Annotated in this window: 215 protein-coding genes, 1 tRNA gene, 3 pseudogenes and 1 riboswitch; of the genes and pseudogenes, 138 read left to right on the forward strand and 81 right to left on the reverse strand. The window is 73.9% G+C overall.

Annotated features, from left to right (window positions below; all coding sequences use genetic code 11):
* Positions 1-684 (forward strand): HAD hydrolase-like protein (locus BJP25_RS06725; protein WP_075973871.1); only part of this gene is annotated, 684 nt, incomplete at its 5' end.
* Positions 685-704: 20 nt separating this feature from the next.
* Here BJP25_RS06725 and BJP25_RS06730 read toward each other — a convergent pair.
* Together BJP25_RS06730 and BJP25_RS06740 are read right to left on the reverse strand one after the other, a co-directional pair.
* The gene (locus BJP25_RS06730; RefSeq protein ID WP_075973872.1) at positions 705-983 is read right to left on the reverse strand and encodes a hypothetical protein; all 279 of its coding nucleotides are present in this window, start codon (positions 981-983) and stop codon (positions 705-707) included.
* Between the two features lie 342 nt (positions 984-1,325).
* Positions 1,326-1,399, reverse strand: a tRNA-Leu gene (locus tag BJP25_RS06740).
* Between the two features lie 150 nt (positions 1,400-1,549).
* On the opposite strand from BJP25_RS06740, the gene BJP25_RS06745 reads away from it, so the two are divergent.
* The 7 genes from BJP25_RS06745 (at position 1,550) to BJP25_RS06775 (ending at position 9,750) form a co-directional block, all read left to right on the forward strand.
* A complete protein-coding gene (locus BJP25_RS06745) occupies positions 1,550-2,152 on the forward strand; it encodes an ANTAR domain-containing response regulator (RefSeq protein WP_075973874.1) in 603 nt (200 codons plus the stop codon).
* A gap of 624 nt (positions 2,153-2,776) precedes the next feature.
* Complete coding sequence (locus BJP25_RS06750) at positions 2,777-3,004, forward strand: hypothetical protein (protein ID WP_075973875.1); 228 nt, start codon at positions 2,777-2,779, stop codon at positions 3,002-3,004.
* Positions 3,005-4,201: 1,197 nt separating this feature from the next.
* The gene (locus BJP25_RS06755) at positions 4,202-5,431 is read left to right on the forward strand and encodes a branched-chain amino acid ABC transporter substrate-binding protein (RefSeq protein WP_075973876.1); all 1,230 of its coding nucleotides are present in this window, start codon (positions 4,202-4,204) and stop codon (positions 5,429-5,431) included.
* An 86-nt stretch (positions 5,432-5,517) separates the two neighbouring features.
* Positions 5,518-6,435 (forward strand): branched-chain amino acid ABC transporter permease, encoded by a 918-nt coding sequence (locus BJP25_RS06760; protein WP_075973877.1) that lies wholly within the window; start codon positions 5,518-5,520, stop codon positions 6,433-6,435.
* On the forward strand, positions 6,432-8,183 hold the full coding sequence (locus tag BJP25_RS06765) for a branched-chain amino acid ABC transporter permease (protein WP_075973878.1): 1,752 nt from the start codon (positions 6,432-6,434) through the stop codon (positions 8,181-8,183). The genes BJP25_RS06760 and BJP25_RS06765 overlap by 4 nt, the downstream gene beginning before the upstream one ends.
* Positions 8,180-9,037, forward strand: coding sequence for an ABC transporter ATP-binding protein (locus tag BJP25_RS06770; protein WP_075973879.1), 858 nt, complete (start codon positions 8,180-8,182; stop codon positions 9,035-9,037). The genes BJP25_RS06765 and BJP25_RS06770 overlap by 4 nt, the downstream gene beginning before the upstream one ends.
* Complete coding sequence (locus BJP25_RS06775) at positions 9,034-9,750, forward strand: ABC transporter ATP-binding protein (RefSeq protein ID WP_075973880.1); 717 nt, start codon at positions 9,034-9,036, stop codon at positions 9,748-9,750. The genes BJP25_RS06770 and BJP25_RS06775 overlap by 4 nt, the downstream gene beginning before the upstream one ends.
* A gap of 56 nt (positions 9,751-9,806) precedes the next feature.
* On the opposite strand, the gene BJP25_RS06780 is transcribed toward BJP25_RS06775, so the two are convergent.
* Positions 9,807-10,241, reverse strand: a complete 435-nt coding sequence (locus BJP25_RS06780) for a hotdog fold thioesterase (protein WP_075973881.1) — start codon at positions 10,239-10,241, stop codon at positions 9,807-9,809.
* A gap of 72 nt (positions 10,242-10,313) precedes the next feature.
* Here BJP25_RS06780 and polA point away from each other — a divergent pair, with 72 nt between their 5' ends.
* The 3 genes from polA (at position 10,314) to BJP25_RS06795 (ending at position 14,590) form a co-directional block, all read left to right on the forward strand.
* Entirely contained in the window at positions 10,314-13,046 is a 2,733-nt protein-coding gene (gene polA, locus BJP25_RS06785) for a DNA polymerase I (protein WP_198943364.1), read from the forward strand.
* A 355-nt stretch (positions 13,047-13,401) separates the two neighbouring features.
* Positions 13,402-14,025 carry a 5,6-dimethylbenzimidazole synthase gene (gene bluB, locus BJP25_RS06790; protein ID WP_075973882.1) on the forward strand — a complete coding sequence of 208 codons (624 nt, stop codon included), beginning with the start codon at positions 13,402-13,404 and terminating at the stop codon, positions 14,023-14,025.
* A 55-nt stretch (positions 14,026-14,080) separates the two neighbouring features.
* Complete coding sequence (locus BJP25_RS06795) at positions 14,081-14,590, forward strand: Rossmann-fold NAD(P)-binding domain-containing protein (protein ID WP_075973883.1); 510 nt, start codon at positions 14,081-14,083, stop codon at positions 14,588-14,590.
* Positions 14,591-14,669: 79 nt separating this feature from the next.
* On the opposite strand, the gene BJP25_RS06800 is transcribed toward BJP25_RS06795, so the two are convergent.
* The 5 genes from BJP25_RS06800 to BJP25_RS06820 form a co-directional block, all read right to left on the reverse strand.
* The gene (locus BJP25_RS06800) at positions 14,670-15,284 is read right to left on the reverse strand and encodes a TetR/AcrR family transcriptional regulator (RefSeq protein WP_075973884.1); all 615 of its coding nucleotides are present in this window, start codon (positions 15,282-15,284) and stop codon (positions 14,670-14,672) included.
* Complete coding sequence (locus BJP25_RS06805) at positions 15,281-17,260, reverse strand: YhgE/Pip family protein (protein WP_075973885.1); 1,980 nt, start codon at positions 17,258-17,260, stop codon at positions 15,281-15,283. Before BJP25_RS06805 ends, BJP25_RS06800 begins: the two co-directional genes overlap by 4 nt.
* Positions 17,257-17,901 (reverse strand): P-loop NTPase family protein, encoded by a 645-nt coding sequence (locus BJP25_RS06810; protein WP_075973886.1) that lies wholly within the window; start codon positions 17,899-17,901, stop codon positions 17,257-17,259. Before BJP25_RS06810 ends, BJP25_RS06805 begins: the two co-directional genes overlap by 4 nt.
* Before the next feature lie 100 nt (positions 17,902-18,001).
* Positions 18,002-18,919, reverse strand: coding sequence for a GNAT family N-acetyltransferase (locus BJP25_RS06815; RefSeq protein ID WP_084793730.1), 918 nt, complete (start codon positions 18,917-18,919; stop codon positions 18,002-18,004).
* Positions 18,916-19,746: a class I SAM-dependent methyltransferase gene (locus tag BJP25_RS06820; RefSeq protein WP_075973887.1), complete on the reverse strand. Its 831-nt coding sequence runs from the start codon at positions 19,744-19,746 to the stop codon at positions 18,916-18,918. Before BJP25_RS06820 ends, BJP25_RS06815 begins: the two co-directional genes overlap by 4 nt.
* A gap of 295 nt (positions 19,747-20,041) precedes the next feature.
* On the opposite strand from BJP25_RS06820, the gene rpsA reads away from it, so the two are divergent.
* From rpsA to BJP25_RS06840, 4 genes are all read left to right on the forward strand, one after another.
* Positions 20,042-21,532: a 30S ribosomal protein S1 gene (rpsA, locus tag BJP25_RS06825; protein WP_075973888.1), complete on the forward strand. Its 1,491-nt coding sequence runs from the start codon at positions 20,042-20,044 to the stop codon at positions 21,530-21,532.
* A 90-nt stretch (positions 21,533-21,622) separates the two neighbouring features.
* On the forward strand, positions 21,623-22,204 hold the full coding sequence (locus BJP25_RS06830) for a hypothetical protein (protein ID WP_075973889.1): 582 nt from the start codon (positions 21,623-21,625) through the stop codon (positions 22,202-22,204).
* Between the two features lie 19 nt (positions 22,205-22,223).
* Positions 22,224-23,405 (forward strand): dephospho-CoA kinase, encoded by a 1,182-nt coding sequence (gene coaE / locus BJP25_RS06835; protein WP_075973890.1) that lies wholly within the window; start codon positions 22,224-22,226, stop codon positions 23,403-23,405.
* 25 nt (positions 23,406-23,430) lie between these two features.
* Positions 23,431-24,225 (forward strand): siderophore-interacting protein, encoded by a 795-nt coding sequence (locus tag BJP25_RS06840; protein ID WP_075973891.1) that lies wholly within the window; start codon positions 23,431-23,433, stop codon positions 24,223-24,225.
* Positions 24,226-24,244: 19 nt separating this feature from the next.
* On the opposite strand, the gene BJP25_RS06845 is transcribed toward BJP25_RS06840, so the two are convergent.
* Together BJP25_RS06845 and BJP25_RS06850 are read right to left on the reverse strand one after the other, a co-directional pair.
* Positions 24,245-24,757 (reverse strand): DUF402 domain-containing protein, encoded by a 513-nt coding sequence (locus BJP25_RS06845; RefSeq protein WP_233157934.1) that lies wholly within the window; start codon positions 24,755-24,757, stop codon positions 24,245-24,247.
* 156 nt (positions 24,758-24,913) lie between these two features.
* The gene (locus BJP25_RS06850) at positions 24,914-25,477 is read right to left on the reverse strand and encodes a DUF402 domain-containing protein (RefSeq protein WP_143218911.1); all 564 of its coding nucleotides are present in this window, start codon (positions 25,475-25,477) and stop codon (positions 24,914-24,916) included.
* 127 nt (positions 25,478-25,604) lie between these two features.
* Between BJP25_RS06850 and BJP25_RS06855 the strand changes: the two genes are divergently transcribed.
* Positions 25,605-26,798: a DUF5685 family protein gene (locus tag BJP25_RS06855; RefSeq protein WP_075973893.1), complete on the forward strand. Its 1,194-nt coding sequence runs from the start codon at positions 25,605-25,607 to the stop codon at positions 26,796-26,798.
* Between the two features lie 45 nt (positions 26,799-26,843).
* The gene (gene uvrB / locus BJP25_RS06860; RefSeq protein ID WP_075973894.1) at positions 26,844-29,009 is read left to right on the forward strand and encodes an excinuclease ABC subunit UvrB; all 2,166 of its coding nucleotides are present in this window, start codon (positions 26,844-26,846) and stop codon (positions 29,007-29,009) included.
* Here uvrB and BJP25_RS06865 read toward each other — a convergent pair.
* The 9 genes from BJP25_RS06865 to BJP25_RS06905 all read right to left on the reverse strand — a co-directional run bounded on the left by BJP25_RS06865 (position 29,002) and on the right by BJP25_RS06905 (position 38,454).
* The gene (locus BJP25_RS06865) at positions 29,002-29,727 is read right to left on the reverse strand and encodes an alpha/beta fold hydrolase (protein WP_143218912.1); all 726 of its coding nucleotides are present in this window, start codon (positions 29,725-29,727) and stop codon (positions 29,002-29,004) included. The two genes, uvrB and BJP25_RS06865, sit on opposite strands and share 8 nt — an antisense overlap.
* A gap of 67 nt (positions 29,728-29,794) precedes the next feature.
* Positions 29,795-31,159, reverse strand: coding sequence for an AMP-binding protein (locus BJP25_RS33125; protein WP_075973895.1), 1,365 nt, complete (start codon positions 31,157-31,159; stop codon positions 29,795-29,797).
* Positions 31,160-31,161: 2 nt separating this feature from the next.
* A complete protein-coding gene (locus tag BJP25_RS06875) occupies positions 31,162-31,701 on the reverse strand; it encodes a hypothetical protein (RefSeq protein WP_075973896.1) in 540 nt (179 codons plus the stop codon).
* Positions 31,698-33,410 (reverse strand): hypothetical protein, encoded by a 1,713-nt coding sequence (locus BJP25_RS06880; RefSeq protein WP_075973897.1) that lies wholly within the window; start codon positions 33,408-33,410, stop codon positions 31,698-31,700. Before BJP25_RS06880 ends, BJP25_RS06875 begins: the two co-directional genes overlap by 4 nt.
* Positions 33,407-34,387, reverse strand: a complete 981-nt coding sequence (locus tag BJP25_RS06885; RefSeq protein WP_143218913.1) for a hypothetical protein — start codon at positions 34,385-34,387, stop codon at positions 33,407-33,409. Before BJP25_RS06885 ends, BJP25_RS06880 begins: the two co-directional genes overlap by 4 nt.
* Positions 34,384-35,985 (reverse strand): AAA family ATPase, encoded by a 1,602-nt coding sequence (locus BJP25_RS06890; protein ID WP_075973899.1) that lies wholly within the window; start codon positions 35,983-35,985, stop codon positions 34,384-34,386. The genes BJP25_RS06885 and BJP25_RS06890 overlap by 4 nt, the downstream gene beginning before the upstream one ends.
* A 45-nt stretch (positions 35,986-36,030) precedes the next feature.
* Positions 36,031-37,248 carry an MFS transporter gene (locus BJP25_RS06895; protein WP_233157935.1) on the reverse strand — a complete coding sequence of 406 codons (1,218 nt, stop codon included), beginning with the start codon at positions 37,246-37,248 and terminating at the stop codon, positions 36,031-36,033.
* Between the two features lie 52 nt (positions 37,249-37,300).
* Positions 37,301-38,155 carry an alpha/beta fold hydrolase gene (locus BJP25_RS06900; protein WP_075973900.1) on the reverse strand — a complete coding sequence of 285 codons (855 nt, stop codon included), beginning with the start codon at positions 38,153-38,155 and terminating at the stop codon, positions 37,301-37,303.
* A 53-nt stretch (positions 38,156-38,208) separates the two neighbouring features.
* Positions 38,209-38,454, reverse strand: a complete 246-nt coding sequence (locus BJP25_RS06905; protein ID WP_075973901.1) for a hypothetical protein — start codon at positions 38,452-38,454, stop codon at positions 38,209-38,211.
* A gap of 130 nt (positions 38,455-38,584) precedes the next feature.
* On the opposite strand from BJP25_RS06905, the gene BJP25_RS06910 reads away from it, so the two are divergent.
* From BJP25_RS06910 to BJP25_RS06955, 10 genes are all read left to right on the forward strand, one after another.
* Positions 38,585-39,409, forward strand: coding sequence for a crotonase/enoyl-CoA hydratase family protein (locus BJP25_RS06910; protein ID WP_075973902.1), 825 nt, complete (start codon positions 38,585-38,587; stop codon positions 39,407-39,409).
* 77 nt (positions 39,410-39,486) lie between these two features.
* Positions 39,487-41,199 carry an AMP-binding protein gene (locus BJP25_RS06915; RefSeq protein ID WP_075973903.1) on the forward strand — a complete coding sequence of 571 codons (1,713 nt, stop codon included), beginning with the start codon at positions 39,487-39,489 and terminating at the stop codon, positions 41,197-41,199.
* A 65-nt stretch (positions 41,200-41,264) separates the two neighbouring features.
* Positions 41,265-41,831, forward strand: a complete 567-nt coding sequence (locus tag BJP25_RS06920; protein WP_075973904.1) for a type 1 glutamine amidotransferase domain-containing protein — start codon at positions 41,265-41,267, stop codon at positions 41,829-41,831.
* A gap of 128 nt (positions 41,832-41,959) precedes the next feature.
* Positions 41,960-42,169, forward strand: a complete 210-nt coding sequence (locus BJP25_RS06925) for a hypothetical protein (protein WP_075973905.1) — start codon at positions 41,960-41,962, stop codon at positions 42,167-42,169.
* Between the two features lie 143 nt (positions 42,170-42,312).
* The gene (locus BJP25_RS06930; protein ID WP_075973906.1) at positions 42,313-42,906 is read left to right on the forward strand and encodes a CDP-alcohol phosphatidyltransferase family protein; all 594 of its coding nucleotides are present in this window, start codon (positions 42,313-42,315) and stop codon (positions 42,904-42,906) included.
* Between the two features lie 49 nt (positions 42,907-42,955).
* Positions 42,956-43,336, forward strand: a complete 381-nt coding sequence (gcvH, locus tag BJP25_RS06935) for a glycine cleavage system protein GcvH (RefSeq protein ID WP_075973907.1) — start codon at positions 42,956-42,958, stop codon at positions 43,334-43,336.
* A gap of 233 nt (positions 43,337-43,569) precedes the next feature.
* Positions 43,570-44,025 (forward strand): glycogen accumulation regulator GarA, encoded by a 456-nt coding sequence (gene garA / locus BJP25_RS06940; protein ID WP_075973908.1) that lies wholly within the window; start codon positions 43,570-43,572, stop codon positions 44,023-44,025.
* Between the two features lie 6 nt (positions 44,026-44,031).
* Positions 44,032-44,700 (forward strand): transcriptional regulator FtsR, encoded by a 669-nt coding sequence (gene ftsR, locus BJP25_RS06945; protein WP_198943365.1) that lies wholly within the window; start codon positions 44,032-44,034, stop codon positions 44,698-44,700.
* Positions 44,701-44,855: 155 nt separating this feature from the next.
* On the forward strand, positions 44,856-45,329 hold the full coding sequence (locus BJP25_RS06950; RefSeq protein WP_075973909.1) for a bifunctional nuclease family protein: 474 nt from the start codon (positions 44,856-44,858) through the stop codon (positions 45,327-45,329).
* Between the two features lie 205 nt (positions 45,330-45,534).
* A complete protein-coding gene (locus BJP25_RS06955; RefSeq protein WP_075973910.1) occupies positions 45,535-46,089 on the forward strand; it encodes a MerR family transcriptional regulator in 555 nt (184 codons plus the stop codon).
* A 9-nt stretch (positions 46,090-46,098) separates the two neighbouring features.
* On the opposite strand, the gene BJP25_RS06960 is transcribed toward BJP25_RS06955, so the two are convergent.
* Positions 46,099-46,872, reverse strand: coding sequence for a hypothetical protein (locus BJP25_RS06960; protein ID WP_075973911.1), 774 nt, complete (start codon positions 46,870-46,872; stop codon positions 46,099-46,101).
* Between the two features lie 73 nt (positions 46,873-46,945).
* Positions 46,946-47,046, forward strand: a riboswitch (glycine riboswitch).
* Positions 47,047-47,219: 173 nt separating this feature from the next.
* Here BJP25_RS06960 and gcvP point away from each other — a divergent pair.
* Both gcvP and BJP25_RS06970 read left to right on the forward strand, forming a co-directional pair.
* On the forward strand, positions 47,220-50,096 hold the full coding sequence (gcvP, locus tag BJP25_RS06965) for an aminomethyl-transferring glycine dehydrogenase (RefSeq protein ID WP_075973912.1): 2,877 nt from the start codon (positions 47,220-47,222) through the stop codon (positions 50,094-50,096).
* A 737-nt stretch (positions 50,097-50,833) separates the two neighbouring features.
* Entirely contained in the window at positions 50,834-51,622 is a 789-nt protein-coding gene (locus BJP25_RS06970) for an SDR family oxidoreductase (RefSeq protein WP_233157936.1), read from the forward strand.
* Positions 51,623-52,022: 400 nt separating this feature from the next.
* Here BJP25_RS06970 and BJP25_RS06975 read toward each other — a convergent pair whose 3' ends face one another.
* Complete coding sequence (locus tag BJP25_RS06975) at positions 52,023-52,217, reverse strand: hypothetical protein (protein WP_075973913.1); 195 nt, start codon at positions 52,215-52,217, stop codon at positions 52,023-52,025.
* 240 nt (positions 52,218-52,457) lie between these two features.
* Here BJP25_RS06975 and BJP25_RS06980 point away from each other — a divergent pair, with 240 nt between their 5' ends.
* A complete protein-coding gene (locus BJP25_RS06980) occupies positions 52,458-53,285 on the forward strand; it encodes an aldo/keto reductase (RefSeq protein ID WP_075973914.1) in 828 nt (275 codons plus the stop codon).
* Positions 53,286-53,577: 292 nt separating this feature from the next.
* On the opposite strand, the pseudogene rnhA reads toward BJP25_RS06980, so the two are convergent.
* The 10 genes and pseudogenes from rnhA to BJP25_RS07030 all read right to left on the reverse strand — a co-directional run.
* Positions 53,578-54,033 (reverse strand): annotated as a pseudogene (rnhA, locus tag BJP25_RS06985) (ribonuclease HI); the annotation flags it as partial.
* Positions 54,034-54,089: 56 nt separating this feature from the next.
* On the reverse strand, positions 54,090-55,079 hold the full coding sequence (locus tag BJP25_RS06990) for an ABC transporter permease subunit (protein ID WP_075973915.1): 990 nt from the start codon (positions 55,077-55,079) through the stop codon (positions 54,090-54,092).
* A complete protein-coding gene (locus tag BJP25_RS06995; RefSeq protein WP_075973916.1) occupies positions 55,076-55,924 on the reverse strand; it encodes an ABC transporter ATP-binding protein in 849 nt (282 codons plus the stop codon). The genes BJP25_RS06990 and BJP25_RS06995 overlap by 4 nt, the downstream gene beginning before the upstream one ends.
* Complete coding sequence (locus tag BJP25_RS07000) at positions 55,921-56,316, reverse strand: GntR family transcriptional regulator (protein ID WP_075973917.1); 396 nt, start codon at positions 56,314-56,316, stop codon at positions 55,921-55,923. Before BJP25_RS07000 ends, BJP25_RS06995 begins: the two co-directional genes overlap by 4 nt.
* Positions 56,317-56,397: 81 nt before the next feature.
* The gene (locus BJP25_RS07005) at positions 56,398-57,264 is read right to left on the reverse strand and encodes a 3-methyladenine DNA glycosylase (protein WP_075973918.1); all 867 of its coding nucleotides are present in this window, start codon (positions 57,262-57,264) and stop codon (positions 56,398-56,400) included.
* Positions 57,257-58,306, reverse strand: coding sequence for a hemolysin family protein (locus BJP25_RS07010; protein WP_075973919.1), 1,050 nt, complete (start codon positions 58,304-58,306; stop codon positions 57,257-57,259). Before BJP25_RS07010 ends, BJP25_RS07005 begins: the two co-directional genes overlap by 8 nt.
* Positions 58,303-59,631, reverse strand: a complete 1,329-nt coding sequence (locus BJP25_RS07015) for a hemolysin family protein (protein WP_198943366.1) — start codon at positions 59,629-59,631, stop codon at positions 58,303-58,305. The genes BJP25_RS07010 and BJP25_RS07015 overlap by 4 nt, the downstream gene beginning before the upstream one ends.
* A 239-nt stretch (positions 59,632-59,870) precedes the next feature.
* Positions 59,871-60,428: a TIGR03086 family metal-binding protein gene (locus BJP25_RS07020; RefSeq protein ID WP_233157937.1), complete on the reverse strand. Its 558-nt coding sequence runs from the start codon at positions 60,426-60,428 to the stop codon at positions 59,871-59,873.
* 14 nt (positions 60,429-60,442) lie between these two features.
* Entirely contained in the window at positions 60,443-61,627 is a 1,185-nt protein-coding gene (locus BJP25_RS07025) for an MFS transporter (RefSeq protein WP_075973921.1), read from the reverse strand.
* A gap of 43 nt (positions 61,628-61,670) precedes the next feature.
* Positions 61,671-62,258 carry a TetR/AcrR family transcriptional regulator gene (locus BJP25_RS07030; RefSeq protein WP_075973922.1) on the reverse strand — a complete coding sequence of 196 codons (588 nt, stop codon included), beginning with the start codon at positions 62,256-62,258 and terminating at the stop codon, positions 61,671-61,673.
* A gap of 152 nt (positions 62,259-62,410) precedes the next feature.
* Between BJP25_RS07030 and BJP25_RS07035 the strand changes: the two genes are divergently transcribed.
* The 6 genes from BJP25_RS07035 to BJP25_RS07060 all read left to right on the forward strand — a co-directional run bounded on the left by BJP25_RS07035 (position 62,411) and on the right by BJP25_RS07060 (position 70,386).
* Entirely contained in the window at positions 62,411-63,646 is a 1,236-nt protein-coding gene (locus tag BJP25_RS07035) for a glutamate-cysteine ligase family protein (RefSeq protein WP_075973923.1), read from the forward strand.
* Positions 63,643-64,980, forward strand: coding sequence for an ergothioneine biosynthesis protein EgtB (egtB, locus tag BJP25_RS07040; RefSeq protein ID WP_075973924.1), 1,338 nt, complete (start codon positions 63,643-63,645; stop codon positions 64,978-64,980). Before BJP25_RS07035 ends, egtB begins: the two co-directional genes overlap by 4 nt.
* A gap of 3 nt (positions 64,981-64,983) precedes the next feature.
* The gene (egtC, locus tag BJP25_RS07045; RefSeq protein WP_075973925.1) at positions 64,984-65,739 is read left to right on the forward strand and encodes an ergothioneine biosynthesis protein EgtC; all 756 of its coding nucleotides are present in this window, start codon (positions 64,984-64,986) and stop codon (positions 65,737-65,739) included.
* Positions 65,740-65,748: 9 nt separating this feature from the next.
* Entirely contained in the window at positions 65,749-66,720 is a 972-nt protein-coding gene (egtD, locus tag BJP25_RS07050) for an L-histidine N(alpha)-methyltransferase (protein ID WP_075973926.1), read from the forward strand.
* A gap of 136 nt (positions 66,721-66,856) precedes the next feature.
* Positions 66,857-67,120: a hypothetical protein gene (locus BJP25_RS07055; RefSeq protein ID WP_075973927.1), complete on the forward strand. Its 264-nt coding sequence runs from the start codon at positions 66,857-66,859 to the stop codon at positions 67,118-67,120.
* Positions 67,121-67,203: 83 nt separating this feature from the next.
* Positions 67,204-70,386 carry an NACHT domain-containing protein gene (locus tag BJP25_RS07060; protein WP_075973928.1) on the forward strand — a complete coding sequence of 1,061 codons (3,183 nt, stop codon included), beginning with the start codon at positions 67,204-67,206 and terminating at the stop codon, positions 70,384-70,386.
* A gap of 6 nt (positions 70,387-70,392) precedes the next feature.
* Here BJP25_RS07060 and BJP25_RS07065 read toward each other — a convergent pair whose 3' ends face one another.
* Positions 70,393-71,748: a vWA domain-containing protein gene (locus BJP25_RS07065; protein WP_075973929.1), complete on the reverse strand. Its 1,356-nt coding sequence runs from the start codon at positions 71,746-71,748 to the stop codon at positions 70,393-70,395.
* The gene (locus BJP25_RS07070; RefSeq protein ID WP_075973930.1) at positions 71,745-72,635 is read right to left on the reverse strand and encodes an AAA family ATPase; all 891 of its coding nucleotides are present in this window, start codon (positions 72,633-72,635) and stop codon (positions 71,745-71,747) included. Before BJP25_RS07070 ends, BJP25_RS07065 begins: the two co-directional genes overlap by 4 nt.
* A gap of 68 nt (positions 72,636-72,703) precedes the next feature.
* Here BJP25_RS07070 and BJP25_RS07075 point away from each other — a divergent pair, with 68 nt between their 5' ends.
* Positions 72,704-73,870 carry a metallophosphoesterase gene (locus tag BJP25_RS07075; RefSeq protein WP_075973931.1) on the forward strand — a complete coding sequence of 389 codons (1,167 nt, stop codon included), beginning with the start codon at positions 72,704-72,706 and terminating at the stop codon, positions 73,868-73,870.
* Positions 73,871-73,886: 16 nt separating this feature from the next.
* On the opposite strand, the gene BJP25_RS07080 is transcribed toward BJP25_RS07075, so the two are convergent.
* Complete coding sequence (locus tag BJP25_RS07080) at positions 73,887-75,497, reverse strand: FAD-dependent monooxygenase family protein (RefSeq protein ID WP_075973932.1); 1,611 nt, start codon at positions 75,495-75,497, stop codon at positions 73,887-73,889.
* Positions 75,498-75,786: 289 nt separating this feature from the next.
* On the opposite strand from BJP25_RS07080, the gene BJP25_RS07085 reads away from it, so the two are divergent.
* Positions 75,787-76,545, forward strand: coding sequence for an NPP1 family protein (locus BJP25_RS07085; protein WP_075973933.1), 759 nt, complete (start codon positions 75,787-75,789; stop codon positions 76,543-76,545).
* Positions 76,546-76,575: 30 nt separating this feature from the next.
* Here the strand turns inward: BJP25_RS07085 and BJP25_RS07090 are convergent, their stop codons facing one another.
* The 4 genes from BJP25_RS07090 to BJP25_RS07105 all read right to left on the reverse strand — a co-directional run bounded on the left by BJP25_RS07090 (position 76,576) and on the right by BJP25_RS07105 (position 78,572).
* Entirely contained in the window at positions 76,576-77,283 is a 708-nt protein-coding gene (locus BJP25_RS07090) for a 3-keto-5-aminohexanoate cleavage protein (RefSeq protein ID WP_075974142.1), read from the reverse strand.
* Between the two features lie 68 nt (positions 77,284-77,351).
* Positions 77,352-77,507: a DUF397 domain-containing protein gene (locus BJP25_RS07095; protein WP_084793732.1), complete on the reverse strand. Its 156-nt coding sequence runs from the start codon at positions 77,505-77,507 to the stop codon at positions 77,352-77,354.
* A gap of 73 nt (positions 77,508-77,580) precedes the next feature.
* Complete coding sequence (locus BJP25_RS07100; protein WP_084793733.1) at positions 77,581-77,736, reverse strand: DUF397 domain-containing protein; 156 nt, start codon at positions 77,734-77,736, stop codon at positions 77,581-77,583.
* A gap of 2 nt (positions 77,737-77,738) precedes the next feature.
* Positions 77,739-78,572, reverse strand: a complete 834-nt coding sequence (locus BJP25_RS07105; RefSeq protein ID WP_075973934.1) for a helix-turn-helix domain-containing protein — start codon at positions 78,570-78,572, stop codon at positions 77,739-77,741.
* Positions 78,573-78,733: 161 nt separating this feature from the next.
* On the opposite strand from BJP25_RS07105, the gene BJP25_RS07110 reads away from it, so the two are divergent.
* Both BJP25_RS07110 and BJP25_RS07115 read left to right on the forward strand, forming a co-directional pair.
* The gene (locus BJP25_RS07110) at positions 78,734-78,973 is read left to right on the forward strand and encodes a hypothetical protein (RefSeq protein ID WP_075973935.1); all 240 of its coding nucleotides are present in this window, start codon (positions 78,734-78,736) and stop codon (positions 78,971-78,973) included.
* 3 nt (positions 78,974-78,976) lie between these two features.
* Positions 78,977-79,258 carry a hypothetical protein gene (locus tag BJP25_RS07115; protein ID WP_075973936.1) on the forward strand — a complete coding sequence of 94 codons (282 nt, stop codon included), beginning with the start codon at positions 78,977-78,979 and terminating at the stop codon, positions 79,256-79,258.
* Here BJP25_RS07115 and acnA read toward each other — a convergent pair whose 3' ends face one another.
* Positions 79,259-82,087 carry an aconitate hydratase AcnA gene (gene acnA / locus BJP25_RS07120; RefSeq protein WP_198943367.1) on the reverse strand — a complete coding sequence of 943 codons (2,829 nt, stop codon included), beginning with the start codon at positions 82,085-82,087 and terminating at the stop codon, positions 79,259-79,261. It lies immediately after the preceding gene.
* 240 nt (positions 82,088-82,327) lie between these two features.
* On the opposite strand from acnA, the gene BJP25_RS07125 reads away from it, so the two are divergent.
* Entirely contained in the window at positions 82,328-83,116 is a 789-nt protein-coding gene (locus BJP25_RS07125) for a DUF899 family protein (protein WP_075973938.1), read from the forward strand.
* Positions 83,117-83,176: 60 nt separating this feature from the next.
* On the opposite strand, the gene BJP25_RS07130 is transcribed toward BJP25_RS07125, so the two are convergent.
* Positions 83,177-84,640 (reverse strand): hypothetical protein, encoded by a 1,464-nt coding sequence (locus BJP25_RS07130; RefSeq protein WP_075973939.1) that lies wholly within the window; start codon positions 84,638-84,640, stop codon positions 83,177-83,179.
* Positions 84,637-85,089, reverse strand: coding sequence for a hypothetical protein (locus tag BJP25_RS07135; RefSeq protein ID WP_143218915.1), 453 nt, complete (start codon positions 85,087-85,089; stop codon positions 84,637-84,639). Before BJP25_RS07135 ends, BJP25_RS07130 begins: the two co-directional genes overlap by 4 nt.
* Before the next feature lie 273 nt (positions 85,090-85,362).
* Here BJP25_RS07135 and BJP25_RS07140 point away from each other — a divergent pair, with 273 nt between their 5' ends.
* The 3 genes from BJP25_RS07140 to trxA all read left to right on the forward strand — a co-directional run bounded on the left by BJP25_RS07140 (position 85,363) and on the right by trxA (position 87,511).
* Positions 85,363-86,646 carry an NlpC/P60 family protein gene (locus BJP25_RS07140; protein ID WP_075974143.1) on the forward strand — a complete coding sequence of 428 codons (1,284 nt, stop codon included), beginning with the start codon at positions 85,363-85,365 and terminating at the stop codon, positions 86,644-86,646.
* Positions 86,647-86,752: 106 nt separating this feature from the next.
* A complete protein-coding gene (locus tag BJP25_RS07145) occupies positions 86,753-87,169 on the forward strand; it encodes a MerR family DNA-binding transcriptional regulator (RefSeq protein ID WP_075973941.1) in 417 nt (138 codons plus the stop codon).
* 12 nt (positions 87,170-87,181) lie between these two features.
* Positions 87,182-87,511, forward strand: coding sequence for a thioredoxin (trxA, locus tag BJP25_RS07150; protein WP_075973942.1), 330 nt, complete (start codon positions 87,182-87,184; stop codon positions 87,509-87,511).
* Between the two features lie 159 nt (positions 87,512-87,670).
* Here the strand turns inward: trxA and BJP25_RS07155 are convergent, their stop codons facing one another.
* Positions 87,671-88,198, reverse strand: coding sequence for a P-loop NTPase family protein (locus BJP25_RS07155; protein WP_075973943.1), 528 nt, complete (start codon positions 88,196-88,198; stop codon positions 87,671-87,673).
* Positions 88,199-88,286: 88 nt separating this feature from the next.
* On the opposite strand from BJP25_RS07155, the gene BJP25_RS07160 reads away from it, so the two are divergent.
* The gene (locus BJP25_RS07160; protein ID WP_075973944.1) at positions 88,287-88,697 is read left to right on the forward strand and encodes a VOC family protein; all 411 of its coding nucleotides are present in this window, start codon (positions 88,287-88,289) and stop codon (positions 88,695-88,697) included.
* Between the two features lie 127 nt (positions 88,698-88,824).
* Here the strand turns inward: BJP25_RS07160 and BJP25_RS07165 are convergent, their stop codons facing one another.
* Positions 88,825-89,937 carry an FAD-dependent oxidoreductase gene (locus tag BJP25_RS07165; RefSeq protein WP_075973945.1) on the reverse strand — a complete coding sequence of 371 codons (1,113 nt, stop codon included), beginning with the start codon at positions 89,935-89,937 and terminating at the stop codon, positions 88,825-88,827.
* Between the two features lie 65 nt (positions 89,938-90,002).
* Between BJP25_RS07165 and BJP25_RS07170 the strand changes: the two genes are divergently transcribed.
* Positions 90,003-90,704: a TetR/AcrR family transcriptional regulator gene (locus BJP25_RS07170; protein WP_143218916.1), complete on the forward strand. Its 702-nt coding sequence runs from the start codon at positions 90,003-90,005 to the stop codon at positions 90,702-90,704.
* Here the strand turns inward: BJP25_RS07170 and BJP25_RS07175 are convergent.
* Positions 90,682-91,140, reverse strand: a complete 459-nt coding sequence (locus tag BJP25_RS07175; RefSeq protein ID WP_075973947.1) for a MarR family winged helix-turn-helix transcriptional regulator — start codon at positions 91,138-91,140, stop codon at positions 90,682-90,684. The two genes, BJP25_RS07170 and BJP25_RS07175, sit on opposite strands and share 23 nt — an antisense overlap.
* Before the next feature lie 156 nt (positions 91,141-91,296).
* On the opposite strand from BJP25_RS07175, the gene BJP25_RS07180 reads away from it, so the two are divergent.
* From BJP25_RS07180 to BJP25_RS07215, 8 genes are all read left to right on the forward strand, one after another.
* Positions 91,297-92,361 (forward strand): alkene reductase, encoded by a 1,065-nt coding sequence (locus BJP25_RS07180; RefSeq protein ID WP_075973948.1) that lies wholly within the window; start codon positions 91,297-91,299, stop codon positions 92,359-92,361.
* Between the two features lie 311 nt (positions 92,362-92,672).
* Entirely contained in the window at positions 92,673-93,212 is a 540-nt protein-coding gene (gene mobA / locus BJP25_RS07185; RefSeq protein WP_075973949.1) for a molybdenum cofactor guanylyltransferase, read from the forward strand.
* 70 nt (positions 93,213-93,282) lie between these two features.
* Complete coding sequence (locus BJP25_RS07190; RefSeq protein ID WP_075973950.1) at positions 93,283-94,332, forward strand: AAA family ATPase; 1,050 nt, start codon at positions 93,283-93,285, stop codon at positions 94,330-94,332.
* Positions 94,333-94,403: 71 nt separating this feature from the next.
* On the forward strand, positions 94,404-95,285 hold the full coding sequence (locus BJP25_RS07195; protein WP_084793775.1) for a DUF58 domain-containing protein: 882 nt from the start codon (positions 94,404-94,406) through the stop codon (positions 95,283-95,285).
* On the forward strand, positions 95,282-96,271 hold the full coding sequence (locus tag BJP25_RS07200) for a VWA domain-containing protein (protein ID WP_075973952.1): 990 nt from the start codon (positions 95,282-95,284) through the stop codon (positions 96,269-96,271). The genes BJP25_RS07195 and BJP25_RS07200 overlap by 4 nt, the downstream gene beginning before the upstream one ends.
* Before the next feature lie 132 nt (positions 96,272-96,403).
* Complete coding sequence (fabG, locus tag BJP25_RS07205) at positions 96,404-97,120, forward strand: beta-ketoacyl-ACP reductase (RefSeq protein WP_075973953.1); 717 nt, start codon at positions 96,404-96,406, stop codon at positions 97,118-97,120.
* A gap of 269 nt (positions 97,121-97,389) precedes the next feature.
* Positions 97,390-98,157 carry an enoyl-ACP reductase FabI gene (gene fabI, locus BJP25_RS07210; RefSeq protein ID WP_075973954.1) on the forward strand — a complete coding sequence of 256 codons (768 nt, stop codon included), beginning with the start codon at positions 97,390-97,392 and terminating at the stop codon, positions 98,155-98,157.
* 14 nt (positions 98,158-98,171) lie between these two features.
* Positions 98,172-99,209, forward strand: a complete 1,038-nt coding sequence (locus tag BJP25_RS07215) for a ferrochelatase (RefSeq protein ID WP_075973955.1) — start codon at positions 98,172-98,174, stop codon at positions 99,207-99,209.
* 552 nt (positions 99,210-99,761) lie between these two features.
* Here BJP25_RS07215 and BJP25_RS07220 read toward each other — a convergent pair.
* Together BJP25_RS07220 and BJP25_RS07225 are read right to left on the reverse strand one after the other, a co-directional pair.
* Positions 99,762-100,562, reverse strand: coding sequence for a hypothetical protein (locus BJP25_RS07220; protein WP_075973956.1), 801 nt, complete (start codon positions 100,560-100,562; stop codon positions 99,762-99,764).
* A gap of 46 nt (positions 100,563-100,608) precedes the next feature.
* The gene (locus tag BJP25_RS07225) at positions 100,609-101,076 is read right to left on the reverse strand and encodes a YcxB family protein (RefSeq protein ID WP_233157958.1); all 468 of its coding nucleotides are present in this window, start codon (positions 101,074-101,076) and stop codon (positions 100,609-100,611) included.
* Between the two features lie 92 nt (positions 101,077-101,168).
* Between BJP25_RS07225 and BJP25_RS07230 the strand changes: the two genes are divergently transcribed.
* From BJP25_RS07230 to BJP25_RS07240, 3 genes are all read left to right on the forward strand, one after another.
* On the forward strand, positions 101,169-102,419 hold the full coding sequence (locus BJP25_RS07230) for a low temperature requirement protein A (protein WP_084793735.1): 1,251 nt from the start codon (positions 101,169-101,171) through the stop codon (positions 102,417-102,419).
* Positions 102,420-102,533: 114 nt separating this feature from the next.
* Positions 102,534-103,937: a sigma 54-interacting transcriptional regulator gene (locus BJP25_RS07235; RefSeq protein ID WP_075973958.1), complete on the forward strand. Its 1,404-nt coding sequence runs from the start codon at positions 102,534-102,536 to the stop codon at positions 103,935-103,937.
* Positions 103,934-105,913, forward strand: a complete 1,980-nt coding sequence (locus tag BJP25_RS07240; protein ID WP_075973959.1) for a vWA domain-containing protein — start codon at positions 103,934-103,936, stop codon at positions 105,911-105,913. The genes BJP25_RS07235 and BJP25_RS07240 overlap by 4 nt, the downstream gene beginning before the upstream one ends.
* 8 nt (positions 105,914-105,921) lie before the next feature.
* Here BJP25_RS07240 and BJP25_RS33130 read toward each other — a convergent pair whose 3' ends face one another.
* A complete protein-coding gene (locus tag BJP25_RS33130) occupies positions 105,922-106,737 on the reverse strand; it encodes an Rv0361 family membrane protein (protein ID WP_143218917.1) in 816 nt (271 codons plus the stop codon).
* Between the two features lie 862 nt (positions 106,738-107,599).
* Between BJP25_RS33130 and BJP25_RS07250 the strand changes: the two genes are divergently transcribed.
* Together BJP25_RS07250 and BJP25_RS07255 are read left to right on the forward strand one after the other, a co-directional pair.
* On the forward strand, positions 107,600-107,815 hold the full coding sequence (locus tag BJP25_RS07250; protein WP_075973960.1) for a hypothetical protein: 216 nt from the start codon (positions 107,600-107,602) through the stop codon (positions 107,813-107,815).
* Entirely contained in the window at positions 107,812-108,600 is a 789-nt protein-coding gene (locus BJP25_RS07255; RefSeq protein ID WP_075973961.1) for a hypothetical protein, read from the forward strand. The genes BJP25_RS07250 and BJP25_RS07255 overlap by 4 nt, the downstream gene beginning before the upstream one ends.
* A 334-nt stretch (positions 108,601-108,934) precedes the next feature.
* On the opposite strand, the gene BJP25_RS07260 is transcribed toward BJP25_RS07255, so the two are convergent.
* From BJP25_RS07260 to BJP25_RS07270, 3 genes are all read right to left on the reverse strand, one after another.
* Entirely contained in the window at positions 108,935-110,032 is a 1,098-nt protein-coding gene (locus BJP25_RS07260; RefSeq protein WP_198943386.1) for a J domain-containing protein, read from the reverse strand.
* A gap of 132 nt (positions 110,033-110,164) precedes the next feature.
* Positions 110,165-111,055, reverse strand: a complete 891-nt coding sequence (locus BJP25_RS07265; protein WP_075974145.1) for an ABC transporter permease subunit — start codon at positions 111,053-111,055, stop codon at positions 110,165-110,167.
* 101 nt (positions 111,056-111,156) lie between these two features.
* Positions 111,157-114,057, reverse strand: a complete 2,901-nt coding sequence (locus BJP25_RS07270; protein ID WP_075973963.1) for an alpha/beta fold hydrolase — start codon at positions 114,055-114,057, stop codon at positions 111,157-111,159.
* 352 nt (positions 114,058-114,409) lie between these two features.
* On the opposite strand from BJP25_RS07270, the gene BJP25_RS07275 reads away from it, so the two are divergent.
* Positions 114,410-115,486: a TerC family protein gene (locus BJP25_RS07275; RefSeq protein ID WP_075973964.1), complete on the forward strand. Its 1,077-nt coding sequence runs from the start codon at positions 114,410-114,412 to the stop codon at positions 115,484-115,486.
* Between the two features lie 88 nt (positions 115,487-115,574).
* Complete coding sequence (locus BJP25_RS07280) at positions 115,575-117,491, forward strand: S9 family peptidase (protein WP_075974146.1); 1,917 nt, start codon at positions 115,575-115,577, stop codon at positions 117,489-117,491.
* A gap of 306 nt (positions 117,492-117,797) precedes the next feature.
* Here the strand turns inward: BJP25_RS07280 and BJP25_RS07285 are convergent, their stop codons facing one another.
* Complete coding sequence (locus tag BJP25_RS07285) at positions 117,798-118,184, reverse strand: SSI family serine proteinase inhibitor (RefSeq protein ID WP_075973965.1); 387 nt, start codon at positions 118,182-118,184, stop codon at positions 117,798-117,800.
* A gap of 251 nt (positions 118,185-118,435) precedes the next feature.
* On the opposite strand from BJP25_RS07285, the gene BJP25_RS07290 reads away from it, so the two are divergent.
* The 4 genes from BJP25_RS07290 to BJP25_RS07305 all read left to right on the forward strand — a co-directional run bounded on the left by BJP25_RS07290 (position 118,436) and on the right by BJP25_RS07305 (position 122,908).
* Entirely contained in the window at positions 118,436-119,506 is a 1,071-nt protein-coding gene (locus tag BJP25_RS07290; protein WP_075973966.1) for a transposase domain-containing protein, read from the forward strand.
* Between the two features lie 84 nt (positions 119,507-119,590).
* Positions 119,591-120,658, forward strand: coding sequence for a Gfo/Idh/MocA family oxidoreductase (locus tag BJP25_RS07295; protein ID WP_075973967.1), 1,068 nt, complete (start codon positions 119,591-119,593; stop codon positions 120,656-120,658).
* Positions 120,659-120,724: 66 nt separating this feature from the next.
* Positions 120,725-122,155, forward strand: a complete 1,431-nt coding sequence (locus BJP25_RS07300; RefSeq protein WP_075973968.1) for an MFS transporter — start codon at positions 120,725-120,727, stop codon at positions 122,153-122,155.
* Between the two features lie 210 nt (positions 122,156-122,365).
* A complete protein-coding gene (locus tag BJP25_RS07305; protein WP_075973969.1) occupies positions 122,366-122,908 on the forward strand; it encodes a hypothetical protein in 543 nt (180 codons plus the stop codon).
* 221 nt (positions 122,909-123,129) lie between these two features.
* Here the strand turns inward: BJP25_RS07305 and BJP25_RS07310 are convergent, their stop codons facing one another.
* Positions 123,130-123,933, reverse strand: coding sequence for an endonuclease I family protein (locus tag BJP25_RS07310; RefSeq protein ID WP_408607113.1), 804 nt, complete (start codon positions 123,931-123,933; stop codon positions 123,130-123,132).
* Positions 123,919-124,326: pseudogene (locus BJP25_RS36525) on the reverse strand (DUF6359 domain-containing protein); the annotation flags it as partial. The pseudogene BJP25_RS36525 and the gene BJP25_RS07310, both read right to left, overlap by 15 nt.
* A gap of 321 nt (positions 124,327-124,647) precedes the next feature.
* On the opposite strand from BJP25_RS36525, the gene BJP25_RS07315 reads away from it, so the two are divergent.
* Entirely contained in the window at positions 124,648-125,022 is a 375-nt protein-coding gene (locus BJP25_RS07315; RefSeq protein WP_075973971.1) for an FKBP-type peptidyl-prolyl cis-trans isomerase, read from the forward strand.
* On the opposite strand, the gene BJP25_RS07320 is transcribed toward BJP25_RS07315, so the two are convergent.
* Genes BJP25_RS07320 through BJP25_RS07330 form a run of 3 tightly spaced genes read right to left on the reverse strand, consistent with a single transcriptional unit; the run spans position 125,015 to position 126,970 of the window.
* On the reverse strand, positions 125,015-125,719 hold the full coding sequence (locus BJP25_RS07320) for an alpha/beta fold hydrolase (protein ID WP_075973972.1): 705 nt from the start codon (positions 125,717-125,719) through the stop codon (positions 125,015-125,017). The two genes, BJP25_RS07315 and BJP25_RS07320, sit on opposite strands and share 8 nt — an antisense overlap.
* 19 nt (positions 125,720-125,738) lie before the next feature.
* Entirely contained in the window at positions 125,739-126,485 is a 747-nt protein-coding gene (locus BJP25_RS07325) for a maleylpyruvate isomerase family mycothiol-dependent enzyme (protein WP_075973973.1), read from the reverse strand.
* Positions 126,486-126,535: 50 nt separating this feature from the next.
* Entirely contained in the window at positions 126,536-126,970 is a 435-nt protein-coding gene (locus BJP25_RS07330) for a YdeI/OmpD-associated family protein (protein ID WP_075973974.1), read from the reverse strand.
* 35 nt (positions 126,971-127,005) lie between these two features.
* Between BJP25_RS07330 and BJP25_RS07335 the strand changes: the two genes are divergently transcribed.
* Positions 127,006-127,830, forward strand: coding sequence for a TrmH family RNA methyltransferase (locus tag BJP25_RS07335; RefSeq protein WP_075973975.1), 825 nt, complete (start codon positions 127,006-127,008; stop codon positions 127,828-127,830).
* Between the two features lie 198 nt (positions 127,831-128,028).
* Positions 128,029-128,304 carry a type II toxin-antitoxin system Phd/YefM family antitoxin gene (locus tag BJP25_RS07340; RefSeq protein ID WP_075973976.1) on the forward strand — a complete coding sequence of 92 codons (276 nt, stop codon included), beginning with the start codon at positions 128,029-128,031 and terminating at the stop codon, positions 128,302-128,304.
* Between the two features lie 113 nt (positions 128,305-128,417).
* Here BJP25_RS07340 and BJP25_RS07345 read toward each other — a convergent pair whose 3' ends face one another.
* Positions 128,418-129,095, reverse strand: a complete 678-nt coding sequence (locus BJP25_RS07345; RefSeq protein ID WP_075973977.1) for an MBL fold metallo-hydrolase — start codon at positions 129,093-129,095, stop codon at positions 128,418-128,420.
* Between the two features lie 125 nt (positions 129,096-129,220).
* On the opposite strand from BJP25_RS07345, the gene BJP25_RS07350 reads away from it, so the two are divergent.
* On the forward strand, positions 129,221-130,489 hold the full coding sequence (locus BJP25_RS07350) for an acyltransferase family protein (protein WP_075973978.1): 1,269 nt from the start codon (positions 129,221-129,223) through the stop codon (positions 130,487-130,489).
* Here BJP25_RS07350 and BJP25_RS07355 read toward each other — a convergent pair.
* Positions 130,462-131,157 (reverse strand): annotated as a pseudogene (locus tag BJP25_RS07355) (maleylpyruvate isomerase N-terminal domain-containing protein); the annotation flags it as partial. The gene BJP25_RS07350 and the pseudogene BJP25_RS07355 sit on opposite strands and share 28 nt — an antisense overlap.
* A gap of 359 nt (positions 131,158-131,516) precedes the next feature.
* On the opposite strand from BJP25_RS07355, the gene uvrA reads away from it, so the two are divergent.
* The 3 genes from uvrA (at position 131,517) to BJP25_RS07370 (ending at position 137,308) form a co-directional block, all read left to right on the forward strand.
* The gene (gene uvrA / locus BJP25_RS07360) at positions 131,517-134,369 is read left to right on the forward strand and encodes an excinuclease ABC subunit UvrA (protein ID WP_075973980.1); all 2,853 of its coding nucleotides are present in this window, start codon (positions 131,517-131,519) and stop codon (positions 134,367-134,369) included.
* A 199-nt stretch (positions 134,370-134,568) separates the two neighbouring features.
* Positions 134,569-136,551 (forward strand): YcaO-like family protein, encoded by a 1,983-nt coding sequence (locus tag BJP25_RS07365; protein ID WP_075973981.1) that lies wholly within the window; start codon positions 134,569-134,571, stop codon positions 136,549-136,551.
* A 136-nt stretch (positions 136,552-136,687) separates the two neighbouring features.
* The gene (locus tag BJP25_RS07370) at positions 136,688-137,308 is read left to right on the forward strand and encodes an L-threonylcarbamoyladenylate synthase (protein ID WP_075973982.1); all 621 of its coding nucleotides are present in this window, start codon (positions 136,688-136,690) and stop codon (positions 137,306-137,308) included.
* 72 nt (positions 137,309-137,380) lie between these two features.
* Here BJP25_RS07370 and BJP25_RS07375 read toward each other — a convergent pair whose 3' ends face one another.
* The gene (locus tag BJP25_RS07375) at positions 137,381-138,769 is read right to left on the reverse strand and encodes a cation:dicarboxylate symporter family transporter (protein WP_075973983.1); all 1,389 of its coding nucleotides are present in this window, start codon (positions 138,767-138,769) and stop codon (positions 137,381-137,383) included.
* 169 nt (positions 138,770-138,938) lie between these two features.
* Between BJP25_RS07375 and BJP25_RS07380 the strand changes: the two genes are divergently transcribed.
* Positions 138,939-140,543 carry an ATP-binding protein gene (locus BJP25_RS07380; protein WP_075973984.1) on the forward strand — a complete coding sequence of 535 codons (1,605 nt, stop codon included), beginning with the start codon at positions 138,939-138,941 and terminating at the stop codon, positions 140,541-140,543.
* Positions 140,540-141,205, forward strand: coding sequence for a response regulator (locus BJP25_RS07385; RefSeq protein ID WP_075973985.1), 666 nt, complete (start codon positions 140,540-140,542; stop codon positions 141,203-141,205). Before BJP25_RS07380 ends, BJP25_RS07385 begins: the two co-directional genes overlap by 4 nt.
* Positions 141,206-141,551: 346 nt before the next feature.
* Here the strand turns inward: BJP25_RS07385 and BJP25_RS07390 are convergent, their stop codons facing one another.
* Complete coding sequence (locus BJP25_RS07390) at positions 141,552-141,911, reverse strand: DUF1844 domain-containing protein (RefSeq protein ID WP_075973986.1); 360 nt, start codon at positions 141,909-141,911, stop codon at positions 141,552-141,554.
* Positions 141,912-142,215: 304 nt separating this feature from the next.
* Between BJP25_RS07390 and infC the strand changes: the two genes are divergently transcribed.
* The 28 genes from infC (at position 142,216) to BJP25_RS07530 (ending at position 168,565) form a co-directional block, all read left to right on the forward strand.
* Positions 142,216-142,824: a translation initiation factor IF-3 gene (infC, locus tag BJP25_RS07395; protein ID WP_075973987.1), complete on the forward strand. Its 609-nt coding sequence runs from the start codon at positions 142,216-142,218 to the stop codon at positions 142,822-142,824.
* Positions 142,825-142,915: 91 nt separating this feature from the next.
* Positions 142,916-143,110, forward strand: coding sequence for a 50S ribosomal protein L35 (gene rpmI, locus BJP25_RS07400; RefSeq protein ID WP_075973988.1), 195 nt, complete (start codon positions 142,916-142,918; stop codon positions 143,108-143,110).
* 63 nt (positions 143,111-143,173) lie between these two features.
* On the forward strand, positions 143,174-143,551 hold the full coding sequence (gene rplT, locus BJP25_RS07405; RefSeq protein ID WP_075973989.1) for a 50S ribosomal protein L20: 378 nt from the start codon (positions 143,174-143,176) through the stop codon (positions 143,549-143,551).
* Positions 143,548-144,375 carry a TrmH family RNA methyltransferase gene (locus tag BJP25_RS07410; RefSeq protein ID WP_075974147.1) on the forward strand — a complete coding sequence of 276 codons (828 nt, stop codon included), beginning with the start codon at positions 143,548-143,550 and terminating at the stop codon, positions 144,373-144,375. Before rplT ends, BJP25_RS07410 begins: the two co-directional genes overlap by 4 nt.
* A 195-nt stretch (positions 144,376-144,570) precedes the next feature.
* Positions 144,571-145,788, forward strand: coding sequence for an ATP-grasp domain-containing protein (locus BJP25_RS07415; protein WP_198943369.1), 1,218 nt, complete (start codon positions 144,571-144,573; stop codon positions 145,786-145,788).
* A complete protein-coding gene (locus BJP25_RS07420) occupies positions 145,785-146,558 on the forward strand; it encodes a hypothetical protein (RefSeq protein WP_075973990.1) in 774 nt (257 codons plus the stop codon). The genes BJP25_RS07415 and BJP25_RS07420 overlap by 4 nt, the downstream gene beginning before the upstream one ends.
* Entirely contained in the window at positions 146,555-147,613 is a 1,059-nt protein-coding gene (locus tag BJP25_RS07425; RefSeq protein WP_075973991.1) for a PLP-dependent cysteine synthase family protein, read from the forward strand. Before BJP25_RS07420 ends, BJP25_RS07425 begins: the two co-directional genes overlap by 4 nt.
* Positions 147,610-148,617: an enolase C-terminal domain-like protein gene (locus tag BJP25_RS07430; protein ID WP_075974149.1), complete on the forward strand. Its 1,008-nt coding sequence runs from the start codon at positions 147,610-147,612 to the stop codon at positions 148,615-148,617. The genes BJP25_RS07425 and BJP25_RS07430 overlap by 4 nt, the downstream gene beginning before the upstream one ends.
* Positions 148,614-149,816, forward strand: a complete 1,203-nt coding sequence (locus BJP25_RS07435; RefSeq protein ID WP_075973992.1) for an MFS transporter — start codon at positions 148,614-148,616, stop codon at positions 149,814-149,816. Before BJP25_RS07430 ends, BJP25_RS07435 begins: the two co-directional genes overlap by 4 nt.
* Entirely contained in the window at positions 149,813-150,601 is a 789-nt protein-coding gene (locus BJP25_RS07440) for a class I SAM-dependent DNA methyltransferase (RefSeq protein ID WP_075973993.1), read from the forward strand. The genes BJP25_RS07435 and BJP25_RS07440 overlap by 4 nt, the downstream gene beginning before the upstream one ends.
* 9 nt (positions 150,602-150,610) lie before the next feature.
* On the forward strand, positions 150,611-152,158 hold the full coding sequence (locus BJP25_RS07445) for an ABC transporter substrate-binding protein (protein WP_075973994.1): 1,548 nt from the start codon (positions 150,611-150,613) through the stop codon (positions 152,156-152,158).
* A complete protein-coding gene (locus tag BJP25_RS07450) occupies positions 152,155-153,093 on the forward strand; it encodes an ABC transporter permease (protein WP_233157939.1) in 939 nt (312 codons plus the stop codon). Before BJP25_RS07445 ends, BJP25_RS07450 begins: the two co-directional genes overlap by 4 nt.
* The gene (locus BJP25_RS07455; protein ID WP_075973995.1) at positions 153,090-155,147 is read left to right on the forward strand and encodes an ABC transporter ATP-binding protein/permease; all 2,058 of its coding nucleotides are present in this window, start codon (positions 153,090-153,092) and stop codon (positions 155,145-155,147) included. Before BJP25_RS07450 ends, BJP25_RS07455 begins: the two co-directional genes overlap by 4 nt.
* The gene (locus BJP25_RS07460; RefSeq protein WP_075973996.1) at positions 155,137-155,697 is read left to right on the forward strand and encodes a GNAT family N-acetyltransferase; all 561 of its coding nucleotides are present in this window, start codon (positions 155,137-155,139) and stop codon (positions 155,695-155,697) included. Before BJP25_RS07455 ends, BJP25_RS07460 begins: the two co-directional genes overlap by 11 nt.
* 133 nt (positions 155,698-155,830) lie before the next feature.
* Positions 155,831-156,901, forward strand: a complete 1,071-nt coding sequence (pheS, locus tag BJP25_RS07465; RefSeq protein ID WP_075973997.1) for a phenylalanine--tRNA ligase subunit alpha — start codon at positions 155,831-155,833, stop codon at positions 156,899-156,901.
* A complete protein-coding gene (gene pheT / locus BJP25_RS07470) occupies positions 156,898-159,408 on the forward strand; it encodes a phenylalanine--tRNA ligase subunit beta (RefSeq protein WP_075973998.1) in 2,511 nt (836 codons plus the stop codon). The genes pheS and pheT overlap by 4 nt, the downstream gene beginning before the upstream one ends.
* Before the next feature lie 241 nt (positions 159,409-159,649).
* Positions 159,650-161,272 (forward strand): alpha/beta hydrolase, encoded by a 1,623-nt coding sequence (locus tag BJP25_RS07475; protein WP_075973999.1) that lies wholly within the window; start codon positions 159,650-159,652, stop codon positions 161,270-161,272.
* Between the two features lie 84 nt (positions 161,273-161,356).
* Positions 161,357-162,001 (forward strand): MOSC domain-containing protein, encoded by a 645-nt coding sequence (locus BJP25_RS07480; protein WP_075974000.1) that lies wholly within the window; start codon positions 161,357-161,359, stop codon positions 161,999-162,001.
* Positions 161,998-162,453: an NUDIX domain-containing protein gene (locus tag BJP25_RS07485; RefSeq protein WP_075974001.1), complete on the forward strand. Its 456-nt coding sequence runs from the start codon at positions 161,998-162,000 to the stop codon at positions 162,451-162,453. Before BJP25_RS07480 ends, BJP25_RS07485 begins: the two co-directional genes overlap by 4 nt.
* Positions 162,450-163,124 carry a DNA alkylation repair protein gene (locus BJP25_RS07490; RefSeq protein ID WP_075974002.1) on the forward strand — a complete coding sequence of 225 codons (675 nt, stop codon included), beginning with the start codon at positions 162,450-162,452 and terminating at the stop codon, positions 163,122-163,124. The genes BJP25_RS07485 and BJP25_RS07490 overlap by 4 nt, the downstream gene beginning before the upstream one ends.
* Before the next feature lie 93 nt (positions 163,125-163,217).
* Positions 163,218-163,880 carry a ribulose-phosphate 3-epimerase gene (gene rpe / locus BJP25_RS07495; RefSeq protein WP_075974003.1) on the forward strand — a complete coding sequence of 221 codons (663 nt, stop codon included), beginning with the start codon at positions 163,218-163,220 and terminating at the stop codon, positions 163,878-163,880.
* Positions 163,881-164,045: 165 nt separating this feature from the next.
* Entirely contained in the window at positions 164,046-165,041 is a 996-nt protein-coding gene (ribD, locus tag BJP25_RS07500; RefSeq protein ID WP_075974151.1) for a bifunctional diaminohydroxyphosphoribosylaminopyrimidine deaminase/5-amino-6-(5-phosphoribosylamino)uracil reductase RibD, read from the forward strand.
* A 13-nt stretch (positions 165,042-165,054) separates the two neighbouring features.
* The gene (locus BJP25_RS07505; protein WP_075974004.1) at positions 165,055-165,705 is read left to right on the forward strand and encodes a riboflavin synthase; all 651 of its coding nucleotides are present in this window, start codon (positions 165,055-165,057) and stop codon (positions 165,703-165,705) included.
* Entirely contained in the window at positions 165,698-166,966 is a 1,269-nt protein-coding gene (locus tag BJP25_RS07510) for a bifunctional 3,4-dihydroxy-2-butanone-4-phosphate synthase/GTP cyclohydrolase II (protein ID WP_198943370.1), read from the forward strand. The genes BJP25_RS07505 and BJP25_RS07510 overlap by 8 nt, the downstream gene beginning before the upstream one ends.
* Complete coding sequence (ribH, locus tag BJP25_RS07515) at positions 166,963-167,460, forward strand: 6,7-dimethyl-8-ribityllumazine synthase (protein ID WP_075974006.1); 498 nt, start codon at positions 166,963-166,965, stop codon at positions 167,458-167,460. Before BJP25_RS07510 ends, ribH begins: the two co-directional genes overlap by 4 nt.
* Positions 167,457-167,924: a PH domain-containing protein gene (locus BJP25_RS07520; RefSeq protein ID WP_075974007.1), complete on the forward strand. Its 468-nt coding sequence runs from the start codon at positions 167,457-167,459 to the stop codon at positions 167,922-167,924. Before ribH ends, BJP25_RS07520 begins: the two co-directional genes overlap by 4 nt.
* Before the next feature lie 67 nt (positions 167,925-167,991).
* The gene (locus BJP25_RS07525) at positions 167,992-168,231 is read left to right on the forward strand and encodes a ribbon-helix-helix domain-containing protein (RefSeq protein WP_075974008.1); all 240 of its coding nucleotides are present in this window, start codon (positions 167,992-167,994) and stop codon (positions 168,229-168,231) included.
* Positions 168,218-168,565, forward strand: a complete 348-nt coding sequence (locus BJP25_RS07530) for a type II toxin-antitoxin system PemK/MazF family toxin (RefSeq protein ID WP_075974009.1) — start codon at positions 168,218-168,220, stop codon at positions 168,563-168,565. Before BJP25_RS07525 ends, BJP25_RS07530 begins: the two co-directional genes overlap by 14 nt.
* Here BJP25_RS07530 and BJP25_RS07535 read toward each other — a convergent pair.
* Positions 168,542-168,787 (reverse strand): hypothetical protein, encoded by a 246-nt coding sequence (locus tag BJP25_RS07535; protein WP_075974010.1) that lies wholly within the window; start codon positions 168,785-168,787, stop codon positions 168,542-168,544. The two genes, BJP25_RS07530 and BJP25_RS07535, sit on opposite strands and share 24 nt — an antisense overlap.
* Positions 168,788-168,998: 211 nt before the next feature.
* Between BJP25_RS07535 and BJP25_RS07540 the strand changes: the two genes are divergently transcribed.
* The gene (locus BJP25_RS07540; RefSeq protein ID WP_233157940.1) at positions 168,999-169,505 is read left to right on the forward strand and encodes a Rieske (2Fe-2S) protein; all 507 of its coding nucleotides are present in this window, start codon (positions 168,999-169,001) and stop codon (positions 169,503-169,505) included.
* A 37-nt stretch (positions 169,506-169,542) separates the two neighbouring features.
* Here BJP25_RS07540 and BJP25_RS07545 read toward each other — a convergent pair whose 3' ends face one another.
* Complete coding sequence (locus BJP25_RS07545; RefSeq protein ID WP_075974153.1) at positions 169,543-169,968, reverse strand: MarR family winged helix-turn-helix transcriptional regulator; 426 nt, start codon at positions 169,966-169,968, stop codon at positions 169,543-169,545.
* A 215-nt stretch (positions 169,969-170,183) separates the two neighbouring features.
* Between BJP25_RS07545 and BJP25_RS07550 the strand changes: the two genes are divergently transcribed.
* The 8 genes from BJP25_RS07550 (at position 170,184) to tpiA (ending at position 179,853) form a co-directional block, all read left to right on the forward strand.
* Entirely contained in the window at positions 170,184-171,266 is a 1,083-nt protein-coding gene (locus tag BJP25_RS07550) for a GDSL-type esterase/lipase family protein (RefSeq protein WP_233157941.1), read from the forward strand.
* Between the two features lie 159 nt (positions 171,267-171,425).
* Positions 171,426-173,420 (forward strand): excinuclease ABC subunit UvrC, encoded by a 1,995-nt coding sequence (uvrC, locus tag BJP25_RS07555; protein WP_075974011.1) that lies wholly within the window; start codon positions 171,426-171,428, stop codon positions 173,418-173,420.
* Positions 173,417-174,310: an RNase adapter RapZ gene (rapZ, locus tag BJP25_RS07560; RefSeq protein WP_075974012.1), complete on the forward strand. Its 894-nt coding sequence runs from the start codon at positions 173,417-173,419 to the stop codon at positions 174,308-174,310. Before uvrC ends, rapZ begins: the two co-directional genes overlap by 4 nt.
* 20 nt (positions 174,311-174,330) lie before the next feature.
* On the forward strand, positions 174,331-175,281 hold the full coding sequence (locus tag BJP25_RS07565) for a gluconeogenesis factor YvcK family protein (RefSeq protein ID WP_075974155.1): 951 nt from the start codon (positions 174,331-174,333) through the stop codon (positions 175,279-175,281).
* Between the two features lie 91 nt (positions 175,282-175,372).
* Entirely contained in the window at positions 175,373-176,359 is a 987-nt protein-coding gene (gene whiA, locus BJP25_RS07570) for a DNA-binding protein WhiA (protein WP_075974013.1), read from the forward strand.
* Positions 176,360-176,867: 508 nt separating this feature from the next.
* Positions 176,868-177,872 (forward strand): type I glyceraldehyde-3-phosphate dehydrogenase, encoded by a 1,005-nt coding sequence (gene gap, locus BJP25_RS07575; RefSeq protein WP_075974014.1) that lies wholly within the window; start codon positions 176,868-176,870, stop codon positions 177,870-177,872.
* A gap of 8 nt (positions 177,873-177,880) precedes the next feature.
* Positions 177,881-179,068 carry a phosphoglycerate kinase gene (locus BJP25_RS07580; protein WP_075974015.1) on the forward strand — a complete coding sequence of 396 codons (1,188 nt, stop codon included), beginning with the start codon at positions 177,881-177,883 and terminating at the stop codon, positions 179,066-179,068.
* On the forward strand, positions 179,068-179,853 hold the full coding sequence (gene tpiA / locus BJP25_RS07585; protein WP_075974016.1) for a triose-phosphate isomerase: 786 nt from the start codon (positions 179,068-179,070) through the stop codon (positions 179,851-179,853). The genes BJP25_RS07580 and tpiA overlap by 1 nt, the downstream gene beginning before the upstream one ends.
* A 63-nt stretch (positions 179,854-179,916) precedes the next feature.
* On the opposite strand, the gene BJP25_RS07590 is transcribed toward tpiA, so the two are convergent.
* Positions 179,917-181,068 (reverse strand): beta-1,3-glucanase family protein, encoded by a 1,152-nt coding sequence (locus tag BJP25_RS07590; RefSeq protein WP_075974017.1) that lies wholly within the window; start codon positions 181,066-181,068, stop codon positions 179,917-179,919.
* A gap of 245 nt (positions 181,069-181,313) precedes the next feature.
* On the opposite strand from BJP25_RS07590, the gene secG reads away from it, so the two are divergent.
* On the forward strand, positions 181,314-181,550 hold the full coding sequence (secG, locus tag BJP25_RS07595; protein ID WP_075974018.1) for a preprotein translocase subunit SecG: 237 nt from the start codon (positions 181,314-181,316) through the stop codon (positions 181,548-181,550).
* A gap of 94 nt (positions 181,551-181,644) precedes the next feature.
* Entirely contained in the window at positions 181,645-181,986 is a 342-nt protein-coding gene (locus tag BJP25_RS07600; RefSeq protein WP_075974019.1) for an RNA polymerase-binding protein RbpA, read from the forward strand.
* A gap of 290 nt (positions 181,987-182,276) precedes the next feature.
* On the opposite strand, the gene BJP25_RS07605 is transcribed toward BJP25_RS07600, so the two are convergent.
* Positions 182,277-183,521 (reverse strand): sensor histidine kinase, encoded by a 1,245-nt coding sequence (locus tag BJP25_RS07605; protein ID WP_233157942.1) that lies wholly within the window; start codon positions 183,519-183,521, stop codon positions 182,277-182,279.
* A 270-nt stretch (positions 183,522-183,791) separates the two neighbouring features.
* On the opposite strand from BJP25_RS07605, the gene pabB reads away from it, so the two are divergent.
* A complete protein-coding gene (pabB, locus tag BJP25_RS07610) occupies positions 183,792-185,807 on the forward strand; it encodes an aminodeoxychorismate synthase component I (RefSeq protein ID WP_075974020.1) in 2,016 nt (671 codons plus the stop codon).
* Positions 185,804-188,509 (forward strand): helix-turn-helix transcriptional regulator, encoded by a 2,706-nt coding sequence (locus BJP25_RS07615; protein ID WP_075974021.1) that lies wholly within the window; start codon positions 185,804-185,806, stop codon positions 188,507-188,509. Before pabB ends, BJP25_RS07615 begins: the two co-directional genes overlap by 4 nt.
* A 37-nt stretch (positions 188,510-188,546) precedes the next feature.
* Here BJP25_RS07615 and BJP25_RS07620 read toward each other — a convergent pair whose 3' ends face one another.
* Positions 188,547-189,794 (reverse strand): type III PLP-dependent enzyme domain-containing protein, encoded by a 1,248-nt coding sequence (locus BJP25_RS07620; RefSeq protein ID WP_075974022.1) that lies wholly within the window; start codon positions 189,792-189,794, stop codon positions 188,547-188,549.
* 118 nt (positions 189,795-189,912) lie between these two features.
* Here BJP25_RS07620 and BJP25_RS07625 point away from each other — a divergent pair, with 118 nt between their 5' ends.
* Genes BJP25_RS07625 through BJP25_RS07640 form a run of 4 tightly spaced genes read left to right on the forward strand, consistent with a single transcriptional unit; the run spans position 189,913 to position 194,063 of the window.
* Complete coding sequence (locus BJP25_RS07625; protein ID WP_143218920.1) at positions 189,913-190,962, forward strand: radical SAM protein; 1,050 nt, start codon at positions 189,913-189,915, stop codon at positions 190,960-190,962.
* A gap of 8 nt (positions 190,963-190,970) precedes the next feature.
* On the forward strand, positions 190,971-191,396 hold the full coding sequence (gene glmS / locus BJP25_RS32060; protein ID WP_158075610.1) for a methylaspartate mutase subunit S: 426 nt from the start codon (positions 190,971-190,973) through the stop codon (positions 191,394-191,396).
* Positions 191,380-192,780, forward strand: coding sequence for a hypothetical protein (locus BJP25_RS07635; protein ID WP_075974024.1), 1,401 nt, complete (start codon positions 191,380-191,382; stop codon positions 192,778-192,780). The genes glmS and BJP25_RS07635 overlap by 17 nt, the downstream gene beginning before the upstream one ends.
* On the forward strand, positions 192,777-194,063 hold the full coding sequence (locus BJP25_RS07640) for a glutamate mutase L (RefSeq protein ID WP_075974025.1): 1,287 nt from the start codon (positions 192,777-192,779) through the stop codon (positions 194,061-194,063). The genes BJP25_RS07635 and BJP25_RS07640 overlap by 4 nt, the downstream gene beginning before the upstream one ends.
* Here the strand turns inward: BJP25_RS07640 and BJP25_RS07645 are convergent.
* Complete coding sequence (locus BJP25_RS07645) at positions 194,009-195,283, reverse strand: ATP-grasp domain-containing protein (RefSeq protein ID WP_075974026.1); 1,275 nt, start codon at positions 195,281-195,283, stop codon at positions 194,009-194,011. The genes BJP25_RS07640 and BJP25_RS07645 overlap by 55 nt on opposite strands.
* A 19-nt stretch (positions 195,284-195,302) precedes the next feature.
* Between BJP25_RS07645 and BJP25_RS07650 the strand changes: the two genes are divergently transcribed.
* From BJP25_RS07650 to BJP25_RS07665, 4 genes are read left to right on the forward strand one after another with little or no spacing between them, the layout of a single operon-like run.
* Positions 195,303-196,466 carry a GNAT family N-acetyltransferase gene (locus BJP25_RS07650; protein ID WP_158075611.1) on the forward strand — a complete coding sequence of 388 codons (1,164 nt, stop codon included), beginning with the start codon at positions 195,303-195,305 and terminating at the stop codon, positions 196,464-196,466.
* 22 nt (positions 196,467-196,488) lie between these two features.
* Positions 196,489-198,120: an AMP-binding protein gene (locus BJP25_RS07655; protein WP_075974027.1), complete on the forward strand. Its 1,632-nt coding sequence runs from the start codon at positions 196,489-196,491 to the stop codon at positions 198,118-198,120.
* Positions 198,121-198,172: 52 nt separating this feature from the next.
* Positions 198,173-199,549, forward strand: coding sequence for an MFS transporter (locus BJP25_RS07660; RefSeq protein ID WP_075974028.1), 1,377 nt, complete (start codon positions 198,173-198,175; stop codon positions 199,547-199,549).
* Positions 199,440-200,627, forward strand: a complete 1,188-nt coding sequence (locus BJP25_RS07665) for an ATP-grasp domain-containing protein (RefSeq protein ID WP_075974029.1) — start codon at positions 199,440-199,442, stop codon at positions 200,625-200,627. Before BJP25_RS07660 ends, BJP25_RS07665 begins: the two co-directional genes overlap by 110 nt.
* A 58-nt stretch (positions 200,628-200,685) precedes the next feature.
* Here BJP25_RS07665 and BJP25_RS07670 read toward each other — a convergent pair whose 3' ends face one another.
* Positions 200,686-201,639 carry an LLM class oxidoreductase gene (locus BJP25_RS07670; RefSeq protein ID WP_075974030.1) on the reverse strand — a complete coding sequence of 318 codons (954 nt, stop codon included), beginning with the start codon at positions 201,637-201,639 and terminating at the stop codon, positions 200,686-200,688.
* A 110-nt stretch (positions 201,640-201,749) separates the two neighbouring features.
* Here BJP25_RS07670 and BJP25_RS07675 point away from each other — a divergent pair, with 110 nt between their 5' ends.
* The 6 genes from BJP25_RS07675 (at position 201,750) to BJP25_RS07700 (ending at position 206,396) form a co-directional block, all read left to right on the forward strand.
* Positions 201,750-202,571 carry a formylglycine-generating enzyme family protein gene (locus BJP25_RS07675; RefSeq protein WP_158075612.1) on the forward strand — a complete coding sequence of 274 codons (822 nt, stop codon included), beginning with the start codon at positions 201,750-201,752 and terminating at the stop codon, positions 202,569-202,571.
* Positions 202,568-203,230 carry a formylglycine-generating enzyme family protein gene (locus tag BJP25_RS07680; RefSeq protein WP_075974032.1) on the forward strand — a complete coding sequence of 221 codons (663 nt, stop codon included), beginning with the start codon at positions 202,568-202,570 and terminating at the stop codon, positions 203,228-203,230. Before BJP25_RS07675 ends, BJP25_RS07680 begins: the two co-directional genes overlap by 4 nt.
* A 23-nt stretch (positions 203,231-203,253) precedes the next feature.
* Positions 203,254-203,583: a phosphopantetheine-binding protein gene (locus tag BJP25_RS07685; protein WP_084793745.1), complete on the forward strand. Its 330-nt coding sequence runs from the start codon at positions 203,254-203,256 to the stop codon at positions 203,581-203,583.
* Positions 203,580-203,816: a hypothetical protein gene (locus tag BJP25_RS07690; RefSeq protein ID WP_075974033.1), complete on the forward strand. Its 237-nt coding sequence runs from the start codon at positions 203,580-203,582 to the stop codon at positions 203,814-203,816. Before BJP25_RS07685 ends, BJP25_RS07690 begins: the two co-directional genes overlap by 4 nt.
* A gap of 76 nt (positions 203,817-203,892) precedes the next feature.
* Positions 203,893-205,005 (forward strand): serine hydrolase domain-containing protein, encoded by a 1,113-nt coding sequence (locus tag BJP25_RS07695; RefSeq protein ID WP_075974034.1) that lies wholly within the window; start codon positions 203,893-203,895, stop codon positions 205,003-205,005.
* 8 nt (positions 205,006-205,013) lie between these two features.
* Positions 205,014-206,396 (forward strand): cytochrome P450, encoded by a 1,383-nt coding sequence (locus BJP25_RS07700; RefSeq protein WP_158075613.1) that lies wholly within the window; start codon positions 205,014-205,016, stop codon positions 206,394-206,396.
* A gap of 75 nt (positions 206,397-206,471) precedes the next feature.
* On the opposite strand, the gene BJP25_RS07705 is transcribed toward BJP25_RS07700, so the two are convergent.
* Positions 206,472-207,479, reverse strand: a complete 1,008-nt coding sequence (locus BJP25_RS07705; RefSeq protein ID WP_075974035.1) for a sigma-70 family RNA polymerase sigma factor — start codon at positions 207,477-207,479, stop codon at positions 206,472-206,474.
* Positions 207,480-207,546: 67 nt separating this feature from the next.
* Here BJP25_RS07705 and BJP25_RS07710 point away from each other — a divergent pair, with 67 nt between their 5' ends.
* The gene (locus tag BJP25_RS07710; protein ID WP_075974036.1) at positions 207,547-208,380 is read left to right on the forward strand and encodes an alpha/beta fold hydrolase; all 834 of its coding nucleotides are present in this window, start codon (positions 207,547-207,549) and stop codon (positions 208,378-208,380) included.
* 36 nt (positions 208,381-208,416) lie between these two features.
* On the opposite strand, the gene wsfD is transcribed toward BJP25_RS07710, so the two are convergent.
* Positions 208,417-209,910 (reverse strand): glycan biosynthesis hexose transferase WsfD, encoded by a 1,494-nt coding sequence (gene wsfD / locus BJP25_RS34025; RefSeq protein WP_158075614.1) that lies wholly within the window; start codon positions 209,908-209,910, stop codon positions 208,417-208,419.
* 192 nt (positions 209,911-210,102) lie between these two features.
* Between wsfD and BJP25_RS07720 the strand changes: the two genes are divergently transcribed.
* From BJP25_RS07720 to BJP25_RS07730, 3 genes are read left to right on the forward strand one after another with little or no spacing between them, the layout of a single operon-like run.
* Complete coding sequence (locus BJP25_RS07720; RefSeq protein ID WP_075974038.1) at positions 210,103-210,342, forward strand: hypothetical protein; 240 nt, start codon at positions 210,103-210,105, stop codon at positions 210,340-210,342.
* Complete coding sequence (locus BJP25_RS07725) at positions 210,339-210,821, forward strand: hypothetical protein (protein ID WP_075974039.1); 483 nt, start codon at positions 210,339-210,341, stop codon at positions 210,819-210,821. Before BJP25_RS07720 ends, BJP25_RS07725 begins: the two co-directional genes overlap by 4 nt.
* A complete protein-coding gene (locus tag BJP25_RS07730; protein ID WP_075974040.1) occupies positions 210,818-211,408 on the forward strand; it encodes a hypothetical protein in 591 nt (196 codons plus the stop codon). Before BJP25_RS07725 ends, BJP25_RS07730 begins: the two co-directional genes overlap by 4 nt.
* Positions 211,409-211,517: 109 nt before the next feature.
* Here BJP25_RS07730 and pgl read toward each other — a convergent pair whose 3' ends face one another.
* The 6 genes from pgl to tkt all read right to left on the reverse strand — a co-directional run bounded on the left by pgl (position 211,518) and on the right by tkt (position 219,860).
* On the reverse strand, positions 211,518-212,240 hold the full coding sequence (gene pgl, locus BJP25_RS07735; protein ID WP_075974041.1) for a 6-phosphogluconolactonase: 723 nt from the start codon (positions 212,238-212,240) through the stop codon (positions 211,518-211,520).
* Positions 212,237-213,409 (reverse strand): glucose-6-phosphate dehydrogenase assembly protein OpcA, encoded by a 1,173-nt coding sequence (gene opcA, locus BJP25_RS07740; protein ID WP_075974161.1) that lies wholly within the window; start codon positions 213,407-213,409, stop codon positions 212,237-212,239. Before opcA ends, pgl begins: the two co-directional genes overlap by 4 nt.
* On the reverse strand, positions 213,406-214,938 hold the full coding sequence (gene zwf / locus BJP25_RS07745) for a glucose-6-phosphate dehydrogenase (protein WP_075974042.1): 1,533 nt from the start codon (positions 214,936-214,938) through the stop codon (positions 213,406-213,408). Before zwf ends, opcA begins: the two co-directional genes overlap by 4 nt.
* On the reverse strand, positions 214,935-216,563 hold the full coding sequence (locus BJP25_RS07750; protein WP_075974043.1) for a glucose-6-phosphate isomerase: 1,629 nt from the start codon (positions 216,561-216,563) through the stop codon (positions 214,935-214,937). The genes zwf and BJP25_RS07750 overlap by 4 nt, the downstream gene beginning before the upstream one ends.
* Positions 216,564-216,639: 76 nt before the next feature.
* A complete protein-coding gene (tal, locus tag BJP25_RS07755; protein ID WP_075974044.1) occupies positions 216,640-217,746 on the reverse strand; it encodes a transaldolase in 1,107 nt (368 codons plus the stop codon).
* Positions 217,746-219,860, reverse strand: coding sequence for a transketolase (gene tkt, locus BJP25_RS07760; RefSeq protein WP_233157943.1), 2,115 nt, complete (start codon positions 219,858-219,860; stop codon positions 217,746-217,748). The genes tal and tkt overlap by 1 nt, the downstream gene beginning before the upstream one ends.
* A gap of 319 nt (positions 219,861-220,179) precedes the next feature.
* Here tkt and BJP25_RS07765 point away from each other — a divergent pair, with 319 nt between their 5' ends.
* Positions 220,180-221,130, forward strand: coding sequence for a heme o synthase (locus tag BJP25_RS07765; protein WP_075974046.1), 951 nt, complete (start codon positions 220,180-220,182; stop codon positions 221,128-221,130).
* Positions 221,131-221,203: 73 nt separating this feature from the next.
* On the opposite strand, the gene BJP25_RS07770 is transcribed toward BJP25_RS07765, so the two are convergent.
* From BJP25_RS07770 to BJP25_RS07785, 4 genes are all read right to left on the reverse strand, one after another.
* Positions 221,204-221,914: an HNH endonuclease gene (locus BJP25_RS07770; protein WP_143218922.1), complete on the reverse strand. Its 711-nt coding sequence runs from the start codon at positions 221,912-221,914 to the stop codon at positions 221,204-221,206.
* A 72-nt stretch (positions 221,915-221,986) separates the two neighbouring features.
* A complete protein-coding gene (locus BJP25_RS07775; RefSeq protein WP_075974048.1) occupies positions 221,987-222,625 on the reverse strand; it encodes an HD domain-containing protein in 639 nt (212 codons plus the stop codon).
* A 51-nt stretch (positions 222,626-222,676) separates the two neighbouring features.
* Positions 222,677-223,321, reverse strand: coding sequence for a hypothetical protein (locus BJP25_RS07780; RefSeq protein WP_075974049.1), 645 nt, complete (start codon positions 223,319-223,321; stop codon positions 222,677-222,679).
* Position 223,322: 1 nt separating this feature from the next.
* Positions 223,323-224,336, reverse strand: coding sequence for a hypothetical protein (locus BJP25_RS07785; protein WP_075974050.1), 1,014 nt, complete (start codon positions 224,334-224,336; stop codon positions 223,323-223,325).
* A gap of 192 nt (positions 224,337-224,528) precedes the next feature.
* On the opposite strand from BJP25_RS07785, the gene BJP25_RS07790 reads away from it, so the two are divergent.
* Entirely contained in the window at positions 224,529-225,089 is a 561-nt protein-coding gene (locus tag BJP25_RS07790; protein WP_075974162.1) for an FKBP-type peptidyl-prolyl cis-trans isomerase, read from the forward strand.
* 91 nt (positions 225,090-225,180) lie between these two features.
* Here the strand turns inward: BJP25_RS07790 and BJP25_RS07795 are convergent, their stop codons facing one another.
* Positions 225,181-226,152: a quinone oxidoreductase family protein gene (locus tag BJP25_RS07795; RefSeq protein WP_075974051.1), complete on the reverse strand. Its 972-nt coding sequence runs from the start codon at positions 226,150-226,152 to the stop codon at positions 225,181-225,183.
* Between the two features lie 129 nt (positions 226,153-226,281).
* On the opposite strand from BJP25_RS07795, the gene BJP25_RS07800 reads away from it, so the two are divergent.
* The gene (locus BJP25_RS07800) at positions 226,282-226,590 is read left to right on the forward strand and encodes a hypothetical protein (RefSeq protein ID WP_075974052.1); all 309 of its coding nucleotides are present in this window, start codon (positions 226,282-226,284) and stop codon (positions 226,588-226,590) included.
* Positions 226,591-227,041: 451 nt separating this feature from the next.
* On the opposite strand, the gene BJP25_RS07805 is transcribed toward BJP25_RS07800, so the two are convergent.
* The gene (locus BJP25_RS07805; protein ID WP_084793750.1) at positions 227,042-228,013 is read right to left on the reverse strand and encodes a COX15/CtaA family protein; all 972 of its coding nucleotides are present in this window, start codon (positions 228,011-228,013) and stop codon (positions 227,042-227,044) included.
* A gap of 362 nt (positions 228,014-228,375) precedes the next feature.
* Between BJP25_RS07805 and BJP25_RS07810 the strand changes: the two genes are divergently transcribed.
* Together BJP25_RS07810 and BJP25_RS07815 are read left to right on the forward strand one after the other, a co-directional pair.
* Complete coding sequence (locus BJP25_RS07810; protein ID WP_075974053.1) at positions 228,376-228,804, forward strand: helix-turn-helix domain-containing protein; 429 nt, start codon at positions 228,376-228,378, stop codon at positions 228,802-228,804.
* The gene (locus BJP25_RS07815) at positions 228,801-229,322 is read left to right on the forward strand and encodes a hypothetical protein (protein WP_075974054.1); all 522 of its coding nucleotides are present in this window, start codon (positions 228,801-228,803) and stop codon (positions 229,320-229,322) included. Before BJP25_RS07810 ends, BJP25_RS07815 begins: the two co-directional genes overlap by 4 nt.
* Positions 229,323-229,361: the final 39 nt, after the last annotated feature.

Consider the following 229,361-nt stretch of genomic DNA (forward strand, 5'->3'; position numbering starts at 1 on the left):
CTGCTGGAGACTCGCGGTGTCGGCAGCAGGTTGTCCGCGCAAGCGTTCAGATCCGTGGCCGGTAAAGACCAGGCTCAGTTCGCGGTCATCAGTGGTCGGACTGAATTCCAAATCATGCGAGACAATCTCGCCTTGAACGACGTCGACTGCGGGGATCACAACGTTCGCGCTTACGCGGAAGCTTTGGTTGAGCAGTATGAAGGTCATCGGCACGACCTGGCGACAGTGGGGCGTGTCCTTCCCGGCGTGCAGGAGACCCTAGATGCCGTGTCGCGACTGCCCTGGGTGCTGCAATCTGTCCTGACAGGCAATCTGCGACGGGTGGCTGAGGTGAAGTTGGAGACTTTCGGTCTCGCCAGCACGTTCGACCTGCAACTCGGATCGTACGGAGATGACGCCGATGAGCGGGCCGACCTGGTTCAGATTGCTCGGCAGCGCGCGGAAGAGGCAACCGGTGCAAGATTCCCAGGTGCTCGGACGGTCCTGATCGGGGACACGGAGAACGATGTGCACGCTGCCCTGGCCGCCGGTGCGTCAGTGGTCGGCGTGGCGACTGGCTCAACGTCTCTGGAGCAGTTGACGAGTGCTGGTGCACACGCGGTGCTCGACGGCTTGACGCCGTCATCCGTTACGGGGGTACTGACGAGCATCGCCGGGCAAGCCGACGCGGTTGAGGGCGGGTGATCCAACGGAGTGACGCTAGCTCAAGAAGGTGTGGAGAGTTCGAGCCCCGCGGTCATGGTGAGGAAGGCGCCCAACAGGAGCGCTGGCTCGGCTGGTAGTTCGCGGGCGCGCCCGAGGTTGGTGGAGGCGGCGAGCACGGTCCAGCTGAGGAGTTGGCTGGCGAGCAGTGTGGGCCAGCTGAGGTAGGCGGTTGCGGTGGCGAGGACGGCGGCGAGCTTGATGTCGCCTGCTTCCAGGCCGGACTGGGTGACGAGGCTGAGGGTCAGGTAGGCGGCGGTGGTGCAGGTTGATCCGAGCACAGCTCTTCCGAGTGCCTCCTACGTTGAGGCTGTGACTGCCGTGGACGTGACGCATCCGAGGACGCCGACGTACCTGCTCGACACCCTGCCCCACCTGGCGGCCAACCTGCACCGCGCACCCGCCGCCCTGCTCGACAGGCTGTTCACCCTGACCCAGCTGACCGTGCACATCCACCACAGCACCCACCAGGCCACCATCAGCGCCGTCCTGCCCGCCGAGAACCACCCGATCGGGGACATCGGCCATCGCATCGCTCAACACACAGCCCCGGTCATAGGCGTCTGCGCGACCACGGCGAACACGGGGAATGCGCAGGTGACGGGCATTGTGCAAGCAGGGAGTGCCCCCGGTGCGATTCGAACGCACACTGGACGGATTTTGAGTCCGCTGCCTCTGCCGGTTGGGCTACGGGGGCGTGCGGGGGTGGACTCTACGCGATCGCCGGGGGGAGGGGCGGGAGCGGGTTGGGTGTCAGCGCGATCACGTCCTCGGGGCGGCGGTGGGGGGTTGGGCGGCGGTAAGCTGCAAGCTCGGTTTCGCTCGCACTAGTCATTGGAGGACCCCGGTGACCGACCTGGCTGCCGAGGCCCAGCAGGCCCCGACTCGGCGGGTGCTCGTTGCGGAGGATGAGGCGCTCATCCGGCTCGACCTCGTGGAGATGCTGCGCGAGGAGGGGTACGAGGTCGCGGGGGAGGCCGGGGACGGCGAGGAGGCCGTGCGGCTGGCGGGGGAGCTGCGGCCGGACCTGGTGATCATGGACGTGAAGATGCCGAGGATGGACGGCATCGACGCGGCGACCTCGATCGCGAAGGACCGGATCGCGCCGGTGGTGATGCTGACGGCGTTCTCGCAGCGGGACCTGGTGGAGCGGGCGCGGGACGCGGGGGCGATGGCGTACCTGGTCAAGCCGTTCGCCAAGCACGACCTGGTGCCCGCGATCGAGCTGGCGGTGAGCCGGTTCTCGGAGCTGAGCGCGCTGGAGCAGGAGGTCGCCGGGCTGACCGAGCGGCTGGAGACGCGCAAGGTCATCGAGCGGGCCAAGGGGCTGCTGATGACCAAGCAGGGGTTGTCCGAGCCGGAGGCGTTCCGGTGGATCCAGCGCACGGCGATGGACCGGCGGACGACGATGAAGGCCGTCGCCGAGGCCGTGGTGGAGAACATCACCTGATCACCCCAGGGTGAACTCGCGGTCGGCCCGGGTGGTCGTGCCGTCCACACCGGACACGCGCACGCGCAGGGTGTGCTTGCCCTGCGCGAAGCCGGTGAGCGCGAGCGGCACGGCGTAGGTGCCGCCCCCCCCGGGCCGCCCAGTGCGGTCGGGACGCCCAGGGCCTGCCTGCCGTCCACCTCCAGTTCCCAGCCGTCCACGCCCGCGCTCGACCCGGTGGCCCAGGACGCCGCCGCGCCGTCGACCCGGACGGTGACCAGCAGGCGGCCGGGGGCGACCTGCGGCACCGCGCCCGGTAGTTGCGCACCCGAGGCGTCACCCAGGGTGATCGTGGGCTGGGGGAGGGGGTCCACGCCGGGCCTGCGGTCGTTCGAGCGGGCCTGCGGCTGGGCTGCTTGTGGCGCCGCGTCCGCCTCCGCGTAGACCTCCTGCACGACGGTGCCGTCGCCGGGGGAGGCGGAGCGGATCACCAGTGGGGTCAGGGTTTGTGCGCCCAGTAGTGTCGAAGGAAGATCACCCGATGCGGTTAGGTAACCACTGGCTGTCGGCAAGGCTGGGGTGAGCGGCACCTGCACCTGCCCGATCTGGGCGACCAACGTGCCCGGGTCGAGCCCGGTTCCTGCCGTGAGCGTGACGACGAGGCGAGCCGAGCGCGAGCCGAGCAGGGGCGAGCGGGTGGGGAAGCCGCCTGCGGGCAGCGGGTCGGCGGTCGACAGCACGCGCCGGGTGGTGGGGTTGACCGGGACCTCGACGACCGCGGGCACGGCGACGACCGGGCCGGTGAAGCCCGCGGCGACGAGGTGGACGCGGCTGTGCTGGCCCTGGGGCCCGCGCATCGACACCACGGGGTAGGCCTGCGCCCAACCCGCGGGGGTCGATGAGGTGGCCACGGTGCGCCCGTCCTGCGACACCTCCACGCCCTGCGGGGTCAGCACCACCTCGAACCGGGTCGCCACGCCCGCGCCGCGCAGCGGTGCCTCCCGCACGGGGCCGTCGCCGATGCGGACGCCCTGGTCGTCGACCACCACGCGCAGGGCGCCGGGGGTGCCGGGGGCCACCCGGTCGACGCGGCCGGGCACCAGGTCGACCGTGAGCCTGCCGCCGGGGCCGGCGGCGTCGGTGAGCAGGGCGAACCTGGCGTTGCCGCCCTCGACCACCAGGGGGCGCGGGGCGCGCAGCACCGCTTCGTCGGCGCCGCAGCCCAGCACGACGGGCAGGCCCCGCTCGCCCTCGGCGGGCGCGCCGACGTCGACGCACCCGGGGTAGCCCAGCACGTGCCAGCCGGTGTTGCGACCGCCGGGGAACTCGTCGAGCAGCCCCGTCAGCCCGGCGCGCCACCCCGCCTGCTCCGCTCCCGCGGCGGCTCGCACCACGGCGGGGTCCGAGCGCCTGCCGAAAGCATCCACAGAGCGGACTTCCGCCGTGAAATTCACACCATCGGGTAATCCGGTGAACTCGGTCGAGGGTGCTGTGACCAACCGGGTGCGTTCACCGAGGCGCACCTCGTACCCCGCCGCACCCGGCGGCGCGGCGCCCCCGGGAACCGCCCCGGCCCAATCCAAGCGAATGCGACCGGGCCCGGGGAACGCCACCAGGCCGGTCGGCGGCCGCGGTTCGGCAACCGGTTCCGGCGATATCACGAAATCGGAGTGGTAGCGCTGGACGCGGTCGGGCGCTGTCCGTTCGACCGGTTCCCGCTGCCCGTTTTCCCCGTCGACGCGCAGCACCGCGACCGCGGCCGCGAGCAGCCCCGCGCCGATCACCACGGCCGCCGCCCGCCTGCTCTTCCGCACGTCGGCCACGGTAGGCGGCCCACCACTCCCGGTGCGGGACCCGTTCCCAGACAGCGCGGGAACACTCCGGGAATTCAGCGTTCCGTCCGGCGAGCGAACAAGTGGACACCCATTCGGTTGCAGTCTGATCACGAGGTCGCCCGGTGCGTGACTCCGCTGCCCGGGGTCATTAGCTTCACCCCAGCCCGCCAACAGGCCGGGCTGCGCCCGGAACGGCTCGCGCGAGCGGTCCGGGTGGATCGAGAAGGGACCTCACGTGCGTAACCTGACGGTGAAGGCCACGGCGTTGGTCGCGGGCGCGCTGCTGCTCGCTGCCTGTGGCACGAACAAGACCGAGTCCAACGGGTCCGCCGCCGGGGGCGCGGGCAGCTGCGACACCAGCAAGGGCACCCTGGTGCTCGGGCTCGTCTCGCCGCTGACCGGCGAGCTGTCGGCGCTGGGCAAGGGCATCCAGAACTCCGCCGACCTCGCGGTCAAGCAGGCCAACGAGAAGTGCGCCATCAAGGGCTACAAGATCGCCCTGCAGGCCGAGGACGACGAGAAGAACCCGCAGAAGGGCGCCCAGGCGGCCACCAAGCTGTCCCAGGACGCGAACCTCATCGGCGTCGTCGGCCCGCTGAACTCCTCGGTCGGCCAGTCCATCCAGCCCATCCTGGCGCAGAAGAGCATCGTCGAGGTCTCCCCGGCCAACACGAGCGACTCGCTGACCAAGGGCGACAACCCGGCCTCCCCGAAGCGGCCGTACCCGACCTACTTCCGCACCTGCACCGTCGACTCGCTGCAGGGCCCCTACGCGGCGGACTTCCTGGTCTCCAAGCAGGGCAAGAAGAAGATCGCCATCGTCACCGACGGCCTGACCTACGGCGAGGGCCTGGCCACCGCCTTCGCCGAGAAGGCCCAGTCGCTCGGCGCCACCGTCGTCACCCGCCAGAAGGTCGGCGAGAAGGACACCGACTTCTCCAGCGTGATCGACACCATCAAGCCGCAGGCCCCCGACGCGGTGTACTTCGGCGGCCAGTACCCGCAGGCCGGTCCGTTCTCCAAGCAGCTCAAGGACAAGGGCCTCAACATCCCGGTCATGGGCGGCGACGGCATCTTCGACCAGAAGTACATCGACCTGGGCGGCAAGGAGGGCGACTACGCCACCTCCGTCGGCGCGCCGACCGAGGAGCTCGACAGCGCCAAGGCGTTCGTCGACGCCTACACCGCCGCGGGCTACAAGGAGGCCTTCGCCGCCTACGGCGCGTTCTCCTACGACGCCGCCAACGCCATCATCGGCTCGGTGGCCACCGCCCTCAACGGCGGTGACTGGAGCGCCGACAAGCGCGCCGACGTGCTCTCCGCGATGGCCAAGTACAACGGCCAGGGCGCGACCGGCAGCATCTCCTTCGACGAGTTCGGCGACAGCACCAACAAGGTCCTGACCGTCTACAGCGTCTCCGGCGGCAAGTGGGTCTCGGCCCAGACCGGCACCTACAACGGCTGACCCGACGGCACAACCGGTCCACGAGACCAGGACACACACGGTGGGGGTGGGCGAACAGCCCACCCCCACCGCGTACGGAGGTAGATGTGACGACGCTGTTGCAGCAGATTGCCAACGGCATCGCCTTGGGAGCCACGATCGGGCTGATCGCCCTCGGCTACACGATGGTGTACGGCATCATCCAGCTCATCAACTTCGCCCACGGCGAGGTCTTCATGGTCGGCGCCTTCGGCGGCCTGGCCGTGTACCGGTGGCTCCTGCCCGCCTCGTGGCGGGACGACTGGTACGTCTCCCTGCCGCTGATGATCATCGGCGGCATGGTCGTGTCGGTGGTGGTCGCGCTGGTCATGGAGCGCTTCGCCTACCGGCCCCTGCGCGGCGGGTCCCGGCTCGCCCCGCTCATCACCGCGCTGGGCGTCTCGATCGTCCTGCAGGAGGCCATCCGGATCTTCTACCCGGACGCCGACGCCGCCCAGCCCTTCCCCAAGGCCTTCGTCAACGCCCAGATCGGCATCGGCGGGGTCAGCATCCGCGCCTCGCAGCTGCTGCTGATCGTGGTGTCGATCGTGCTGTCGCTGGTCCTGCAGACCTACATCAACCGCTCGAAGATGGGCCGGGCGATGCGGGCCACCGCGCAGGACCCGGACACCGCCCGGCTGATGGGCATCAACCCCAACCGGGTGATCGTGCTGACGTTCCTGCTCGGCGCGGCCCTCGCGGGCGTGGCGGGCGTGCTCTACGGCGTCGACATCACCAACGTCGACAACTCGATCGGCTTCCAGAACGGCATCTTCGCCTTCACCGCCGCCGTCCTCGGCGGCATCGGCAGCCTGCGCGGGGCGGTCGTCGGCGCGTTCATCATCGGCCTGATCAAGACACTCGGCGGGCAGTACATGCCCGGCGGGACCCAGTACGACTACGTCTGGATCTTCGTCGTGCTGATCCTGGTCCTGGTCTTCCGACCGCAGGGCCTGTTCGGCGAGGCCGAGAGGGTGCGCGCGTGACCAAGAACAGCAAGCTGACCCTGCCGAGCTCGCTCGGCACCCCGTTCACCGCCGCCGGTGGTGTGCTCGCGATCGTCGCGGCGCTGCTGCCCTGGGTGACCTTCCAGTTCAACGACGGGTTCTACCCGGCCCAGGCCACCCTGCAGTTCTTCGACGCGCCGTTCGCCCTGGAGGGCTACCGGCTGCACGTGCAGCTGCTCGGCCTGGCCGCGGTGGTGCTGACCTTCGTCACCCGCATCCCCGGCCGGGTGCGCGCGATCCGCGCGCTGGGCTGGGGCGTGCTGGCGATCTCGCTGATCAGCGCCATCTTCATGACCCGCGCGGGCGGTGGCCTCGGCGCCATCACCGCCGCGGACGGCGTCACCGCCTTCGGCTCCGTCGTCGGCGTGGTCGCCGGTGCCCTCATCGTGCTGGGCGCGCAGGCCACCGGTGTCTCCGAGGTGCCGCACTACACCACCGAGGTGCCCGTCTGGGTGGCCTACCTGTCGCTGCTCGTCGCGTTCGCGGGCGTGCTGTGGCTGGTGGCGAGCATGCTCACCGCGGGCGGCACCGGCGGCGCGGCCAACCCGTACGCCGGTCCGATCTTCCTGGCGTTCCTGGGCATGGCCGGCGGCCTGCTCGGCGCGCTGAGCGGGTTGGGCGCGGCGCGCTGGGTGTCGGCGCTGTCCGAGCGGCACCGGGCGTTCTCCATCGTCGTGCTGGTGCTCTGCGCGGTGGCGCTGCCGCTGACCGACGCGGGCACCGAGTACTGGATGACGGTGGCGACCACCATCGGCGTGTACGCGGCCACCGCCATCGGCCTCAACATCGTCGTCGGCCTCGCGGGCCTGCTCGACCTCGGGTACGTGGCGTTCATGGGCATCGGCGCGTTCGTCGCGGCGAACCTGTCCGGCGCGGTCTCGGCCGGGCTCGGCTGGTACGTGCCGTTCCCGGTGGCGGCGCTGATCGCGGCGGTCATCGCCGGTGTCATCGGCGCCATCGTCGGCTCCCCGACGCTGCGCGTGCGCGGTGACTACCTGGCGATCGTGACGCTGGCCTTCGGTGAGATCTTCACCCGGTCCGCGCAGAACGACATCGGCGGCCTGACCGGCGGCTCCAACGCCATCCCGGGCATCCCCGAGGTCTCCATCGGCAACACCGCGTTCAACCAGGCGATCACCGTCTTCGGCGTGGAGCTGCCCGGCGGCGTGCTGTACTACTTCCTCATCGTGCTGGTCGTCGGCCTCATCATGGCGGTGTTCGCCAACCTCAAGGCCAGCCGCATCGGCCGCGCGTGGATCGCCATCCGCGAGGACGAGGACGCCGCCAGGGCCATGGGCATCATGACCGGCAAGGCCAAGATCCTCGCCTTCCTCGCCGGGGCCACCCTGGCGGGCCTGGCGGGCGCGATCTTCGCCCACAAGCTCACCCTGGCCTCCTACGACAGCTTCAAGTTCCTGGAGTCGGTCACCCTGCTCGCCGCGGTCATCCTCGGCGGCATGGGCACCATCCCCGGCGCGGTGCTCGGCGCCTCGCTGCTGTTCGTGCTGCCGGAGAAGCTGCGCGAGTTCAACGACGCCCGGCTGCTGATCTTCGGCCTCGCGCTCATCCTGATCATGCGGTTCCGGCCGCAGGGCCTGGTGCCCGACCGGGTGCGGCGGGCGGAACTGGCGGGGGAGACCGCCGACGGCAAGTCGATCGAGGAAGAGGAGGAGCAGGTCGTGGCAGAGCACGAGCCGCTGGCCCCGCCGAAGGGGGGCACGGCGTGACCGCGTTCGCCCACGAGGCGGCCCCCCGGCCCGCCGTGCTGCAGGCCCAGGGCGTCACCATGGTCTTCGGTGGCCTCACCGCGCTCAACGACGTCTCGCTCACCCTGGAGGAGGGCCAGATCGTCGGCCTGATCGGGCCGAACGGCGCGGGCAAGACGACCTTCTTCAACTGCCTCACCGGCCTGTACACCCCGACCCGCGGCCGGGTGCTGCTGGACGGGTCGGTCATGCCGAACGACCCCGCGCACGTGACCATCGCCGGGGTGGCCAGGACCTTCCAGAACATCCGGCTGTTCCCGAACATGACGGTGCTGGAGAACGTCATGGTCGGGCGGCACAGCCGGATGAAGCAGGACCCGGTGTCGACGCTGCTGCGGCTGCCCGCGTTCAAGCGCGGGGAGGCCGCGGCCAGGGAGCGCTCGCGCGAGCTGCTGGAGTTCGTCGGGCTCACCCGCTCGGAGAACGAGGTCGCGCGCAACCTGCCCTACGGCGACCAGCGCAGGCTGGAGATCGCCCGCGCGCTGGCCACCGACCCGAAGGTGCTGCTGCTCGACGAGCCGACCGCGGGCATGAACCCGCAGGAGACCGAGGCCACCCGGCAGCTGATCTTCGCGATCCGCGAGTCCGGGGTGTCGGTCGTGGTCATCGAGCACGACATCAAGTTCATCTTCAGCCTGTGCGACCGGGTCTGCGTGCTGGTCCAGGGCGAGCTGCTGGTGGAGGGCTCGCCGGAGGTCGTCCGGGCCGACCCGCGGGTCATCGAGGCCTACCTGGGCAAACCGCCGGAGGAGGTCGAGGCCGAGGTGCGCGAGGCGGCCGCGGCGGTCGAGCACGACAAGGGGGAGCGGTCATGAGCCCGATGCTGGAGGTCTCCGGCCTCAGCGTCGCCTACGGCGCCATCGAGGCGGTGCGCGACGTGTCGTTCGTGGTCGAGGAGGGGCAGATCGTCAGCCTCATCGGCGCGAACGGCGCGGGCAAGACGACCACCCTGCGCACCGTGTCCGGCCTGCTCAAGCCCCGCGCGGGCACGGTGAAGCTGGAGGGCAGGGAGATCTCCGGCCTGCCCGCGCACACCGTGCTCAACCTGGGCATCGCGCACTGCCCGGAGGGCCGCCGCACCTTCGGGCGGATGACGGTCGAGGAGAACCTGCAGCTCGGCGCCTACACCCGCGACGACGACGCGGCCGTGCAGGCGGACATGAAGAACGTCTACGAGCTGTTCCCCGTCCTCGGCGAGCGCCGCCACCAGAAGGCGGGGCTGTTCTCCGGCGGCGAGCAGCAGATGCTCGCCATCGGCCGGGCGATGATGTCGCGACCGCGCCTGCTCATGCTCGACGAGCCCTCGATGGGCCTGTCCCCGATCATGACCCAGCGCATCTTCGACACCATCAAGGAGTTGCAGTCCCAGGGCACCACCATCCTGCTCGTCGAGCAGAACGCCCTGGCCGCGCTGGCCCTGTCCGACCGCGGGTACGTGATCGACCTCGGCGCCACGACCCTCGACGGGCCGGGCACCGAGCTCCTCGCCGACGAGCGCGTCCGCTCGGCGTACCTGGGCGAGGACTGACAGCACCACCGGTGCCGGGAGGCCCGCCACCCGCCAGGGGTGGCGGGCCTCCCGCGTCACCTGGCGCCCGGCGCCTTGTCCACCGCGACGCAGGTCAGCCGCGCCGTGCACGTCCGCTTGCCCGCGCCGTCGGTCACCACGATCTCGAACGTGGAGGTGCTGCGCCCGAGGTGCAGCGGCGTGCACACCGCCGTCACCACCCCGTCGCGCGCCGCGCGGTGGTGCGTGCAGGACAGCTCCAGGCCGACGACGACCTTGCCCTCCGGGGCGTTGAGCGCGGCCCCGATCGACCCCAGCGTCTCGGCCAGCACCGCGTTCGCCCCGCCGTGCAGCAGCCCGTACGGCTGGAGGTTGCCCGCGACCGGCATGGTCGCCACGAGCCTGTCCTTGGTCCAGTCGGTGACCTCGATGCCCAGCTTGTCCGCGAGGAGCTGGTCGGCGACCTCCGGGAGGACCCCGGGCAGCTTGGACGGGTCGGCGGTGCTGGTCATGGGCCCTCCTGACGGGTGACGCGGCCCCCGGCGCTCACGGGGCTGTCGGTGGCCCACCCTAGACTCGCCGACGTGCCCGCCAAGACGCAGACCCGCCCCACCCGCACGCAGACCGCCGCCCGCCGCCTCCTGCTCATCGATGGGCACTCGATGGCGTACCGGGCCTTCTTCGCCCTGCCCAAGGAGAACTTCCAGACCGGCACGGGCCAGCACACCAACGCCGTCTACGGCTTCACCTCGATGCTGATCAACCTGCTGCGCGACGAGGCGCCCACCCACCTGGCGGTGTGCTTCGACGTGTCCAGGCAGACCTTCCGCAGCGAGGCCTACGCCGAGTACAAGGCCAACCGGTCCTCCAGCCCGGACGAGTTCCGCGGCCAGGTCAGCCTGATCAAGGACGTGCTGGGGGCGCTGAACATCCCCACCCTGGAGAAGGACCAGTACGAGGCCGACGACCTCATCGCCACGCTGACCACCTCGGCCACCGCCGACGGCATGGACGTGTCCATCTGCACCGGCGACCGCGACGCCCTGCAGCTGGTCAACGACAAGGTCACCGTGCTCTACCCGGTCAAGGGCGTCTCCGAGCTGGCCAGGTTCACCCCGGACGCGGTGCAGGAGAAGTACGGGGTCAGCCCGACCCAGTACCCGGACTTCGCCGCGCTGCGCGGCGACCCCAGCGACAACCTGCCCAAGATCCCGGGCGTGGGCGAGAAGACGATCACCAAGTGGATGCAGCAGTTCGGCTCGCTCGGTGCGCTGATCGACCGGGTGGACGAGGTCAAGGGCAAGGTCGGCGACGCGCTGCGGGCGAACCTGGCCAACGTCCAGCTCAACCGCCAGCTCACCGAGCTGGTCCGGGACGTCCCGCTGGAGCTGGGCCCGGCCGACCTGGCGGTGCGCGACTGGGACCGGGACGCGGTGCACCGGCTGTTCGACGAGCTGGAGTTCCGGGTGCTGCGCGACCGGCTGTTCCAGACGCTGAGCACCGCCGAGCCGGAGGCCGAGGAGGGCTTCGAGGTCAGCGGCGGCGCGCTGGAGCCCGGTGAGCTGGGGGAGTGGCTGGCCCGGCACGCCCCGGCGGGCACCCGCATCGGCCTGGCGTTCCGCGAGGTCTCCACCGGGGTGTCCGGGCAGGCGGTGGAGCTGCGCTCGGTGGCGCTGGCGACCGCGGCGGGGATCGGCGCCTTCGTCGACGTCACCGCGATCACCGAGGAGGACGAGACCGCGTTCAGCGCGTGGCTGGCCGACCCGGAGATGGTCAAGCTCGGCCACGACGTGAAGCGGTCGCTGCACGCCGTGCGCCACCGCGGCTGGGAGCTGCACGGCCTGGCCACCGACACCGCGCTGGCGGCGTACCTGGTGCGCCCGGGGCAGCGCACGTTCACCCTCGACGACCTGGTGCTGCGCTACCTCAAGCGCGAGCTGCGGGTGGAGGAGGCCGACGGCCAGCAGCAGCTGTCGCTGCTGGACGAGGAGGGCGACGACGAGCGCAAGGTCGCCGCGGGGGAGATCCTGCGCGCCAGGGCGATCGCGGAGCTGGCCGACGCGCTGGACGCGGCGCTGCGCGACACCGGTCAGCTGGAGCTGCTGCACGAGATGGAGCTGCCGCTGCTGCGGGTGCTCGCGGAGCTGGAGACCGAGGGCATCGCGGTCGACGTCGACCGGCTCGAGGAGCTGGAGGCGGAGTTCGGCGCCCGGGTGCGCGCGGCCGAGCGGGCGGCCTTCGACGTGATCGGCAAGGAGATCAACCTCGGCTCGCCCAAGCAGCTGCAGGTGGTGCTGTTCGACGAGCTGCAGATGCCCAAGACCAAGCGCACCAAGACCGGCTACACCACCGACGCCGAGGCGCTGACCACCCTCTACGAGCAGACCGAGCACCCGTTCCTCAAGCACATGCTCGAGCACCGCGACGCCACCCGGCTGCGGGTGACGGTCGAGGGCCTGATCAAGTCGGTCTCCGACGACGGCCGCATCCACACCACGTTCAACCAGACGATCGCCGCCACCGGCAGGCTGTCGTCCACCGAGCCGAACCTGCAGAACATCCCGATCCGCACCGAGGCGGGCCGCACCATCCGCGACGCCTTCGTCGTCGGCCGGGGCCACGAGTCGCTGCTGACCGCCGACTACAGCCAGATCGAGATGCGGATCATGGCCCACCTGTCCGAGGACGCCGCGCTCATCGAGGCGTTCAACTCCGGCTTCGACTTCCACGCCGCCACCGCCGCCCGCGTGTTCGGCGTCGACCCCACCTCGGTCACCGGCGAGCAGCGCGCCAAGATCAAGGCGATGAACTACGGCCTGGCCTACGGCCTGTCCGCCTACGGCCTGTCCCAGCAGCTGCGCATCTCCACCGAGGAGGCGCGCGCCCTGATGGAGGACTACTTCCAGGGCTTCGGCGGCGTCCGCGACTACCTCCACCAGGTCGTCGAGCGCGCCCGCAAGGAGGGCTACACCGCCACCATCTTCGGCCGCAGGCGCTACCTGCCCGACCTCACCAGCGACAACCGCCAACGCCGCGAGATGGCCGAGCGCATGGCGCTCAACGCCCCCATCCAGGGCAGCGCCGCCGACATCATCAAGGTCGCCATGCTCAACGTCCAGCGCGAACTGAAGAAGCAGCGCCTCAACACCAAGGTCCTCCTCCAGGTCCACGACGAACTCGTCCTCGACGTCGCCCCCGGGGAGCGGGACCAGGCCGAGCACCTCGTCCGCGAGCAGATGGCGGGCGCCTTCAAGCTCCACGTCCCCCTGGACGTCTCCGTGGGCTTCGGCTCCACTTGGAACCAAGCCGCCCACTGACGGGGAACAGGCCCCACCCACCACACCGGACCCGCGCAGCAGGCGCAGCCCAGTCGGGCGTCCCGCTGCGAGGGAAAGGCGACCACCCCGCGAAGCTGGCCCGGACAGCGGGCTCTGCCCGGTTGGGTGGATTCGCTTGGTCGGGGTAGGCGATCATGTGCTACCCAACGGGACGGGCGGGCGTCTTTTCAGCCCGCCTTTTCCCGCCCGCAGCGCATGATCGCCGTAGGGGCCCCGACCAAGCGGATCCACTCAACCGGGCCACCCACGAAAGCCCCCGAACCCCCAGACGAAACCACGCCGCTCTCCAACCACCCAGCACCACGCCCGGAGAGCTGACCTACACTCACTTTCCGTGGACTTCTACGACGTCGTGCAGCGGCGCAGGGACGTGCGCGCCGAGTTCACCGGCGAGCCCGTCGACGACGCCGTGCTGCACCGGGTGCTCTCCGCCGCCCACCACGCGCCCAGCGTGGGGATGACCCAGCCGTGGGACTTCATCCTGGTGCGCGACGTGGGCACCCGGGCCGCCTTCCGGGAGCACGTGCTGGCCGAGCGGGCCGCGTTCGCCGCCACGCTGAGCGGGGAGCGGGCGCGGACGTTCGACCGGATCAAGGTCGAGGGCATCCTGGAGTCCACCCTGTCGGTCGTGGTCGGGTACGACCCGACGCGCGGGTCGCCCGCGGTGTTGGGGCGGCACGCCATCGCCGACGCCGGGCTGTACTCGTCGGTGCTGGCCATCCAGAACCTGTGGCTGGCGGCGACCGCCGAGGGCCTGGGCGTGGGCTGGGTCAGCTTCTACCGCGAGGAGCACCTGCGCGACCTGCTCGGCATGCCCGCGCACGTCCGCCCGGTGGCGTGGCTGTGCCTGGGCCCGGTGCGCCGGTTGCAGGAGGTCCCGGACCTGGAGCGGCACGGCTGGCGCGCGCGGGTCCCCCTGGCCGAGGTGCTGCACGAGGAGCGCTACACCGCCCGCTGAGGTGTGAACGGCGCCGATGCCGGGTATGCCCGTTCCGTCGAAGGGAGACGAGGGCATGCGCGCACTGGTGATCGGCGGCACCGGACTCCTCAGCGGCACGGCGGCGGCGCTGGCCGGGGACGGCTGGCAGGTGGTGCTGCCCAGCCGCCGCCCCGACCCGGCCACCACCGGCGACCTGGACGTCCGCTGGGTCCCGGCCAACTGGTCGGCCCCGGACCCCGACCTGCCCCGCCGCATCACCGCCGCCCTCGGCGGCCCCGCCGACCTGCTCGTGGTCTGGGCGCACGACGGCCTGCACGGCGCCATGGCAGAGACCGTGAGCCCCCTCCTGGCCGACGGCGCCCCCGTCGTGGAGGTGCACCGCGGCACGTCCCTGCACGTCGAGGACCTGCCCGGCCACCCCACCCACCAGGTGCTGCTCGGCGTCCTCGGGTACGCGGGCCGCACCCGCTGGCTCACCGACGCCGAGACCACCGAGGCCATCCTCGCCACCGTGGAGAGCGCCACCTCCGGCAGGCTCCCCGGCATCCACCAGATCGGCCTACCGCACCTCCTGGCGTCCTGACACGCACGGGCCGGCCCACTCACCCAGCGGGGTCGCGAACGAGCGCAGGTCGAGGGCGTCCAAGGCCCCCCGCACCCGGTCAGTGCGGGTCGTCGCCGGGGTGGACTTCGCCGCGCAGGCCGCGGACCAGCGTGAGGACCGAGTCGCGGACCTCCTCGCGGGTCTGGTCGGGGTCGAAGACCTGCCAGTCGAGGGCGACGACGAGCACGGTGCCGAACAGGGAGGCCGCGGCGGTCCGCACCCGCACGCCCGCAGGCAGCTCGCCCGCGTCGGACAGCCGCTGCAACTGGGTGCGGATGATGCTGGTGACCTGCTCGCGCAGCAGGGTCAGGGTCTGGTGCCACTGGCCCGGGGTGCGCCACAGCTCGCTCACCAGCAGCTGCGCGAACGTCGGGTACTCGGCGAAGAAGGCCAGCATCCCGTCGACGAGGTCGCTGACCGTGGCCCAGGGGCCCACGGCGTCCTCGGCGGTGGCCAGGCGGGCGGCGAGCAGGTCGACCCCGTAGCGCAGCAGGGCGTCGATGAGGCCGTCCTTGCTGCCGAAGTTGTAGTAGACGGTGCCCTTGGCCACGCCCGCCTCGGCGGCGATCTCGTCGACGGTGAGGCCGACCATGCCGCGGCTGCCCGCCAGCCGCAGCGTGGCGTCGAACAGCTTCTGCTTGGTGGCGCCGGTGCGCGTCGGTCTCGGGCTCACAGCACGAGTTCCGGGCGCAGGCGCGCGGCCGTCCAGACCCGCTGGCGGCGGGCGGCGATGGTCGAGACCACCAGTCCTCCGATCAGGTACAGCCCGAGGACGCCCACGTCGACGGCGACTCCGGACAGGGACCCACCGTAGAGCAGATGCCGCAGTCCGTCGATGACGTAACCCATGGGCAGCGCTTTGTGTAGCGGCAGCAACGAATCCGGCAGCGTCTGCCACGGAAATGTGCCCCCCGCGCTGATCAGCTGGAGGATGAGCAGGACGAGCGCGGCGAACTTGCCCACCGGGCCGAGGAACGCGTTGAGCGCGTGCACGACGGAGGTGAACGCCAGCGTGGTGACCACCAGGAAACCCAGTGCGCCCCACGGGTTCGCGGGGTGGATGCCGATGACCGTCGTGACCACCGCGTACATCACCACGACCTGCGCCACGCCCAGCAGCGCCGGGGCGAGCCAGCCCGCGAGCGCGGTGCGCACGGGGGAGTGCCCGGCGGCCAGGGCGCGCGCGGACAGCGGGCGCACCAACAGGAACAGCACGAACGCGCCGATCCAGGTGGCCAGGCCGAGGAAGAACGGCGCCAGGCCCGCGCCGTAGCTGCCCGCGCTGTTCTCCCCGACCGCGCGGATGGCCACCGGGTCGCCGATCGTGCGGGCGGTCGCGTCGCGGGTCCCGGTGTCGGGGTTGGGGATCTGGCCCAGGCCCGCGGCGAGTCCGTCGTGGAGCTTGGTCGCGCCGTCTGACAACTGGCGAGCACCGGAGGCCAGCTGGCTGCTCCCGTCGACCGCGGTTTGCTCACCATCGCGCAGTTTCACGGCCCCGTCGCGCAGCTGGGTGGTGCCGCTGGCGAGTTCCGCGCTGCCACTGGCGGCTTGCGAGATGCCGTCGGTGAGCGCGGGCGTGGCGGAGGCGAGGGACTCCGCGCCCGTGGCCACCTGCTCGGCGCCGTCGGCCAGCGTGCGCAGCTGCCCGGTGGCCGTCTGGATGCGGCCGTTGGCGTCGTCGATCGGGGCGCGCAGCCCGCGCAGGGTCGTCACCACCTGCTGCACCTGCGCCTCGGGCACACCTGCGGCGCGCAGCCGGGCGGCGATGTCGCCCTCGGCGCCGTCGAGCCGGTCCACCAGGCCCTGCGCCAGGCCCGCGACCTGCTCGCCGGTCGCGGCGACCTGCTCGTTGCCGTCGGCCACCTGCCGGGCGCCGGAGGCGAGCCGCTGGGTCTGCGCGGGCAGCTCGGCGGTCTTGGACCGCAGCGTGCCCAAGCCCTCGGACAGGGTGCCCGCGCCGGTCGCGGCCCGGGTGGAGCCGTCGACGAGCTGCTGGGCGCCGTCGAGCAGCTGCCGCTGCCCGGAGGCCAGCGCGTCCGCGCCGGTGACCGCCTGCCCGGCGCCGTCGGCGAGCTGCCCGGCGCCGGTGGCGGCCTCCTGGGTGCGCTGGAAGATGGTGCCGAACCCGACGAGGAACTTCTCCGCCGCCTCGGTGCCGACCTCGCTGGCCACCGACTTGCGCACCTCGCTGACGACCCGGTCCGCGATCGTGCCCACCAGGTAGTTGTTGGCGTCGTTGGTGGTCACGGTGATCATGCCCTGGCGCGGGGCGAACGCGGAGCTGGAGGCCAGTGCCGCGGAGAAGTCCTCGGGCAGCGCCAGGGAGAAGGTGTAGCGGCCGTCGCGCACCCCGGCCTCGGCCTCGTCGGCCGCGACCTCGTGCCAGTCGAAGGCGCCGGAGGAGCGGAGCTTGTCCGCGACCTTGCGGCCCGCGTCCAAGCGGGTGCCGTCGGCCTCGGTGGTGCCGGTGTCGGCCACCACCAGGGCCGCCGGGATGCGGTCGAGCCTGCCGTACGGGTCGGCGTTGGCGTACAGGTACAGCGAGCCGTAGAGCAGCGGCACCAGCACCAGGGCGAGCACGGCCAGCTTGGGCAGCGTGCCGGAGGTGATGCGGCGCAGTTCGGCGCGGACGAGTCGGAAGGTGCTCACGGGGTCACCACCAGGGTGTCGGTGCAGGTCAGGGGAGCGGGCTGGTCAACGGACCGGAGCCGCGCGGGGGTCACGGGCAGGGCGCGGGCGGTCGCGGTGCCGCAGAGCACGACGACGGCAAGCCCGGAACCGGCGTGCCGCACGGCGGTGTCCCACCAGTCGCGGTGGTCGTCGGTGTGCCGGTCGGGGGTGTCGAGGACAAGCAGTTCGACGCCGGGGCGCCGGGCGGCCAGGTCGGCCAGCAGCGCGGTGCGGGCAGCCGGGGCGACGTCCTCGAACCGCGTCCGCGCCGCCAGGCCGTGCGCGTCGAGGACCTGGCGGACGTCGGCCCTGCGGGAGCGCAGGCCCGCCAGCGCGAGTTCCTCGGCCACGACGTCGGCGGTGGGCAGGGCGCCCTCCGGCTCGCTCACACCGGGGGAGTCCACGGGCGCGGACCGGGCGCGCAGGTCGGCGCCCGCGGGCCGGACCTCGCCGGAGGACGGGGTGATGCGGCCGGTGACGGCCAGCGCGAACGGCGTGTGCCCGGCTCGCGGGTCCCCGGCCACCACCGCCAGCTCGCCCGGCCCGACCTCCAGCGAGGTCGCCCGCAGCAGTGGCCCGTGGGCCCCGGTGACCGCGACCCGGTCCGCTCGCACGCGCATCACGCAACCCCCTACTTGAACTGACTGGTCAGTTCAAATAGTGCGCCGAGCGGGGACGCCCGTCAACTCGACGGCGGGGTGATCCACCGGACAGTGGCGCTCAGCGCAGCGCGGACGCGGGGCGCAGCTCCCACAGCGTCCAGAGCGGGCGGTACCCGCGGCGCGCCCAGAAAACAGGGGAGAGCGGGTTGGGCGGGTTGAAGTAGAGGAAGGAGCCCACGGCCCCGTTGAGCAGCTCGTCGTGCGCGGTGTCCACCAGCGCCCCGCCCACCCCGGACCCGCGGGACCCGGGCAGCACCGACAGGCAGTTGACGTAGCCCCAGCGGCCGTGCGGCACCCGCGTCTCCGCCCACGAGGCGGGCGCCGACACCGTCTGCCAGCCCTCCAGGTGCCCCACCGGTTCGCCGCCGCGCTCCGCGATCCACACCGGGTCGCCCTGGGCCAGGTGCACGCTCAGCGACGCCCACTTGATCCGCGGCGCCGCGGGCCGCACCACCGCGCTGCCCACCTGCGCCGAGTACTCCAGCTCCGCCATCGCGGAGCGAGTCAGGAACTCCAGGTCCTCGAAACCCGCCCGGCGCACCGACACCGGGTGCCGCCGCGACGGCCCGCGCGCGGCGGGCACCCGCACCGCCAGCACCGACAGCGGCGCGAACCCGTGCGCGAGCAGCGCCGCCGACGCCGCCACGTCCCGGCTGGGCCAGGTCACCAGGCAGGACGAGTCCTGCTCCACCGCCACCCGCGCCATCGCCCCGGCCCACCGGCGCAGCAGCACGTCCATCGCGGAGCCGGGCGCCCCGCCGAGCAGCGGGTGCAGCTCCCACACCTCCGAGGCCGCCCACAGCGTCGGCGCCGCGCCCCGCGGGTGCTCGGTTCGGGTCACCACCCCGGCCACCCGGTCACCCCCGGGCAGCGCCACCACCAGGCCCTCGCCCTCGGGCGGGGCCACCGCCGCGGGCAGCAGCGGGTCCAGCTCGGCGAACCGGGCGGACTGCGCGGCCAGCAGCGGCGCGCTCACCGCGCGCAGCGGAAGATCGCGGTGCCGGGGAAGCGCTCGCCGCGCAGCGGGCTCCACTGGCCCCACTCCTGGGTGTGGCCCTCCGGCCACTCCGGCTCCACCAGGTCGAACAGGGTGAACCCGGTGGCGGTCAGCGCGCGGACGTAGTCGCCCAGGGTGCGGTGGTGCTCGACGTAGCTGGGCACCCCGTCGGCGTCGACCTCCACGTAGGGCGTGCGGTCGAAGTAGGAGCCGGTGACCACCAGCCCCTCCGGGCCCGGGTCGTCGCGGAACATCCAGCGCATCGGGTGGGTCACCGCGAACGTCCACGTGCCGCCCGGTCGCAGCACCCTGGCGACCTCGGCGAACATGCCCACCAGGTCGGCCACGAACGGGGTGGCGCCGAAGGCCGAGCAGGCCAGGTCGAACGACGCCGAGCGGAACGGCAGCCGCTCGGCGTTGCCGCGCACCAGCGGCACGTGCGTGCCGGTGGCCTCGTTGGCCGCGCGCGCGTAGCGCAGCATCCCGCTCGACAGGTCGATGCCGACCGGCCGCGCGCCCCGGTCGGCCAGCCAGCGCGCGCACGGCGCCGACCCGCAGCCGATCTCCAGCACGTCGCGGCCCGCCACGTCGCCGAGCAGCCCGGCGTCGGCCTCGCGCAGCGCCTCCGGGCACCACATGAAGTCGCTGACGCCGAGGAACTCGCCGTGCTCGCGGTGGTAGTCGTCGGCGTCGGCGTCCCACCACGCGATGTTGGCCGCCTCCGAGGCGGCCGAGTCCGCGTCCCGGCGGGCCACCCGCGCGCCACCGCCCGCGTGCCCGCGCTCCGCGTCTCCGGGGTCCGTCACCGGGCCATGGTCTCAGCAGGCCGTTGACCACGGCCGTTCGAGGTACCCGGGTTTGCCCGGTGCGAAGGCGACCGAGTAGCATAGCGAAGTGCAGCGGTGTCGCGCTGTCCAGCTCGCTTCCCAGGCCTGCGCAGGCCGGGAATCAAACCTGGGGTGGCGTGTGTTGTCCGGAGTATGTCCTGCTCGTGGGGTGTAAGTCGGCGGCAGTGATCCGCTGCGCGACACCCGTGAACCACCGAGCGACGACAGACCTGACAACCGACGCATTCCGATCCGCACCGGAGCCACCTACCCAATGTCCACCGACACCACCATTGTCCCGACTGCGAACAAGCCGCAGGTCGCCATCAACGACATCGGGACGGAGGAGGAGTTCCTCGCCGCGATCGACGCGACGATCAAGTACTTCAACGACGGCGACATCGTTGAGGGCACGATCGTCAAGGTCGACCGGGACGAGGTCCTGCTCGACATCGGCTACAAGACCGAGGGCGTCATCCCCTCGCGCGAGTTGTCGATCAAGCACGATGTCGACCCCGCCGACGTGGTCAGTGTCGGTGACGAGGTCGAGGCCCTCGTTCTCCAGAAGGAGGACAAGGAGGGCCGCCTGATCCTGTCCAAGAAGCGCGCCCAGTACGAGCGCGCGTGGGGCACGATCGAGGCGCTCAAGGAGTCGGACGAGCCGGTGCGCGGCACGGTCATCGAGGTCGTCAAGGGTGGTCTCATCCTCGACATCGGCCTCCGGGGCTTCCTGCCCGCCTCGCTGGTCGAGATGCGCCGCGTGCGCGACCTGCAGCCCTACGTCGGCCGCGAGCTCGAGGCGAAGATCATCGAGCTGGACAAGAACCGCAACAACGTGGTCCTGTCCCGCCGCGCGTGGCTGGAGCAGACCCAGTCCGAGGTCCGCAGCGAGTTCCTCAACCAGCTGCAGAAGGGCCAGGTCCGCAAGGGCGTCGTGTCCTCGATCGTCAACTTCGGCGCCTTCGTGGACCTCGGCGGCGTCGACGGCCTGGTGCACGTCTCCGAGCTGTCCTGGAAGCACATCGACCACCCCTCCGAGGTCGTCGAGGTCGGCCAGGAGGTCACCGTCGAGGTCCTCGACGTCGACATGGAGCGCGAGCGCGTGTCGCTCTCGCTCAAGGCGACCCAGGAAGACCCGTGGCGCCAGTTCGCCCGCACCCACGCGATCGGCCAGATCGTGCCGGGCAAGGTCACCAAGCTCGTCCCGTTCGGTGCGTTCGTCCGCGTGGACGAGGGCATCGAGGGCCTGGTCCACATCTCCGAGCTGGCCGAGCGCCACGTGGAGATCCCGGAGCAGGTCGTGCAGGTCGGCAACGACGTCATGGTCAAGGTCATCGACATCGACCTGGAGCGCCGCCGCATCTCGCTGTCGCTGAAGCAGGCGAACGAGGGCTTCACCACGGAGACCGAGTTCGACCCGACCCAGTACGGCATGGCCGCCGAGTACGACACCGAGGGGAACTACATCTACCCCGAGGGCTTCGACCCGGACACCCAGGAGTGGCAGGAAGGCTTCGAGAAGCAGCGCGAGGAGTGGGAGCGCCAGTACGCCGACGCGCACTCCCGCTACGAGCAGCACATGAAGCAGATCGCCAAGGCCGCGGAGGCGGACGCCGCCGCCGAGGCCGAGGGTGCCGGTGCCGCCGCCGGTGGCGACCAGTCCTACTCCTCCGCGGGGTCGGACAAGCAGGCCCAGTCCGGTGGCACGCTGGCCTCCGACGAGCAGCTCGCGGCTCTGCGCGAGAAGCTCTCCGGTGGTGCGTGAGCTAGCCAGCTAGGCCGAACAGCACTCCCCGGGAGCCCCCGGACCCTCGTGGTCCGGGGGCTCCCGGCTGTTGCGGGGTTAGGGTGGGGCATGCGCTGGGTCGTGGGCGTCCTGCTCCTCGTGGCGGGCTGCGCGAGTGCCGCGCCTGCCGATCGGAAGCCCAGCGCCCCCGCGATCCCCGTCTTCGGGACCAGCACGTCCGCGGCGCCGCGCGGGCCGGTCGCCTTCCCCGGGTCGTGCGCCGACGTGCTGACCAGCGAGGACCTCGACGAGCTCGTCGAGCACGTCCTGCCCCCCGGCACGGCGTCGGTGAAGGGGCAGCCGGTGCCGGGGATCAAGCGCACGGCGCGCCTCGACTGCTACTACGCCCTCGCCCAGGGGGCGGCGCCCTCCGCGGCGGGCCTCACCGTCACCGTTGCCCAGTACACCGACCCCGACGCCGCGCGGGCCAGGGTGGACGCCACCGTCGACGACGCCACCAGCGCCACCGCGAGCGAGGTGGCGGTGGGCCCGGACCGGGGCACGCTGCTCGACGCGACCACCACCCGGACGCTGCTGGTCGCGCACGGCGAGCTCACCGTGGTGGCCACCGCGCTGCCCTCGGTGGTCACGGCGGGGGAGGCGCCGCGGGTGCTCGCGGCGATCGTCGACCGGGTGCTCACCGCCCGCTGACGGCTGCGAGGATGGGCGCATGCTGCGCGTAGGCCTCACCGGCGGGATCGGCTCGGGCAAGTCGACGGTCGCCACCCGGCTCGCCGAGCACGGCGCGCACGTCGTGGACGCCGACAGGATCGCCCGCGAGGTGGTCGAGCCCGGCAGCGACGGGCTGCGCGCGCTGGTCGAGGCGTTCGGCGACGGCATCCTCACCGCGGACGGCGCGCTGGACCGGCCCGCGCTCGCGGCGATCGCGTTCACCGACGACGCCTCCCGCCGCACGCTGAACTCGATCACGCACCCGCGCATCGCCGCCCGCACCGGCGAGCTGATCGCGACCGCGGCCCCCGAGGCGGTGGTGGTGCACGACGTGCCGCTGCTGGTGGAGAACGGGATGGGCGCCCTCTACCACCTGGTGATCGTGGTCGACGCCCCGGTCGAGGAGCGCGTGCGCAGGCTCGTCGGCACCCGCGGCCTGCCCGAGCAGGACGCCCGCAACCGCATCGCCGCCCAGGCCACCGAGCAGCAGCGCCGCGCCGCGGCCGACGTGTGGCTGGACAACTCCGGCAGCCCGGACGTCGTGCAGCGCGCGGTCGACGAGCTGTGGGCCGACCGGCTGGTGCGCTTCGAGAGCAACGTGCGGCTCGGCCGCCACGACGACCGGGGCGCGCCGGTGGTGGTCGACTACGACCCGACCTGGCCCGCGCGCGCCGCCCGGGTGGTGTCCCGGTTGCGGGTGGCCGCGGGCGACAAGGCGCTGGCGGTCGACCACATCGGCTCGACGTCGGTGCCCGGGTTGGCCGCCAAGGACGTCATCGACGTGCAGGTCACCGTGGCCGACCTCGCCGCGGCCGACGCGCTGGCCGAGCCGCTGGCGGCCGCGGGCTTCCCCCGGCTGCCCGGGTTCGACGGCGACACCGACCACGACGGCGGCGAGCCGCTGCCCAAGCGCACGCACGTCTCGGCCGACCCGGGGTCGTGGGTCAACGTGCACCTCCGCCCGGCGGGCGCGCCCAACCAGCGCTACGCGCTGCTGGTCCCGGCGTGGTTGCGCGACAACCCGGACGCGGCGGGGGAGTACGCGGCGCACAAGCGCGAGCTGGCCGGGCGGGCGGACTCCATCCCCGCCTACGGGGAGCTGAAGGAGGGGTGGTTCCGCGCCGCGCGCGACCGCGCCGAGGAGTGGGCCGCGCGGACCGGCTGGACACCTACCGCGTGAGCTTAGGCTACCCTAATATGACGGCATGGCGCGATCGAACACCCAGGCCAGCCGGGTCAAGCCCGAGCACGCCGCACCGCTGACCCTTGAGGTCCTGCGCAGCACCCGGCTCTCCCCGGGCTTCGTCCGGGTGACGCTGGGCGGGGGCGACGTCGCCCGCTTCACCCCGATGGGCTTCGACCAGTGGTTCCGGCTGTTCATCCCGGTCTCCGACGACTCGCTGGCGCACGTGCCGGAGAAGCTGAGCCTGGGCAGCTACCTCCGGTTCGTCACCACCGCCAAGGGCAGCCGCCCGGTGCTGCGCAACTACACCGTGCGCGCCTTCCGCCCGGCGGCCGGGGAGCTCGACGTCGACTTCGTCGTCCACGGCGATGGCCCGGCGGGCACCTGGGCCGCGACCTGCGCCCCCGGCGACCAGGTGGCGATCATCGACGAGGGCATCACCTTCACCCCGCCCGCGGGCACCACCCGCTTCGCCCTCGTGGCCGACGAGTCCGGCCTGCCCGCCGTCGCCGGGGTCCTGGCCTCACTGGACCCGGCGGCGACCGGTGTCGCGCTGGTCGAGGTGCCGCACGAGGAGGACAAGCAGGAGGTGCAGGCGCCCCCCGGCGTCGCGGTCACCTGGGTCGTGCGCGAGGACCCGCACGCGGTCGCGGGCCGGGCGGTGCTCGCGGCGGCCACGGCCCTGGAGCTGCCGCGGCCGTTCTTCGGCTTCGTCGTGGGCGAGGCGGGGCTCGCGACGGGGCTGCGGCGGCACTGGGTGAAGTCGGGCGTGCCGAAGGAGGACGTGCTGTTCTGCGGCTACTGGAAGGCCGGGTAGCGCGCGCCGCCCCCGTCGATCAGTACGGGGGCCACACCTCGAAGATGTGCTTGTGGGCGAGCCACGACGACAGGTCGTGGCGGACCCGGCTGAGCTCCTCAAGGGTCTTGTGGACGGTGCACATCGCCAGGTCGGCGTCGCCCACGCGCAGCACGCGGCCCGCGACGGCGGCGGCGAACTCCTCCGAGCGCACGATCCGGGCGGTGGTGCCGCCGGGGGCGGCCAGGCCCAGGAGCAGGTCGGTGGTGCGCCAGTGGCGGCCCTCGCGCAGGACGCGCACGGCGGTCAGCTCGCTGGGGCCGCCCTTGGCGTGCCGCGAGCGCGGCTTCTGCTGGGTCAGCCGCAGGTTGAGCTCCGGCAGCAGCCAGGTGATCTCGGTGTCGGAGAACGGGTCGTCCGGGGTGGTGTACTCCATGCGCAGCCCCCAGCGCTCCACCTGGCAGACGCGCAGCGCGTGGGAACCCCCGGACGAGAAGCTGCGCACCCCGGTGGCCGTGTCGACGATGTCGACGAGCTGGGGAGAGATGGCCATGCCCACCGGCTGAGCGTAACCGCGCGACAGCGGCACGCGACTGCCGGAATCGTTTCGTGACGTCACGAATGCCGTACGCGCCTGTATCTTTCGTGTGTCATTGGCCGCGATAATGCCGCAATCTGTTGACTTCATCGGCTATTTCACGCTAATGAGTCAATCGCTCCACGGGGGTTCGGCACTCAGCGTGACCAGCCACGCATCCACATCATAACCTGAATGGGCTATACCGTCGACGGCGGCGAATGTGCGTTCCATCGCTCGTTGAACGGTGGACGAATCGAGCAGCCCGGCGCGGTGCGCGGCCACCAGTTCATCGGCGTCCTCCACCCTGGCGTCGCGCCCGCGCCGCACCAGCACGTCGAGGTAGAGGTCCACCGTGCGCCACACCGGGCCGTCGGTGGAGATGTCCACGACGTCGAGGTAGTAGTCGTGGCCGAGGTCGACGCCGCGGCGCGGGGTCCACCGCGACACCCGCAGGCCGTGCTCGGGCAGCAGCAGCGACCGGAAGTAGGCGATGCGCCGGTGGCCGTCGACCGCGCGGGCCATGTACAGCCCCGCCGGGGTCTCCCGGTACTCGTCGACCCGGCGCACGAACCCCTTGGGGTCGGTGTTGGTCATCGACGGCGGGTCGAACACCTCGACCTTGGGGGCGTGCACCTCGTGCTCGACGTCGTCCCGGCGGGCCATCGGCACCGGGACCGGGTGGTTGGCGGCCATACCGCCATCGTGCCCAGTCCCGGGAGGCGAGGCCCATGCGAATTGGCGGATTCCCCACCGCCGAACGGGTGATGGCGGATAAGCTCCGGCGCCGTTCGGTAGCGATCCCGCCCGCTGGAGGACCTCGTTGTTCGGAATCCTGCGCCCCTGCAGGCACCGGCTCTCGCCGACCCTGCGCACCTCCTGGATGGCGCACCTGTGCGGGCTCTGCCTGGCGCTGCGCGACGAGAACGGGCAGCTGGCCAGGACCGCGACCAACTACGACGGCCTGGTCATCTCCGCGCTGGTCGAGGCCCAGTCGCCCGCGGTCGGCGGGCGCAGGCTCGCCGGGCCGTGCCCGCTGCGCGGCATGCGCGCGGCCACCGTCGCCCGCGGTGACGGGGCGAAGCTGGCCGCCGCGGTGTCGCTGGTGCTGGCCTCGGCCAAGGTGCGCGACCACGTCGACGACCGCGACGGCGCCTTCGGCCGCCGCCCGGTCGCCGGGGTCGCCCGCCGGGTCGCCGCGCGCTGGGCGGTGCAGGGCGAGCGCACCGGCGAGCGGGTCGGCTTCGCCACCGCGGTGCTGCTCGACGCCGTCGGCAGGCAGGGCGAGGTGGAGTCCGCGCTGGTCACCGGCTCGTCGGTGCTGCTGGCCACCGAACCGGCCGAGACCGCCACGGCCGCCGCGTTCGCCCACACCGCGCTCATCACCGGCCGCCGCGGCAACGAGGCGCCGCTGCGCGAGGCGGGCAGGCTCTTCGGCCGGGTCGCCCACCTGCTCGACGCCGTGGAGGACCAGGACGCCGACCGGGCGGCGGGCGCGTGGAACCCGCTGACGGCCACCGGCACCACCCGCGCCGAGGCCCGGCGGCTGTGCGACGACGCCGTGCTGGGGGTGCGGCTCGCGCTCAAGGAGGCCGAGTTCGACGACGACGGCCTGGTGCACGCCCTGCTGGCGCACGAGCTGGGCGCGGCCGTGCGGCGCACCTTCGGCCACGTCGAGGCCACCGGCCCGCGGGGCCCCCAGGGGCCCCCGCCCGGGTGGCAGGCCCCGCAGGCGCCGCCGCCGGGGTGGCAGCCGCCGCGCCCCGAGGGGCCCGGCGGGCCCCGGCGGCCCAAGGACGAGGGGCCGGGCTGGGGCAAGCAGCGCGGGTGGGCGGGCGGCTGCGCCGCGGCCACCTTCCTGTGCTGCACCTGCCAGTACTGCTGCGCCGACCCGTACCACGACCCGTGGACCGGGGAGCCCAAGCAGGGCTGGTGCCACAACTGCGACTGCAGCGGGTGCGACTGCGACTGCAACTGCGACTGCTGCTGCGACGGGTGCTGCTGCGACTGCGGCTGACCCGCTCGCGCGGTTTCTGTCGGGGGTCCGGCGTAGCCTCGTGGCGTGGCTTTCGCGACCGAGTACCCAGTCCTCGCACAGTCCGAGTACCGGCCTGTCAGCGACATCCCGCGCGCCGACGGCAAGTTCCGCATGGTCTCGGAGTACCAGCCCTCCGGCGACCAGCCCGCGGCCATCGCCGAGCTGGAGCGCCGGATCCGCGCGGGCGAGCAGGACGTGGTGCTGCTCGGCGCGACCGGCACCGGCAAGTCCGCCACGACCGCGTGGCTGGTGGAGAAGCTCCAGCGGCCCACCCTGGTGATGGCGCCGAACAAGACGCTGGCCGCGCAGCTGGCCAACGAGCTGCGCGAGTTCTTCCCGCACAACGCCGTCGAGTACTTCGTCTCCTACTACGACTACTACCAGCCCGAGGCCTACATCGCGCAGACCGACACCTACATCGAGAAGGACTCGTCGATCAACGACGACGTCGAGCGGCTGCGCCACTCGGCCACGATGAGCCTGCTCTCCCGCCGCGACGTGATCGTGGTGGCGTCGGTGTCGTGCATCTACGGCCTGGGCACCCCGCAGTCCTACCTCGACCGGTCGATCGGGCTCAAGGTGGGCGGGGAGGTCGAGCGGGACGCGTTCCTGCGCGCCCTGGTCGACGTGCAGTACTCGCGCAACGACGTGGCGTTCAACCGCGGCACCTTCCGGGTCCGCGGGGACACCGTGGAGATCATCCCCGCCTACGAGGAGCTGGCCATCCGCGTCGAGTTCTTCGGCGACGAGGTGGACAAGCTCTACTACCTGCACCCGCTGACCGGCGACATCGTCCGCGAGTGCGACGAGCTGCGGATCTTCCCGGCCACCCACTACGTCGCGGGCCCGGAGCGGATGGAGCGGGCGATCCGCGACATCGAGGCCGAGCTGGAGCAGCGGCTGGCCGAGCTGGAGTCGCGCGGCAAGCTGCTGGAGGCCCAGCGGCTGCGCATGCGCACCAGCTACGACATCGAGATGATGCGCCAGGTCGGGTTCTGCTCGGGCATCGAGAACTACTCCCGGCACATCGACGGCCGCGCCGCGGGCACCGCCCCGGCCACGCTGATCGACTACTTCCCGGACGACTTCCTGCTGGTCATCGACGAGTCGCACGTCACGGTGCCGCAGATCGGCGGCATGTACGAGGGCGACATGTCCCGCAAGCGCAACCTGGTCGACTTCGGCTTCCGGCTCCCCAGCGCCACTGACAACCGGCCGCTGACCTGGGAGGAGTTCGCCGAGCGGATCGGCCAGACGGTGTACCTGTCGGCCACCCCCGGCCCGTACGAGATGGGCCAGGCGGGCGGGGAGTTCGTCGAGCAGGTCATCCGCCCCACCGGTCTGATCGACCCGGAGGTCGTGGTCAAGCCCACCGAGGGCCAGATCGACGACCTGGTGCACGAGATCCGCGAGCGCGCCGAGCGCGACGAGCGGGTGCTGGTCACCACGCTGACGAAGAAGATGGCCGAGGACCTCACCGACTACCTGCTGGAGCTGGGCATCCGGGTGCGCTACCTGCACTCCGAGGTCGACACGCTGCGCCGGGTGGAGCTGCTGCGCCAGCTGCGGCTGGGCGAGTACGACGTGCTCATCGGCATCAACCTGCTGCGCGAGGGCCTGGACCTGCCCGAGGTGTCGCTGGTGGCGATCCTCGACGCGGACAAGGAGGGCTTCCTGCGCAGCGGCACCTCGCTGATCCAGACCATCGGCCGCGCGGCGCGCAACGTCTCCGGCCAGGTGCACATGTACGCCGACAAGGTCACCGACTCGATGCGCCACGCCATCGACGAGACCAACCGGCGCCGCGAGAAGCAGATCGCCTACAACACCGAGCACGGCATCGACCCGCAGCCGCTGCGCAAGAAGATCGCCGACATCCTCGACCGCGTCTACACCGAGGCCGAGGACTCCGAGGAGGCGGTGCCGGTCGGCGGGTCCGGCCGCAACACCTCCCGGGGCAAGCGGGCGACCGGGGAGAAGGGCGCGGCCCGCTCGTCCGGTGTGGTCACCCAGGAGCGCGACGTCAAGTCCATGCCCCGGGCCGAGCTGGCCGACCTGGTGCAGAACCTCACCGACCAGATGATGGCCGCCGCCCGCGACCTGCAGTTCGAGCTGGCGGGGCGGCTGCGCGACGAGATCCACGACCTCAAGCGCGAGCTGCGCGGGATGGACGCGGCGGGGATCAAGTAGCGGCCGCGGGCCGGGCCCTCAGCCAGGGCAGGACGACGTCGAGGAAGCGGTCCGGCTGCTCGTAGGCGGGCAGGTGGGCCGCGCCCTCGACGAAGTGCAGCGGCGCGCCGGTGAGCTCGGCCAGCTCCTCGGCCACGGGCGCGCCCATGATCGGGTCCTCGGCGCCGTGCACCACCAGGGCGTCGAGGTCGAGGGCGCGCAGCAGCGGGCGGGAGTCGGGTCGCGCGGCCATCGCCGCGGCGTACCAGGCGACGGTGCGCGGCGACTGCTCGTCGATGACCCGGCGCAGCGCCGGGTCCTCGGCGGTGAGCAGCTGCGGGAGCATGAAGTCGGCCAACCAGCCGGTGCCCTCCTCGGTGGCCCGGCGGATGACCATGGCCCGGGTCGCCAGCGCCCTGTCCGGGTCCGCGATGGCCTGGGTGCCGGTGAACACCGCTGCGGCCACCCGCTCGGGGGCGCGGCGCAGCAGGGCCATCAGCACGAACCCGCCCAGCGCCGCCCCGACCGCGGTCACCCGGTCCAGCCCGCGCCCGTCCAGCACGCGCAGGACGTGCTCGGCCACCGCGTCCAGCGACGGGTCCGCGTCCGGCAGGGCGGTGCCGCCCCACCCGGGCAGGTGCGGGTCGACCAGCTGGGCCTCGGCGGACAAGCGCGCGCGGAGGGGGTCCCACACGCGGGCGTCGAGCGGGAACGGGTGCAGCAGCAGGATCGGGTCCACGGGCCGCAGTGTGCCCACACCCGCTGGCCCGGGCACGCGGTTTCCCGGTGGGTGAACGCGCCCGCGGTCAGCGCTGGTCGCTGGTGTAGCGCTGCGGCTTGCCCTCGCCGGAGAGGTCGACCGCCGCCACCCGCACCGGGACGTCGCCGAGCAGGGAGCGCACGGCGTCGGTGACCGGCCCGGCACCGGGCCCGGGGGAGTGCACGCGCACGTCGACGGCGCCGTCGGCGTGCTGGTGCAGCTGGTAGGCGACCATGCCCAGCGGGGACAGCACGTGCGTCAGCTCGATCGAGTTGACCACCGCGCCCGCCCGGGACCGGAACACCACCGGGTCGCGGCCGTGGAAGTCCAGCAGCACCGGCACCCCGCCGCGCCAGGACAGCGCCGCGTGGTCGCCGGTGCGGTAGCGCAGCAGCGGCAGCAGCGCGTTCTCCCCGCACGTCACCGCGACCTCCCCGACGACCCCGGGTGGGCACGGCCGCCCCGCCGGGTCCAGCACCTCCAGGTACAGCTGCCGGGGCGCGACGGTGAAGCAGTCGCCCGTGCGCCAGGCCAGCAGCCCCGCCTCGGTGATCCCGTACAGGTCGAACACCGGTGCGCCCAGCGCGCGGGACAGCCGCGCGGCGGCCGCGTCGTCGAGGGTCATCGCCCCGGACAGCACCGCCAGCGGGCGGCTGGTCAGCCCCACCCGGGCCAGCGCGGCGAGGGAGATCGGGTTGCCCGTGTACAGCTCGGGGTCCAGGTCGTCGAGGAAGGCGCGGCAGTCGCCGGGGGAGCGCCAGCCGGACGGGTGCGTGTTGACCTTCACCACCCCGGCGCCGTCCCAGTAGGACGACACCGACGCGAACTGGTAGGCGACGGGCTGGTGGTAGGTGTTCACCAGCGACACCCGCGCCGGGCCGCCCGCGACCCGCAGCCCGGCGGTGGCCAGCACGTGCTCGATCACCGGCAGGTCCAGCGCGCAGAACTCCGGGGTCATCGGCACGGTCGCCGCCGGTCCCCGGGACCCGGAGGTGCGGTAGACGATCATCCCGGAGATGTCGGCGTCGTCGGGCACGTGCTGCTCGGCGGACAGGAGCAGGTCGTGCCGGGTCAGCGGGGGCACGCCCGCCAGCGAGCGCGGCCGCGGCAGCCGCCGGTAGGCGGGGACGGTGCGGTACACCCGGTCCACCAGCTCGGCCACCCACGGCGGCTCCACCCCGGGCGCCCACCCGTGGTGGTCGGCGGTGCGCCCGCGGAGCCTGCCCAGGGCGTCGGCGGTGAGCCGGTCGCCGCAGGCGTGGTTGTAGGGCGGGGCGTGCGGGTGGGTGCGCAGCCGGTCGAGGTTCGCCGCCGCGGCCGGGGTCAGCAGCGGCCACCGCTCGGCGTCGGTGAGCGCCGTGGACCCCATCGGCACGTAGTCGGGCACCGGGTAGGCGCGGGCGTCGGTCATCGTCACACCTGGCTGTAGCGGGCGGCGGCCTCCTGGGCGCGCTTGTCGGCCATGGCCTTGCGGATCGCCGCCGCCCGCTCCTCGGCCCGCGCCGCCTCGGCCAGCAGCCGCCTGCGCCGCAGGCTGTCCACGGTGGACAACCGGTCCTCGGCCTGGGCGGCGGTCTCGCCCTCGGGCACCACGCCGAGGGCGTGCAGCACCAGCCTGGCCAGCTCCTCGCGCCGGTCGGCGTCGGCGGTGAACCGCTCGGCCGCGACGACCCCGGCCAGCTCCACCAGCGGGTGCACGAGCAGGTGGTGCAGCTCCCCGGCGGCGGTCGGCGTGGGCGCGAGCCCGGCGGCCAGCCAGCTGGTCACCAGCACCAGCCGCCGCCAGTTCGGCTCGCCCAGCTCGAACGCCCGCGCCTGCAGCGCCGTCAGCGGCGGCCCGCCCAGGCCGGTGAGCACGTCGGAGACCACCGCGGGCACCGACGCGGCGGTCTCGTCGAGGAACACCGGCGGGGTGTCGGCCAGCCTGCGGGTGAGGTCGGTGACGGCGGTCATGCGCGGCTCCGGTCGTAGGTCCTGCGGCTGAAGGCCGCGGCGAAGTCCACCAGCTGCGCCCAGTCGGTGACCCGGTGCACGTCCCAGCCCGGCGCCATCGCCTCCAGCGCCGCCAGCCGGTGCTCGCTCCACAGGTTGAGCAGCAGCGTCCCGCCGCCGCCCGCGGCGGCCAGCGCGGCGGCGGCGATGTCCGAGCCGGGTCGCCCCTGCTCGTCGGCGTGCTGGAACATCGTGTCGACGCCGTCGTCGGAGATCACCACGATGTGCGTGGTGCGCCGGGGCCGGGCGTAGGTGTCGCGCAGGGTCGGCAGCGGGAACGCGGTGGCCCCGCCGAAGAACCCGGTGAGCACCCGCAGCACGGCGGTCTCGTCGCGGACGAACCCGTCGGTGACCAGCACCTGCCGGGTGCCGCTCCACAGCGTGGCCTGCACCCGCGCGCCCACCCGCAGCGCCGACAGGGCCAGCACCGCCCCGGCCAGGGTCAGGTAGGACACCTGCTTGCGCGGGTTGGGCATCGACCCCGAGGAGTCGACGTAGATGTCCAGGTCGACCGGTTCCGGGTCCCCGCCGCCGGACTCGGTGACCCCGAAGTGCCGCTGCACCGTGGTCAGCCCGGGCACCACCAGCGGCGAGCGCAGCGTGGAGGCCAACCAGTCGACCTGCTCCAGCGGCTCGCCGACGTCCCAGGGTTCCAGGCCCTCGGGCAGCGGTTCGCTCGGCGCCGGGCGCGGGCGCACCGGGAACGGCACCAGGTGCGGGGCGGCGCGCTCGCGGTAGTAGCGGGCGGAGATGTCCTCATCGGACAGGTCGAACCCCAGCTGCCGCAGGATCTGCCCGTACTCGAACGGCTCCCGGTGCTGCCCGCCCGCGGGCGCCTGCCCCTCGGCCTCCTCCGGTTCCCCGTCCTGCTCGGGGGCGAAGTCGTTCACGCTCGGGTCGTGCAGCGGGTGCACCAGCGGGCCGTCGTCGTCGGCGGAGAGCCCGGGGACGTCGTCGCCCGCGTGCACCCCGGGCTCGCACGTGCGGGCCAGCAGCCGGGTCACGTCGCGCTCGGCCAGCTCGGCCAGGTACCGGTAGCAGAGCATGGCGAACCCGCCCGCCCCGGCGAGCCAGTCGTGCGCGTACACCCTGGCCACCCGTGCGGCCAGCGACGCGTCGGCGTCGGTGTCCTCGTCCACCCCGTCGGTGAGCGTGCCGCGCGGCAGCGCCCACAGCAGCTCGTAGGTGCGCATGTAGAACGCCCACAGCGGGTTGTCGCCCTTGGGGCCGCGCATCCGCTGGTACACCCCGGCCATGTCCAGGCCGCGGCTGCGCTGCAACCGGTCGTTGATCAGCAGGTCGGCGTAGAGGTTGGCGACCACGGCGGCGTGCCGCTCCAACCCGGGCAGCCCGCGCCGGACCCTGGCCAGCAGGCGGGCGCTGTCGGCCAGGTCGGCGGGGCAGAGCACGTGGTGGCCCACCTCGTGCGCCATCACCTCCACCCCGTGCTCGGCCAACCCCAGCTCCACCGCCGCCGTGAGGTCGAGCACCACCGTCCGGTCGGACAGCCGGAACATCGCGAAGCTGCCGTGCAACCCCTCCCGGCGAGCCCGCCCGGTGGACGCGCACAGCAGCGGCGGGTGCACCCGGGTGAACCGGCCCCACGCCCGCAGCGCCTCGGGCCACTGCTGCTGCCAGCGCTGGGCCAGCTCGGCCGTCCGGAAGCTCACGACGACCTGCCCACGAACACGATCCGGTGCGAGTAGCGGGTGGTGATGGCCAGGGTGTCGCCGACACCCGCCACGCTCGTCGCGTCCGCCAGCTCCGGCAGCCGCAGCACCCCGCCGCGACCGTCGGTCACCTCGCCCGCCGCGCCCAACCGCACCGGCGACACCGGCGGCACCGCTGTGCCGTCGGGCTCCGGCACCGCGGCCACCTGCCGCAGGTCCCACCCGTACCGGTCGGCGGCGACCTCCCACGCCGCCCCCGCGGACTCGGCGTACCAGCGCCCGCCCACGGCGCGCACCACCGGCGGCCGCGGGAACTGCCCGCCGAACCCGGTGAACGCCCCGACCCGCCCGCGCAGCAGCAGCCCCGGCTCACCGCCCACCGGTGCCGCCCACGGGTCGGCCGCCATCCGGTCCACGCCGTCCGCCGACACCGGCGAGCCCAGCGCCCGCACCAGGACCTCGGTGGGCAGCGCGCGCATGGTGTCCACGGCCGAGCGGCGCAGCAGCGCCACCCCGTGCCGCCACGCGGCCACCGCCGCCGCGCCCAGCAGCAGGTCCACCTCGGCGGGCGGCACCACCGCCGCGACCTCCGCGACCGCCGCCAACCACCCGGCCACGTCGCCCACCGGCGCCGCGGCCACGTGCCGGGCGGCGGTCAGCAGCGCGGCGGGCACCCGGTCCGGGGCCGCCCCGGCGGCGCGGGCCACCGAGGGCAGCGCGGCGAACGCCAGCGCGGTCGGCGTGCCCTCGGCCAACCACCCGCGCTCGGCCAACCGCAGCGACAGCTCGACCAGCGCGTCGGTCAGCGGCACCGGGTCGGCGTCCACCCCGGCCGCGTCCACCACCGGGCCCACCCGGTCGCGCAGGTGCGCCAGGAAGTCCGCGGCGGACAGGTCGCGGGAGCGGTAGCGGGCCAGGGCGAAGCGGGTGTTGTACCGGTCGCGGCCCTTCGACAGCGCCAGCTGGAACGGCGTCACGGGCGCCACCGCAGCCACGCCCGGTAGTTCACGTACCGCTGGTGCAGGTACTTCAGCGCCAGCGCGTCGTCGTAGACGTGCCCGTGCAGCTTGCGCCCGCGCGCCCACTCCGCCAGCAGCGACTCGATCCGGCTCAACCGGGCGGTCACCTCCGCCTCGCCCACCCCGTCGAGGCCGCGGTCGAACTCCGCCAGCAGCACCCCCACCGGGTCGTCGACGTCGAGGTCGAGCCGGTCGTACTCGGCGCAGGCCCGGTCGAACAGCGACCGCAGCCAGCTGACCCGGTCGGTGCGGTGGGCCCGGTTCGCCGCCTCGTCGAACGACGGGGCCTGGTCGTCGGGCACGAGCTTGTCGTGCAGCACGAACGGCAGCACCGCGCGCAGGTCGTCGAGCCCGACCTCCTCCCGGTCGCGGAAGTAGGCCAGCGCCTTGGCGTAGGCGATGACGCTCTGCAACGCGCGCACCGACAACCCGTTGAGCGTCTGCGCGCCCAGGTCGGCCACCCGGTCGCGGCCGGTCTCGGTGACCGAGAGCAGGTGCGGGTCGACCCCGGCGAGGCGGGCGGTGTCCTTCGTGCGGTACTCGAACTGCTCGCCCGCCTGCTCCAGCAGCTCGAACTGGGCGGAGAAGAACTCCAGCCTGCGCAGCACCGGAGGCGGCAGCGGCACCCGCAGGATCTCCGCCTGCACCCGGTCGTGCTCGGCGGCGCTGAACACGATCTCCGGCGGCACCACCTCCTCCGGGCGCAGCCGCCGCTCGATCCGCTGCACCAGCTCGCCCAGGAACCGGCTGTTGAACTGGAGCGCGTGCACCACCACGTCGATGCGGTCGCGCAGCGCCTCGATCACCTGGTAGGTGCCGCCGCCCGCGTCGTCGTTGGCGGTGAGGTACCAGGCGGCGTCGGCGGCCTCGTAGACCTGGTCGAACACCTCGGCGTACCCGTCGGACATCAGCGTCAGCAGCGCGGACTGGGTGCGGGTCGGGATGCGGTTGTACTCGTCGACGATCTTGACCCGCATGGGCAGCCAGGACCGCCAGGCGATGTCGATGTCGGTGATCCGCTCGGCCTTGACCAGGTCCGCGGGCAGCGGGGTGCCGAGCAGGTCCGCGATCGTCAGCTGCGGGTGCCCGTGCTGCATGGCCCGGCGCACCTCGCGCAGCGGGTACCCGGCCAGCACCCCCATGAGCACCGCGCTGGCCGTCTTGCCGCGCCCCGGCCCGCCCACCAGCAGGCAGCGGCGCCGCACGGCGAAGGTGAGCAGCGGGATGAGCACGAAGCTGGAGTAGGACTGCCCGCTGGGCAGGGTCAGCCGCGCCTTGCTGTCGCCGAGCACCACGCCGGGGGAGGGCCCGTCGGAGAACTCGACGTCGTAGTGCGGGCTGATGATCGCGTGGTTGACGATCCAGAAGTAGGCCTGGCGCAGCTTCTCGTCCAGCGGCACCGCCGCCGCGGCGGCCGGGTCCTCGGTCAGCGGGCCGGAGTAGAGCGCGGCCACGTCGAACTCGCCCGCGTCCGCGGCCGCGCCCGCGTGCGCGCCGCCCGGCAGCGTCGGCGCCGCCGAGACGTGCCGGTAGTTCCCCTGGTTCGCTCCGTCCACACCGACATTCTGCGCCTGCCCCCCGACAGTCCGGGGTGGAACGGCTCAGCCCGTGGCGCGCACCAGGCCGCGGACGCTCGGCGTGCCCACCACGGCACCCACGGCGACCACGGCCAGCACCGCCAACCCGGTCAGGGTGGCCGCGGTGCCGAACGCGGTGGCGAGCGGCCCCACCGCCACCTCCCCGAGCGGGATCGCGGCGAACGAGCCCACCGCGTCGTAGGAGTACACGCGGGCCAGCTGGTCGGGCGGCACGTTCTCCTGCAGCGACACGTCCCAGGCGATGACGAACTGCTCGACGGCCAGGCCGACGCCGAAGTTCACCACCAGCAGCGGCACCAGCTCCGGCAGGTGCGCGATCACGGCCAGCTGCACCCCCACCACGGCGACGAGCGCGGTGCCGGTGAGCAGCAGCCGCCGGGGCTGCCACCGGCTCGCGAGGAACCCGCCCACCAGCGCCCCCAACGTCTGCGCGCCCAGCACCACCCCCCACGCGGTGCGGCCGATGGTGTTGTCCGCGACCGAGGGGCCCAGCACGTTCACACCCCCGACCTCGGCGGCGTTGACGACCATCATCGCCACCACCACCGACCACAGCCAGGTGCGCCCGCTGAACGCCCGCCACCCCTCCTTGAGGTCGGCCAGCGGGCGGGTCGGCGCCTCCGCGGCGACCTCGGGCGCCTTGACCCGCGCGTAGCCGACCGCCGCGGCGGCGAAGACGACGGCCGTGCCCGCGAGCGCCCACCCCGGCGCGGCGGTGCCGGACAGCACCCCGCCGAGCGAGGCGCCGACGACCATGGCGGTGTTGCCCGCCATGCGCACCAGCGCGTTCGCCTGGAGCACCTGCTCCTTGGGCACCGTCTGCGGGGTCAGCGCCGACGCGGCGGGCAGCGACGCGGCGGACACCGCGCCGTTGACCACGCTGAGCACGACCAGCAGCGGGACGGAGGCGAACCCGGCGAGCACGGCCGCGGCGGTCAGCGCCTGGGAGAGCGCGGCCGCCGCGCTGGCCCCCTGCAGGATCACCGAGCGGGGGAGCCGGTCGGCCAGCACGCCCGCGAGCAGCAGCAGCGCGACGTTGGCGACCGAGCGGGCCCCCACCACCACGCCCAGCGCCACCACCGACCCGGTGAGGTCGAGCACGGCGAAGGCCAGCGCCACGGGTGCGAGCGCGTTGCCGAAGTAGGTCGCCACCCGCCCCAGCGCGAGGCGGCGGAACATCGGCGCGCGCAGGGGCGTCAGCAGCCCCGGACCCCCATCCACGCGGGCAGTGTAGGACCCGGCGTCCGCTTCGCCCGGAGCCGGGCCGCGCCGATCAGCGCGCGGCGGCCACCCGCTCGGCGGCGAAGCGCTCACCGATGAACCGCTCGATCACCGACGTGAGCCGCTTCGGGGCGAACCGCAGCTCGAACGGGCTGCGCGCCTCGACGAACTTCGCCCTGGGCAGCTCGCCCGCCAGCATGTGCGCGTCGCCGAAGGGGTGGATGGGGTCGCGCTGGTGGCCGATGACCAGCGCGGGCACGTCGATCGCGGTGCGCAGGGTGGTCGGCGGGGCGATGCGGCCGAAGAAGATGCCGTGCACCACCGAGGCCATCGCCGCCGGTTCCTGGTGCAGGGTCTCGGTCACGGTGTCCACCCACTGGTGCCCGCGCGGCACCCGGTCCGCCGCCCACGCCACGGCCCGGACCACCGGGGGCAGGAAGCGGGCGGTGACCAGCAGCGGCGCGAAGGCGGCGAGCCCGCCGACGATGGCGTTGTCGAGCACGGGCATCTCCACCACCATGCCCACCACCCGCTCCGGCGCGGCGACGGCCACCTCCAGGGTGACGTTCGCGCCGAGCGAGGTGCCCGCGATCAGCGCCCGCCGCACGCCGAGGTGGTCGAGCAGGCCGACGACCTGGGTCGCCCAGGTGGTCATGGAGTAGCGCCACGAGCCCGCGGGCCGGTCCGACCGGCCGTGCCCGAGCAGGTCGAGGGTCACCACCCGGTGCCCGGCCGCCGCCAGCGCCCTGGCCAGCGGGCGGTGCATGGTGCGGGTCATCAGCTGCCCGTGCAGCAGGACGACCAGGCCCGCCGGGTCGCCGGGCGCCGCGGCGCCGGTGAACTCCGAGTAGGACAGCGCGTGGCCGTCGAAGCGGAAGGAACCTGGGCGCTCGGTCACCTCGGTCATCCCCCGATGTTACCGCCGGGTAGTCGGTGGTGGGGCCCGTCCTGGGCGACCGCCTACTCCGGCTTGCGCCTGCGCCCGCTGGTCGGCGCCGCCTCCGGGGCTTGCGCGGTGGCGGGCGCGGCGTGCGCGGGCGCCGGGGCGGGCGGCGGCCCCGCGGCGGGCGGCGCCGCCGCGGCCGTGGCGGGTGTCGACGTGGTGTCCTCCGATCCCCGGTCGGTCGCCACCTCGACCGCCCCCGCGCGCATCTCGCGCAGCAGCTCGTCGAAGATCGGCGTGGACATCACGGTCTGGCTCGCCATGCGGGCTCCCCTCGTTCCGGCTCGCGTGCGGACCTTACCGCCCGTGATCGACACCGGTGGGCCGTTCGAGTGACACGATCGGGTGGACCCGGGGCTGACAGGCATGTTACCCGCGGGTAATGTCGCGGCCATGACGGAGAACCTGGTCTCGCTCACGGTCGACACCGCCGACCACGTCGCGGAGGTCACCCTGCTCGGCCCCGGCAAGGGCAACGCCATGGGCCCGGACTTCTGGCGCGAGCTGCCCCTGGTGTTCGACGCCCTCGACGCCGACCCGGACGTGCGCGCCGTGGTGCTCACCGGCAGCGGCCGCAACTTCTCCTACGGCCTCGACCTGCCCGCCATGGCCCCGGCCTGGGGCGGCCTGCTCGGCGGCGACTCCCTCGCGGCCCCGCGCACCCGCTTCCTCGACACGATCCGGCAGATGCAGGACTCGGTCACCGCAGTGGCCCGCTGCCGCAAGCCCGTCATCGCCGCCATCAGCGGCTGGTGCATCGGCGGCGGGGTCGACGTGGTCGCCGCCGCCGACATCCGCCTCGCCAGCGCCGACGCCACGTTCAGCGTGCGCGAGGTCAAGGTGGCCATCGTGGCCGACCTGGGCAGCCTCCAGCGCCTGTCCGGCATCATCGGCGAGGGCCACCTGCGCGAACTGGCCTTCACCGGCAAGGACATCGACGCCGCCCGCGCCGAGCGCATCGGCCTGGTCAACGACGTCCACCCCGACCAGGAGGCCGTGCTGGCCGCCGCCCGCGGCCTCGCCGCCGAGATCGCCGCCAACCCGCCGCTGGTCGTGCAGGGCACCAAGGACGTCCTCGGCCTCGACCGCGACCGCACCGTGGCCGAGGGCCTGCGCTACGTCGCCACCTGGAACTCCGCCTTCCTGGCCAGCAAGGACCTCGGCGAAGCGGTGCAGGCGTTCGTCGAGCGCAGGCCGCCGACCTTCACCGGGGAGTAGGTCGCGCCGGTGGTGGCGCGGCCGGGGGTGATGGGGCAGGCTCGGGCGCGGTTGTCGAGTCGACGAGGAGCGAAACCGTGAGCGTGCCCCCCACCGAAGAGTTCCGCGCCGCCCGCGACTTCCTGGTCGCCCACGGGGACGACCACGCCGCCGCCACCGCGGGCTTCACCTGGCCGCGGCCCGCGGCGTTCAACTGGGCGCTGGACTGGTTCGACGTCGTGGCCGCCCGGGAGCCCACCGCGAGCCGCCCCGCGCTGTGGATCGTCGAGGAGGACGGCTCCGAGGCCCGGTGGACCTACGCCGAGCTCTCCCGCCGCTCCGACCAGGTCGCCACCTGGCTGCGCGGGCTCGGCGTGGCCCGCGGCGACCGGCTGGTCCTCATGCTCGGCAACCAGGGCGAGCTGTGGGAGACGATCCTCGCCTGCACCAAGCTCGGCGCCGTCATCATCCCGGCCACCACCCTGCTCGCCGCGGCCGACCTGCGCGACCGGGTCGAGCGCGGCCGGGCCCGGCACGTCGTGGTGCGCTCGGCCGACGCCGCCAAGTTCGACGACGTGCCCGGCGACTACACCCGCATCGCCGTGGGGGAACCCGTCCCCGGCTGGAAGTCCTATTCGGACTCCGAGCGCGCGGGGGAGGGGTTCGCCCCCGACGGCCCCACCGCCGCCGACGACACCCTGCTGCTCTACTTCACCTCCGGCACCACCGCCCGGCCCAAGCTCGTCGAGCACACGCACGTCTCCTACCCCGTCGGGCACCTGTCCACGATGTACTGGATCGGCCTGCGCCCCGGCGACGTGCACCTCAACATCTCCTCGCCCGGCTGGGCCAAGCACGCCTGGAGCAACGTCTTCGCCCCGTGGAACGCCGAGGCCACGGTGTTCCTCTACAACTACAGCCGGTTCGACGCCACCGCGCTCATGTCCCAGATGGACCGCTGCGGCGTCACCAGCTTCTGCGCCCCGCCGACGGTGTGGCGCATGCTCATCCAGGCCGACCTCACCCAGCTGCGCACCCCGCCGCGCAAGGTCGTCGGCGCGGGCGAACCGCTCAACCCCGAGGTCATCGAGCAGGTCTCGCGCGCCTGGGGCGTCACCATCCGCGACGGCTTCGGCCAGACCGAGACCAGCGTGCAGGTCGCCAACACGCCGGGCCAGCCGGTCAAGCCCGGCTCCATGGGCCGCCCGCTGCCCGGGTTCACCATCGCGCTGGTCGACCCCGCCACCGGCGAACCCGGCGACGAGGGCGAGATCTGCGTGGACCTGTCCGCGCGCCCGGTCGGGCTCATGGTCGGCTACGCCGACGACCCCGAGCGCACCGCCGAGGCCATGCGCGACGGGTACTACCACACCGGCGACGTCGGCTCCCGCGACGCCGACGGCTACATCACCTACGTCGGCCGCGCCGACGACGTGTTCAAGGCCTCCGACTACCGCATCTCCCCGTTCGAGCTGGAGAGCGTCCTCATCGAGCACCCCGCCGTCGCCGAGGCCGCCGTGGTGCCCTCGCCCGACCCCATCCGCCTCGCCGTGCCCAAGGCCTACGTCGTGCTCGCCGCCGGGCACGAGCCCGACGCCGCCACCGCGCGGTCCATCCTGGCCTTCGCCCGCGAGCACCTGGCCCCCTACAAGCGCGTCCGGCGCCTGGAGTTCGCCGACCTGCCCAAGACCATCTCCGGCAAGATCCGCCGGGTGGAGCTGCGCGGCCGGGAGGACGAGGTGCACGCCGACGCGGGCGCCGCGGTGGCGGGGGAGTTCACCGAGGACGATTTCCCCGACCTGCGCGGGTGATGGTTAACCGCCTTCCGATCGGGCAACTCCGGGAAAGGACGTCCCCGATCGGAAGGAGCTAGTTCATGGCCACCCTCAGCAACCACAAGGTCGCATTCCTGGTGGCTCCCGAAGGCATCGAGCAGGTCGAGCTCACCGAGCCGTGGAAGGCGGTCGAGCAGGCGGGCGGGACGCCGGTGCTCGTCTCCACCGACAGCGGTTCGGTGCAGGCGTTCAACCACCTGGACAAGGCCGACACCTTCGACGTCGACGTGACCACCTCGGACGCGGACCCGGCCGACTTCGACGCGCTCGTGCTGCCCGGCGGCGTCGCCAACCCCGACTTCCTGCGCACCGACCAGGGAGCGGTCGACTTCGCGAAGTCCTTCTTCGACAACGGCAAGCCGGTCGCCGCCATCTGCCACGCGCCCTGGACGCTGGTGGAGGCCGACGTGGTCCGCGGCCGCACGCTCACCTCGTGGCCGAGCCTGCGGACCGACCTGCGCAACGCGGGCGCCACCTGGGTCGACCAGGAGGTCGTCGTCGACGATTCCGGCGCGAGCACGCTGGTGACCAGTCGCAATCCCGACGACATCCCGGCGTTCAGCGCCAAGCTCGTCGAGGTGTTCTCCGCAGAGCGCGTCTCGCGGTAACCCGGAGCACCCGCGACTTTAACAAGCGGAAACGCCCACGATCCGGACTGTTGTTAACGCGGCGTGCTTTGCTTCCGACACAACGGTCGGATCGAAGCCGACCCCCGCGTGAGGCAGGACTCCCCGAGATGAGCGACACCACGTCCACCACCGCCGACAGGAAGCTGACCGAGGGCACCGCACTGCCCACCCAACCGTGCAGCGTCGTCTGGAGCGACGGCCGCGCCTTCGTCCTCGAACCACCCGTGTGGGTGGGCCTGGACCACCGCGGCAGGCTCGCGCGCCTCACCCCCGCAGCGCTCCAGCGCCAGGGGTGGTCGCACGACAAGCTGAGCTGACCGAGCCGACTGAGCTGACTGAGCTGCTGACGCCGACCGGGTGAACCGGCACCACCGCGCCGGTGGGCTGGACCTCGGACGACCCAGGCGCGCGGGGCGGGCCACCCCGCCCCGCGCCCGGGTCACCGCGTAAGTTCTGCGCCATGTCCGACGCGGCTGGCTACCCCGACCGGGTCTTCACCATCCCCAACGCGCTCAGCGTGCTGCGCCTGCTGGGCGTCCCGGTGTTCCTGTGGCTGCTGCTCGGCCCCCAGGCCGACGGCTGGGCCATCGCCGTGCTGGTCTTCAGCGGCGTGTCCGACTGGCTCGACGGCAAGATCGCCCGCTGGCTCGACCAGATGAGCAGCCTGGGCGCGCTGCTCGACCCCGCGGCCGACCGCCTCTACACCCTCGCCACGATCGTCGCCTTCGTGCTGCGCGACATCGTGCCCCTCTGGGTCGCGGTCGTCCTGGTGGCCCGCGACGCCCTCGTCGGCGCCTGCATCTGGCTCCTGCGGCGCAACGGCTTCGCCCCGCCGGAGGTCACCTACATCGGCAAGGCCGCGACCTTCAACCTGATGTACGCCTTCCCCCTGCTGCTGCTGGCCCAGGGCTCCTCCGACGCCGCCACCGCAGTCCGCCCGGTCGCCTACGCGCTGGCCATCTGGGGCGGCGTGCTGTTCGTGTACTCCGGCCTGCTCTACCTCGTGCAGACGAGCACGGCACTGCGTGATCGCGGCGCGCCCGCCCCCCTCTAAGCTCGTCGCCACCCTGCAGCCTGGCCACGCGTGAGAGGGCGGCCCAACGTTGATCCCCGAGGAACTGCGCTACACCGAAGAGCACGAGTGGGTCGCCACCCGCACCGAGACCCTGGTGCGCGTCGGCATCACCGAGTACGCCCAGCAGCAGCTCGGCGACGTCGTGCACGTCCAGCTGCCCGAGGTGGGCGAGCGGGTGGAACAGGGTTCGCCCATCGGTGAGGTCGAGTCGACCAAGTCCGTCTCCGAGCTGTTCGCCCCGCTCACCGGCGAGGTCACCGCCGTCAACGACGAGGCGGTCGACCAGCCGGAGCTGCTCAACTCCGACCCCTACGGCGAGGGCTGGCTCGTCGAGATCGAGGTCGACGACCCCGACACCCTCGACGGCCTCCTCGACGCGGAGGCCTACACCCCGCTCACCAGGGGCTGACCGCCCCCCGCGCGGCCCCGCGGCGCCCGGGACGCCCGGTCTCCCCGGGCCCGCGCGGGCCCGCGCGGAGAAACCCCGCGGCGCGCCGCGCACCCGCCGCGCGTCCCGCGCCACCCCGTGAGACGATCTTGCCCCCCGGGTCGCCACCGGCCCGGGGGGCAGGCGTCCGGGCCGCTCATCGCGCACGGTACGTTGGCACTGTTCAGCGAAGTGACCAGCAAGGGAGAGCTCAGGTGAGCACGAACGACGGGCCCGGCGTCCCGCCGGAGCAGTCTCCGGAGCGGACTTCGGTCTTCCGGGCCGACTTCCTCGCCGACCCCGAGGCCCAGGCCCACGCCCCGGCACCGGAGCCCGCCGTCGCGGGCGTCGACGCGCTGCCCGCTGGGTCCGCCCTGCTGGTGGTCAAGCGCGGCCCGAACGCGGGCTCGCGCTTCCTGCTCGACCGCGACACCACCAGCGCGGGTCGGCACCCCGACAGCGACATCTTCCTCGACGACGTGACCGTCTCCCGCAGGCACGCGGAGTTCCGCCGCGAGGGCGGGGAGTTCGTGGTGATCGACGTGGGCAGCCTCAACGGCACCTACGTCAACCGCGAGCCGGTCGACCAGGCCGTGCTGGCCGGGGGCGACGAGGTGCAGATCGGCAAGTTCCGCCTGGTGTTCCTCACCGGCCCCGGCGCGGGGGCCTAGCAGCAGGTGGCGGGTGCGGCCGGGGGGCCGGAGCGGGGCGGCGCGGGCATCGGCGCGGTGCTGGCCCGCCTGCGCCCCGACTTCCCGGACGTGACCACCTCCAAGCTCCGGTTCCTGGAGGCCGAGGGCCTGGTCACCCCGGACCGCACCCCGTCCGGCTACCGCCGCTACACCGAGCGCGACGTGGAGCGGCTGCGCTTCGTGCTCACCGCCCAGCGCGACCACTACCTCCCGCTGCGGGTGATCCGCGAGCGGCTCGACGGCGCCGCCCCGGCGCCCGCGCCGCCCGCCGCCCCCGAGCCCGCCGACCGGCTGGCCCGCGCCGACGTGCTCGCCCGCGCCGGGGTCGACGAGGCCCTGCTGGCGGAGCTGGAGCAGTACGGGCTGGTCGCCGCCGACGGCGGCGGCCGGTACCCCGGCGCGGCGGTGCCCATCGCGCGCACCGCCGCCGCCCTGGCCGAGCACGGCATCGAACCGCGCCACCTGCGGGCCTTCCGCGCCGCGGCCGACCGCGAGGTCGGGCTGGTGGAGCAGGTGGTGGCGCCGCTGCGCCGCAAGCGCGACCCGGCGGCCCGCCGCCGGGCCGAGCAGACCGCCAGGGACCTGGCGGAACTGGCCGTCGGCCTGCACGCCGAACTGGTGCGCGCCGGGCTGCGGCCGTTGACCGGCATGTGACAACCGCTCCCGCCGGACCCCGGATGTGACCAGATGGCAGCGCCCGTGGTCGCGCACAGGGGCCGGATGGCGGGTAGCGTCGGAACCGGCCATGGGCGATCCTCGTGGGAACAGGCGGGACGCCGATGCGCCGGCGAGCGGAGGGAGGCGACCCGATGAGCGAGATGCGCGTGGTGGGTGTCCGGGTGGAGCTGCCCCAGAACCAACCCATCCTGTTGCTGCGCGAGGCCGAGGGCGAGCGCTACCTGCCCATCTGGATCGGGTCGGTGGAGGCCACCGCCATCGCCCTGGAGCAGCAGGGCGTGCGGCCCGCCCGGCCGCTGACCCACGACCTGCTCAAGGACGTGATCGGCGCCCTGGGCCGGGAGCTGGAGCAGGTCCGGATCACCGACCTGAAGGAGGGCACCTTCTTCGCGGAGCTGGTCTTCGACGGCGACGTGCGGGTCTCGGCCCGCCCGAGCGACTCGGTGGCCCTGGCGCTGCGGGTGGGGGTGCCCATCCACGCCGAGGACTCCGTGCTCGCCGAGGCCGGGCTCATCATCCCGGACGAGCAGGAGGACGAGGTCGAGAAGTTCCGCGAGTTCCTCGACTCGGTCTCCCCGGAGGACTTCCGCGGCGCCGACACGTAGGCCGCGACGCGACCGGCGCGCGCCCCGCGCGTCGCGTTGACCTGCCCGCGCCCCCGACTTACCGTCAGGGGCGGAGCGGTGCCGCGCGGGCGCCCCCGGGCGTGAGCCCGGCGCCCGCGGTGGGCGCCGCCCGGCCGACGGTCCCCACGGCGGGACGGGCGGTCTCGTCCACCGGCCCCGGCGGGCCGGACGAGGGGAGGCAGGCGTGGTCGAGCAGGGTCCGGAGTACGCGGAGCAGGGAGAGCTGTTCCCGGACGCCTCGCTGCCGGACGAGCTCGTCGGCTACCGCGGCCCGGCCGCGTGCCAGATCGCGGGCATCACCTACCGCCAGCTCGACTACTGGGCCAGGACCAGCCTGGTCGTGCCCACCATCCGCAGCGCGGCGGGCTCGGGGTCGCAGCGGCTGTACTCGTTCAAGGACGTGCTCGTCCTCAAGGTCGTCAAGCGGCTGCTCGACACCGGCGTGTCCCTGCAGAACATCCGCGTCGCCGTCGACCACCTGCGCAAGCGCGGGGTCCGCGACCTCGCCAACGTCACCCTGTTCAGCGACGGCACCACCGTCTACGAGTGCACCTCCCCCGAGGAGGTCGTCGACCTGCTCCAAGGCGGCCAGGGCGTGTTCGGCATCGCGGTCTCCGGGGCCATCCGGGAGATCAGCGGCACCATCCACGAGTTCCCCGCCGAGCGCGCCGACGGCGCCGTCGAACAACCCGGCGAGGACGAGCTCACCCAGCGCCGCAAGGCCCGCAACGCGGGCTGACCAGCGGCATCACGCCAGCGTGTACGGGGTGGTCGAGGTCAGCTTCACGAACCCCAACCCACCCAGCGCCGACCGGCTCGCGGGCATCGCGTCCACGTGCAGGTACCGCACCCCGCGCGCCACCGCAGCCCGCGCCCGCGCCGACACCAGCGCCCGGTACACACCCCGCCGCCGCCACCCCGGCACCGTGCCCCCGCCCCACAACCCGGCGAACCGGGTGCCCGGGTAGTACTCCGTCCGCGCCGCCGCCACCGGCTCACCCCCGGCCACCGCCAGCAGCACGTCCAACCGCCGCGGCGACTCGCGCAGCGTCTCCGCGATCCGCTCGCCCAACCACCCGAACGGCGCACCGAACGCCACCTCGTGCACGTGCACCACCGCCGCCACCCCCGCCGCGTCCCGCACCGGCACGAACTCCACCCCCGCGGGCACCGGCACCCGCGGCACCGCGCCCGCCTCCGCCACCATCACCCACTCCACCGGCCCCGGCCGCAACCCCTCCGCCACCAGGTGCAGCGGCAGCGCCCGGAACCGGTCGTGGTGGTAGTGCTTCCACTCGCAGTCGCCCGGCAGCGCCCGGAACCGCGCCACCTCCTCGGCCACCACCGGGCCCGCGCTCACCTCGTCCACATCGGACCACACCACCCCCGACCAGCCGTTCGGCCGCTCGTCGACGTGCCGGGTCACGTGCGCCGTGCGCTGCACGACCGCGTGGTCGACCAGCGGCGGCAGCTCCCGGCGCAGGTCCCGGTCGAGGGCGGCGAGCGCGGCGAGTGTGTCCATCCCCGCATCCGACCACGTCGCGCCGCGCGGCGCACCGCAGGTGGCCGCCGACCGGTTAGACTGACCGGGTCGCAGACCCCGTGCGGGAGAGACCGGAGGGCCCACCAGCCACTCCGGCGCCGAAGGAGCAACCCCTCCCCGGAACCTCTCAGGCAAACGGACCGCACGGGTGAGGCGCCTCTGGAAAGCGGGCCGCTCGCCACCACCGGGCTGCCCCGCCGAAGGTGCAAGCCCGCACGCGCGGGCGAAGCTCTCAGGCGCCCGCGCAGCGGGCACGGACAGAGGGGGAGGGCCACGGGCGAAGACCGCCCGGCCAGGCCCGACCCCGAAACCCGGAGGTAGCCCGCATGACCAGCGACCGCATCCCGCTCGCCGCACTGGAGCACGGCACCCCCTTCGCCGACCGGCACGTCGGCCCGCGGCCCGCGGAGCTGGCCCGCATCCTCGACGTCGTCGGCGTCGGCTCCCTGGAGGAGCTGGCCCAGCGGGCCGTGCCGGAGTCGCTGCGCGAGCCCGACCTGGCCCTCGCCCTGCCCGCCCCGGCCACCGAGGCCGAGGCGCTGGCCGAGCTGCGCGCCCTCGCCGCCACCAACCGCACCCTGGTGCCGATGATCGGCCTGGGCTACCACGGCACCCAGACCCCCGCCGTGATCAGGCGCAACGTCCTGGAGAGCCCCGCCTGGTACACCGCCTACACCCCGTACCAGCCGGAGATCTCCCAGGGCCGCCTGGAGGCGCTGCTCAACTTCCAGACCGTCATCGGCGACCTGACCGGCCTGCCCACCGCCAACGCCTCCATGCTCGACGAGGGCACCGCCGCCGCCGAGGCCATGACCCTGCTGCGCCGCGGCGGCCGCGCCAAGTCGCCCCGCTTCGTCGTCGACGCCGACACCTACCCGCAGACCATCGCCGTCATCCAGACCCGCGCGGAGCCGCTGGGCATCGAGGTCGTCGTCGCGGACCTGGCCGACGGCCTGCCCGAGGGCGAGTTCTACGGCGTCCTGCTGTCCTACCCCGGGGCCTCCGGCGCCGTCCGCGACCACGAGGCCCTCATCGCCGCGGCCCACGAGCGCGGCGCCAAGGTCGCCGTCACCGCCGACCTGCTCGGCCTCACCCTGCTCCGCCCGCCCGGCGAGATCGGCGCCGACTGCGTCGTCGGCACCACCCAGCGCTTCGGCGTCCCGATGGGCTTCGGCGGCCCCCACGCAGGCTACATGGCCGTGGCCAAGGGCCTGGAGCGCCAGCTGCCCGGCCGCCTCGTCGGGGTGAGCACCGACGCCGACGGCGACATCGCCTACCGGCTGGCCCTGCAAACCCGCGAGCAGCACATCCGCCGCGAGAAGGCCACCTCCAACATCTGCACCGCCCAGGTGCTGCTGGCCGTCGTCGCCTCCATGTACGCGGTCTACCACGGCCCCGACGGCCTGCGCTCCATCGCGACCCGCACGCACCGCATGGCCGCCGTCCTGGCCGCCGGGCTGCGCGCCGGGGGCGTGGACCTGGCCCACGACGGCTTCTTCGACACCGTCACCGCCCGGGTGCCCGGCCGCGCCGCCGAGGTCGTCGCCGCCGCGCTGGCCGAGGGCGTCAACCTGCGCCTGACCGACGCCGACCACGTCGGCATCACCACCGACGAGACCACCACCCGCGCCCACCTGGAGCGCGTGTGGGCCGCCTTCGGCGTGTCCGCCGACGCCGACGCCCTCGACCTGGACACCCCGGACGCGCTGCCCGCCGGCCTGCTGCGCACCTCCGACTACCTCACCCACCCGGTGTTCTCCGCGCACCGCTCCGAGACCGCGCTGCTGCGCTACCTGCGCTCGCTGTCGGACAAGGACGTCGCGCTCGACCGCAGCATGATCCCGCTCGGCTCCTGCACGATGAAGCTCAACGCGACCGCGGAGATGGAGCCGATCACCTGGCCCGCGTTCGCCGACCTGCACCCGTTCGCCCCCGCCGACCAGGCCGCAGGCCTGCTGCGCGTGGTGTCGGACCTGGAGGGGTGGCTGGCCCAGCTCACCGGCTACGACGCGGTCAGCCTCCAGCCCAACGCGGGCAGCCAGGGCGAGTTCGCCGGCCTGCTGGCCATCCGCGCCTACCACCGCAGCCAGGGCAACGGCGAGCGCGACGTCTGCCTCATCCCGTCCAGCGCCCACGGCACCAACGCCGCCTCCGCGGTGATGGCGGGCATGCGCGTGGCCGTGGTCAAGTGCGACGACGCGGGCAACATCGACCTCGACCACCTGCGCGCCTCGATCGCCGAGCACGCCGACGACCTCGCCGCCATCATGATCACCTACCCGTCCACCCACGGGGTCTACGAGGACACCGTCCGCGAGGTCTGCGGCCTCGTGCACGACGCGGGCGGCCAGGTCTACGTCGACGGAGCCAACCTCAACGCCCTCATCGGCCTCGCCCGCTACGGCAAGTTCGGCTCGGACGTGTCCCACCTGAACCTGCACAAGACCTTCTGCATCCCCCACGGCGGCGGCGGCCCCGGCGTCGGCCCGATCGGCGTCCGCGCCCACCTGGCCCCGTTCCTGCCCAACCACCCCCTCCAGCCCACCGCGGGCCCGGAGACCGGCGTCGGCCCCATCAGCGCCGCCCCCTGGGGCTCGGCCTCCATCCTGCCGATCTCCTGGGCCTACGTCCGCATGATGGGCCTCGACGGCCTCCGCCGCGCCACCCTCACCGCCGTCGCCTCCGCCAACTACATCGCCCGCGTCCTCGACGAGCACTACCCCGTCCTCTACACCGGCGAGGGCGGCCACGTCGCCCACGAGTGCATCCTCGACCTGCGCCCCCTCACCAAGTCCACCGGCATCACCGTCGACGACGTCGCCAAGCGCCTCGCCGACTACGGCCTGCACGCCCCCACCATGTCCTTCCCCGTCGCGGGCACCCTCATGGTCGAACCCACCGAGAGCGAAGACCTCACCGAGATCGACCGCTTCTGCGACGCCATGATCGCCATCCGCCGCGAGATCGCCCAAGTGGCCGCAGGCGACTGGCCCGCCGACGACAACCCCCTGGTGAACGCCCCCCACACGGCCGCGTCCATCGCGGGCAAGTGGGACCACCCCTACTCCCGCGACCTGGCCGTCTTCCCCGAGGGCGTCACCCCCGCCACCAAGGTCTGGCCCCCCGTCCGCCGCATCGACGGCGCCAAGGGCGACCGCAACCTCGTCTGCTCCTGCCCGCCCATCGAGGCCTTCAGCAGCTGACGCTCGCTCGGCCCGGGCCCCGGTGACCTCCGCTTCGGCGGGGTCACCGGGGCTCCGTCGTTCGTTGTCGTGGTTCTTGTCCTTGGGCTGCTGTAGGTTTGCGCTGGCGTGCTGCTGGTGGTGCGCTCGCGGTCTGGTCGGGCTCAGGTTCACCCGACTGGGTTGTGGACAAGTGTTCTGGCGAGCCGATTTCTGTCGGTGGGCGTCGTTAAGCTAGAGCAGAAGGAAGACGCGCGGGGGCGGCGCACGGGCTCCACAACGCAGAGGCCAACCGGATCCATCCTCAGTAGATTGTGCAGCCCACCGGCCCCACTCCCCGGTGGTGTGGGGTGGCCCCGGTGGTGTGGGGTGGCTCGGTCGGCCCACCTGGCTGCGGTCCCCGGCACGCTGGGGCGCGGGCGCTTTGGGGCTTCGGCACGTTAGGACTCTGGCGGGTTTGGGGCTCTGGCAGGTTGGGACTGTGCCGCCTTGGGGCTCAGCCGCCTTGGGGCTCTGCGATGGTGGGCGTCGCTGCTTTCGGGCGTTGCTGGGTTGGGGCCAACGCTCGGTCGGAGCGATGCTGGCTTGGGACCGCCGTGACGGAGCCGGGTGCTCGGGGCATCTCCGCGCGCTGCATGGCCTTTGGTGATGTGGCGGGAGTTGGCCATCGAGTCCGCCTGCGGACGGGTACGCCTGCGGGGAGATGGGTGGGTGTCCGAGTGGGTGCTGGGTGGCGGCGCCGTGGTTAGGGTGGTCGGGTGACGAGCGCTGAGGGGTCCCTGGCCGGGCGGGTCGCTGTGGTGACGGGGGTGAGCAGGCGAGCGGGCATCGGGTTCGCGGTGGCGGCCGATCTGCTGGAGGCGGGGGCGTCGGTGCTGGTGCACTCGTGGGCGCCGCATGACGCGGAGCAGGCTTGGGGGGCTGACGAGGGTGGGGTGGAGGGGATCGTCGAGTTGCTGGGTGGTGAAGGGCCTCGGTTGCGGCACGTGTCGGCGGACTTCGCGGAGGCCGAGGCGCCGGGGCGGGTGATCGCTGCGGCGGTGGAGGCGTTCGGGGGTGTGGATGTGGTGGTGGCCAACCACGCGCGGAGTTCGGACTTCGGGTTGATGGAGGTCACCGCGGAGGAGTTGGACCTGACCTGGGCGGTGAACGCGCGGGCGAGCGTCCTGCTGGCCCAGGCGTTCGCGGCGGCTTATGACGAGGGGCGGGGTGGGGGGCGGATCGTGCTGTTCACCTCGGGTCAGCACTTGGGGCCTATGGTGCGGGAGGTGCCCTACGCGATCAGCAAGGGGGCGATCCACCAGATGACGTGGACGTTGTCGGATGCGTTGGTGGAGCGGGGGATCACGGTCAACGCGATCAACCCGGGGCCGGTGGACACGGGGTGGGCCAGTGCGGAGCTGACGGCGCGGGTGGGGGAGCGGTTGCCGCTGGGGCGGTGGGGGAGGCCGGACGACGTCGCTCGGTTGGTGCGGTGGTTGGCATCGGACGAGAGCCGGTGGGTGACGGGGCAGGTGATCAACTCGGAGGGCGGGTTCCGGCGGTGACGCGTGGACGTGCCTGGGGGTGGTGAGGTTGGGGGGGCTCGGGGCTGGGGGGCTGGGGTGGGCTGCGGGATGGCTTGGAATGAACAGAGGCGGCGCGGTTAGGCCTGAGATGGCCTGCCGGCATTGCAATGCGGTTGAGGGTGAATGCGGGGATTGGGAGGTTTGCGGACATGGGTGATCCCCCTGCGGCTCAGGGCCGCGGAGGAGCACATGACTGGTGAATAACGCTTTGGCCGCGCCGAACCGCTCGGCTTGGGGGTCGGCGGAGAGGACCCTGGGGGGGCTGGTAGCGGGAGCGGGCTGCGGGACAGCCGAGGGTCGGTTGAGAGCGTGAATGCGGGGGCGGGCACGGCGAATTCCCCCGCGGCGCACGGCCGCGGGGGAGCGCACGACTGGCGGATTACGCCTTGGCCACGCTGAACCGCTCGGCGTCGGGGTCGGTGGAGAGGACCTTGACGTGGAGTTCGGTGCCGACGGGGAGGGGTTCGCCGTGGAGGAGGCCGTGGTGGCCGGAGGGGTGCTCGATGAAGGAGCCGAAGGGGACTTCGGCCACGACCTTGCCGGTGAAGGTCTCGCCGGGGGTGGGGAATGCCATGGTGGGTGCCTCCTGGGGGTGTTCCGGGTGGGTGTCTACTTCGGAATCCCCTGGGTGGCGGGCCCCGGGTTACGCCGGGGCCGGGTCACCGTTCTGTGCGCGGCGCGTGGCCGACCCGGCAGTCATGGGGCCGAGGGTAGCGCGGGGTGGGCGGCGGGGGGAAGGCGCGGGGCGGGGGAGGTTTGAACGCGGCGGGTGCGTTGGTACCTCAGGGGGAGACGCACGACGACGGAGGATGCTGTGTCCACAGTCCCACAGGTGACGCTGAACGACGGCACGTCGATCCCGCAGGTCGGGTTCGGGGTGTGGCAGGTGCCCGCTGACGAGGTGACCGGTGCGGTGAGCGCGGCGCTGGAGGCCGGGTACCGGTCGATCGACACCGCGGCGGCGTACCGGAACGAGGAGGGGACCGGGCGGGCGATCGCGGAGTCGGGGATCGCGCGGGAGGAGCTGTACGTCACCACCAAGCTGTGGAACGACGACCAGGGGTACGACTCCACGCTGCGGGCGTTCGACGCGAGCATGGAGAAGCTGGGGCTGGAGTACCTGGACCTCTACCTGATCCACTGGGCCTCGCCGAAGCGGGACAAGTACGTGGAGACCTGGAAGGCCTTCGAGAAGTTGAAGGCGGACGGGCGGGTGCGGTCGATCGGGGTGTCGAACTTCCACCCCGCGCACCTGGAGCGGCTGTTCGGGGAGACCGAGGTGGTGCCGGTGGTCAACCAGATCGAGCTGCACCCCAACCTGCCGCAGCGGGAGCTGAAGGCGTTCAACGACAAGCACGGCATCGTCACCGAGGCGTGGAGCCCGCTGGCGTCGGGCGGCTTGCTCAAGGACGACACGCTCACCCGCATCGGGGAGAAGCACGGGAAGTCGTCCGCGCAGGTGATCCTGCGGTGGCACGTGCAGGCGGGCAACGTCGTGATCCCCAAGTCGGTGACGCCCGAGCGCATCCGGGCCAACATCGACCTGTTCGACTTCGAGTTGGACGCCGACGACCTGGCCGCCATCGACGGCCTGGACAACGGTGAGCGGACCGGTCCGGACCCCGACACCTTCGAGGGCTGACCGGCACCGCCCCACGAGCACCGGGCCCCGCCCTGAGACCCAGGGCGGGGTCCGAGCTGTCCGGGGGTCAGCGGTGGTAGTCGCACCTCCCCCCGCCGGTGGCGATGGTGCACGGCTCCCCGTTGCGCTTGCGCACCCCGCACTGCACCGCCGGGTCGTGCACGTGGCACAGCCCGGACGGCCGGGGTGGGACCGGGCACGGGGTGCCCTTCTTCGTCGTCGCCTGGCACGTGCCCTCGCCGCGCGGCTGGGGTTCCTTGCGGGGGCGCTGCACCGCCGCCTTCGCCTCGGTCACGGGTAGGCCCGCGGCGCGCAGGGAGTCCTGGAGGCCCTTGAGCGCCAACCGGTCCGCCCGCTCGTTCTCCGGGTGCCCGGCGTGCCCCTTGACCCAGTGCCACTCGACGTCGTGCTCCGAGACCAGGTCGTCGAGCCGCTTCCACAGGTCGACGTTCTTCACCGGGGTGTTGGTCGACGTGATCCACCCGCGCCTGCGCCACCCGGACACCCACTGCGTGATGCCGTTGCGCACGTAGGTGCTGTCGGTGTAGATCGCCACCGGCACCTTGCGCGTCAACGACTCCAGCGCCCGGATGGGGGCGGTCAGCTCCATCCGGTTGTTGGTCGTCTCGGTCGCCTCGCCCCCGCACAGCTCGCGTTCGTGCGCCCCGAACCGCAGGACGGCGCCCCAACCCCCCGGCCCGGGGTTGGGGACGCACGCCCCGTCGGTGTAGATCTCCACTCCAGTCACGGCGGGCACGCTACCCGGCCCGCGCGGACCCCGGGGAAATCCATCCACACCCCCGTTCAGGTGAGCCGCGTGCGCACCCACCACGCGCTGAACCAGGTCAGCGCACCAGCCGTGACCAGCAACAACAGGGTCTCGACGATCTGGAGCGGCCAGAAGTGCGACGTCGGTTGGTACTCCACGTGCTGCCGGTAGCCCTCGGCGTCCAGCCGCGCCATGCACTCCGCGACGGGCTTCTCCGGCCCCGACGACCCCGGTGCGTACCCGGTGAAGCACTCGGTCAGGAACGCGGGCGGTGCCACCACGTCGCCGTTCCGGTCGAGGGTGTCGTTGCCGACCACCCAGGCGTCCTGCGCGGGGATGGCGACCCGCAGTTCCGCGATGCCGCCCACGTCGCTGTCGCCCAGCACCGAGCGCAGCGACTCCGCGCTGAAGGCGACGTCCTGCTCCACGGGGGGCCACAGGTGCTCGCGGATGACCAGCGGCATCGCCAGCTGCACAGCGGCAACCAGCGCGAGCGTCACCGCCACAGCGGGCAGCGTCCGGCGCACCACGGCACCGACCGCCACGCCCAGTGCGAGCGCGAACACCGCGGTGCCGACGGGCACGAGCCCCCGCGCCCCGAACACGTCCGGGTTCACCAGCGACGAGCGGAAGTCGGCGGAGGCGTGGTCGCGCCGCGCCGCCCACCAGGTCACGAGCAGGGCCACCAGCCCGGACGAGGCCAGCACGACCGCGCCCGCGACGGCCGTCCGCGTCAGCAGCCACCGGGTCCGGCTGATCCCCTGCGTCCACGCCAGCCGGTGCGTCCCCGCCTCCAGCTCCCGGGTCACGACCGGCGCGCCGAGGAAGGCGCCCAGCAGGGCGGGCAGGCCGTAGGCGGCGCCGATGGCCCCGCCGTAGAGCAGTGTCGCGACGTCCTCGCGCTCCCCGAAGCTCGTGCCCCCGGGCGGCCTGCCCACCAGGAGCATCGCGATCGCGCCGAGCACGATCAGCACCGCGAGCAGCAGCGCGGGCAGGCGCACCTGCCGCCACGCGAGCCAGGTCATCGGACCACCTCCAGCTCGGTGCGGGCGGGGGCGGGCGGTGCCAGGTAGGCGAGCACCAGGTCCTCCAGGCCGATCTCGGTGACGTCCCAGTGCGGGTCCAGCACGGGGTCGTCGGTGCGCACCACCAGGGTCGACTGCCGCTCGGTGTGGCTGGCCGCGACGACCCGCTGACCCCCCGGCAGCGGGTCGTCGCGGCGCGCTCCGGTCACCCGGCGGTGCCCGGCGAGCAGGTCGTCCACGGCCCCGGCGAGCCGCACCCGCCCGTCGACCAGCACGACCAGGTGGTCGCAGACGCGCTCGAGGTCGCTGAGCAGGTGCGAGGAGACCAGCACCGTCATCTCCCGGTCGGCCACGGCGCCCATCAGGTCGGCCAGGAACTCCCGGCGCGCCAGCGGGTCCAGGGCCGCGGCGGGTTCGTCGAGGACGAGCAGGTCGGGGCGGCCTGCCAGGGCGAGGGTCAGCGCGAGCTGCGCGCGCTGACCGCCGGAGAGCCGCCCGGCCTTGCGCGTGAGCGGCAGCCCGACGCGCTCGACCCGCTCCCGGGCGTGCGCCGGGTCGAAGTCCGGGTTCAGCTCCGCGCCGAGCCGCAGGTGCTCGGCCACGGTGAGCCCCGGGTACACCGGAGCCCCCTGGGCCACGTAGGCGACGCGACCGGTGACCTCGATGGTGCCCTCGGTGGGTTCCAGGATGCCGGTGACCAGGTCGAGCAGCGTCGACTTGCCCGCGCCGTTGGGCCCGATCAGCCCGACGACGCCGCCCGCGGGGACGGTGAGGTCGACCCCGCGCAGGGCCTCGGCCCGGCGGAACCGCTTGTGCAGGCCGGTGGCCTCGATGGCGGTGCTCACGCTATGTCCTCCGCTGCCCGGCGGTCGCGAAACACGGCGCTGAACAGCGCCTCGACCCCCTCGTCGTCGAGCCCCGCGGTGCGCGCCCGGTCGAGCCACTTGCCCAGGTCCCTGCGCAGCGCGGTCATCGCCAGCGGCGGGATGGGTGCCGCGGTCGCGGTGACGAACGTGCCGACGCCCTGCCGCGCGGACACCAGGCCCGCGTGCTCCAGCTCGCGGTAGGCCTTGAGCACGGTGTTGGGGTTGATCGCGAGCTGCGCGACCACCTCCTTGACCTTGGGGAGCTGGTCGCCCGCGCGCAGCACCCCCAGCCGCACCGCGTGCCGCACCTGCTGGACGAGCTGCTGGTAGGGCGACAGACCGGATCTGCCGTCCAGGTGGAACTCGATCACCCCGACACCTCCATGTTTAACTAGATAACTAGCACTATAGGAGAAGGCGGTGCCCGCGATCAACAGCGGGGGTGCCGGGGGTCAGCCGAGCAGCAGGTCGCAGACCTCGATGAGCTGCTTGCGCAGCGGCGCGGCGCGCTCGGCGAACTCGGCCTGGAGCCGCGCGTACCGCACCCGGCCCTCGGGCGTCTCGATCCGCACCGGCTCGTAGCCCAGCGCGGACAGGTCGTACGGGCTGGCGCGCATGTCCAGCTCCCGGATGTCCAGCGCCAGGTCGAAGCAGTCGGCCACCAGCTCCGACGGGGTGTACGGGTCGAGCTTGTAGGCCCACTTGAACAGGTCCATGCCCGCGTGCAGGCACCCCGGCTGCTCGTTGGCCACCTGGTCCTCGCGGGTGGGCGAGAGCAGGTTGAGCGGCCGCGCCTGCGGGGTGAAGAAGCGGAACGCGTCGTAGTGGGCGCAGGTGATGCGCTGCGACTCCACCACCGCGTCGGTGCCGTCCTGGCCCAGCCGCAGCGGCCACGCGCTGTGCCGCACCCGCTCGGCGGGCAGCCGGTACACCATGGCCCACTCGTGCAGGCCGAAGCAGGACAGCCGGGGCGGGCGGGCGGCGGTCGCTGCGAGCAGGTCGCGGATGAAGCGGGCCGTGCGCGCCCGGTTCTCCGGCAGCTCGGGGCGCACCGCGACGCCGCCGTCGACCTCCGCGTACTCCTTCCAGCGCAGGTACTCCCGCGCCGCCGGGCCCGCGAGCACCACGCCCGCGCCCGGGTGCCAGCGCTCCAGGTGGGCGGGGCGGTGGCTGTAGTAGGTGAACAGGAAGTCCAGCACCGGGTGCTTCTCGCCCAGCGCGCGGCGGCGCACGTGTGGGCGGGTCCACCGCTGGACCCGCCGCTCGTGCGCCGCCCGCCGCCGCTGCCACTCGGGTTCGGGCAGGACCTGCTCAGCCACCGCTGTTGATGTGCGTCCCGTCGCGCACGACGCCCACGTACTCCTCCAGCAGGTCCTCCAGGGCCACCACGCCGAGCACGGTGCGGTCGGCGGAGACGGCCTTGGCCAGGTGGCTCTGCGCCCGGCGCAGCGCGGCCAGCGCCTCGTCCAGGTGGGAGTCGGCGGGCAGCTCGGGCAGCCCGCGCACCCGCGACCAGGGCAGCCGGGTGCCCGGGTCGGCGTCCACCAGGTCCAGCAGGTCCTTGATGTGGACGTAGCCGTTGAGGCTGCCGTCGGGCATCCGCACCGGGAAGCGGGAGAAGCCGGTCTCGGCCACCGCCGCCTCCACCTCGCCGACGCTCGGCGGGTGCGGGACGGTCTTGATCTGCTCCATCGGCACCATGACCTCGGCCACGGTGCGCTCGGCGGAGGTGAGGGTGTTGGTCAGCCGCCGGTGCTCGGAGTCGTCGAGCAGGCCCTCCGCGCGCGACTCCGCGATCATCGTCGCCAGCTCGTCGGAGGTGTAGGCGGTCTCCAGCTCCTCCTTGGGGACGACGTGGAAGCGCCGCAGCACCGCGGTGGAGGCCTTGGTGAACAGCGACAGCAGCGGGCGCACCAGCTTGCAGAACGCGTAGTGCACCGGCACCAGCGCCATCGCCGCGCGCTCGGGCCCGGCGATGGCCAGGTTCTTCGGCACCATCTCGCCGATCACCGTGTGCAGGGCGGTCACCAGGCCCAGCGCGATGGCGAAGGCCACGCCGTGCACCAGCGCCTCGGGCAGGCCCAGCGCGGCGAACGGCACCTCGATCAGGTGCGCGATGGTGGGCTCGGCCAGGGCGCCCAGGCCCAGCGAGCACACGGTGATGCCCAGCTGCGCGCCCGCGATCAGCAGCGGCAGCTCCCGCGACGCCTCGATGGCGGTGGTGGCGCGCGTGGCGCCTTCCCTGGCGAGCGCTTCGAGCCGGTCGCGGCGCGCGGTGATGATCGCGAACTCGGACCCGACGAAGAAGGCGTTGCCCAGCAGCAGGAGCAGGGTGGCGAGCAGGGAGAGGAAGTCGCTCACGCGGTCACCCCCTGGCGGGGCATGCGGGCCACGCGCAGCTCCGCGATGCGGTGGCGGTCCATCCGCATCACGGTCACCCGCCAGCCGTCGAGCCGGATCTCGTCGTTGACCTCGGGGATGCGGCCGAGCCTGGTCAGCACCAGGCCCGCCACCGTCTCGTACTCGCCGGTGGGCATCCGGAACCCGGTCGCGTCGGCCAGCTCGTCGTCGCGCAGCAGACCGGACACCATCCAGCTCTCCTTGCCCAGCGGGCGCACCGGGCTGACCTCGCCGCGGTCGTGCTCGTCGCGGACGTCGCCGACGATCTCCTCGACCAGGTCCTCCAGGGTCACCAGGCCCGCGGTGCCGCCGTACTCGTCGACGACCACGGCGACCTGCAACCCCGAGCCGCGCAGCCGGTCGAGCAGCACGTCGCCCTCCAGGGTCTCCGGCACGGTGGGCACCGGGCGGGCCAGCGACCCGACCCGGGTGGTCGCGCGCACCGCGGACGGCACGCTGAACACCTGCTTGACGTGCACGACCCCGCGCACGTCGTCGAGGTCGCCGCCGTGCACCGGGAACCGGGAGAACCCGGTGGCCCTGGCCAGCGACACCAGGTCGGCCACGGTGGCGTCGGCGCGCAGGGCGTGCACCCGCACGCGCGGGGTCATCAGCTCGTCGGCGGTGCGGTCCCCGAAGCGCAGCGAGCGGCTGAGCAGGGTGGCGGTGCCGGTGTCGAGGGTGCCGGAGGCCTCGCTGGAGCGCACCAGGCCGCCCAGCTCCTGCGGGGAGCGCGCCGAGCGCAGCTCCTCCTGCGGTTCGACGCCCATGCGCCGCACCACCCAGTTCGCGGAGCCGTTGAGGCCGTTGATCAGCCAGCGCAGCACCGAGGAGAACACCGCCTGGATGCCCGCCACGGCGCGGGCGGTGGGGAGCGGCTTGGCGATGGCGAGGTTCTTGGGCACCAGCTCCCCGAACACCATCGACAGCGAGGTCGCCAGCAGCAGGGCCACCGCGATGGCCACGGCCTCCGCGCCCGCCTCGGGCAGCCCGACCCAGGTCAGCGGCGGCTCGATGAGGCTGGCGATGGCCGGTTCGGCGATGTAGCCGGTGACCAGGGTGGTGATGGTGATGCCCAGCTGCGCGCCGGAGAGCTGGAACGACAGCGTGCGGTGGGCCTTGGCGATGGCCACCGCCCGCCGGTCGCCCACCTGCTCGACGTGGTGGTCGACCTGGCTGCGCTCCAGCGTGGTCAGGGAGAACTCGGCTGCCACGAACAGGGCCGTGCCGAGGGTGAGCGCGGCCACGGCCAGCAGGCCGAGGACGTTGAGCAGGACGCCGATCACCGAGCACCCCGCTCGGTCACCGGGTGGGTATGGTCGCCGGGCCCGTCGCCCGGCCCGCTACTGCGACCGGGGGATCGGGACGCGCGTGCCGCCTTGCGCACGGTGGCGTGCTCCTCGAATCGTCTTGTGCCAACCCACCCAGTCTAGGGCTTGTTCGGCCGGTGGGCGCCGGTGCACCGACGTGACCCGCGTCCGCTGTGTCGGGTCCTGGCGAGGACACCGGGCCCTCGGGACGGGGACTACGCCCTGGTCGGGGGCTTCCACCCGGGGTCGCGGCCGGTGAGGGCGACCAGCCGGTCCTGGGGGCTCGCGCCCGAGGGCACGTCCACCGCGTCGGCGAAGATGGTGCCGCGCCAGTTCTCCACGTCGTCGGCGATGTGGTCGAGGACCGCGGTGGCCAGCTCGTCTGGGATGCCCGCGTCGGCGCCCGCCGCGGTGGCCATGTCCCAGCCGTGCACGGCCAGGTCCATCGTCATCTGCCAGCGGTACTCCGCGGCGGGGGTGTCCCCGAAGGACAGGTGCACCACCCGGTCGTCCGGAACGCCCGCCCACGCCTCGGCCGCGGCGGCGTTGGCCCGCTCCCAGGTCGCGACGGGGTCGTCGCCCAGGACGTCGTCGTCGTAGCGGTCCCCGACCTGCTCGACGGTCTCCCCGGCCAGCAGGTGCGGCACCCACAGCTGCTCGGCGGTGAGGTGGTTGAGCAGCTCGCGGGCGTCCCAGTCGGAGCAGGGCGTGGGGGCGTCCCAGTCGTGCAGGCGGTGCGCGGCCCGATCGGCCACCTCGCGTGCGCTAGCCATGTGGTCCATGGCCCTCAGTCCACCAGTGCCGCGGGGCGGCTGCCACTCCGCGCGGCCAGCGCGCCGAGCCCCGCGGCGAGGAGCTGGCCCGCGGCCGCGACGGCGATGCCCGCCCCGGCGCCGACGGCGGGCACGAGCCAGCCGCCCGCCGCGGCCCCCGCGGCGAACGCGGCGATCTTGAGGCTGCCGCCGGTGACCGAGACCTGGCTGAGCAGGCCGACCGGGGTGTGGCGCTGGCGGGTGGCCATGATCGCGGGCAGGGTGGCGCCGTTGGCCAGGCCCGCCGCGGCCGCCGCCACCAGGGCCTGCGGCAGCGCGGGCGCCAGCGCGACGGTGAGCAGCACCGCGCCGTGGGCGGTGAGGCAGCCGAAGACGACCCGCTCCGGCCGGTCGCCCGCCAGCAGCCGCCGGGACAGCAGCAGCACCGCGACGAGGCTGCCCACCTCCATCGCCGTCCACAGGTAGCCGCCCGCCGACTCCGCGGCGCCGACCTCGGCCGCGCGCAGCGGGAAGGCGGTGCTGAGCAGGCCCGCGGCCAGGAACGCCACGACCGTCGCCAGGGTGGCGCCGCGCAGCGGGGCGGTGGTGGCGAGGTGGACGAGCCCGTCGCGCACCACCCGCCCCAGGCGCGGCCGGTCGGCGTCGGCCCTGGCGACCCGGGGCAGGGTGGCGGTGGCGAGCGCGCCGAGCACGGCCAGCCCGCTGATGGCCAGCACGGCGGCGGGGGAGCCGACGCCGCCCGCGAGCGCGCCCGCCAGGCCGGGGCCCAGGATGGCGGCCACGCTGAACGACCCCGCGTCGAAGGAGTTGGCCCTGGTCAGCTGGTCGCGGGGCACCAGGAGCGGCACCAGGCTGGAGTAGCCGCCGCTGGTCAGCGGCAGGGCGACCCCGGTGACGGCGGTGAGCAGCAGCGGCACGGCGCTCGGCCCGTGCCCCAGGGTGCGCTCCACCCCCACGCAGGCCGCGGCGAGCAGCAGGCCGTTGGCGGCGAGCACGCGGGTGCGGTGCGGCGACCGGTCGAGGACGGCGCCCACCACCGGCCCGGAGGCGATCGAGGGCAGGGCGTAGGCGGTGACCATCAGCCCGGCCAGCGCCGGGTCGCCGGTGCGGTCCAGGGCGAGCAGGACGAGGGCGACGCCCACCATCTCGTCGGCGACCCTGGCCGCCGTCGCCGCCAGCAGGAACCGCCACAACCCCATGCGTGCCGATTCTGCGAGGCCGCGCGCGGGCGCACAACCGCTTTCAGCCGCTGCGGCGGTGGCGGCGCACCGACTCCTCCACCAGGTCGAGCACCGGGCCGAGGCCGTCGGCGGGCAGGCCCATCGCCAGGTGCGACACCAGCCCCTCCAGCACCAGCTCCAGGAACGAGGTCAGCACGTCGACGTCGACGTCGTCGCGCAGCTTGCCCGCCTCGCGCTGGCGCAGCAGGCGCTCGCGGGTGGCGGTGGTGAGCTGCTCGGAGCGCTCGGCCCAGCGGGCGCGGAACTCCGGGTCGGTGCGCAGCCGCCGGGAGACCTCCAGCCGGGTGCCGAGCCAGTCGGCGGGGTGCGCGCCGGGCAGCGCGGGCGCGAGCAGGTTGCGCATCACCTGCACCAGGCCCTGCTCGGCGACGACCTCGCTCATCCGCAGGGTCTCGTCCTCGGCCAGGGCGAGGAAGAGCGATTCCTTGTCCCGGAAGTGGTGGAAGATCGCGCCCCGGGAGAGTCCGGTAGCCTCTTCCAACCGCCGCACGGTGGCCCCCTCGTAGCCGTGGCGGGCGAAGCACGCCCGCGCGCCGTCGAGGATCTGGCGCCGACGCGCGTCGAGATGGTCCTGGCTCACCCTGGGCACCCGGTGATCGTGGCACCGCCCCCCGGAGCATCGCAATCCGTACGTACGTTTTGGGATCGAGGCCACCCCTTCGGCGCAACCGCGGGACCCGGCGGTTGTCGGTGGGCGCGTGTAGCGTCGAACGCGGCCGAAAACCCTTGCGGACAAAGGGGATGATCGTTCTGACCACCGTCGAACAGGCGGGCGAGGTGCAGCCGGACCACCGAAGGCTGCGTGCCCGCGTCGAGGCCGAGGCGTACGTCGCTTCGGTGTGCTTCAAGCACGGTCCGCCCCGCCTGGTCGGGGTCGAGCTGGAGTGGACCGCGCACCACCGCGACGACCCCGCGCGCAGGCTCGAACCGGCCCACCTGGCGGCCGCGCTCGGCCCGCACGCCCCCGCCACCGTGCGCGCGGGCAGCCCGCACGACGCGCTGCCCGCAGGCTCCCTGCTCACCGTCGAACCCGGCGGGCAGGTCGAGATCTCCTCCCTCCCGGCGACCTCCCTGGGGACGGTCATCGACGCGGTCGCCGCGGACACCGCCTACCTCACCGGACGCCTCGACGAGGCGGGCTTGGTGCTGGGCACCCGCGGCCTGGACCCGCACCGCGGCCCGCGCCGGGTGCTCGACACCCCCCGCTACGCGGCCATGGAGCACGCGTTCACCCCGCTGGGCCCCGAGGGCCTGACCATGATGTGCGCGACGGCGGGCCTCCAGGTCTGCCTGGACGCCGGGGAGGCGGACCAGGTCGCCACCCGGTTCGCCGCGATCACCTCGCTGGGCCCGGTCTGCACCGCGCTGTTCGCCAACTCCCCGGCCGACGGGTGGGCCTCGGCGCGGGCGCGGGCGGTGCTGGGCATCCAGCCCGGCCGCTCCAGCCCCGTCCCGGCCACCGACGACCCGGCCGCGGCGTGGGCGCGGCAGGTGGTGGACACCCCGCTGCTGTTCGCCCGGCGCCCCGGCGCCGACTGGACGGTGCCGCATGGGGTCACCTTCGCGGACTGGATCGACGGCGCGCTGCCGCGACCACCCACCGTCGACGACCTCGACTACCACCTCACCAGCATGTTCACCCCGGTCCGGCCGCACGGGTACGTCGAGGTGCGCTACCTCGACGCGCAGCCGGGTCCGGAGTGGGTCGTCCCGGTCGCGCTGCTCACCGCGCTGATGGCCGACCCGCGCACCGTCGACGCGGTCGTCGACGCCTGCGCACCGGTCGCGGACCGGTGGCTGGAGGCCGCCCGCCTGGGCTTGGCCGACCCGCCGACCGCCGCGGCCGCCCGCCGGGTGCTCGACCTGGGCATCCCGGCGGTGGACCGCCTCGACCTGCCCGCGGCCACCCGCGCGCACGTGCTCCAGCGGTGCACCGCGCTCGTCGACCGCACGCACACCGCCGGGAGGACGCCATGACCAGCACGGACCTGCACGACCCGGGCCGGGAGGCGGTGCGCGCCCGCGTCGCCGCGGCGCTCACCCGCTCCCGCGCCCGCTCGACCGCGCTCACCGACGCCGTCGACGACGACGACCTCGTCCGCCAGCACTCCAAGCTCATGTCCCCGCTGGTGTGGGACCTGGCCCACATCGGCAACCAGGAGGAGCTGTGGCTGGTGCGCGACGTGGGCGGCCGCGAGCCGGTGCGCGAGGACATCGACAACCTCTACGACGCCTTCCAGCACTCCCGGGCCAGCCGCCCGGGGCTGCCGCTGCTGAGCCCCGCCGAGGCGCGGGGGTACGTGCGGCAGGTGCGGGAGAAGGTGTTCGACGTGCTGGACCGCTCGCCGCTGGAGGGCCGCAGGCTGCTCCAGGACGGGTTCGCCTTCGGCATGATCGTCCAGCACGAGCAGCAGCACGCCGAGACGATGCTGGCCACCCACCAGCTGCGCCTGGGCGCCCCGGTGCTGCACGCGCCGGAACCGCCGCGGGCGGTGGTGCCGCTGCCCGAGCGCGAGGTGCTGGTGCCCGGCGGTGAGTTCACCATGGGCACCTCCACCGACCCGTGGGCGCTGGACAACGAGCGGCCCGCGGTCGGCGTGCACGTCGACGCGTTCTTCATCGACACCGTGCCGGTGAGCAACGGCGAGTACCTGGCGTTCCTCGACGCGGGCGGCTACGACGACGAGCGCTGGTGGAGCGCGGCCGGGTGGGCGCACCGGCAGAAGGCGGGCCTGGTGGCGCCGCGGTTCTGGGAGCGCGCCGAGGACGGCTGGTACCGCACCCGGTTCGGGGTGCGCGAGCCGGTGCCGGTCGACGAACCCGTGGTGCACGTGTGCTTCCACGAGGCGCAGGCGTACGCGGCGTGGGCGGGCAAGCGGCTGCCCACCGAACCGGAGTGGGAGAAGGCGGCCCGGTTCGACCCGGCCACCGGCCGCTCGCGCCGGTTCCCCTGGGGCGACGAGGAACCGACGGCCGAGCACGCCAACCTCGGGCAGCGGCACCTGCGGCCCGCCCCGGTCGGCGCGTACGCGGCGGGGGCGTCCCCGCTGGGCGTGCGGCAGCTCATGGGCGACGTGTGGGAGTGGTGCGACTCCGACTTCCACCCCTACCCCGGGTTCGCCGCGTTCCCGTACCGGGAGTACTCCGAGGTGTTCTTCGGCGGCGACTACAAGATGCTGCGCGGCGGGTCGTTCGGCACCGACGCCGACGCCGTGCGCGGCACCTTCCGCAACTGGGACCACCCGATCCGGCGGCAGATCTTCTCCGGCTTCCGGCTCGCCCGCGACGCCGCGCCGCACGAGGTCCGCTGACGGATGTGCCGCCACCTGGGGTACCTGGGCCCCGCCGTGCCCTTGGCACGCCTGCTGACCGGTCCGACCGGGCTGCTGACCCAGACCTGGGCCCCCGCCGACATGCGCGGCGGGGGCACCGTCAACGCCGACGGGTTCGGCGTGGGCTGGTACGCCCCCGGCTCCGCCGAGCCCGTCCGCTACCGGCGCGCCGTTCCGATGTGGACGGACACGTCGTTCGCGGCGCTGTCGGCCTCGGTCAGCAGCCCGGCGGTGCTGGCGGCGGCCCGCTCCGCGACGGTGGGCATGCCGGTCGTGGAGACCGCGTGCGCGCCCTTCACCGACGGGCGGTGGCTGTTCAGCCACAACGGGGTCGTGCGCGGGTGGCCCGGTTCGGTGGCCGACCTGGCCGCCGAGCTGCCGGTGGTCGACCTGCTGACCCTGGACGCGCCGACCGACAGCGCCCTGCTGTGGGCGTTGGTGCGCAACCGCTTGCGCGCCGGGGTGTCCGCTGAGGACGCCCTCGCGTCCGTGGTGGAGGACGTGGCCGCCCGCGCCCCCGACTCCCGCCTGAACCTGATGCTGACCGACGGCGCGGTGCTGGTCGCCACCACCTGGTGGCACTCGCTGTCCGCGCTCGTCGGCCCCGACTCCGTCACCCTGGCCTCCGAGCCCTGGGACGACGACCCCCGGTGGACCCCCTTCGCCGACCGCCTCCTGGTGGTCGCGCAGGCGGGTCCCCACCCCGGCGTGCGCACCCGCGCGCTGGGCCCCTCCTGAGGAGGCACCGTGCCCGAGCCCACCTTCGACGTGCACCTTCCCGAAGACCACGCGGCGACCGCCCTGGCCGCCGACGCCCGCGCCGGCCTGACCGCGTCCCCGAAGACCCTGCCGCCCAAGTGGTTCTACGACGCCCGGGGCAGCGAGCTGTTCGAGGACATCACCCGGCTGCCGGAGTACTACCCGACCCGCGCCGAGCGCGCGATCCTCGCTGAGCACGCGGCCGACATCGCGACCGCCACCGGCGCGAACACCCTGGTGGAACTGGGGTCGGGCTCGTCGGAGAAGACCCTGCTGCTGCTCGACGCCCTGCGCACCGCGGGCACCCTCACCCAGATCACCACCCTCGACGTCTCCGGCACCGCCCTGCGCGAGGCAGCCGGGGTCCTGGCGGGCAAGTACCCCTCCGCCCAGGTGCACGGCGTGGTGGGCGACTTCACCGAGCACCTGTCCCTGCTCCCCGGCGACCCCACCCGGCTGGTGGCGTTCCTCGGCGGCACCATCGGCAACTTCCTCCCGGACGAGCGCGCCCGCTTCCTGTCCTCGGTGCGCGACCTGCTCAAGCCGGGGGAGTGGCTGCTGCTCGGCACCGACCTGGTCAAGGACCGCGCCACCCTGGAGGCCGCCTACGACGACGCCCAGGGCGTGACGGCCGAGTTCAACAAGAACGTCCTGCACGTGCTCAACCGCGAACTCGGCGCCGACTTCGACGTCGACGCGTTCGCGCACCTCTCGCACTGGGACGAAGTGAACGAGTGGGTCGAGATGCGCCTGCGCGCCACCTCGGCCCAGCGCGTGACCATCAGCGGCCTGGACCTGGTGGTCGAGTTCGCCGCCGGGGAGCAGGTGCGCACCGAGATCTCCGCCAAGTTCCGCCGCGAACGGGTGGAGTCCGAACTGCGCACCGCGGGCTTCGCCCTGGCCCACTGGTGGACCGACCCCGAGGGGCGCTTCGCCCTGTCCCTCGCCCAGGCCGACTGAGCGCCGCGGGGCGTGGCGCTGAGCGAGGGATGCTCAGCTCCACGCCCCGATGTGGCGTAGGACCCTTGCGTGTAACGCCCGCCTGTGGTGGCGCGACCCTCCGGGCGACGTCCCCCCGCACGCAAGGCAGGCCTGCATGTCGCTCTCGGACACCGGCGCCGCGCTCGTCGCCGACCACCTCCGCGGCGCTTCCACCCCCGCCGCCGCCCGCATCCACGACCTCCTCACCCGCTTCGGCGCCACCCGCGGCCCCCTCTCCCAGGTCCAGGCCAACCCCGACGACCACCTGGCCCAGTCCCTGCTCGGCGCCGCCCTCGACTCCACCGTCCGCACCCACCCCGGCTTGGCCGAGGAGATCCAGGTGCTCGTCGAGCAGGCGGGCAAGCGCAAGCGCCGCTGACCCGCAAGGCGAGGCACTGGCCAATTTCGGCCGCGGTGTGCCACCCTTCCAGCCGCACGCGGCCGCAGGATGGGGGAACGCCGGTGAAGCCCTTGACGTACCGGGACGCGGTCACCCTTCTGGGCAGGGGTGGCCAACCGCTGGTGGACGCCCTGGACAAGGTGTTCGGCGGGCTGCTGCTGGCGGCCACCCCGGGGGTGCCGGACCTCCTGTCGATCTTCGACGCCAAGAGCGAGCTCACCAGGGTCGGCTCCGAGCTGGTCGCCCGGGGCATCGACCGCAGGCACGGGCTCGGCCAGGTCGATCGGGTCCAGCGGCTGCGCGCCGCCCGCGGCGTGCTCGTGGTGACGGCGTTCTTCGAGGCTGTGGCCGAGCTGAGCCGGTCGGTGCAGGCTGAAGTGCCCGTGCTGTCCCGCAGGGAGCAACTGGGGCTGGCCGCCGAGAGCTCCGCGGAGTCGTTGAAGCAGGTCGCTGAGGTGATCCTGGGCTCGCGGCTGCCCGAACTGGGGGTGCAGGCGGCGCCCGCGGAGACGCGTGCCGCGCTCCAGGAGTTCTACGGTGGCTTGAACGAGCGCTTCCTGGACTTCGTGAGGGGTCTGAGCTGGTGGGAGGAACTGGGCCCACTGCGCCGCCAAGCCCTCTCCGACGCCCTCGCCCGCACCCCGCTGGTGGCCGTCGACCGCTTCGAAGGATCGCTGGTGCGGGCGGCGGCGGAGTGCCCGGAGTTCTCCATCTGGCTGAGCCTGTCGGAGAACCGGGCCACCCACGAGCGCGTCCGCGACGTGCAGCGGGCCGTGTCGCAGCTGCTCGACCGGGCGCAGCCTGTGGAACGTGCTGCCCCGGCGTTCCAGGGCGTCCTGCGGTCCAACCGCGCCGTGCTGGGTCGGAAGCTGGTCAAGGCCGACGACCTCCCGGAGGGACTGGACGCCCCCACCGTCGAGGACGCCTACGTCGACCCCATGTTCAAACTCGCCAAGGCAGGTGCGCTCACCTCCATCAGCAGCGAGGACTTCTGGGACCGGGTTCCGCCGCGCGCTGGGTTCTCCGCGTTCTTCCTCGCGCACCTGTCCACCCCGGCCGCGTGGGAGGCGCCGCTGGTGGTGCTCGGGCACCCGGGCGCGGGCAAGTCGCTGCTAACCGAGGTGCAGGCGGCGACCCTCCCGTCCCCGGACTTCGTCGTCGTCCGGGTGCCGCTGCGGGACGTGCGCGCCGAAGCCGAGGTGCACGATCAGGTAGAGCAAGCGATCCGGCTGTCCACCCACGAGTCGGTGTCCTGGCCGGAGTTCGCCCGCGCCGCCGGTGAGTCGGTGCTGCTGCTGTTCCTCGACGGTTTCGACGAGCTGATCCAGGCCACCGGGGTGAGCAAGTCCGACTACCTCGTGCGGGTGCAGCGGTTCCAGGAGGTCGAGCGGACCCAGGGCAGGCACGTCGGTGTGGTGGTCACCAGCCGGGTGACCGTGGCCGACCGGATGAGGCTCCCCGGGGAGGTCCTGGTCGCCCGGATCGAGCGCTTCGAGGTCGACCAGATCCAGAGCTGGGTCGACGTGTGGAACTACACCAACCGGGACTACCTGCGCGCCAACGGGCGCAGCCCGCTGACCCTGGAGACGATCGAACGCCACCTCGACCTGGTCTCCCAACCGCTGCTCCTGCTCATGGTCGCCCTTTACGACGCCGAAAGCGGCGCGCTGCAAGGGGAGACGGACAAGCTCAGCAAGTCCGAGCTGTACGAGCGGCTGCTGGTCCGGTTCGCCCGGCGGGAGGTGTCGAAGCGGGTCGACCCGGAGGACGACGCCGAAGTCGAGAAGGAGTTGTTGATCCTGTCGGTGGTGGCCATCGGCATGTTCAACCGGGGCGCGCAGTGGATCACCGACGAGGAATTGGCCGCCGATCTGGTGGCTCTCGGACTGGCCGGGGATTCCCGGCCTGCTGTCACCGCCGCGCATCAGCGCTTGGCGGGGCAGGCGCGGGACGCACTGGGCAGGTTCTTCTACATCCACCGCGCGCGTGCCACCGTCGACGACCAAGAGATCGGCACCTATGAGTTCCTGCACGCCACCTTCGGTGAATACCTGGTGGCGCGGCTGACGTGGAGGTGCGTCGTCGACCTCGTGGAGCGCATCCGGGTTGCCCGTTCCGCGCTGTTCGCTGACAACGGCCACGTGGACGACGCCCGGTTGCGCGGGTTCCTCTCGTGCTCGGTGCTGTCGGTGCGCACGACGACGATGGAATTCCTGGTGGAGGAAGCGGCGCGGACCCCAGGTGAGCAGCTGCGGGCCATGCGGGAGGCGCTGCTGGCGGCGTTTCGAGCCTTGCAGCAGCCGGGTCGAGAAGTGCCGCAGGACGCCTATCAGCCGGTGGCCATGACACAGGTGGAGCGCGCGGCCACCTACAGCGCGAACCTGGTGCTCCTGCTGACAGTCGTCGCGGACGGGGTGTCCTCTGCGGACCTCTTCCCCGAGGACGACCTGCACGGCGAGCGCTGGTCGAGGTTGGCTCGACTGTGGCAATCGCAGCTGAGCGGAAGCGCATGGCACAGCGTGGTGGAGGCCTTCGCTGTGAGACGGGGTGGCCCGGCGGGAAAGGTGCTGGTGCACAGTCGCGGCAGGGAATGGGTTCCCGCGTCCGAGGCGACCTTCTTCAGGGCCGCCCGCTTGATCGCCGCGCCGGAGTTGGACCACGTCGTCTCTGCGATCGGTGGCCCCACGGGATTCTTCGCAAGAACGCTGCCGTACACCGTGTTCACGGAGACGGGCGCCAAGCCGGTGGTAGCAGAACTCCTGGCGGCGTTCCTGTTTCACGCGCGAGGTCGGCGCTGGGAGGAGCGGAGGCCGGTCTACCTGCGCTTGGTCAACTTCGCGGCTCCGGTTGCCTCGGAACATGCGGCGTTGGTGTTCCAGTTGTTGGTGAACGATGAGCTTGTGCCGGAATCCTTCCTGCGCGAACACCTCCACGAAGTGGACTTGCCCATGCTCGGGCAGCGAGTTCGGAACCTGGGGCTCTACCTGAAGTTGCTTGATCGTGAGGGTGGGCGTGAGCACGCCCTGGAAGCGCTCAACGCCACTCTCCAGGAGGGCGTCAGCCTGGAACAGGCCGCTGAGATCTGGTGCGCTCTTGCTGATCGCCGCATTCCCGTGGCGGACTACACCGAAGCGCTGGGGGACTACGCCCACGACCTCCGCTGGCCGCAGCGCGACACCGCGCTGGCCCACCGGCCGGACCTGCTCTCCAGGCTCTCCGCCCTGGAGGACGACGAGTTGCTGTAGCCCACCTCAGGTGGGCAGCAGCCGGCTGACCAGGGTGGTGAGCTGGCGGGTGTTGCGGCACTCGTGCATCCGGATCAGGCCCGCATACCTGTCCGCCACCGAGTCGCCCGTGTTCCACAGGGCCCGGCGTTCCGGGTTGAGCCAGTGGGCGTGGCGGGCTGGGGTGACCAGGGTGCGGAAGGCGTCCAGGGCCGGGTCGCCGCCGTTGGTCCGCGCGTCGCCCAGGATGAGCAGGGAGGTGCGGGGGGTGATGGCGTCGGCGTGGCGGTCGAGGAAGTGGCGGAAGGAGCGGCCGTAGTCGCTGTGGCCGTCCCAGGTGGTGAGGGTGGCTTCGGCGTGGATGCGGGCGCCGAGGGAGTCGGGGTCGGCGGCGCCGGTGCGGACGAGGTGGGTGATCTCGTCGACGGTGTCGATGAAGCCGAAGACGCGGACCTTGCTGAACTGGTCGTGCAGGGCTTGGACCAGGAGCATGGTGAAGTTGGCGAAGCCCGCGACGGAGCCGGACAGGTCGCAGAGCAGGACGATCTCGGGGCGCGCGGGGCGGTTCCTGCGGAACGCGAGGTCGATCGGGACGCCGCCGGTGGACAGGGAGCGGCGCAGGGTGCGGCGGATGTCGATGTGGCCGCGGGCGGCGCGGCGGCGGCGGGCGGCGAGGCGGGTGGCGAGCTTGCGGGACAGCGGTTGGATGGTGCGGCGCAGGTCCGCGAGCTGGGCGCGGCTGGCGACGAGGAAGTCGACGCGGTCGGGGGAGGGGTCGACGGCGTGGTCGAGCACCCGCCTGCGGCCGCGCGCCTCGGCGGTGCGGCGGCGAGCCTCGGTGCGCACGGCCGCGCGGAAGGACTCCACCCGGCGGCGGACCTCGTCGCGGTGCAGGCGGTCGGTGAAGGCGCCGCTGTCGCCGCCGCGCTCGGCCAGCGCCCGCACCACCAGCGACTGCGGCCGCACCCGCTCCAGCGCCTCGTACGCCGAGTAGCCGCCGCCCCCGGTGCCGCCCGCCCCGTACCGCCCGAACGCCTCCACCGCGATCCCGGCGAGCCTGCCGATGGCCCCCGGGTCGTCCGCGGCCAGCGCCGCCACCAGTTCGTCGCGCACCCGGTCGAGGTCCCACTCCTGGTCCCGCGCCCCCTCCGGCGCGCCGACCCCCAGCGGGAAGCACACGTCGAACACCGCGTCGAACACCCCGCGCTGGTCCGCCCGGCGCAGCAGCGCCGCCGCCAACCCCTCCCGCAGCAGCTCGCGGTCGGCCAGCCCCAGCACCTCCACCACCGCGGCGGCGTCCACGGTCTCGCTGGGACCCGCGGTGATCCCGTGCCCGCGCAGCGCGGTCACCATCTCGACCAACCGCTCCGGCACCCCGCTCATGGGGTCGCGCTGCCGAGGGCCTTGTCCAGGTCGAGGTGGTCGCGGACGCGGGCGATGTCGTCCTGGTGCTTGACGATGACGCCGAGGCTGGTGCGGACGACCTCCTCGTCGAGGGTGTCGGCGCCCAGGGCCAGCAGGGTGCGGGCCCAGTCGACGGTCTCGGCCACCGAGGGGGCCTTGCGCAGGTCCATGGCGCGCAGGGCGCCGACCACGGCGACCACCGAGGCGGTCAGGGCCGCGTCGACACCGGGGACCTTGGTGGTGACGATGCGGCGTTCGAGGTCCGCGTCCGGGAAGTCGATGTGCAGGAACAGGCAGCGGCGGCGCAGGGCGTCGGAGAGGTCGCGGGTGGCGTTGGAGGTCAGGACGGTGAAGGGCCTGCGGCGGGCGACGATGGTGCCCAGTTCGGGGACGGTGACCTGGAAGTCGCCCAGGACCTCCAGCAGCAGGCCCTCGACCTCGACGTCGGCCTTGTCCACCTCGTCGACGAGCAGCACCGTGGGCTCGTCGCCGGTGATGGCGGTCAGCAGGGGGCGGGCGAGCAGGAACTCCTCGGTGAAGATGTCCGCGCGCGCGGCCTCCCACCCCTCGTCGCCGCCCGCGGTGATGCGCAGCAGCTGCTTGGCGTGGTTCCACTCGTAGAGCGCGCGGGCCTCGTCGACGCCCTCGTAGCACTGCAACCGCACGAGGCGGGAGCCGGTGGCGGCGGCGACCGCCCGCGACAGCTCGGTCTTGCCCACCCCCGCGGGGCCCTCGACCAGCAGCGGCCTGCCCAGCCGGTCGGCCAGGAACACCGTGGTGGCGACCGCGGCCGAGGCCAGGTAGCCCTGCTCGGCGAGCCGGTCCACCACGTCGTCGACCGAGGCGAAGCGATCGGTTCCGGTCACGCGCCCACGGTACGGCACGGGTTCGCGCGCGCGGGTAAGTTGGGTCCGGTCAGGAGAGGAGCGGCCCCATGTCGCAGACCGATCAGCGCGACCAGGCCGCACCGGCCCGGCCCCGCCTGCCCTTCCTCGCCGTCGCGGTCACCGCGGTGCTGCTGCTGTTCGGGGTGCCGTGGTGGTTGCTGGTGCTCGGCGGGCAGGACTGGCCGGGCGCGGTGGTGGCGGTCGGCACGGTGGTGTTCGCCGCGGGGGCGGTGGCGCTGCCGCTGCTGATGGTGGCCGGGCACGCCAAGGGGTCGGACGCGGCGTCGCTGGCCGGTGACGTGCTGCTGGGCGTGATCTGGGTGCTGTTCACCTGGAGCATCGTCGGCGGGGTCGTGTCGCTGGTGCTGAGCCTGGCGGGCGTGGGCAACCCGACCCGCGCGGTGGCGCTGGGCGTGGTGGTCGTGGCCGCGGTCCTGCTGGCGTACGGGCACTTCGAGGCGATGCGGGTGCCGCGCGTGCGCACCACCGAGATCCGCCTGCCCCGGCTGGGCGCGGGCCTCGACGGCCTGCGCGTGGTGCTGCTCGCTGACACCCACTACGGCCCGATCGACCGCGCGAAGTGGTCCGAGCGCACGGTGGCGGCGGTGAACGCGCTGGAGCCGGACGTGGTGGCGCACGCGGGCGACATCGCCGACGGCCGGGTGGCCCAGCGCCGCCCGCAGTCGCGCCACCTCGGGGACGTGCGCGCCGCCCTGGCCCGGGTGTACGTGACGGGCAACCACGAGTACTTCAGCCAGGCGCAGGAGTGGCTGGACCACATGTCGGAGCTGGGCTGGGAGGCCCTGCACAACCGGCACGTGGTGGTCGAGCGCGGCGGCTCGCGGCTGGTGGTGGCGGGCATCGACGACCGCACGGCGCCCTCGTCGGGCCTGCCGGGGCACCGGCCCGACATCGAGCACGCGCTCGACGGCGCCGACCCCGACCTGCCGGTGCTGCTGCTGGCCCACCAGCCCAAGCAGATCACCACCGCGGTCGAGGCGGGCGTGGACCTCCAGGTCTCCGGGCACACCCACGGCGGGCAGATCTGGCCGTTCCACCTGCTCGTGCGCGTCGACCAGCCGTGGTTGCAGGGCCTGACCGCGCTGAACGACCGCACGCACCTCTACACCACCCGCGGGGCCGGGTTCTGGGGCCCGCCGTTCCGGGTCTTCGCGCCCAGCGAGATCAGCCTGCTGGTCCTGCGCAGCGCGTGACGCCCCGCCCCGGCCGTCACGCCAGGGCGAGCACCCGGGCGCCGCGCTCGGCGGGGTAGTCCAGCGGCTGCACGGGGACCTCGTCGCCGCCGACCTCGCGGGTGATCCACGGCGCCGAGTTCAGCAGCGACTTCAGCGTCGCGTCCGACAGCGAGTGCAGCCGGTCGAGGTACCACTCGTCCGCCGCCAGCGACCCCATCCGGTCGACCAGGCGGGACTTCACCGCCCGCACGCGCGCGAACAGCTCCCCGATCAGCGCCTGCCGGTCGTGCGGGCCCTCGAACCCGGCCCGGATGCGGTCCTCGATGCCGTGCGGGCGGCCCTGCTCGTCGGGCATCACCATCGTGGTCCAGGCGCGCATCTTCTCGCGGAACTGCAACTGCTGCATGTAGCCCTCGTGCGCGGCGAAGTCGGCCAGCCGCAACGGCTTCCCGCGCCACCGCGACTTGAGCGTGCCCACCAGCGACAGCGCGCTCTTGAGGCCGGTGTTCAGCCCGCGCCCCGGCCAGAAGTGCAGGGAGTTCGCCGCGTCGCCCAGCAGGAACGCGTACGAACCGGCCGACAGCTGCGCGGTGAAGCGGGAGTTCTGCGTCATGCCCAGGGTGAACGAGGTGATGCCCACGACATCGCCCCACTCCGCGCCGAACAGCCGCAGCCCGTCCTGGATGCGCGGCCACAGGAACGACAGCCGGTCCACCGAGGGCTTGAACGTGGCCTGGTGCCGGTCGCAGACGAAGCGGTAGCCGTCCGGGCGCACGGTGCAGCCCTGCTTGCCGATGCAGTCCACCGGGCCGAACCGGCCGATCGACTGGACCTCGGTGGCCTCCTCGGCGGTCAGCCGCATGTTGATGAAGCCACCGCCCAGGGAGTTGAACAGGAACCGGTTCTGCGCCACCGTCAGCGGCACGGTGTGCTCGTCGGGGACCCGGGCGTTGATCCGGATGCCCAGGACGCGCTCCTGCAACGGGGTGCCGTCGAGGGAGTACAGGTCCGGGTTCGGCGTGCCGAAGCCCGCGGCCAAGGCGGCGCGGGTGGCCGAGCGGGCGCCGTCGCAGATGGCGAGCACGCCGCCCTCGACCGGGGTGGCGGGCGGGGTGTAGGCCTCGGGCACGACGTCGACGCCGTAGTGGTCCTGGGCGAGGTCGAGCAGGCAGTCCTCGATCCAGCGGATCTTGATGTTGCGGGGGCGGCCGCGCTCGGCCGGCGAGTCCGGGCCCAGCGGCCACATCTCGCCGTAGCGGCCCTCGACGAACAGGGCGCGCTGCACCCGCGGCGGCAGGGCGGACCAGACGTTGGACTGGAGGGTGACGACCTGCTCGCGGCGGCGGTTGCCGTCGGCGGCGTCGCGCCAGACCACCCGGTCGCCCGCGCGCTTCCACCGCCGGTCGAACACCCGCACCACCACGTCGCGGCCCAGCAACGCCTGCACCGAGCAGGCGAAGGCGAGCCCGACCGGGCCGCCGCCCGCCACGTCCACCCGCAGCGGCAGGCGCGGGGCGAGGTTCAGCAGTGCGCCGGGCTCGACGACCTCGGTGGCGTCGACGCCGAGGTCGCCGCGGATCATCTTCATCGTCGCGTCGACGCTGACCACAGTGGACCCGGTGGTGCCGCCCGCCCTGCTGCTCATCGCTTTTCCCCTCCCGCTCCGGCTTCTCGCACAACCAGACGTGAATGGGGCGCGGCGGTTGTCCCGGTGCGGGTATCCGACTCTTTCCCGGCGCGGGGAACCGAGTGCGCCGATCGTTCGTCCACCGTGGGTTTTCCCTCCGTTCGGCGGGTTGACCTGCGGTTCCTCGGCGGTGAACGCTGGAGGTTTGCCGTTTAGGGCAGCATTCGGTGGCCCCTTGTGCAGAACGGGTTCCGGTTGGTAAATCTGTCCCGTACCCTTCCTCGGGGAAAACGGGAGACGAGCACACATGGGCATTTCCACGCGCAAGGCGGGTTTCGTGGTCTCGGTGGCGGCCGCGCTGGCCGTCGCGGTGCCGGGCGTCGCCTGGGCCGACCCGCCCGCGGCCCTGCCGGGCAGCGCCGCGGCCGCCGACGCGAAGTGGCAGCCCGCCTTCGACTACGACGGCGACGGCTGCTACCCCACGCCCGCGATCGGCCCGGACGGCACCCTGGCCCCCGGCCTGAACAACTCCGGCGCGCTCAACGGCAACTGCCACGACCAGTCGGACCTGGACAACACCAACTCGTACTCGCGCTCCAAGTGCAACAACGGCTGGTGCGCCTACCTCTACGACCTGTACTTCGAGAAGGACCAGGCCGTCCCGGGCATCGACTGCTGCGGGCACCGCCACGACATCGAGCACGTCGTGGTGTGGGTGCAGAACGACCAGGCCCAGTACGTCTCCACCTCGGCGCACGGCAACTACTCGACCTACCCGCGCACCCAGGTCGGCTGGGAGGGCACGCACGCCAAGGTCATCTACCACAAGGACGGCGTGAGCACGCACTGCTTCCGCCTCGCGGGGATGACCGAGGTGCCGGAGAACCACTACGGCACCTGGCAGTACCCGGACCTGGTGAGCTGGGACAACTACCCGGCGGGCATCCGCGACCGGCTGGTCAACGCCAACTTCGGCAGCGCCAGCCTGGGCATCAAGGACAGCGCCTTCGCCGACAACCTCACCAAGGCCAAGCCCGCGGGCATCCCGTTCAACCCCTACGCGTGACCGGCGGCCGCTGGGCCGGGGCGACCCGGCTCAGCGGGCGTCCTCCCACACCCGCAGGGCGAGCCGCACCAGGTCGGCGTTGCTGCCCACGGGTTCGCCGCCCGGGCCGACCGCGGTGTCCTCGAAGCCGATCCGGGTGGGCAGCCCCAGCTTCCCGGCCAGCGCGACGTGCGGCCAGCAGTGCTCGCCCTCCCCGTGCAGCAGCCGCGGGCCGCGCACGCCCTCCAGGGCGTCCAGGATCTCCTCGGCCGGGTCGGTGGTGCCCGGCATGACCTCCACCAGCACCCGCAGCAGGTCGAAGTCGGGCTGGGCGGCGAGCCACCGGGCGTCGGCCACCGACCACACGCCCGCCTCCACGCCGATCCCCGCGCCGCGCAGGACGCCGACCAGCTCGGTGAAGCCGGGTTCACCCACGTTCACCGAGGCGAAGTCGGGTTTGTCGGCCAGCTCGGCCCACGCCCGCACCTGCTCGGCGCGGGCGGCGGCGTCGCCACCGGTGATCCAGATCCCGGTGGACACCCCCACCGGCACCAGCGCCTCCCTGGCCGCCGCGACCCCGGCGGCGATCACGCCCGCGTCGAGCGATTCGCGGCCCGCGCCGTCGACGGGGTGGACGTGCACGGCCTCGGCACCGGCGGCCACCGCCTCCCTGGCCGAGCGCGACACCTCGTCGGGCGTCCTCGGGACCCCGGGCTCGTCCCGGCCACCGTTCAGGCACACCTTGAGCTTCTGCAGCACGCCGACATTGTCGACCGGCGCAGCCGCCACCGCCCGGGGAGCCGCGTGGGCTCCCCGGGCGGTACCGGTCAGCGGCTGAGCGCGCTGATCAGCGTCCGCACGGCGGTGCGGGGCGTAGGCAGTTCGACATCGGGCCGCTTGGTGTCGCGGATGGCGGCGAGGTCTTGCCGCAGCTCAACGCAGTTGCTGGTGCCGGTGGATCGGGACGACTTGCGCCACTCCATGTTGGCAACCTCCGTTGGTCAGCGGAAGAGGGGCGGGTGCCGCCCGGGTGGCTTCCCGGGCGGCACCCACCGCTCAGCGGGTGAGCGCCGCGATCAGCGTGCGGACGGCGGTGCGGGACGCGGGCAGCTCGACGGTGGGTCGCTTGCTGTCGCGGATGGCGGCGAGGTCTTGCCGCAGCTCAACGCAGTTGCTGGTCTCGCCGGATCGGGACGACTTGCGCCACTCCATGATCACAACCTTTCTCGTAGGCGCCCAATCATACTGCGGCTTTCCATCGTGGAAAGGGCCGACCGATCGAGCATCGCCCGTATGGTCTCATAGCCGTGCACCTCGGATTCGTGCAGATAGATGCTGCTTCCGAATAGCTCAACGTGGAGGACTGGAGGCGCTTCGGGGAAATGCAAAAGCATCCACGAGTGTCGCAAAGACAGGTAGGGTGCTGGCTCTCGGACAATGCGGACGCTCAGCCCTCTGGCTGGCGCCGCTTCTAGATGGGCCAGTTGCTCCTTGAGCGCTGCGACGCCTCCGAACGGCCTGCGGAGCACGTTTTCGTGAATGAAGGCGGTGTACTCGATCTTGGCCAACACTTCTTGGCGCTTGCAGCGCGCCATCCACCGCATCTCGATGTCTCGGGCATCGACGCCAACGTCCATCATGATCCCGATGGCGTAGCGCTCGGTTTGCAGCAGTCCTGGCACATCCGCCAGCGACCAGTCGGTGATGGCGTTGGCGGAGGCTTCATAGCTGGCCAGGGTGCCGACATCCGGCAGCACCCCGGGCAAGGGCCGCGACCACCACCCCGCCTGGGTGCCGCCTTCCCTGGCCGCCGCGATCAGCTCCTCGCGCTGCGGGGTGGGCACCCCGTAGATGGCCAGCACCGTCGCCACGTCCTCGCTGGTGATGTGCCGCTTGCCGTTCTCCGTGCGGCTCAGCGTCGCCGCCGACCACCCGATCGCCTCGGCGGCCGCCTCCAGGCTCCACCGCCGCTGCTGGGTCCGCACCGCCTTCAACTGCGCCCCGATCGTGCGATCGCGCGCCTGCGGGTTTCTCCTCTGGTTCGCCACGACTCCCTTTCCACCCCCGCAACGAACACGCGCTTGTCGGGCGGGGTATCTACTGTGTGGTCCGCACGCACACCGCAGAAGTCGCAACCACCTCACCCAGCATAGGAGACCACCGGGAAGCCCTTCCACCGGACACGCGGAAACGGCTCCGGGAGAAACCGATGAAGGCGAAACAACTGGCCGCGGACCTCACCGCGGCGTTCACCGCGCTCGACCACCCCGAGCTGACGTCCGCGCGGGATGTCAGCTCGGGCCCGGATTCCGATGCGCGCCCGCACAACCACGTGCTCGTGGCGCTCTCGCACGCCAGCGGCGCCACCTCCGCCGTCCAGGTCATGCGGATCAGCGGCCCCGGCATGTCGCAGGCACCCGATTACCGCATTCCCCGGGACGGGTGGTGACCCGTGCGCAACACCCGCGTGCGCGAACTGGTCGCGCGGCTGCTGGCGGAGCACCCGGACGTGGCCTCGGTCGACCGGGAGGTCGACCTCGGGGACAAGGGCCGGGTCCAGCGCGTCACCTGCACCGACGGCGTCGTCATCGACCTGCTGGTCACCAGCACCTCACCACCGGGCGGGGATGACCACCGCAAGCCCGAGCGCATCGTGACGAAGACCCGCGCACAGCAGGAGGGCGGGGCGCCCGCAGGCACCCCGCCCTCCGCTCAACCGGAGTTCAGCCGCTGATCAGCTGTTGACCATCTTGCGCAGCACGTACTGCATGATGCCGCCGTTGCGGTAGTAGTCCGCCTCACCGGGGGTGTCGATGCGCACGACCGCGTCGAACACCACGTCGTCCGCGCCGTTCTTCGAGGCGGTGACCTTGACGGTCTTCGGGGTCTTGCCGTCGTTCAGCTCGGTGACGCCCTCGAACGCGAAGGTCTCGGTGCCGTCGAGGCCCAGGGACTCGGCGGTCTGGCCTGCCGGGAACTGGAGCGGCAGCACGCCCATGCCGATCAGGTTCGAGCGGTGGATGCGCTCGAAGCTCTCGGCGATGACCGCGCGCACGCCCAGCAGGCTGGTGCCCTTGGCCGCCCAGTCGCGCGACGAGCCCGAGCCGTACTCCTTGCCCGCCAGCACGACCAGCGGGGTGCCCGCGGCGGCGTAGTTCTGCGCGGCGTCGTAGATGAACGCCTGCTCGCCGCCCTGGGTGAAGTCGCGGGTGTAGCCGCCCTGCACGCCCTGGCCGCCGTTCTCGCCCGCCAGCAGCAGGTTGCGCAGCCGGATGTTGGCGAAGGTGCCGCGGATCATGACCTCGTGGTTGCCGCGGCGCGAGCCGTAGCTGTTGAAGTCGCGGCGCTCCACGCCGTGCTCGGTGAGGTACTGGCCGGCCGGGGTGTCGGCCTTGATCGCACCCGCGGGGGAGATGTGGTCGGTGGTGACCGAATCGCCCAGCAGGGCCAGCACCCGGGCACCGGTGATGTCGGTGACCGGCGCGGGCGCCATCTCCATGCCCTCGAAGTACGGGGGCTTGCGCACGTAGGTGGACTCGGTGTCCCACTCGAAGGTCTTGCCGGTCGGCGTCGGCAGGCCCTGCCAGCGCTCGTCACCGGCGAAGACGTCCTTGTAGGAGTCGGAGAACGACTCCGCCGAGAGCGCGGCGGTGATCGTGTCCTGGATCTCCTGCGGCGAGGGCCAGATGTCGTCGAGGAACACCGGCTTGCCGTCGGAGCCCTCGCCCAGCGGCTCGGTGGTGATGTCGACGTCCATCGACCCGGCCAGCGCGTAGGCCACCACCAGCGGCGGGGAGGCCAGGTAGTTCATCTTGATGTCGGGGTTGATCCGGCCCTCGAAGTTGCGGTTGCCCGAGAGCACCGACACCACGGCCAGGTCCGCCTCCTGCACGCCCGCGGAGATCTCCTCCTGGAGCGGGCCGGAGTTGCCGATGCAGGTGGTGCAGCCGTAGCCGACCAGGTTGAACCCGAGCTTGTCCAGGTACGGGGTCAGGCCCGCGCGGTCGAAGTAGTCCGAGACGACCTTCGAGCCCGGCGCCAGGGTCGTCTTGACCCACGGCTTGCGCTCCAGGCCGCGCTCGACGGCCTTCTTCGCCAGCAGCGCCGCGCCGATCATCACCGACGGGTTCGAGGTGTTCGTGCACGAGGTGATCGCCGCGATGGCGACCGCGCCGTGGTCGATCTCGAAGGAGTTGCCGTCGATCGTCACCGTCGTCGGCTTGGAGGTGCGGCCGTCGGCGCCCTTGGCCGCGGAGTGCGTGACCACCGGGGGCTGCTCGTCGCCGTGGTAGGCGGGGGAGTCCGAGGCGGGGAAGCTCTCCTCGACGGCCTCGTCCACACCGGACTTCGGCGCGTCGGTGGCGTAGCTGCCCAGCGCGTCGCGGAAGGCCTGCTTGGCCGCGGCCAGCTCGATGCGGTCCTGCGGGCGCTTGGGGCCCGCGATCGAGGGCACCACGCTGGCCAGGTCCAGCTCCAGCACCTCGGAGAACTCCGGCTCGGCGGCCGGGTCGTGCCAGAGGCCCTGCTCCTTGGCGTAGGCCTCGACCAGCGCCACCTGCTCGGCGGAGCGGCCGGTGAACTTCAGGTAGTCGATCGTCTCGGCGTCGATCGGGAAGATCGCGGCGGTGGAGCCGAACTCCGGGCTCATGTTGCCGATGGTGGCGCGGTTGGCCAGCGGCACCGCCGACACGCCCGAGCCGTAGAACTCGACGAACTTGCCGACCACGCCCTGCTTGCGCAGCATCTCGGTGATGGTGAGCACCAGGTCGGTGGCGGTGGCGCCCGCGGGCAGCTCACCGTGCAGCTTGAAGCCGACGACCTTGGGGATGAGCATCGACACCGGCTGGCCGAGCATCGCGGCCTCGGCCTCGATGCCGCCCACGCCCCAGCCCAGCACGCCCAGGCCGTTGACCATGGTGGTGTGCGAGTCGGTGCCGACCAGGGTGTCGGGGTAGGCCTGCCCGCCGCGGGTCATGACCACGCGCGCCAGGTGCTCGATGTTGACCTGGTGGACGATGCCGGTGCCCGGGGGCACCACCTTGAACTCGTCGAACGCGGTCTGGCCCCAGCGCAGGAACTGGTAGCGCTCCTTGTTGCGCTCGTACTCCAGGTCGACGTTCTTCTCGAACGCGTCCGGGCGGCCGAACACGTCGGCGATGACCGAGTGGTCGATGACCAGCTCGGCCGGGGTCAGCGGGTTGACCTTGTCCGGGTCGCCGCCCAGGGTGGTGACGGCCTCGCGCATGGTGGCCAGGTCGACGATGCAGGGCACCCCGGTGAAGTCCTGCATGACCACGCGGCCGGGGGTGAACTGGATCTCGGTGTCCGGCTCGGCCTTGGCGTCCCAGTTCGCCAGGGCGCGGATGTGGTCGGCGGTGATGTTCGCGCCGTCCTCGGTGCGGAGCAGGTTCTCCAGCAGGATCTTCAGGCTGTAGGGCAGGCGCTCGGAGCCCGCCACCGCGTCCAGCCGGAACACCTCGTAGGAGGCGTCCCCGACGGTGAGCGTGGCGCGGGCGCCGAAGCTGTCGAGGTTGCCCTCGGTGGTGGAACTCGAATCGGTCACGTCCAACTCCAGTGGCGGCGCAAGTCAGTCAGTTCGCAGGCCTGAGTCTCGCGCACCCCCTCGGGGCCCGCGCGACGGCCTTCCCGGTACAAACAGTACGCTTGTCCTGTATTGCGGTTCAAGGGGGGTCCCCGGGGTGTCGGGGGAGTGATCCATCACACGGTGCCGCCCCGCCGATGAGTCGCGGGGGCGGCGGGAGTCTGATCCGCTGACACCACCGGCGACCAGGGGAGCCCCGCGATGACCACCACTCCAGATCACCCGACACCCGATGACCCGACGTCCGGACGCCCGCCCGTGGTCGACCGCGCCACCTGGCAGGCCGCGCGCGACGAGCTGCTGGTGAAGGAGAAGGCGCACACCCGGGCCGGGGACGCGCTGGCCGCCGAGCGCCGCAGGCTGCCGATGGTGGAGTTCGACCCCTCGGTGGAGGTCGTCGGCGCCGGGGGCCCGGTGCCGTTCCTCGACCTGTTCCAGGGGCGCGACGAGCTGGTCGTCTACAAGCACATGTGGCACGACGGCGCCCCGCACCAGGGGCAGTGCGAGGGGTGCACCACGACCGCCTGGCACATCAAGGACGCCGTGTACCTCAACACGCGCGGGGTGTCCTACGCCGTGATCACCGAGGGCCGATGGGACGAGGTCGCCCCCTACGTCGAGTTCATGGGCTACACCGAGCCCTGGTACTCCGTGCGCGGGCTGGACGCGCCCGTGGGGGACAGCATGGGGTCGATCACCTGCTACCTGCGCGACGGCGACCGCGCCTTCCTCACCTACGCCACCACCGGCCGGGGCAACGAGGTCGTGAACCCGTCGATGGGGCTGCTCGACATGACCCCCTACGGCCGCGGCGAGGCGTGGGAGGACAAGCCCGCCGGGTGGCCCGAGGGCGGCCACGCCTGCTGGTCGTGGCGCACGGACGCGGACGGCACCCCGACCTGGGGCGGGACGAGCAGGCCGGTGCCGCAGTGGACCCGGCCCGGCGCCGGGCCCGTGGAGACCCTGGGGCGTTCCGGCCACTGCCACTGACCCCGGGGACGGCACGAGGCCCGGCCCCCGGGGGAGGGGGCCGGGCCTCGTGGTGGGTGCTTACTTGGCGAGCTTGAGCAGCGCGCGGATGTCCTCCGGCTGGAGGCTCTTGAGCGCGGTCAGCTCCAGCTCGGTGAACGTGCGGATGGGGCTGACGTACCACTTGCCGTCGACCTCGGTGGTGATGACGCCGGTGTTGGCCATCATGCCCTTGATCAGGTTCGCCAGCGCCTGCTTGGCGTCGGAGGCCATCTTCTTCCCGCCGACCTTGGCCGCCAGGTCGTCGGCGCAGATCTGCTCCTTGCCGTCCGGGGTGTCGGCGCTGTAGCAGTCGCCGTCCTTGGTGACCGTGCCCCGCTCGCCGTCGATGTCCAGGGTCACCGACTTGAGCAGCACCTTCGTGCCGCCGCTGACGCCCTCGGTCTCGGTCTGCAGGTCCACCAGCCGGGCACCGGAGTCCTCGGTGCGGCCCGCCGCGTCGACGATCGCCGGGCCCACGTCGTGCAGCACGCCCATCTCGTCCGGGGGCAGCAGCTTGATGACGCCCTCGACGTCACCGGCCAGCGCCGCGTCGGTGAAGCCGCGCACCGCCGCCTCCGGCGAGTCGCCGCCCACCGCGGGGATGGGGGTGGCCGGCCAGTCCTGCTTCTCGTCCGCCAGCGCGTAGTCGGCGATGGTGTAGAGCATGCTCGGGTACCACTCGCCGTCGTCCTGGACGGTGGCGATGCGGATCGGCTCGCCCTTGTTCTCCTCGCGGACGACCTTGGCGATGTCGATGGTCTCGGTCTTCTTGCCGCCGGGCACCCCGCGCGGGAAGACCGTGTCCAGGAACTCCTCGGTGTAGGGGAGCTTGGACGCGTCCGAGGTGACCGTGACCGTGCCGCTGACCAGCTTGGTGATGGTCAGGTGGTCGTTGACCCGCTCGGCGGCGGCCTCGTCGAAGACCAGGTCCTTGGTGGTCAGCTCGAAGCCCTCGACCTTGTTCGGGTCGACGTCGGCCTTGTAGACCTCCAGCCGCTGGAGCTCCTTGGTCGTCTCGGCGTTCAGCGAGGTCAGCAGGTCGCGCTCGGCCGGGGCCAGCCCGGAGAGCAGGCCCGCCACGTCACCCTGGCCCAGGGCGCTGACCAGGCTGGTCGCGGCGGCCGTCGGCGACTCCGCGCCCGCCTGCACCGAGCCCTGGTTGATCGCCCACACGGTCACGCCCGCGCCCGCGGCGACCGCGAGCACGGCGCCGACCACGCCGATGACCAGGCCCTTGCGCGACTTCTTCGGCTGCTCCGGCGGCAGCGCGTAGCCGTACTGCTGCTGCGGGAAGCCCTGGGTCTGGTAGCCCTGCCCCTGGTACTCCTGGCCGGGGAAGCCCTGGCCCGGGTACCCCTGCTGGCCCGGCTGGCCGAAGCCCTGCGGCTGGTAGCCCGGGTACTGCTGCTGCTGGGTGGGGTCCGCGTGCGGCTGGCCCCCGTGCTGCGGCTGGCCGCCCGTCTGGTCCGGCCACTGCCCGCCCTGCCCCGGCGGATACGTCACTGTGCCCCTCCTGTGCTCCTGGCGCCCGCGCGCCCACCCGCGAAGACCACCGCCGCCCCCAGGACGGCGACCGCGGCGCCGACCAGGGTGGTCGTCGGTCCCGTCCCCGCGATGCCCAGCGGGCTGTCCTCGCCGGGGCCTTGGACGGTCGCGACCCCGGCGACGGTTCCCGCCACCAGCGACACGACCACCGCCAGCCCGGCCCCCGCCCGGCGCAGCCCCGCCGCCAGCCCCGCCACCGCCAGCGCCGCGACCGGCACCAGGCCGATCCACGCCACCGGCAGCCACGCCCAGCCGGTGCCGCGCAGCACCCCGATCGCCCGGATCACCCCGACCGACTCGAAGCTGTCGCGCAGCACCACCCCGGAGCGCAGCCACGGCAGGAACAGCCCGGCGACGAGCGTCGCCAGGCCGAGCGCGGTCAGGGTCGCGGGGACGTGGGTCTTCACGGCCCCCATCGTCCCAGCGCCTCGACCCGGCACCCGCACAGCCCCAGTACGCGGCGTCACCACGGTCTCCATCGGGTGAATCCTGTTGCCCGGTCATCGCCGTCGCGCCGCGCACCGTTACGACTCTGCGTGTCTTGTGATCCCACTGTTGCCGACGGTGCTGAAGTTCCGGGTGCGTGCGGTGGTGCGCACGGGGCTCGGGTGGCACAGTCGGAGCACGGTCCGCTGTGGACCGAGGACTGTCGGGGACCTCGCGCGGAAGGGGTGGTGCGCGTGCGCGCACGGCTCGGGTGGTACGCCACTTCCCTCGCACTGCTGTCGGTGCTGACCACGGCCACGACGGCGGTCGCCGTCCCACCGCCACCGCCCAACCCCAGCGACGCCGAGATCTCCGCGGGCCGCGCCGACGCCGACGCCAAGGCGGGCAAGGTCGGTGAGCTGACCAACCGGCTCGCCCAGGCCGAGTCCCGGCTGATGCAGCTGCAGGCCGACGTCGAGGCCAAGCTGGAGGACGCCAACAAGGCCCTGGTCGACCTGCAGACCGCCCAGGACGTCGCGGCCAGGGCCAAGGCCGACGCCGAGTCCGCCCGCCGCGAGGCCGACGGCGCCGAGAAGGCCATCGGCACCGCCCGCGCCCAGCTCGACGACTTCGCCGCGGGCAGCTACAAGCAGGGCAGCACCATCGGCTCGCTGTCGGCCTACATCGGCGCCAAGAGCCCCCAGGACCTGCTCGCCCGCGCCGACCTGCTCAACGCCGTCTCCGGCTCCGAGCTCGACGCCCTCGACGCCCTCCAGCGCGCCCGCACCACCAAGGCCAACAAGGACTCCCGGGCCCGCGCCGCGCTCGACCTCGCCACCCGCAAGCAGGCCGAGGCCGAGCAGGCCAAGACCAACGCCGACAACGCCACCGCCATCGCCCAGCAGGCCCGCCGCGACCAGGCCGCGCGGTCCTCCGAGCTCCAGCAGTCCAAGGCAGACTACGAGCGCCAGCTCTCCGAGGCGCAGGCCCGCGTCGGCGGCCTGGAGGACCAGCGCAAGCGCTACGAGAGCTGGCTGGCGGCCAAGCAGCGGGAGGACGCGGCCAACGCCGCCGCGGCCCAGCAGTCGAACGACGACGCGGCCGGGCCCGCCCCGGTGGGCGACGCGCGGGCGGTGATCAAGCGGGCGATGACCCAGCTCGGCGTGCCCTACGCGTGGGGCGGGGGCAACTCGCGCGGCCCGACGCGGGGCATCCGCGACGGCGGCGTCGCGGACACCTTCGGCGACTTCGCCAAGGTGGGCTTCGACTGCTCGGGCCTGATGATCTACGCGTTCGCGGCGGCGGGGGTGTCGCTGCCGCACTACAGCGGGTACCAGGCCACGTCCGGGCGGCGGGTGCCGCTGAGCCAGAAGCAGCCAGGGGACATGCTGTTCTGGGCCACCGGCGGGCGCATCCACCACGTCGCGCTCTACCTGGGCAACGGGCAGATGATCGAGGCGCCGTACTCGGGCTCGCAGGTGCGCATCGCGCCGGTGCGGTACGGCGGCATCGTGCCCTACGCCACCCGCGTCCTCTGAAGACCTACACCGCCCTGCACCGCCCTGCACCGCCCTGCACTGCCCCGCACCGCCCCGGCGAACCAGGTCTTGCCTTGACGCTGGCGTCAACGTTTAGCGTTGCCACATGCGGATCGGGGAGTTGGCCAAGAGGGCGGGGACGACGGCTCGGGCTGTGCGGTTCTACGAGGCGCAGGGGCTGCTGGACCCCGCCGAGCGGGCCGCGAACGGGTACCGGGAGTACGGCGAGGGCGACCTGCGGCTGGTCTCGGAGATCCTGTCGTTGCAGGCCGCGGGGCTGAGCCTGGAGGAGACCCGGCCGTTCGTGGCGTGCCTGCGGGCCGGGCACGAGGCCGGGGACGACTGCGCCGACTCGGTGGCGGTGTACCGCCGCAAGATCGCGGAGTTGGACGCGGTCGCCGCGCGGCTGGCCGAGGTGCGGGCCGGGCTGGTCGACCTGCTCTCCGATGCGCTGGCCAGGGAGCCCGGGCCTTGCCGGGTGGACGCGGGGCGGATCGGTGCGGTCGGCCCCACCGCGGAGTGAAGGAGGCGCCGGATGGGTGTCGCAGAGGTGACGGACGGGACGTTCGCGGCGGAGGTCATGGCGCGGGAGGAACCCGTGCTGGTGGAGTTCTGGGCGCAGTGGTGCGGGCCGTGCCACATGGTCGCGCCGGTGCTCGCGCAGTTGGCCGAGGAGCGCGACGACCTGGTGGTGTGCAAGGTCAACGCCGACGAGAACGCGGCCACGGCGCGCGACATGCAGGTGATGTCGCTGCCGACGATGCTGCTGGTCCACCGCGGCGAGGTGGTGCGCACGATCGTCGGCGCGCGGCCGAAGGCGCGGCTGGTGGCCGAGGTCGAGGAGGCCCTGGCCGCCCTGCGCTGAGGGGGTCGTCGGACCCGCTCACCGCCGCGTCCGGGTGAACCTGGGACGAGGTTCACCCGGACGTGTGACCACCGGCTCGGGCGGCGCTTCGACTGACGTCGTGCCCGGTGCGGCTTTGGCGACGACCGGGCTGACGCCACCGCTCGCGCGGGAAGCGTCCTATTCGCCCGGGTTCACGGCTGCCAGCCAGCGCGCCGCCTCGGCCGGGGTGCGCAGCCGCACCACGGTGAGGTGGGCGTGCCGGGGCTCGTCGACGCGGGCCGCCAGGTACGCCCGCCGCGCGGCGTGCCCGGCCCAGGCCGACCACGCCGGGTGCTCGCGGCTGAGCCACCCGCCCCAGGTCTCGACGTTGCCGCCGAAGATCCGCTCCCGGCGCGCGCTGCGCACCAGCGACCGCCACAGCGCCCGCCGCACGACCACCCGCCGGGGGAAGTCCAACCACACGACCGTGTCTGCCCGCTGCCACAGCAGGTCGCGAACGCCGGGTTGGCCATAGGAATCCACCACCCACCGCGGGGATCCGGCGATGGCCGTCACGTCCGCTGTGTACTGTGCGCGCTCGACCCACCCCGGCTCGTAGGCGAGGGTGTCCAGCTCGGTGAACGGCAGCCCCAACCGGGTCGCCAGGCCCCGGGCCATGGTCGTCTTGCCCGCGCCGGTCATCCCGGTCACGATCACCCTGCGCACACTCGGGACTTTAGGCCCGGTGCGCCCGCGCCCCGACTGGACCACCCTCTGCGGGGGTCCACGCCCGCACAGACACGAGGGAGCCACCATGGCGTCCAAGCTCAACCCGTACCTGCACTTCCGCGACAACGCGCGGGAAGCGCTGGAGTTCTACCAGCACGTCCTCGGCGGCGAGCTGACCATCAACACCTTCGGCTCGTTCGGCACCGAGGGCCCGCTGGCCGACAAGGTCATGCACGGCCAGCTCGACACCCCCGCGGGCTTCACCCTGATGTGCTCGGACACCCCGCCGGAGATGGAGTACAACCCGGGCGGCTCCTTCACCGTCAGCCTCAGCGGCGACGACGGCGACGAGCTGCGCGGCTACTTCGAGAAGCTGTCCGAGGGCGGCAGCGTGCACACCCCGCTGCAGAAGATGGTGTGGGGCGACGAGTTCGGCGCCCTCGACGACAAGTTCGGCATCTCCTGGCTGGTGAACATCGCGGGCACCTCCAGCTGACCCGTCCGCCCGCGACAGTCCCGACCACACCCGGCCCGATCGCACCGGCCCGACCGCGCCTGCCTGACAGCGCTTGCCTCGCGGCACCCGGGGCGACCGCCGCCCGACCCGGCGGCGGTGCCCCCGGTCAGGCGCCCACGCCCGCGAACCAGTCGAGCAGCGCGCGCGGGGCGCCGGGGCCGAACATCCTGGCGTGCAGCTCCTCGCCCCCCGCCGCGGCCTCGGCCGAGCGGGGGAACAGGGCCCGCTCGTACTCGGCCAGCGCGGCCTCCACGTCGCCGGGGTGCGCGACCAGCGCCGCCCCCAGCTCGGCGCCGTCCTGCATGGCCAGGTTCGCCCCCTCGCCGTTGGGCGGGGCGAGGTGCGCCGCGTCGCCCAGCAGCGTCACCCCCGGCACGCGCTCCCAGCGGTGCTCCGCGGGCAGGGTGTACAGCGGGCGCAGCACGGGCGCCGCGTCGCAGGCGGTGATCAGCCCCGTCAGCTCCGGTGCCCACCCGTCGAACTCCGCCGCGACCCGCGCGAGGTCGGCCGGGTCGGCGGGGTCGCCGAACCACTCCCGCGGCTTGGTCAGCGACACGTACGCGTGCAGGGTGCCGCCGGTCTCCCGGTGCGCCTGGACGCCTTGGCCGGGGGCCAGCGCCATCATCGCCCCCGCGCCCACGACCGCCGCGCTCGCCGGGTGGCGGGTGTCGCTGTCGAACAGGTAGGTCTCGACGAACGACATGCCCGTGTAGCGCGGCACCGCGTCCGACAGCAGCGGCCGCACCTTCGACCACGCGCCGTCCGCGCCCACCAGCAGCTCGGTGGTGGTGGAGCCCCCGTCCGCGAAGCGCACCTCGTGCCTGCCGCCGCCGAGCGGGTGCACCGAGCCGACCTTCCTGCCCCACTGGACGGTGCCCGCGGGCAGGGAGTCGAGCAGGACCCGGCGCAGCTCCCCGCGCTGGACCTCCGGGCGACCCCCGGTGCCGTCGTCGGGTTCCTCGTGCAGGACCTCGCCGCGGCGGTCGAGCACGCGCATCGCCTGGTGGCCGTCGAGGACGATGCCGCGGAACCGCTCGGTGAGCCCGGCGGCGCGCAGCGCGGGCTGCCCGCTGCCCTCGTGGATGTCGAGCAGGCCGCCCTGCGCGCGGGCCGCGGGCGAGGCCTCCGCCTCGAAGACGGTGGCGGCGATGCCGTGGACGTGCAGGACGCGGGCCAGGACGAGGCCGCCGAGGCCCGCGCCGACGATCGTGACGCGCATGGGGTGCTCCTTCGAGTGGAATGACGTTCCACCCGAGTTTGGAACCGCGTTCCAACTCTGTCAAGATGACTGCCGTGGCCACCCGCAAGCGCACCGACGCCCTGACCCGGGCCCGCATCGTCGACGCCGCCATCGCCGTCCTGGACGCCGACGAGGAGGCGGGGCTGACCTTCCGCGCCCTCTCCCAGGCCCTCGCCACCGGACCCGGCGCGATCTACCACCACGTCTCCGGCAAGGGCGAACTGCTCGACGCCGCCACCGAGGCCGTGGTCACCGCCGCCCTCGACCTGCCGGGTGGGGGTGCTGCGCCGCGAGAGGAGGTGCACGCCCTCGCCCTCGGCCTGTTCGACGCCATCGACGACCACCCCTGGGTCGCCGCGCAGCTCGCCGCCCAACTCGCCAGGACCTCCGCCCACGGCGCCAGCCTGCGCATCCTCGAAGCCCTCGGCCGCCGCGTCATGACCCTCGGCGTGCCGCGCGAGCACTGGTTCACCACTACGACCGCGCTGCTCTACTATGTCCTCGGGGCGGCGGGGCAGAACGCCGCGGCCCGGGAGTCCTCGGGGGGTGACGACCGCGCGGCGGTGCTGGCCCGGGAGGCCGACGCCTGGGAGTCCCTGCCCGCGGAGGACTTCCCGTTCCTGCGGGCCGTGGCGGCGCAGATGCGCGACCACGACGACCGGGAGCAGTTCACCGCCGGGGTCGACCTCGTGCTCGCGGGCATCGCCGCCTCGGGTGCGCGGGTCAGCGGTGGGTCTGCTCGGTGAGGCCGCGTTCCAGGGTCGCCAAGGCGTCGCGGATCGCCGCGCGCTGGTCCTCGGGCACCCCGTCCAAGGTCCGACGTTCCAGCTCCGCCCAGATCGCCTCCACGCGGGGGCGCAGCGCCGACCCCGCAGCCGTGGGCTCCACCCGGGTCGCGCGGCGGTCGCCCGGCCACGGGGACCGGCGCACGTACCCCGCCTGCTCCAAGCGGGCGACCATGCGGGTCACCGTGGCCGAGTCCGAGCCCAGCAGCGGCACCAGGTCCGCCTGCCGCAGGGGGCCCGAGTCCCACAGGTGCATGAGCAGGGTCTCCTGACCGGGGTGCAGGCCCACCTCGCGCAGCAGCCGGGCCGCCAGCGTGCGGTGCAGCCGCGCCACCCGGAAAATGGCGTGGCTGGTCGGTCCCGCGTGCGCGGGGCCGGGGAGCGCCGCATCCGTCATGACCGCTCACGATAGCTGTTCGGACAGGGCTGTGCCGCATCGTGGACCCGGGTTGTCAACCTGCTGTGCCATAGGTCATAAATGTCCGGTACCGGGAAGCCTGCCGGGTAGTTGCCTGTTCGGACAGGTGATTGCGCACGCAGCGGAGGAGCAGCGATGACCAGCATCTTCGAGCCCGTCGAGGTCGGCGGGCGGACCCTGGCCAACCGGGTCGTCATGGCGCCCATGACGCGCAACCGCGCGGTGGGGCCCGGCAACACCCCGACCGAGTCCATGGCCACCTACTACGCCCAGCGCGCCGGGGCCGGGCTGATCGTCACCGAGGGCACCCAGCCCTCCGCCGTCGGGCAGGGCTACCCGTTCACCCCCGGCCTGCACAGCGACGAGCAGGTGCAGGCGTGGCGCGCGGTCACCGACGCCGTGCACGCCCGCGGCGGGGTGATCTTCGCGCAGATCATGCACGCCGGGCGGATCAGCCACCCCACCCTGCTGCCCGACGTCCTGCACCCGGTGGGACCCTCGCCCGTCGCGGCCGCGGGCCAGGTCTTCACCGGCGACGGCATGAAGGACTTCGTCGAGCCCATCGCCCTCGACGAGCACGGCCTGGCCGAGACCAAGGCCGCCTTCGTCGACGCCGCCCGCAACGCCATCGCCGCGGGCTTCGACGGCGTGGAGGTCCACGGCGCCAACGGCTACCTGCTCCACCAGTTCCTCTCCACCAACGCCAACCAGCGCACCGACGCCTACGGCGGTTCGGTGGAGGGCCGCACCCGCTTCCCCGTCGAGGTCACCGCGGCGATCGCGGACGCCATCGGCGCGCAGAACACCGGCCTGCGCATCTCCCCGGCCAACCCCTTCAACGACATCGTCGAAGACGGCTACCGCGACACCTACACCGCCCTCGTCGACGCCGTCGCCCCCCTCGGCCTGGCCTACCTGCACCTCGCCGAGACCGTCGACCGCGACCTCACCGTCGACCTGCGCAAGCGCTTCGGCGGCACCTTCGTGCTCAACCCCGCCACCCCCGGCGGCTTCACCGGCCCCGAGCACGCCGCCCTCGTCGAGGAGGGCGTGGCCGACCTGGTCAGCTTCGGCCAGCTCTACCTCGCCAACCCCGACCTCCCCGAACGCCTCCGCGCGGGCGGCCCCTTCAACCCCGCCGACAAGGCCACCTTCTACGGCGGCACCGACACCGGCTACATCGACTACCCCACGCTGTAGCCGCTTCACAGGCCCGCCGTCTTCCCGTCCGGGGCAACTCGGCACGACGACGAACGAGCCGCCGCCCTCTTCTGGAACACGCCCAACGGAGCCGCCCACCCGCTGCGGGTGGGCGGCTCCTTGTCTGATGTGGACGACCCTACGTCGCCGCGGCCATCCGCGTACGCCCCCACCACGCCGACGCCCCGGTGTGCAACGGCACGGTCGGGTCCCGCCTCCCCGCGTGGGTCAAGTCCGCCAAGAACCGCGCCGACGTCCTCCGGGCGTTGGACAAGCTGCGTGCCTCCGCGCGACCGAACTAGCCTGGGTGTGTGGAGCGGGCGGCGATCGTGGTTGCTGGGGGGAGCGGGTCGCGGCTGGGCGGGGTGGACAAGCCCGCGCTCGTCGTCGGTGGGCGTTCCCTGCTGGATCGGGCGCTCGACGCCACCGCGGGCATGACGACAGTGGTCGTGGGGCCCCGGCGGGCCGTGGGGCGAGAGGTGGTGTGGACCCGGGAGCAGCCTGCGGGCGGCGGTCCGATGGCGGCCGTGCGGGCGGGCATCGACCGACTGTCCGAAATGTCCGATGACGCCGTGGTGGTGCTGTTGGCCGCCGACCTCCCAGCGGTAGTCCCCGAAGCCGTGGAAGCGGTAACGGCGATCGGGGGAGTGCTGGTGGACGCGGCGGGGGAGCCGCAGTGGTTGTTCAGCGCCTGGCCGCTTTCGATGCTGCGGCAGGTCGTGCCCGAGGACGCCGGGGGGTTGTCGTTGCGTCGGGTGTTGGGGCCGCACGCGGGGGAGCGGGTGCCCGACCGGTGGGGGGCCGCCCGCGACATCGACACCCCTGGGGACTTGCGGGAGTTCGGGGGGTAGCTCACAGCACTCTCACCGCGCGTCCGGTTTGCTGGGGTTCGGTGGAGTGCAGGACTAGAGGAGGACGCCGGTGACCGAGCCCGGCCAGGCCGAGGTGGCCAACGACGCGACGCCCGCGCGGGACGCCCAGCTGCTGGAGCGGACCGTGTTCGAGGTCAAGCGCGTGATCGTCGGGCAGGACCGGCTGGTGGAGCGGATGCTCGTCGGCCTGCTCGCCAAGGGGCACCTGCTGCTCGAAGGCGTGCCCGGCGTCGCCAAGACCCTCGCGGTGGAGACCTTCGCCAAGGTGGTCGGCGGGTCGTTCTCGCGCGTGCAGTTCACCCCCGACCTGGTGCCCGCCGACATCCTCGGCACCCGCATCTACCGGCAGGGCCAGGAGCGCTTCGACGTCGAGCTGGGCCCGGTGGTGGCCAACTTCGTGCTCGCCGACGAGATCAACCGCGCCCCCGCGAAGGTGCAGTCGGCGATGCTGGAGGTCATGGCCGAGCGGCACGTGTCCATCGGCGGCGAGACCTTCCCGATGCCCGACCCGTTCCTGGTGCTGGCCACCCAGAACCCGATCGAGAACGAGGGCGTCTACCCGCTGCCGGAGGCCCAGCGCGACCGGTTCCTCTTCAAGATCATCGTCGAGTACCCGACGGTGGAGGAGGAGCGCGAGATCGTCTACCGGATGGGCGTGACCCCGCCGGTGCCCCAGCAGGTCCTCACCCCCGGCGAGCTGACCCGGTTGCAGAACGTGGCCTCCGGCGTGTTCGTCCACCACGCGCTCGTCGACTACACCGTGCGCCTGGTGCTGGCCACCCGCACCCCCGCCGAGCACGGCCTGACCGACGTCGCGGGCTGGATCGCCTACGGCGCCTCCCCGCGCGCCAGCCTCGGCATCGTCGCCGCCTCCCGGGCGCTGGCCCTGGTCCGCGGCCGCGACTACGTGCTGCCCCAGGACGTCGTCGACGTCGTCCCCGACGTGCTGCGCCACCGCCTCGTGCTCTCCTACGACGCCCTCGCCGACGGCGTCCCGGTCGAGCACATGGTCTCCCGCGTGCTGCAGACCGTGCCGCTGCCGCAGGTCTCCGCCCGGCCCGCCAACGGTGCCCCGGCAGGGGTGGCGGGCAGGCCGTGACCAGCGCGCAGGGCGCCGGTGCCGACGGCACCCGGCCCGACTGGGCACCCCCGGTGCTGCGCGGCGACCGGATGGAGGCGGGCCTGCGCCTGCTGGAGATCGACGTCCGGCGCAGGCTCGACGGCCTGCTCCAGGGCAACCACCTCGGCCTGGTCCCCGGCCCCGGCTCCGAACCCGGCGAGGCCCGCCCCTACACCCCCGGCGACGACGTGCGCCGGATGGACTGGGCCGTCACCGCCCGCACCACCACCCCGCACATCCGCGAGACCGTGGCCGACCGCGAGCTGGAGACCTGGCTGGTGGTCGACCTCTCGCCCAGCCTCGACTTCGGCACCGCCGCCTGCGAGAAGCGCGACCTCGCCGTGGCCGCCACCGCCGCCATCGCGCACCTGACCCGCGGCGGCGGCAACCGCGTCGGCGCGCTCATCTCCACCGGCGCCGAGCTCGTCCGGGTCCCCGCCCGCGGCGGCCTCGCCCACGCCCGCGGCCTGGTCCGCAAGGTCGCCCAGACCCCGCGCGCCCCCGAGGGCACCCGCGGCGACCTCGCCGCCGCCGTCGAGCAGCTGCGCAGGCCACCGCGCCGCCGCGGCCTGGCCGTGGTCATCTCCGACTTCCTCGGCGGCACCGACTGGCAGCGCCCGCTGCGCGCGCTGTCGGTGCGCCACGAGCTCGTCGCCGTCGAGGTCGTCGACCCCCGCGACGTCGAGCTGCCCGCCGTCGGCACCGTCGTGCTCGCCGACCCCGAGACCGGGCGCCAGCGCGAGGTGCACGCCTCGGCCCTGCTGCGCAAGGAGTTCGCCGCCGCCGCCGCCGAGCACCGCGAGGAGGTCGCCGCGGGCATCCGCCGCGCGGGCGCCGCCCACCTGGTGCTGCGCACCGACTCGGACTGGATCGCCGACACCGTCCGCTTCGTCGTCGCCCGCAAGCGCCGCTGGTCCGGAGGGGTGGCATGACCTTCTCGCTGGCCGGGTTCACCTCCCCGTGGTGGTTCCTGCTGCTCATCGGCGTCGCCGCGCTCGCCGCGGGCTACGTGCTGGTGCAGCGCTCCCGCCGCAGGCGCGTGCTGCGCTTCACCAACCTGGAGCTGCTGGAGCGGGTCGCCCCCAAGCGCCAGGGCGTGCTGCGCCACGTCCCCGCCGCGCTGCTCGTCGTCGGCCTGCTGCTGCTCACCGTCGCGCTCGCGGGCCCCACCGCCGAGCAGAAGGTGCCCCGCAACCGCGCCACGGTGATGCTCGTCATCGACGTCTCGCTGTCCATGGAGGCCACCGACGTCACCCCCACCCGGCTGGAGGCGGCCAAGGTTGCGGCCAAGTCCTTCGCCGAGGGCCTGACCCCGGGGGTCAACCTCGGGCTCATCACCTTCGCGGGCACCGCCACCGTCCTGGTCGCCCCCACCACCGACCGCTCCGGGGTGGCCAAGGCCATCGACAACCTCAAGCTGGCCCAGTCCACCGCCACCGGTGAGGCCATCTTCGCCGCCCTGCAGTCCATCGAGGGCTTCTCCTCGGTCGTCGGCGGCCCCGACGGCCCCCCGCCCGCCCGCATCGTGCTCATGTCCGACGGCAAGCAGACCATCCCCACCGAGTCCGAGGACGACCCCCGCGGCTCCTTCACCGCCGCCAAGCAGTCCGCGGAGAAGAAGATCCCCATCACCACCATCTCCTTCGGCACCGCCACCGGCACCGTGGAGATCGAGGGCCGCACCCAGTCCGTCGCCGTCGACGACTCCGCCATGGAGGAGATCGCCCAGCTCTCCGGCGGCGACTTCTACAAGGCTGCCACCGCCGACCAGCTCCGCAAGGTCTACGACACCCTCGGCGAGCAGATCGGCTACGAGACCAAGTACGCCGACGCCTCCAAGCCCTGGCTGATCCTGGGCACCATCCTGGCGCTGATCTCCGCGGGCGCCTCCCTGGTGGTCAGCCAGCGCTTGCCGTGACCCCCCGGGCACACCCCGTGACGAGGCCGTCGCGCCGCGCCAGGTGTCCCGCCGGGGCAGGTAAGGACGGCGTCAGCCCCGGGCGATAGCCTCGTCCGGACAGGGAGCCGACGTACTGGGATGGGATGGCAGATGGAGCAGTCCGGGGCGCGGTCGGTTCTGGTCACCGGGGGGAACCGGGGAATCGGGTTGGCCATCGCGCGGGCGTTCGTCGACGGCGGGCACAAGGTCGCGGTGACCCACCGGGGCTCGGGGGTGCCCGACGGCCTGTTCGGGGTCAAGTGCGACGTCACCGACACGGCCGCCGTGGACGCGGCGTTCACCGAGGTCGAGGAGGCGCAGGGCCCGGTCGAGGTCCTCATCGCCAACGCCGGGATCACCGACGACACGCTGCTGATGCGCATGGACGAGGACCAGTTCACCCGGGTCGTCGACGCCAACCTCACCGGCGCGTGGCGGGTCACCAAGCGGGCCACCCGGGCCATGCTGCGGGCGCGGTACGGGCGGATCGTCTACATCTCCTCGGTGGTGGGCCTGATGGGCTCGCCCGGCCAGGTCAACTACGCCGCCAGCAAGGCCGGGATGGTCGGCATGGCGCGCTCGATCACCCGCGAACTGGGCTCGCGCAACATCACCGCCAACGTCGTCGCCCCCGGGTTCGTCGAGACGGACATGACCGAGGAGCTGACCCCCGAGCGGCGCAAGCAGATCCTCGGCGCCGTCCCCTCCGGCCGCTACGCCAAGCCCGAGGAGGTCGCCGCCGCCGTGACCTTCCTCGCCTCCGACGCGGCCTCCTACATCACCGGCGCCGTCATCCCCGTGGACGGCGGCCTCGGCATGGGGCATTAGGACATTCCCCCCGCCACCCGCCCCCTCGGCCCCGCCCGGCATCGTCCCCGGCTTGGGGTGGCCGGGTCGCCCGGTGCCGTCCCCGACCGGGTGGGGAGGGCCGTCCCCGACCGGGTGGGGAGGGCCGTCCCCGACCGGGTGGGGAGGGGGTGCCGGTGCCGTCCCCGGGTCGGGTGGGTGGGGGCACCGGTAGCGTGCCCGGCTGAGGTGGGGCGCGGCTGATCGACCTTCGCAGCGCACGACGAACGACACCAGGAGGAACCCCGGCCATGACCGGACTGCTCGCGGGCAAGCGGCTGCTGATCACCGGTGTGATCACCGACTCGTCCATCGCCTTCCACGCCGCCAAGGCCGCCCAGGAGCAGGGCGCGCAGGTCGTGCTCACCGGCTTCGGCAGGCTGAGCCTGGTGGAGCGCATCGCCAAGCGGCTGCCCGAGCCCGCCCCGGTGATCGAGCTGGACGTGCAGAGCACCGAGCAGCTCGACAGCCTGGCCGACCGGGTGCGCGAGCACGTCGACGGCCTCGACGGCGTGGTGCACTCCATCGGCTTCGCCCCGCAGTCCTGCCTCGGCGCCCCGTTCCTCGACGCGCCCTGGGAGGACGTGGCCAAGGCGGTCGAGGTCTCGGCGTACTCGCTCAAGTCGCTGGCCGTGGCCGCGCTGCCGCTGATGGGCCCCGGCGGGTCCATCGTCGGCCTCGACTTCGACGCCCGCATCGCCTGGCCCGCCTACAACTGGATGGGCGTGGCCAAGGCCGCCTTCGAGTCGGTCAACCGCTACCTGGCGCGCGAGCTGGGCCCCCGGGGCATCCGGGTCAACCTCGTCGCCGCGGGCCCGGTGCGCACCATGGCCGCCAAGTCCATCCCCGGCTTCTCCCAGCTGGAGGACGCCTGGGGCGACCGCGCCCCGCTGGGCTGGGACGTCAACGACGCCACCCCGGTCGCCAAGTCCATCCTCGCCCTGCTCTCCGACTGGCTGCCCGCCACCACCGGATCGATGGTCTGGGTCGACGGCGGCGTGCACGCCACCGGCATGTGAGCTGGGATAGACCCATGACCGACGCGTTGCTGTGGCTGTCCTTCGGCGGCCCCGAGGGCCCGGACGAGGTGCGCCCCTTCCTGGAGAACGTCACCCGGGGCCGGGGCGTGCCCCCCGAGCGCCTCGACGAGGTGGCCGAGCACTACCACCACTTCGGCGGCGTGTCCCCGATCAACCGCCTCAACCGGGAGGCCATCGACGCCGTCCGCGCCGAACTGGCCGCCGCCGGGATCGACCTGCCGGTGTACTTCGGCAACCGCAACTGGCACCCCATGGTGGAGGACACCGTCGCGGAGATGGCCCGCGACGGTGTCCGCACCGCCCTGGTGTTCCCCACCAGCGCCTACGGCGGCTACTCCGCCTGCCGCCAGTACGACGAGGACATCGAGCGCGCCAGGGCCGCGGTCGGCGCCGACGCCCCCGACCTGGTCAAGATCCGCCACTTCTTCGACCACCCCCTGTTCATCACCGCCTTCGCCGACGCCGTCCGCGAGGCCGCCAAGGACCTCCCGGCCGACCACCGGCTCGTCTTCACCGCCCACTCGGTCCCCGTCTCCGCCGACAAGGCCGCGGGTCCACCCGAGGAGGGTGGCCACCGCTACTCCCGCCAGATCGCCGAAGCCGCCCGCCTGGTCGCCGCCGAGGTCGGCGCCCCCGAGCACGACGTCGTCTGGCAGTCCCGCTCCGGCCCCCCGCAGATCCCCTGGCTGGCCCCCGACATCGTCGACCACGTCGAGGCCCTGCACGCCGACGGCGTCACCGCCGTCCTGGTCTGCCCCATCGGCTTCGTCAGCGACCACCTCGAAGTGGTGTGGGACCTCGACAACGAGGCCAAGGAGAAGGCCGAGGAACTGGGCATGGCCTTCGCCCGCGCCACCACCCCCAACGGCGACCCCCGCTTCGCGCAGCTCGTGGTGGAGCTGGTGCGGGAACAGTTGGAGGGCGTGCCACCGCGGAAGCTGTCCACGTTCGCCGTCGGCGGCTGCACCCGCAACGGCGCCCCCTGCGCCGTAGGCTGCTGCGAACCCGTGCGACGCCCTGCCCGGACCTGACCGTCTCTCCGCCGCTGCGCGGGGCTTGCCGGCTGCCGCCGGTTCCGCTGCGCGGGCTCTCCGGCTGCCGCCGGACTCCCGGCTTCGCCGGGGGTTCCGCTGCGCGGGGCTCTTTGAAGAGCGGGGGGCTTTCGTTGTGGGCCCGGTTGGGTGGATCCGCTTGGTCGGGGCCCCTACGGCGATCATGTGCTCTCGGGCGGGAAAAGGCGGGCTGAAAAGACGCCCGCCCGGCCCGTTTGGGTAGCACATGATCACCCACCCCGACCAAGCGAATCCACCCAACCGGGCAGTGCCTGCTGTCCGGGCTCGGCTGGTGGGGGTGGGCGCCTTCTCGCCATTGCCCAGCTTCCACAAACCCATGCTGGGGCGGGGGTAACCCGGGCAAGGGGACCCCTGTTTTCAACGTTACCGGCGTGGGACGACAAAACCCGAGCCCAGCTCAACGGCTGTGGACAAGTCAGCGCGCTGTGGACAACACGTCGCCAACCTCAGCAGCGGCTAGAAGCGGTGGCCGCGGCTCGACCCCGCAAGCTCCGGAGAACCCTGGCGCGATCAGGCCTGCTTGTCGGTGGGTTGCTGGGAGAAGACCCGGACGGCTTCGTCGACGGCGGCCAAGCGGGCGAGGCGGACGGCGTCGTGGAGGGGCTTGAGGGCTTCGGCGCGGCGGCGGGCGGCGGAGGAGGAGAGGGCGGCGCCGGGGGCGTCCTCGCCCGCGAGGTCGAGGATGGCGGAGACCTCGTTGGCGCGCTGGAGGACGCGCAGGGCGCGCGGGGGTGTGCCCTCGGGCCAGGGGGCGGCGGAGCGGTGGGCGGTGCGGGCGGTGAGCTCCTCGCGGACGCCCTTGCGGGCCTTGGCGACACCCAGTTCGGTGAGGACGCCCGCGGCGACGCGCATCGCGCCGGTGAGCTCGTGCTCGGCCTCGCCCAGGGGCAGGTGCTCGGCGGCGGGGGCGTCGCCGATGTCGAAGGCGGTCCAGCGCAGGACGCCGTCGGCCACCGGTTCGGGGACCAGGCCCAGGGGGGCGCCGTGCAGGACGACGGCCTCGCCCGCGTGCAGGGCGGTGCCCGCGAACTCGCTGCGACCACCCAGGCCGCGCACGTCGCCGGGGACGGGCAGGACGGCGCGGCCGCTGGTGACGCCCGTGCGGCGCAGCGCGGCCAGCAGCGCGGCCACGGTGCCGCCCGCCTCACCGCGGCGGGGGACCTCCAGGGCGTCGGCGGTCTGGGCGCCCACGGCCACCACGTCGTGCAGGTCGGCCCAGTGCCCCAGGGCGTCCAGGACGTCGTCTGCGGCGGCCGATCCGTTCAGCCAGGCCGAAACCCACACCGCGAATGTCGCACTCGGAACTGACACGGGGACCGAGCGTACGCGACGGCGCGCGGCCGGTGGAACGGGTGGGTCAGCGCGCGCCCAGGGCGGCGGTGAGCAGGCCCCGGAAGGCGTCGATGTCCTCGGTCGAGGCGAACGCCCGGCCGGGCACGACGTGGAACGCCGAGCCGCCCGTGGCCAGCACGAAGCTGCGCTCGGTCTCCCGCCAGCCCGCCAACCCGGCGAACTCCACCACGCTGTAGGCGGTGCCGTCGAGGGTCATCATCCGCAGCGACCGCTCGTCGACCTCCGCGGTGATGACCCGCCCGGCGATCGGGTCGCGCCGGAACGCCGACCACGCCGCGAACGGGGGCAGGGCGCCGATCAGCACCGCGCAGCACAGCCCGAACACCGCGGGCAGCACCTGCCCCAGCACCAGCAGCACCGCCGAGAACACCCCGAGCGCCGCGGCGAACCACGGCACCCACCTGGCGAACGGCAGCACCGCCCGCACCCCGTCCGACCAGTCCGCGGGCACCGGCTCCCACCGCAGGCGCATCAGCACGGGCGACCCCCCTCCACCCCGGCGAACCTACCCAACCCCCGACCTGGCGCTCCCGGCCCCCGCGCCCGCGTGCGACGATCCTGCCCATGAGCGAGCCGTCCACCAGCGAGCCCAGCACGCGCCCCGGGCGGACCCGGCGGTCGCGGATGGAGCGGGTGACCGAGGGGTCGGCAGCGACCACCCTGGAGCTGTTCTTCGACCTGGTCTTCGTCTTCGCCCTGACCCAGGTCACCGCGTTCATGGCCGAGGACCCCACCCCGCGCGGGCTGCTGCGCGGGGCGCTCATCCTCGCCGTGGTGTGGTGGTGCTGGGTCGGGTACTCGTGGTCGTCGAACCTGGTCAAGGCGGACGAGGGGGCCGCGCGGTCGGCGATGCTGGCGGCCATGGCGGCGATGTTCCTCATCGCCATCGCCATCCCCGAGTCCTTCGACGACCTGCCCGGCGGGCTCGACGGGCCGGTCGTGTTCGCGCTGTGCTACCTGCTCGTGCGCGCGGTGCACCTGGTGCTGTTCTGGACCGCCTCCGGCGACGACCGGGGGCTGCGGGCGCAGGTGCTCCGGTTCCTGCCCACCATGGTCGGCGGCACCGTGCTGCTGCTGGTCGCCTCGCAGACCACCGGGGCCGTGCAGGTCCTGCTGTGGGCCGCGGCGGTGCTGTTCGACTACGGCGGCACGCTGGTCATCGGCGCGACCGGGTGGCGGATCAACTCGCCCAAGCACTTCGCCGAGCGGCACGGGCTCATCGTCATCATCGCCCTGGGCGAGTCGATCGTGGCCATCGGCGTCGGGGTCAACGAGCTGGCGATCTCCTGGCCGATCGTGGCGGGCGCGCTGCTCGGGCTGGTCGTGGCCGCCGCGCTGTGGTGGGTGTACTTCGACACCAACGGCCTGCTCATCGAGCGCGCCCTGGCCTCCGCCGAGGGGCACGAGCGGGTGCGGATGGCCCGCGCGGCCTTCTCCTACCTGCACCTGCCCGCGGTCATCGGCATCGTCATGCTCGCCCTGGGGCTGAAGAAGGCCCTGGGCTACCTCGCCGGTGACGACGGTCACAGCGCCGCCGACCACCTGCACGGCGCCCCGCTCTGGGCGCTCTACGGCGGCACCGCGCTCTACCTGTTCGCCCTCGCGGCGATCTCCTGGCGGTGCAGCCGCACGCAGAAGTACCAGCGCCTCGGCCTCGGGCTGGTGCTCGTGGCCATCACGCCCCTGGTCGCGTTCCTCCCGGTGCTGGTCACCCTGGGTGTGCTGGCCGCGGTGCTGGTGGGCCTGGTCATGGGGGAGTGGTCCTACTACAAGGCCCAGCGCGACGAGATCCGCCACGCCCCCGAGCACCACTGACCCGGGGGCCGCGCCGCCGACGCCCGTTCGGGGCCGGTGGAGTTATCCACAGCTGGAGCGCGCTCCACGTCGACCGATCGCCGGAACCTGCGTAGCGTTCTCGGTGTGACCGATGTGAACACGCCCCCCGCAGGCCTCCCCCGCACCGCCGGAGAGCTGCGCGAGCAGGGGCATGCGCCCAAGGGCGTGAAGGCCGAGATCCGCGACAACCTGCTCGCCGCCCTGCGCGCGGGCCGCGACCCGTGGCCGGGCATCCTCGGCTTCGACAAGACCGTCCTGCCCCAGCTGGAGCGGGCCCTGCTCGCCGGGCACGACGTGGTGCTGCTCGGCGAGCGCGGGCAGGGCAAGACCCGCCTGGCCCGCACCCTGGCCGGGCTGCTCGACGAGTGGACCCCGGTGATCGAGGGCTCCGAGCTGGGCGAGCACCCGCTGGAACCCATCACCCCCGCCTCGCTGCGCCGCGCCGCCGAGCTGGGCGACGAGCTGCCGGTGGCCTGGCGCCACCGCTCCGAGCGCTACACCGAGAAGCTGGCCACCCCCGACACCTCCGTCGGCGACCTCGTCGGCGACGTCGACCCGGTCAAGGTCGCCGAGGGCCGCACCCTGGGCGACCCCGAGACCATCCACTTCGGACTCGTCCCGCGCGCCCACCGCGGCGTGGTGACGGTCAACGAGCTGCCCGACCTGGCCGAGCGCATCCAGGTCGCACTGCTCAACGTCATGGAGGAGCGCGACATCCAGGTCCGCGGGTACACCCTGCGGCTGCCGCTGGACGTGCTGGTCGTGGCCACCGCCAACCCCGAGGACTACACCAACCGCGGGCGCATCATCACCCCGCTCAAGGATCGCTTCGGCGCCGAGGTCCGCACCCACTACCCGACCACCGTCGAGGCCGAGGTGCGGGTCATCCGCCAGGAGGCCGACCTGGTCGCTGAGGTGCCCGACGCGCTGCTGGAGGCCCTGGCCCGATTCGTCCGCAACCTGCGCGAGTCCCCCGCGGTCGACCAGCGCTCCGGGGTGTCCGCCCGGTTCGCCGTCGCCGCCGCCGAGACCGTCGCCGCCGCCGCGCTGCGCCGCTCGGCGCTGATCGGGGAGGACCCGGCCGTCGCCCGCCCCATCGACCTCGACGCCGTGCCCGCCGTGCTGCGCGGCAAGCTGGAGTTCGAGTCCGGCGAGGAGGGCCGCGAGTCCGAGCACCTCACCCACCTGCTGCGCCGCGCGGTCTCCGAGACCGCCCGCGACCGCTTCGCCGGGCTCGACCTGCGCCCGCTGGTCGACGCCGTCGTCGACGGCAACCTCGTCGCCACCGGCGAGCGGGTGCCCGGCACCGAGGTGCTCGGCGCGCTGCCCGAACTGCCCGTGCTGCACGAGGTCGCCGCCCGGCTCGGCGTCGGCCCCGAGGACCCGCCCGGGCGCATCGCCTCCGCGGTCGAACTGGCGCTGGAGTACCTCTACCTGGGCCGCAAGCTGGCCAAGGACTCGGAGGGGGCGGGCGGGGCGGCGGTGTACGGACCGTGACCGCCGAGCGCTGGGACCCCGCCGACCGCTGGAACTACGGCCCGTACACCGACGGGCCGGACCCGCTCGCACCCCCGGTCGACCTGCGCGACGCGCTGGAGGCCATCGGCCGCGACGTCATGGCGGGCACCTCGCCGCGCTCGGCGCTGGAGGAGCTGCTGCGCCGCGGCACCGAGCGCACCCAGGGCCTCGACGACCTCACCCGCAGGCTCTGGCAGCGCCGCTCCCAGCTCCAGCGGCGCAACAACCTCGACGGCACCCTCAACGAGGTCCGCGAGCTGCTGGAGCGGGCGCTGGAGGCGGAGAAGCGGGCGCTGTTCCCCGACCCCTCCGACGACGCCCGCTTCCGCGAGGCCCAGCTCGACGCCCTGCCCGCGGGCACCGCCGCCCAGGTCAACGAGCTGGCCTCCTACGACTGGCGCTCCGAGGAGGCCCGCGAGGCCTACCAGCAGATCCGCGACAAGCTCGGCCAGGAGCTGATGGAGTCGCGGTTCCAGGGCATGAAGCAGGCCCTGGAGGAGATGGGCCCCGAGGACGTCGAGCGCATCCGGCGGATGATGGCCGACCTCAACGACCTGCTGCTGGCGCACCTGCGCGGCGACGACACCCAGGAGCAGTTCGACGCCTTCATGCGCAACCACGGCGAGTTCTTCCCGGAGAACCCGCGCACCGTGCAGGAGCTGGTCGACGCCTTGGCCAGCCGCGCCGCCGCCGCCCAGCGGATGATGAACTCGATGAGCGAGCAGCAGCGCAACGAGCTCGCCGAGCTGATGGCCAACGCCTTCGGCGACCCGCGCCTGGCCGAGCAGGTGTCCACCCTGGACGCCAACCTGCGCGCCCTGCGCCCCGGCGAGGACTGGACCGGCTCGGCCCGCATGCGCGGCGACAACCCGCTCGGCATGGGCGAGGGCGCCCAGGCCATGCAGGACCTCGGCGAGCTCGACGCCCTGGCCGAACAGCTCTCCCAGTCCTACCCCGGCGCGCGCCTGGAGGACATCGACCTCGACGCCCTCCAGCGGCAGCTGGGCGACGAGGCCAGGGTCGACGCCCGCAGGCTGGCCGAGCTGGAACGCGAACTGCGCCGCGCGGGCCTGCTGGAGCGCACCGCGGACGGGTCGTTGCAGCTGTCCCCCAAGGCCCTGCGCAGGCTCGGGGAGTCGGCCCTGTCCGACGTGCTCAACCAGATGCGCTCCCGCAAGGGCGAGCGCGACACCGCCAGCGCGGGCGCGGCGGGCGAACCCACCGGCGCCACCCAAGCCTGGCAGTTCGGTGACACCGAGGCCTGGGACGTCTCCCGCACCCTGCGCAACGCCGTCCTGCGCACCGCCTCCACCGGCGGCGACCGCATCGCCATCGAGGTCCCCGACGTCGAGGTCGTGGAGACCGAGCAGCGCGCCCGCGCCGCCGTCGCCCTCTGCGTGGACACCTCCTGGTCCATGGTCCAGGACGACCGCTGGCTGCCCATGAAGCAGACGGCTCTGGCCCTGCACCAGCTCATCACCACCCGCTTCCGCTCCGACGAGCTCCAGCTCATCACCTTCGGCCGCCAAGCGGCCACCCTCGACATCGGTGAGCTGACCGCCCTGGAGGGGGTGTGGGAGCAGGGCACCAACCTCCACCACGCCCTGCTGCTCGCCCACCGCCACCTCCGCAAGCACCCCGGCGCCAAACCCGTCGTCCTCATCGTCACCGACGGCGAACCCACCGCCCACCTGGAACCTGACGGCGAAGCGGTCTTCCACTACCCGCCGCTGGAGTCCACCCTCCGCAAAACCCTGTCCGAAGTGGACATGCTCGCCAAGATGGGCGCGTCGGTGACGGTGTTCATGCTCGGCGAGGACGAGCGCTTGGCCCAGTTCGTCGACATCCTGGCGCGCAGGGGAGGGGGGCGTGTGGTGAACCCGAACCTGGACGGGTTGGGTTCGGCCGTGGTCGACGACTACCTGCGGACCCGTCGCGCGCGGCGGGTCCGGTAGCCCGGGGGTCAGCGACCGGACAGCGCCTTGTTCATGTCGCACACCCGCCACTCCCCGTCTTCGACGGTGAGGGGGATGTTGAGGCGGAGCGCGCTCGTGCCGGAGGTCCGGGCGGCCAGGATGGTGAAGCGGGGATCGTCGCCCTGGGGGTCCACGCGTTCGAGCGTGACCTTGGCCCGGTCGAAGATGCTGCCGTACAGGTAGGAGGTGTCGGTGCGGTCCTTGGTGCAGACGTACTGGGTGACGTTCGTCGTGTCGTGGGTGTTGACCGCGTCGACGAAGTCCCGGGCCAGCTGGCTGGCCGCCTTGTCGCTGGGCCCGAAGCCCTTGTCCAGGAGGATGCCACCACCCACACCCGCCGCGATGACGAAGACGCCCGCGGCCACCAGCCACCACCGCCTGCCGCGGGGCGCGTCCTGCTCCACCGGCGACGGTGCGCGGCGGGGCCCCAGGACACCGGAAGCGGCGCGACCCGGGGTCGCGGCCGCCGACTGCGGGGGAGCGGACGGCACCTCCGGCGGGCGGGCCCGGTCGGTGTACTCGTGGCCGTTGGTGCGCACCAGCGTGGTCCAGGACTGCCCGTCCCAGTAGCGGGCCTCGTGGTGCCCGCGCGGGTCAGGCCGCCACCCGGGCCCGAGGACGCGCTCCAGCGCCGCCGCCACCCGCTCGTCGAGGTCGGTCCGGTGCCGCAGGCGCACGAGCAGCGGCCACGCCTCGGTCCGGTGGTCCGGGTCGGCCAACGCCGCGCGCAACCGGACGAAGAGGTCACCCTGATCCCGCGCACCGAGCACGGGGGCGTCCAGCAGGGACCGGCAGTCGGTCATCGTCGAGGTCGTGATGGCTGGCTCCTCGGGGCGCGCGGATCTGACCCGCCACCCCGGACCCCCGGCTGCCCGGGACGGCTCTCGGCACTGTCATCGCTGGTCAGGGGGTCCCCCGTTACCGCGAACACACCCCGTCGCCACTCTGGTGCACAGCGCAGCGCACCAACGCGAGGGCGCCCCCAGACGGCCCCCACCCCCTAGGCGAACGGCCGCACCCCCTACCGCCAGACGCCACCCCTAGTCCGCAACACGCAACCACCCCCGCGTGCTTCGCGCCGCCTCAGACATCCCATGGGCCGACGCCTACCATGCACGGCCCCGCCGGCCCTTACGCGCCATCTGATGCCCGCGTCGCGCGCCCGATGCCGCTAGCCCCGCCGCCGTGTGGCGTCCCGTGTCGTGAGTTACGGGCCGTCGTCTGACGCGTGTGTGTTGTCGGGCCCGCTCGCGTCGCTCTAGCCTCGCTGGCTCGCACGCCCGTCGTCCTCGATGCCGCGCGCGGGGTGTCGCCGTGCTGGCATGCGCTGCCGGACGTGGGATGCCCCATGTTGGCGCCAGCGGACGCTGAGTGCCGCGTGGCTGCCGGCCGCTGCGTGCCGTTGTGCGCCGTGCGCGGCTGCCGGGCCGACCCGTGCGGCTCAGACGGCCGTGGTGCCAGGTCGGGGACGATGCCGGGTGGGGACGAGGGCGCAGCGGGGAGCCCAACGCGATCGCCGCGTGCGGCCGAGTCACCGCTGGCGCGTACTGCCGGACGCTCTTGGCGGCGCTTGCCCCGGGTCGTCGGTCGCGGTCGGGTTCCACCTGGCGCTGACCGGTGCGACGGCGTGGGCTGATCTAGAGTCCTGGAGGACGGGAGGTAGTCGTGGACGACTCGGTGCGGGCACTGCGGGCCCAGTACGGCGGCACCTTGCCCGGCCCGGTCGAGGCCCTCCCCGCCCCCCACCGCCGCGACCTCGCCGCCGTTCTCGACCAGGCCCGCTCCCGCCAGCAGCGCGAGCTCCAGGAGTCCACCGACGCCTCCCTCGCCGCCCTCCCCAAGCCGCTGCGCGCCCTGATCCGCAAGGCGCTCGGCCTGTGAGCGCCCGGGTCGAGGTCGCCAAGCTGGCCAGGGTGCTGGGCGAGGACCCGGCCCGGCTGGCCTACCTCACCGCCCTCGACCCGGCCGACGTCCGCGCCGTCCGGGACCGGGCCACCGAAGTCCTGTTCAACGACAGCCGAGCCGCCTACCTCCGCATCGCCGCGGCCAGCAGGCTCGTGCCGAACGCCATCACCGCGGCCGTGGCCCAGCGGGCATTCGGACCGGTGATGTGCGCGCGGGTCGCCTCGGTCCTGGAGGCCGACCGGGCCCTGGACCTCGCCTCACGCCTCCCCGTCGCCTTCCTGGCTGACGTCGCCGCGCACCTCGACCCGCGGCGGCTGGGCCCCATCCTCGCCCGGCTCCCCCTCGACCGCGTGGTCTCCGTCGGCCACGAACTCGTCCGCCGCGGCGACCACCTCACCATGGGCCTGTTCGTCGCCGACGTCCCCGACCGCACCCTGCGCGCGGTCGTCGAAGCCCTCCCCGAGGAAGACCTGCTGCGCACCGCCCTCCACAGCGACAGCCACGACCGCCTCCCCGCCCTCTTCGCCATGATCGACGACTCCCGGCTGCCCGCGTTCGCCCACGCCCTCACCGCTGACCCGGAACTCACCGAGGACGTCGTCCCCCTCCTCACCCACCTCGACGCCCCCGGCCTGGCCCGGCTCGCGGCGGTGGCGGAGGAGCTGTCTGCGGTCGACCGCAAGAAGCTCCGCGCTGCGGTGGCCGAAGCCGGGGTGGTGGTCCAACTGGGCCCGTTGGCCGACTCGTTGGGTGTGCGCTAGCCGGGTCGTGTGGCCAGCGTGCGTTGGCTTCGCTTGGCGCTCGTGGTGGCTGGGCTCGGGTGGGTGTTCGGTCGGGTGGGTGTTCGGGGTGGGCTGCTGATTGGTTCGTTGAGATGGGTGGGAGGGGGTGGCCCGAGGGAGTGGAGGTAGTGAGCCGCCCCCGCGCGCCGTTCCTATTGCTCTAGCTTAATCGAGGGGACCGACACTTCCGGGGCCTCAACGGGAGTTGTCCACAACCCACACGAGTGAACCTCCGCCGACCCGCCCGTCTCCAGCCGGTGCGCCAGGGGAGGGCGGAACCGAGGCTAGCCGAGACCACCGACAGGGAACGCGGCTAGGCGGGGGTGCGTTCGGAGAGGACTTGGGCGCGGACGGTGCGGAGGATGTGGTGGTCGGTGGTGGCGCAGTCCTCGGCCAGCCAGGCGCCGATGGTGCGGACGAAGGTTTCGGGGAGCATGACGGAGACGCCCGCGGCGGGGGTGGGGTCGGCGGTGAGGTCGGCGTCGCGGCTGGGGTAGAGGATGACGGCGCCTCGGACGTCGACGCCGGGGAGGAGGGTGCGGAAGGCGGCGACGGCGGCGAAGAGGTCGGTGTGGCCGCCGCGGAAGGGGTGGCCGTTGCGCCAGAGGGCGCCGGTGGTGTCGAGGTCGTAGTGGCCGGGGAGCCAGGACTTGGACTCGACGAGGACCAGGTGTTGTCCACAGAGGACGGCGTGGGGGATGTCGGCGAAGACCGAGCCGGGGCGGGAGAGGCCGTGGAAGACGCGGGCGCCGGGGAGCCTGCCGACGTAGCGGGTGAGCAGGTCGGCGGTCAGGCGGTCGACGACGTGCTCGGGGTCGGGTGCGCCGAACTCGGTGCGGCCCGCGAACTCCGCGACGGCGGCGCGGCGGGCCCGCTGGGCGCGCAGGTAGGCGCGGCCCAGGCGGGCCGCGGCGGCGCAGGCGGCGGCGAGCAGGCCCAGCCAGCACACCAGCACCAGCGGTGACATCGACCCGACGGCGAACAGGGGTGCCACGAGCAGCAGCACGCCCACGGCCGCGCCGACGGCCGGGGCGTGGCCGGGGCCGCCCGCCAGGCGGGGCTGGTGGCGGGTCAGGTGCCACCAGGGCAGCGCGGTGGGCGGGACGCCGCAGCCCGGTGGCACGAACGACGGGTCGTCGGTGAAGCGGCTCGGGCGCGGGCCCGGGGTGCGGGTGCGGCGGGCCGCCGGGCGGGGGCTGGGCACCTCCGGGGCCGGACCGCGGTCGTACTCGCGCCTGCGGTCGGGGTCCGACAGCGTCTCGTAGGCCGACTTCAGCAGGCGGAACGTGCCCGCGGTGCCGCCCGCGTCGGGGTGCATCACCTTCGCCAGGGCGCGGTACGCCGACTTGACCTCGGCCGCCGACGCGTCCCTGCGCACACCCAGCAGCTCGTAGTAGTCGACGTCGTCCACGACCGTGATCATCCCAGACCGCCGGCGCGGCCCCGCCGGGCCCCGCGCGCGCCGCGGGCCGGGTCCCGGTGGGGGACCCGGCCCGCGGTGGGACCCGGCGCCGCCGCAGGGCCAGGGGCCTGCGGCGGTCGATCAGCTGGTGACGTCCTTGCGGCTGAAGCGGCGCGCCGCCAGCAGCCCGAACACCGCCGCGTAGAGCACCGAGGAGAACGCGCCCTCGGTGATGTTCGTCCAGTCGATGTCGGTGGAGATCAGGTCCGACCAGGCGAAGGAGAAGTGGGTCGGCAGGTACTCGCGCAGCCCGCCCAGGGCGGTGATCTGGTCGAGGATCTGCGACAGGATCGACACCAGCACCGCGCCGCCGACCGCGCCCAGCGGGGCGTCGACGGCCACCGACAGCAGCAGCGCCAGCGCCGCGACCCACAGCAGGTTCACCGCGATGTAGCCCACCGACCCGGCCATGGCCAGCATCGAGTCGCCGAAGGAGATCGCGTCGCCGGTGGGGCTCACCGCCTGCCCGGTGCCGTAGAAGACCACGCCGACCAGCAGGGCCACCGCGGGCAGCAGCACCAGCGACAGCAGCGACAGCAGCGCGGAGGCCGCCGCCTTCTGCCGCAGCAGCCGGTGCCGGGGCACCGGCATGGCCAGCAGGTACTTCAGGCTCGACCAGGACGCCTCGGAGGCGATCGTGTCGCCGAAGAACAGCGCCACGATCATCGGCAGCAGGAAGCTGCCCGCCGCGAACAGCACGAAGATCACGAAGTTCGGCGCGCTCGCGGTCGCCAGGTCGACGAACCCGCCCGAGCGCCGGTTGCCCGAGTCCTGGCCGAACTCGAACGCCGCCCACAGGATGAACGGCAGCAGCACCAGGAACCCCAGCAGCAGCTGGGTGCGCCGCCTGCGCAGCTGGCGCACCAGCTCCACCCGCAGCGGCAGCGTGCCCGCGGACCGGAAGCCCTCGACTGAGCCGTCGGCGTCGAACCCGGTGGACTCGCCCGCCGCGGCTTTGGCCAGCCCGTCGATGGCGTCCGGGTCGGTGTAGACGGTGGTGACCGAGTCCCCGAGCTTGGTGCCGGAGACCTTCCAGCTGCCCGACTGCTTCCCGGGCCCACCCGCGTTGTCGCTCACGCGCCCGACTCCTCTCCGACCAGCTGCAGGAACGCGTCCTCCAGGCGCCGCCGCGGCCCGGCCTGCTCGACCGCGACCCCGGCGCGCACCAGCTCGGCCACCGCCGCCGAGCGCGGCAGGGTGCCCAGGTCGGCGTGCACCAGCTCGCCGTCCACCAGCACCTCGCCGACCCCGTCCAGCGCGCCCAGCGCCGCCGCGGCCGCCGCCGGGTCGTCGACCCGGAACGTCGCCTCGCCGCCGCCCGCCACGATGTCGTCCACCCCGCCGGAGGCCACCAGCCGCCCGCGGTGCATGACGACCACGTGGTCGCAGGTCTGCTCGACCTCGGCCAGCAGGTGCGAGGACACCACGACCGTGCGCCCGGTGGCGGCGTAGCGGCGCAGCACCTCGCGCATCTGGTGGATCTGCGGCGGGTCGAGCCCGTTGGTCGGCTCGTCGAGCACCATCAGGTCCGGGAAGCCGAGCATCGCCTGCGCGATCGCCAGCCGCTGCCGCATGCCCTGGCTGTAGGTCTTCACCTTGCGCTCCACCGCGGCGCCGAGGCCCGCGACGTCGAGCGCCTCGTCGAAGTGGGCCTTGTCCACCGGGCGCCCGGTGGCCGCCCAGTACAGCTCCAGGTTCGCCCGGCCGGACAGGTGCGGCAGGAAGCCCGCACCCTCCACGAAGGACCCGATGCGCGAGAGCACCGGCGCGCCGGAGCGGATGCGGTGGCCGAAGACCCTGATCTCGCCCTCGGTGGGCTGGATGAGGCCCATCAGCATCCGCAGGGTGGTCGTCTTGCCCGCGCCGTTGGGCCCGAGCAGGCCGAGCACCTGCCCGCGCTCCACCCGGAACGACAGGTCGCTGACCGCCTTGAACCCGCCCGGGTAGGACTTGGACAGCCCCTCGATCACCAGCGGCACCTCCGCCAGCGACGGGTCGAGGGTGTCCGAGCGCTTGCGCCGCACCGCCGCGACCGCGACCGCCGCCGCGACGACCACCAGCACCACGCCGATGCCGACCAGCGGGAACATCGGCGGCGCCGAGGACGAGCGCGAGCCGGGCACCAGCGGCACCGCCAGCGCGGCGGCGTCCGGGGCGAGGGAGACGGTGTAGACCGCGGGCAGCTGCTGCGGGGCGTAGGCTTGGTCGGTGGTGGCCACGGCCAGCTCCACCCGGTGCTCGGCCTCGATCGGCCGGACGATCCCGGGCAGCGACACCGTCACCTCCACCGGCGAGCCGTCCGCGGGCAGCCGCGGCACGCGGAACGCCGACACCGCGCTCGCGGGCAACGTCCTGGTCCCGTCCGGGCCCACGTCGTAGAGCTTGGCGAACAGCACCGCCCCGTCCGGCGGCTGCGCCTGCCCCGGCTGCGCGCCCACCCTCAGCTTCACCGTGCTGGCACCGGCGATGAGCAGCTGCTGGGCCTGCGGGGCGCTGCTGAACCGGGCGACCTGGCCGGGCAGGTCGATCGAGATGCGCCCGGCCAGCCGCGACGACCCGGCGATGAGCGACCCCAGGCCGGGCATGCTGCTGATCGACGCGGGGTTGCCGCCCGGCGGGTTGACGACCACCTGCTGCTCGCCGGTCAGCGGCAGCTGCTCGCGGGTGGTGGGCGCGGCGCCGCCCAGGCCCGGGTACGCGCCCGCGGTGACGGTGCGCACCGACGGGGCGCCCTGGGCGCGCAGCGCGCCGGTGACGGCGTACTCGAAGCCGGTGCCGGGGTCGCTGCCCTGCCCGCGCAGGTGGAAGTCGAACCAGTCCGCGATCTGCGCGCGCAGCTGCGGGCCGGGGCTGCCGCCGTCGTGGCCGCCGGTGTACCAGACGACCTTGACCGGGGCGCCCGCCGCGCTGATCTGCCGGGCGTTGGCGTCAGCCTGGTCGAGGCCGAAGAGCGTGTCCTGCTCGCCCTGCACCAGCATCGTGGGCTGGGTGATGGCCGAGGTCACCGACGCGGGGGACACCGACCGCAGCAGGTCCACCGTCTGCTGGTCGGCGCGGCCGGTGGTGGCCACCTGCGAGTACGCGCGGCACACCTCGGCGGTGAACCGGCCGCACGCGCCCGCGCCCCGCGGCGCCGCCGCGCCCCGGTCGCCGCTCTGGCCCTGGGCCTGCCCGGTGTCGCCGGTGGCCGCCGCCGCGGGGTCCGCGGTGCCCGCCGCGCCGCCGGAGTCGTCGTCCTCCTCGCTGCCCGCCTCCGGGGCCTGCGCGGTCGGGTTGGCCACGTCCGCGCCGCCCAGGCCCGCGGCGAAGAAGATGCCCGCCCAGGAGCGCTTGAACACCCCGTCGGCGGTGTAGGGGTTGGCGGCGGGGGAGCCCGCGACGGCCTGCGTGGTGGCCGAGTTCGGCAGCAGCGCCTGGCCCAGGTCGTTGTAGGTGATCACCGGGGCGAGCGCGTCCACCCGCTTGTCGGTGCCCGCGAGCAGCAGCGACAGCGCGCCGCCGTAGGACCCGCCGGTCACCCCCACGACGGGGTCGCCGGGGGCGGTGGTCTGCACCTCGGGCTGCTCGGCCAGCCAGCTCACCAGCGCGCTGGCGTCGGCGACCTCGTAGTCCTTGGCGTTGAGCCCGATCTGGCCCTCGCTGCGGCCGAAGCCGCGCGCCGACCAGGCCAGCACGACGAAGCCGCGCCGGGCGAGCTCCTGGGCGTCGCCGTCGACGCTGCGCTTGCTGCCGCCGAACCCGTGCGCCACCAGCACCGCGGGCGCGGGGGTGGTCTCGGGCAGGTACAGGGTGGTGTCGAGCTTGATGGGCTCGTCGCGGCCGGGACCGGACTCCAGGTCGAGCACCGCCTCCCGGGTGGCCACCGGGGCCTCGGAGCTGTCCTGGTTCAACCAGACGACACCCGCGGCGGCGAGCACGACCACGACGGCGGCCGCGATCACCTGCCGGGGGCGTGGACGGGGGAGCTTGGGCACGTCACGGACGGTATCCGGGGAATCCTGAGAGGCGTCCCAGCGGGTGTCCGGTTCGGCCGACCGCGCCGGGCGGTGGTGACCGGGTGCACGTCCGGGCCGCCCGAGGGTTGCGCCGGTGCGCGGAATGTGACGAACCGGACCCCGCCTCGACTGGTGCTCCCGGCGCCGGGTGTGCAGAATCGTCCGGAGTGTCGGAGGGGAGTATTCCTTCGCGCGCGCTCCGTCAGCACGGTCTCCCGCGGGGGACCCGGGTCGCGCGACCAGCCGCGGTCCCCCTGGTGGTGTGGACCCGCGCGCCGGTGGAAGAGACCTCCGGTGTCGGCCTGTGCCCGAAACCGGAGGAAGTGACTCGATGCTGGTGCCCCTGTGGGTGTGGCTCGCCACGATCGGCGGCCTGCTCGTCCTGCTCGCGATCGACCTGGTGATCGTCGACCGCAAGCCGCACGAGGTGACCGTCGGCGAGGCCGGGCGGTGGGTGGCGTTCTACGTCGCCTGCGCGGTCGCCTTCGGCGCCGGGCTCTGGGCGTTCGCGGGCGGCACCGCGGCCGGGGAGTTCTTCGCCGGCTACATCACCGAGTACTCGCTGTCGATCGACAACCTGTTCGTGTTCCTGATCATCATGTCGGCGTTCGCCGTGCCCAAGGTGCACCAGCACAAGGTGCTGCTGGTGGGCATCGTGCTGGCGCTGGTGATGCGCGGCATCTTCATCGCCGTGGGCGCGGTGGCGATCGCCAAGTTCAGCGCGGTGTTCTTCCTGTTCGGCGCGTTCCTCATCTACACCGCGGTGAAGCTGTCCCGCGAGGGCCTCGGCGAGGACGAGGAGTACGAGGAGAACGCGCTCACCCGCTTCGCCCGCCGGATCCTGCCGGTGACCGACCGCTACCACGGCGGCGCGTCGGTGGTGCGCGTCGACGGCAAGCGGTTCTTCACCCCGATGTTCATCGTGATGATCGCGATCGGCACCGCCGACCTGCTGTTCGCGGTGGACTCGATCCCGGCCATCTTCGGGCTCACCAAGGAGCCCTTCCTGGTCTTCACCGCCAACGCCTTCGCCCTGATGGGCCTGCGCCAGCTGTACTTCCTGCTCGGAGGGCTGCTGCGCAGGCTGGTCTACCTGCCCATCGGCCTGGCGGTCATCCTCGGCTTCATCGGCGTCAAGCTGATCCTGGAGGCCCTGCACGAGAACTCACTGCCGTTCATCAACGGCGGTGAGCCGGTGCCGGTGCCCGAGATCGGCATCGCCGTCTCGCTGGCGGTCATCGTCGTGGTGCTGGCCATCACCACCGTCGCGAGCCTCATCAAGTCCAAGCGGGATGCCGCCGCCGCGCCCGCCGTCCCCGCCGCCACCGGCACCCCCGCGGGCGGGGTGCCCGCCGCAGGCGCGGACGCGGACGAGCCGGTGCAGGACCCGGTGCGGCACAAGGGCTGACGCGCTCCCCGCGGCCCGCGCTGACTGTGGACGACTGGGAATAATCAGCCGTCCAGGTCGGCTCGGGCCGTGGGGTAACGTCGCTGTGGTGCGCGCTGAGGACATCGAACTGCTCGCCACGCCCGGGACCCCCGCTCTGCGCGGTGACTTCCTCGTCGCCGCGGTGACCGCCCCGGACCTGGCCGACAACAGCTACCGGGGCGGGTTGCACCGGGTCCCCCTCGACGGCGGGCCGGTCCGGCCGTTCACCCGGGGCTACCGCGACAGCGCGCCGGTGCTGTCCCCCGACGGCACCACCCTGGCCTTCCTGCGCGCCGCGGGCCCCGGCTCGCCCGCCCAGCTGCACGTGATGCCCGTCGACGGCGGGGAGCCGAGCAGGCTCACCGACCTCCCGCTGGGCGCCGGTGCGCCCGTCTGGTCGCCGGACTCCACCCGGTTGGCCTTCACCGCCAGGGTCCCCGAGGACGGCCGCTACGGCACCGACCCCGAGCGCCCCGACCCCGGCGACGAGGCCCCGCGCCGGATCACCCGCCTGGACTACCGCATCGACGACGTCGGGTTCCTGCTCGACCGCCCGCGCCAGCTGTTCACCGTCGGCCTCGACGGCGGCGAGCCGGTGCGGCTCACCGACGGCCTGGCCGAGCCGTCCGGCCCGGCGTGGGCGCCCTCCGGCGAGCACGTGGTGGTCGCGGCCAAGGCGGGCTGGGGCGAGCGCGACACCCAGCGCCACGACCTCTACGCCGTGCCGGTCGAGCCCGGCGCCCCGGTGCTCGTCGCCCGCTCCGCCGGGTCGGTGGAGTCGGGGCTGACCGTCGCCGAGGACATGGTGGTCTACCTCGGCGACGCCTACCCCGGCGACAACACCGTGGCCACCAACGTCGGCCTCTGGGCGGTGCCGCTGCGCCTGGACGGCACCCCCGCCGAGCCCCGGCGGCTCACCGACGAGGAGACCGTCGACTGCGAGGGCCAGGCCCCCGTGGTCACCCCCGGGGGCGTGCTGGTCTGCGTGCGCAACCGCGGCGCCGTCGAGCTGCGCCGGGTGCCGGTCACCGCCGACGCCGCCGAGCTGTCCGAGCTGGCGCTGGTCGCGGGTGAGCAGGCCGTGGTGCGCGGGTTCGCCGCCGACGGCGACCGCGTGGTGTGCACGGTGTCCAGTTGGGACACCGCGGGCGAGCTGGTGCTGGTGACCGGGGACGAGAGCTGCGCGCTCACCGACTTCGGCGCCGAGCTGCGCGGCCGCGGGGTGCGGCCGCTGGTGGAGATCAAGGCCTCCGCCCCCGACGGCTACGCCACGCACGGCTGGCTGGTGCTGCCCGAGGGCGAGGGCCCGCACCCGGTGCTGCTGGTCGTGCACGGCGGCCCGTTCATGTACTACAGCTGGGGCCTGTTCGACGAGGCCCAGGTCTACGCCGACGCCGGGTACGCGGTGGTGCTGCCCAACCCGCGCGGCTCGGCGGGCTACGGGCAGGCGCACGGGCGCTCGATCCTGGGCGCGCTGGGCACCGTCGACGCGGTGGACGTGCTGGCCGTGCTCGACGCCGCGCTGGAGCGCCCCGACCTCGACGCCGACCGGGTCGGGGTGATGGGCGGCTCCTACGGCGGGTGGATGACCGGCTGGCTGGCCGCCCACCACGGCGAGCGGTTCACCGCCGCGTGGAGCGAGCGGGCGGTCAACGCCTGGGACTCCTTCGTCGGGTCGTCGGACATCGGCTGGTGGTTCGCGGGCGCCTACTGCGGCGACGACCGGGAGGCGCTGCTGGCGCAGAGCCCGCTCACCCACGTCGACAAGATCGGCATCCCGTTCGCGGTGGTCCACTCCGAACACGACTGGCGCTGCCCGCTGGAGCAGGCGCAGCGGATGTTCGTCGCGCTCAAGCGCAACGGCGTGGAGACCGAGCTGCTGGTGTTCCCCGGCGAGGGGCACGAGCTGACCCGGTCGGGGTCGCCCCGGCACCGCACCCAGCGCTTCGCCGCGGTCCTGGACTGGTGGTCGCGCCACCTCTGAGCGCACCCGCGCGGGCCCACCCGGGGAGTCCTCCCGGGTGGGCCCGCGCGCGTTCGGGGCGGTGCGCCGAACCGGCGGCAAAGGCAAGGGGATGGGCGCACCCCCGGTGATCAGGGAAGGGGTGCCTGCGGCATTCCGCGCATCGGGATGGACCCCGGAAGTGGTGATCATCACTGTCCGGGAAAACCGAGTGGATTGCGAACTCCGACCGGGTTGCGCGTCACACCATTCGGTGAATCCCGCCCGGTGTCAGATCACGGTGAAAACCGCCGGGAAAGGGATCGCCGTCACCCATTGCCACGGCTGTCAGCGGCCCAGCGCGAACACCGGGCCGGTGGCGGTGGCCAGCGCGCAGGGGTTGGAGAAGGTGGCGGAGTAGTCCACCCGCTCGCGCCCCCAGTGGCCCACGGCGCGCACCCGCACCGGGGCCATCTCCATCGTGCACAGCGTGCCCGCCGGGGCCTGCAGGGCGTCGAGGGCGCCGTCCACCGCGCGCAACGCCCGGCAGGCGGCCGCCGGGGCCGGGTGCGAGCCGCCGTCCGGGCCGCAGCGCAGGTCCACCACCCGCACCACCCGGTCGCCGTCGTCGGTGGCCAGCACCAGCCTGCCGTGCGGCGCAGCCGCGGCCGGGTGGGCGGTGGGGACCAGCGCGGCGGCCGCCGCGACGAGGCCGGTCAGGGTCAACGAGATCATGTCCGCACTCCTGCGTGGGATCGGTTTCCGATGCCGAATGGGGAACCGGGGAAACCGCGCCCGGCGGTGCGGGTGGCAGCCGGGCGAATCCCAGCGTAGGGGGTGGCGAATCCGATTGCCCGCCCGGCTCTGGCGCCGGGGCGGCGCGCGGTGCTATTCATGTCGCCGCACCGGTCCTCGCGGTCGAGCCGGGCAATACTTCCTTAGTGCGGAGCCGCACGACCAGCCTGAGAGGTCCATTGGTGGGCGGAATGACACGTGCGGCCAGGGCCGCGCGCGACCGGTTGTCCGACCGGGTGGCGATCGGCATGCTGGTCGAGGCGTTCCCGCCCGCGGCCGTCGACGCCGCGATCGACGCGGCCGGGGTGCGCGAGCAGCGCTCCCGGTCGCTGCCCGCCCGCACGATGGTCTACTTCACCCTCGCGCTGTGGCTGTTCGGCGGCGCGGGCTACGACGCCGTGCTCGCCCGGCTCACCGCGGGCCTGCGCTGGGCGGGCGTGCCGCTGGGCAAGCGCGCCGCGCCGAGCACGGGCTCGATCACCAAGGCCCGCAAGCGGCTGGGCCCGGAGGTGATGCGCGGGCTGTTCCACGGCCGCGCCGACGCCGACCGGGCCGACGAGGAGCGCTCCGGCCGCGCCGCGGGCCAGCGCTGGCGCGGGCTGCGGGTGCGCTCGCTGTCCGACGGGGCGGTGGCCGTGGCCGACACCCCCGCCAACCTGGCCGCGTTCGGCGGCGCCGCGGTCGGGCTGGCCGTGCTCGCCTCGCCCGGCGGGGTGCTGGTCGACGTGGGCGTCGGCCCCGGCGCCGCCGACCCGCCCGGCCTGGACCCGGCCACCCTCGTGCTCACCGACCGGGTCGAGCACGGCCTGTGGCGGGCCGCCGCGGACGCGGGCGCGCACCTGCTCGGCGCGGCGCCGCCCGGCGCGCCGCTGCCCCGGCTGCGCCCGCTGCCCGACGGCAGCCACCTGTCGCGGCTGGTGCCCGAGGACGACCCGATCGGCTCGTCGCTGCCGGTGCGGGTGCTCGACGGCCCCGAGGGCGCCCTGGTCACGACCCTGCTCGAACCCGAGCGCGCCCCCGCCGCCGAGCTCGCGGACCTGCAGCGCGGCCGGTGGCGGTTCGAGTCGCTGTTCGACACCCTGGAGGCAGGCCCGGTGGTGCTGCGCTCCCAGGACCCCGACGGGGTGGCCCAGGAGCTGTGGGCGATGTTCTGCGTCTACCAGGCGGTGCGCCCGTGGCGCGGCGGCGCGGCGACCCTCGCCGAGGTCGCGCAGCAGCTGCGGCCGACCGCCCGCGGCGGCGACGCGGTGGGCACGTTCTAGGGGGCGCTCGGGGCATGACCTAGCGTGTCCGGGGTGCGCCGCCCGAGGGGCGGGCGGCGCGGACCAGCGCGGAGGTGCTCACCGGTGTCGGACACGACCAGGGTCGCGGTCATCGGCTACGGCCTGGCAGGCAGCGCGTTCCACGCGCCGTTCGTCGACGCCGTCGACGGGCTGCGCGTCAGCGCGGTGGTGACCGGCGACCCGACCAGGGCCGCCACCGCCCGCGAGCGCCACCCCGGCGTCGCCGTGCACGCCTCCGCCGACGAGCTGTGGCGCCGCGCGGACGAGGTCGACCTGGTGGTCGTCGCCTCGCCCAACCGCTTCCACGCCGAGCACGCCCACGCCGCCATCGCCGCGGGCCTGCCGGTGGTGGTGGACAAGCCGGTCGCCGCCACCGCCGCCGAGGTGCGCGGGATCGCCGAGGCCGCCGCGGCGGCGGGCGTGCTGTTCACCGCCTTCCAGAACCGCCGCTGGGACGGCGACTTCCGCACCGTCCGCGCCCTGCTCGACGAGGGCAGGCTGGGCCGGGTGACCCGCTTCGAGTCCCGGTTCGAGCGCGGCGCCCGCCCGCTGCGCCACACCTGGCGGGAGAGCACCGACCCGGCCGACTTCGCGGGCATCGCGCACGACCTCGGCGCGCACCTGGTGGACCAGGCGATCGTCCTGTTCGGCCGCCCCACCGGCGTCCTGGCCGACCTGCGCTCGCCGCGCCCGGAGGTCGACGCCGTGGAGGACGCCACGATCCAGCTGGTGCACGGCAGCTCCGAGCACGGCGACGACGTGCGCTCCTACCTGCGGATGAGCAACGCGAACGTGCCCGTGGCGCCGCGCTTCGCCGTCACCAGCCCCACCGCCGGGTACCGCAGCTGGGGGCTGGACCCGCAGGAGGCGGCGTCGCGCTCGGGCGTGCTGCCGACCGCCCCGGGCTTCGGCAAGTACCCCGAGGAGCGCTGGGGGACGCTGCTCACCACCGAGGACGAGACCACCGTCCCCACGCTCAAGGGCGACTACCTCGCCTTCTACCGCGGGGTGCTCGCCGCGCTGCGCGGTGAGGGGCCCGCGCCGGTCGACCCCGCCGACTCGGTGCAGCTCGCGGAGGTCATCGAGGCGGCGCTGCGGTCCGCGGAGACCGGGCTGCCGGTCGCGCTGTGACGGCGTCCGGGTGGGACTTCTCTCCCGCCCGTGTCAACCGGCGCCGACAGGGGTAGGACGAATCCCGTGGCAGGTGAAGAACCGGACCCGCGTCGGTGGCGGGCACTCGCGGTGACCCAGGCGGCGGGCTTCATGAGCCTGCTCGACGTCAGCATCGTCAACGTGGCGCTGCCCTCGATCCAGGCGGGCCTGGGCGCCTCGCCCTCGGCGGTGCAGTGGGTGATCTCCGGCTACGCGCTCACCTTCGGGCTCTCCCTCGTGGCGGGCGGGCGCCTGGGCGACGCGCTGGGCAGGCGGCGGATGTTCCTGGTGGCGCTCACCGGGTTCGTGCTCACCAGCGCGCTCGCGGGCGCGGCGACCTCGCTGTGGTGGCTGGTCGCCGCCCGCCTGCTCCAGGGCTTCACCGCCGGGCTGCTCACCCCGCAGAACACCGGGCTGATCCAGGACCTGTTCCGCGGCGCCGAACGCGGCCGGGCCTTCGGCGTCTTCGGCGCCACGGTCGGCATCTCCACCGCCGTCGGCCCGGTGCTGGGCGGGGTGATCCTGGCCCTGTTCGGCGACCCGGGCGGCTGGCGGTGGGTGTTCTACGTGAACCTGCCCATCGGGCTGGTGGCGCTGGTGCTCGCCGCGCGGCTGCTGCCCAAGCAGCGCAGCGAGGGGCGCCCGGACATCGACGTGGTCGGCGCGGGGCTGCTGGGGCTCACCGTGCTGTGCCTGCTGTTCCCGCTGGTCCAGGTGGACGACATCGCGTACCTGTGGTGGCTGTTCCCGCTGGCGGTGGCGGTCGGCTACGGCTTCGTGCGGTGGGAGCGGCGGGTGGTGTCGCGGGAGCGGGCGCCGCTGATGGACGCGCGGCTGTTCACCGAGACGCCCGGCTACGTCGCGGGGGCCACGCTGGGCATGGCGTACTTCTGCGGGTTCACCGGCATGTGGCTGGTCTTCGCGCTGTACTTCCAGACCGGGCTGGGGTTCAGCCCGCTGCAATCGGGGTTGTCGGTCACGCCGTTCGCCCTCGGCTCCGCGGTGTCGGCGGCGGTCGCGGGGCGGCTCGTGGAGCGGCTGGGCCGGTCGTTGACCGTGATCGGGCTGTGCCTGGTGGTCGTCGGGCTGGTGGCGGTCGCGCTGATCTCGCTGCTGGTGGAGGGGCCGTCGGTGGCGTGGTGGATCGCGCCCGCGCTGTTGGTCGCCGGTGTGGGCGGGGGAGCGGTCATCTCCCCGAACACCACGCTGACCCTCTCCAGCGTGCCGACGCGGATGGCGGGCGTCGCCGGGGGGCTGCTGCAAACGGCGCAGCGCATCGGCCAGGCCGTCGGCACGGCGGTGCTCAGCACGGTGTTCCACGCGGTGCTCAGCCGCGGCGGCGACTTCGCCCGCGCCACGGCCACCGCGCTCGGCACGGCGGTGGTGCTGGTCTGCGTCGCGCTCGCCATCGCGGTGGGGGACCGCCGCAAGCAGGAGCGCCGTGCTCCGGTCGGGGTCGGGGTCACCGGAAGTTAGGGGTGGTCTGTCGGAAAATACCCGGCCCGACCCCTGGGAAGCGCCCGCCGTGCGCATTACGCTTCGGCTGAGCACGAGCCGCGGGGCGGACCCTGCACCCCGACCCCGCGCCGCGGCCCGCGCAGCCCTGTCCCCGCCGCACACCGCAGGCCCCAGCCCGGCGCACCACCCGGGCCGCTCGCGGCTGCCCACCGGAAGGAACCGGTCCCCATGCGCACAGCCCTGCTCCGGGTCGCCACCACCGCCGCGGCGGCCCTCGCCGCCCTGGCCATCGGCACCGCCACCGCCTCCACCGCGTCCGCCGCCACCGCCGCGGCCGACCCGGTGTTCACCCCCACCGGCGACGTCACCGCGCAGGTCACCAAGCTCTCGCAGAGCGACGCCGCCTCGCGCCTGCGCTCCTCGGGCATCACCTGGTCCTCCAGCGGCGGCTGCACCGACCGGTACAACTCCACCTGCACCTCGTTCGAGCAGATCAACCTCGCCACCGTGCAGGGCGCCCAGACCCTCAAGAGCGCCACCGGGTGCGCGCTCAACATCACCGGCGGCACCGAGGTCGGGCACGCCAGCGGCACCTACAGCCACTTCAACGGCTACAAGCTCGACTTCTCGCTGAGCACCTGCCTGACCAACTACATCAAGGGCACCTTCACCTCCATCGGCGGCAGCAAGTGGCAGTCGGGGAGCGGGAACGTGTACTACCTGGAGAGCAACCACTGGGATGTGACGTACTACAACTGCGGCGGCTGCTGACCGCTGCCCGACGCGACTGCCCCCTGTCCACTCAGGACAGGGGGCAGTCGCGTGCGCGCTGCTGCGTCAAAAGCGCGCGGATTGCTTTGCGGGCTCGATGCTGTGGGGGCGTGTTGTGTTGGGTGAGTGGGCGCCCTGCTTCAAGAGCACAAGCTACTGGGGAAAGCGCGGTAGGGCGGGAGCTGTGTGCTCCCGCCCTACCGGTGGTGGTGCTGGTGGGGTCAGCCCCAGATGGAGGCGGCCCACTCGGGGTGGTCGATGAAGGGGTTGCGGTTGTGCTGCCAGGTGTCGTAGATGACCTGGTTGCGGCGCTTCTCGAAGGTGTCCGGGGGGTCCTGGGCGTTCCACTGGAGCAGGACGGACAGCTTGCCGATGTTGGGGTTGGTGCCGTTGCTGGTGCTCTCGTTGGGTTCCAGGTCCGGCCAACCGTCGTCGCCCTCGTAGCGCAGGGCCATGTAGAGGACCATGCGGGCGACGTCGCCCTTGACGGCGGAGCGGGGTTCGAAGCTGTCGGAGTCGCTGTAGCAGCCGGAGCACTGGGAGACGGCGGAGCCGCCGTTGTCGAAGTCCTTGTTGCTGCGGGTGCTGTTGACCGTGACGTCCTCGGGGCGCAGGTGGTGGACGTCGGTGCCGGGGCCGGTGGTGGTGCCGAAGTCGCCGTGGGACTTGGCCCAGACGTGCTCGCGGTTCCAGTTGTCGACGCCGCCGCCGTTGTTGGTCTTGGGGGTGGAGACGCCGGAGTAGACCTCGATGACGTTGTTGCTGTTCGCCGGGTCCTGGTCGGTGTCCTTGAGCGCGTCCCAGACCTGGTCGTAGCTCAGCTTGGTGACCCCGGTGGAGATGATCGTGTGCAGGGCCGAGCGCAGGGATGGCCCGGTCTTGCCGATCGCGTTCTTGTAGTAGGTGCTGTCGTAGTCACCGGACCCGCCGGGCGGCGTGGTGGTCGGCGGTGCGGTGGTCGGCGCCGTGGTGGTTGGTGGGGTGGTGGTGCCGCCGACCAGGGCGAACGCGGTGGTGTTCGTCAGGCCCGGGTGCGAGAAGTAGGCCGACAGCGACCCGGTGGCGTCGATGAGCTTGCCCAGCAGGGACGGGTTGCTCTTGAGGCCGAACGCGCTGCGGTGCGCGGAGGTGATCTGCACGTACACCATCCGCGACGTGCTCGTCTCCGACGCGGAGTCGGCCAGCGCGAGCGCGTAGTCCGACGGGTAGTTCGAGCGCACCACGGTGTTCGTGGCGGTCGGTTGCCCCACCACGTACCCGCGCACGGTGGCGGCGGCGCCGTTCTGCTGCCCCAGCGCCTGCGCCACGGTCAGCGGCGTGGCCGCCCCGGCGGCGGGCGCGTGCAGCGCCACCACGGCGGTGAGCCCGGTGGCCAGTGCCGAGAAGAACGCTAAGAGGGTCCAACGTCGTTGTCGCACGGCGGCAAGTCCCTTCCCCGACGGTCACCCCAGCAGGGCGACGCGAAGTGACCAACTGTTCACGATCGAGTGAAGGCTGCCATGGAACAACACACTGCGGCGTGAATTCGGTGGGGCTTTCCGATGACCGGCAGCGTTCCAACACCGAAAGGGCCACCCGACCCGGTCCGACCAGCCCAACCCCCTGCGGCACCGGGCGCACCCCGCCCGCGACCCCCGCGGCCCGCAGTCGCCGCGCCGCCCCGCGGTGGGGGTCGTCGGGCGGGCGGTGTGCGGGCGTTGGAGGATGACCGGGCACCGCACACGAGCATGGGAGACAGCATGGCGCCGCAGAAGCCCGAGATCGACTTCCCGGCTGGCGAGCCGCCGACCGACCTCGTCGTCGAGGACATCACCGTCGGCGACGGGCCCGAGGCCCGGGCCGGGCAGCTCGTGGAGGTGCACTACGTCGGGGTGTCGTTCTCCACCGGCGAGCAGTTCGACGCGTCCTGGGACCGGGGCGACACCTTCCGCTTCCCGCTGGGCGCGGGCCGGGTCATCCAGGGCTGGGACCAGGGCGTGCAGGGGATGAAGGTCGGCGGCAGGCGCAGGCTCACCATCCCGGCGCACCTGGGCTACGGCGAGCGCGGCGCGGGCGACCTCATCAAGCCGGGCGAGACGCTGATCTTCGTGGTGGACCTGCTCGGCGTCAGCTGAGCCCTGGGGCCTGTCCCAGCCGCCGCACCAGCCCGAGCACCGCGGCCGGGTCCGCGACGTGCGCGTCGTGGCCCAGCCCGGGCAGCACCACCGGGTCCTCGACCAGCGCCGCCAGCTGCTCGCCGGAGCACAGCGGGTCCCGCTCGCCGGTGGCCAGCACCACCGGGCAGCGGGCGGCCCGCAGCAGCCCGGCCACGTCGGGCGCCCCGACGGCGAACGCGCGCTGGTCGAGGCTCGCCCGCCAAGCGCCGCCGTCGCGCACGACCGCGTCCGGGTCGTCGAGGCCGCCGGGCAACCCCGCCAACCGCCCCGCCCACGCCGCCGCCTCCGCGCGGGTGGCGAAGGTGCGGGGCGGTTTCGCGGCCGTGGCGGCCGCGCGCGCCAGGTCCTCGGCCGACCACGCCACCTTGATGCCCAGGCCGACGACGCCTTCGACGTCCACCCCGAACCACCCGGACGCCAGCGCCAGCGCGACGACCCCGCCCAGCGAGTGCCCCACGGCGACATAGCGGCGGGTGGTGTCGACCTCCACGGCGGCGGCGAGCGCGCCGAAGCTGTAGCGGGTCAGCGGTGGGGCGGACCCGTGCCCGGCCAGGTCGACCGCGACGGCGTCGCCGTCCCAGCGCTCGACGACCCCGTCCCACACCCGGCGCGTCGCGCCGAGGCCGTGCAGCAGCAGGAGGGTGGGCTGGTCCACCGCGCCATGCTACTGCCGCTCACCCGAACGCGACGTGGTCCAGCCAGAAGTCCAGCAGGGCCGCGTCGCCCTCGACCTCGACCGCGCTCGCCGGGACGCGGCGGTAGACCAGCAGCAGCAAGTCGGCCAGCGAGCCGCGGGCGGTGACGGCCGCCCGCCGGTCGCCGCGGTCCCAGGTGATCACCTCGCCGGTCAGGTCGACGAACCACCGGGCACCGGGCGCCTCCAGGGCCACCGCGCGGCCCGGACCGAGCAGGTCGCGCTTGCGCGGGGTGATGGTGAAGTGCTCCGGCTGCACGTCGAGGTCCATCCACTCGTCCAGCGACTCCGCCAGCACCCCGGGCGCGGCGGTGAACGGCAGGCCCACGGCGAGGGTGGCGTCCGCGCGGTGCACCAATGTCTCGTTCGCGAAGCGGCGGGCCCAGAACGTCGAGCCATCGAGGTCGAACGGCGCCCACATGTCCACGCCGGGCCCGACCTCCAGCAGCGCCTCCGCCAGCGCGGCGGCCCCCTCGACGAGCCAGTCGCCGGGCAGCACACCGCTGTCGTCGCCGTGCAGGACGCGCAGCTCGGTGTCGTCCAGCGCCGCGCCGGTGCGCACGACCTCGGCCGCCCAGCGGTGGCCCGCGCCGATGTGGCGCACCAGCATGCCCAGCGTCCAGCCGGGGCACGACGGGACAGGGGTGCGCAGCTCGGCGCCGTGCAGCTCGCGGGCCAGCACCTCGGTCTGGGCCAGCACCTGCGCGGCGTGGGTGGGGAAGTCCACGGTCGTCCTCCTCGGGTCTCGCCCAGAGGTCGGAGCCGGGCGCGGTGCCCCTACACCAACTGCTCGATGACTTTCTCCACCCGCCGCTGCCGGGTCGCGGCGGCCTTAGCGCCCTCGACGGAGAGCACGTGCGCGCGCTGCTGGCTGTAGGACAGCTTGTCGAAGGCGGCCTTGGCGGCGGGCGCGTCGGCGAGCGCGGCGGCGAGGTCGTCGGGCACCTCCACCTCGCGCGGCTCGGTGTCGAGCACCAACCCCACCGCCACGGTGTCCCCGGCGGCGATCCCGGCCGCCTTGCGCACGTCCGCGCTCACGGGGATGAGGAACTGCCCGCCGCGCGCGGCCACGGTCGAGCGGTAGCTGTACCCGTTGACGGTGACGACGACCGCCGCGCGCTTGGCGGAGGTGAGGGCGGACATGACCGCCTCCGGGACGACCATCCCGGTCGCGCTCTTGCCGTGCAGGTCCACGGTGGTCGAGAACTCCATGCGGGGGAGTATGGGCCCTTCCCTACACTCGCCGCGTGGGCAAGCGCGTATCGGTCCGGAATGCGGCGTTCCAGCAGTGGCAGTCGCTGCTGACCAACCGCACCAAGCGCCAGCGCACCGGGGAGTTCCTGGTGCACGGCGTCCGCCCCATCACCCTCGCCGTCGAGCACGGCTGGCCGCTGACCGCCCTGCTGCGCGCCGACGGCCGCCGCCCCTCCGACTGGGCCCGCGGCGTGCTCTCCCGGGTCGACGCCCCCGTCTACGACCTCGCCCCGGACCTGCTGGCCGAGCTGTCCGAACGCGACGACGACACCGCCGAACTGGTCGCCGTGGCCGCCCTGGCCCCCGACGACCTCACCCGCATCCCCGCGGGCCCGTCGATGCTCGTGGTCGCCTTCGACCGCCCCACCAGCCCCGGCAACATCGGCACCCTCACCCGCTCCTGCGACGCCCTCGGCGCCGCGGGCCTCATCGTCACCGGCCACGCCGCCGACGTCTACGACCCCAAGGCCGTCCGCGCCAGCACCGGCTCCCTCTTCGCCCTCCCCGTCGTCCGCGCCCCCGCCCCCGCCGACGTCGCCACCTGGGTCACCGCCGTCCGCGAGGCGGGCACCCCCCTCCAGGTCATCGGCACCGACGAACACGGCCCCACCCGCATCACCGACGTCGACCTCACCGCCCCCACCCTGCTCGTCATCGGCAACGAGACCACCGGCATGAGCACCAAGTGGCACACCCTCTGCGACACCACCCTCCACATCCCCATCGGCGGCGCCGCCAGCTCCCTCAACGCCGCCACCGCGGGCACCCTCACCCTCTACGAAGCCGCCCGCCAACGCTCCTTCCCCACCGCCCGTTAGGGCGCGTTTCACGCATCCGCCACCCACCTGCGTCACCGCCCGACACCGTCCTCCACCTGGCACCACGGCCGCTTGCCCTGCACAAGGCAAACCGGCACAGCGACAAACGAGCCGACGCCACGCCTCTTGCAAACCCGTTCAAGCCCCTAGGCAGACGGTTCTGGACAGCGGTGTGCTGCGCCCAGCTACATTCGGCTCGTGAAGGTCATCACTCAGCGGGAGTTCCAGGACAACTCGGCGTGGGTCATGGATGCGGTCGAGGCGGGGGAGACCTTCCACATCACGCGCAACGACGCAGTCATCGCGGAAGTCCGTCCGCTGCCTCGGCGGAGGCAGTTGACCGCTGAGGAACTGGTCGATCGACACCGCGCGCTGCCCAGGGTCGACCGCGCCCTCTTCTGCGTTGAGGCGGACGCGCTGTTCGGCTCCGATGACCGGATCGGGGAGGGCCAGTACCAGCGTGGTGATCGCTGAGCGGCGCTAGTCGGGTGTGCCGGCAATCTGCGCGCCTGTCGACATGGTCATCGAGGTGTGAGCGGTGGACGGGGTCGCCCGGGGTGGGCGGCCCCGACCGGGAAGCCGTCAGGTCACCAGCCTCGTTCGCGCCATTGGTGGAGCTTGGGGCGTTCGGCGCCGAGGGTGCTGTCGTCGCCGTGGCCGGGGTAGAACCAGGTGTCGTCGGGGAGGGTGTCGAAGAGGCGGTGTTCGACGTCGTTGAGGAGGGACTCGAACTGCTCGGGGAGGGTGGTCTTGCCCACTCCGCCGGGGAAGAGGGAGTCGCCGGTCCAGAGGTGGGGGGTGCCGCCGGGGTCGCGGTGGAGGAGGGCGATGGAGCCGGGGGTGTGGCCGCGGAGGTGGATGACCTCCAGCTCGACCTCGCCGACGGTGATCTTCTCGCCGTGCAGGACGAGGCGGTCGGGGGGGACGGGGAGGGGGTCGGCGTCGTCGGGGTGGGCGATGGTCTCGGTGCCGAACTTGCCCGCGACCGCGCCGAGGGCCTGCCAGTGGTCGGGGTGCTGGTGGGTGGTGACGATGGTGCGCAGGGTGGGGCGGTCGGGGCCGGAGCCGATGAGGTCGGAGAGCCGGTCGGGGTCGTTGGCCGCGTCCACCAGCAGGGCCTCGCGGGTGGCCAGGCAGGTGAGCAGGTAGGCGTTGTTGTCCATCGGGCCGACCGAGACCTTCGTCACGGACAGGGTGCCCAGGGTTCGCCGGGCGGCGGGGCCACCGGGCTCGACGTGGCCGGTGTAGTCGTCGAGGAAGTCCACGGCGCTCAAAGCTAGCGCACAGGTCCGGGGTGTACCCGTTTCAACAGGCCGTACTCAGGGAACGTACCCTGTTACCAACGCGTGACCTATTCACCGAGCCCCCGCCGCCGACACCGAGTGAGCCCGTGACCTCCACAGAGACCGCGAACCAGGCACGGTCCCCGCGCAAGATCAGCTGGGACGTCATCCGCGTGCTGGCCGTCTACTCCGTCGTCGTCCAGCACATCACCCACCAGTCGCCGATCAACCACCCCGAGCTGGGGCCCTACCCGTTCGTGCTGCCGCTCCAGTTCGGGGCGAGCACGCTGCTGGTGATCTCCGCGTACTTCGTGTGCGTGACGGTGCGCCGGGGGAACACGCGCCAGTGGCTGTGGAAGAAGCTGACCAGGCTGCTGCCCGCCTACCTGGTCGCCGTCGTGGTGACCTACGCCGTCTCGCGCGCGGTCGCGCCGATGTTCGGCTGGTACCTGCCGACCCCGACCGACCTGGTGGCGAACCTGTTCATGGTGCAGGCGTGGTCACCGGACTTCCACTGGGTCGACGCCTCGTACTGGACGCTGCCGGTGCAGGTCATGTCGTTCGTCGCCGCCGCGCTGCTGTGGCCGCGCGGGTGGGGGCGGGGCGCCAAGCTGCCGGTGCTGCTGTGGGGGCTGGTCATCGCCCCGCTGGTGATCCGCTTCCTCTGGCGCGGCGACGACGCCCAGCAGTGGGTCATCTCGCTGTTCGACGGCCTCGCGCTGCACCGGGTCGCGCTGTTCGGGGTGGGTGCGGCGATCTGGCTGTGGACGCAGGGCCGCTTCTCCGGCAGGCACCTGGCCGTCTACGCCGTCGCCGCCCTGGTGGCCCAGGACGCGCACGCCTACTTCGCCGACACCCCGTCGACGATCGCGTTCGGGGTGGTCGTCGCGCTGATCATCGCGGCGGCGGGCGGCCGGGACTGGGACTTCCCGGTGCTGCGCCCGCTGGCCCCGGTGATCCGCTGGCTCGGCGGCATCTCCTTCGGCGTCTACCTCGTGCACCAGGAGCTCGGCTTCGTGCTCGCCCGCTTCCTGCTCGACGCGGGCGTGGGCGCGTGGGGCAGGCTCGTCCTCTGCTCGGTGATGGCCGTGCTGCTCGGCTGGGTGGTCACCAAGGCGGTGGAGAACCCCGCCCACCGCTGGCTGACGACGGTCTGGCCCGCCCGGTGGGCCCGGCTCAAGGCCACCGCCAGGGCGACCGGGGAGGCGCTGCGCGACCTGCCCCAGGTGCCTCAGCCCCAGGTCGCGAGCTCGGGGGCGTCGCTGAGGGCCGAGCTGTCGCCGCGCATGAGCCACGGCAGCACCGCCGCGGCCGACCCGCGCACCTCCACCGACCCGGTGCTCGCCGCGGCCATGGCCAAGTCCCAGCTGCGCTGACCGCCGCCGGGGAGCGCCACCACCACGGTCACCACACCGCCGCCCGCACCCGCCAGGTGCGGGCGGACGGCGTGCTCCAGCAGCCGCTCCAGGGCGGCGGCGGGCACGTCGGCGTAGGCGGTGCCGGTGTCCAGGTCGACCAGGTGGTTCCAGGCCTCGACCAGGGCCAGCTCGACGACCTCGGCCGCCGGGAAGGTTCGCCCGTTCGGGTGAGCCACCACCGCCGTCCACTGGTCGTCGGCCATCCGCGCGACCGCGGCGTGGAAGCGGTCGCAGGCGGCGTAGAGGTCCTCCCGGATGACCTGGCCCAGCCGGTCGGCGCCCGCCTCGATGTCGGCGTCGCGGTCGGCCCTGCTGGCGTAGGCCGGGTGCTCGATCCCGGTCCGCGCCCAGGTCAGCAGGTTGACCAGGGCGTCGGCGTTGCGGGCGAGGTGGCTCACCAGGTGCGCCCTGGTCCACCCGGGCAGCCGCGACGGCGCCCGGAAGGCGTCCTCGTCCAGCCCCGCCACCGCCTCGTGCAGCCGCGCCCACGCCGCGCGCACGAGCCCGTGCGCGGAGGTGGCTCGCTCGACGGCCGAGACCAGCGCGGGCGTACGCTGGCCCGGCGGTCCGCCGGTGGTCAGCCCGCCGGTCCGGTCCGCGCCAGCCGACGCCTTCGATCCGCTCATGCGATCCCCCGACCGCTCGACTCCGGCGCACCGCGGCGCCCCGTGCCACCCAGCGTAGGCCCCGCCCGGTTACCGACGGGTAGGACCACCGGCGCGGTGCGGGCCGGGGCGCGGGCGGCCAGAATTGTCGGTGCCCCGACCTAGCATGACCGCCTGCCGCCGTCCCGTGCGCGCCGCGGGTGCCACCCGCACCCGCGCACGCCCCCGACCAGGGTGCGACCCGGGCCCCGGCAGGCCGTGTGACCAGGACTTACGCAGCTCGACCAGGACCCATCTCGACCAAGACCCATCTCGACCAGAACTCACGCAAGTGTGACCCGTACTCATCTCGACGCGTTATCTCGACCGAAGGGACCTCAGTGGCCGACCGCCTCGTCGTTCGCGGCGCCCGGGAGCACAACCTGCGCGGCGTGGACCTCGACCTGCCCCGCGACAGCCTCATCGTCTTCACCGGCCTGTCCGGGTCGGGCAAGTCCAGCCTCGCCTTCGACACGATCTTCGCCGAGGGCCAGCGGCGCTACGTGGAGTCGCTGTCGGCCTACGCCCGGCAGTTCCTCGGGCAGATGGACAAGCCCGACGTCGACTTCATCGAGGGCCTGTCGCCCGCGGTGTCGATCGACCAGAAGTCGACCAGCCGCAACCCGCGCTCCACGGTCGGCACCATCACCGAGGTCTACGACTACCTGCGCCTGCTGTTCGCCCGCGCGGGCAAGCCGCACTGCCCCACCTGCGGCGAGGCGATCAGCAAGCAGACCCCGCAGCAGATCGTCGACCAGGTGCTCGCCATGGACGAGGGCCTGCGCTTCCAGGTGCTCGCCCCGGTCATCCGCGGCCGCAAGGGCGAGTACGTCGACCTGTTCTCCTCGTTGCAGTCGCAGGGCTACTCCCGCGCGCTGGTCGACGGCGTGGTGCACCAGCTGTCGGACCCGCCCAAGCTCAAGAAGCAGGAGAAGCACGAGATCGCGGTCATCATCGACCGGCTGTCGGTGAAGGCGTCGAGCAAGCAGCGGCTCACCGACTCGGTGGAGACCGCGCTGCGGCTGGCCGACGGCCTGGTCGAGCTGGACTTCGTCGACCTGGAGGAGGACGCGCCGGGCCGCCGCCGCGGCTTCTCCGAGCACCTGGCCTGCCCCAACGGCCACCCGCTCGGCGTGGAGGACCTGGAGCCCCGGTCGTTCTCGTTCAACTCCCCGTACGGCGCCTGCACCGTGTGCACGGGTCTGGGCGTGCGGATGGAGGTCGACCCCGAGCTGGTCGTGCCCGACGACGAGCTGTCGCTGGCCGACGGCGCCATCGCCCCGTGGGCGGGTGGGCAGACCGCCGAGTACTTCACCCGGCTGCTCACCTCGCTGTCGGAGGCGCTGGGGTTCCGGATGGACACCCCGTGGCGGCGGCTGCCCGCGAAGGTGCAGAAGGCGGTGCTGCACGGCGTCGACGAGCAGGTGCACATCCGCTACAAGAACCGCTACGGCCGCCAGCGCTCCTACTACGCCAGCTTCGAGGGCGTGATCCCGTTCCTGGAGCGGCGCCAGGAGCAGACCGAGTCCGACTCCCAGCGGGAGAAGTACGAGGGCTACATGCGGGAGGTGCCCTGCCCGGCCTGCCAGGGCACCCGGCTCAAGCCGGAGATCCTGGCCGTGACCCTCGACCACCCCGGCGGCGACCGGTCGATCGCCGAGGTGTCGGCGATGTCGATCGGGGAGTGCTCGGCGTTCCTCGACGCGCTCACCCTGGGCAAGCGCGAGGCGATGATCGCGGGCGCGGTGCTCAAGGAGATCCAGGCCCGGCTGCGCTTCCTGCTCGACGTCGGCCTGGACTACCTGTCGCTGGACCGGGCCTCGGGCACGCTGTCGGGCGGCGAGGCCCAGCGCATCCGGCTGGCCACCCAGATCGGCTCCGGCCTCGTCGGCGTGCTCTACGTGCTCGACGAGCCCTCGATCGGGCTGCACCAGCGCGACAACCACCGGCTGATCGAGACCCTGACCCGGCTGCGCGACCTGGGCAACACGCTCATCGTGGTCGAGCACGACGAGGACACCATCCGCACCTCGGACTGGGTCGTCGACATCGGACCGGGCGCGGGCGAGCACGGCGGCAAGGTCGTGCACAGCGGGCCGTTCAAGCAGCTGCTCAGGAACAAGGAGTCGCTGACCGGCGCCTACCTGGCGGGCCGCAGCAGCATCGAGGTGCCCGCCCTGCGGCGCGCGGTCGACAAGAAGCGGCAGCTGACCGTGGTGGGCGCGCGCGAGCACAACCTGCGCGGCATCGACGTGTCGTTCCCGCTGGGCTGCCTGGTCTCGGTCACCGGGGTGTCCGGTTCGGGCAAGTCGACCCTGGTCAACGACATCCTGGCCACGGTGCTGGCGAACAAGCTCAACGGCGCCCGGCAGGTGCCCGGCAGGCACACCAGGGTCAACGGCCTGCACCACCTCGACAAGCTGGTGCAGGTCGACCAGTCGCCCATCGGCCGCACCCCCCGGTCGAACCCGGCCACCTACACCGGCGTGTTCGACAACATGCGCAAGCTGTTCGCCTCCACCACCGAGGCGAAGGTGCGCGGCTACCAGCCCGGCCGGTTCTCCTTCAACGTCAAGGGCGGGCGCTGCGAGGCGTGCGCGGGCGACGGCACCATCAAGATCGAGATGAACTTCCTGCCGGACGTCTACGTGCCGTGCGAGGTGTGCAAGGGCGCCCGGTACAACCGGGAGACCCTGGAGGTGCACTACAAGGGCAAGACCATCGCCGAGGTGCTGGACATGCCGATCGAGGAGGCCGCGGCCTTCTTCGAGCCGATCAAGTCCATCCACCGGCACCTGCAGACCCTGGTCGACGTCGGCCTGGGCTACGTCCGGCTCGGCCAGCCCGCCCCGACGCTGTCCGGTGGTGAGGCGCAGCGGGTGAAGCTGGCCAGCGAGCTGCAGAAGCGCTCCACCGGGCGCACGGTCTACATCCTCGACGAGCCCACCACCGGCCTGCACTTCGAGGACATCCGCAAGCTGCTCGGGGTGATCAACGGCCTGGTGGACAAGGGCAACTCGGTGATCGTCATCGAGCACAACCTGGACGTGATCAAGACCTCGGACTGGATCATCGACATGGGCCCGGAGGGCGGGTCCGGCGGTGGCACCGTGCTGGCCGAGGGCACGCCCGAGGACATCGTGGCGGTGCCGGGGAGCTACACCGGCCAGTTCCTCGCCCCCGTCCTGTCCTGAGCCGCTCCCGGCGCGTCCACACCGGACGCGCCGGGAGGCCAGGGGAGGGCCGCTGGGACACCGCGTCACCCGGGTGGGGGAGCACGCTCGGGCACACCGGTTGTCCTGCTGCACACGCTTTGCAACACGCCTGTATCCCGACCACCGCTCCGGCCTCCTAACCTCGTAGTCGCGGTCACGCCCCCGCGGAGGAGACCCCATGCCCGAGCAGCCGTCCCGCACCGCTGAGGTCGACCCCGGGCGCCTCGACGAGGCCACGCGGGCCCGCCTGCGCGCCGAGTTCGGCGACCGCCTGCTGCTCGGGCCCGCCCTGCCCGTGCCGCTGACCGCCGAACTGGCGGTCGCGGTCAACCCCACCGCGGGCTTCGCCCGCTGGGCCCGCGCCAACCGGCTGCGCGCCCTGCCGGTGGACCTGTCCGCCGCCGCCCCGCTGGTCGGCCCGCTGGCCGTGCCCGACCGCCCCGGCGGCCCGTGCTGCGCCCGCGCCCGCCGCGGCGCCGCCGAGCGCGCGCCCGGCAGCGCCGTGCCCGAGCGGGTGGCCCGCCTCGTCGACGACCTGGTGGACCGGGGTGCTGAGCACCCGTCCGGCACCCCGGAGCGGGTGGCCCGGCTTGTCGACGACCTGCTGGACCGCGGCGCCGCGGGCCCGCCCGGCACCCCCGCGCCCGAGCGGGTGGCCCGCCCCGCGGGTGGCCTGCTTGACCGGTTGCCCAGCGCCGCCGCGGCCGTGCCCGAGCGGGTGGCCCGGCTCATCGGTGACCTGCTGGACCGGGGCGCCGACGACCTGGTGGACCACGTCGCGGAGCTGACCGAGGCGGGCGGGGTGCTCTGGCACCGGGTCGTCCCGCTGCCCTCCTGCCCGGTGTGCGGCGGGGCGGCGGCCGCGGGCGCGCGGCCGGGCCTGCCGGACGGCGACGACGTCGACGCCCTGCGCGCCGCCCTGGCGGGCTGGCTCGACCCGCTCACCGGCGTCATCGCCACCGTCACCGCGCACCGGCCCCTGGGCCCCGGCCTGCCGCACGCGGCCACCACCTCGCCCCCGCGCGCCGTCGACACCCGCGGCGCCGTCCGCACCACCCCCGTCGGCCGGGGCCGGGGCGCCACCGAGCGCGACGCCGTGCTCACCGCGGTCGCGGAGGCCGTGGAGCGCTACTCCGCCTCCCTGCCCGACCCCGACCGCCTCGTCTGGGCCCGCCCCTCCGACCTCGACGGCGACGTGCTCGACCCCCGCGAGTTCCCCCAGCTCGACCCGCTGTCCTACGGCACCCCCGGCTCCGGGTGCGTCCCGTTCGACCGCAGGCTCGACCACCCGTGGGTGCGGGGCACCTGGCTCGACTCCGGCGGCCCGGTCTGGGTGCCCGCCGTGCACGCCTACCTGGCCATGCCCCTGCTGCCCGAGCACCGCATCGCCCAGGCCACCACCGCGGGCCTGGCCGCGGGCGCCGACCCCGACGCCGCCGCCCTGCGCGCGGTCCTGGAGCTGGTCGAGCGCGACGCCTTCCACGCCACCTGGCTCACCGGCGGCCGCGGCCGCTACGTCGACCTCGACGACACCCTGGACGAGGACCTGCACGACCTCGTCGGCGCACTGACCGCCCTGGGCCCCGCGGTCGAGGTGCACACCCTGCCCACCACCGCCTACGGCACCACCGCCCTGGCCCTGGCCCTCGGCGACGGCCGCCGCTGGCCCGGCGCCGCCCTCGGCCTGGCCGCCGACCGCTCCCCCCGGGCCGCCATCCGCGCCGCCCTGCTCGAACTGGCCACCACCGCGCCCGCCCTGGCCGACGTCCTGCGCACGGGCTCGCCCGCGATCCCGCGGACCTCGGCGGAGGTCCGCACCCCCTTCGACCACGCGACCCTCTACTTCCCCACCTCGGCGGTCCCCGCCTTCGACCGCTTGCGGACCGGTGGCACCACCCCGTTGAGCGCGCTGCCCGAACCGGCGTTCCCCACGACCCGCGACCACCTGGCGGCGACGCTGTCGACGAAGGGGATCCGGGTGGCGCTGGTGGACGTCACCAGCGCCGACACGGCCACCGGCCCGTTCCGCGTGGTGCGGGCGGTGAGCGCCGACCTCCAGCCGACGACGCACGGGTACGCGCACCGGCGCGGGTTGGTGGCGCGGCACCGGCGGGCGGGGGTCGTGCCGGGGGAGCGGCCCGCGCACCCGCTGTGGCACTGAGCTGGGGAGCGGCGCACCCGGGACAGCCTGGTGGGAGGGTGATCCCGGGAAGGCCGTGAACGATTTTCGGGATATCGCCAGCACTTGGGTGGTGCCCCGAAATCCGGCGGGCGGCGGGGTGGTTACCCTGCCTGTCATGGCGAGGTACTTCGACGTGCACCCGGACAACCCGCAGCGGCGGGCCATCGGGCAGGTCGTGGACCTGGTGCGGTCCGGTGGGCTGATCGCCTACCCGACCGACTCCTGCTACGCGCTGGGGTGCGCGCTGGGCAACCGCGAGGGGGTGGAGCGGATCCGGGCGATCAGGAAGCTGGGGGACAACCACCACTTCACCCTGATGTGCCGGGACTTCGCCCAGCTGGGGCAGTTCGTGCACGTGGGCAACGCGGTGTTCCGGGCGGTGAAGGCGGCGACGCCGGGCAGCTACACGTTCATCCTGCCCGCCACCAAGGAGGTGCCGCGCCGGTTGATGCACCCGAAGAAGAAGACGGTGGGCGCGCGCATCCCCGACCACGTGGTCACCCAGGCGATCCTGGCCGAGCTGGGCGAGCCGATGATCTCCTCGACGCTGCTCATCCCCGGCGAGGACGAGCCGATGGTGCAGGGCTGGGAGATCAAGGAGGCGCTCGACCACCAGGTCGACGCCGTGATCGACTCCGGGGAGTGCGGGACCGTGCCGACCACGGTCGTCGACTTCTCCGACGACGTGCCCGAGGTCGTTCGGGTCGGCGCCGGGGACGTCAGCCGGTTCGAGTAGTCCCCGAGGCGGCTGGGCCGCCCGGGTCCGGGGGCATCGGACCGCGGGCGGCTCAGCCTCAAGCGCACACCCCTACGGGGAGACGGTCTCCTTCGCCCGCGGCCCCGGCACCTCCGAGCCCGGCGCGTCGGCGTCCTGCGGGGCCGGGCCGCCGTGGTGGTCGTCGGACATGGTGGCCTCGTCGAACGGGACCTCGCCGGAGAGCACCCGCTGGGCCCGGTCGTGGTCGAACTCCTTGGTCCAGGTGCCCAGCAGCACCGTGGCCACGGCGTTGCCCGCGAAGTTCGTCAGCGCCCGCGCCTCGGACATGAACCGGTCGATGCCCACGATCAGGCCCACGCCGTCGACCAGGTCGGGGCGGTGCGACTGCAACCCGCCCGCCAGGGTCGCCAGGCCCGCGCCGGTGACGCCCGCCGCGCCCTTGGACGCGATGATCATGAACAGCATCAGCGAGACCTGCTCGCCCAGCGACAGCGGCGACCCGGTCGCGTTGGCCACGAACAGCGTCGCCATGGTCAGGTAGATCGCCGTGCCGTCGAGGTTGAACGAGTACCCGGTCGGCACCGCGATGCCCACCACCGGCTTGCTCACGCCCAGGTGCTCCATCTTGGCGATCAGCCGGGGCAGCGCGACCTCCGAGGAGGAGGTGGACACGATGAGCAGGAACTCCCGGCCCAGGTAGGCCAGCAGCTTGAACAGGTTCACCCTGGCCACCAGCCACAGCAGGCCGCCGAGCACCACCGCGACGAACACCACGCAGGTCGCGTAGAAGCCGAGCATGATGATCGCCAGGCTCTTCAGCGCCGTCCACCCGGTCGCGCCGACCACCGCCGCGATCGCGCCGAACGCGCCGACCGGGGCCACCCACATGATCATCTGGAGCACGCGGAAGACGACCCGCTGGATGTGCCCGACCCCGCGCAGCACCGGCTCGCCGGACTTGCCCAGCGCCTGCACCGCGAACCCGACCAGCAGCGCCACCAGCAGCGTCTGGAGCACCGACCCGGAGGTGAACGAGGAGACCAGCGTGGTGGGGATGACGCCGAGCAGGAACTCGGTCGTGCCCGCGGCCTTGGTCACCTGCTTCTCGCCCTGCTGGGCCAGCGCGTCGGTCAGCTGCAGGCCGTCACCGGGGTGCAGGATGTTGCCCACGACCAAGCCGATCGCCAGCGCCACGGTGGACATCGCCAGGAAGTACACCAGCGCCAAGCCGCCGACCCGGCCCACCGACCGGGCCTTGGCCACCGAGCCGACGCCGAGCACGATCGAGCAGAAGATGATCGGGCTGATCATCATCTTGATGAGGGCGACGAACCCGTCGCCGAGCGGCTTGAGGCCCTTGCCGAAGGCCGGGAACAGGATGCCGACCGCCACGCCCGCGATGACCGCGGCGATGACGGCGAGGTAGAGGTAGTGGGTCTTCTCCCGGCGCTGCGGCCGCGGTGTGGTCGTCGTCGACACGGTGTCTCCTCGGGGGGCGGACCGCGGCGTCGCGGCCCGGGTGGCTCGCGCTGAGGCTCCCCGGTTTTGTGTCCCAGGTCACGATTGTGTTCATTGCGTTCACGGGGGTGGGTGACGGGGGGTGCGGGGGTGTTGTGGGCGGTGCCGGGTGGGGTGGGCAGGGCATGCTGTGCGGGTGAGCGGGCGCAAGCAGTGGAGCCTGGCCCGGCAGTTGCTGGTGCTCCAGGTGGTGATCGTGGGGGTGCTGGTCTCGGTGGGGGCGGGGCTGGCGTGGGTCGACGTGGCGGACCGGGCTCGGGAGTCGGCGGCGGGCACGGCGCTGGCGCTGGCCAGGGCGGTGGCCGACGCGCCGACGGTGGTCGAGGCCGTGCGGTCGGCGGACCCGTCGGCGGTGTTGCAGCCCTACGCGCAGCGGGTGCGGGCGGACACCGGGGTGGACTTCGTGACGATCATGAGCACCGACGGGGTGCGGTACACCCACCCCAACCCCGAGGAGATCGGGCGGCGGTTCCTGGGCAACACCGCCGAGGCGCTGGCGGGGCGGTCGCTCACCGAGACCTACACCGGCACGCTGGGGCCCTCGGTGCGCGCGGTGGTGCCGGTGTTCGACGCCCAGCGGCGGGTGGTGGCCCTGGTCAGCGCGGGGATCACGCTGGCGGCGATCAGCAGGCAGGTCGCGACCAGGGTGCTGCCGCTGCTCGGGGTCGCCGCCACCGGGCTGCTCGCCGGCGCCGCGGGCACCTACCTGGTGAGCAGGCGGCTGCGCAGGCAGACCGCGGGGCTGGCCCCGGCCCGGCTCAGCCAGGTGATCGAGTACCACGAGGCGATCCTGCACTCGGTGCGCGAGGGGCTGGTGCTCGTCGGGCCCGACCGGCGGGTGACCCTGTGCAACGACGGGGTGCGCGCGCTGCTGGACCTGCCCGAGGACGCCGAGGGGAAGCGGGTGGACGAGCTGGGCCTGCCCGACCAGCTCGCCGCCGCGCTGCTCTCGGGCAGCGAGATGCGCGACGAGCTGCACCTGACCGACACCCGGGTGCTGGTGGTCAACTCCTCCACGGTGCGCTTCTCCGGCCGCGACCTGGGCAGCGTGGTGACCATCCGGGACCGCACCGACCTGCAGGCGCTCACCGGCGAGTTGGACTCGGTGCGCGGGTTCGCCGAGTCGCTGCGCTCGCAGGCGCACGAGGCCGCCAACCGCCTGCACACCGTGGTGTCGCTGGTGGAGCTGGGCCGCACCGGCGAGGCGGTCGAGTTCGCCACCGGTGAGCTGGCCATCGCCCAGCGGCTCACCGACCAGGTCGTCGCCGCGGTGGCCGAGCCGGTGCTCGCCGCGCTGCTGCTGGGCAAGGCCGCCGAGGCCAGCGAGCGCGGGGTGGAGCTGGTCGTCTCGGACGACACCGAGATCGCCGACGACGCGGTCGGCGACGGCGGCCCGCTCAGCCCGCGCGACCTGGTCACCATCCTGGGCAACCTCATCGACAACGCCGTCGACGCCGCCGTGGAGGGCGCGGCCGCGGCGAAGCCGGTGGTGCGGGTGTCGGCCCGCGCCACGCCCGCGGAGCTGGTGCTGCGCGTGGCCGACTCCGGGCCGGGCGTCCCCGACGTCACCGCCGCCTTTCGCCGCGGCTGGTCGACCAAGGCGGGCGCGGACGGCCGCGGCCTGGGCCTGGCGCTGGTGGGCCAGGCGGTGCGGCGCGCGGGCGGCACCGTCGACGTCGGGCGCGACGGCGGAGCGGTGTTCACCGTGCGGCTGCCGCTGCGGCGGCCGTCGTGATCCGCGTGCTGGTGGTGGAGGACAACCCCGTCGCCGCCGACGCCCACCGGCAGTACGTCGACCGGGTGCCCGGGTTCCGCGTGGTGGCCGTGACCCACTCCGGGCGCGACGCGCTGCGGCTGCTGGAGGGCACCCCGGTGGACCTGGTGCTGCTCGACCTGTACCTTCCGGACACCCACGGCCTCGACGTGGTGCGGGCGATGCGCGCGGGCGGGGTGGCCGCGGACGTCATCACGGTGACCTCGGCGCGGGACCTGGCCGTGGTGCGGGCGGCGGTGTCGCTGGGGGTGGTGCAGTACCTGCTGAAGCCGTTCACCTTCGCCGCGCTGCGGGACAAGCTGGAGGCCTACGGGCGGTTCCGGGCGCGCGACGGGGAAGCGGCCGGGCAGGCCGAGGTGGACGAGGTGTTCGGCACGCTGCGCGGGGCGGAGAACCTGGCCCTGCCCAAGGGGATGAGCGCGGAGACGCTGGAGGCCGTGGTGGCGGCGCTGCGCGGGGCGGGGGAGGGGTTGTCGGCCGCGGCGGCGGGGGAGCGGGTGGGGGCGTCCCGGGTCACCGCGCGGCGGTACCTGGAGTACCTGGCGGACAACGAGTTGGTGGTGCGGCGGCCGCAGTACGGCGGGGTGGGGCGGCCGGAGGTGTGGTACCGGCTCGTCCGGTGAGGCGCGTGCGGGGTTCGGTGGCTTGGCTCGCCTTCGGCTTCGCGGGAAGAGCGCAAAGATCGGGATTTTCGGGCGGGCTCGATGCGGTGGTCCTGTGTGGCCGGGGCCCCTGCGGCGATCACGTGCTGTCGGGCGGGAAAAGGCGGGCTGGAAAGACGCCCGCCCGTCCGCTGGGGGTAGCACGTGATCGCCTCCCCCAGCCACACAGGACCACCGCATCGAGCACTTCCGCAGCCGGGCTGTCCGCTGCTCTGGTGGTGCGGTGTGTTCGGGACCGCCGCGGCGGGCACTGGGGGAGCCGGGGTGCCTGCTGCGTGGGGGGGTGTGCGGCGAGGGAGGGGAGGGGTCAGTAGACGGGGCCGGTGTACTTCTCGCCGGGGCCCTGGCCGGGGGCGTCGGGGATGGCGGAGGACTCGCGGAAGGCGCGCTGGAGGGACTGGAGGCCGTCGCGGATGGGGGCGGCGTGGGGGCCGAGGTACTCGGCGGCGGCGGTGACGAGGCCTGCCAGGGCGGTGATGAGGCGGCGGGCCTCGTCGAGGTCGCGGTGGGGGGAGGTGTCGGGGTCCGGGTCGGCCAGGCCGAGGCGTTCGGCGGCGGCGGACATCAGCATGAGTGCCGAGCGGCTGATGACCTCGACGCTGGGGATCTCGGCCAGGTCGCGGGTGGACGGGGTGTCGCCGCCGGGGGTGGCAGGTGCTTCGCTCACGGTCTGCTACCCTTGCACGTGCGACCAGTCCCCGTTGACGCGGGGGCGGCAAAGTGGAGCCCCCGCTCCCACCCGCGTCGCCGCTCCAGGCGGCCGGGTCCGGTCTCTTCGCGGCCCCCTGCGGGTCGCGGGTGTTCCCGTGCGGGACGAACCTCGGGGTTCGGCCGGACGGGTGATCGGCTGCGGAAGCGGGCTCCATGCCGGAATGGCATGGGGCCTGTCGTTGTTGTAGGGGACCTCACTGCCGCGCACGACCCGGGTCACCGGGTCAGCACGAACCAGGTAGTACGACCGAGGAGGCCCCATCAGCACGGAGACACGCATCAACGACCGCATCCGGGTGCCGGAGGTCCGACTCGTCGGGCCCAACGGCGAGCAGGTCGGCATCGTCCGCATCGAGGACGCGCTGCGCTTGGCCCTGGAGGCGGATCTTGATCTCGTCGAGGTCGCCCCCCAGGCCCGCCCGCCGGTCTGCAAGCTCATGGACTTCGGGAAGTTCAAGTACGAGAGCGCGCAGAAGGCCCGCGAGTCCCGGCGCAACCAGGTGCTCACCGTCATCAAGGAGCAGAAGCTCCGGCCGAAGATCGACTCCCACGACTACGAGACCAAGAAGCGCAACGTCGTGCGCTTCCTCGAGCACGGGAACAAGGTCAAGGTCACCATCATGTTCCGCGGTCGCGAGCAGTCCCGCCCCGAGCTGGGGTTCCGGCTGCTGCAGCGGCTCGCCGAGGACGTGTCGGAGCTGGGCTTCGTGGAGTCGTCGGCCAAGCAGGACGGCCGAAACATGATCATGGTGTTGGCGCCGCACAAGAACGTCAAGCCCAAGCAGCAGCAGAAGGCGACCTCGGGCTCCGAGCAGTCCCAGGCCTCCGACGACGGGGCCGGTGACTCCGGGGCCGCGCCCGCGGAGTGACCTCGACCGGCACCCCGCCGGTCACCACCCACCGCATGCCGCCCCGACGGACCCCGCCGGGGCGGCACGACGACTGAGGATCGAACGAACCATGCCGAAGATGAAGACCCACTCCGGGACGTCCAAGCGCATCCGGGTCACCGGGAAGGGCAAGCTCCGCCGCCAGCAGGCAGGCCTGCGGCACAAGCTGGAGAAGAAGCCGACGACGCTGACCCGGCGCCTCTCCGGCACCGAGGAAGTCGCGAAGCCGGACGTGGCGCGCCTCAAGCGCCTGCTGGCCCGCTAGACCCCCCGACCACCCCCCGGGCCGGTCCCCGACCGGCCCGCCGAACGCGACAGGACGTACCCCGTGGCACGCGTCAAGCGGGCAGTGAACGCCCAGAAGAAGCGCCGCACGACCCTCGAACTGGCCAGCGGCTACCGCGGCCAGCGCTCGCGGCTGTACCGCAAGGCGAAGGAGCAGGTCCTCCACTCGCTCAACTACGCCTACCGGGACCGCCGCGCCCGCAAGGGTGACTTCCGCAAGCTGTGGATCCAGCGGATCAACGCGGCCGCGCGCCAGAACGGCATCAGCTACAACCGCTTCATCGAGGGCCTGCGGGTCGCCGGTGTCGAGGTCGACCGCAAGATCCTCGCCGAGCTCGCGGTCAGCGACCCCACCGCCTTCACCGCGCTGGTGGAGCTGGCCCGCGCCAACGCGGGCACCCAGGGCAAGGCCGCTTCCTGAGCACCCAGCACGACCGGCGACCCGGGGCCCCGTTCACCGAGCGGACGCCCCGGGTCGCCGCCGCCCGGGCCCTGACCCGCCGCGCGGGCCGGGAGAAGGCCGGGCGCTTCCTCGCCGAGGGGGCGCAGGCCGTGCGGGAGGCGCTGGCGCACGGCGCGGTGCACGAGGTGTTCACCACCGAGGCCGCCGCCGCGCGCAACGCCGACCTGCTGCACGACGCCGCCGCGCGCGGCGTGCCGGTCTCGACCGCCACCGACAAGGCCGTCGCCGGGCTCTCGGAGACGGTGACCCCGCAGGGCGTCGTGGCCGTGTGCGACCTGCTCGACAAGCCCCTGGCCACCGCGCTGGCCGGGTCGCCGCGCCTGGTGGCCGTGCTGGTCGGGGTGGCCGACCCCGGCAACGCGGGCACCGTCACCCGGGTCGCGGACGCCGCGGGCGCCGGGGCGGTGCTCTTCGCCGGGGACACCGTCGACCCGCACAACGGCAAGTGCGTGCGCGCCTCCACCGGCAGCGTGTTCCACCTGCCCCTCGCGCGCACCCGCGACGTCCGCGAGGCGCTGGCGGCCTGCCGCGCCGCCGGGCTGCGGCTCGTCGCCGCCGACGGGTACGCCAGCACCGACCTCGACCAGGCCATCGACGCCGGGGCGCTGGACGCCCCGACGGCGTGGGTGTTCGGCAGCGAGGCGCACGGCCTCCCCGACGACCTGCTGTCCGCTGTGGACGACGTGGTGAAGGTGCCGCTGCACGGCCGGGCCGAGAGCCTGAACCTCGCCACCGCCGCCGCCGTCTGCCTCTACGCCTCCGCGCGCGCCCACCGGCGCTGACCCCGCGCCCCCGCGCGGGCCCCCGAGACACCTCCCCCGAGGCCGTCCGCCCTCCCGGCGGGCGGCCTCGTCGGCGTGCGCGCTCACCCGGTCCAGCGATGTCGATCACCCTTCCGGCGCACCCCCCTTGCCCGATGGAAACGACAACGGTTATCGTTTCGCGCCATTGTGGTCGAGCGGGAGGCGAGGGCGCGCGTGCGGCACCTGTTGATGGTCGAGAGCTGGGTCGGGGCGATGAGCTCCCTGCTGCCCAGGGCGGTGCGGGAGGCCGGGGCGCGGTTCACGTTCCTCACCCGGGACCTGCACCACTACCTGCGCTCGACGGCCACCCACCCGCACCCGCTGCTCGCGGCGGACAACGTGCTCACCGCCGAGACGAACGACCTCGACGCGCTGCTGCCGCACGTGGAGCGGCTGCACGGGGTGCTCGGGTTCGACGGGGTGATCACCTCCTGCGACTACTACCTGGAGACGGTCGCCCGCATCGCCCACCACCTCGGGCTGCCCGGGTCCGACCCGGAGGCCGTGCGCCGCGCCTACCGCAAGGACCTGACCCGCCAGGCGCTGCCGGACCTGTCCCCGCGCTTCGCGCTGGGCACGGCCGCCGAGGTGCTCGCGCACGACCTGGCCTACCCCGTCGTGGTCAAGCCGGTGGACCTGTGCGCGGGCATGTTCGTGCGCCGCGCCGACGACCCCGAGCAGCTCAAGGAGGCGATCGCCGCCATCGAGGGGTTCCCGGTGAACGCCCGCGGGCAGGCGCGCGAGCCGCTGGTGCTGCTGGAGGAGTTCCTGACCGGGCCGGAGTTCAGCGTGGAGACGGTGAGCCACGGCGGCACCACCCACGTCATCGGCGTCACCGACAAGTCCACCGCGGGCAGCCCGTGGTTCGTCGAGAGCGGGCACATGTTCCCCGCCGACCTGGCCGAGGGCACCGCCGCCGACCTCGCGCGCACCGCCGTGGCCGCGGTCGATCGGCTGGGCCTGACCCTCGGCGTCGCGCACACCGAGGTGAAGCTGACCCCCGGGGGTCCCCGGCTGGTCGAGGTGAACCCGCGCCCGGCGGGCAACCAGATCACCGAGCTTGTGCGCCGCACCACAGGGATCGACCTGCCCATGGTGCACGCCCGGCTCGCCCTCGGCGAGGAGCCCGACCTGCGCCGGGTGCCGACCGGGGCGGCCAGCGCCGCGATCGCGTTCCTGCTGCCCGAGCGGGCCGGGGTGGTCGGGTCGATCACCGCGGACCTGGACCGGCCCGAGGTCGTGGACTGGGCCACCAAGCCCGCAGGCCACGAGGTCGGGCCCGCGACCAGCAACAACAACTACCTGGGGCACGTCATGGTCGTCGACCGCGCGCACGGCGCGCGGGCGCGGGCCGAGGAGCTGCTGGCCGGGGTGTCGGTGGCCTACAGGTGAGCGTCGACCAGCTCGTCGACCGCGCGGCGCGGGGGGAGTTCGGCCCGCTGGGCACCGCCAGCCTGGCGTTCACCACCCGCCAGGGCGTGCGGCACCGGGGCCGCGCGGGCGGCTACCGCAACGAGGTGCTCAGCGTCCGCGTCGGCGCGGCGGTCGGGTCGTGCGCAGTGGAGCCCGGCTCGCTCGACGACGACGCGGTGCAGGGCATCGCCGGGCGGCCGGTGGCCGACCTGCTCGCCGACGACGACCCCGCGGTCCGCGTCGCCGCGCTCGACGCGCACCTGATGTCGGTCTTCCCGCACCAGGCGCACGCCACCCCGGTCGTGGTGCCCGCGGGCGACTCGCTGGCCAAGTCCCTGCACCGGGCGGCCACCGTGGTCGAGCTGCTGGACCCGCGGCCGGGGCAGCGGGTGCTCGTCGTCGGTGTGGTGAACTCGATCCTGCACCACCTGCGGGCGCGCGGGGTCGACTACGTGCCGTGCGACCGCAAGGGCGGGCGCACCGAGTGGGGCGAGCCCATCGCCACCGACGCCGCCGACCACCTCGACACCTGCGACGCGGTGCTGGCCACCGGGATGGTGCTGCTCGACGGGCTCGCCCCGCTGCTGGCCCACCCCGGGCCGCTGGTGCTCTTCGCCCAGACCGGCAGCGCCGTGCTGCCGCACTTCATCGGCCGCGGGGCCACCGCCGTGTCCGCCGAGCCCTACCCGTTCTTCTGGCTCGACGGCGGCCCCTCCACCCTCCACCAGCACCGGAGCGCTCCCGCGTGAACCCGCCCAACCCCGGGCTGCTCGACCTGGTCGGCCGCAGCCCGCTGGCCCGCATCACCACCCCGCTGCCGCACCCGCACCCCGGGTTCTGGGCCAAGGTCGAGTGCCTGGCCCCCGGCGGGATGAAGGCCCGCGCCGCGGTCTCCATGCTCACCGGTGCCCGCCGCCGCGGGCACCTGCCGCCCGGTGGCACCGTCGTGGAGTCCACCAGCGGCACCCTCGGCCTCGGCCTGGCCTTCGCGGGCCAGGCGCTCGGGCACCCGGTGGTGCTCGTCGTCGACGACGAGCTGGAACCGCCGATGCGGGCGCTGCTGCGCGCGCACGGGGCCCGGCTGGAGGTCGTGCGCAGGCCGCACCCGGTCGGCGGCTGGCAGCGCGCCCGGCTCGACCGGGTGGCCGAGCTGCTGGCCGAGCTGCCCGGGGCGTACTGGCCCGACCAGTACAACAACCCGGACAACCCGGCGGGCTACGCGTCGCTGGCCACCGAGCTGCTCGACCGGCTGGAGCGCGTCGACGTGCTGGTGTGCAGCGTCGGCACCGGCGGGCACAGCGCGGGCCTGGTCCGCGAGGTGCGCAAGCGCCGCCCCGGCACCCGGCTCATCGGCGTCGACACCGTGGGGTCGACGATCTTCGGCCAGCCCGCCGCCGCCAGGGTGATGCGCGGGCTGGGCAGCAGCATCCACCCGCGCAACGTGGCCTACCCGCAGTTCGACGAGGTGCACTGGCTGGGGCCGGTGGAGGTGGTCGACTCCTGCCGCAGGCTGGCCAGGCACGCCTTCGTCACCGGCGGCTGGAGCACCGGGGCGGTGGCGCTGGTGGCCGCGTGGGCGGCGCGGGTGGAGCCGGGTGCCGAGGTCGTCACCGTGTTCCCCGACGGCGCCCACCGCTACCTCGACACCATCTTCGACGACGGCTTCTGCCGGGCCAGGGGCCTGTTCGGGCGCGCGTGCGCGCACCCGGTGGAGGTCGCGGACCCGACGGTCGCGGTGGCCGAGTGGGCGCGCTGCCGCTCGGTGGCCGACCCGCTCGCCGCGCGCGAGGCGGTGCCCGCGTGAAGCTGGTCTGGGGCACCCGGGAGCTGGTGCTGCGCGAGCCGTTCCGCATCTCGCGGGCGGTGATGACGGGCCGCACGGCGGTGGAGGTCGTGGTCGAGCACCGGGGGCACCTGGGCCGCGGGGAGGTCGTGACCAGCGGCTTCCACCGGCTCGATGTCCCCGGCATCACCGCCGTGCTCACCGGGTGGCAGCCGGTGGTGGAGCGGGTGTCCGATCCCGCCGACCTGCTCGACCTGCTGCCCGCGGGCCCACCCGGGGTGCGCGCCGCGTGTGACGCCGCCGTGCACGACCTGCTCGGCAGGATCGCGGGCAAGCCGCTGCACGAGCTGCTGGGGCTTCCTGAGTGGACGGACGTGCCCACGGCGTGCACCATCGGCATCACCCCGCCCTCGGAGGCCGCCGCCAAGGCGGAGGAGTTGGTGGGCAAGGGGTTCCGGGTGCTCAAGGTGAAGGCGGGCGACGAGCAGGACGAGGCGCGGCTGCGCGTGGTGCGCCACGCCGCCCCGGACGCCCGCCTGCTGCTCGACCCCAACGGCGCCTGGACCCCCGAGCAGGCCGTCCGCTTCCTCGACCGCACCGCCGACCTGCGCCTCGACGCCGTGGAGCAGCCGACCGCCCCGGGCAACCCGGACCGGCTGGCGTGGGTGGCCGCGCGCACCGCCGTGCCCGTGGTCGCCGACGAGGACGCCGCCACCGCCCACGACGTGCGCGGGCTCGGCGGGGCCGTGGCCGGGGTGAACGTCAAGCTGGTCAAGTGCGGCGGGGTGCGCGCCGCACGCGAGGTGCTGGCCGCCGCGGCCGCCGGGGGGCTCGACGTGATGCTCGGGTGCCTGGTGGCGAGTTCGCTGGGCATCGCGCCCGCCGCGCACCTGGCCGCGCGCGCCCGGTGGGTCGACCTCGACGGGCACCTGCTGCTCGACCGCGACCCGTGGACGGGCATCGGCGGCGAGGGCGGGCTGCTGCGGCCCAGCGGCCTGCCCGGCCTGGGGGTGCTGCGCCGGTGACCCGCCACCCGCTCGCCGTGCGGCTGCTGCTGGTCAACCAGTTCGGCGTCAACCTCGGCTTCTACCTGCTGATCCCGTACCTGGCCACGCACCTGACCGAGGACATCGGGCTCAGCGTCGCCACCGTCGGGGTGGTGCTGGGCGTGCGCAACCTCAGCCAGCAGGGCCTGTTCCTGCTCGGCGGCACCGCCTCCGACCGGCTGGGCGCGCGCGGGGTGATCATCGCCGGGTGCGGGTTGCGGGCGGTCGGGTTCGGGCTGTTCGCCGTGGCGGGCACGCTGCCGGTGCTGCTGGTCGCGGCCGTGCTCAGCGGGGTGGCGGGGGCGCTGTTCAACCCCGCGGTGCGCGCCTACCTGGCGCTGGAGGTCGGGCCGGAGCGGCGAGCGGACGCCTTCGCGCTGTTCTCCGTCTACGCCCAGGCCGGGGCGCTGCTCGGGCCGGTGCTGGGCGCGGTGCTGCTGCTGGTGGACTTCCGCGTCGCCGCGGCGGTGGCGGCCGGGGTCTTCGTCCTGCTCACCGCCGCGCAGGCCGCGGTGCTGCCGGGGCGGGAGGTGCCGCCGAGCGGGGGCACGGTGTGGGCGGACGTGCGCGGGTGCCTGGCGGACCGGCGGTTCGCCGCGTTCACCCTGGCGCTGTCCGGGCTGTACGCGTTGCAGAACCAGCTCTACCTGATCCTGCCGGTGGAAGCGCGCAGGCTCACCGGCACGGCGGGTTCGGTGGCGGCGCTGTTCGTGGTGACCACTGTGGTCACCCTGCTGACCCAGGTGCGGGTGACGCGGGCGCTGTCGGGGTGGCCCCGGGAGCGGTCGATCGCGCTGGGACTAGCGCTGATGGGGGCGGCGTTCGTGCCGACGGCGGTGGCCTACGCGTGGCCGCCGCCGGGGGAGCCGCTGCCGGGGGCGGTGCCGATCGTGGTGTCCGCGGTGCTGCTGGCGCTGGGTGTCGTGGTGGCGCAACCGTTTGCGCTGGAGCTGATCCCGCGGTTCGCGGCTGAGGGGCTGACCGGCACGTACTTCGGGGTGTTCTACCTCGGGTCCGGTGCCGTCGCCGCGATCAGCACGGTGGTGATCGGCTGGGCGGGGGAGGGGCCGCTGGGCTGGATCGGCTCGGTGCTGTGCGTGCTGCTCGGCCTCGGCGGCGCGGTGGGCGTGCGCCACCTCGGGCGGCGAGGCCTGCTGGAACCGGAGAAGGTGGCATGAGCAACTTCCTGACCGACAACCCCGCCGCCTACGAGCGCCAGTTCCCCGACCCCGAGCACGTGGCCGCCCGCTGGGCGCACGCGGTGCTCGACGAGTTCGGCGGCGCGCACCGGGTGCTCGACCTGGGCTGCGGCACCGGCCGCGACGCCGGGCACCTGTCCACCCTCGGCCACGAGGTCGTCGGCCTGGACTCCTCGCAGGCGATGCTCGCCCACGCGAGCGCCCGCTACGCGGGCGAATTCATCGCGGGCGACCTGCGCGACTTCGCCCTGGGCAGGCGGTTCGACGCCATCCTCTGCCTGGACAGCGCCCTGCTCTACTGCCACACCAACGCCGAATTGGAGTCGTGCCTGACGCGCTGCCGCGAGCACCTGGTGCCCGGCGGGCTGCTGGTGGCCGAGATGCGCAGCGGCGCGTTCTTCCTCGGCAACACCGAACTGCTCGACGAGGTCCGCACCCGCACGGTCACCGTCGACGGCACCCCCTACACCTCGAACACCCACCTCTTCCTCGACCGCGCCGAGCAACTGCTGCGCCGCCACCGCGTGTGGGAGTGGCCCGGCCAGGGCGAACCGCTCGCGCAGGACTCCGCGTGGCGGCTGCTGTTCCCCCAGGAACTGCGCGCCTTCTGCGACCACGCGGGCTTCGACGTGCTCGCCCTCTTCGACACCCCCGGCCCGCGCACCGACGACCCGTGGCGCACCGGCACTCCCGTCCCCGACCCCCCGTTGTCCACCGGCATGACCGGCGACCGCCTGCACCTGGTCGCCCGCGCCCGCTCCTGAAGGAACCCCGTGTCCCCAACACCCGCCTTCCCCGCCCTGCACCGCAGAGGTTTCCTCGGCCTGGCCGCGGGCGCCTCGCTGGCCGCGCTCACCGGCTGCGCCCCCGCCACCTCCAGCACCGGGGCCGCGGGCGAACCCCGCAGCGGCGGGCGGTTGCGCGCCGCGTTCGCGGGCGGCGGCGCCCGCGAGACCCTGGACCCGCACCTGTCCAACCTCTTCGTCGAGGTCGCCCGCTCCAAGGCCGTCTACGACAAGCTCGCCGACTACGGCGACGACACCGAACCGGTGCCGCGCCTGGCCGAGCGGTGGGAGCCCAGCGCGGACCTGACGCGGTGGCGGGTGGTGCTGCGCCAGGCCCGGTTCCACGACGGCAAGCCGGTGCGCGCGCAGGACGTGCTCGCCAGCTACGCCAGGATCCTCGACCCCCAGCAGGCCTACCGCGCCAAGGCCGCCCTCGCGCTCATCGACCTGCCGAACAGCCGCGCGGTGGACGACCGCACGGTCGAGTTCGCGCTCAAGCGGCCCTACGCGGAGTTCCCGAACGCGCTGGCCGCCTTCTCCGCCTACATCATCCCCGAGTCCACACAGGACTTCTCGAAGCCGGTCGGGTCCGGCCCGTTCCGGTTCGTCTCGCACACCCCCGGCCGCACGACGCTGCTCGCGCGCAACCCCGACCACTGGGAGCGCCCCGCCCACCTCGACGAGCTGGAGTTCGTCCTCGCCAACGAGGAGTCCGCCCGGGTCAACGCGCTGCTGGGCGGCCAGGTCGAGTACGCCCACGACCTCTCGCCCGTCACCGCCCGCAGCCACCCCGGCATGACCGTGGTGCGCTCGCCCAACTCCGGCATGCAGGCGTTCGCGATGAAGGTCGACCGGCCGCCGTTCGACAACCGCGACCTGCGCGAGGCGATGTTCCTGCTCACCGACCGCCAGCAGTTGGTGGACAGCACGCTCGCGGGAGCCGGGCAGGTGGGCAACGACCTGTTCGGCAAGGGCTTCCGCCACTACGCCGAGGACATCCCGCAGCGGGTTCGCGACCTCGACCGGGCGCGCTGGCTGGTGCGCAAGGCGGGCGCGGAAGGGGTGTCCGTCGGGCTGCGCACCAGCGAGGCCGCCACCGGGTTCGTCGAGGCGGCGACGGTGTTCGCCGAGCAGGCGCGGGCCGCCGGGCTGGACGTGAAGGTGGAGGTGGGGGACAAGAGCACGTTCTGGGCGGACTCGCTCAAGTCCGGTTCGCTGTCCAGCTTCCGCTCCGGCGCCATGCCCATCGAGTCGCACATCTCCGGCAGGCTGCTGTCCACCTCCACCACCAACACGACCAAGTGGGCGCGGCCGGAGTTCGACGCGCTCTACGACCAGGCGGTGTCCACCGCGGACCCGGCGGCGCGGGCCGAGGTCTACCGGCGCATGCAGCGGGTGCTCCACGACGAGGGCGGCTACCTGGTGTGGGGTCAGGTCGACTGGATCGTCGGCACCGCGGCCAGGGTCGGCGGGGTGCGCCCCGCGCCCGCCAACACCCTCGACTGGGCCCGCTTCGACGGGGTCTGGCTGGGGTGAGCGGCTACCTCGCCCGGCGGGCGCTGCTCGGGGTCGGCCAGGTGGTCGCGCTCGCCGCCGCCGTCTTCCTGCTCGTGGCGGCGCTGCCGGGCGACGCCGCGGTGGCGCTCGCTGGCGACGACCCCGACCCGGCGCGCATCGAGCGCATCCGCGAGCAGCTGGGCCTCGACCGGCCGCTGGGGGAGCGGTTCGCGGACTGGCTCCTCGCGCTGGCCCGCGGCGACCTCGGCGCGTCCCTGGTGTCCGGGCGGGCGGTCACGGAGGTGATCGGCGCGGGCCTGGGGGTGACCGCGGTGCTGGCCGTCGCCGCGCTGGCGGTGCTGGTCCCGCTGTCGGTGTGGCTCGGCGCGGTGGCCGCCCGGCACGCGGGCGGGCGGCTGGACCGGTCGCTGACGGCGGTGTTCGTCGGGCTGCACGCCGTGCCGGAGTTCGCCCTGGCGATCCTGCTGGTGGCCGTGTTCGCCACCGGCCTCGGGTGGCTGCCGCCGACCGCGGTGGGCGTGGACCCGCTGGCCTGGCCGGTGGTGCTGGTGCTGCCGCTGGTCGTGCTGCTGGCCCGGCCGGTGTGCTCGATCAGCCGCCTGGTCCGCGCGGCCGCGGTGGACGCGGCCGGGTCGGAGTACGCCCGGCACGCCCGGCGGCTGGGGCTGGCACCCCGGCGGGTGTGGTTCCGGCACGTGCTGCCCAACGCGCTCGCGCCCGCCGCCACCCAGGTCGCGCGGACGACCGACTGGCTGCTCGGCGGGGTCGTCGTCGTGGAGGCGGTGTTCGTGCTGCCGGGCGTGGGCAGCACCCTGGTGGACGCGCTCGCCGCCCGCGACCTGCCGGTGGTGCAGGGGCTCGCGCTGCTGTTCGCCGGGACGACCGTGCTGGTGAACCTGGTGGCCGACGTCGTGGCGTTCCGGCTGGCCCCGCGCGCGGGGGTGGTCGCGTGAGGTGGGTCCTGGTCGGGGTGCCGCTGCTGGTGGCGCTGCTCGGCCCGCTGCTGGCCGGGCCACCCTCGCGCGGGGCCGCGTTCGCCCAGGACGGGCCGCTGGGCCGCGACTTCGTCGGGCGCGACGTGCTCGACCAGGTGCTGCTCGGCGGGCACACCGTCGTCCTGGTCGCCGTGCTGGCCACCGCCGCGTCCTACGCCATCGGGCTGCCGCTGGGCCTGCTCGCGGCCACCGCCCGCCGCCGGTGGGTCGACGAGCTGGTGATGCGCCCGCTCGACCTGGTGCTGGCCGTGCCGTCGCTGCTGGTGCTGCTCATCGTCGCCGGGCTCGCCGACCCCGGGCTGGGCACGCTCGTGGCCGTCGTCGTCGTGGTCACCGCGCCCGAGGTGGCCAGGGTGGTGCGGGCCGCCGCGCTGGGCCCGGCCACCGGGCCGGTCGCGGAGGCCATGTGGATGCAGGGCGAGCCGTGGTGGCGGGTCGCGGGCGGGTACGCCGCCCGCGCCGCCCTGCCCACCGCCGTGGCCGACCTCGGCGTGCGGCTCACCGCCTCGGTGTACCTGGTGGCCTCGGCGGCGTTCCTCGGCGTCGGCGTCGCCCCGGACGCCGCCGACTGGGCCGTCATGGTCGACCGCAACCAGGGCGGCCTGCTCCTGGTGCCGTGGGCGGTCGTGGTGCCCGCGCTGCTGGTGGTGTCGCTGTCGGTGGGCACCAACCTCGTCTTCGACCACCGGCCGCTGAGCCGGTTGCCCGCGGTCGCCGCGCCCCCGGTGGGCGCCTGCCCGGACGGCGTCGTGGCCAGGGTCCGCGACCTGCGGGTGGAGGTCGACGGCGCGGCCGTCGTCGCCGGGGTGTCGTTCGACGTGCGCGCCGGGCGGGTCCTGGCGCTGGTGGGCGAGTCCGGCAGCGGCAAGACGACCGCGGCGGCGGCGCTGCTGGGCGAGGCCCCCGGGCGGGTCAGCGGCGAGGTCGTGGTGGCGGGCCGGGTCGGGTACGTGCCGCAGCACCCCGGCACCGCGCTCAACCCCGTCCGCAGGGTCGGCCGGGTGCTCGCGGAACTCGCCCCCGCGCCCAGGGTCGCCGCCGCGCTGGCCGGGGTGGGGCTGCCCACCGACCGCCGCTTCCTGCGCAAGCTGCCCCACCAGCTCTCCGGCGGCCAGCAGCAGCGGCTCGTGCTCGCCCAGGCCCTGCTGGTCGACCCCGTCCTGGTGATCGCGGACGAACCCACCACCGGGCAGGACGCGCTCAGCCGGGGCGAGGTCGCCGCCCGGCTGCGCGAGCTGCGCGACCGGGGCACCGGCGTGCTGCTGCTCACCCACGACCACGCCCTCGTCGAGGAGCTGGCCGACGAGGTCCACGCGCTCGGCACCAGCCCCGCCGCCGCGCCGGTCGCCGCGCCCCGCCCGCACCCCGGCGGCCCCACCGCCCTCGCCCTCGACGACGTCACCGTCGGCCACCGCGGCACCCCCGTGCTCACCGGCGTCACCCTCACCCTCGCCGCGGCCGAGCGCGTCGCCATCACCGGGCGCTCCGGCAGCGGCAAGACCACCCTCGCCCGCGCCATCGCCGGGCTGCACCGGCCCAGCCGCGGCACCGTCACCGCCCGCGGCGGGGTGCAGTACGTCTTCCAGGACGCCCGGCAGTCCTTCGACGACCGGCGCACCGTGCTCGCCCAGGTCGCCAGGACCGCCGTGCGCAAGCGCGGGCTCGCCGCCCCCGCGGCCCGCGCCGCCGCCCTCGACCTGCTCGGGGCGCTGGGCGTCGACGGGGCCACCGCCCGCCGCGGCCCCGCCGCGCTCTCCGGCGGGCAGCTGCGCCGCGCCGCGCTCGCCCGCGCCCTGCTCGCCGAGCCGGACGTGCTTGTCTGCGACGAGATCACCGCGGGGCTCGACCCCGCCACCCGGCGGGTGGTGCTCGACCACCTCGCCCGCCTCGACACGGCCCTGGTCGTGGTCACCCACGACGAGGCCGCGGTGGCCGCGCTGGCCCACCGCACCCTGACCACCTCCGGTGGTCGACTGCTCAACCCGATGAAGGAACAGCCCGATGCTCAGTGACACCCGCGCCACCGCCACCTACGACCTGCGCCGGGCCCGCCCCGGCGACCTCGACGGCGCCCGCTCGGTCATCCTCGACACCCTCTACCGCGACCTCGGCTACGGCTACAGCCCCGCCTGGCACGCCGACGTCATCGACCTCGACGGGCACTACCTGCGCGACCCCCGCCAGGCGCTGTTCGTCGCGGTGCACGACGGCGAGGTCGTGGCCACCACCGCCGTGCGCGCCGCCGCCCCCAAGAGCCCGCCGCACCCGGAGTGGCTGGTCAGCCGCTACCACCCCGACCGCACCGCGCAGCTGTTCCGCGTCTACGTCCGCCCCGGCCACCGCAGGCACGGCCTGGCCAGGCGGCTCGTGGCGCTGGCCACCGACTTCGTCGCCGCCGCGCCCGACTACGACGTGCTCTACCTGCACACCGACGCGCGCAGCCCCGGCGCCGACGACTTCTGGCGCTCGGTCGCGGTCGAGGTGCACGACGCCCGCGACGGCGACCCGGCCCACTTCCAGACGGTGCACTTCGAGGTCCCGCTGCCCGGCGGGCGGCGCTGACCGGGGCGGCTCCCCGGTGGGGGTAATGCGGTGCGGGCCCCGGGTGGCGATCACCTAGGATCGACCCTGCTCACCCGGGTAGACCGGGTGCGCCACCAGGCCGCACAGGACCCCGGGGAGCTGTCCACCAACCATGTCCGCCGCCAACGACCCGTACGACCCCAAGGAGGTCGCGGCGCTCGCGCCGGAGACGCTCCGGTCCGCCGTCGACGCCGCCCGCGCGGCCTTCGCCGACGCCGCGGACCTGGGCGCGCTCGCCGCGACCAAGCCCGCCCACCTCGGTGACAAGTCGCCGCTGCTGCTGGCCCGCCGTGAGATCGGCGCGCTGCCGCCGCAGGCGCGCTCGGAGGCGGGCAAGCGGGTCAACCAGGCGCAGGCCGAGATCAAGGCCGCGCACGACGAGCGGCTGGCCGCGCTGCAGGCCGAGCGCGACGAGCGGGTGCTGCGCGAGGAGCGCGTCGACGTCACCCTGCCGCTGGACCGGTTCCCGCGCGGCGCCCGGCACCCGCTGACCCAGGTCACCGAGCGGGTCGTCGACATCTTCACCGCGATGGGCTACGAGGTCGCCGAGGGCCCCGAGGTCGAGGCGGAGTGGTTCAACTTCGACGCGCTCAACTTCGGCAAGGACCACCCCGCGCGCACCATGCAGGACACGTTCTACGTCGCGCCCGAGGACTCCGGCACGGTGCTGCGCACGCACACCTCGCCGGTGCAGGCGCGCACCCTGCTCACCCGCGACCTTCCGGTCTACGTGGTGTGCCCGGGGCGGACCTTCCGCACCGACGAGCTCGACGCCACCCACACCCCGGTGTTCCACCAGGTCGAGGGGCTCGCGGTGGACAAGGGCCTGACCATGGCCCACCTCAAGGGCACCCTGGACGCGTTCGTCAAGGCCATGTTCGGCGAGGCCTCGGCGGTGCGGCTGCGCCCGTCGTTCTTCCCGTTCACCGAGCCCTCCGCCGAGCTCGACATCTGGTTCCCGGAGAAGAAGGGGGGCGCGGGCTGGGTGGAGTGGGGCGGCTGCGGCATGGTCAACCCCAACGTGCTGCGCGCCTGCGGCGTGGACCCCGAGGTCTACAGCGGGTTCGCCTTCGGCATGGGCCTGGAGCGCGCCCTGCAGTTCCGCAACGGCATCCCCGACATGCGCGACATGGTCGAGGGCGATGTCCGGTTCACCCTTCCCTTCGGCACGGAGGCGTCGTGAGGATCCCCGTCAGCTGGCTGACCCAGCAGGTCGAGCTGTCCGCCGAGCACCGCGACATCGACGCCGACGCCATCGCCGAGGCCTTCGTCCGGGTGGGCCTGGAGGTCGAGGAGGTCAGCCCGCTGGGCCCGGTGACCGGCCCGGTGGTGGTCGGCCGCGTGGTGTCCATCGAGGAGCTGACCGGGTTCAAGAAGCCGATCCGGTTCTGCCAGGTCGAGGTGGGCGAGGAGGAGGACGGCACCCCGCGCACCACCGAGGTGGTCTGCGGCGCGCGCAACTTCGTCGAGGGCGACCTGGTCGTGGTGGCGCTGCCCGGGGCGGTGCTGCCCGGCGACTTCGCCATCGCCGAGCGCAAGACCTACGGCAAGGTCAGCCGCGGCATGATCTGCGCGGCCGACGAGCTGGGCCTCGGCGACGACCACAGCGGCATCATGGTGCTGCCCAGCAGCGAGGTCGAGGACCTCTCGCCCGGCGACGACGCCATCGAGCTGCTGGGGCTGACCGACTCGGTGGTCGAGCTGGCCATCACCCCCGACCGCGGCTACTGCTTCTCGGTGCGCGGCCTGGCCAGGGAGCTGGCCTGCGCGCTGGACTCGCGGCTGGTCGACCCGGCCGCCATCGAGGTGCCCAGGGCCGAGGAGGAGTCCATCCCGGTGCAGGTGCAGGCCGAGCAGGCCTGCCCGCGGTTCACCGTCCGCCGGGTCACCGGGGTCGACCCGACCGCGCCGACGCCGTGGTGGATCCGCAGGCGGCTGATGCTGGCGGGCATCCGCAGCATCTCGCTGGCCGTGGACGTCACCAACTACGTGATGATCGAGCTGGGCCAGCCCATGCACGCCTTCGACACCGCCGCCCTGCGCGGCGGGCTGGTCGTGCGCAAGGCCCAGCCCGGCGAGAAGCTGGTGACCCTGGACGGCACCACCCGCGCGCTGGACCCCGACGACACCGTCATCTGCGACGACTCCGGCCCGGTGTCGCTGGCCGGGGTGATGGGCGGCGCCAGCACCGAGGTCTCCGCCGAGACCACCGACATCCTGCTGGAGGCCGCCATCTGGGACCCGGCGACGGTCGCCAGGATGGTGCGCAGGCACAAGCTGCCCTCCGAGGCGGCCAAGCGGTTCGAGCGGTTCGTCGACCCGGCGCTGCCCCCCGCGGCGCTGGAGCGCGCCGCCCGGCTGCTGCGCGAGTACGGCGACGGCAGCATCCAGCCCGGCCGCACCGACGTCGGCAGCCCGGTGCTGCCCGACCCGGTCGTGGTGCCGATGGACCTGCCGGACCGGGTCGCCGGGGTGCGCTACGGGCGCGGCGTGACGACCATGCGGTTGCAGCAGATCGGCTGCCAGGTCGAGGTCGGCGCCACCGACGACGGCACGCCCATCGTCACCGCCACCCCGCCCAGCTGGCGCAACGACCTGCGCCAGCCCGCGGACATGGTGGAGGAGGTCCTGCGGTTGCAGGGCTACGACACCATCCCCACCGAGCTGCCCAAGGTCGTCCCCGGCCGGGGCCTGACCGCCGCCCAGCGCCGCCGCCGCGCGGTGTCGCGGTCGCTGGCCGAGCACGGCCACGTCGAGGTGCTGCCGTTCCCGTTCGTCTCCCCGTCGGTGTGGGACGCCTTCGGGCTCGACGCCGACGACCCGCGCCGCCGCACGGTCTCGGTGCTCAACCCGCTGGAGGCCGACCGCGGCGAGCTGGCCACCACGCTGCTGCCCGGCCTGCTCGACACGCTCGTGCGCAACACCTCCCGGGGCGCGAAGGAGGTGGCGCTGTTCCACATCGGGCAGGTCGTGCTGCCGCGCACCCAGCAGTCCCCGATGCCGGAGGTCGGCGTGGCGCGGCGGCCCAGCGGGGCCGAGCTGGCCGCGCTGGAGACCGCCCTGCCGCACCAGCCCACGCACGTCGCGGTGGTGCTGGCCGGGCCGCGCACCCGCCCCGGCTGGTGGGGCCCCGCCGAGCCCGCGGGCTGGGCGGACGCGGTGCGCGCCGCCCGCCTGGTCGCCGACGCCGCCGGGGTGGAGCTGACCACCACCCAGGCGGTGCAGGCGCCCTGGCACCCGGGCCGCTGCGCGCAGCTGCGGGTGGGCGACTTCCCCGTGGGCTACGCCGGTGAGCTGCACCCCAAGGTCGTCGAGGCCCTGGGCCTGCCCGCGCGCACCTGCGCGATGGAGCTGGACCTGGACCTGCTGCCGCTGACCGACCGCAGGCCCGCCCCCGCGGTGAGCCCGTACCCGCCGGTGCTGCTCGACCTCGCCCTGGTGGCCGACACCGGCGTCCCGGTGGGCGAGCTGACCAGGACGCTGCGCGCGGGCGGCGGCGAGCTGCTGGAGGACATCCGGCTCTTCGACGTGTTCGAGGGCGAGCAGGTGGGCGAGGGCAAGCGCTCGCTGGCCTACGCCCTGCGCTTCCGCGCCCCCGACCGCACGCTGACAGTGGAGGAGGCCACCGCCGCCCGCGACGCCGCCGTCACCGCGGCCGCCGAGCGGCACGGGGCCACCCTGCGCGCCTGACCGACGACCCCCCGGCCCCCGGCGGCACCCCGCCCCGGGGGCCGGGGCACGTCCCGGGTCCTACCCCGTTCGGCCCCGGACGGCCGTCGGGACCCGTCCGTCGATTTCGGACACTCCCACCGAAACGCCGTCCCCACCGGCGATACCCCCCGATCGGCTATTCCCAAGCGCCGCGCGGCGGGGCAGCATCGGGCGGTCCGGCGCGACCACGGCCGGACGAGGCAAGAGATAGGGGCAGCAGTTGAGAAGAATCGTGGCGGCCACCGCCGCGGTGGGCGTGGTGCTGGGGGGTGCGCTGGTGGGGCAGCCCGCCGTCGCCGCCCCCGCGGCACCGGGCCCCGCCCAGGTGGCCTACGACCCCGCGCCGATCGCGTGGGGTCCGTGCGCGAGCCCGGGCCTGGCCCGGCGCGGCGCCGAGTGCGGTTTCCTGGTCGTGCCGCTGGACTACGCCAAGCCGGGCGGCACGACGATCAAGCTGGCGGTCTCGCGGATCAAGGCCAAGGTGCCCGCGGACCGGTACCAGGGCGTGGTGATCACCAACCCGGGCGGGCCCGGCGGGTCCGGCCTGACCCTGTCGGTGCTCGGCGAGTACGTCCCGGGCGGGGTGGGCCAGAGCTACGACTGGATCGGGTTCGACCCCCGCGGCGTCGGGTCCAGCCAGCCCGCGCTGGCCTGCGACGGCTCGTACTTCGGGTACAACCGGCCGTTCTACGTGCCGGTGACCGCGCAGCTGGAGAAGACCTGGCTCGACCGCTCGAAGGGCTACGCCAAGGCGTGCGGCACCGCGGGCGGCGACCTGCTCAACCACCTCAAGACCACCGACACGGTCAACGACGTGGACGTGCTGCGCAAGGCGCTGGGGCAGAAGCAGATCAACTACTACGGCTTCTCCTACGGCACCTACCTCGGCCAGGTGTACGCGACCCTCTACCCGGAGCGCGTGCGGCGCATGGTGCTCGACGGCAACGTCGACCCGCGCAAGGTCTGGTACCAGGCCAACCTGGACCAGGACGTCGCGTTCGACAAGAACATGGGGATCTACTTCGACTGGGTCGCCAAGCACGACGACGTCTACCACCTGGGCACCAGCGGCCGGGTGGTGCAGCAGAAGTTCTACCTGGAGCAGGCGAAGCTGCTGAAGAACCCGGCGGGCGGCGTCATCGGGCCCGACGAGTGGGTCGACGTGTTCCTCTCGGCCGGGTACTACGTGTTCGGCTGGGAGGACGTCGCCGCGGCGTTCTCGGCCTGGGTCAACGACGGCGACTACAGCCTGGTCAAGGACCTGTACGACGGCGCCAACGGCCAGGGCCCCGGCTCGGACAACTCGTTCGCCGTCTACCTGGGCGTGCAGTGCACCGATGTCCAGTGGCCGACGAACTGGAACCAGTGGCGCGTCGACAACTGGCGCACCTTCCTGCGCGCCCCGTTCGAGACCTGGGGCAACGCCTGGTTCAACGCGCCGTGCGCGTTCTGGCCCGCGAAGGCGGGCAAGCCCGTCACCGTCGACGGCCGCAAGGCGCCCGCGGCGCTGCTGATCAGCGAGACCCTGGACGCGGCGACGCCGTTCGAGGGCAGCCTGGAGGTGCGCTCGCGGTTCCCCAGGTCCTCGCTCATCGAGGGCGTGGGCGGCACCACGCACGCGGGCTCGCTCAACGGCGTGGCCTGCGTGGACGACAAGATCGCGGCCTACCTGGCCACGGGGGAGCTGCCCGCGCGCAAGCCGGGCCGCACCTCCGACGCCACGTGCGACCCGGTCCCGCAGCCGGACCCCTCGGCGGCGGCGCGCCAGCGCACCGCGAGCGTCGACACGGGTGACATCACCCGCGCCGACCTGCAGAAGCTGATCGCGAACGCCACCAGGTGAGCTAGGCAAGCCTCGGGCCCGGTCGCCGCTGCGACCGGGCCCGAGGCGTGTCCGCTGTCGGTGGGGGCAGGTAGGTTCGGGGGCATGGAGAAGGCGCGCGTGCGGTCGGTCAACGTGGGGCGGGCGAAGCCGATCGCGGTCAAGTCGGGGTTCTCGGCCATCGACAAGCGGCCGGTGGCCGACCCGGTGCCGGTGGGCGTGCCCGGTCCGGGGGCCAGCGGCCTCGCGGGCGACGACATCTGCGACGTGCGCAACCACGGCGGGCCCGACCAGGCCGTGTACGCCTACGCCGCGGAGGACCTGGCCCGGTGGGGCGCGGAGCTGGGCAGACCGCTGGTGGACGGGCAGTTCGGGGAGAACCTGACCACGACCGGGGTGGACGTCAACGCCGCGGTCATCGGTGAGCTGTGGCACGTGGGCCCGGACCTGGTGCTCCAGGCGACCGTCCCGCGCATCCCGTGCCGCACCTTCGCCGTGTGGCTCGACGAGCGCGGCTGGATGAAGACCTTCACCCAGCGGGCGCTGCCCGGCGCCTACTTCCGGGTGGTGCGGCCCGGCGCGGTCACCGCGGGCGACGAGATCGTCGTCACCGACCGGCCCGAGCACGGGTTGACCATCGGCTACGCGTTCCGCGCGACGACGCTGGAGGCCGACCTGCTGCCCGCGCTCGACGTCGACGGCATGCCCGACGAGCTGCGGGAGAAGGCGCGGCGGAGGGCACGCGCGTGAAGAAGACCCTGCGGGTGGCCGCGTACGCGGTGTGCGTGGAGAACGAGGAGGTGCTGCTCGCCCACTTCGTCGGGCGGCGCAGCCGGCACTGGACCTTGCCCGGTGGCGGCGTGGAGCACGGTGAGCACCCCCTCGACACCGTCGTGCGCGAGGTGTTCGAGGAGACCGGGTACGAGGTGCGGGTGGACGCCCTGCTGGGCGTGGACTCCCTGCGCGAGGAGGTGCCCGGCCGGGTCGGCGCGGTCGACTTCCACGCCCTGCGGCTGGTGTACGCGGCCACGGTCATCGGCGGCGAGATGCGCTTCGAGGAGAACGGCACCACCGACATGGCCGCCTGGGTGCCGCTGGCGGAGGTCGCCGACCTGCCGCGCGGGCCCCTGGTGAACACCGCCCTGGAACTGGCGCGGGTGCGGCCCCCGACCGGTCGGCTCACCGACACCTACCCGGCGTGAACCTCGACGAGGCCGTCCGGGCCGCCCTCGAACCCCTGGCCGACCCGGGCAAGGCGCCGCAGATGCAGCGGTACATGAAGTCCGAGATGCCGTTCCTGGGCGTGGCCAAGCCCGCGCGGGCCGCCGCCCTGCGCGAGGTGTGCGCGGCGGTGGTGTTCTCCTCGCCGCGGGAGATGACCGAGGCGGTGCTGGAGCTGTGGCGCGGCGCCTGCTACCGCGAGGAGCGCTACGCGGCCATCGACGTGACCGGCGACCGCCGCTACCGCGCCTGGCAGACCCCCGACCTGGTGCCCCTCTACGACGAGTTCATCACCACCGGCGCCTGGTGGGACTACGTCGACGAGGTCGCCACCCACCGCGTCGCCCCGCTCCTGCGGTCCCACCGCGACACCATGACCCCGTTGCTGCGCGCCTGGGCGACCGACGAGGACAAGTGGCGCCGCCGCACCGCCGTCATCTGCCAGCTCCCCGCCAAGCACGACACCGACCTCGACCTGCTCACCCACGCCGTCGAGGCCAACCTCACCGACCCCGACTTCTTCCTCCGCAAGGCGATCGGCTGGGCCCTGCGCCAGCACTCCCGCGTGGACCCCGGCTGGGTCCAGGACTTCGTCGACACCCACCCCACCCTGTCCCCGCTCTCCCGCCGCGAAGCCCTCAAGCACCTGTGACCCCCCGGCCCGGTGCCACCCGCGCGCGGTGAGGCCACCCGTTCGGAGCAGTCGGGCGGGTGCCTAAGATCCCGGTACGTGTCTCCTGTGCCGATGATCGCGCCCAGCATCCTGTCCGCCGACTTCGCCCGGCTCGCCGACGAGCTGGGGGCGATCCGAGGGTCGGACTGGGTGCACGTCGACGTGATGGACGCGCACTTCGTGCCGAACCTGACGCTCGGGCTGCCGGTGGTGGAGGCGCTGCTGAAGGTGACCGACATCCCGGTGGACTGCCACCTGATGATCGAGGACCCGGAGCGGTGGGCGCCCGGCTACGCCGAGGCCGGGGCGCACAACGTGACGATCCACGTCGAGGCGGCGACGGACCCGGTCAAGGTGGCGCGCGACATCCGGGCCGCGGGGGCCAAGGCGGGGCTGTCGATCAAGCCGGGGACGGCGCTGGAGCCGCACATCGAGCTGCTCAAGGAGTTCGACACCCTGCTGATCATGTCCGTGGAGCCCGGGTTCGGCGGGCAGAGGTTCATCGCGGACGTGCTGCCGAAGGTCGCCACGATCCGCGACCTGGTCGACACCGGCCACCTGGACCTCCTGGTCGAGATCGACGGGGGCATCAACGCCGACACCATCGAGCAGGCCGCCGAAGCGGGCGTCGACTGCTTCGTCGCGGGCTCGGCCGTCTACGGCGCCGACGACCCGGCCCGCGCGGTGGAGGCCCTGCGGGCGCAGGCCGCGGGCGCCCACCACCGGTTCCACTGAGCCCCGCCCGCACGCCGCCGAGGACGGTCGGACGGTCGACAACGGGGTAGCGGCCCGGGACCCGGTGGCGCCCGCGGCGCAACCCGTCCCACGGTGACAGGCGCCTGCCCCCGCTCCGGACCCGGCTGGAAGACTGGCGGCGTGGAGGAGACCCTGGCCGCGGCGATGCGGACCGCCATCGCCCGCGCCGAGGCCGCGCGCGGCACCACCAGCCCGAACCCCGCCGTCGGCGCCGTGGTGCTCGACCGGTCTGGCGCGGTGGTCGGCACCGGCGCCACCCAGCCGCCCGGCGGCCCGCACGCCGAGGTGGGCGCGCTGGCCGAGGCGGGGGAGCGGGCCAGGGGCGGCACCGCCGTGGTCACCCTCGAACCCTGCGCCCACCACGGGCGCACGCCGCCGTGCACCGGTGCCCTGCTCGCGGCCGGGGTCGCCAGGGTCGTCTACGCCGTCGACGACCCGCACGACCTCGCCGCGGGCGGGGCCGAGGTGCTGCGGGCCGCGGGCGTGCGGGTGGAGGGCGGGCTGCTGGCCGAGGAGGTGCGGCGGGGCCCGCTGCGCGCCTGGCTGCACACCGTGGCCACCGGCCGCCCGCACGTGACGTGGAAGTACGCCGCGACGCTCGACGGCCGGGTCGCCGCCGCCGACGGCACGAGCCGGTGGATCAGCTCGCCGGAGTCGAGGGCCGAGGTGCACGAGCTGCGCGGCAAGGTCGACGCCGTGGTCGCGGGCCTGGGCACCGTGCACGCCGACGACCCCGCGCTCACCGCGCGCGACGCGGGTGGAACACCGCGGGCCCGCCAGCCGTTGCGGGTCGTCGTGGGGCTCGGGGACATCCCGGCGGGCGCGAAGGTGGCCGACGGCAGCGCCGAGACCCTGCACCTGCGCACGCACGACCCGGCCGAGGTGCTGGCCGCGCTGGGCGCCCGGGGCGTGGTGGACGTGCTGCTGGAGGGCGGGCCCACGCTGGCGGGGGCGTTCGCCGCTGCGGGGCTGCTGGACCGGGTGCTGGCCCACCTGGCGCCGTCGCTGCTCGGCGCGGGGGCGCAGGCGCTGGGCGACGCGGGCGTGTCGACCATCACCGGCGCGCACCGGCTGCGGGTCGAAGGGGTCACGATGAGCGGACCGGACGTGCGGGTCTCCGCAGTGCCGGTCCGGGACTAGGGAGGGACGGGCGTTGTTCACCGGGATCGTCGAGGAGCGCGGCGAGGTCGTCGCCGTGCGCGAGCTGACCGATGCCGCGCGCATCACCATCGCCGGGCCGCTGGTCACCAGCGACGCCGGGCACGGCGACTCCATCGCGGTCAACGGCGTGTGCCTGACCGTGGTGGAGCTGGCGGAGGGCACCTTCACCGCGGACGTGATGCGCGAGACGCTGGTGCGCAGCAGCCTGGCCGGGGTGGTCGCGGGCGACGTGGTCAACCTGGAGCGCGCGGCCGCGGTGGGCCACCGCTTCGGCGGGCACATCGTGCAGGGCCACGTCGACGGCACCGCGCACGTGCTGCGCCGCGAGCCGTCCGAGCACTGGGACCTGGTGACCTTCAGCCTGCCCCGCGAGCTGGCCCGCTACCTGGTGGAGAAGGGGTCGATCACCGTCGACGGCGTGTCGCTGACGGTCGTCGGTGTGGGGGACGACTGGTTCTCCGTCAGCCTCATCCCGGAGACTCTGCGCGCCACCACCCTGGGCCTGCGCGAGCCGGGCGACGCCGTCAACCTGGAGGTCGACGTCGTGGCCAAGTACGTCGAGCGGCTGACCCTCCCGCACCTGGCCGCCGCCGCGGGGCAGACTGGGGTGCAGACCGCCGGACAGGAGAACCAGGGTGAGTGACTTCCCGGACATCGACCGCGCCCTCGCCGACATCGCCGAGGGCAAGGCGGTCGTGGTCGTCGACGACGAGGACCGCGAGAACGAGGGCGACCTGATCTTCGCCGCCGAGAAGACCACCCCGGAGCTGCTGGCCTTCATGGTCCGCTACACCTCCGGCTACGTCTGCGTCGCGCTCACCGAGTCCGACTGCCAGCGGCTGGACCTGCCGCCGATGTTCCACACCAACCAGGACGCGCGCGGCACCGCCTACACCGTGACCGTGGACGCCAAGGAGGGCATCTCCACCGGCATCTCGGCCACCGACCGCGCGCACACCATCCGGCTGCTGGCCGACCCCGCCGCCACCGCGGGCGACTTCAACCGCCCCGGGCACGTGGTGCCGCTGCGCGCGAAGGAGGGCGGCGTGCTGCGCCGCCCCGGGCACACCGAGGCCTCGGTGGACCTGGCCAGGATGGCCGGGCTGGCGCCCGCGGGCGTGCTGTGCGAGATCGTGTCGCAGAAGTCCGACGGCGACATGGCCCGCCGCGACGAGCTGGAGGTGTTCGCCGCCGAGCACGACCTGGCGATCATCACCATCGCCGACCTCATCGCCTACCGCCGCCGCACCGAGAAGCAGGTGGGCCGGATCGCCGAGGCGCGCATCCCCACCGCGCACGGCACCTTCCGCGCGGTCGGCTACGAGACCGCCTACGACGGCGTCGAGCACGTGGCGCTGGTCTACGGCGACCTCACCGACGGCGAGGACGTGCTGGTGCGGGTGCACTCGGAGTGCCTGACCGGCGACGTGTTCGGCTCGCTGCGCTGCGACTGCGGCCCGCAGCTGGACTCGGCGCTGGAGGCCGTGGCCGCCGAGGGCCGGGGCGTGGTGCTCTACATGCGCGGGCACGAGGGCCGGGGCATCGGCCTGATGCACAAGCTCCAGGCCTACCAGCTGCAGGACGAGGGCCAGGACACCGTGGACGCGAACCTGTCGCTGGGCGTGCCCGCCGACGCCCGCGACTACGGCACCGGCGCGCAGATCCTGGTCGACCTGGGCGTGAAGTCGATGCGCCTGCTGACCAACAACCCGGCCAAGCGCGTCGGCCTGGAGGGCTACGGGCTGGCCATCAGCGACCGGGTCCCGCTGTCGGTGTGGCCGAACCCGGAGAACCTGCGCTACCTGCGCACCAAGCGCGACCGGATGGGCCACGAGCTCAGCGAGCTCCAGCAGTACGAGGACGGCATCGCGCTGGCCAGCGCGCCGCGGGAGGAGCAGTCGTGAGCGGCGAGGGCAGGCCGGAGGCGGTCGCGCCGGACGCGGCGGGCGTCCGGTTGGGCATCGCGGCGACGAAGTGGCACGCGGAGGTGACCGGGTCGCTGCTGGAGCGGGCGCTGGCCGCCGCCGCCGAGGCCGGGGTCACCGAACCGACCGTCGTGCGCGTCGCCGGGGCGGTGGAGCTGCCGGTGGTGTGCCAGGAGCTCGCCAAGCACCACGACGCCGTGGTGGCGCTGGGCGTGGTCGTGCGCGGCGGCACCCCGCACTTCGAGTACGTCTGCGACGCGGTCACCGCCGGGCTCACCAGGGTCTCGCTCGACGAGGCCACCCCGGTCGGCAACGGCGTGCTCACCGTCAACACCGACGAGCAGGCCGTGGACCGCTCCGGGCGGCCGGGGTCGACCGAGGACAAGGGCTACGAGGCCTGCGTCGCCGCGCTGGAGGCAGCGTTGGTGCTGCGCGGGCTGCGCCAGCCGTGGACCGAGAGGGGTTTCCAGTGACGTCCGGACCGCAGGCGTCCCGACCGCTGACGTCCCGACCGCGCCGGGTGCGCTGGGTGGCCGCCGCCTTCGCGGTGGTGTTCGTGGCGCTGTTCACCGTGGTGGCGGTGCTGCTCGGCGGCGACACCTCCACGGGGGTGTACTTCCGGCTCTCCGACCAGCTCGCCATGGTGGGCATCGGGGTGCTGCTGGCCTGCGGCGCGCTGTGGCTGACCCGGCCGCGGGTCAGCGCCGACGCCGACGGGGTCACCGTGCGCAACCTGCTGGGCAGCACCCGGTTCGACTGGGCGTCGGTGGTGGGCATCAGCTTCCCCGACGGCGCCTCGTGGGCCCGGCTGGAGCTGCCCGACGACGAGTACGTGCCGGTGATGGCCGTGCAGGCGGTCGACGGCGACCGGGCGGTGGCCGCGATCCGCGAGATGCGCAAGCTGCACCGGGCCGCGCACGCCCAGCAGTCCGCCTGAGCGGGCGGCACCACCTTGCGCGGCACGGGGGTGCCCCGGCGGTGCCACCGCGGGTAGCATCGGCGGTGTGAAGCTGAGCGTGAGCCTGCCCGAGGAGGACGTGCGCTTCCTCGACGAGTACCTGGCGCGCGCGGGGTCCGCGTCGCGCTCGTCGGTGATCTCCGAGGCGATCGGGCTGCTGCGCCGGTCCAGCCTGGCCGAGGAGTACGCCGCCGCGTTCGCCGAGTGGGACACCGGCGAGGACGCCGAGCTGTGGGACCGCACCGCCCCCGACGCCTCCGACGCCGCGGTCGATGCGCCGCGGTGACATCCACCTGGTCGACCTGAACCCCGCGCGGGGCAACGAGGCCGACAAGGTCCGGCCCGCCGTGGTGGTGTCCAACGACGCCGCCAACCAGGTCGCCGCCCGCACCGGCCGGGGCGTGGTGACCGTCGTGCCGATCACCTCCAACACCAGCCGGGTGTTCCCCTTCCAGGTGCTGCTGCCCGCCGCGCCGTGCGGGCTGACCACCGACTCCAAGGCCCAGGCCGAGCAGGTGCGCTCGGTGGCCACCGGCCGCGTGCGCCGCCGCCTGGGCCGGGTCCCCGACGCGCTGCTGGCCGACCTCGACGCCGCGCTACGCCTGCACCTGGGGCTGTGAGGCCCGCCCGCGCGACCACCGGCGCGCCGCCACCACCAGCAGCACCGCGGAGACGACCCCGGGCAGGCAGTGCACCGCGAGCACGCCGACGAGGCTCGGGCCGCCCCAGTCGAGGTGGTAGGACGTGGGGTCACCGACATCGATGATGAACGGCTCAGCGATCGCGCGGCCGACCAGGTAGAGGCCCAGCAGGCCCAGGAGGACGGACAAGATCTTCTTCATGCCGCCCACCCTGCTCGCCCCCGGGCGCGCGGGACATCCGGGAAGCCCCCTGAACCGTGGTGGCGCCAACCCGACCCCGAGGAGAGGGCGCCAGCCCGACCCTGAGGAGAACCTGTGAACCCCCCAGGCGGCTGAACCCGCCGCCGCGCGCCCGCGTAGCCCCCGGTGTAGACCAACCGGACGCACCGAGCACGCCGAGGAGGCCCCCCGAGTGACTGTCGACACCACCACGACGTCCCCCGCCGCCGAGCCCCGATCCCGCCGCCAGGTCCTGTGCGGCCTGATGGTGGCCCTGGTCGCCCCGGGCGCCCTGGTCGCGGCCTGCGGATCGGGCTCCGACAGCGGCTCCACGGTGGAGAACCCGAACACCACCACCGGCGGCGCCACGACCGGCGGGTCCACCGGGTCCACCGGCGGCGCGCCCGGCGGCTCCGCGCTCGCGGCGGTGGCCGACATCCCCGACGGCGGCGGCAAGCTGGTCGACGGCCCGGACGGCCAGGTGCTGCTGGTCCGCTCCGGCGGCGCCGTCAAGGCCTTCGACCCGTCGTGCCCGCACCAGGGCGCGGCCGTCGAGCCGCCGGAGAACGGCGTCATCACCTGCCCACGCCACGGCAGCACGTTCACCAGCACCGACGGCGCCGTCACCAAGGGCCCCGCCCGCACGGGGCTGAAGGAGATCGCGGTCAAGGTCGAGGGCGCCAACGTCGTCCTGGCCTGAGCAACCGCCCGCTGAGGCCGCCCGGCGCGGGGCGGCCTCAGCGGGCGAGCGCCTTGGCCAGCAGCGCGCGCAGCCTGCGCCGCTCGGCGGGGGCCAGCGCGGCGGCCACCGGGTCCAGCGCGCGCTCGACGTCCGCGCGCACCCGGTCCACCAGCTCCTCGCCCGCCGCGCTGAGCCGCACGTCCACCGCCCGGCGGTCGCGCTCGCCGGGGGCGCGCACCAGCAGCCCGCGCTTGTCCGCCCGGTCGACCAGCCCGCTCATCGTCGACTTCTCCAGCCCGAGGTGGTCGGCCAGCGCCGTCACCCGCAGCGGCCGGTCGCGCAGCACCGCCAGGACGCGCAGCTGGGTGAGCGACAGGTCGTGCTCGGCGGCGACCCTGGTCAGCACCGCCATCACCGCGAACGAGGTCCGCACCAGCGCGTCGACCAGGTCGGCGGGCGCGGCGTCCGGCTCATCGGGCATGGCCGCCATGGTACCGCGTATGGTTCGTAGTCCCAACCAAATCCGGGGTTGCCGCGCCGCGCGCCGACCCCGTCCGCTTCCCTGCGGCCCGCAGGCGCCCGCGGCCCCCCTCGGGCAGGCCCCCGCCGGACAGCGGGTGTGCGAGATCCATTCGGGTTATGGATTCACGAGGTGAACCCTGGTTCAGTGATTGTCACCCCTGCGATCGTGCCCCTGTGATCGTCACCCCGCCCCGGACCCGGGAGGCCCGCCCCATGTTCTCCACCCGCACCATCGGCACGGCGGCCGCGGCCGTGCTCGTGGCGTCGCTGTCCACGGCGCTGGCCCTGCCCGCGGTGTCCACCACCGCCGTCGCGGTGGCCGACGAGCGCCCCACCGCCGTCGTCTCCCTCGGTGACAGCGCCATCTCCGGCGAGGGGGCGGGCGACTACGAACCCGGCACCAATGGGGAGAACGGCGACTGGTGCCACCGCTCGGCCAACGCCCTGATCCACAAGACCGCCCTGGCCGACCGCACGGTCAACCTCGCCTGCTCCGGCGCCGACAGCGCCAACGTGTCCCTGGCCGACACCACCCACTACACCGAGGGCTCCCAGGCCCGGCGCCTCGTGCGGGTCGCCACGGAGAACCGGGTCACCGCCGTCGTGCTCCAGGTCGGCGCCAACGACGAACCGGCCTTCGCGGACACGATCGTCGGCTGCGGGCTCAAGTGGCTCAACCCCTTCGGCGGCAACTGCTCCGACGCGCTCACCGCGCAGTGGCCGCAGCGGCTGGCCGCCATGGCCCCCCGCGTCGAGCAGGCGATCACCGACGTCAAGGCCGCCATGCGCGAGGCGGGCTACGCCGACGGGTCCTACCGGTTCGTGCTCACCTCGTACGCCTCGCCGGTGACCGAGCGGATGGACCCGGTGACCCACGGGTTCGACGGGTGCCCGCTGCGGCTCGACGACGCCGAGTGGGGCCGGACGGTGGCCGTCCCGCAGTTCGCCGAGGCGCTGCGCGGGGTGGCGGACCGGTCGGGGGTGTCGTTCCTGGACTTCTCCCGGGCGACCGAGGGGCGCGAGGCGTGCAGCGGCACGACCGGCTCGGAGTGGCAGAACCGGCTGCTGGTCGACCTCAAGGCCATCGAGACCGGGGGCCTCGACGCCATCGGCATCCACCTGGCCCAGCAGTCGTTCCACCCGAACGCCCGCGCGCACGCCCAGCTCGGGGCCTGCGTGACCGAGTTCGTCCGCTCCGGAGCCGGGTCGGCCGCGTGCCTGGCCGGGGCGGACGGGGCGCTGCACGCCGTGTCGTGACCGGCGGGGTGCCGCCCCACCCCCGGCACCGGCGGGTGGGGCGGCACCCGCTCGACGGGGCCGGATGTGGTTGCGGCGCCGCGCGAACGCCCGGCCCGGGTGCGCGCCCCGGCCCCCTCCGGCGCGGTCCTGTCGGTCCCCGGCCGTAGGGTTGACGGCGTGCCTGACCCGTCCACCTACCGCCCCGCGACCGGGACCATCCCCGATGCCCCCGGTGTGTACAAGTTCCGCGACCCGGGGCGGCGGGTGATCTACGTCGGGAAGGCCAAGAGCCTGCGGAGCAGGTTGAACTCCTACTTCGCCGACGTCAGCGCCCTGCACCCGCGGACGAGGCAGATGGTGACCACCGCGGGCTCGGTGGAGTGGACCGTGGTGGGCACCGAGGTCGAGGCGCTCCAGCTCGAGTACAACTGGATCAAGGAGTTCGACCCCCGGTTCAACGTCCGCTACCGCGACGACAAGACCTACCCGGTGCTGGCGGTGACGCTGAACGAGGAGTACCCGCGGCTGCACGTCTACCGGGGCCCGCGCCGCAAGGGGGTGCGGTACTTCGGCCCCTACGCGCACGCCTGGGCGATCCGGGAGACGCTGGACCTGCTGCTGCGGGTGTTCCCGGCGCGGACGTGCTCGGCGGGGGTGTTCAAGCGGCACGGGCAGATCGGGCGGCCGTGCCTGCTCGGCTACATCGACAAGTGCTCGGCGCCGTGCGTCGGGCGGGTCAGCGCCGAGGAGCACCGGGGGATCGTCGAGGACTTCTGCGACTTCCTCGCGGGCAAGACCGACCACCTGGTGCGCAGGCTGGAGCGGGAGATGGCCGAGGCCTCCGACGAGCTGCTGTTCGAGCGGGCGGCCCGGCTGCGCGACGACGCCGGGGCGCTGCGGCGGGCGATGGAGAAGCAGGCCGTGGTGCTCGGCGACGGCACCGACGCCGACGTGGTCGCCTTCGCCCACGACGACCTGGAGGCCGCTGTGCAGGTCTTCCACGTGCGCGGCGGCCGGGTGCGCGGGCAGCGCGGGTGGGTCGTCGACCGGCTGGAGGAGGGCGGCGAGGAGGGCGCGGGCAACCCGGTGACCGCGCTCGTCGACCAGTTCCTCAGCCAGTTCTACGGCGACCAGGCCGCCATGGACGACGGCAGCGCGGGCGAGGGCGCCGAGTCCAGCCCGGTGCCGCGCGAGGTGCTGGTGCCGGAGCTGCCCGACGACGCGGCCTCCATCCAGGACTGGCTCAGCGGGCTGCGCGGGGCCAGGGTGGCGCTGCGGGTGCCCCAGCGCGGCGACAAGCGGGCGCTGATGGAGACCGTCGAGCGCAACGCCAAGGAGGCCTTCACCCAGCACAAGCTGCGCCGCGCGGGCGACCTCACGGCCCGCTCGGCGGCGCTGCAGGAGCTGCAGGACCACCTGGGCCTGGACTCCGCGCCGCTGCGCATCGAGTGCGTCGACATCTCCCACATCCAGGGCAGCGACGTGGTGGCCTCGCTGGTGGTGTTCGAGGACGGCCTGGCGCGCAAGTCCGAGTACCGCCGCTTCGCCATCCGCGAGGCGGCCACCGAGGGCGACGTGGCCGCGATCGCCGAGGTCACCCGGCGCCGGTTCGCCCGGCACGCCGGGGAGTCCGCCGAGCAGGCCGACCCGCGCCCGGGCATCGACCCGGAGACCGGCAAGCCCAAGCGGTTCGCCTACCCGCCCAACCTCTACGTCGTCGACGGCGCGCTGCCGCAGGCCGAGGCCGCCGCCGCGGTGCTCTCCGAGCTGGGCATCACCGACGTGGCGGTGGTGGGGCTGGCCAAGCGGCTGGAGGAGGTGTGGCTGCCCGGCGACCCGGATCCCGCCATCCTGCCGCGCACCAGCGAGGCGCTCTACCTGCTCCAACGCGTGCGCGACGAGGCCCACCGGTTCGCGATCACCTACCATCGGCAGAAGCGCTCCAAGCGCCTGACCGCCTCGGCGCTCGACGACGTGCCCGGCCTGGGCCAGACCCGCAAGTCGGTGCTCATCAAGCACTTCGGCTCGCTCAAGCGGCTGCGCGCGGCGAGCGTGGAGGAGATCGAGAGCGTGCCCGGCATCGGCCCGGGCACCGCCCGCGCGGTGCACACCGCGCTCGCGGGCGGCACGCAGGACACGACCGCCGCGGGCGGGCAGGAGAGGCAGCAGTGAGCGACGCGAGAGAGACCCGGCAGGGCCCCGGCATCGAGGTGGCGGTGGTCACCGGGTTGTCCGGCGCGGGCCGCAGCACCGCGGCGAAGTGCCTGGAGGACCTGGGCTGGTTCGTGGTGGACAACCTGCCGCCGGAGCTGATCTCCACCATGGTCGAGCTCGGCTCGCAGGCCCGGGGCGCGATCACCAAGGTCGCGGTGGTGATGGACGTGCGCTCGCGGGCGTTCACCGAGGACCTCTCGGCGATCATCAAGGACCTCGACGCCCGCGGCTACAAGCCGCGCGTGCTGTTCCTGGAGGCCACCGACGACGTGCTGGTGCGCCGGTTCGAGTCGGTGCGCCGCGGCCACCCGCTGCAGGGCGAGGGCAGGCTGGTCGACGGCATCACCACCGAGCGCGCGCTGCTGCAGCCGCTGCGCGGCGAGGCCGACCTCATCCTGGACACCTCCACCCTCTCGGTGCACCAGCTGCGCGCCAAGATCGAGGACGCGTTCGGCACCGAGTCGACCACCGCCACCCGGGTCACCGTGCTGTCCTTCGGCTACAAGTACGGCCTGCCGATGGACGCCGACCTGGTGATGGACGTGCGCTTCCTGCCCAACCCGTTCTGGATCCCCGAGCTCAAGGACCAGACCGGCCGCGACGCCGACGTGCGCAACTACGTGCTGTCGCAGGAGGGCGCCGACGAGTTCCTCGACCGCTACCACGAGCTGCTGCGGCTGATCGGCGCCGGGTACCGGCGGGAGGGCAAGCGGTACCTGACCCTGGCGGTGGGCTGCACCGGCGGCAAGCACCGCAGCGTGGCCATCTCCGAGGAGCTGGCCAGGCGGCTGTCCGACGAGGACGGCATGGCGGTCAAGGTCGTGCACCGCGACCTGGGGCGCGAGTGACGGCGGACGGCGCGCGCCCGCTGCGGGCGGTGGCCCTCGGCGGTGGGCACGGCCTGCACGCCACCCTCACCGCGCTGCGCGCGGTCACCCCGGACGTCACCGCGGTGGTCACCGTCGCCGACGACGGCGGCTCCTCCGGCAGGCTGCGCCGCGAGCTGGGCCTGCTGCCGCCGGGTGACCTGCGCAAGGCGCTGCTGGCGCTGGCGGGCCCGGACACCGGCCCGTGGGGCGAGGTGTTCGGGCACCGCTTCGGCGGCACCGGCGCGCTGGCCGGGCACGCGGTGGGCAACCTGGTGCTGGCCGGGCTGCTGGAGACCGTGGGCGACCCGGTGGCGGTGCTGGCCGAGGCGGCGCGGCTGCTCGGCGTGCGCGGCCGGGTGCTGCCGATGTCGCCGGAGCCGGTGGACATCGAGGCCGACGTCACCGGCCTGGGCGCCGACCCGGCGGCGATCAGCCGGATCCGCGGCCAGGTCGCGGTGGCCACCACCCCCGGTCGGGTGCGCCGCATCCGGCTGTGCGCCGCGGACCGGCGCAGCGAGCCGCCCAAGGCCTGCGCGGAGGCGGTCGAGGCGGTGCTCGGCGCCGACGTGGTGCTGCTCGGCCCCGGCTCCTGGTTCACCAGCGTGCTGCCGCACCTGCTCGTCCCCGACCTGCACGACGCGCTGGTGCGCACCGCGGCGCGCCGGGTCGTGGTGCTCAACCTGGTCCCCCAACCGGGGGAAACCGAGGGGTTCTCCCCGGAGCACCACCTCGACGTGCTCGTCGAGCACGCCCCGAGCCTGCGGGTCGACGCGGTGGTCGCCGACGCCGACTCGGTGCCGACCCCGGAGCGGCTGCGGCAGGCGGCCGCGGCCCTGGGCGCCGAGCTGCGGCTCGACCGGGTGGCCGCCCCCGACGCCGCCGACCGGCACGACACCGCCGCCCTGTCGGCCAGCCTGGCGAGGGCGGTCGCCACCGCCGCGCGCCGGTGAGGGCAGACTGGACGCCCCGGGGCGGTGCCAGGCGCGCCGTGGTGGGATGGGGCACCGGTGCGCGCGCGACCGGGCCGGGAGAGGAGGAGCAGTGGCGATGACCGCCGCGGTCAAGGACGAGCTGAGCAGGCTGACGGTGTCCAAGACCTGTTGCCGCCGGGCCGAGGTGTCCTCCCTGCTGCGCTTCGCCGGTGGCCTGCACATCGTCGGCGGCCGGGTGGTCGTCGAGGCCGAGCTGGACACCGGCTCGGCCGCGCGGCGGCTGCGCAAGGAGATCCACGAGCTCTACGGCCACCACGCCGACGTGCACGTCATCACCTCCGGCGGCCTGCGCAAGGGCACCCGGTACGTGGTGCGCGTGGTCAAGGACGGCGACGGCCTGGCCCGCCAGACCGGCCTGCTCGACCCGCGCGGGCGCCCGGTGCGCGGGCTGCCCGCCCCGGTGGTCTCCGGCGGGGTCTGCGACGCCGAGGCGGCCTGGCGCGGGGCGTTCCTGGCGCACGGCTCGCTCACCGAGCCCGGCCGCTCGTCCGCGCTGGAGATCACCTGCCCCGGCCCGGAGGCGGCGCTGGCCATCGTCGGCGCGGCCCGGCGGATGGGCATCGCGGCCAAGTCCCGCGAGGTGCGCGGCGCCGACCGGGTCGTGGTGCGCGACGGCGACGCCATCTCCGCCCTGCTCACCCGGCTCGGCGCGCACTCCAGCGTGCTGGCCTGGGAGGAGCGCCGGATGCGCCGCGAGGTGCGCGCCACGGCCAACCGGCTGGCCAACTTCGACGACGCCAACCTGCGCCGCTCGGCCAGGGCCGCGGTCGCCGCGGCGGCGCGGGTGCAGCGCGCCATGGAGATCCTGGGCCCGGAGGCCCCCGAGCACCTGACCGCCGCGGGCCAGTTGCGGCTGAAGAACAAGCAGGCCTCGCTGGAGGAGCTGGGCCAGCTGTCGGACCCGCCGATGACCAAGGACGCGGTCGCGGGCCGCATCCGCAGGTTGCTGGCCATGGCCGACAAGCGGGCCAAGGACCTGGGCCTGCCGGACACCGAGTCCGCCGTGACCCCGGAGATGCTCGAGGTCGAGGCCTGATCAACCCTCGCGCGCGCCCCGGGGCACCCGTCCCGGGGCGTCGTGCTGTCCGCCGGGACCCGGCCCGGCGCGCAGCGCACTGTTGATCATGTCCGTGAATGACCCACCGTGACGGCTTTGTGAGCTGGGTCTCACGAGGTATCCAGCGGCCGTCCCGGTGCTCTTCCCAGGTGCGAGGGGGACCCGGGTGCCGCTTGGGGGAGGGGCACCGGGGCTCGCAGGGGGATGCGGAGCGGGGTGCGCCGGTCGTGGGGGGCGGCGGACCCCGCTCCGCCGCACCACCCGCACCGTGCGCGTCGCGCCTGCGCGGTCTGCGCACCCGGGTGACGAATTCCGACCCGCCGATGCCGTCGTGTGGTGATCTCCACGCCGATCTGATTCGATAAAGAGAGACCGCTGACCTCCTGCCCTGCCCGCGCCCGTGCGCGCAGTAGGGTTGCCGGTCAAGTGGTGGTCACGGTTTTCGGTGGTCACAGGTTTCGCACCCAGTCGCAAAGAGGAGACGCAGGTGACGGTTCGCGTAGGTGTCAACGGCTTCGGTCGGATCGGGCGCAACTTCTTCCGGGCGGTCGCGGCAGGCGGTCATGACATCGAGATCGTCGCCTTCAACGACCTCGGCGACATCGGCACGATGGCGCACCTGCTGAAGTACGACTCGGTGCTCGGCCGCCTGGCCGAGGACGTGTCGGTGGTCGACGGCGGCATCAAGGTCGGCGACCACACCATCAAGGCGCTGGCCGAGCGCGACCCGGGCAAGCTGCCCTGGAAGGACCTCGGCGTCGACGTCGTGGTCGAGTCCACCGGCTTCTTCACCAAGGCCGCCGACGCGCGCAAGCACGTCGACGAGGGCGGGGCCAAGAAGGTCATCATCTCCGCGCCCGCCTCGGGCGAGGACCTGACCGTGGTGCTCGGGGCCAACGAGCAGAACTACGACGGCTCGCAGACGATCATCTCCAACGCCTCCTGCACCACCAACTGCCTGGCCCCGCTGGCCAAGGTGCTGCACGACGCGTTCACCGTGGAGCGCGGCCTGATGACCACCATCCACGCCTACACCCAGGACCAGAACCTGCAGGACGCGCCGCACAAGGACCTGCGCCGCGCCCGCGCCGCCGCGCTGAACATCGTGCCCACCTCGACCGGCGCCGCCAAGGCGATCGGCCTGGTGCTGCCCGACCTCAAGGGCAAGCTCGACGGCTACGCGCTGCGCGTGCCGGTGCCGACCGGCTCGGCCACCGACCTGACGGTGAACCTGTCCCGCGAGGTCACCCTGGACGAGGTCAACGAGGCCTACCGGGTCGCCGCCGAGGGCCCGCTGGCGGGCATCCTGCGCTACAGCACCGACCCGATCGTCTCCTCCGACATCGTCACCGACCCGGCGTCGTGCATCTACGACGCGCCGCTGACCAAGGTCACCGGCAACCAGGTCAAGGTCGTCGGGTGGTACGACAACGAGTGGGGCTACTCCAACCGGCTCGCCGACCTGACCGCGCTGGTCGCGTCGAAGCTCTGAGGGCAGCCGTGAAGACCCTGGACGACCTCATCGCCGAGGGTGTGGCGGGTCGGCGCGTGCTCGTGCGCGCCGACCTCAACGTCCCGCTCGACGGCGAGACCATCACCGACGACGGCCGCATCCGCGCGGCGCTGCCCACCCTCCAGGCGCTCACCGGCGCCGGGGCCAAGGTGGTCGTCGCCGCGCACCTCGGCCGCCCCAAGGGCGCCCCCGAGCCCCGGTACTCGCTGGCCCCGGTGGCCCGCAGGCTGGGTGAGCTGCTCGGCGCCGACGTCGCGCTCGCCACCGACGTGGTGGGCGAGTCCGCCCGGGCCACCGTGGCCGGGCTGGCCGACGGCGGCGTCGCCCTGCTGGAGAACGTCCGCTTCGAGGCGCGCGAGACCAGCAAGGACGAGGCCGAGCGGTCGGCGCTGGCGGACGAGTACGCCGCGCTGGCGGACGCGTTCGTCTCCGACGGCTTCGGCGTCGTGCACCGCAAGCAGGCGTCGGTCTACGACGTGGCCGCCAAGCTGCCTGCCTACGCCGGTGGCCTGGTGCTGGCCGAGGTCGACGTGCTCAAGCAGCTCACCGGCGAGCCCGCTCGCCCCTACGTGGTGGTGCTCGGCGGGTCGAAGGTGTCGGACAAGCTGGCCGTGATCGAGTCGCTGCTGCCCAAGGTGGACGCGATCCTCGTCGGCGGCGGCATGTGCTTCACCTTCCTGGCCGCCGAGGGCCTGGGCGTCGGTGACTCGCTGCTGGAAGCCGAGATGATCGACACCTGCAAGCGGCTGCTCGCGGACAACCCCGGCAAGGTCCTGCTGCCCGCCGACGTGGTCATCGCCGACGAGTTCTCCGCCGACGCCAGCACCCACACCGTGCTGGCGGCCAACATCCGCGAGGGGTGGAAGGGCCTGGACATCGGCCCCATCACCGTCGAGCGGTACTCGGAGGTCATCGCGGGCGCGGGCACGGTCTTCTGGAACGGGCCCATGGGCGTGTTCGAGCTGGCCCCGTTCGCCGAGGGCACCCGCGGCGTCGCGCAGGCGATCGTGGACTCACCGGCGTACTCGGTGGTCGGCGGTGGCGACTCCGCCGCCGCCGTGCGGCAGCTGGGCCTGCCCGAGGACGGCTTCTCGCACATCTCCACCGGCGGCGGCGCGTCGCTGGAGTACCTGGAGGGCAAGCAGCTCCCCGGCGTCGCGGTCCTGGGGGCGTGATGGCGCGCCAGGTCCTCATCGCGGGCAACTGGAAGATGAACCTCAACCACCTGGAGGCCATCGCCCTGGTGCAGAAGATCGCCTTCTCGCTGCCGGAGAAGTACTACGCCAAGGTCGAGGTGGCGGTGCTGCCGCCGTTCACCGACATCCGGTCCATCCAGACCATGGTGGACGGCGACAAGCTCCTGCTGCGCTACGGCGCCCAGGACATCTCCCGGTACGACTCGGGCGCCTACACCGGCGAGGTCTCCGGGCCCATGCTCGCCAAGCTGGGCTGCACCTACGTCACCGTCGGCCACTCCGAGCGCCGCGAGTACCACGGCGAGACCGACGAGCTGGTCAACCTCAAGGTCAAGGCCGCGCTCAAGCACGGGATCACCCCGATCCTGTGCCTGGGCGAGCGGCTGGAGGTCCGCGAGGCGGGCGGGCACGTCGAGCACTGCACCGAGCAGGTCGTGGCGGGGTTGAAGGGGCTCAAGGCCGAGCAGGCCAAGGGCGTCGTCATCGCCTACGAGCCGGTGTGGGCGATCGGCACGGGCAAGGTGGCCACCGCCGCCGACGCCCAGGAGGTGTGCAAGGCGCTGCGGGCGACGCTGGCCGACAAGTACGGCGACGAGGTCGCCGCCGCGGTCCGGATCCTCTACGGGGGGTCGGTGAAGTCCGGGAGCATCGCGGAGCTGGTGGCCCAGGAGGACATCGACGGCGCGCTCGTGGGTGGCGCGAGCTTGCAGGCCGAGGAGTTCACCAAGCTGTGCGCGCTGGCCGCGGGCGGCCCGCTGCCGTAGTGCGGCGGTGGTGCGTGGTGGAGGGGCGCCGGGGTTCTCCCGGCGCCCCTCCGTCGTCCCCGGTCAGAAGCGTGTGGCGGTGACGGTCATCGCGGTGGGGGAGAAGTCCTCGATGTAGGAGGCGTGCTCGCAGACGTCGTCGAAGGCGAAGCCGTACGCCTTGCCGTCCACGGTGTTCTCGTGCATGGCCCGGGAGTAGTGGTTGCTGGCGGCGATCGTGTAGTAGGCGGTCGGGTCCACGACCGGCTGGGCGGCGGTGCTGAGCAGCACGCCCCGGTTGAGGCCCGCGCCGAGGACGGCGGCCACGGGGCCGGTGACGCCGTCGTTGGGGGCGGCGAGGGCGCCATCGCAGAACAGGGCGTCGCGGGTGGAGGGCTTGGCGAACGGGCGCACGCCGTTGGTGAAGGCGAACTGGCCGTCCTGGACGCGACCGGTGAACGTGGTGCCGTTGGCCGAGACGACCAGGTCCCGCGTGCTGTAGCGGTCCCAGACCTCGTCGATGTGGGCGGCGAGGAAGTCCGCGCTGAACCGGCCCGAGTCGAGGCCGTGGCCGGGGGAGATGACCCGGGTGTCGCCGACGACCAGCCCCGCGAAGCCCGCCGCCGCGCCCACCGCGCCGAACACGCGGGACCGGCCGCCCTCCGACAAGCGGCCGGTCGACTGGGTGCGCCTGCCCACGAGGTCGATGGCGAGCGGGACCGAGAGCATGTCCACCATCGTGGTGTTGCAGTGCATGCCGGTGTCGTCGTAGGTGAACTCGACGCAGTCGTGCAGCACCCCGAAGTTGGGGTCGGACTCGACCCAGCCCGCCGGGTGCGCCAGCGCGTCGCCGGGGTTGGCCCGGAACTTGAGCTTCTGCCCGACCGCCAGGTAGAGGCGGCCGGAGATGCCCTGGGGCAGGGGCACCATGCGCTCGCCGTCGACGGGCAGCGCGTAGTCGGTGTAGCCGTCGCTGCCGTTGTCGGTGGTCGACACCGGCACCGCGGCGCCCTCGGCGGTGACGTGCACCTGCCTGCCGGTGGCCAGGTCGGTGCCGACGACGTAGGCGAACAGGGTCTCCCCGGCGTGCGCGCCGGTGTCGTTGACGACGCGGACCGGCAGCGCCGCGCGGGGGGACACCACGCGGGTCGAGGCCGAGGACGGGGTGGTGCCGAGGAACGGGGCGGTCGCGGCGGCCGCGGCCACGCCGCCGAGGAAGCTCCTCCGGTTGATCATCGTCCAACTCCCTTGGTGGGCGGGATCGTGCAGGGGACCCCGATTGTCGGCACGGTTTGTTCCCCGGCACAACAAATTCGCCCGGATGGTCCAGACCAGTTGGGGGGCGCCCGCGCGGGGGCGGCGCCCGCGGGGCCGGTCGCGGACGGGGTCGGGTGGCGACCGCGCGCACGCGGGGCGGTGCTCGTCCCCGGGGCGGGCACCAGGTAGCCTGTGATCTCCACTGCCACCACAGCGAGGATGAAATGGTCGTCCTGATCCTGCAGATCGCCCTGATCGTCACCAGCCTGCTGCTGATCCTGCTGGTGCTGCTGCACCGCGGTCGCGGCGGCGGCCTGTCCTCGCTGTTCGGCGGCGGGATGCAGTCCAGCCTGTCCGGGTCGAGCGTGGTGGAGAAGAACCTGGACCGGATCACCCTGTTCATCGGGTCGATCTGGATCATCTGCGTCATCGGCCTCGGCCTGCTGGTCAAGATCAGTTGAGCGCCCGCCCGCTCGGGCGGGCGGCGCAGTCCTTGCGACCCGGTGCGGGCAGAGCGCCGGGTTTCCCAATCACGCGGTGGGGGTGTGAACACCAATGGCCGGTGGCAACGCGATCCGGGGTACCCGGGTCGGTGCTGGTCCGATGGGTGAGTCCGAGCGGGGCGAGTCCGCCCCTCGGCAGCGGGTGTCCTACTGGTGCGCCAACGGCCACGAGTCCCGCCCGGCGTTCGCGCTGGACGCCGAGCGGCCGGAGTCCTGGGACTGCCCGAGGTGCGGCCTGCCCGGCGGCCTCGACGAGCAGGCGCCGCCCAAGGCCCCGCGCAACGAGCCCTACAAGACGCACCTGGCCTACGTGAAGGAGCGCCGCTCCGACGAGGACGGCGAGGCCATCCTCGCCGAGGCGCTGGCCAAGCTCCGCGCCAAGCGCGAGCTGTAGTACCCAAGCGCTAGGACCCGAGCGCGCCGCGGCCCCCGCCTGGGCGGGGACCGCCGTCGTCGAACCCGGCAGTGGGGTTCGACGACCGCGCGGGCGATCGTGACGAGGCCCGACCGGGGTGGCACCCCCGGCCGGGCCTCAGCCGTTCCCGGCGCGCCCCGCTCGGCCCCGGTGTGGCGCGGGGCGTTGCGGTCCGGCCACCCCGGGTCGGGCGGTGGGGCGTGCCCCGGTGAAGCGGCGAGGCCCGGCCAGGTGTCCCCGGGCCGGGCCTCGATCGTCGTGCCTGCCGCTCAGCCGACCAGGGGGTAGGTGGCGCGCACCGAGAAACCGCCCTCTGGGGTGGGGCCCGCGTCGAAGGTGCCGCCCAGCAGGGTGGCGCGTTCGCGGAGGCCGAGCAGGCCGTGCCCGCCCGACGGCAGGCCGGGGCCGCGGCGGCGGCGGGGGCGGTCGTTGCGGACCTCCACCAGCAGCTCGGCCTCCGAGCTGCGGACGCGCACCGAGGCGCGGGAGCCCGAGGCGTGCTTGCGGACGTTGGTCAGCGCCTCCTGAACGGTGCGGTAGGCCGCGCGCGAGACCGGGCCGGGCAGGCGCCCGGGGGCGGTGTCGATGGCGAGGTTGATCTTGACGTCGCCGCCCTCGACGAGGTCGCCGACCTCGTCGAGGCCGGGCTGGGCGTCCTCCTCGTCGCCGCCAGAGCGCAGCACGCCGACCAGTTCGCGCAGCTCCTCCAGGGTCTTGGTGCTCAGCGCCCGGATCGTCTCGGCGGCCTCGGCCGACTCCGCGTCCTTGGCGCCGACCTTGAGCGCGCCCGCCTGCATGGCGATGAGGGTGACCTGGTGGGACACCACGTCGTGCATCTCCCTGGCCAGCTTGGCGCGCTCGGCGGAGCGGACGGTGGCCGCGTAGAGCCGCTTCTCCCGCTCCCGGCTGCGGTCGAGCTGGCGGATGCGGGCGAACAGCTGCGCGCGCACGGTCACCAGCAGCCCGATGGCCACCGGCATGCCCGCCACGATCACCCCGTAGATGGCGTCGAGCACGTGCTGGCGCAGGGTCATCTCGGCGAAGGCGTCGTAGGGCCACACCATGAACCGCGACGCCCAGACCAGCACCACCCCCACCGCGGTGCGCCAGGTGGTGCCGTACCGCATGGCGAGGGTGCCCAGCGCGACCATCGCCGCCAGCTGCGCCCAGCCGTAGAAGAAGCCGGGGATGACCAGCAGCACGGTGAGGAAGGGCAGGTGCCTGCGCAGCAGCAGCGCCGGGACCGCCAGCCAGGACAGCCAGATCGCGGCGGCGTCGATCTCCGGGGGCACCACCAGCCACACGTCCAGCGCGGCGACCAGCACCGCCAGCGCGTCCGAGAGCGGGCCGCGCAGCGCGGTCGGCCACCGCAGCGCGCCCGGCCAGCGCAGCACGGGGTGCCTGGACGCGGGCGCGGCGCTGGGCGCGGCGGGCTCGGCGACGTGCGGGGTGACCGTGTGGGCGACCAGGGCGGCACCTCCTCGCTCGGCGGCGGGCCCGGGCGCCCGGTCCACCGCACCTTCTCTGCCGTCGGACGGTCCGCGCAGCTCAGCGCGGTCGTGCGCACCCGCGCGCGGGTGGGGCACCCGGCTCGGGGCGGTAGCATCACCGCCGCCCTCGGCAGGGTCGCTCCGGCGCTGTGGCATGGCTCGCCTCCCTGCCGCGAGGACGTGCTGCACGGTCTCGTCACCCATCAAGACAGACAACGGCCGCGATGGGACGCGGGGTTACAAACATCTGTGCGGGAGCAAATGAACAGTTGCCGTTCAGCGGGAGGGAGACCGGTGCGCACCCTGGTCGTCGACAACCACGACTCGTTCACCCAGAACCTCGTGCACGCGCTGGCCGTGCTGGGCGGGCGGCGCCCGGACGTGGTGCGCAACGACGAGCCGTGGTCCGCCGTGCGCCTGGCCGACTACGACAACGTCGTCGTCGGCCCCGGCCCCGGGCACCCCGCCACCCCGCGCGACCTGGGGATCAGCCGCGCGGTGCTGGAGCTGGCGCGGCAACCGCTGCTCGGGGTGTGCCTGGGCCACCAGGGGCTGTGCCTGCTCGCGGGGGCCGAGGTGGGCCCGGCCCCGCAGGTGCGCCACGGCAGGCTCTCGGCGGTGCGCCACGACGGCCGGGAGCTGTTCGCGGGCATCCCGTCGCCCACCGAGGTGGTCCGGTACCACTCGCTCGCCGTGCGCGGCGTCCCGGCGGAGCTGGAGGCGACCGCGTGGAGCGACGACGGGGTGCTCATGGGCGTGCGCCACCGCCACCGCCCGGCCTGGGGCGTGCAGTTCCACCCCGAGTCGATCCGCACCGAGCACGGGCTGGACCTGCTGGCCAACTTCCAGCGGATGAGCACCGCCGCGCCCCGACCGCGCGAGGTCATCGCCGCGCGGGCGCGCCCGGCCCGGCTGCGGGTGGTCTCCCGGTCGCTGACCCTGCCGCTGACGGCCGAGGACGTCCACGCCGAGCTCTACCGCGACTCCCCGCACGCGTTCTGGCTGGACAGCACCACCCAGGCCCGGTTCGACTTCCTCGGCGACGCGGGCGGTCCGCGGGCCAGGGTGGCGGCGGCGGACGTGACGACCGGGCTGGTGACCGTCACGCACTCCGACGGGCGGGTGGAGGTGGTCGACCGGCCGTTCCTCGACTGGCTCGACGACGACCTGGCCGCGCACCGCGCCACCGCCCCCGACCTGCCGTTCGGGTTCACCCCCGGCTGGGTGGGCTACCTGGGCTACGAGCTCAAAGCCGAGTGCGGCGCCGCCGCCGCGCACACCGCCCCGGACCCCGACGCGCAGCTGGTGTTCGCCGACCGGGCGGTCGCGGTCGACAACCGCACGGGCGAGCTGCACCTGCTCGCCTTCGCGGGGGACGAGGGCTGGCTGGACGCCACCGCCGACCGGCTCGCCCGGGTCGTCCCGCGCGACCACACCCCGGCCACCACGGGCGTCACCCCGCTCGGCCCGCTGACCGCCCGGCACGACCGGGACGCCTACCTGGCCAGGATCGCGGAGTGCCACCGGGTCATCGACCTGGGCGAGAGCTACGAGGTCTGCCTGACCAACCAGCTCACCGCCGCGGCCGAGGTCGACGTCCTGGCCGCCTACCGGCACCTGCGCCGGGCCAGCCCGGCGCCGTTCGGCGCGCTGCTGCGGTTCGGGCCGCTGTCGGTGCTGAGCACCTCGCCGGAGCGGTTCCTGTCGGTCAGCGCGGCGGGGGAGGTCGAGTCGCGCCCGATCAAGGGCACCCGCCCGCGCGGGTCCACCGCCGAGCAGGACGCCGCGCTGCGCGCCGACCTCGCCGCGTCCGAGAAGGACCTCGCGGAGAACCTGATGATCGTCGACCTGGTGCGCAACGACCTGGGCGCCACCGCCGACACAGGGAGCGTGAGCGTGCCCGGCCTGTTCGAGGTGGAGACCTACGCGACGGTCCACCAGCTGGTGAGCACCGTGCGCGCCCGGCTGGCCGCGGACCGGACCCCGGTGGACTGCGTGCGCGCGGCCTTCCCCGGCGGGTCCATGACCGGGGCGCCCAAGGAGCGCACGATGGAGGTGCTCGACCGGCTGGAGGGCGGGCCGCGCGGGGTGTACTCGGGGGCCATCGGCTACTTCGCCTGCTCCGGCGCGGTCGACCTGAGCATCGCCATCCGCACCCTGGTGGTGCGCCCCGGCGAGCTGTCCTGGGGCGTCGGCGGGGCGGTGACGGCGCTGTCGGACCCGGACGCGGAGTTCGAGGAGACCGCCGTCAAGGCCACCGCGGTCCTCGACCTGCTCGGCGCCCGCTTCCCCGGCCGGGTGGCCACGTGAGCGTGCTGCCCGGGCGGGAGGCCGTCGTCGAGGAGGTGGTCGCGCGGCTGCGCGCGGGCGGTCGGGTGGTGCTCGACGGGCCCGCGGGCATCGGCAAGACCGCGGTGTGGCGCGCGGCCCTGGCCCGCTGCGCCCCGCACGCCGCGGTGCTGTCCTGCGCGCCCACCGAGGCGGAGTCCGCGCTGCCGCTGGCGGCCCTGGCCGACCTGCTGCGCCCGCTGGCCCCGCTGGTCGACGCCCTGCCGCCGGTGCAGCGCGCCGCGGCGGGCGCCGTCCTGCTCGACACCCCGGCGGGCGACCACCCCGACGGTCACGTCCTCGGCGCCACCACCCGCGCCCTGCTCGACGCGGCGGGCGGCGGCGGGCCGGTGGTCGTCGCCGTGGACGACGCGCCCTGGCTGGACCCGCCCAGCGAGCGGGCGCTGCGGTTCGCCCTGCGCCGGGTGCGCCCGGGGGTGGCGGTGCTGCTGGCCGTGCGCGGCCCGGCGGGCGACCCGCCGCCGCTGCCGCTGGGCCTCGACGACGCGCTGCGGGTGCCGGTCGCCCCGCTGGGCCCCGGCGCCCTGCACCACGTGCTGCGCGACCGGCTCGGCGCCGCGCTGCCGCGCCCGCTGCTGGGCCGCATCGCCGAGGGGTCCGGCGGCAACCCGCTGCTGGCGATCGAGCTGGCCAGGGCGGTGCTGCGGCTGCCGGCGCTGCCCCGGCCCGGCGCCGACCTGCCGGTGCGGGCCTCGCTGCGCGAGCTGCTCGCCGCCGCCGTGGCCGCCCTGCCGCCCGCGGGCCGCGACGCCGTCCGGCTGGCCGCCCTGCTCTCCGCGCCCCGCCTGCCCGACCTGGTCGCCGCCGGGGTGGACCCGGCCGACCTCGACCCCGCCGAGGAGGCGGGCCTGCTCGCGGTGGGCCACGACGGCATCGCCTTCGCCCACCCGCTGCACGCCGCCGCCGTCCGGGCGGGCATCCCGCCGGGGGTGCGCCGCGGGCTGCACCGCCGCCTCGCCGACGTCGTGGCCGACCCCGACGAGCGGGCCAGGCAGCTGGCCGCGGGCACCGGCGGCCCGGACCCGGCGGTGGCCGCCGAGGTCGCCGCCGCCGCCCGCCGCCAGCAGGCGCGCGGCGCCCCGGAACTGGCCGCCGGCCTGTTCGACATCGCCGTCGAGCTCACCCCGGACGGGCCCGCGCGCGACGGGCTGCGCCTGGAGGCCGCGCGCTGCCGCTACGGCAGCGGCGACTACGCCGCGGCCGCCGCCGAGCTGGACGCGCTGGTCGACCGGCTCACCGGCGCGCCGCTGGCCGAGGCGCTGATGCTGCGCGCGGTGGTGGCCTGGAGCGCCGACGGCGCCAGCGCCGAGGCCGAGCGGCTGGCCGAGCGCGGGCTGGCCGCGGTCGACCCGGGCACCCCGGCGGCGGGGCGCATCCACGCCCACCTGTCGGTGTTCCGCGCCTCCCCGGACGCCGCCCGCGCCGACGCCGAGGCCGCCCGGCGGCTGCTCGCGGGCAGCCCGGCCGACCGCCCGCTGCTGTCCGCGGCCCTGCTCACCCAGCACTTCCAGGAGGTGCGGCTCGGGCTGGCGCCGCGGGCGGAGCTGTTCGACGAGGCCATCGCGCTGGAGGACGCCGACCCGCACTGGCTGGCCGCCACCGTCCCGGCGATCTGGTGGCGCTCGGTGGACGCCCACGCCGCCGCCCGCGACCGGCTCACCAGGATGCTGGAGCGGGCCACCGCCCGCGGCGACGAGCCCTCCCAGCACGAGCTGCTGGGCCACCTGGGCGAGACCGAGCTGCACTCCGGGCGCTGGGCCGACGCCGCCGCGCACACCGAGGCGGCCACCGACCTGGGCGACCAGCTCGGCACCGGCCTGGTGGGGGAGCGGTGGCTGCGCGGGATGCTCGCGGCCCTGCGCGGTGACGCCGCGGTCGCCGACGAGCTGGCGGCCTGGGGCCTGGGCTGGGCGGCGGAGAACGAGGACCCGTCGGCGGAGCGGATCTTCGCCTACCTCGCGGGCTGCGCCGCCGCGGCCCGGGGCGACGCCGCCGCGGCCGCCGAGCGGTTCGCCGCGGTGCGCCGCTCGCTGGCGGCCGTGGGGCTGGTGGAGCCGCTGTCGCTGCGCTACGAACCGGAGTGGGTGGAGGCGTGCGTGGCGACCGGCGACCTGCCCACCGCCCGGCGCGCCCAGGACCTGCTTGCCGAGCGGCACGCCCGGCTGCCCCGCCCGTGGACCGGGCTCGGCCTCGCCCGCGGCCGGGTGCTGCTCGCCGCGGCGTCCGGGGAGGACACCGCCGACGCGGTGGCGGACCTGCTGGCGGCCCGCGAGGCCACACCGCCGGACGTGGTGCCCCTCGACCGCGCCCGCTGCCTGCTCGTCGCCGGGGTCGCCCAGCGCCGGGCCCGCCGCCGCGCCGCCGCCCGCACCCTGCTCGGCCAGGCGCTCGCGGAGTTCGAGGCGCTGGGGGCCGCCGCCTGGGCGGCCCGCGCGGCGTCCGAGCTGGACAGGACGGGCGGGCGGACCGCCGACGCGACCGCGCTCACCCCCACCGAGGAGCGCGTCGCCCGACTCGCCGCCCAGGGGCGCACCAACCGGCTCATCGCGGAGGAGCTGTTCGTCAGCCCCAAGACGGTGGAGGCCAACCTCGCCCGCGCCTACCGCAAGCTCGGCATCACCACGCGCGCCCAGCTCGGCGCGGTCATGGGCCGCACCAGCTGACCCGCGCGCGGGCGACCGCGGCGGTGGCGCGGGTGGTTCACGCGGGACCGGTGAGCCGCACGGCGCGGCCGTCGATCCGCCAGGTGCCGATCTCCTCGTCGCCGTCCACCACCAGTTCCACCGGGCCGGGGCGGCTCAGGAACGACACCAGGCTGGCCGTCGCCCCGTACGCGCCGACGTTCTCCACCAGCAGGACGTCCCCCGGCTTGGGGTCGGCCACCGGCACCCGCGCGGCCACCCGGTCCAGCGGCGTGCACAGCGGCCCGACGACATCGACCTCCGGCACCTCGCCGCCCTCCGGTAGCCCGCCGCCCTCCGGCACCTCGCCGGTCCCGGCGCCCAGGTTCTCCACCGCGGTGCGCGGCCGCAGCACCCGACCCAGGCCGGACATCCCGCCCAGCACGTTGATGCCACCGTCCACGACGACCAGCACCCCGTTCGGCCGGTGCTTGACGTCCACGACGGTCACCAGCAGCACCCCGGCCCCCGCGACCACCCGCCTGCCGGTCTCGAACCACAGCCGCGGCCGGTGCTCCCAGCCGGACAGCAGCCGCTCCAGCCCCTCGCGCAGCCCGTCGAGCCCGCACCCGGCGCCCGCGGTCGCGTACGGCCAGGGGAACCCGCCGCCGAGGTCGACCACCTTCGGGGGAACCCCCGTCACACCCGCCACCAGGTCGACGACATCCCTTGCGTGGGTGAAACCCTCCAGCAGGTCGGCGACGGAGCCCAGCTGCGAGCCGAGGTAGACGTGGAAGCCGAGCAGCTCCACCCCGGCGGGCGCGGCGGCCCACGCCGCGGCCGCCTCGTCCGCGGCGAAGCCGAACTGCCGCCCGTCCGACATCGACAGCCCCGCCGCGGGCCGCCCGGCGGGCATCAGGCGCAACAGCGCCCGCAGCCCCCGCCCGGTCGACCCGGCCACCCGCCCCAGCCGGTCCAGCTCCGCGGCGGACTCGCAGGAGAACAGCCGCGCGCCCGCGCCGACCACCTCGACCAGCTCGGCCTCGGCCTTGCCCGGTCCGGTGTAGAGCACCTCGGCCGGGTCGAACCCGGCCGCCACGGCCGAGGCCAGCTCACCCGGGGAGGACACCTCCGCGCCGCACCCGGCTCCGCGCGCCGCGGCCACCACCGGTGCGAGCGGGTTGGCCTTGAGGGAGTACAGCAGCTCCGCCCCGGCGGGCAGCGCCGCGCGCAGCTCGCCCGCCCGCGCCCGCACGCCCGCCAGGTCGTAGCGGTAGAGCGGCGTGCCGTGCCGCTGGGCTGTTCGGACCAACTCGACGCGGTTCATCCGGTTCCATTTCTCGCTCAATCGGCCAGCAAACGGTGCCTTGCGCCCTATCTCGGCTGCGAGGTATCGTCAGCCGATCCTGATCCTACTGTGCGGGTCGTCTGCCAAGGGGGACGCGGTGTCCACATTCAAAGCGCTGGAGATGCAGCAGCTCGGCGCGGGCAACCTGCGCGCGATCGAAATCGGCGTGACATCCCGGTGCAACTTCCGGTGCAGCTACTGTGGGGCGTACGACCTGCTGGAGCGCAAGATCCTTTCGGTGGACGACGTGGCGTCGGTGATCGACACGCTGCCCGACCTCGAACGCGTGAAGCTCTCCGGCGGTGAGGTCCTGCTGGAATTCGAAATCTGCGAGGGAATCATCAAGCTGTGCACCGAGCGCGGCATTTCGACGCAGATCAATTCAAATGGGACATTGCTCAACGAGGAGAAGTTCGACCGGCTGGAGGCAGCGGGCCTGGACGTGCTGCACTTCTCGCTCAACCACACCGACGCGCAGTCGCACTCGGCCTTCTACAAGGTCACCGAGAAGATGTTCCCGAAGATCGTCTACTCGGTCCAGCGGGCGGTGGAGTCGCCGACCATCGACGCGGTGGTCGAGACCATCCTGTTCAACGAGACCGAGAAGCGGATGACCGAGGTGCACCGGTTCGCCGCCGACCTCGGGGTGCGCAAGCACGAGATCCAGATGGAGATCCCGAGCCTGCACCAGGGCTACGAGAACACCATGACCCGCGACGCGCTCGCGGACGCGATCGTCGACCTGGTCTCGCACCGCGACCCGAGGACCGAGCTGTACTTCTCCTGCCTGTCGGCGTACTTCCACGCGGGCACCGAGCACTGGAAGCGGCTCCAGCCCTACTTCAGCGCCGACCCCGGCGTCATCTACTCCAGCTGCATCGAGGGCAAGGCGCAGCTGCACCTGCACTCCAACGGCGACGTCATGATCTGCGAGCTGGGCAACCCCGACGTCATCGGCAACGTGTTCGAGACCGACATGCTGTCCATCTACAACACCAGCGACCGGCTCAAGGCGTTCGTGCACAGCAAGCACGACGAGGGCTCGTTCTCCTGCTTCCGGCACTTCGACTTCCCCGGCCAGACCGAGGCGCAGAAGGCGGAGGGCGGCCCGACGCTGCTCCCGCTGCCCACGGTGCGCGGCAAGTAGGGCGAACCGTGCTGCCGCGCGACCGCGGCGTGGTCCTGGGCCTGGTCGGCAACGACATCCACGTCGTCGCCAACCGGGTCCTGGCCATCGGCATGGCGGAGAACGGGTTCCGGCCCTACAACCTGGGCACCAACAACACCGTGGACGACTTCGCCGACGCGGTGCTGGAGACCGGCGCCCGCGCGGTGCTGGTGGCCTCGGTGAACGGCGAGGGCGAGAAGTCCTGCGCCGGGTTCGGCGACCGGTTCGCCGAGCTCGGCCTGGGCGGGGTCCTGCGCTACGTCGGCGGCAACCTGGCGCTGGGCGAGCGGCCCACCGCCGAGGTCGTCGCGCGGTTCACCGGCTACGGGTTCCACCGCGTGTTCCACCAGCCCGAGGGGTTCCAGCCGGTGTTCGACGCGCTTGAGGAGGACCTGCGTGCCCGGGCGGGGTAGGGGGCTGGGCGCGGACATCGGCGCCGAGCGCGCCCGGCTGCTGGCCCGCCACGGCGAGCCGGGCCTGGACCCGGCCACCGCCCGCGAGCACCTGGCCGCCCTGCCCGCCGACCGGTTCGCCTCGGTGCTGTTCGCCCGCCCGCGCAGCCGCCCGCTCGTGCAGCCGCGCGGCGGGTTCCCCACCGCGGCCAAGCAGCGCGCGCTGACCGAGGCGCTGCACGAGGCGGGGGCCGACTTCCTGCCGCTGACCATCGACAGCCACACCCGGCACAACGCCCACGGCACGGCCGCCGAGCTGCTGGCCGCCGGGGTGGCCGAGGGGCGGGACCTGCTCAACGGCTACCCGCTGGTGGCGCACGGGGTCCGGGTGACCCGCGAGCTGTTCGCGGGCATCGACCGCCCGGTGAGCCTGCGGCACGGCACACCGGACGCCCGGCTGCTGGCGGAGCTGGCGCTGGCGTCGGGCATCACCGAGGTCGAGGGCGGCGGGCTGTGCTACTCGCTGCCCTACTCCCGCGCGTTCCCGCTGGAGCGCGCGCTGGTGCACTGGCAGTACGTCGACCGGCTGTGCGCGACGGCGGGCCCGCCGGAGCGGCCCGTGCACCGGGAGTCCTTCGGCCCGCTGACCGCGACCCTGGTGCCGCCGGTGGTCGCGGTGGTGGTGCAGCTGTGCGAGCTGCTGCTCGCCGCCGAGCAGGGCGTCACCTCCTTCACCGTCAGCTTCGGGCAGACCGGCAGCGTCGAGCAGGACCTCGCGGTGGCCGACGTGCTGCGGTCGGCGTCCGGGAAGTGGTTGGCGCGCTTCGGCTTCACCGGTGTGCAGGTGCGCCTGGCCTACCACCAGTGGATGGGCGCCTTCCCCGTCGACCCGGTGCTGGCCTGGCAGCTGATCGCGGTGTCCGCCGCGACCAGCGCGCTGCTGGGCGCGGACAAGGTGGTGGTGAAGACGCCCGACGAGGCCGTGGGCATCCCCACCGCCCGCAGCAACGCGGCGGCGGTGCGCGCCGTGCGGTACGCGCTGGACATGGTGCCCGCCCTGCCCCTGGGCAGCGAGGTGGTCGAGCAGGAGCGCGAGCTGATCACCGACGAGGTGGAGACGGTGCTCTCGACCATCGTGGACCTGCCCGCGCCCAGCCTGGTCTCCCAGGTGCACCGGGCGGTCCGCGCCGGGATCATCGACGTCCCGTTCGCCCCGCACGAGGAGAACGCCGGGGAGCTGGTCGCCGACCGGGGCGCGGGCAGGCGGATCCGGGTGCGCGAGCCCGGTCGCGTGCCGCTGACCCGCGCGCAGCTGCGCCGCGAGCACGAGCTGCGCGGCGCCGCCCCGGACGCGGGCGGACCACTGTGGGAAGCGCTCATGCGCGACATCAGGATCTTCGCGTGAGCGCTGCGGACCCCGTGCCACCGGCGGACCCCGTGCTGCTGGTGGACATCGGCAGCACGGTGGTGAAGGTCTGCGCGCACGACGGCACCCGCCCGGGGCCGGTGCGGCTGGTGCCCAGGGACCCGGCCGTCGCCCCGGGCGAGCAGGTGCTCGCCCTCGCGGGCGGCGCGCCGCGGCTGCGGGTGTGCAGCTCGGCCAACGGCGGCCTGCGCGTCGGCGTCCTCGGGCTCACCCGCGGCCACAGCACGGCCGCCGCGGTGCGGGCCGCGGTGGCCGCCGGGGGCAACGTCGTCTACGCCGACCTGCTCGGCCTGCCGCGGGACACCCCGGCGCCGCCGGTCGACGTCCTGGTCCTCGTCGGCGGGGTGGACGGCGCCGACCCGGTGCACCTGCGCGACCGGCTGGGCCGCGCGCCGCAGGCGGGCAGGCCGCACGAGGTGCTGGTCTGGGCGGGCGCCGACGAACCCGGGGTGGTCGCGGGCCTGCCGGTGGACCACGTGGTGCCCAACGTCCTCGACCACCGGCTGCGCCCGGCCACCGGCGCCCTGGCCGACCTGGTCAGCGGCCTCTACGTCGAGGACCTGGTGGACAGCAAGGGCCTGCGCGCGCTGGCCGGGCGCACCGAGGTGGCCGTCTGGCCCACCCCCGCGGTGGTGTCACTGGCCGCCGGGACCCTGGCCGCGGGCGGCGCCCCGTTCCCCGACGTCACCACCCCGTTCATCGTGGTCGACGTCGGCGGGGCGACCACCGACGCCTACTACTGCGCCGAGCTGCGGGCGGGCACCGCGCGCCCCGCACCGGGGGAGTCAGTGGTGCGCCGGGTCTTCACCGACCTGGGGGTCGTGGCGTCCCTGCCCGCCCTGCGCCAGGCCGTGACCACCCACCCTGGGCTGCTCGACCTCGCCGCCGCCCTCGACCCCGACGACCACCGCGAGCGCTACCACCAGCTGTGCGCGGGGGACTGGCCGCCGGGCCCGACCGCCTTCCTCGCCTGCCTGTACCTGGCCCTCCACCGGCTTGTCGACCCCGCTCGCGGCCCGGAGGTCGACCCGTCCGGGGTGGTCGGGCTGCTGGTCACCGGCGGGGCCAAGGGGGGCGCGGACACCGACGCGGTGCGCCGGGTGGCCGCCGCCGCGCTGGGCGTGCCGGAGGCCCGGTGGCACCTGCGCCTGGACACCGGGTACGAGCTGTGGGCGCACGGCCTGGCCGCGGTGCCCGGCGCGACCGGTCAGCCCTCGACCCGGAAGACCTCCGCGGACAGCTGCGCCGCCAGCTCCGACTGACGCCCGATCGGCACGTCCCCGGGAGCGCGCCCCGGCCAGTGGAACTCCACCCAGCCCTCGCGGTCGAGGTAGTTGGCCTGGTCCGGCGCGGCCTGCTCGCCGGGCCGGGCGGAGACCTCGTAGCCGACGACCTCCGGGGCCAGCGCGGCGGGCCGCTCGACGGCGGTGATCGTGCCCGCGGGCGCCTTGAGCACCGAGATGCCCGCCAGGCCGGTCGCGGCCGGCTCGGGCAGCGGCACGGTCAGCCTGTCCAAGTAGGACAGCACGTGCGCCTCGTACGGGGAGAAGCCGTAGGCCCGCTCCACCTGGTCGATGATGCCGTCGCCCGCGGTGCGCGCGCCGACCTCGATGACCACCGGGGCCTCCCCGGGCGCCAGCCGCAGCTCCACGTGCTGCACGCCGCGGTCGAGGCCGATCGCCCGGCAGGCGCGCACGGTCGTGTCCACCACGTCCTCACGGCCACTGTGGACACTGGGCACCCGGTGGCCGACCTCGGCGAAGTGCGGGCGCGGGCCGAGGATCTTGTCGGTGACCGCGAGGACCTGGCTGTGCCCGCCGTGGGTCAGCACCTCCACCGAGACCTCGTCGGGCAGCGCGCAGAACTCCTCGACCTGGATGGCGTGGTTGCGCACGGTGAAGACCGCGGAGTTCCGGTCGATGATCGCCCTGGCGTAGTCGTAGGCCGCGACCACCTCGTCCGGGGTGGCCGCCAGGCGCACGCCGAGGCTGCCGCCGAACGCCGACGGCTTGACCACGCAGGGGAAGCCGTAGGACTCCGCGGCGGCCACCGCGTCCCGCGCGCTGCCCACCTGCGTGTAGCGCGGGGTCGGCACGCCCGCGGCGAGCAGCACGTCCTTCATCCGGTTCTTGTTGATGGAGGAGTTGTCGACCGCCTCGCGGCTCAGGTACGGCAGGCCGTAGTGGTCGGCCACGGCCCACCCGGGCACCAGGCCGGGGTCGAAGAACGGCACCACGCCCGCGGGCGTGGCACCGGTTTCCTTCTCGTGCTCCAGCACCACCCGCAGCGCGTCGTCCGGGTCGCTGAAGTCACCGATCAGCACGTGGTCGAAGAACTTCGCCGCACCGGAGTCCGGGGTGCGCGCGATGGTCACCAGCGGCCCCCGGAACGCCCGCAGCGAGGCGACGATCGCCCGTTCCCGCAGGTGCATCGCGGCACCGAGGACCAGCAGGTAGCGGTCACCCTCGGAAGATTCGACCATGGCGCCGTATGTTAGCAGCGTGACCGCTGCCCAGACACCGCACGACGGGCCGTGCGCGGCCCTGCCCGAGCACCCGCTCGGCGGCCTCGACGACGCCCGGTGGGACGCCCTGGCGGGCGGCGGCTTCTACTCCTCGGCGTTCTGGTTGCGGCTGGTGGCGCTCGAACCCGGTGCCCCGTCGAGCGCCGTGCACACCGAGGTCCCCGGCGGGGGGCTCGCCGCGGTGCCGGTCGCGCGCATCACCGGCGAGGCCGACCTGGGCAACCCGCACCTGCGCTGGTGGGACCTGCTCGCCGAGCGCGGGCTGCCCGCGCCCGGCCCGCGCGGGCTGCTCGTCGCCCAGCGCCGCGGCTACCTGGCCCACCTGCTCGCCACCCCCGGCGTGGACCGGGTGGAGGCGGCGCGGGCGCTGCTCGCGCGGGTGCGCGCGGTGGCCGGTGACGAGCCCGCGGTGGCGATGTACCTGACCACCCCGGACGTCCTGGCGCTGCGCGCCGCGGGCGTCACCGCGTTCCCCGTGGCGCTGGCCGCCGACGCGTGGATCGACCTGGGGGACGACGGCTTCGAGGCGTGGCTGTCGGCGGGCCCGCGCAAGCGGCGCGCCCGCATCCGCACCGAGCTGAACAAGTTCGCCGCCGCGGGCTACCGGGTCGAGCACCGCACCCTGCCGCACGCCTACACCGAGGTCGGGACGCTGGCCGCGCAGACCGAGCAGCGGCACGGCATCGAGGCCGACCCGGCCGCCTACGTCGAGGCGTTCCGCAAGCACGCCGAGCTGGCGGGCGACCGCGCCGAGGTGCTGCTGTGCTCGGTGGACGGCGAACCCGCCGTCGGGTGCGCGCTCTACATGCGCGACGGGGACGTCGCCTACCTGCGCGCGGTGGGGTTCGACTACGACCGGCTGCGCGGCGCCGCCGAGTACTTCAACCTGCACTGCTACCTGCCCGCCCAGCTGCCCGGGGTGCGCCGCCTGCACTGCGGGATCGGCACCGAGGACGGCAAGGCCCTGCGCGGGGCCGACCTGACGCCGCTGTGGCTGCTGGACCTGGGCGTGGACAGCCCGCTGTCCGGCCGCGACGACGAGGTGCGCGCGGCGAACCGGCGGCTGCGCGCGGAGCTGGCCGCCAAGTCCCCCGTCGTGGAGCGGGCCCTGGTCACCGCCGAGTGGGACGAGTTCGCCTGACCGCGCCGCTACACTGCGCCGGGTGACGACGGCCCACCTGTTCACCGTCCACGCGCTGCTGCACGACGCGGCCGAGGCCTACGGCGCGGACCCCGCCATCACCGACGACGCGGGTGCCCTGCTCAGCTTCACCGAGCTGCGCGACGCGGCCACCGCGACCGCCGCCGCCCTGCGCGCCTGGGGCGTGGCCCGCGGCGACCGGGTCGGCATCTGCATGGCCAAGTCCACCGACCAGGCCGTCGCCGTGCTCGGCGTGCTGCTCGCCGACGCCATCGCCGTGCCGGTGCTGCCCGCGCTCAAGCGCGACAACATCGCCCACATCGCCACCGACGCCGGGTTGCGCGCGGCGATCACCGACGAGGTGCGCGCCGACGAGCTGCGCACGGCGGCGCCGCGGCTGCCCCTGCTGTTCGGCACCGAGCAGGCCGACCCCGGCGACGCCGGTGGCCCGGACGACGCCGGTGGCCCGGACGACGCCGGTGGCCCGGACGACGCCGTGGTGCTGCCCGCGCTGCGCCGCGCGCACGCGGGCACCGCCGTGCCCGGCCGGGCGATCAGCGAGGACGTCGCGGCGATCATCTACTCCTCGGGCTCCACCGGGCGGCCCAAGGGGATCATGGTGACCCACCGCAACCTGTGGCACGGCGCCCGGATCACCAGCCACTACCTCGGGGTGCGCCGCGGCGACCGGATCGCGGGCGTGCTGTCGCTGAACTTCGACTACGGCCTCAACCAGCTCTGGCAGTGCCTGTGCACCGGCGCGCAGCTGCTGCTGCACGAGCTGGTGTTCCCGGCCAGCTTCTTCCAGTTCGCCGCGGCGAACGCGGTCACCGTGCTGCCGGTGATGCCCGCGATCATCACCCGGATGTTCGACCCGCGGCTGCTGCGCCGGGCGCCCGCGGTGGACCTGTCGTCGGTGCGGGTGGTGTGCACCTCCGGTGGCCCGGTGTCCGACCGGATGCTCGACCAGGTGACCTCGACGTTCCCGAACGCCGAGGTGTTCCTGATGTACGGGCTGACCGAGGCGTTCCGGTCCACCTTCCTCGAACCCGACCAGCTGCGCGCGCGCCGCGGCTCCATCGGCCGGGCGATCCCGGACGTGGAGCTGCTGGTGCTCGACGAGCAGCTGCGGGAGGTCGGGCCGGGGGAGCCGGGGGAGCTGGTGCACCGCGGCGGCTGCGTGGCCAAGGGCTACTGGAACGACCCGGTGGCCACCGCCGAGCGGTTCCGCACCCTGCCCGACCACCCGGGGGAGACGGTGGTGTTCAGCGGGGACATCGTCACCAGGGACGAGGACGGGTACCTGTACTTCGTCGGCAGGCGCGACGCGATGATCAAGACCTCCGGGTTCCGGGTGAGCCCGACCGAGGTCGAGGACGTCGCCGCGCGCTTCCCGGGCGTGGAGGCGTGCGTGGCGGTCGGCGTGCCGAACGTCGAGATCGGCGCGGACATCGCCCTGGTGTACTCGGCGCCCGAGCCGGTGGACGAGGGCGCCTACCGCGCCTTCCTCAAGGACGGGCTGCCCGGCCACATGGTGCCCCGCCACCTGATCGCCAGGGACGGGCTGCCCACCCTGGGCAACCAGGGCAAGATGGACCGCCGGGCGGTCGCCGACTCCGTGCTAGACCAGGTGGGGCCCGCGGCGGGGGCGTGAGCACCCACCGCCGGGCGGACGGCGCCGCGGTGCCGGGGGGAGGAGGCGCGGGATGACGGGGGACGCTGCCGCGGGCGGGGTGCGCGGGCGCGCCCGGCGCGCGGCGACGGGGTGGCTGCCGGAGTCGCCGGGGGTGCGGCTGCTGCTGGTCGTGTCGTTCATCGACGCGGTGGGCACCGGCATGTTCCTGACCGGGTCGGCGCTGTTCTTCACCCGCGGGTTGGGCCTGAGCGCAGGTGAGGTCGGGTTCGGGCTGTCGCTGGCCAGCCTCGTCGGCTTCGCCTGCTCGGTGCCGGTCGGCAAGCTCTCCGACCGGATCGGCGCGCAGCGGGCGCTGGTCGCCCTCCAGGTGTGGCGCGGCCTGTGCTTCGTGGCCTACCCGTTCGCCGACAACTACACCCTGTTCCTCGTGGTGGCCTGCCTGGCGGGCACCGGGGAGTGGGCCGCGCCGCCGGTGGTGCAGAGCCTGGTGGGCTCGCTGACCACCGAGACCACCCGGGTCCGCTCGATGTCGGCGCTGCTCATGGTGCGCAACGTGGGCGCCACGATCGGCGCCGCGGCGGCGGGCCTGACCATCGCCCTGGCCGACCCGTCCGCCTACACCGCGCTGGTGCTGCTCGACGCGGCCTCGTTCCTGGTGTCCGGCGCGGTCCTGCTGCGGTTGCGCCTGCGCCCGGCCGAGCACGCCCACACCGCCGCCGACGACGTCGACGCGGTCCGCCGCAGCCGCCCGAGCGGGCGCTACCTCCTGCTGGCCGGGCTGAACGGGCTGCTCTACCTGCACGCCGTGCTGCTCACGGTCGGGCTGCCGCTGTGGGTCGCCGGGTACACCAACGCGCCCGGCTGGGTCATCGGCACCATCGTCGTGCTCAACACCGTGCTGGCGGTGGCCCTGCAACTGCGGCTGAGCCGCGGTGTGGTCGGACCCGCCGCGGCGGCGAACCGGCAGCTGCGCGCGGGGCTGGCGCTGGCCGCCTGCTGCCTGCTGGTCATGACCACCGGCGCCACCGCCCCCGTGCTCACCGTCGCCCTGGTGCTGGCCGCCACCACCGCGATGACCATCGGGGAGATCTACCAGGGCGTCGGGGCGTGGGGGCTGTCCTTCGCGCTGTCGCCGCCCGACCGCCGCGGCTACTTCCTGTCCGTGTACAACCTGGGCCAGACCGGGGCGATGATCATCGGCCCCTGGCTGGTCACCTCGGCCGTGCTGCCGTCGGGTGCCCTCGGCTGGGCCGCGGCGGCGGGCGCGTTCGCGCTGGTGGGCGTGGCGGTCGTCGCCGCGGCCAGGACGCGGCCGGACCCCGAACCCGGAGGCGCTGATGACCGAACTGCTGCTGGTGGGCGTGGGCATGATGGGCAGGCCGTACGTGGCGGCGGCGAAGCGGCTGGGCCTGTCCGTGCACGCGGTCGAGAGCCGGGAGCGGGCTGAGGCGCTCACCGGCGAGGTCGACCGGGTCACCCCGGTCGACGGCGACTCGGACGAGGCGTGGGTGGCCGCGGCGGCCGCCGCCGCGGCGGCGTCGCGGCCCGACGGCGTGGTCGCCTTCGCCGAGCCGCACGTGCTGGCCGCCGCGCTGGTGGCCGACCAGCTCGGCCTGCCGGGCCCGTCGCTGCGCGCGGCGGTGCTGTCGCGCAACAAGGCGTTGCAGCGCGGGCGGTTCGCCGCCGAGGGCGTGCGCCAGCCGGAGCACCTGGTCGTGGCGCGGCTGGCCGAGGCGCTGCCGTGGGCCCGCCCGCGGTTCCCCGTCGTGGTGAAGGCGGTGCGCGAGTCCGGCAGCCTCGGGGTGGAGCTGGTGGCCGACGAGGCGGGCTTCGCCGACGCCGTGGCCCGCCGCGCCCACGAGACCCCGCTGCTGGTCGAGGTCGCCGTGGACGGCCCGGAGTACAGCTGGGAGGCGCTGGTGCGGGGTGGCCGGGTGCAGCTGGCCAACCTCACCGCCAAGGAGACCACCGGCCCGCCCGGGTTCGTCGAGACCGGCCACCGCACCGCCGCGGTGCTCCCGGCCGCGGAGGCCGCCGCGGTGGACGAGCTGGCCGCGGGGGTCCTGCGCGGGCTGGGGATGCGCGACGGCGTGGTGCACCTGGAGTTCCGCTGCTCGTCGTCGGGGCCGATGCTGATGGAGGTCGCGGTCCGCACGCCCGGCGACTACATCCTGGAGATGCTGGGGCACAGCCACGGCGTCGACTGGTTCGAGGCGGTCGTCCGGCTGGCGGTGGGGCTGCCGCTGGTGGACCCGCCGCAGCGGCGGGCGACCCCGGCGGGCGGGTGGTTCCCGCTGCTCGACCCCGGGGTGGTCACCGCCATCGAGGGGCTCGACGAGGTGCGGGCGCACCCGGCGGTGGTCCGCGCGGGGGTGCTCGCCCAGGTGGGGGACACCGTGCCCCCGGTCGTGTCCTCCGCTCAGCGCAGGGTGTTCGTGCTCTTCGCCGCCGAGGACGAGGACCGGTTGGCCGAGGCGCGCGCCTTCGCCGAGCGCACGCTGCGGGTGCGCACCAGCCCGGTCTGACCCGCGCGGGTGTCCGGTCCGGACAGTCCGGGCGCGCGGTGCCGGGGGGACGGACCGGTCAGCCGGACAGGCAGGGGGCGAAGCGGGCGAACTCCGAGCCGTCGGGCACCAGGTCGACGATGACGTCGGTGACGCCGATGTCCTGGCAGGAGCGCAACCACGAGCGCACCGCGGCCACCGACCCGACCAGCTTCGGCGCGTCGATGCCGCGCGCGGGCGCGCCGAACCACAGCCGTTCGTCGTGGACCTCGCCGCTCTCGGCGAAGGCGTAGCTGGCCAGGTGCTCGGAGGAGACCACCTGGGACACGAACAGCGTGCCCGCGACCCGCTGCCTGCGGTCGGGCTTGTACAGCTCGCGCGCGGCCTCCCAGGCCGCCTCCTCGTCGTCGCGCACGACGAGCCCGATGAGCAGGAAGACCCGCCGCACGCCCTGCTCCTCGCGGACCCTGGCGATGTCCTCGGCCAGCACCGCGCGCGGGCGGGCCATCATCAGCACCGCGTCGGCGGGCACGACCCCGGGCGTGGAGGACGACGGTGTGACGACCAGGGTGCGCGGGCCGTCCGGGTCCGCCCGGCGGTCGACCTCGGCGCGCAGCTGGGCGGCGAACTCGGCCAGGCGGGCGCGCGCGGCGACCTTGTCCACCTCGGCCCCGGCGCCCTCGCGCGCGGGCTTGGTCGCCCCGGCCACCACGTTGACGTGCGCGGGCCGGTGGAACCGGTAGGCGGTGTCCACCGCGCGCCGCGCGGTCGCCTCGGGGCTCTCCACGTGCGGTCGCACCGCGACGACCGGCTCCAGCGAGCGCGAGCAGCTGAGCACGTCGTAGGCGGCCAGCCACGGGTCCATCGCGATCGGGAAGTCGTAGATGAACGCCCCCCGCACGCCGATCTCCTCGGCGGAACGCACGTGCTCGGCCAGCCGGTCGAGATATGCTCCGGTCGGCAGCGCGCCGCCGAACCCGAAGTGCCGGGTGTGCGGCGGGACGATGAGGTTCAGCGATGTCCAGTCGGTCACGGGCGGACGGCTCCTTGTCTCGCGGCCGGGGGAGCAGCTTGCCCGAGCCGGGTCGGGTGCGGCAAGCTCGGAGGCTCGTGTCCGTGCGGCGCAACGGGATCGAGGGGGACATGGCCGGACACCGCGGTTTCGGGTTGGTGGAGTTCGGCGCGGCGTCGTTCCGCGCGGGCTCGCCCGAGGAGGGGGCTGCCCCGGCGCACGAGGTGCGGCTCGACGCGTTCGCGCTCGGCGACCGGTGCGTCAGCGCGGCGGACTTCCACGCCTTCCTGCTGGCCGACCCCGGCGCGGTCGACCACACGATGATCGACTGCATCGACCCGTGCTTCGTGGTGCACCGGCCGGGCGGCTTCGCGCTGCGGCCCGGCTGCGGCGGCTTCCCCATGATCCAGATCAGCTTCTGGGCCTCGGCCGCCTACTGCAACTGGCTGTCCCGGGTGGAGGGCCGCGCGCCGGTCTACGACGTCGCCGCGCGCACCGCCGACCTCGACCGCGACGGCTACCGGCTGCCCACCGAGGCGGAGTGGGAGTACGCCTGCCGCGCGGGCCACCCCGACGGCGCCCCGGCCGACCCCGGCGCGTGCAACGGCGAGCAGGCGGGCCCGCGGTGCCAGGAGCTGTGGCCGGGGCGGACCGGGGTGGGGGCGTTCCCGGCCGGGCACCCGGGACCGGTCCCGGTGGGCAGCACCCCCGCCGACGCCGCCGGGCTGCACGAGATGCTGGGCAACCTGCGCGAGTGGTGCCACGACAAGTACGGCCCCTACCGGGCCGAGCCGGTGCGCAACCCGCGCGGCGCCACCCGGGGCGCGTTCCGCGTGGTGCGCGGCGGGGCGTTCATCGACCCGCCCGCGGCGCTGACCCCGGTGAGCCGGATGGCCGCCTACGAGGACACCAAGTGCGAGGTCTACGGCTTCCGTGTGGCGGTGCCCCGGTGAGCGCCGAGGACCCGGCGCTGCCCGCGTTCGCCGACGTCCCGGCGCCCGGCGGCGGTTTCCGCCTCGCCGTCCTGCCCACCACGGTGGCCCAGTACTGGGCGCACCTGGTCGACACCGGCCGCGCCGCCGACCCGGACCCGCTGCTGCACGGCTTCCCCGCCGCGCCGGGCTCGGGCATCCGGGACACCGGCACCGGGCTGGAGCTCGACCCCGACCTGGGCGACCTGCCGGTCACCTGGGTCACCTGGGCGGGCGCGGTGGCCTACTGCGACTGGCTGGGCGAGCGGCTGGGCACCGCCTGCGGGCTGCCGACCGAGGCCGAGTGGCGGCACGCCGCGGGTGGTCCGGGCGGCTCCCGCTGGGCGCTGGGCGACGAGTTCGACCGGCCGGTGTACGCCCCGGCCGCCACCGCCCCGCGCGCGCTCGCCGGTGAACCCGCCAACGGCTACGGGCTGCGCGGCATGACCGGCAACGTCTTCGAGTGGTGCGCCGACGCCCACGGCGACCCGCTGCCCGGGGAACCGCCCTCCCGGGTGATCAAGGGGGGCGCGTACACCGTGCGCAACCCGGAGAGCTTCGAGAACGCCACGGTGTTCTCGGCCGACGGGGGCACCGCCGTGCCCTACATCGGCTTCCGCGCGCGCAGCGCGCCCCGGTAGGCGCCGCAGGAGAAGGGGACGAGATGAGCACACCGGACACGGTGACGACCGACCAGCCGACCGGCACCGCCCCACCGGGCACCGCCGCGGCGGGCGGTGCCGAGGCGGGCGGTGTCGAGGCCGCCCTGGTCGAGGTCCTCGGCAGGCACCTGCGGCGCGGGCCGCAGGACGGCGACTGGGCGGGCGCGGTGCTCTCCGACCTCGGCCTGGACTCGATGACCGCCATCGAGCTGGTGGTCGACATCGAGGAGACCTTCGACGTGGAGTTCCCCGAGGAGCTGCTGGTGCGCGAGACGTTCGCGACCTTCGGCGCCCTGGCCGGGGTGGTGCGCTCGATGGTGTCCGAGTCGTGACGGCGTCCCCGGTCCCCACCTACGCCGAGTTCTCCCGCACCGTGCTCGGCGACGACGCCGAACCCGCCGCCGACGTGCCCTTCGGCGCCCTGCCGCCCGGCGACTACGCGCTGCTGGCCCGGCTGGACGACGCGGTGCGCAGGCCCTCGGCCGCGGCCGAGGCCGACCTGGTCGCCCAGTGGCACTCGCTGACGCTGGAGCAGGTCTACCGGCTCACCCACCCCGACGACTGAGCCAACCCCCCGCAGGGGACCCACCCGGACCCACCCACCCGGACCCCACCCACCCGGACAACGGAGCCAGCCCACCATGACCAGCACCACCCTCCAGCTCGGCGCCGTCGAGGAGCTGTTCGAGGCCGAGATCGCCCGCGGCGTGGAGACCGGCGTGCAGCTGTCGGTCGCGCACGCGGGCCGGGTCGCCGACCTGGCGGTGGGCGACAACGGCGCGGGCGCCCCGCTGACCACCGGCACCCGGGTCCCGTGGACCTGCTCGTCCAAGCCGATCGGCGCGCTGGCCTTCGGCGCGGCCTGGGAGTCCGGCGCGCTCGACCTCGACACCCGGGTCGTCGAGGTGCTGCCCGGGTTCACCGGCGGCGGCAAGGAGGAGGTCCGGGTCCGCGACCTGCTCACCCACACCACCGGCCTGGACGAGCCGCTGGGCGGGGTCGACCCGGCGGGTGCCCAGGTGTCGTCCTGGGCCGACGTCGAGGACCTGCTGTGGGGCACCATCCAGGCCGCGCGCACCGAGGTGCTGCCCGGCACCCGCATGATCTACAACGCGGTCACCAACTGGTTCGTCCTGGACCGGGTGCTCGGCGCGGTCACCGGCGGGGCGCCCGGCGACAGCTACCGGTCGCTGTTCGACCGGCTCGGCCTCACCACCGCCACCCTGGGCGCGGACTGGTCGCTGCCCGCCGAGCAGCGGGTCACCCCGCACGCCTCCCCGGACCAGGAGGCGGGGCTGGCCACGATGAACCTGGTCAGCGCCATGCCGCTGCCCGGGGCGGGGGTCTGGGGCACGATGGCCGACCTGCGCGTGGTCGGCGACGTGCTGCTCGCGGGCGGCAGGCACGCCGGTGAGCGGCTGGTCGGCCCGGCCACGGCGCAGGCGCTGACCGCGACGCACTGGCCGGGGACGCCGCGCAAGCACATCGACGACAGCGACTTCCCCTACGGCCTGGGCATCATGACCCTGCCGTCGATCTTCGGCCGCCGCTGCTCGTTCCGCACCTACGGGCACGCGGGCGGCAACACCTCCACCCTGCTCGTCGACCCGCGGTTCGACCTGGTCGTGGCGGTGTACTGGAACGGCAGGCTCGACGACGTCAAGACCTTCGCCAGGCGCTACGCGCTGGTCCGGGCGCTCTACGACGCCCTGGACCTGCCGCGGCTGCCGCAGCGCCGACCCAGCGAGCAGTAGGAGTCACCGTGACCAGCACCCCCACCCGCCTGCCCGGCCCCACCCCCCTGGGGCACCTGCGCTACCTGCGCGGCCTGCTCGGAGACCCCTACCAGGCGCTGCTGGAGCTGAACGAGCGCTACGGCGAGGTCTGCAAGTTCGGCGTGGCCGGGCAGCACTACGTGATGCTCTTCGGCGCCGAGGCCAACCGGCTGCTGCTCGACGACTCCCCGAAGCGGCCCCGGTTCCTGTCCCGGGACGTGCTGAGCCTGCTGATCCCGGTCGTCGGCAGCTGCGCGATGGTCGTCAGCGACGGCCACGAGCACCGCCGCCGCCGGTCGCTGGTGCAGCCCGCCTTCGCCTACCGCCGGTTGCAGCGCTACGTGCCGACGATGACCGCCGAGGTCGAGCGGATGCTGTCGGCCTGGGAGCCGGGCAGCACCGTCGACGCCTTCGCGGCCGTGCGCTCCTGCATCCGCCGCATCGCCATCCGCTGCCTGTTCGGCGAACGCCTCCAGGAGCACACCGACGTCATCGGCCGCGAGCTGGAGACGGCGCTGCACTACATCAACCGGTCGCCGTTCCTGCGCTTCGACCACGACCTGCCGGGCACCGGGTACCGCAAGGCGGTGGCCGCCCGCAAGCGCGTGGACGACCTGGTGCGCGCCGAGATCGACCAGCGCAGGGCCGAGCCGCAGGACCGCGGCGACGTGCTGGAGGCGCTGCTGACCTCGTGCACGCACTCCGGCGAGCGGCTCAGCGACCTGGAGGTCCGCGACCAGGTGATCAGCCTCATCGCCTCGGGCTACGACTCCAGCAGCTCGGCCGCGGGCTGGGCGGTCTACGCCCTGCTCAGCAGGCCGGAGGTGTACGCCAGGGTGCGGGCCGAGGTCGCGCGGGTCGCGGGGGACGAACCGCTCACCCACGCGCACCTGGAGGCGATGGACTACGTGGGCTGGACGATCAAGGAGATCCTCCGCCTGCACACCCCGGGCGTGCTGACCGGGCGCACCGCCGTCGAGGACGTCGAGTTCGCCGGGCACACCATCCCCGCGGGCACGAAGGTCCTCTACTCCCAGTACGTGACCCACCGGATGCCCTCGCTGTTCCCGGACCCGCTGGAGTTCCGCCCCGAGCGCTGGGACCCGAGCGCCCCGGACTACCGCGAACCCGTCCCCTACAGCTGGGTGCCCTTCGGCGGCGGCTACCGGCACTGCATCGGGTTCACCTTCGCGGAGCTGGAGCTGCGGGCGCTGATCGCGGAGCTGGCCCGGCGCACCGAGCTGACGCTGGCGGTGGACTCGGTCGCCCCGGTCGGCGTGGCGACCATGTGGCCCAAGGGCGGGGTGCCGGTGACGGTGGGCTCGGTCCACCCGCCGCGCTCCCGCGACCTCGCGGCGGAGCCCGCTTAGCCGCGGCTGCCCCGCGCGTGCGCTGCCCGGTCCGGCAGGTCGACTGCATGGGGGTCGGCTGAGCCGGGGGGCGGCTCAGTGGGGATCGGCTGAGCGGGGGGCGATGGTGTGCGGGAGGCCGAACGCGGTGAAGTGCTCGGCGCCGACGAACGAGGTGATCACCGACAGCCGGTCACCGTCCACCTCGAACGCGTTGATCGACCATGCCGCGAACTCCCCGGCGCCGGGCCTGCGCAGCCACAGGGCCAGCGCCGGGCGGCCGTTGGCCACCACCGGCGCCGAGCGCCACTCGCCGCAGCTGCCCAGCGGCACCCGCAGGGCGAAGTCGGCCGCCGCCGCGAAGCCGCGGTACCAGTGCGGCAGCGGCGGCATCGACCAGGTGACGTCCGCGCTGAGCAGCGACAGCAGCGCGTCGGCGTCGCCGCGCTCCAGCGCCGCGGCGAACTCCCCGACCAGCTCGCGCACCCGCGCGTCGTCCACCCGCGGCGACCGCTCCCGGTCCGGCACCCGGTCGGCCAGCAGCTTGCGCGCCCGTTGCAGCGCCGAGTTCACCGACGCCACCGACGTGCCCAGCGCCCCCGCGATCTCGGCCGCGGAGAAGCCCAGCACCTCGAACAGCAGCAGCGCCGCGCGCTGGTTGCCCGGCAGGTGCTGCAACGCGGCCACGAACGCCAGCTCCACCGACTCCCGCTGCTCGTAGCGGTCGTCGGGGTGCGCGGGCAGCGGCCCCAGCCACGCCACCTCCGCCAGCGGCGCGTCGTCGAGCACCGCGTGCGGGCTCGCCGGGCCCAGGTCCACCGGCAGCGCCCGCCGACCCCGCGCGCCCACCGCGTCCAGGCACGTGCGGGTGGCCGCGGTGTACAGCCAGGAGCGCAGCGCGCCCGGCTCGCGCAGCCCGGCCAGCCCCCGCCACGCGCGCAGCAACGCCTCCTGCACCGCGTCCTCGGCGTCGTGGGTGGAGCCGAGCATCCGGTAGCAGTGCGCGTGCAGCTCGCGGCGCAGCGGGGACACCAGGCGCGCGAAGGCCCGGTCGTCGCCGTCTAGCGCGCGGGTGAGGTCATCGGTCGCGAGGAGGTCGCCCACGACCGATGATTCTGCCGCACGCCCCCGGTCACACCGGTGGACGAACCACCCCCGCCAGGAGGACCCCGTGGACTTCACCGCCCCGCCGACCCACCCCGTGACCGCCTCGGCACTGCGCGTGCCCGACGGCGAGCTCTACTTCGAACTGCGGGGGTCCGGCCCGCTGGTGGTGCTCATCGGCGCCCCCATGGACGCCGGGCCGTTCGCCGCGCTGGCCGACCTGCTCGCGGGCGACCACACCGTGCTCACCGGCGACCCGCGCGGCATCCACCGCAGCAGGCTCGACGACCCCGGCGCCGACTCGACCCCCGAGCTGCGCGCCGACGACCTCGCCCGGCTCATCGAGCACGTCGACGCCGGGCCCGCGGTGGTGCTGGGCTCCAGCGGGGGAGCGGTGAGCGTGCTGGCCCTGGTGCAGCGCCGCCCCGACCTGGTCCGGGTGGCGATCGCGCACGAGCCGCCGCTGTCGGGCCTGCTCGACGACCGGGACGAGCTGCGCGCGCGGACCGACGACATCATCGCCACGCACCGCTCCGGCGACCGGCTCGCCGCGGGCCGCAAGTTCCTCGCCCTGGCCCGCCTGCACCTGCCGGACGAGGTCGTCGAGCAGATCTTCGGCGGTCCGGTCACCCCGCAGCAGGCCGCCGACGCGGACTACCAGAACGACCACATGCTCGTCGGCACCGCGTTCTGGGAGCCGGACCTCGACGCGCTGCGCGCCGCGCCGACCCGGCTGCTGATCGGCTTGGGCGAGGAGTCCGCCGGGCAGCTCTGCGACGACACCTCCCACGCGCTCGCGGCGGCGCTGGGCACGTCGACGACGTCGTTCCCCGGCGGGCACACCGGGTTCGCCGAGGACCCGGTGGCGTTCGCGGCGCGCTTGCGCGAGGTCATCGCCTGACGCGGGCGGGTGCGGTGCCGAGCGGCACCGCACCCGTCACGCGGTCACGCGGGGGAATTCCACTGTGGGCGCGTCGTCGTGGTCCGGCAGCGGCACGGGGTCGGCGGGGCGGCGGCGGACCAGCGAGACGACCAGCGCCAGCAGCGCGCCCACCCCCGCCAGCATCGCCGCGTCGAGCAGGTACGCGGCCAACCAGACGTGCTTGGCGACCTCGAAGTACCCGTCCCCCAGCACCGCGAGTCCGACGAGTCCCAGGGCCGTCACCGTGGCGAGGCCCGCCGCGCGGCCCAGCGCCAGCACCACCGGGTGGCGCCGGACGAACAGCGTGACCAGCCCGAGCAGCAGCCCCAGCCCCGCGACCGCGAACGGCTTCCACGGCACCACGAACCCGCCGAGCCAACCGCGGAAGCTCACCGGGTCCGCGCCCTGGGCCCCGCTGAGCGCCTTGCCCACCGGCAGCGGGCGGTTGCCGGGCTCCCACGGGTAGTCGGCCAGGTAGTCCAGTTCCCGCCCCTCGGTGGCGATCAGGCCGTTGCCCAGGGCGCGCAGCAGCGCTCCCGGGTTGGTCATCAGGACGGCCCACGACGCGCCGCGCACGGCCGCCGGGTCGGCGAGCACCACCGGGGCGCCGGGCGCGGCCTCCGGGCCGTTGGGGTAGTAGCCGTTGCCCGCGTAGTCCTGCGCCGCCTCGGGCAGGCCCAGTTCCGCCGCGGAGCCGGGGACCTCGGTGAGCACGAGCGTGTAGGCCAGGTTGAAGCTGTTGACCCCCGGGTAGCTGACCTCCTGCCAGTCCAGGGCCCTGGTCACCGGCCCCACCGCGAGCAGGCCCACCGCCACCGCCACCGCGGGCCCGGTGAGCAGGCGCCGCCACCGGTGCGTGCCCACCACCGTCAGCAGGCAGACCAGCAGCGCGATCCCCAGGACGGGCAGGAAGGACACCTTGGCCAGCACGGCGAGCACCCCGCCGCCCGCGGTGAGCACGAGCCCCACCACCCGCTCCGGCCGGTGCGCGGGCGACGTCGCGGCGATCGCGATCGTGCCGCAGAGGACGGCGTAGGTGCCGAGCAACCCGGGCGGTTCGGCGAAGGTGGACAGGAAGAACCGGACGAAGTCCTGGTTGGCCAGCGGCGCGGCGGCGGGCAGCAGGAGCAGCGGCCACCAGCCGCCCCGCCTGCTCAGCGCCCACGCCGCGGCCGCGGTGACCAGGGCGACGCCGAGGGCGTAGAGCCACCCCAGCCGGGTGAGGGAGAACGGGTCCTGCCCCGCGCCCGCGAGCCGCAGCGCCCACACCGCCGCCGAGGGCTGCGGGTCCGCGCACGGCGCGGTGCGGTCGAAGTCGAACACCACCCCGCCCAGCCAGGCCGCGCGGCCGGTGGGCGTCTGCGGCACCAGGCCCGCCCCGCAGTACACGCGGGACCCGTCGCCGTTGTCGGCGATGCCGGTGGGGGTGCCGCCGAGCAGGCCCATCGCGAGCGCGCAGCCGAGCAGTGCCAGGAGCGCGGCGCAGGTCGCGGAAGTCAGTCGGCGCACTGGGTCGAGGGTAGCGGTGCGGCCCGCGGGCCCCGACACCGACTCCACTGCGCGTGACGGTGCGACCCCGGTGGGGTGAGACCCGGTGAAGGCCCGACCGGGTGGCCGCGCGTCCAGTCGGGTGTCCACACGCGACACGCATGGGGAAACACCCGATTCGCGCAGGGGGTCGGCGGCCCTAGCGTCGTCGGCGTGGACAGCAGACTCTTCGCCGTCGAGCGCTACGACCGCGCCGACGGGTCACCGGAACCGGTGACAGCCCTGGCGACCGAGGGCACCCGCCTGGTCAGCGCCGTCCGGCTGGTCGCCGACGACGTGGTGCTCGCCCTGGTCGAGGGACCGGACGAGCCCACCGTCGCCGCGGCGGCGGCCCGCGCGGGCTGGCGGGTCGACCGCCTCACCCCCGCCGAGTGGCTGGAGGTGACCGCGTGAACCGCGCGCTGGTCGCCGTGGCCGCCGTCGCCCTGCTCGGGCTCGGGGCGTGCACCAAGACCACCTCCGCCGCCCCGGTCGCCCCCGGGCAGGCCGTCCCCGGGCAGGCGGACTCCGGCGCCCCGGCCGTCAGCGGGTGCGACCTGCTGGAGGACGCCGAGGTGAAGGCGGTGCTCGGCTCGTTCGAGAAGCACACCGAGGGCCTGGGGTGCTCCTGGGAGAACCAGGAGGACTACCACTCGGTGACCGTCACCATCGGCGGCACGGGCACCGCTCCCGGCGGGGAGTTCCCGGACCTGTCCGTCTACGGCACGATCGAACCTGCCCCGGACGGCATGCGCTACGCCTCCGGCAACGTCCTGTTCTTCACCGTCGACGACCGCCTGTGCGACGTGCAGGTCGTCACCGACGTCTCCGACGACAGCGACCGCCCCACCGCGGTCAAGTTCGCCCGGCTCGTGCGCGAGCGGATGGGATGAGCATGAAGCGCCTCGTGCTGGCGGTGGCCGTCCTCGCCGCCACCGCCGCCTGCAACACGCCCCTGTCGACCGCGCCGACGCCGTCGAGGACCGCCCCGATCCCCACGCCCGCGGGGTCGGCGGAGGAGACCGGCTCATCGGCACCGGAACCGTCGGAGTCATCGCAGTCGTCCGAACCGGAGCCGGGGTCGGACGAGGGCGGGTCCGCCGAGGGCATCCACGGGTGCGACGTCCTGGAGAAGGCCGACGCGGAGAAGTTGGCGGGCATCGCCGTCCAGGACGGGGTGGAGGGCCCGCTCACCGAGCCGTCCTGCACCTACACCTCGCCCCCGGACGGCCGCACCGCCCAGGTGGAGCTCTACCTCGGCGGCGGCGCCAAGAAGTTCCTCGACATCGACCGCGAGCTGGACCACGAGTTCGTGGACGTGCCCGGGATCGGGGACGAGGCCGTGCTGGAGGACAACACGCTGTTCTTCCGCGTCGGGTCGACGTGGGCGGCGCTGCGGTTGGTGCGGTTGGACAACGAGCCCGCCGACAACGCGCCCGGGTTGAAGGCGCTGGGCAAGAAGCTGGCCGGGCGTCTCTGATCGGCCGAGGGTCTCCCCCGCGTGGGCGCGGGGTCCCACGAGGACACCGGCGGACACGCCGGAGGGCGCGGACCCGTGCGGGTCCGCGCCCTCCGGCGACTGCGCTGCGTCAGGACAGCTCAGCGGCGGCGTCCTCGTCGAGGAACCACACCGTCTCCTCGACCCCGCGCACCCCGGCGGCCGGGATGTCCACCTCGGACGCGCCACCCACCGCCGCGGCCACCGGACCGGCCTTGGCCGCCCCGGTCGTCATCAGCCACGCCCGGCGGGCCTTGCGGGCCAGGGGCAGCGACAGGCTCACCCGCGTGGGCGGCGGCTTCGGGCAGTCCCGCACCGCCACCACCGGGTCGGTCGCGCGCACGGCGGGGGAGTCCGGGAACACCGACAGCGTGTGCCCCTCCTCGCCCACCCCGACCAGCAGCACGTCGAACACCGGGTCGGGGCCCAGCAGCTCGGCGTAGGCGCGGGCCGCCGCGTCCGGGTCGTCGCCGTGCACCCCGTCCGAGGGGGCCATCGGGTGCACCCGCGCCGGGTCGACCGGCACGTGGTCGAGCAGGGCGGCGCGGGCCTGGGTCTCGTTGCGCTCCGGGTCCCCGGCGGGCAGGAAGCGCTCGTCGCCCCAGTAGACGTCCACAGCGGACCAGTCCACCTCGGACGCCGCGGCCCGGACCGCCGCCAGGACCGCGGTGCCGGTGCGGCCACCGGTGAGGACCACCGACGCGGTGCCGCGGGCGGCCTGCGCCGCGGCCAGGGCCGCCAGCAGGCGGGCGGCCGCGGCCGCGGCGAGGTCCTCGGCGGCCGGGAAGACGGCGACCTCGGGTGCCGCGCTCACTTGGCCGCCGCCGCCCGCGTCCTGGGCCGGGTGGTGGCGGCCTTGCGCGGCGCCTTGCCCTCGGCCTTGGCGTCCGCCTTGGGCTTGGGGTCGGCCTTGGCCGCGGGCGTGGCGCCCGCCTCCTGGGCGGCGCCGCCCTCGGTCTTCTTGGCCTTGGCGACCTGGGCGGCGCGCGCGGCCGACAGGGTGGGCGCCTGGGCGGCCACGTCGGCGGTGCGCTCGGGGTCCGGGCGGGTGCGCGCCGAGGCGCGCGACCGCACGATCTTGCCCAGGCCCTTGAGGGTGTCCTCGTAGATCTCGTCCGGGTCCAGCCTGCGCAGCTCCTCGGTGAGGCAGTCGCGCACCTCGCGGCGCTGCAGGGCCACCCGGCGGGCGGGCTGGCCCGGCTGGGTCAGCGTGCCCACCCGCCCGTCCGGGCGGGTCAGCTCGATCGGCCCGGACTTGCGCTCCAGCACCACCGAGATGATGCCCTCGCCGTCGGTGGCCTTGATCCGCTTCACCGGCACCCGCAGCGTCGCGGCCAGCCAGCCCGCCAGCAGGTCGGTCGAGGGCGAGTCGCCCTCGCCGGTGACTGCGGCGCCGGTGACCTTCTCGTGCGGGGGCAGGTCCAGCGACGCGGCCAGCACCGCCCGCCAGAGGGTGAGCCGGGTCCAGGCCAGGTCGGTGTCGCCGTCGGTGTAGTACCGCTGGCGCACCTCCAGGGCCTTGATCGGGTTCTTGTCGGTGGCCGAGTCGGTGATCCGGCGCTGGGCCAGCCGCCCCACCGGGTCCTCGGCGGGCTTGGCGGGCGCCTCGAACGGCCACCACGCCACCACCGGCGCGTCCGGCAGCAGCAGCGGGATCACGCAGCTGGCGCCCTCGTCGGCCAGCGCGCCGTAGAGCCGCAGCACGACCACCTCGGAGGCACCGGCGTCGCCGCCGACGCGGATCTGGGCGTCGAGCCGGGCCGCGGCCCGCTTGGCCCCGCGCGCCACCACGATCACCCGGCACGGGTGCTCGCGGCTGGCGTCGTTGGCCGCGTCGATGGCCTCCTCGGTGCGCTCGCCGTCGTCGGTGACGATCACCAGCGTGAGCACCCGGCCCAGGGTGGTCGCCCCGCCCTGCTCGCGCACGTGCACCAGCTTGGAGTTGACCTTCGAGGTCGTGGTGTTGGGAAGGTCGATGATCACGGCCGCCTCCACTGCCTGCCGTCGCGGGCCAGCATCTTGTCCGCCGAGTCCGGGCCCCAGGTGCCCGCCGGGTAGCTGTCCGGGGTGCCGTTGGCCGCCCAGTGCTTGAGCACCGGGTCGAGGATCTCCCAGCTCAGCTCGACCTCCTTGTTCACCGGGAACAGCGAGGGCTCGCCGAGCAGCACGTCGAGGATCAGCCGCTCGTAGGCCTCCGGGGAGGCCTCGGTGAAGGAGTGGCCGTAGGAGAAGTCCATGGACACGTCCCGGACCTCCATGGAGTTGCCCGGCACCTTCGAGCCGAACCGCAGGGTCACGCCCTCGTCCGGCTGCACCCGCACCACCAGGGCGTTCTGCCCCAGCTCCTCGGTGGAGGTGTCGTCGAAGGGCAGGTGCGGGGCGCGCTTGAACACCACGGCGATCTCGGTGACCCGGCGGCCCAGCCGCTTGCCGGTGCGCAGGTAGAACGGCACCCCGGCCCAGCGGCGGGTGTTGACCTGGAGGGTGATCGCGGCGTACGTCTCGGTGATGGAGTCCTTGGCGAAGCCCTCCTCCTGGAGCAGGCCGGGCACCTTCTGCCCGCCCTGCCAGCCGCCCGCGTACTGCCCGCGCGCGGTGGTCTCGCCGTAGGGCTCCACCGCCCTGGTCGCCTCCAGCACCTTGATCTTCTCGGTGCGCAGGGCGTGCGGGCGGAAGGAGACCGGCTCCTCCATCGCGGTGAGGGCGAGCAGCTGCAGCAGGTGGTTCTGGATGACGTCGCGGGCGGCGCCGATGCCGTCGTAGTAGCCCGCGCGCCCGCCGAGGCCGATGTCCTCGGCCATGGTGATCTGCACGTGGTCGACGTAGTTGGCGTTCCAGATCGGCTCGAACAGCTGGTTGGCGAAGCGCAGCGCCAGCAGGTTCTGCACCGTCTCCTTGCCGAGGTAGTGGTCGATGCGGAACACCGACTCCTCGGGGAAGACCGCGTTGACGACCTTGTTCAGCTGCCGGGCGCTGGCCAGGTCGTGCCCGAACGGCTTCTCGATGACCACCCGGCGCCACTCGCCGTCGGTGCTGGCGTTGGCCAGGCCGGAGCGGGCGAGCTGCTTGGTGACCACCGGGAACGCCCCCGGCGGGATCGACAGGTAGAAGGCGTGGTTGCCCGAGGTGCCGCGCAGCTCGTCGAGCTCGCGCACCGTCTCGGCCAGCTTGTCGAACGCCGCGTCGTCGTCGAACGAGCCCTGCACGAACCGGAAGCCCTCGGCCAGCCGGTCCCACACCGACTCGCGGAACGGGGTGCGCGCGTGCTGCTTGACCGCCTCGTAGACGACCTGGCCGAAGTCCTGGTCGGCCCAGTCGCGGCGGGCGAAGCCGACCAGGGAGAAGCCCGGCGGCAGCAGGCCGCGGTTGGCCAGGTCGTAGATGGCGGGCATGAGCTTCTTGCGCGACAGGTCACCGGTCACGCCGAAGATCACCAGGCCGCACGGGCCCGCGATGCGCGGCAGCCGCTTGTCCCGCTCGTCGCGCAGCGGGTTGGTCCAGCGGGTGCTCACCCGGCCACCTCCGCGAGCGCGTTCACCAGCTGGGCCAGGCCCGCGGCGCGGTCGGTGAAGTGCAGCCGCAGCACCGGTCGGCCGTGGTCGACGAGGACCTGGCCGTCGCCGAGCGCCTGGGCGTGCTGGAGCACCCCGAGGGTGTACGGGCGGTCGGGCACGTCGAGGTCCTGCTCCACCGCGCCGGTGATCTGCAGGAACACGCCGTTCTGGTGCCCGCCCTTGTGGTACTGCCCGGTCGAGTGCAGGAACCGCGGCCCCCACCCGAAGGTGGTCTGGAGGCCGGACTTGCGCGCGATCTCGGGGCGCAGCACCACCGCGGAGGCGTCGTCCAGCCGGTCGAGGTAGGCCTGCACGGCGACGTAGCCGTGCGCGGGGGCGGCGGCCAGCAGCGCGTGCAGCGCGCCCGCGACGGTGGTGGTGCCCTCGGGCAGCAGCCCCTCGGAGGCGTGGACCTCCACGGCGCCGTCGGTGACCGCCGGGGTGTCCGGGGTGTCGTCGCCCGCGGAGTCGAGCAGCTTGCGCGCGGCGGCCTTGGCGGCCTCCACGTCCGGCTGGTCGAACGGGTTGATCCCGAGCAGCCGCCCGGCGACCGCGGTGGCGTACTCCCAGGTGAGCATGAGCCCGCCCAGGGTGCCCTCGGTGGCGATGCGGGCGGTGCCGACCGCCGGGCCCACGGCCACGGTGGTGGCGTCGGTGCCCGCGTCGGCGAAGCCCGGGGCGTCGGAGTCCTCGACCACCACCGGCAGCAGCCCGGTGCCCTGCTTGCCGGTGGACTCGGCCACCAGCTGCTCCACCCAGTCGCCGAAGCCCTTGATGCCCGAGCCGGTGTCGGCGAGCACGACCTTCTCCGCGCCGCGCGCGTGCGCCGCGCCGAGGGCGGCGCCGAGCAGCAGGCCGGGGTTGGCCTCGTCGTCGGCCTTGAGCACCTCGGCGGCCGCGGCGGCCTCGTCGAGCAGCCCGGCCACGTCGGCCCCGGCGAGCCCGGCGGGCACCAGGCCGAAGGCGGTCAGCGCGGAGTAGCGGCCGCCGACGTGCGGGTCGGCCTGGAACACCCGGCGGTACCCGGCCTCCACCGAGGACTTCTCCAGCGGCGAGCCGGGGTCGGTGACGACCACGATGCGCGCGGCGGCGTCGATGCCCGCGTCGGTGAACGCCTTCTCGAAGACCCGCCGGTGGCTGTCGGTCTCCACAGTGGACCCGGACTTCGACGACACGACGATGACGGTGCGCTCCAGGTCGCCCGCGAGGGCGTCGGCGACCTGGCCGGGGTCGGTGGTGTCCAGCACCACCAGCGGCACGGCGGCGGTGTTGGCGATGACCTCGGGCGCCAGCGACGAGCCCCCCATGCCCGCCAGCACCACCCGGTCGACGCCCTCGGCGCGCAGCTCCGCCCGCAGCGCGTCGATCTCGGCCAGCAGCGGTCGGGAGGACTCGGCCAGCGTGGTCCACGACAGCCGGATCGCGGACTCGGACTCCGCCTCGGGCCCCCAGAGCGTGGGGTCCTGCGCGGTGAGCTTGGACGCCACCTGGTCGGCGACGAGTCCGGACACCAGCGGGGCCGCCTCCTCGGCGAGCCGCTGGTCGATCAGGGTTACTGCGACATCTCCGGGATGCTCTGCCATTGCGGCGCCAGCCCTCTCCCCTTGGTTCGTCCCTGGTGTGCCGGGGGCGGGCCGGGCGGGCCCGCCCCCGGGTCGTTCACTTCGCGTTCGCGAGCTGTCCCTTGACGGAGTCGAGCAGCTCGTCCCAGCTCTTCTCGAACTTCTCCACGCCCTCGTTCTCCAGGGTCAGGTACACGTCGTCGACGTCGATGCCGACCGAGGACAGCTTCGCGTAGACCTCACCGGCCTCCTGCGCGGTGCCGGTGACCTTGTCACCCGCGATCTTGCCGTGGTCGGCCACCGCGCGCAGCGTCTTCTCCGGCATCGTGTTCACCGTGTCGGCCACGACCAGCTGGTCGACGTACATCGTGTCCGAGTAGTCCGGGTTCTTGACCCCGGTGGAGGCCCACAGGGGACGCTGCTTGCGCGCCCCCGCCGCGGCCAGCGCCTCCCAGCGCTCGCCGGCGAAGGTCTCCTCGAACGCGGCGTAGGCCAGCCGGGCGTTGGCCACCGCGGCCTGCCCGCGCAGCGCCAGCGCCTCCGGCGAGCCGATGGCCTCCAGCCGCTTGTCGACCTCGCTGTCCACCCGGGACACGAAGAACGACGCGACCGAGTGGATGTCGGCCAGCGCGTGCCCGTTGGCCTTGGCCTGCTCCAGGCCCTCCAGGTAGGCGTCCATGACCGCCCGGTAGCGCTCGACGGAGAAGATCAGCGTCACGTTCACGCTGATGCCCTCGGCCAGGGTCCTGGTGATCGCGGGCAGGCCCTCGACCGTCGCCGGGATCTTGACCAGCAGGTTCGGCCGGTCGACGGTCTTCCACAGGTCGGCGGCCTCGGCCGCGGTGGCCTCGGTGTCCTTGGCCAGCGCGGGGCTGACCTCGATCGACACCCGGCCGTCGACGCCGTCGGTGGCGGCGTGCACGTCGCGGAACAGGTCGCAGGCGTTGCGCACGTCGGTGGTGGTCAGCTCGCGCACGGCCTGCTCCAGGCTCGCGCCGCGGGCGGCCAGCTCGCGCACCTGCGGGTCGTAGGCCTCGCCGTCGGCCAGCGCCCCGGCGAAGATCGTCGGGTTGGTGGTGACGCCGACGACGTGGTCGTCGCGGATCAGCCCGGCCAGGTTGCCCGAGTCCAGCCGCTCGCGGGACAGGTCGTCCAGCCAGATCGACACACCCGCGTCGGACAGGTCCTTGAGGTTGTCGGCCATCAGTTGCCTCCAGTGGCTTCGGCGGAGCGGCGGGCCGCGGCGACCACGGCCTCGGTGGTGAGCCCGAACTCGCGGAACAGGGTCTGGTAGTCGGCCGAGGCGCCGAAGTGCTCGATCGAGACGACCTCGCCGGTGTCGCCGACGAAGCGGTGCCACGGCATCGCGATGCCCGCCTCGACGGCCACCCGCGCGGTGCCCGCGGGCAGCACGGACGCGCGGTAGTCGGCGTCCTGGGCGTCGAACCACTCGATCGAGGGCATCGACACGACCCGGGTGGGCACGCCGTCGGCCTCCAGCACCTTCTGCGCCTCGACGGCGATCTGGAGCTCGGAGCCGGTGCCGATGAGCACCACGCGCGGCGCGCCGTCGCTGGCGTCGGACAGCACGTAGCCGCCCTTGGCCACGCCGTCGGCGGCCAGCTCCTTCGTGCCCTCCAGCACCGGCAGGTTCTGCCGGGTCAGCGCCAGGCCGACCGGCTGGTCGTGCTGGGACAGGATCGCCTTCCACGCCGCGGCGGTCTCGTTGGCGTCGCCGGGGCGCAGCACCACCAGGTTCGGGATGGCGCGCAGCGCGGCCAGGTGCTCGACCGGCTGGTGGGTCGGGCCGTCCTCGCCGAGGCCGATCGAGTCGTGCGTCCAGACGTAGGTGACCGGCAGGCCCATCAGCGCCGCCAGCCGCACCGGGGGCCGCATGTAGTCGGAGAACACCAGGAAGGTGCCGCCGTACGGGCGGGTCGGGCCGTGCAGCACGATGCCGTTGAGGATCGAGCCCATGGCGTGCTCGCGGACGCCGAAGTGCAGCGTGCGGCCGTAGGGGGTGGCGTCCCAGTGCTTGGTGGCCGCCCCGGCCGGGCCGAAGGAGTCCGCGCCCTTGATGGTGGTGTTGTTCGACTCGGCCAAGTCGGCCGAACCGCCCCACAGCTCCGGCAGCACCGGGCCCAGGGCGTTGAGCACCTCGCCGGAGGCCTTGCGGGTCGCCACGCCCTTGGGGTCGGGGTCCCAGCTGGGCAGCGCCTCGTCGAAGCCCTCGGGCAGGGTGTAGGAGCCGGCCCGGTCGAGCAGCGCCTTGCGCTCGGGGTTGGCCGCGGCCCAGGCGTCGAAGGTCCGCTGCCAGGCCTCGTGCGCGGCCTTGCCCCGGTCGAGGGCCTGGCGGGTGTGCTTGATCACCTCGTCGGAGACCTCGAAGGTCTGCTCCGGGTCGAAGCCCAGGATCCGCTTGACCGCGGCGACCTCGTCCTCGCCCAGCGCGGCGCCGTGCGCCTTGCCGGTGTTCATCAGGTTCGGCGCGGGGAAGCCGATGATGGTGCGCAGCAGGATGAACGAGGGCTTGTCGGTGACGGCCTTGGCCGCCTCGATCGCGGCCAGGATGCCGGTGACGTTCTCGCCGCCCTCGACGACCTGCACGTGCCAGCCGTAGGCCTCGTAGCGGGCCGCGGTGTCCTCCGACAGGGCGATCGTGGTGTCGTCCTCGATGGAGATCTTGTTGTCGTCGTAGAAGACGACCAGGTTCCCCAGCTCCTGGCGGCCCGCCAGCGAGGACGCCTCGGAGGTCACGCCCTCCTCGATGTCGCCGTCGGAGGCGATCACGTAGACGAAGTGGTCGAAGGCCGACTCGCCCGGCGCGGCGTCCGGGTCGAACAGGCCGCGCTCGCGGCGGGCGGCCATCGCCATGCCCACCGCCGAGGCCAGGCCCTGCCCCAGCGGGCCGGTGGTGATCTCCACGCCCTTGGTGTGCCCGTGCTCGGGGTGGCCGGGGGTCAGCGAGCCCCAGGTGCGCAGCGCCTTGAGGTCGTCGAGCTCCAGGCCGAAGCCCGCCAGGTACAGCTGGATGTACTGGGTGAGGCTGGAGTGGCCCGCCGAGAGCACGAACCGGTCGCGGCCGATCCAGTCCGGGTCGGCCGGGTCGTGGCGCAGGACCCGCTGGTAGAGGGTGTAGGCGAGCGGGGCCAGGCTCATCGCGGTGCCGGGGTGGCCGTTGCCCACCTTCTGCACCGCGTCGGCCGCGAGGACGCGGACCGTGTCCACGGCCCGCTTGTCGAGGTCGGTCCAGTCGTCCGGCACGGACGCCTGGGTGAGGGTGGACACGTCGCTGGGCACTTCGCTGCTGACGGACACGGACTTCGGCTCCCACTTCCACTGTCTCGGCGGGTCGTGGCGCCCAGTCTTCCGCATCGGGTTCTAGATCGATCCCGCAGGCGGGTGACAAGGTTCGACCCGCAGTTCATCCCTGGTCCACGAGCCAGCGTAGTCCGCGCGGCCGTCCCGTGTGATCTCCGACCGATCGCGCGCCGCACCGGCCCACCCGGCAGGGGTACCCGGGGAGCGCGCGGTTAACATCCCTGTGGTGCCGGGGCCGTCGCCCCGGTGCGGCCGCGGCCCGCGGTGACCGGCGTCTCAGCAGGTCGCGGCGGGTACCCACCACCAGAGGAGCGCGATGTCGTCGGTGACCCCCGTGCCCGTTGACGCGCACGCGCCCTCGACGCCACCGCGCACGCCGCTGTCGGTGCTCAAGGCCTACGTGGCGCTGACCAAGCCGCGGATCATCGAGCTGCTGCTGGTCACCACCGTCCCGGCGATGATGCTCGCCGCGCGCGGCATCCCCTCGCCGTGGCTGGTGCTCACCACCCTGGTCGGCGGCTCCATGGCCGCGGGCTCGGCCAACGCCCTCAACTGCGTGGTCGACGCCGACATCGACGCCGTGATGAAGCGCACCAGGTCCCGCCCGCTGGCCCAGCACACCGTGCCCACCCGCTCGGCGCTGGTCTTCGGCCTCGTGCTCGGCGTGCTGTCCTTCGCCTGGCTCTGGGCCACCACGAACCTGCTGGCCGCGGCCATGGCCGTCGGCGCGATCCTGTTCTACGTCCTCGTCTACACGATGATCCTCAAGCGCCGCACCGCCCAGAACATCGTCTGGGGCGGCGCCGCGGGCTGCATGCCGGTCGTCATCGGCTGGTCGGCCGTCACCGGCGACGTGGGCTGGCCCGCCCTGGTCATGTTCGGCGTGATCTTCTTCTGGACCCCGCCGCACTTCTGGGCCCTGGCCATGAAGTTCCGCGACGACTACGCCAAGGCGGGCGTCCCCATGCTCCCCGTCGTGGCCACCCCCCAGCAGGTCGCCAAGCAGATCGTCGTCTACTCCTGGGTCATGGTCGCCTGGACCCTCCTGCTCGTCCCCGCGACCGGCTGGGTCTACACCGCCTTCGCCGCCCTCGCGGGCCTGTGGTTCCTCGTCTTCGCCCACCGCCTCAACGCCGCGGTCCGCAAGGGCGAGCCGAACAACCCGATGACGCTGTTCCACCTCAGCAACAGCTACCTCACCCTCGTCTTCGTCGCCCTCGCGGTCGACTCCGCCCTCTCCCTGCCCGTCCTCGGCTGGCCCTTCTAGCCGCGGCCGGTCACCCGCCCCGACCGGGGGTCACCCGCCCAGGGTGACCCCCGGTCGCGCGTCCGGGGCCCGCTCAGCGATCGCGGACGATCTCGATGAGTTCGTCGACAGTGAGCCACGGCGTTGTGCGGTGGATCATCCGGTGGCAGTTGGCGCAGAGGACCGCGAGGTCGTCGAGCCTGGTGCGCCGGGGCCCGGAGGCGTGCAGCGGCACCCGGTGGTGCACCTCGGCGTAGCCCTGGCCGCGCTCGCCGTACACGGCGGCGAAGTCGAACCCGCACACCTCGCACGCCGCAGCACCCACCGCGGCGAGCTTCTTCGCCCGCAGCGTGGGGTCGCGCTCGTGCTTGCGGTGGTACCGGTAGACGACCTGCCCTTCGAGGGCGTCGACTTCGCCGTCCACGGGTGGCAGGTCTGCGAGCTGCCCGCTGCTCAGGAGCGCTCTCAGACCTGCCGCCTCGGCCGCCATCCGCTTTGGCTGCGTGAGGAACAGGTGCAGCACGACCTTGTCCCGCTTCCCGCCGTTGGTCTTGCCCGGCCGGGGGCTGGCGGGGTGCGCCGTGGCGAGGTCGGCCATCTTCTTGCGCACGCTGTCGGGGCTGCGGAACTGCGGCAACCGGTCCGCGATCGGGTGGGTGGGCAGCAGCTGGAGCAGCCTGGACAACTCCTGGGTCTCTTCGTGGTTGCTCGCCAGCTCGTGCCACGCCACACCCCGCGGGTGGCGGGCGAGCACGTCGCACGCGAGCACCAGCTCCTCGTAGGACCAGTCCAGCCTCTTCGCCACCGAGCACGCCCCCTTCGTCACGGAGAGCGTACGGCGTCCACCCGAAAGGGGTGCCCCTTTTGGGTTAAGCCGTTAGGAGGCGACGGCGGTGAGGAGGCGTTCGACGGTGGGGTCGTCGAGGGACTCCTGGATGCAGCGCCACAGCTCCAGGTTGGCGGTGGCCCACTTGGTGTACGCGGCGGCGGCCTCGGGGGAGTAGAAGTAGAAGCCCTCCGCGTGCGGGGTGTGCTGCTCGCCGACGATCTTGTCGGCCAGTTCGCGCAGGCCGATGCCGTTCTCGGCGAGGTACTTGTGGGCCAGCACGACCGGGGTGACCGGGAGGGCCTTGAACAGGGTGTCGGCGTCGGAGAGGGCCTGGGCCTCCAGGGAGATGCCGCGGTGGCGGTTGCGCATCTCGGCCTCGTCGACGAGGGCGTCGATGCGGTCGACGTCGGCGGGCAGGACACCGGCGGAGTGCAGGATGTCGCGGCGCAGGCCGCTGCCCTCCTCGGCGTGGGAGTTGCGCCTGACCAGGTAGTTGACGTCGTGGACCAGGGCGGCGGCCTCGACGACGGGGACGTCGGCGCCGTTGCGGGTCGCGAAGCCGACGGCCTTGTCGCGCACGAAGCTGACGTGGTGCCAGCCGTGGAACGGCAGGTGGCGGGCGTGGACCTCGCACAGGTCGAAGACCTGCTTCTCGACCAGGGTGATGGACTCTGCGGACACGGACATCGGTGCGACCCCTCCCAAGCGTCTCGGGTGGGGTGCATCGTAGGCCGCAGGTCAGAGCATGCCGGTCAACTCCGCCAACCTGGACTCGACGGGGGTGTGCCGGTGGCCGACGCCGGTGGCGGGGTCCCACGACAGGCTCCACGAGCGCACCGGGCGCGACTTGACCAGGAACGTCAGCGTGCCGTCGAGGGCGGTGGGGATGCGGTGGAACTGGTCGGCGGTCAGCACCCCCGACTCCCCGGGCGCGCAGTCGTGCCTGCTGGTCAGCTCGGCGTCGGAGATCAGCCCGGTGGACTCGTCGAGCCGGGCGCGGAACCGCTCGTGCCGGTAGCCGCCGGACAGGATCACCGTGCAGAAGTGGTAGCGGTGGTTGTGCACCGAGTCCGCGTACCCCGCCCGCCAGTCGCGCTGCGGCTTGTACTCGTGCAGCCAGAAGGTGAACGGCTCGGCGGTGCGGTCGCGCAGGCACCAGGCGAAGTGGGTGGTGGTCTCCCGGGAGCGGCCCACCAGCGCCGCGGAGCGCTCCGGGTCCAGCTCGCGCAGGTGCGCGCGCACGGCGGTGCGCAGCGCCGGGGCATCGCCCCAGGCCAGCACGCCCTCGCGGGTGGTGGCCCACTGCGCCAGGTCGGCCGCGCGCAGCCGCGCGGCCAGGTCGGCCAGCTCGGTCAGGTCGGTGGTGCGGGTGGGGTGGGCCACGTCAGCCTCCCAGCTCGGCTTTGGCGGAGAAGTCGCGGCGGAACGCGTGGAACCGCTCGGCCAGCTCGGTGAACCGCTGCTCGGGCAGCTCCTCGCCGGTGACCGCGGCGAAGTGCACCGCGAACTCCTCCCTGGTCGTCTCCGGGGTGATGGTGAACCGCTGCCCGTCGGAGGCCCGCAGCCTGGCGAACTCGGCGCGCTGCATGTCGTAGAGGAACGAGCCCTCGGAGAAGCGCAGGGTGCGCGGGTAGAGGGCGGCGGCGCCCGCGACCGAGCTGTAGAGGGTCACCCAGACGCTGTCGTCGAACACCTCCAGCCGGTCCAGCGGCGGGTCCGCGACCGCGGTCACCTCGATCGAGGTGCACCGGGCGCGGGCCAGGAACAGCCCCACCAGGCCGATCCGGATGTCCTCGTGCAGCCGCTCCCGCAGGCGCGCGGACTCGACCTCGTAGTCGACCTCGGCGCCGCGGTGGCGCAGCTGGTGGCGGGCGCGGGCGTCCACCGCCGCGCGGCCGCGCGGGTCGGCCACCACCGCGCGCACCTCCCACTCGGCGTCGGCGAGCAGCAGCCGCACCGCGGCGTAGCGGCCGGAGAAGCCGCGGAACAGGAACTGCCGGGTGGCGCCGAGGTCGCGCATCATCAGCGCGTTGAACGCCGGGTCCGGGTCGGTGGTGGCCTCGAACACGTGGGTGGGGAAGAACTCGGCGTTGAGCGAGCGGTACTCCGCCGACAGCTCGCGCAGCGCCTTGCGGCTCTCCTCGACCAGCGGGGTCACCATGGCCTTCTGCGCCGACGACGCGGTGATCAGGGTCTGGCCGAACCCGACGACCGCCGAGACGAGCGTCCCGGTGCCCAGCGCGGTCAGCAGGTTCTTGGGCGTCCCCGCACCGATCGAACCCGCCGCCCACATCGCCAGGAAGGACACCACGACCAGGACGGACAGCAGCAACCCGGTCCGGGTCCAGAACAGCTCCTGGATCGCGTGGGTGCGGAGCCGCTTGGCGTCCGCGGGCACGGCAGGTCACCTCCTGGGAGCGGACAGCCCCCGGCGACGGGCAGGGGAATGCGCTGGGGATGAGGGGGAGTGGGTGTGGAATGTCACCCTACGCGCAAGTCACTGACGAAGAAATGCGGAATTCGGGTGAGAGTTCACCCGGTGGTCACCCGCTGCGCGGCGCGCGGGCGCGGCTACCTAGGCTCACCCACCATGCGCACCCTCGGCACCGCCCTGACCGCCGTCGCCCTCGTCGGCGGCCTCGCCGCCTGCGGCAACTCCGAGCAGGCCTCCGCGGGCTCGCCCGCGGGCCCGACGATCGGCACGTCCTCCACCGCCGCCGCGACCTCGACCTCCGCGCTGCCCGCCTGCACCGCTGATGACATCAAGGTCGACGGCGCCGCGGGCAGCAAGCCCACCATCACCGTCCCGGACACCTGCTCGCCGCCGAAGGCCCTGCTCAGCAAGGACCTCGTGCCGGGGTCGGGCAAGGAGGTCGTGGCCGGGTCGACCGTCGACACCCACTACGACCTGGTCACCTGGTCGGACAAGAAGGAGCTGGACTCCTCGTGGAGCCGCGGGGAGACCTTCCCGCTGGAGAACGTCGGCCAGGCCGCGGTGATCGAGGGCTGGAACGAGGGCGTGGTGGGGATGAAGCAGGGCGGCCGCAGGCTGCTGGTCATCCCGCCGGACAAGGGCTACGGGAAGGGCGGCAACGGCATCGCGCCCAACGAGACCCTCGTCTTCGTCGTCGACGCGGTCACCGTGCGCTGATTATTCCGTCCCCATTTCCCGTCCGGGAAGGGCTTTACACGAATGGGCGATCACCCTCGGGGGTGATCGCCCATTCGTTTCGACCGGCCGGTCAGGGGATGAGCAGCAGCTTGCCGGTGGTGCGGCGCCCCTGCAGGTCCTCGTGCGCGCGCCGCGCGTCGGCCAGCGGGTAGCGGTGGCCGATCCGCACGCTCAGCGTCCCGGCCGCGATCGCGCCGAACAGCTCCTCGGTGCGCCAGCGCAGCTCGTCGGGCGTGGCGATGTAGTGCGCCAGCGTCGGCCGGGTGAGGAACACCGACCCGGCCGCGTTGAGCCGCTGGGGGTCCACCGGCGGTACCGGGCCGCTCGACGCGCCGAACAGCGCCAGCACACCCCGCGGGCGCAGCACGGCCAGGCTGCCGTCGAAGGTGGTCTTGCCCACCCCGTCGTACACCGCGGCCACGCCCGCGCCGCCGGTGATCTCCTCGGTGCGCTGGACGAAGTCCTCCTCGGCGTAGTTGATGACCTCGAACGCGCCCGCCCCGCGCGCGAGATCCGCCTTCTCCTCCGTGGACACGGTCGCGATCACCCTGGCGCCCCGCGCGGACGCCAGCTGCGTCAGCAGCAGGCCCACGCCACCCGCGGCGGCGTGCACCAGGACGGTGTCGCCCTGCTGCACGGGGTAGAGGGAGGCGACGAGGTAGTGCGCGGTGAGACCCTGCAGCAGCACCGCGGCGGCCAGCTCGTCGTCCACGCCATCCGGCACCCGCACGAGCGCGTTCTGCGGCACGACGGCCTCTTGCGCGTACCCGCCCAGCGCACCGGTCCACGCCACCCGCTCACCGGGGGAGACCGCGGTGACACCCTCCCCGACGGCGGTCACCCTGCCCGCGCCCTCGTTGCCGAGCACCAGCGGCAGCGGCAGCGGGTAGAGCCCGGAGCGCTGATAGGTGTCGATGTAGTTCACCCCCGCCGCCGCGACGGCCACCCGCACCTCCCCGGGCCCCGGGTCCCGCTCGGGGACGTCGGTCAGGGTCAGCACCTCGGGACCACCGGTCTCGGACACCACCACGGCCTTGGGCACGCTTTTGCTCCTCCCGCGACGAACGCGCTGTCACCGCCGACCAACACCGGCGACCCCGCCCAGCATCCCCCAGTGGCCGCGCTCACGGTCGGCGGGTGGACGGCCCCCGCAGGCCCTACCCTCAACCGGGTGGCAGACGAGAACACCCCCACCCCGGTCCCGCCCGCGGCCCTCAAGGCCGCCGCAGGCTTCGTCCGCGCGCACGGCAAGCCCTCCCGCGCCGTCGTCGAGCCCATCGGCCGCGTCGGCGCCCGGGTGGTCCTGGTCGGCAAGGACGGCGCCATGGGCGACGTCATCGTCCCCAGCGCCGAGACCGGCGACGCCCTCGTCGAGAAGGTCCGCGACCTCGAACCCGCCGAGTGGAACCGCGAGACCGTCTCCGGCACCAAGATCGGCAGCGCTCACCGCGCCAAGATGGCCGCCCGCGGCCGCGGCTGACCCGCTTCCCCCGCAGCGCCCCCGAGGTCCCCGGACCCGGGGGCGCTGCGCGTCTGCGGGGTGGTTGTGCACAGAGGGTCGAGCAGTCCACAGCTGGCGCGCGGTGCTTCCGGCGCGGTTCTGTCGGGGGCTAGCGTTGAAAACAGGGGTCCCCTGGGCGGGGGGACCCGGGCGCGAGCGTGCGCGGGGGAGTGGCGTGGTGCTGGGGCTGGTCGGGCGCGGGTCGTCCACAGCCGCCGCGGCTGTCCACAGTTGCGCAGTCGGTCTGTCGCCCGGACGTTGATCAGCACTAGCGTTGAAAACAGGGGTCCCCTGGGCCGGGGTACCCCCGCGGGAGCGCGCGCTGCCGGGGCGTGAGCCGTACGCGGGCTTGCGCTGCGGGAAGTCTGCGCGGGCGGGCTTGTGCTGCGGGAGGCGTGCGCTGTGCGGGTGGCCCGGAGTTGGGGGCGGGTCAGGGTTGGGGGGTAAGGTGGCGCTCGTCGACCGGGGTGGGGCGGGCCAGGGGGCGTTCGAGGGTGCCCGCGTAGAGGCTTGCGGTGGCGGCGATGACCGCGGTGGCGCCGAGGACGTGGAGGGAGACCAGGACCTCCGGGACGCCGGTGAGGTACTGGACGAAGCCGATGGTGCCCTGGGCGAGGGTGACCGCGATCAGGACCAGGTAGCGGCGCCAGAGCTTGGGGGAGGCGTCGCCGCCTGCCTTGAGCAGGACGCCCACGGCGAGCAGGAGGCCGAGGAAGACGTAGAGGAACGCGGCGTGGACGTGGGCGAGGGTGTCGACCGGGAGGGCGAGGCGGGGGGTGGCGGAGTCACCCGCGTGGGGGCCCGCGCCGGTGACCATGGTGCCCGCGACGAGGAGGCCGACCAGGACCACGACCAGGACGGGCAGCAGGGCGCGCAGGGCCCGGGGGCCGTGCGGGACCGGGGGGCCGTCGCCCTCGTCGATGGCGTGCACGAGCAGGGTGGCGAGCCAGATCATGACCGCCGAGGCCAGGAAGTGCACCGCGACGGTCCACCACAGCAGGTCGAAGCGGACGGTGAGGCCGCCGATGACGGCCTGCACGACCACGCCCAGGGGCATGACCAGGCCGAGGCGGACGTAGCGGCGGCGGCGCGGGCGGTCGAGGTAGGCGAGCAGGAACGCGGCCAGGGCGATGAAGCCGACGACGCCGGTGAGCAGGCGGTTGCCGAACTCGATCCACTGCTGCAGGGCGGCGAACTCCGGGTGGTCGACCGGGAACATGCTGCCCGGCTGGCACTGCGGCCAGGTGCGGCAGCCCAGGCCGGAGCCGGTGACCCGGACGACCGAGCCGGTCACCGCGATCAGCGACTGCGTCACCAGCACCGCGATGGCCACCGCGCGCTGCACGCGCACGCTGGCCCCGGGGAGCCGTTCGATGCGGTCCTTGAGTGTTTGCAGCGCCACGGGCCGATGGTAGGCGGGCCGCGCCCGGGGGCCGTGCGCAGGTCCGCCCTACCGTGCGCCCGGTCTCACCGCAGCGCGGGCGCGGAAAAGTGTGGTCATCTTCGCGAAAGGGCTCCACGCAGCGATCACGGGCTACTACACTGCGTCGTCGGAAGGCGAACTCCCCCATCGCCTTCCCAGTGGGCTACCGCCGGACAGGTCACTCCCCCCACGACCCGTCCGGCGGTAGCGTTTCCCCAGGGTGTGGAACCCTATGCCGTGAAGCCTGCGGGTTCAACAGTAGTGCAACCGGCTGTGCCCACCCGCGACAGGTGTCGAACGCCATGGCGCCCGGTGGCGCCCGGGGCACAGGGGGAGCGGGGATGTCGGGGAGCACGGGCGGGTTGTCGGGCAAGCTGAACCGGTTGGTCGCCGCGGTGCACCCGGCCGGGCGGGGCCCGTTCACCAACGAGGAGATCGCCGCGGCCATCCGCGCCGAGCAGGCGGTCGACATCTCGCACAGCGCCATCTCCGCGTGGCGGCGCGGCACCAGGGACAACCCCAGCTTCCGGCACCTGTCCGCGCTGGCGAAGTTCTTCGGGGTGCCGCTGGGCTACTTCTCCGACGACGCCGAGTCCGCCCGCGTCGACGAGCAGCTCGACCTGGTGGCGGCGTGGCGCGACGCGCAGGTGCGGGCGATCGCGATGCGGGCGGGCGAGCTGTCGGAGGCCGGGCGGGCGGCCATCCTGGAGATGGCCAACCGGGTGCGCGACATCGAGCGGGCCGCCGCGGCCAGGGCCGACCGGCGGTGAGGGGGCTGCGCGCGCACCGCGCCCTGCGCAGGCGGGTGCTCGCCGCGCTGGCCGAGGTCGGCGTGCCGCGGCCGTGGGACCTCGCCGCGTTCACCGCGCGGGTCGCCGCCCACCGCGGCAGGCCGCTGCACGTGCTCGCGATGCCGCTGCCCCCCGGCGCCCCGGACGGCGCCTGGCTCAGCGGGCCCACCGTGGACGTCATCGTGCACGACGCCGACACCCCGCCGCTGCGCGCCGAGCACATCGTCTGCCACGAGCTGTCGCACATGCTGCTCGGCCACCGGGGCGCGTGCCTGGCCGAGCTGACCCCGGACGTGCCGCCCGAGCTGCTGCGCCGCATGGGCGTGCTGCACCGCGCCGGCTACGACGACGAGCGCGAGCGCGAGGCCGAGGTCGCCGCGGGCCTCATCCGCGAGTTGGCCGTCCGCCCGCCGCTGCGCGCCGCCCGCACCGCCGACCCCGCCGAGGCCGCCGTGATCGACCGCCTCGCGCGGGTCATGGCGCGCGACCGGCGGTGACCCCCGAGCACCTCCTGCTGCTGATCACGGCGGTGGGGG

The sequence above is a fragment of the Actinokineospora bangkokensis genome, assembly GCF_001940455.1.
Classification (GTDB): Bacteria; Actinomycetota; Actinomycetes; order Mycobacteriales; family Pseudonocardiaceae; genus Actinokineospora; species Actinokineospora bangkokensis.

Excerpts from the sequence above, each read along its gene's own strand:
- BJP25_RS06775 (WP_075973880.1), top strand. The coding sequence starts at position 9,034 with ATGAGCCCGATGCTGGAGGTCTCCGGCCTCAGCGTCGCCTACGGCGCC.
- BJP25_RS06780 (WP_075973881.1), bottom strand. The coding sequence starts at position 10,241 with ATGACCAGCACCGCCGACCCGTCCAAGCTGCCCGGGGTCCTCCCGGAG.
- BJP25_RS06795 (WP_075973883.1), top strand. The coding sequence starts at position 14,081 with ATGCGCGCACTGGTGATCGGCGGCACCGGACTCCTCAGCGGCACGGCG.
- BJP25_RS06810 (WP_075973886.1), bottom strand. The coding sequence starts at position 17,901 with ATGCGCGTGCGAGCGGACCGGGTCGCGGTCACCGGGGCCCACGGGCCA.
- rpsA (WP_075973888.1), top strand. The coding sequence starts at position 20,042 with ATGTCCACCGACACCACCATTGTCCCGACTGCGAACAAGCCGCAGGTC.
- BJP25_RS06830 (WP_075973889.1), top strand. The coding sequence starts at position 21,623 with ATGCGCTGGGTCGTGGGCGTCCTGCTCCTCGTGGCGGGCTGCGCGAGT.
- coaE (WP_075973890.1), top strand. The coding sequence starts at position 22,224 with ATGCTGCGCGTAGGCCTCACCGGCGGGATCGGCTCGGGCAAGTCGACG.
- BJP25_RS06840 (WP_075973891.1), top strand. The coding sequence starts at position 23,431 with ATGGCGCGATCGAACACCCAGGCCAGCCGGGTCAAGCCCGAGCACGCC.
- BJP25_RS06845 (WP_233157934.1), bottom strand. The coding sequence starts at position 24,757 with ATGGCCATCTCTCCCCAGCTCGTCGACATCGTCGACACGGCCACCGGG.
- BJP25_RS06850 (WP_143218911.1), bottom strand. The coding sequence starts at position 25,477 with ATGGCCGCCAACCACCCGGTCCCGGTGCCGATGGCCCGCCGGGACGAC.
- BJP25_RS33125 (WP_075973895.1), bottom strand. The coding sequence starts at position 31,159 with ATGACCGACGCCCGCGCCTACCCGGTGCCCGACTACGTGCCGATGGGG.
- BJP25_RS06875 (WP_075973896.1), bottom strand. The coding sequence starts at position 31,701 with ATGACCGCCGTCACCGACCTCACCCGCAGGCTGGCCGACACCCCGCCG.
- BJP25_RS06900 (WP_075973900.1), bottom strand. The coding sequence starts at position 38,155 with ATGACCGAGGTGACCGAGCGCCCAGGTTCCTTCCGCTTCGACGGCCAC.
- BJP25_RS06905 (WP_075973901.1), bottom strand. The coding sequence starts at position 38,454 with ATGGCGAGCCAGACCGTGATGTCCACGCCGATCTTCGACGAGCTGCTG.
- BJP25_RS06910 (WP_075973902.1), top strand. The coding sequence starts at position 38,585 with ATGACGGAGAACCTGGTCTCGCTCACGGTCGACACCGCCGACCACGTC.
- BJP25_RS06920 (WP_075973904.1), top strand. The coding sequence starts at position 41,265 with ATGGCCACCCTCAGCAACCACAAGGTCGCATTCCTGGTGGCTCCCGAA.
- BJP25_RS06925 (WP_075973905.1), top strand. The coding sequence starts at position 41,960 with ATGAGCGACACCACGTCCACCACCGCCGACAGGAAGCTGACCGAGGGC.
- BJP25_RS06930 (WP_075973906.1), top strand. The coding sequence starts at position 42,313 with ATGTCCGACGCGGCTGGCTACCCCGACCGGGTCTTCACCATCCCCAAC.
- BJP25_RS06950 (WP_075973909.1), top strand. The coding sequence starts at position 44,856 with ATGAGCGAGATGCGCGTGGTGGGTGTCCGGGTGGAGCTGCCCCAGAAC.
- BJP25_RS06960 (WP_075973911.1), bottom strand. The coding sequence starts at position 46,872 with ATGGACACACTCGCCGCGCTCGCCGCCCTCGACCGGGACCTGCGCCGG.
- gcvP (WP_075973912.1), top strand. The coding sequence starts at position 47,220 with ATGACCAGCGACCGCATCCCGCTCGCCGCACTGGAGCACGGCACCCCC.
- BJP25_RS06975 (WP_075973913.1), bottom strand. The coding sequence starts at position 52,217 with ATGGCATTCCCCACCCCCGGCGAGACCTTCACCGGCAAGGTCGTGGCC.
- BJP25_RS06990 (WP_075973915.1), bottom strand. The coding sequence starts at position 55,079 with ATGACCTGGCTCGCGTGGCGGCAGGTGCGCCTGCCCGCGCTGCTGCTC.
- BJP25_RS07020 (WP_233157937.1), bottom strand. The coding sequence starts at position 60,428 with ATGGCTAGCGCACGCGAGGTGGCCGATCGGGCCGCGCACCGCCTGCAC.
- BJP25_RS07025 (WP_075973921.1), bottom strand. The coding sequence starts at position 61,627 with ATGGGGTTGTGGCGGTTCCTGCTGGCGGCGACGGCGGCCAGGGTCGCC.
- BJP25_RS07035 (WP_075973923.1), top strand. The coding sequence starts at position 62,411 with ATGATCGTTCTGACCACCGTCGAACAGGCGGGCGAGGTGCAGCCGGAC.
- egtB (WP_075973924.1), top strand. The coding sequence starts at position 63,643 with ATGACCAGCACGGACCTGCACGACCCGGGCCGGGAGGCGGTGCGCGCC.
- egtC (WP_075973925.1), top strand. The coding sequence starts at position 64,984 with ATGTGCCGCCACCTGGGGTACCTGGGCCCCGCCGTGCCCTTGGCACGC.
- BJP25_RS07055 (WP_075973927.1), top strand. The coding sequence starts at position 66,857 with ATGTCGCTCTCGGACACCGGCGCCGCGCTCGTCGCCGACCACCTCCGC.
- BJP25_RS07065 (WP_075973929.1), bottom strand. The coding sequence starts at position 71,748 with ATGAGCGGGGTGCCGGAGCGGTTGGTCGAGATGGTGACCGCGCTGCGC.
- BJP25_RS07075 (WP_075973931.1), top strand. The coding sequence starts at position 72,704 with ATGTCGCAGACCGATCAGCGCGACCAGGCCGCACCGGCCCGGCCCCGC.
- BJP25_RS07080 (WP_075973932.1), bottom strand. The coding sequence starts at position 75,497 with ATGAGCAGCAGGGCGGGCGGCACCACCGGGTCCACTGTGGTCAGCGTC.
- BJP25_RS07085 (WP_075973933.1), top strand. The coding sequence starts at position 75,787 with ATGGGCATTTCCACGCGCAAGGCGGGTTTCGTGGTCTCGGTGGCGGCC.
- BJP25_RS07095 (WP_084793732.1), bottom strand. The coding sequence starts at position 77,507 with ATGGAGTGGCGCAAGTCGTCCCGATCCACCGGCACCAGCAACTGCGTT.
- BJP25_RS07100 (WP_084793733.1), bottom strand. The coding sequence starts at position 77,736 with ATGGAGTGGCGCAAGTCGTCCCGATCCGGCGAGACCAGCAACTGCGTT.
- BJP25_RS07110 (WP_075973935.1), top strand. The coding sequence starts at position 78,734 with ATGAAGGCGAAACAACTGGCCGCGGACCTCACCGCGGCGTTCACCGCG.
- BJP25_RS07125 (WP_075973938.1), top strand. The coding sequence starts at position 82,328 with ATGACCACCACTCCAGATCACCCGACACCCGATGACCCGACGTCCGGA.
- BJP25_RS07145 (WP_075973941.1), top strand. The coding sequence starts at position 86,753 with ATGCGGATCGGGGAGTTGGCCAAGAGGGCGGGGACGACGGCTCGGGCT.
- trxA (WP_075973942.1), top strand. The coding sequence starts at position 87,182 with ATGGGTGTCGCAGAGGTGACGGACGGGACGTTCGCGGCGGAGGTCATG.
- BJP25_RS07160 (WP_075973944.1), top strand. The coding sequence starts at position 88,287 with ATGGCGTCCAAGCTCAACCCGTACCTGCACTTCCGCGACAACGCGCGG.
- BJP25_RS07165 (WP_075973945.1), bottom strand. The coding sequence starts at position 89,937 with ATGCGCGTCACGATCGTCGGCGCGGGCCTCGGCGGCCTCGTCCTGGCC.
- BJP25_RS07170 (WP_143218916.1), top strand. The coding sequence starts at position 90,003 with ATGACTGCCGTGGCCACCCGCAAGCGCACCGACGCCCTGACCCGGGCC.
- BJP25_RS07175 (WP_075973947.1), bottom strand. The coding sequence starts at position 91,140 with ATGACGGATGCGGCGCTCCCCGGCCCCGCGCACGCGGGACCGACCAGC.
- BJP25_RS07180 (WP_075973948.1), top strand. The coding sequence starts at position 91,297 with ATGACCAGCATCTTCGAGCCCGTCGAGGTCGGCGGGCGGACCCTGGCC.
- BJP25_RS07195 (WP_084793775.1), top strand. The coding sequence starts at position 94,404 with ATGGAGGCGGGCCTGCGCCTGCTGGAGATCGACGTCCGGCGCAGGCTC.
- BJP25_RS07200 (WP_075973952.1), top strand. The coding sequence starts at position 95,282 with ATGACCTTCTCGCTGGCCGGGTTCACCTCCCCGTGGTGGTTCCTGCTG.
- fabG (WP_075973953.1), top strand. The coding sequence starts at position 96,404 with ATGGAGCAGTCCGGGGCGCGGTCGGTTCTGGTCACCGGGGGGAACCGG.
- fabI (WP_075973954.1), top strand. The coding sequence starts at position 97,390 with ATGACCGGACTGCTCGCGGGCAAGCGGCTGCTGATCACCGGTGTGATC.
- BJP25_RS07215 (WP_075973955.1), top strand. The coding sequence starts at position 98,172 with ATGACCGACGCGTTGCTGTGGCTGTCCTTCGGCGGCCCCGAGGGCCCG.
- BJP25_RS07225 (WP_233157958.1), bottom strand. The coding sequence starts at position 101,076 with ATGCGCCTGCGGTGGGAGCCGGTGCCCGCGGACTGGTCGGACGGGGTG.
- BJP25_RS07230 (WP_084793735.1), top strand. The coding sequence starts at position 101,169 with ATGAGCGAGCCGTCCACCAGCGAGCCCAGCACGCGCCCCGGGCGGACC.
- BJP25_RS33130 (WP_143218917.1), bottom strand. The coding sequence starts at position 106,737 with ATGACCGACTGCCGGTCCCTGCTGGACGCCCCCGTGCTCGGTGCGCGG.
- BJP25_RS07275 (WP_075973964.1), top strand. The coding sequence starts at position 114,410 with ATGCTGGTGCCCCTGTGGGTGTGGCTCGCCACGATCGGCGGCCTGCTC.
- BJP25_RS07285 (WP_075973965.1), bottom strand. The coding sequence starts at position 118,184 with ATGATCTCGTTGACCCTGACCGGCCTCGTCGCGGCGGCCGCCGCGCTG.
- BJP25_RS07290 (WP_075973966.1), top strand. The coding sequence starts at position 118,436 with ATGACACGTGCGGCCAGGGCCGCGCGCGACCGGTTGTCCGACCGGGTG.
- BJP25_RS07305 (WP_075973969.1), top strand. The coding sequence starts at position 122,366 with ATGCGCACAGCCCTGCTCCGGGTCGCCACCACCGCCGCGGCGGCCCTC.
- BJP25_RS07315 (WP_075973971.1), top strand. The coding sequence starts at position 124,648 with ATGGCGCCGCAGAAGCCCGAGATCGACTTCCCGGCTGGCGAGCCGCCG.
- BJP25_RS07330 (WP_075973974.1), bottom strand. The coding sequence starts at position 126,970 with ATGGAGTTCTCGACCACCGTGGACCTGCACGGCAAGAGCGCGACCGGG.
- BJP25_RS07365 (WP_075973981.1), top strand. The coding sequence starts at position 134,569 with ATGCCCGAGCAGCCGTCCCGCACCGCTGAGGTCGACCCCGGGCGCCTC.
- BJP25_RS07370 (WP_075973982.1), top strand. The coding sequence starts at position 136,688 with ATGGCGAGGTACTTCGACGTGCACCCGGACAACCCGCAGCGGCGGGCC.
- rpmI (WP_075973988.1), top strand. The coding sequence starts at position 142,916 with ATGCCGAAGATGAAGACCCACTCCGGGACGTCCAAGCGCATCCGGGTC.
- BJP25_RS07440 (WP_075973993.1), top strand. The coding sequence starts at position 149,813 with ATGAGCAACTTCCTGACCGACAACCCCGCCGCCTACGAGCGCCAGTTC.
- BJP25_RS07460 (WP_075973996.1), top strand. The coding sequence starts at position 155,137 with ATGCTCAGTGACACCCGCGCCACCGCCACCTACGACCTGCGCCGGGCC.
- pheS (WP_075973997.1), top strand. The coding sequence starts at position 155,831 with ATGTCCGCCGCCAACGACCCGTACGACCCCAAGGAGGTCGCGGCGCTC.
- BJP25_RS07480 (WP_075974000.1), top strand. The coding sequence starts at position 161,357 with ATGGAGAAGGCGCGCGTGCGGTCGGTCAACGTGGGGCGGGCGAAGCCG.
- rpe (WP_075974003.1), top strand. The coding sequence starts at position 163,218 with ATGATCGCGCCCAGCATCCTGTCCGCCGACTTCGCCCGGCTCGCCGAC.
- ribD (WP_075974151.1), top strand. The coding sequence starts at position 164,046 with ATGCGGACCGCCATCGCCCGCGCCGAGGCCGCGCGCGGCACCACCAGC.
- BJP25_RS07530 (WP_075974009.1), top strand. The coding sequence starts at position 168,218 with ATGCGCCGCGGTGACATCCACCTGGTCGACCTGAACCCCGCGCGGGGC.
- BJP25_RS07535 (WP_075974010.1), bottom strand. The coding sequence starts at position 168,787 with ATGAAGAAGATCTTGTCCGTCCTCCTGGGCCTGCTGGGCCTCTACCTG.
- BJP25_RS07545 (WP_075974153.1), bottom strand. The coding sequence starts at position 169,968 with ATGCCCGATGAGCCGGACGCCGCGCCCGCCGACCTGGTCGACGCGCTG.
- tpiA (WP_075974016.1), top strand. The coding sequence starts at position 179,068 with ATGGCGCGCCAGGTCCTCATCGCGGGCAACTGGAAGATGAACCTCAAC.
- BJP25_RS07590 (WP_075974017.1), bottom strand. The coding sequence starts at position 181,068 with ATGATCAACCGGAGGAGCTTCCTCGGCGGCGTGGCCGCGGCCGCCGCG.
- secG (WP_075974018.1), top strand. The coding sequence starts at position 181,314 with ATGGTCGTCCTGATCCTGCAGATCGCCCTGATCGTCACCAGCCTGCTG.
- BJP25_RS07600 (WP_075974019.1), top strand. The coding sequence starts at position 181,645 with ATGGCCGGTGGCAACGCGATCCGGGGTACCCGGGTCGGTGCTGGTCCG.
- BJP25_RS07620 (WP_075974022.1), bottom strand. The coding sequence starts at position 189,794 with ATGAACCGCGTCGAGTTGGTCCGAACAGCCCAGCGGCACGGCACGCCG.
- BJP25_RS07645 (WP_075974026.1), bottom strand. The coding sequence starts at position 195,283 with ATGGTCGAATCTTCCGAGGGTGACCGCTACCTGCTGGTCCTCGGTGCC.
- BJP25_RS07660 (WP_075974028.1), top strand. The coding sequence starts at position 198,173 with ATGACGGGGGACGCTGCCGCGGGCGGGGTGCGCGGGCGCGCCCGGCGC.
- BJP25_RS07665 (WP_075974029.1), top strand. The coding sequence starts at position 199,440 with ATGACCGAACTGCTGCTGGTGGGCGTGGGCATGATGGGCAGGCCGTAC.
- BJP25_RS07675 (WP_158075612.1), top strand. The coding sequence starts at position 201,750 with ATGGCCGGACACCGCGGTTTCGGGTTGGTGGAGTTCGGCGCGGCGTCG.
- BJP25_RS07685 (WP_084793745.1), top strand. The coding sequence starts at position 203,254 with ATGAGCACACCGGACACGGTGACGACCGACCAGCCGACCGGCACCGCC.
- BJP25_RS07695 (WP_075974034.1), top strand. The coding sequence starts at position 203,893 with ATGACCAGCACCACCCTCCAGCTCGGCGCCGTCGAGGAGCTGTTCGAG.
- BJP25_RS07730 (WP_075974040.1), top strand. The coding sequence starts at position 210,818 with ATGAGCATGAAGCGCCTCGTGCTGGCGGTGGCCGTCCTCGCCGCCACC.
- BJP25_RS07750 (WP_075974043.1), bottom strand. The coding sequence starts at position 216,563 with ATGGCAGAGCATCCCGGAGATGTCGCAGTAACCCTGATCGACCAGCGG.
- tal (WP_075974044.1), bottom strand. The coding sequence starts at position 217,746 with ATGGCCGACAACCTCAAGGACCTGTCCGACGCGGGTGTGTCGATCTGG.
- BJP25_RS07765 (WP_075974046.1), top strand. The coding sequence starts at position 220,180 with ATGTCGTCGGTGACCCCCGTGCCCGTTGACGCGCACGCGCCCTCGACG.
- BJP25_RS07775 (WP_075974048.1), bottom strand. The coding sequence starts at position 222,625 with ATGTCCGTGTCCGCAGAGTCCATCACCCTGGTCGAGAAGCAGGTCTTC.
- BJP25_RS07790 (WP_075974162.1), top strand. The coding sequence starts at position 224,529 with ATGCGCACCCTCGGCACCGCCCTGACCGCCGTCGCCCTCGTCGGCGGC.
- BJP25_RS07810 (WP_075974053.1), top strand. The coding sequence starts at position 228,376 with ATGTCGGGGAGCACGGGCGGGTTGTCGGGCAAGCTGAACCGGTTGGTC.